Origin of the sequence: Salegentibacter maritimus, from assembly GCF_016236915.1 — a bacterium.
GTDB lineage: Bacteria > Bacteroidota > Bacteroidia > Flavobacteriales > Flavobacteriaceae > Salegentibacter > Salegentibacter maritimus.
Genome location: NZ_JAEHOK010000004.1, coordinates 1 through 201,673, shown reverse-complemented (window position 1 = coordinate 201,673; position 201,673 = coordinate 1). Strand labels below are relative to the sequence as shown.

The window sequence follows — 201,673 nt, the reverse complement described above, 5'->3', positions numbered from 1 at the left end:
TTCCTTTAGACTTGCAAGAGTAAAATTTGTGTAAATTAAGGATTAAAAAAGAGTAGGCTAACTATAACAAGTTCCAGTTAAAAGAGCTATATGCTGATTCAGTACCTACTCTTTCCCTAAATAGTAACTCAAATAGAAATTCGGGATTAAAAGCCCATTATTAAGGAATTGAGTCCTATTTAATTTAATCCATTCATAACTAAAACCAAAATTATGAAAAATTCATTGACTTTTGTAGGTATTGATATCAGTAAAAACACATTGGATATTTGTTCTATAAAAGGTGAGAAGAAACTGGCCAAACGTATTGATAACAACAAAAAAGCTATAAAAGTTTTTTTTAGTGGCTCAAAGCCACAAAGTTTAAAAGTCTGTATTGAGAATACGGGGCGATATGGCCGTAAGATTATTGAAGTCTTAACCTCTTTAAATATCGTTTTTTACGAAGTAAATCCTTTGCATTTACACAAAAGTATTGGACTCACCAGAGGAAAAGATGATATTATAGATGCCTTCCGTATTGCTAAATTCCTGGAAAAAAACCACACAGAACTCGAACCACATCAAAAACCAGAACCGGGAATAGAAAAGCTGAAAGCACTTATATCCCATAGGAACCTGTTAATTAAGCAAAGAGCCCAACTCAAAGCAAAAAACAAAGAAAACCTACTGATTGCAGATCTTGACTTGCCGCAACTGGAAGAGCACGGAGCTGAACTTATTCAATTACTAACTGAAAAAATAAAACAAACCGACAAATCAATAATTGAGGTTATTGAGCACAATAGTGTATTGAAGCACCAATACCATTTAATACGTGCTATTCCTGGAGTAGGTCCTATTTTATCGTGGAATATGTTGATTAAAACAAATGCATTTAAATCGATCACAAATCCTCGTAAATTTGCCTGTTATGCTGGAGTGGCGCCATTTTCAAAAAGTTCAGGAACTTCTGTTTTTGGTAGGGCATCGGTTTCTATCTATGCAGATAAAGGCATTAAGAAAATACTGCATTTAGCAGCCATGAGGGCGATCCAATTGCCTTCTGATTTAAAACAATATTACCATCGAAAGGTAAATGAAGGCAAAAACAAAATGAGCGTCTTAAATGCTGTAAGAAATAAGATCATTCATAGAATTTTTGCCATCATAAAAAATCAAAAAATATATAATAATAACTTGCAAGTGTCATAGAAATCAGCTTGATGAAAAATAGGTTTTTCAAACAGCTTCTTTCTGGAAATAAAAAGGGGCTAATGTCCCTTTCTTACTCGATAATCGATAGATTTATCCCGATAGTTATCCGGCCTCTTAGGCTTGGCTCAAAATGGAATTATATTCTCCGATCTTGCTTCGAAGTAGTTTGCTTATTAATTCTTTTTCACAAGGTTTTGATGCCCCAAAGTTGAGATTTTCATAAATTTTATAATTCATTTTAAAGCCGAAGCCCTTTCCAATTTTAACAAAGCTACAACTAAGCTTCCGTGTTAATTCTTTTAAATTTAAGAATAGAAGAAACCTAAAAAATAATATTATGGCTAAAGATCATGGACCATCTATTAAAAATGATGAGCAATACGAGGAATTAAGGGATAAAGGAATGAGTAAATCTAAAGCAGCACGAATTGCAAACGACCCCAATTCTGGTGAAAAAGGTGGAAAAGCCGATAAATATGAAGAGCGTACCAAAGAGGAACTCTATGAGAAAGCCCAGGAGATCGGGATTGAAGGCCGGAGCGATATGAGTAAAGATGAATTGATAAAGGCCCTTAGAAACCACTAGAATGAGTAATAGGTAGCTGTTCTAGGGGTTTTTCATGTTTAGATTTATTAAAAAAGAAGCTTAATCTTGATACGCTAAATAGGTACAGGAGTTACCATATTTTGTAGAGAGGCATAAAATAAAGATAAAAACGAAAGTAGAAGAGAGGTTTTGAAGGTATGTAAGGTTGATGTATGTAAAACAGATCAGTTAGCACTTCGCATCTTCCTAAAGTTTATTTAAAAGTAAGGTCGCGCTATCCTATAATTTTTAACTTGTCCGAAAGCGCAAATTTCATGAAAAAAAGAATACGTAAGCTGGCTGGCAGGTATAAGCTAATAGATCAGGTATTAATTACACCTTATAGAAGCTATGCTACACATTCTCATTTATATATAAAAGGCCGTGTATTGGATAATGAGCCGCTAAAAATTATTAAGGATGCCAATATTTTTAGAACCATAAAAACCACTTATAAGCAGTTTGATACTTTTGAGATTCCTGATGCTCAGGTAGATTTACTACTGCCTGGGAAAGTGCCGGCAACTACAAAAACCAATGCGGAAGGCTATTTTTTATTTGACAATGATATTAAGCAAAACCTGGCACAGTATGCAGATGCAGAGGGCTGGTTAGATTATAAGCTATACTATAAGGGGCCAATGGGGAAGAAAACCCAGTTATTGGAAAATCCGTTTACCGGTAGTTTTTTAATTCCGGATCCCGAAGCAGAATATGGTGTAATTAGCGATATAGACGATACCATTTTACATACCGGTGTTACGTCTTTTTTAAAACTTAGATTGCTCAAAAATTCATTGCTGACCAATGCCTATGATAGAATTCCGCTAAAGGGAGCGGCAGAATTTTACCAAAAACTGCACAAAGGACGTAACAACACACCAAATAACCCCATTTTTTATTTAAGTAACAGCCCGTGGAATTTATATGAGTATTTAAAATTATTTTTAGACCATAATGCTTTTCCCAAAGGACCAATTTTACTCCGGAAATTTAGCACGCCGTTCGATGGGAGTTTGAAACCGGAAAAACCACATAAGCAAAAAGAAATCACCAATATTTTACAGACCTATACAGGTATGAATTTTATTCTTATAGGTGATAGTGGTGAACACGACGCTTCTATCTATACCGAGATTGCTGCCCAATATCCCGATAGGATTCTGGCAATTTATTTGCGTAGTGTAAAACATAAAAAGCAGATGAACCGGGTGCGAAGTATAATCGATAACTTCAATACCACTCCTGTGCTAATGGTAGAATCTTCGCAAGAAGCCGTAGCCCACGCAAAAGGACAGGGGTTTATCTAATACTAGTCGTCAATGCTTTTTCCTACTGCAGTTTTTCTGCTGGCCGCCGTTTTTCTAGGCATCGTTCTAAAAATATGATCCCAAAGTGGGGAAGATACCCCAAATGCCCTGTCTGGCTCACGGTAGTGATGAATGCTATGGTGCTGCCATAAAACTTTTAAGAAATTGTTTGGTACCTTAAAAGCGTGCACCGAGTAGTGTACGGCAAGGTAGCCTGCATACCCAATTAAAAATCCGGCAAGGAAACCAAAAACATAATCTCCCAATACCGCCCGGTATATAATAAAAAGTATGGTAGCAATTATTAAACTCAACACCGGTGGCATGGCTAGCCTTGATTTATCTTTTGGATAGTCATGGTGTACCCCATGCATGGTGTAAGATATTTTTTTCTTTCTTTCGCTGGTAGCAGGGATATGGTACAAATACCTGTGCATAATATATTCCACAAAAGTAAAAAAGAAAAGACCGGCCGCGAAAAGGCCTATCATCATAGGTGCTTCAAAACCTTTTTCAATAACTCCGTAGTAGATTAAAGCAGCAGCAATAAGCCCAAAAATAATTAGGGGCAGGGAAATATGTGTATGCGTTAGCTTTTCTAAAATAGGGTTATCAAATAGTTTTGGAGAGCCCTTATGTTTTGGTCGTTTAAGTTTTGTTGATTCCATCTTACTTGTTTTTAAAATAATCCGTGAAGCTCAGCGTCAATTCGGTTTATAATATCTCCTAGATCTTCAGGGTTATCTACAAAGTTAATATTATCTACATCTATTATCAATAGATTGCCTTTGTTGTAGTTATGAACCCATGCTTCGTAGCGTTCATTTAACCTGCTCAAATAATCTATAGAAATAGAGTTTTCGTAATCCCGGCCTCTTTTGTGTATTTGAGAGACAAGGTTTGGGATGCTGCTTCTTAAATAAATAAGAAGATCGGGGCCCTGCACCACGCCTTCCATAAGATCAAAAAGAGAACTGTAGTTTTCAAAGTCCCTGTTGGTCATTAATCCCATTGCGTGAAGGTTAGGGGCAAAAATATGGGCATCTTCATAGATTGTTCTATCCTGGATGATTTTTTTTCCGCTCTCTCGTATTTGAAGTGTTTGCCGAAATCTACTATTTAAAAAGTAAATTTGGAGGTTAAAAGACCAACGTTCCATTTTATTATAGAAATCTTCGAGGTAGGGATTTTCTAAGACATCTTCATACTGTGCCTCCCAATTATAATGTTTTGCCAATAATTTAGTAAGGGTGGTTTTTCCCGCGCCAATGTTCCCTGCAATCGCTACATGCATAAAGTTGTTATAATTAGATAGTTGTTAGAGCCGCTTTAAAAAGCGGCCTGCAAAGATACAAGAATTAGTATTCTTTGAATTTTCCACTTTGTCAAAATACTCATAAATCTTGAAAAGCTAAAGTTTTTCATTCTATATCTTCTTAAAATTCATTAACTTAAAGCTATGAAATTCCTGTTAAAATATTTCTTCCTTATTTTTTATTGCGGAATTCAATTAGGAACGGCTCAGGAGAAAGAGAAGGACTATTTAATGCTTGCCCGCAGTGATTATAGTTTTAAAGAAACGGCCTCGCGTTTGGCAAAAACTTTAGAACAACATAATACGTTCACTTTTTTTTCAAAAATTGAACATTCAAAAGAGGCTAAAAAAGCCGGTTTAGAGCTCTCAGAAAATCTCCTTTTTATTTTTGGTGATCCTAAACAAGGTTCCCTTTTAATGCAAAAAGATCAATTGGCGGGTCTGGAACTCCCGCTTAAAATATTGGTATATAAACAAGACAATCAAACTATAATAACATATAGTAGTACCAATTACCTGAAACAGCGCTACGATCTTAGAAAAAACAAGGATCTGGGGAATCTTAGTAAAACGCTTAAAAGCATAGTTTCTAAAACTGCGGGCAATAGGGTTAAAAGCTCCGGAAAGCTCAAGCTGAAAAAACACCAGGGTATTATCTCAGAAATTAGTGAGTTTAACTTTAATGCCACTTACAATCGTCTTGTAACGGCGATTAAAGAGAATCCTGATTTGCAGATTTTTATGGAGTTAGATCATTTTAAAAATGCTGAGGAAATAAATATTGGATTGCGCCCTACTAAACTCATCATATTTGGGAGTCCAAAAATTGGTACGCCAATTATGAAGGAGAATAGCAAAATTGCCCTGGAATTACCGATTAAATTTTTGGTTTGGCGTGATGAAGCCGGTGTGGTGAAAATATCCTACAACGACCCTGTGTTTCTGGCACAAAGGTTTAAACTTACCAAAAACCTTCCACAGTTGAGTGCTATGAAAAATGCATTGGAGGAACTAAGTGGAAATGTCGCAAAATATTAAGCGATATTGTTTTTAACCAATTTTCTATATTGATTAGGAGTAATTTTCTCAAAGCGCTTAAACTGACGGTTAAAATAGCTGGTATTGTTAAAGCCACTTTTATAAGCGATATCGGCAAACTTTTTATTTGTTTGCTGAATAAGTTTTTTTGCAAACTTAATTCGCTCTGCGTTTAGGTAATCTATTGGGCTTTCGCCAAAGGTGTTTTTAAAGCTTCTATAAAAGTTTGAAGTGCTCATACAGGCTTTATTGGCCAATTTATCTACTTGAATATTTTCGGTAAGGTGCTCCCGCATGTATTTTACAATAAAAGCCATCCTATTATTGTCAAAAAGTGTTTCGTTGTCTAAAAGCATAACCTTTGCTTTGGTTTGAAGCAACCTAATAATAAGTTCTTTTAGCATTAAATCTAGCAATGCGTCTCTAGCTGTCCCGGCCTCCAGGAAAGTATTGAAAATTCGATCTAGTACAAATTGTACCTGTTGATTATTGTCTAAATGAACCGCAGTAGTGTCGAAACTATGAGTGTCATTTTCAAATTCAATTCGGGTGTTTTCATTAAAGATTTCAACCGTTTCTTTAATCTTTTCAGGATCAATTCCCAAGGCAAGGCACCGGGTTGGATTTTTTGCACTTGCTAACGGAAAGTCTATAAGCATCTTTTTATCTGAAGGCAAAACAACCGATTCCCCTGGGAAAAAATCAAAGGCCTTTATTCCGTCAAGATGCATCACCTTTTTTCCGGTAAGCATACTCGCAATAATTGGGAATCCAAACTTAAGGTTTATCTTCTCGGCTACCTGCCTGGTTTCAAAAACATTTAACTCAGCGTAATCTGAACTGTAGATCGTTCTGTTTTCAATAGAAGTTTTTAGCTTTAAATCGTGATTATATTTTAGTAAATTATCATTCAAAACCTTTTTAATTTAATTACTTGATAGTAATGTGGTATTTATTAATAGGAATGTTCAATTAATTGGTGTTAAATTTAAATAAATTGTATTGCTAAAATATTAAAATTATTTCTATGAGCTACTCAGCACCAAAATTTAAAGAAAAATACGGTAATTTTATTAATGGGAAATTTCAGGATCCTATAGATGGGGCCTATTTTGAAAACCATTCTCCGGTAGATAATAAGGTATTGGCGAAATATCCCAGGTCTAATGAAAAGGATGTGAATAATGCCATTGAAGCGGCTAACAATGCTAAACACGAGTGGGGGAAAACCTCGGCTTCAGAACGGGCTGCTATTTTGCATAAAATTGCCGATGTAATCCAGGAAAACCTGGAAACATTTGCACAAATGGAAACCGCCGATAATGGGAAGGCTATTCGGGAAACAATGAATGCCGATGTACCCCTGGCCATAGATCATTTTAGGTATTTTGCGGCCGCAATTAGGGCCGAAGAAGGTTCGGCTACCGAACTTAATGAAAATACCCTCTCTTTAATTATAAATGAACCTTTGGGAGTGGTTGCCCAAATTATTCCGTGGAACTTTCCATTATTAATGCTTGCCTGGAAGGTAGCGCCTGCTTTAGCATCTGGTAACTGCATTGTTTTAAAACCTGCTGAACAAACCCCTGCTTCAGCAACATTTTTAGCCGAAAAAATAGCTGATTTATTGCCCCCGGGTGTATTTAACGTGATTCACGGTTTTGGGCCCGAAGCAGGAAAACCATTAGCGTCAAGCCCAAATGTAGACAAAGTTGCCTTCACGGGAGAAACCACTACCGGGCAATTAATTATGCAATATGCTTCAAAAAACCTACACCCGGTAACTATGGAATTGGGTGGAAAATCGCCTAATGTATTTTTTAATAGCATAATGGACCATGACGATGCTTTTCTCGATAAATGTATTGAAGGCGCCGTACTTTTCGCCTTTAACCAGGGAGAGGTTTGTACTGCACCTTCCAGAATTTTAATCCAGGAAGATATTTACGACGAATTTATTAAGCGGGTAATTGAGCGTACCAAAGCTATAAAAATGGGTAATCCGTTTGAAGAATCTACCATGATGGGTGCCCAGGCTTCCAGTGATCAGCATCAAAAAATCCTGGAATATATCAAGATAGGAAAAGATGAGGGTGCCGAGGTTTTAGCCGGAGGAGGAGCAGCAAAACTGGATGGAGATTTAGGAAACGGATTTTATATTCAGCCCACTATTCTGAAAGGTCATAATAAAATGAGGGTGTTTCAGGAAGAAATTTTTGGCCCGGTGGTAGCCGTTTGTACTTTTAAAGATGAAGCCGAGGCTATTGAAATTGCAAACGATACGATGTATGGTCTTGGTGCCGGGGTTTGGACCCGTGATGCACATCAATTATATCAAATTCCACGGGCAATAAAAGCCGGTCGGGTTTGGGTAAATTGCTATCATGATTATCCGGCCCACGCGCCATTTGGAGGTTACAAAAAATCTGGTTTTGGAAGGGAAAATCATTTAATGATGTTAAACCATTATCGCCAAAGCAAAAATATGTTAATCTCCTACGATAAGAATAAACTGGGTTTCTTTTAAAAAATGGATTATAAAAGAGTAGAAATAACTCCTGAAGCAAATAAATTGCTACAAGAACTGAAGCAACAGCACGGCGAGGTGATTTTTCACCAAAGTGGTGGCTGTTGCGACGGCTCTACCCCTATGTTATTGCCAAAAGAAGATTTTTATATTGATGATAACGATATATTGCTTGGCGAAGTTGGTGGAGTGAATTTTTATATGAGCCGGGACCAATTCGAATATTGGAAGCATACCCATTTAACGGTAGATATCGTTAAGGGGAGGGGAGGTAGTTTCTCTTTAGATATCCCTACCGGCTACCGTTTTCTTATAAAGTCACGAATGCTTAATGAGGAAGAAAATAAAAATTTAAACCCTTAAAATATTGCTTAGGCAATGCCTGAAAACTGCATATACCCCAAATATGCCGTTTTTCAGGTTTTTTTTTGATATCTAGATTTAATTTTTTTGTCTTTTAAAATCCCTAAGATGTTCGAATTTGAAACTAATTTATTGGCACTGCCAAAGGGTGTAACACCCCGAGGTAGTTTACTTTAAAATTATGCTGCACGATATTTCTGTGGAATTTAATGAACCCATTTGTAAATTTCAGAAGAAGTATAACACTCACCGCATTTAGAAAACATCCAAAGGCAGTCTATAAAATCGGTTAGCATATGGAAAAGTAAACCTATAAATATCAATTTCCATAGCTTGTTCTTAATAAAAAGTACACCTAATACATAACCCGCGATGGCAAAATGTGAATGTAGGGGATGATAGCCAATTCCGCAGCGCATAGGGTGAAATAGGGGAGTGGCAAAAATATGGTCTATATCTACAGTCATGGTAGCCAGTAGAATAAGCCAGTTTTTTTTCCAGTTCTTTTTATCATAGAACCAGGCAATAGCACCAATGGCTATAAAATGAAGAAAATAATGTGTGAATGTTTGCAAATGAAGCTCTTAAAAATTGAAGTTTTTAAAGAAAATTGAAGCCTGTATTTAACTTATTAAGGCTCCTCTTTCTCTTCAGCAGAAGATTCTATCTTGCCCTTTAAAAGATCTTTCATTTTATTTTTGAGTACGATAAATCGCCAAATTCCAATAGTAAGAAACAAAACAGAAATTACCAGGGCCAAATAGCCAATGTAATGCATCTCTTGATATTCCTTTAGCTGAATTAAAGCCAATCCCCCCAGTAAAAAATACATAGATGCTTGCGTGTAAGATAACAATGTACGCTCATTGGCGAGCTTAGTTCTTTCTAGCGCAAGATGTTCACGAATAATGCTTTCATCTATTTTTCTGTGAGTGAAAAGCTTACCAAATTTTACCCTTCTCATAAAATTTCATATTTCAGCATAGAAACTGGATAGTTAATTTGCTTTAAAAGTTACCAAATTAGGTTTGTTTAAACAAAAGCTAAAATTAACTATCCAATTTATGAGTTTTTAATTTGTTAATCTATGGCAGGTACAACCGGGAGCAGTAAAGCTCTGGGTGCTTTCGTGCCATGGGAAAGCCGCATTATATTTGTTGTTTTCCCAGTAAAATTCATTGCGTTCTTTTGGGTTGTTTCCAATTTCATTCATAGTCTCGGCTTCATAAAGCCTGCCATTTACCATGGTATAAATAACCGATTCAGAGTTACGAATATCCTCCAATGGATTTTTCTCTAAAACAATTAAATCGGCTAGTTTACCTTCTTCTAAAGACCCGATTTCACTACCCATGCCAATATATTCGGCACCGTTAATGGTGGCGGCTTGGAGGGCTTCCAAATTCGTCATGCCTCCCATTTGCAATAACCAAAGTTCCCAGTGGGCACCAAGACCCTGTAACTGCCCGTGTGCGCCAAGATTTACTTTTACACCAAGGTCAGATAGTTCTTTAGCGGTGTTTGAAACTAAAATAGGTCCGTTTTCATATTCTTCATCAGGAAGTTTGGTACGGTGCCTTGATCTTGAATCTACAATTTGACGCGGAGTAAAATTCAGTAAACGCTCATTCTCCCAAACATTATCTTTTTGATAAAAATAATATTCACCGTTTACGCCTCCATAATTAACTATTAATGTAGGGGTGTAACCGGTTTTGCTGTTTCCCCAAAGTGTTTCTATATCTTTATAAACAGGAGCTATAGGAATATTATGCTCTATCCCGGTGTGCCCATCTACAATCATATTCATATTATGCAAAAACGTACTTCCACCTTCGGGCACTACGTTCATCTCTAACTCTTTCGCTGCCTGCATTATTTGCTGGCGCTGTTCGCGGCGTGGTTGATTATAACTTTTTACCGAGGTTGCCCCAAAGGCTTTTGTTCTTCTTAAAGCCGATTTAGCATCTTCCAAACTATTTATAACTGCTTTAAAATCTCCTTCAGCACCGTATAAAATAATTCCCGTTGAGTAAATTCTAGGCCCTACCATTTCACCGGCTTTTACCAGTTCTGCCATACTAAAAATGCTTTCACTTAAAGCCGAAGGATCGTGCACGGTAGTTACCCCAAAGGCCATATTTGCGTATAAAGGCCAATGCTTTTTGGGGGTTAAACCATATCTAAAAGCACCAATATGAGCGTGTGCATCTACAATACCCGGCATGATGGTTTTTCCTTCCAGGTCATAAACTTTGGCATTATTGGGAATAGTCACTTCGGAAGCTTCGCCTACTGAAACAATTTTATTTTCCTTAATTAAAATACTTCCGTTTTCAATTATCTCGTCACCATTCATGGTAATGATCCTGGCATTTGTGAAAGCTATTTGCCCTTTAGGTACATCGGTTTTTAATTCCAATCCTATTTTTGTTCCTTTTTCGGTAATGGCTGGAATAGAATCTGGAGAGCTTTCCAGGAACGTAAAACGCTCTGAAACTTTATTGGTAAAATACTCGTCACCTAAAGTCCAGTGTACTTTTTCACTGTTGTTAGACCAATGCAAGTTCATCCCGGCATCTTTGGTGATTTGGGTTACCGGAATACTTTTGGTATTGTTATCTAAATCTAAAGGTCTTCCTGTTAAGGTAAGTGGTGCTAAATAGGCCTGGTGCAGGTGGCTAAAAGCTACCCATTCATTGTCTGGGCTAGGTACTAAACGGTTGGCACGTTTTGAATTTATATGCGTGCGCTCGTCATTTCCGTTTAAATCAATACTTTTTAGGCTTTTTTGCAAGCTACCCATAAGTGCACCCCCGGTTTGAAAGAAAATACGGGAATCGTCTTTGTTGTACATCGGGAAATCTCCTGTGTGGTGGATTTTCTTTTTGTTTTCTCCTGAAGCACTTATCGTGTAAATTCCCGGTTCTTTGCTAAATGTTTGCCCCTGGTCACTATTGCCCCTTTCTTTCACAAAAACAATTTGTTCTCCATTATTTGAAAAAGCCGGGTTTCTGTAAATACCTTTTTCTGAAGTTAGCTTCTGCGGATTTCTTCCATTTAGGCTAACTTTCATTAAAGCTCCCATTTCTGAGTCGTTCCAGGTTACGTAAACAATTTCTTTCCCGTTTGGAGAAAAAGCAGGTTCAAATTCAAAATCTTCACTCTTTGTAATTCGCTGAGGTTTTCCGTTAGGTAAAGATTTTTTCCACAAATAACCAACGGCATTAAAAACCAGGGTTTTTCCGTTTGGTGAAGTCACCGCATGGCGAATTACTTTTGGGTTGAATTCTTCTGAAAACACCTGGTGTTCGCTACGATGGGTTTCAGCGATTTCTATGGTGTTTTCAACTTCAAAAGGAATTACTTCGGTTTCGTAATTTTCAATATTTACTTTATTGATTTTTCCTTCACTCCAAAAAACAAGCTCTTTTCCTGAAGGCATCCAACTAAATCCGGGATATACCCCAAAAATAGCCCAGGCTTCCTGTTGGTCTTTACTCAATTTATCGTAAACCGGCCATTCTTCGCCTGTTTCCAGATCGTGAATGTATAAAACCGATTTGGTTCTAACTCGTTTAATAAAAGCAAGTTTTTTGCCATCGGGTGAAACCTGAGGTCTAGCTGCGCCCCCGGGACCACCGGTGATAGTTTTATTTTTACCGGTTTCAAAATCGTAGCGTTTTATTACGTAAATCTGCTTATTCGGGTCTTTGTTGTATTGAAACATTCCGCCGGGATACATATCTTCACTGTAGTAAAGGTAGCGGCCATCTGGAGAAATACTGGGCTCATTTACGTCTTGCTGGTCGTTTTTACGTTCTGTAAGTTGTAGGCCTCCTTCACCGCCAATATGGTACAGCCACATCTCGCCGGCACCAAGAGAACGTCCCGAGGTAAAATGTTTTCTGGCTACTATGGCATTGCCATCTGGAGTCCAAACCGCATTGTTTAATAGCCTGAAATTTTCTTTGGTAAGTTGCCTGGCATTTTCTCCTTCGGCATCCATAATCCAAATATTGTCACCGCCTCCGGCATCGCTGGTAAAAGATATTTTAGAACCATCGGGGCTAAATCGCGGCTGAACTTCATAGGCCATACCACTTCTTAAAAGTTCTGCTTTACCACCGGTAATTGGCATTTTGTAGATATCGCCCAAAAGGTCAAAAACAATGGTTTTGCCATCTGAGGAAACATCAAGGTTCATCCAGGTGCCCTCATTGGTTTGAAGCTGAACTTCTTTAATATTCCAATCGTCGGAATAAGGATTGTTTACATCCCATTTCTTTTTCTCTTCGTCTTCCTGAGAGAAAAGTGGTGAAGCGGCTAAAAGTAACAAGATAGCCGGAAGGAAATTTCTAAGCATAGTGTAATTTTTAATGATTTTTGTTATGATGCCAATTATAAAAGTCTCAATTCGAGCGTTTTTTGAAGTGAAAAAATGTATTGAGAAGGCTAAACACTTGAGTCTGTTCTCAATTAATTTTCATTGTTATTATTCATAAAAACTATTCGAATTGATATGCCCTTAGTGTTTAATAAGCTCTTATTTTAAGAGGCTAAATATACTATGAAATGCTTAAAAGCTAAAGCAGATATGTAGATTTAAAACCTGAAATCTTATGACGCATGTTTTTTATGATTATTACTTTTTCTATTAAGTTTGATGTAAATAATATTTTACTGAAATTCTTAAAAAAATGGGAGATAATAAACCTGAAGTTTGGTTACGGGGAAAAGTAGCGGGGGTGCCTAATTTGTTGCAGCCTGTGGCTCATGCACTTTTGCAATCCATGGAAGAAATAGAAAAATACACGCAGGGATTTCCGGAAGAGTTACTTTGGAAAATACCCTCAGGAAGAGCTTCTGTGGGTTTTCATTTGCAACATTTAACCGGAGTAGTAGATAGAATGTTAAGCTATGCAAAAACTGAAAAGCTATCGGAAGCTCAATTTGCTTATTTGAAAAATGAGGGAAATTCAAATGAAGATATTTCCATAAAAATCCTGGTACAAAATTTCCGAAAGAAGGTAGAGGAGGCAGTCGTTTTTCTTAAAAATACCCCTGAAGATATTTTGACAGAAAATAGACCGGTGGGTAGAAAAGCATTGCCATCTAGCGTAATTGGTTTGTTGTTTCACGCAGCAGAACATAGCCAACGGCACGTTGGGCAAGTTTTGGTAACGGTGAGTTTTTTAAAGGAAAACCGGGAAATTTAAAAAGGTAAATTGCTTACATCTACATTGCCTCCCGAGATAATAATCCCTACTTTTTTTCCCTGAAATTTTTCTTTTTCACGTAAAAGGGCTGCAAAAGCTACCGCTGCCGATGGTTCAACTACAATTTTAAGCCGTTCCCAAATAAGCTTCATAGCGGAAATAATTTCTTCTTCCTCTACCCGAATAATTTCAGAGACTCTTTCTTGAATAATAGGGAAGTTTTTATCGCCCAGGTGGGTTTTTAAACCATCGGCAATGGTATTGGTACTTTTGTTAAACTCAATTTTTCCGCTTTTAAGAGACCTGTAGGCATCGTCAACTTCAAAGGGTTCTGCACCTATAGTTTTGCATTTTTCAGCATAAAAGTCTACCGCAAGTGCTGTGCCCGCTAAAAGTCCGCCGCCACCAACGGGAGTTATAATTACGTCTAATTCGGGAAAATCTTCCAGAAATTCCTTAGCTGCGGTGCCCTGTCCATAAATTACATCAAGATCATTAGAAGGATGCAGAAAAATAGCTCCCGTGTCTTCCTGTATTTTTTTGGCTGCTGATTCCCGGGCTTTTATATTGGGTTCACATTCGGTAATTTGCCCGCCATAAGTTTTTACGGCCTCTTTCTTTACTTGTGGAGCAGAGGAGGGCATTACAATGTAAGCCGGAATTCCCAGACTTTTTGCTGAAAGTGAAACTGCTTGTGCAAAGTTGCCCGAAGAATGGGTAACCACGCCTTTTTTACGCTCTTCTGCACCTAACGCCAAAATTGCGGCCGTAGCACCACGCATTTTAAAAGCACCCATTCTTTGAAAATTCTCGCATTTAAAATATACTTCGGTCCCTGCGAGACCGTTCAATAATCGCGATCGCATAATGGGCGTGCGCTTAATATAGGGTGCAATATTGGAGTGTAAGTTTGTGAATTCCTCTTTGCTTATCATCATACAAGACTTCTACGAATAAAATTAATGCCAATAAATGTTGCGATTTTAATAGCAATGAAATAAACGCTTATTTTTTTTCTTCAATGGGTACAGCAAAAACCGGTATTTCAGCGTTTTTAAAAAGTTCTACCGATACACTTTCGGCAAAAAGATTGTAAAAAAAGCTGTGTTTGTGCGTACCTACAATAAGCATATCGGCTTTCAATTTTTTGGCTTCTTCCAGAACCGTTTCTACAGTAGAGCCTTGAATTAAAAGGGCTTCAGATGGTATTTTTTCACTAATAAACATCTTGCAAATTTCCTGTAATTCTTTATGTTCGGTTTTAAGTTCGTCGGCACGCATGTCCCTTATGTATTGAGGGCCGGTGCTATAACCCACAAAATCGGGATCTGGGGCGGCCACGTGAACCACCCAGATCTTTGCCTTAAATTTCATTGCAATACTTTCAGCATAAGCCATTAGTTCCCCAACGGCATCGTTAAAATCTATGGCTACAAGAATGTTTTTGAAATTTTTCATAAGTAACTTTTTTATTGGCGCCGCAAAAGGGTGTAATACCTCCAAGGCTTGCCTCGACATTAAAAATTTGTTTCCAACGAATGCCTCGTGAGCTTGACACGAGGTAGTTTACTAATAACCTATGTCTCTTTTTACTTCATTTTTAAGTGGTTCCCTGTCCTGCAATCTTTCGTAGTTTTCAATAATTTGCGGTACCACAGATTTTGGATGGGTAACACTGGCAATGTGGGGAGTTACTCTAATTTTTGGGTGTTTCCAAAACGGATGTTCATCTCTAATGGGTTCTTCCCAAAATACATCTAAGGCAGCCCCCGAAAGATGACCATCATCTACTTTGGCCAATAAGTCCTGCTCTACCAAATGTTCTCCACGCGCAACATTTATTAGATAGGCCCCCTTTGGTAATTTTTCGAATAATTCTTTGTCGAGTATTTTTTCGGTATTCGGAGTTAAAGGGAGCATATTTACCAGGATATTGGATTGTTCCAGGAATTCGTCTAGTTCATCTTCGCCGGCAAAGCTTTCTACATTTTCAATTTCTTTTTTATTTCTTGAAAATCCAATTACCTGAAAATCGTTTTGAAGTAATTTATGTGCTACCCGTTGTCCCAGGTTTCCAATTCCTAAAATCCCTACTTTAATTTGATTGTTTCGGGTGTAGGGAACAGGTTCCCACTTTTCGTTAAGTTGACTTTCCCTGTAATGCAGAAGGTTTCTTTGGTGAGCCAGAATAAGGCTCAGTACAAAAGTCCCCATATCTTCTTCTAATCTATCATCTACTACTTTAGTGATTTTAATATTTTCGGGAAGCTCTTCATCACTGGTAATATGGTCTACCCCGGCACCCATAGAAGCAATCACTTTTAAATTAGGGTAATTTTTGAAAATTCCGCGTGGATGCTTCCAGGTAAGGGCAAACTCTACTTCTTCTTTATCATGGTCTTCCGGATAAACATAAATGTTTAGGCCCGGATGTTGTTCTTTTAATGCTTTAACCCAGGCTTCCGGGTCTTTCCCCGGACTAATAACTAATAATGACATTCTTTTTCTATTTTTTTTGATTAGTATTAACTCACAAATGCACTATAACCCGTAATTGCACGGCCTACAATAAGTGAATTTATTTCTTTTGTTCCTTCATAACTATAAATGGCTTCTGCATCGGCCACAAAACGCGCTACATCGTGTTCAAGTAAAATACCATTTCCGCCCATTACTTCGCGGGCACGGCTTACTACATCCCTGGTGCGCATACTGCAAAATACTTTGGCCAGAGATGCGTGTTCGTCTGTAAGCAAATCGGCATCCTGCATTTCAGAAAGCCTAAAAACCAGGGTTTGCATTGCAGTAAGATTGGATACCATTTCTACCAGGTGATTCTGAATTAGTTGGTAAGAGGCAATGGGTCTTCCAAACTGTTCCCTTTTTCGGGTGTATTTTAGAGCACTTTCGTAAGCTCCACGGGCGCAGCCAACCGCCTGCCAGGCCACCCCTGCCCTGGTCATGCGAAGTACTTTTGCGGTATCTTTAAATGAATTGGCGTTTTGCAACCTATCACTTTCGGGTATCTTACAATCGGTTAAGGTAATGAGGGCATTTTGTACAATTCGCAGCGCCATTTTATCCTGCATCTTTTCAGCCTTAAAACCGGGATTTTCTTTTCTAACCAGGAAACCTTTTACCTGGTTACTATCTTCATCTCTTGCCCAAATAATAATTACATCGGCGAAGGTGGCGTTACCTATCCATTTTTTCTGTCCGTTTAAGATCCAATTTTCGCCATCAAACTTACAGGTGGTTTCCAGGCCACCGGCAACACCAGAACCTACATTTGGTTCTGTAAGGCCAAAAGCGCCAATCGCCTCCAGTTTTTGCATTTTTGGAAGCCACTCTTGTTTTTGTTCTTCGCTACCACATAGATAAATAGAGCCCATTGCAAGCCCGCTATGTACGCCAAAAAAAGTTGAGATAGACACATCTACCCTGGCGATTTCCTGCGCAATGATACCTTCCATTAAGAAAGGAAGGTTGGGGCAGCCATAATCTTTGTAAGGAACGCCCGTAATATTTAATTTCTTGAATTTTTCAATGATTTCGTGTGGAAATTTAGCCCGGTTCCAATGGTCGTTCACCAAAGGTCTCACTTCATCTTCCATAAAATTTCGCACCTGCATCTGGAGCTTGCGTTGCTCTTCTGTTAACTTAAGGTCTAAGTTGTAAAAATCACCATCTATGGGAGGGAGATCGCTTTGGCCTTTTTTACGCTTGGCTTTTAACATTTTCATTAAACCCTGCAGCTGACGTTCATCGAGCTGGCCTAAACTTTTTACCGCTTCAGAAAGATCTATTTGTTTATTGATTTTCGCTAATTGATCCATATCAACCGACTTTAATAGGTTGATAGTGTTTTTTACTTTTTTAAAAACAGACATAAGACGCTTGGTTAGTGTAATTCTAAAAATAGGAATTAAAACTGCGCCCCGTTGTTAAAGCTTTCCGAAGAAAAAGTCAAAAAAAATACCGCTGATTGCAGCGGTATTTTAAATAATTATGGCATTTGTAATTTAAAGCTTAAAAGCTTCCTTTACTTTATCTACATAATCCAGTTTTTCCCAGGTAAATAATTCAACTTCTTTCTTTATTTCTCCGGAATAAGGACTTTTAAAGATTTTTGTAATGGTTCTTGGGGTTTTTCCCATATGCCCGTAGGCAGCGGTTTCGCGATAAATAGGGTTTCTAAGTTTTAACCTGTCTTCAATGGCCCAGGGGCGCATGTCAAAAATTTCAGCTACTTTTTTAGCGATTTCTCCATCTTTCATATCTACTTTGGCTGTACCGTAAGTTTCTACAGAGATTGAAGTAGGCTCTACCACCCCAATGGCGTAAGAAACCTGTACTAACACTTCATCGGCAAGCCCGGCGGCCACTAAATTTTTGGCTACGTGCCTGGAAGCATAAGCAGCAGATCTATCTACCTTGCTGGGATCCTTACCTGAAAAAGCACCACCTCCGTGGGCACCTTTACCACCGTAGGTGTCTACAATAATTTTTCTTCCGGTTAGACCGGCATCACCGTGAGGACCGCCAATAACAAATTTTCCTGTAGGGTTTATATGATAAGTGATGTCGTCGTTAAATAGTTTTTGTACATATTCAGGTAATTGTGCCTTTACCCGGGGAATAAGAATTTCAATAATATCTTTCTTAATCTTTTTCAGCATTTCCTCATCGTTACCATTAAAATCGTCGTGCTGGGTAGAAACCACAATGGCAACAATCTTTTGCGGAACATTATCATCGCTATATTCTATGGTAACCTGGCTTTTAGAATCTGGCCTCAGGTAAGGAATATCTTTTCCTTCCCGCCTTAATTTTGCCAGTTCAATAAGAATTTTATGTGAAATGTCCAGTGCCAGCGGCATATAGTTTTCGGTTTCGTTGGTAGCGTAACCAAACATCATACCCTGGTCTCCGGCACCTTGTTCTTCCTTGTTTCCACGATCTACACCTTGATAAATCTCCTGGGATTGTTCGTGAATTAATGAGATTACACCACAGGAATCCCCGCTAAATTTATAAGCCCCTTTGGTATAACCAATATCGTTTATTACTTCCCTGGCAATGTTTTGTACATCTAAATAGGTATCACTTCTAACCTCACCGGCAAGTACAACCTGTCCTGTAGTTACCAGGGTTTCGCAGGCAACTTTGGAGTTTTCATCAAATGCAAGAAAATTATCCAGCAGTGTATCGCTAATTTGATCTGCGATTTTATCGGGGTGTCCTTCAGATACACTTTCTGAAGTAAATAAATATGCCATATTTAAAAATGTTTTTAAAAAATATGGGCAGCATTTGACAGATAAAGCTAAGAGGAGTGTATTACTGCTTTAGCATTTTTAATACACAATTCGTGTATTTGAGGGTTGCAATCAGTCAAATCCTTCCCTTTAATTAATTCGGGTACAAATGTATAAAAATAACCTCAACTCGAACTTGCTTTAACTTTCTTTTTTATTCGGTTTAAGGATGTTAGCAACGTAGATAAAAGCATCTATTTTGTAATTATTTGACTTACAGTTTATTGTCTTTGTTTTTGATTTGAAAATGAAGAATTGTTATTTTTAAATCAAAATAAATATCGACTTTTTATTTTTTACGCCTTTTAAAATTTTTTTCGTAAAAATGCTGTTTCGATTTGGAAATTAGAAATTTCTCCCCTTATATTTGCCGGGAACAAAACAAAGAAATGTACCAGACAATTTTCAATATGATGCGTATGATGATGTGGAAAGCCTCCGCAGCGCATTCAATTGAATAAATCTGAAAAGATAAAATTGAAAAAGCCGCTGCCAAACGCAGCGGTTTTTTTATGTCATAATTTAATGTTGTAAGCTTAGAATTACAATAAAAAATAAAACGAAGAATTCCGGTTTTCCGGAGCTATAGAAATAAACGAGATGAAAAAGGCAATGAACAATATGATGATGCGTGATATGATGATGTCTATGATGATGCGACACATGAATCGCTATTGCCAAAACCGAATTTAACTTAGTTTGTTTAGAGTTCAATTTAAAAGGTCCCCTTGGTAATAGCTACTTAAGGGGACTTTTTTTTACAAAACAATTATATACCCGCAAAGTAGGGAATTCAATAAAAAATAAATCAAACTTCAAAATACGAAGTAAGAATATAAAAAATTAGAAATTATGAGTACGCAAAAATTTTCAACAAACGCATTACACGCCGGTCACGATACTAAAAACAATGGAGGAACAAGGGCTGTGCCTATTTATCAAACCACTTCTTATGTATTTAATAATTCAGATCACGCTGCAAATCTTTTTTCATTGGCTGAACCCGGATACATCTACACCCGCTTAAACAACCCAACGAACGATGTTCTGGAGCAAAGGCTTGCTGCATTGGAAGGAGGTATTGCGGCAGTAGTTACTGCATCTGGAACAGCTGCTATAAACACTACGCTTTTAACGCTTTTGAAAGCCGGAGATCATATTGTAGCTTCCAGTAGTTTGTATGGAGGAACTTACAATTTACTGAGCGTAACCTTACCTAGATTGGGAATTACCACCACCTTTGTAGATCCTGAATATCCCGAAAACTTTAAAAAGGCGGCCAAAGAAAATACCCGTGCAATTTTTGTGGAATCTCTAGGGAATCCAAAACTCGATGTGCTAGATCTAAAAGCCATTGCTGCAGAAGCCAGTGCACTTAAAGTTCCGTTTATAGTTGATAATACTGTTGCTACCCCTTCATTGTTAAAACCCATTGAGCACGGAGCAGATATTGTTATTGAATCGCTTACCAAATACATTAGCGGTAATGGAACTTCGCTGGGAGGTGCTATTATTGATGCAGGTAATTTTGACTGGGCAAATGGAAAGTTCCCTGAATTTACAGAGCCATCACCGGGTTACCACGGACTTGTTTATCACGAGGCATTGAAAGAAGCAGCTTTTATTGCTAAAGTTAGAATTGAAGGTCTTCGCGATCACGGGGCAGCATTAAGCCCATATAATGCTTTTCAGATTTTACAGGGGCTGGAAACCCTGGAAATTAGGATAAAACAACATAGTGAAAATGCCCTTGCGCTCGCCCAATGGTTGGAACAGCAAAAAGAAGTGAAGTGGGTGAATTATCCGGGGCTTGAAAGTAGTAAGTACAATAAACTGGCTAAAGAATACCTTCCAAAAGGCCAAAGTGGTGTGGTTACTTTTGGAGTAGAAGGTGGCTTTGAATCGGCTAAAGTTATTGCCGACGAGACCAAACTATTTTCTCTTGTTGCCAATATTGGAGATACCAAATCTTTAATTATTCATCCTGCAAGTACCACGCATCAGCAACTGGACGAGAAGCAACAGGCAACAACCGGAGTTACAAAAGACCTTATTCGACTTTCTGTAGGACTTGAAAATATAGAAGATTTAAAAGCAGATTTAGTGGAGGCATTTGCCAAGATTAAAGAAAAAGCACTGGTTTAATTTATTGTTGGTGGAAAGGCAAAGGAGAAAGCAGCCAGGTTAAGTCTTTTTCCTTTTGCTCTTTCTAAATCAAAAAAAGAGAAAAATGCTTCAGGAACTCTGTTTAAAAGATTTTAGGAATTCGGCGGGAACGGTACAGGATATCCATTTGAGCTTTCAACAATTTGGGCAAAGCCATAAAACTGCGCCGGTTGTTTTAATAAACCACGCGCTTACAGGAAACTCTCAAATTACCGGGAAATTGGGGTGGTGGACCAAAATTGTAGGTGAAAACAAAAGTGTAGATACCAATAAATTTAGTATCCTGGCTTTTAATATTCCGGGTAATGGATTCAATGGGAAAAAAGAACACCTAATTGAAAATTACAAGGAGTTTACCCTGGCCGATATTGCCAGAATTCAAGCCCTGGCCCTGGAACGTCTGGAAATAGAAAAACTCTTTGCTATAATTGGCGGCTCTATAGGAGGGGCCCTTGCTTGGGAATTGGCTGCTTTAAAACCCGATTTGGCCGAACATATTATTCCTATTGCAACCGATTATAAAGCTACAGATTGGGTGTTGGCAAATTGTAAAGTGCAGGGACAAATATTAAATAACTCTAATACCCCGGTAAAAGACGCTAGAATGCATGCCATGACTTTTTACCGTACGCCACAATCCCTAAGTAAAAAATTTAACAGAAGCAAAGAAGAACTGGAGCCTTGTTATAAGGTTGAAGGCTGGTTGCAATACCACGGTAAAAAATTGGAAGAACGTTTTCAACTGGCGTCATATAAATTAATGAACCATTTACTAACCACCATAGATATTAGTAAAGGTAGCGGTAAATACCTGGAGGCCGCAAAAAAAATTAAGGGCGATATTCATATAGTAACGGTAAATTCAGACTGGTTTTTCCTGGCCGACGAGAACTGGGACACTTATGTAAACCTTTCGCTCGAAAAAAATAATGTGAGTATTCACGAAATAAAATCAATACACGGGCATGATGCGTTTTTAATTGAAGCCGCACAACTGTCTAGATTTTTAAAACCTGTATTTAAAACCAACATTAAAGAAAATGAAAAAAGTGAACATCATCTTGTTTGGGATCGGTAACGTAGGAAGTACCCTTATCAATCAATTACTTAACGCAAAAGAGCAATGGGAAAAGAATTCGGGAGTTTCAATAAGCATTCCGGTAATTGCCAACTCTACAAAAGCACTTTTTACTACCGAAGGAATTTCTGAAAACTGGCAAGAAGAATTCAAAAGCAAAGCTAAAAATTATAAACTTGAAGATATCCTGGATTTTACCAGAACCAACGATCTTGAAAACTTAATTGGGATAGATGCTACGGCAAGTAAGGAGTTTGCATCAATTTATATAAGGTTAATTCAAAATGGCTTTAACCTGGTAGCGGCCAATAAGGTAGCCAATACCTTATCTTCAGATTTTTACAAAGAAATACGTAAAGAACTGGATTATCACGGCAAATATTTTTATTACGAAACCAATGTAGGTGCAGGGTTGCCCATAGTACAAACCGTTCAGGACCTATACCAATCTGGTGAGAAAGTCACCAAAATTCGTGGAGTTTTCTCCGGTTCGTTAAGCTTTATTTTTAATACTTTTTCCGAAAATCAGGAAGAATTTTCTGATGTATTAAAGAAAGCGGGAACGCTTGGTTATACCGAGCCTGACGCCCGCGAAGATCTTTCAGGTAACGATGTTGGTAGGAAATTGTTAATTCTTGCCCGTGAGCTTGAGTTAGATAAGGAGTTTCAAGAAGTTAAAATTCAGTCTTTAATTCCCGAGAAATTAAACGGAAAAACTACCGCAGAGGAATTTCAACAAAGACTTGGGGAGTTAGACGAGATTTTTAGCAAACACAAGAACGAGCAGGAACAAGGTAATGTATTGCGATATATTGGTGAGATTGAAGTAGCCAGTGCCAGCCTGGAGGCAAAGCTTATTTCTGAACCAAAAAATACAGCCCTGGGACAAATTAAGGGAGCCGATAACATCTTTGAGATCTACACCGAATCTTATGGAGATCAACCCCTGGTTATTCAGGGAGCAGGTGCAGGAGCTGCCGTAACTGCCCGTGGAATTGCTGGCGATGTACTTAAATTATCGCAAAGGCTAAATTAAAAAACAACAAAACCAACAATTATGCATTTTGAATCCGAAGCCATTAGAACCCAAAACGAACGAACGCAATACCAGGAGCATTCCACGCCCTTGTATCTTACGTCTAGTTTTGTTTTTGATGATGCCGAAGACATGAGGGCTTCTTTTTCTGAGGAAAAAGAACGCAATATCTATAGCCGCTTTACAAATCCGAACAATTCAGAGTTTACTGAAAAAATGGTAAAAATGGAAGGGGCAGAGGCCGGTTTTTCTTTTGCCACAGGAATGAGTGCTGTTTTTTCCAGTCTTGCGGCCTTGTTAAATAGTGGCGATCATATAATTTCGGCCAGAGCTGTTTTTGGCTCTACCCACAGTTTGTTTACCAAATTTTTTCCAAAGTGGAATATTTCGCACTCTTATTTTAATGTAAACGAAGTTGATAAGATTGAAGAATTAATAAAGCCGGAAACCAAAATGATTTTTGCCGAAACGCCTACCAATCCCGGTTTGGATATTTTGGATTTGGAGTTGTTGGGGAGGATTGCGAAAAAGCATAATATTATTCTGGTAATTGATAATTGTTTTGCCACACCCTGGTTGCAAAACCCTATTAAATATGGAGCAGATTTAGTAATTCATTCTGCAACAAAACTAATAGATGGTCAGGGGCGTGTGCTAGGAGGGGTAACTGTAGGAAGAGCCGATTTGATTCGGGAAATTTATTTGTTCTCAAGAAATACCGGCCCGGCTTTGTCGCCATTTAATGCCTGGGTGCTTTCAAAAAGCCTTGAAACTCTGTCGGTGCGTTTGGATAAACATTGCGAAAACGCCGAAAAAGTAGCACGGTTTTTAGAATCCCAGGCCAACGCTGAAAATGTAAAATATCCATTTTTGAAATCGCATCCACAATATGAGATTGCAATAAAACAAATGAAAAAAGGAGGAAACATTGTTTCCTTTGAGATTAAAGGGGGGATTGAAGCAGGTAGAAAGTTTATTGATGCCGTAAAACTCTGTTCAAGATCTGCCAATTTGGGAGATACAAGAAGTATTGTGACGCATCCTGCCTCTACCACCCATAGTAAATTAAGTGAAGAAGATAGATTGGAAGCTGGGATAACCCCCGGTTTAGTTAGGGTTTCGGTAGGCCTGGAACATGTAGAAGATATAATAGAAGACCTAAAGCAGGCATTAAATTCAATTTAATATGCTCATTTCAGCAGAATGCTTTCGTTTTGATATTTTCGTAGAGAGATCTATAATAAATGTAAAAAAGTCAATATTTGAGTATATTCGCAGTATGCTTTCAAAAAAGACTAAATACGGTATTAAAGCCCTGGCGTTTATCGCGAAAAAAGCCGATAAGAAACCAGTGCAAACTTCAGAAATCTCCAAAAGCGAAAATATTTCCCAAAAATTCCTCGAAAGCATTCTGTTGGAATTACGAAAATCGGGATTTTTAGGATCCAAAAAAGGCAAGGGTGGGGGCTATTATTTAATAAAAGAGCCTAAAGATATTCAAATGACAGCGGTTATACGCGTTTTGGAAGGTCCTATTGCCATGGTTCCTTGTGTGAGCCTTAATTATTACGAAAAGTGTGACGACTGCCCTAGTGAAGAAACCTGTTCGGTGCATAGCCTAATGATACAGGTTAGGGATAGTACACTTAAGGTTTTAGGCGATAATACTTTAGCCGATATTTCAGCAAGGAAATAATTTTTTTAATGTTAAAAACTGAAAATTAGGCCATTATTTATTGGTCTAAAAAAAAATAAAATTACTTTTGCTCTATAACCTACTAATTCTATAGGTTAATAGAATTAAAAATTTTGAGGAGTATGATATTGGATCAGGCAAAAACTAAAACCACATATAAAAAAGACAGGACTTCAGAGAAGCCTCTACGAAGTATTCTAAAAACGGTGAGTTGGAGGATTGTAGGAACCTTAGATACCATAGCTATTTCCTGGGTTCTTACAGGGGAAATTGACACTGCACTCGCCATAGGATCGGTAGAATTGGTCACTAAAATGGTTTTGTATTTTGGCCACGAGCGACTTTGGAACATGATTAGTTTTGGGAAAGATTGAAATTGAATTTTAGAAAAATATATAAAGTTAAGTTAGGTTCTAGAAGAACCAGAAAATTTTGAAAGATGAAACGGTACAGTGAAAAAGAATTAAAAATTCTCAACCAACAATTCAAGGGAATAACCCCGGCCGAGATTGTACAATGGGTGACTTCTAATGCAGAAAGACCTGTAGTTACCACCAACTTTAGGCCTTATGAAGCTGCAATTTTACATGCAGTTTCAGAAATAGATCCTGTGATAAAGGTCATATGGTGCGATACCGGTTATAATACCCCTCAAACTTACAAGCACGCAAAACAAGTGATAGATCAATTACAGTTAAATGTAAAGCTCTATATACCAAAACAAACCGCAGCATATAGGGATGCACTTTTTGGAGGAATTCCCGATATTAATAATCCTCAACACGAAGAGTTTACCAGGCAGGTAAAACTGGAGCCTTTTGCACGTGCCATGAATCAGCAAAATCCTGATGTTTGGTTTACCAACCTGAGAAAGGGTCAAACGAATTTTAGGAATAGCATAGATATTTTGAGTTACAGTAAAGACGGATTGTTAAAAGTGAGCCCTTTTTATCACTGGAGTGACGAAAAATTAGATGCTTATTTAGAGGAAAATGACCTGCCAAATGAGTTCAAGTATTTTGATCCCACCAAAGTTCTGGAAAATAGGGAGTGTGGGCTTCATGCTTAATATAAAAAAATGAATAGAGAAAAATCACAGATTATCATGTGCCGCTTTATGTGTATTCCCAGCACTTAAAGGTATCTTTTTGTAAAATTTATAAAAGGTTCTTTTAGTTGAAAACACAAAAGAACCTTTTTTGTTAAACGCCTGTTTTAGGCATCATTTTAAAAATTATTAGTAATGCAAAGTTTTAGAACCGAAATAGAAAACCCGGTAGTTGAGCAAGATATCCTTGATTTAGAGAAAAAAATCAGGCTGTTTCGTGAAGGAAAAGCCGATGAAGAAAAATTCCGAAGCCTGCGTTTGGCGCGTGGTGTATATGGACAAAGACAGGCTGGGGTGCAAATGGTTCGTATAAAACTGCCATTTGGAAGAGTCACTTCAGAACAATTACATAGAATAGCCGATGTTTCTGATGAATATTCCAAAGGCCGATTGCATATTACCACGCGCCAGGATATTCAAATTCATCATGTTAGTCTGGATAGAACGCCAGAACTTTGGGCGCAACTTGAAAAAGATGACATTACCTTGCGGGAAGCTTGTGGAAATACGGTGAGAAACGTAACGGCCTCCCCAACTGCAGGGATAGATAAAAATGAGCCTTTTGATGTCTCTCCTTACGCCCATGGAACTTTCCAGTTTTTCCTGCGGAATCCTATTTGCCAGGAAATGGGAAGGAAATTTAAGATGTCTTTTTCTTCTTCAGAAGAAGATACGGCACTTAGCTATATTCATGATCTGGGCTTTATTGCAAAGTTGAAAGACGGGAAACGCGGATTTAAAGTAATGTTGGGCGGCGGACTCGGTTCTCAGCCAAGACACGCCGATGAACTTTATGAATTTTTACCGGCCGAAGAACTTCTTCCTTTAATTGAAGGGGTCTTACGGGTTTTTGATAGATATGGTGAACGCAAAAAGAGACTGAAAGCCAGAATGAAGTTTCTTATAAAAGATATAGGTAAAGAAGCTTTTATGAAATTGGTGTCTGAGCAAAATACGGCACTTTCTAAAAATCATCCAGATTTTGAAATTGAAAAATTTGAGGTAGAACCACTACTTCAGAAAGTTGAGGTTCCTCAGGTTGAAATTGAAGATAAAAAGCACTTTGAAACCTGGAAAAACACCAACGTAATTCCGCAGAAACAGGAAGGCTTATTTGCCGTGGGAATTCGTGTGCCGCTAGGTGATTTTTATACCGGAGGTGCCAGGAAACTTGCCGATTTGGTTAAAAAATATGCGGGAAATGAAATCAGACTTAGTTTAAGACAGGATATCCTAATTCGTCATGTTAGAGAAGCGTTTCTGCCTTTTTTCTATTCAGAATTAAAAAAACTTGGTTACGCTGAAACCGGTTACGACAAAACCGTAGATATTACCGCCTGCCCGGGTACCGATACCTGTAACCTTGGTATTGCCAGCAGTACGGGAATTGCAGATGTTTTGGAAGATGTTTTAAAAGAGGAATATCCGCAGTTTATAAACGGAAAAGACATCACCATAAAAATTAGTGGATGTATGAATGCCTGTGGCCAGCATAATATGGCCGAGATAGGTTTTCAGGGAATGTCTGTAAAAGTTGGAAAAACCGTGGCACCAGCACTTCAGGTTTTACTGGGTGGTGGAACACTTGGAAACGGAAAAGGTCGTTTTGCCGATAAAGTTGTAAAAGTGCCCAGTAAGCGAGGGTCACAAGCATTGCGATTGCTACTTAACGATTTCGAGGCGAATGCCAATTCTGAAGAAAAATTTGCAGAATACTATGATAGACAGGGGAAAACCTATTTCTATGATTTATTAAAAGAACTTGCCGATACTTCAACTATTACCGAAAATGAATATGTGGATTGGGGGCACGAAAAGCCTTATATAAAAGCGGTTGGAGTAGGCGAGTGTGCCGGCGTGGTTATAGATCTTATCGCAACTTTGTTATTTGAAAGTGAAGAAAAGATAGATAATGCTAAAAGTGCATTGGAGCGAAAAGCCTGGGCCGATAGTATTTATCATTCCTATACGTCTATTGTAAATTCAGCTAAAGCATTATTGCTTGCAGAAGACGTGAAAACCAATACCCAGGCCGGGATTATCTCTCAGTTTGATGAGTTATTTATAGACACCGGCAAAATTGAGTTGGCAAATTCTTTTAAAGAGTTTGCCTACCAAATGAATGAGCACGATCCCACTGAAGCTTTTGCCAATAAATATTTAGAAGATGCGCATTTGTTCTTAAAAAGAGTAGATGCATTTAGAACAAAGGAGGTACAAGATGTATAATTCACCAAAATTAAGCGTGGTAGGCGCCGGGCCCGGAGATCCGGAATTGATAACACTTAAGGCTTTAAACGCTTTAAAAGATGCCAAAGTGGTGCTTTTTGATGCGCTTATTAATCGCGATTTATTGGAATACGCCCCACAAGCCGAACATATTTTTGTAGGAAAAAGAAAGGATAAACATCGCTATTCTCAAGATGAGATTAACGAACTTATTGTAAAGTATGCGCTGGAGAGAGGTCACGTAGTTAGGCTAAAAGGAGGCGATCCATTTATTTTTGGAAGAGGCTCAGAAGAGATTAACTATGCAAAACAATATGGCCTGGAAACCGCGGTAGTTTCGGGGATTACTTCCTCTATTGCCGTTCCGGCCAATGTGGGGATTCCACTTACCCAACGTGGCACCTCCGAGAGTTTTTGGGTAATAACAGGGACCACAACCCAAAAGAAAATTTCAGAAGATGTTCGTTTGGCAGCGCAATCTACCGCAACGGTGGTGATTTTGATGGGAATGGCAAAACTCCGGGAAATTGTTGAGATTTTTAGTTATTACGGAAAAGAGAATATTCCGGTAGGGATTATTCAGAATGGAACCACAGCCAATGAAAAGTCGGGTTTTGGAACCATAAAAAGTATAGAAAAAGTAGTTGCAGAAAAGCGATTAACCGCACCTGCCATTATCGTGATTGGCGAAGTTGTTAAAGAAAGCGGGAAATTAGAGTCGGTAATGAAAAACGCAATTCAGGAACCAGTAATTATAAATTCCCCATTTGGGGCCTAGGGGCTTATGGAAGAGAGAAACGAATTATACCCGGTATTCTTAAAAGTCAATAAGCTAAATATTTTAGTGGTTGGTGGTGGAAGTGTAGGGCATGAGAAACTTCACTTTCTATTTAAATCCAGTCCCAGGGCTAATGTAGAAGTGGTTGCAACATGGTTTTTGCCGGAAACAGAAGAGCTTGCAAAGAAACATGGCGCCAAATTAACCAAAGGCCGGTATAAGAAAAAATACTTGAAAAACCGGCACTTTGTAATTGCAGCTACTAACGATGCGAAACTCAACAAACGTGTACACCGCCATGCAAAAAAACGCTATTTGCTAGCGAATATTGCTGATACGCCTGAACTCTGTGATTTTTATATGGGTGGAATTGTAAATAAGGGGCACGTAAAAATTGCGATTTCTACCAATGGAAAATCGCCTACAGCTGCCAAGCGTTTGCGCCAGTTTTTCGAGGAAGTTATTCCCGAAAATATAAACCAAATGGTAGAAAATCTTAATGAATACCGTAGCACTATTAAAGGCGACTTTGAAGCCAAAGTGGAACAAATGAATACTATAACCGAATCATTAAAAGTTAAAAATAAGAGTGATGATTAAAACAGATATCCTCATTATAGGAGCCGGGCCAACCGGTTTATTTACCGTTTTTGAAGCGGGATTGTTAAAGCTAAAAACCCATTTAATAGATGCCCTACCGCAACCCGGCGGGCAGTGTTCTGAGATATACCCTAAAAAACCCATTTACGATATTCCGGCATTTCCCGAAATTTTAGCTGGAGATCTGGTAAATAATTTAATGGAGCAAATTAAACCTTTTCAGCCGGGATTCACTTTAGGAGAACGCGCCGAAACTTTAGAAAAGCTGGATGATGGTACCTTTATAGTAACTACCAATAAGGGAACAAAACACCACGCTCCGGTGGTAGCTATTGCCGGCGGCTTAGGTTCTTTTGAACCCAGAAAACCTCCAATTTCAAATATTGCCGATTTTGAAGATAAAGGTGTTTCTTATTTTATTAAAGATCCTGAAGTTTACCGCGATAAAAAAGTAGTGATTGCCGGGGGAGGAGACTCGGCTTTAGATTGGGCTATTTACCTGGCTGATGTTGCTGCTGAAGTTGCGCTGGTACATAGAAGGGCAGAATTTCGTGGTGCCCTGGATTCTGTAGAAAGAGTTTCAGAATTGGCAAAACTAGGTAAGATAGAAATGATTACCAATGCTGAGGTAGTTGGCCTAAGAGGAGAAGACAGGCTTGAGCAAGTGGTAATTAGGCATAAAGATGAAGCCCGCGGAGAAGAATTTAAAGAGGTAGACGATTTTATCCCATTATTTGGCTTGTCGCCAAAACTGGGGCCCATTGGAAATTGGGGACTCGAAATTGAAAAAAACGCTATAAAAGTTGATAATTCCTATGATTATCAAACCAATATCCCAGGGGTGTATGCTATTGGTGATGTAAACACTTATAAAGGAAAATTGAAATTAATTCTTTCCGGGTTTCACGAAGCGGCTATTATGTGTCAAAGTGCTTACAACCGTATTTTTCCCGATAAAAAATATGTACTTAAATATACCACCGTTGGTGGCGTAACCGGATTTGACGGTAGTAAAAAAGAAGCCAAAAAAGAAGTGGTACAGAGTATTGGCGTGTAGGCTTTTTAGCTCTCGAAGTAAATTTGAAACAGGTTACTTAAAGGGAGTAAAAGAAATGCCTTTTATGGTTATTAGTTCCCCTCCTTTTAAAGGAGGGGTGGCTATAGGCCTGGTGGTTAAAGCCTTTTTTGGTCGCTTACTTGATATCACAAGGGTACGATTCAATCATCTAACTCGCTTTATAGAATGTTGTTTTTATATTATTTCTTGAATATTTTGAAATAATTATCTTTCATATCTACTAGATATACACCTTGACCATACCATTGTTTTTTTTCATCATTGGATAATGTGGCAACTCTTAATATCTCTTCGGCAGTATCTTCTCTACCAATTGTTCTTTTGGCATATTTTAATGGGAGCTTTTCACTATTTAATCCTGTCGTGTTAAAAACATATGCGTACCGTCTTTTGGCAGGTGTATCTTTTAATGCAGCAGGTCTGAATATGATAAAATCTAAACCTTCCGGTTGAGCCTTAGCAAGGATTGTCTCGCTCTTGGTTACATTTTTAAAAATTGGAAAAATCACTTGAACAAGATTTGATAACATATTGTAATTCGCAGGCCATGCGGTTAGGCTTTTCCCCGGAACGCCTTCGGTGCCTACCGAACCATGATATAATGTTTCTACCCAACGGCTATTTCGCTGGCCATCGACTATTGCTTGAATCGTATCGGTGTAAAGTGTGTTTTTAGAATTTATCATGTCTTTGGTCTTTGTCACCCCAACAAAACAACAAATTGCATCTATAGACTTGTCTTCTTTGAGAAGTTGAGCATAAGTTTCCGGCTTTAAAATGTTGCTATTCTTTGCTTTTAATTTACCTGTTTTGTTATTAGTCGCTATTCCGTCAGGAGTTAGATTTGTATTTTCCAATACATCATTCATTCGTCTTAGTGCCGCTTTATCATCTACTGCACGGCAAAGTGCTGTGACATCGTGACCTTGTCTTAATGCCTTTTTTACAAAGAAGCGTGCACCACGAGATGCTGCCGCTACAACAAGAAAATGTCTTTTTTTATGTTCTTTCATTTTTTATTTGGTTGTATGCACACATATGCATATTTTGAATTAAATTTTTTTAGTTCTTAGTATGTACATTCATTAAATCTCTCAATGATTTAGCAGTTTTCTCAATATGTTGAGTAATTAATTCACAATCAAGTGTGTAGAAAGTATGTCTTGAGCGTTTCTCTTTTATAACGATACCTTGTGTTTGCAGTTGTTCTAGATGTCTTGAAATTACTGATCTATCCTGCGTGAAATTTTCTGCAATTTCTTTGATGCTACGTTCCTTTCCATCAGCCAGGTGCTTTACAAGTTCAAAGCGAACAGGCTCAAACATGGTGAGAAAAAATTTCAAATTGATAGATTCTTCTATGTTATGCTCTGGATTTGCCATTTTTCACTTATATGTGCAAATGTATGCATATAATTTGATAGGTCAAAGATTTTATTTTGTTTGTTAAATTAAAAATTTAATATGGTAATTAAGGGTATTCTAATAATATCATAGGTTCTGAAAAAAGTAATTGATAGCCCCTTTTTGTATGGTACTTTAAGCGGTCTAAATCTTTGTTTGGCCCACCTATGGTCATGTTGCACAATTCGGTGAAAAGTCAATTTTCCCTGAACGTGGTGATAGTTCTAATTTTATGTTATTACATGTTAATAATTGCACTCAAAGTAGAGCATAAATTATAGAGTCGCACTTTAGCGGTAATTAAAACAGAAACTTCTTATGAAATTGGGCTTATATCATAGTATTATTCAATAGATAAGCTCAAAATAGTAAAAGTCTGTACCACAAAACAACGTAGGTGGCCAATTAGGATCACATTTTTTAGCAAGTGGACAGATTTATTTAACCAATCATAGTGATGCTGGTGGCACTCTGGAAGTGACCACAAATAGGATGCTGAGCAGGTTATTTTTGCATTGAATTCTTATTGAAGCAAAGCTTCATTAAAAATTCAACGCCTTAAAAATTAAATGATTATGAAATAATAGAGTTTAAAATATTATTTTTGAGAGACAAGATTATTGCTTTTCATAGGAACCGTCTTTGTTGGCAACTGGCTTGGCTCCAATAAAAAAGCAAATTAATCTAAAAATCAATTTGCCTTAAATCTATAAATGTTATAATTCTTTATTTTTTAAATTCTACATCTTCTTGTACCATATCTGCTACATTTAATGTAGGTAGTATGAATTCGTTATAACGAGTATTTTCAGTTTTTGAATGTAAAACCCCTCTAGTAGTTCCCACAGTTATAACTGCTAAGTGAGCCATAAATCCTTTGGGGATTTTTACTGTTTTTTCATTAGTAAAGTCTTTCCAGATTTTTGGATCAATATTAAATTCACAGGAAACCTCAATAATTAAAAAGGCTTTGTCATTTTGCTCAAATTGAATTTTCACAGATGACTTTATTGCTGAATTTGACGGATCTATTCCAAAACTAATATTGGTTTCTAGGTTGAATTCCTCATTTTCATCATCATATGCATCATCAATAAATGCAAATTGATGCGTATTTATTTTTTTTAATTGAAATCCTATTTTATTCATTAATTACCTCTCTATAATCAGTTGAATTTGAATAAAACTCTTTTGAAGCAAAATTAAATGTAATTACATTATCAGATTTTGTGTAATTGTTTTGAGTTACTTTTTGCTTCTTATACTTTGCCTCATTTTTAACAACAACTTCTTCTTGACCTTTGATTATACTATTATCAATAATTTTAATATCTAAAGCTTTTTGAATTTTTGATATAGTTTCAATATTCAGCTTTTCAGTTCCCTTTAATAACTTACTTACATACTGAGGACTGCAATCTAGAACTTCAGATAATTCTTTTTGATTTTTTGGAGCAATATCTTTCTTTTTGTTTTCTCTTAAAGAAGAAAGAATCTTAACTGCTATAGCAAATGAAATATCTAGCCAATCCTGGTTTTCTTGACGATATTTTGCTTTATCTAGCCAGCCAGATTTTTTATCTGAAATAAGTGCTTTAAACTTCTCTGTTTGATTTGTCATATTTTAAAAAAATATTTCTTGAAAACTATCAGCGTCGTAAACCCCTTGATCTTTCAAATAATCTCTTGCTTTGTTTATCTTAATAAGTTCGTCGTTGGTGTGGGGTCTATCTTGCATTAAATGTTGATTATCCAATTTGATGGCTCCTCCAGTTATTACATAGTGTTCGTTATCTATTTTAATGGCGTATAATCTTAGCCATCTATTTCTGGCTTTCTGGTGAGTAAGATCTTCTGATGTATATACATTGTTATTCAGGTTCTTAAAAAGTTCATTTAGTCTGTTTGGTTCAGACTCAGCAAACTCTATAAGTTTATTCCTTAAAAAATCTGCTTCTTTTTTTACTTTTTCAATCGCATCCTCAATACTAATCTTTATATCAGTTTCATTTTCTTCAAAAAATTCATTCAAAAATAATGGGTTAGCCCATTCGTCAAATACTCTTTCCAATTCATCAGGAAAGTCTTCTTTGTATTTGAATGAATACAAATATGGTACAAATGTATTGATTATTTGCATTAAATCAACCTGTGGGTTTACTTTTTTGTGTTATTTAACTTTAAATGGAATCTCAAAATTACAAAAGTGAATACTTGATAACGGAATTATTGATTAGAACATATTAACAAAATTTCTAGCTTGTTGCGAACCCCTTATACCCTACTATTCCTAATTATATCATTATAGATAACCGGAATAAGATCAATTTTAGGTATAACTCCCCAGTAAATCTATTAAAAATTTGTTACTGGCATTTACGGAAAACCATAATATGGGATAAGCTCTGGAACTATGAGGTTTTTTAGTATGCTTTGATTAAATTTGTTTAAAATAAAATATTATGAAAATCAGCCTTAAAAGACTTAATAAAGATTACCATTTTGAAACCGTAAACGAACGTGGGGATATTGTTCATTTAGATAATAAAACCAATGCTGAGCCAAAGGGTGCCAGCCCTATGGATTTGCTGCTTCGTGCCATTGCCGGATGTAGCAGTATCGATATTGTAATGATCTTAAAAAAACAACAAATAGAGTTAGATGACCTTCAGGTGGAGGTAGAGGGCTTTAGGGAAGATGGAGCTATCCCCAATGTTTTTAAGAAGATTCAGGTTAACTTTTTATTAAAAGGAGATGTGCCTGCGGCTAAGGCCAAACGGGCAGTAGACCTTTCTATGGATAAATATTGTTCGGTCTCTAAAATGTTGGAGAAAGCAGCAGAAATTAAATACGCCATTATCTTAAACGGGGAGTTGATTAATTAATAACCCCTCTCTTAAATATAAACTCAAAGGTTTTTAAAGAAGCATTATAATTTTGCTATTTAAAAGCTTTTGAGTTTTTTTTAATTTCAATATTTAGAAAATTCTTTTGAAATGTTAATTTAAGTTTCTTTTAATAAAAATAGCTTTGAAGGCTTGTGTTTAATGGCTTGTATCGTATATTTGTGGGTTCAAGTTCATTGTTTGAAATATCGTTATCAAGAAAGGTTGAGGGATTAGACCCTGCGACACCTTGGCAACCCTCCTGTAATGGGAGAAGGTGCTAAATTCTACTTCGCTTATTGCGCAGATAGATAACAGAAAAGAATTCTTTCCCGCTTCTTTTTTTGATAGTGATTTTAGATAAAATTATATGTCAGGATTAGAAGAACAACTTCAAAAAAAAATACTTGTTTTAGACGGTGCCATGGGGACTATGCTTCAGGAATATAAATTTTCTGAAGAAGACTTTCGTGGAGAACGTTTTAAAGATTGGCCTGCGCCTTTACAGGGTAATAACGACTTGCTATCTATTACGCAGCCAAAGGCAATTGCTACCATTCATCGCAAATATTTTGAAGCCGGTGCAGATATAGTAGAAACAAATACGTTTTCTGCTACTACCATAGCAATGGCCGATTATGAGATGGAAGAACTGGTAGATGAACTCAATTATGAGTCGGCTAGACTTGCCAAAGAGGTGGCGGTAGAATTAACAAAGAAAAACCCCGAAAAGCCTCGTTTTGTAGCGGGAGCTATGGGTCCTACCAATAAAACAGCCAGTATGAGCCCCGATGTAAACGATCCCGGGTTTAGGGCAATTTCTTTTGAGGAATTACGACTAGCCTACAGGCAACAAGCCAAAGCTTTAATAAAAGGAGGCGTAGATATTCTTTTGTTAGAAACCGTTTTTGATACTTTAAACGCTAAAGCTGCCCTTTTTGCCATAGATGAACTTAAAGAAGAGTTGGCTTTAGATATTCCTGTAATGGTTAGTGGCACAATAACCGATGCTTCGGGCCGTACCTTATCTGGACAAACCGCAGAAGCTTTTCTTATTTCGGTTTCCCATATTCCATTGGTAAGTATTGGCTTTAACTGTGCATTAGGTGCTAAACAATTAACGCCACACCTGGAAGTTTTAAATCGTTTTGCAAGTTCAGGGGTTTCAGCCTATCCAAATGCCGGTTTACCAAATGCTTTTGGAGAATATGACCAGGACGCCGAAGAAATGGCGGCTGAGATCAAAGAATATCTGGAAAAAGGATTGGTGAATATTTTAGGTGGCTGCTGCGGTACCACACCAAAACATATAAAAGCTATTGCCGATATCACCAAAGATTATAAGCCACGTAAAATAGTGACCCCTAAGTTTTCTACTGTATTATGATAGCAACTGAGAATAAAGAAAAGGATATGGAGATTAGGCCCTTAAAACTATCTGGGCTGGAACCTTTGGTAATAACGCCCGACAGTAATTTTGTAAACGTGGGGGAGCGTACCAACGTTGCGGGTTCTAAAAGATTTCTACGATTAATAAAAGAAGAGAAGTTTGAGGAAGCCCTGGAAGTTGCCAGGGATCAGGTAGACGGTGGTGCGCAGATTATAGATATCAATATGGACGATGGTCTTATTGATGGAAAAGAAGCTATGGTGAAATTCCTAAACCTAATTGTAGCCGAGCCCGATATTGCCCGTGTACCTATTATGATAGATAGTTCTAAGTGGGACATTATAGAAGCCGGTTTACAGGTAGTACAGGGAAAATGTGTGGTAAACTCTATTAGCCTTAAAGAAGGAGAAGCAGAATTTATTGAGCACGCCAAAAAGATTAAACGTTACGGGGCGGCGGTAATTGTTATGGCATTTGATGAAGTTGGGCAGGCCGATAATTATGAGCGTAGAATTGAAATTGCCAAACGTTCTTATGATATTTTGGTGAATCAGGTGAAATTTCCTCCGGAAGATATCATTTTTGACCTGAATATATTTCCCGTGGGAACCGGGATGGACGAGCATAAAAAAAATGCGATAGATTTCATTGAGGGAACCCGGTGGGTAAAAGAAAACCTTCCGCATTGCAGTGTTAGTGGAGGAGTAAGTAATGTTTCGTTTTCTTTCCGCGGAAATAATCCGGTGCGGGAAGCCATGCACTCAGTGTTTTTGTATTATGCCATTAAGGCCGGAATGAATATTGGGATTGTAAACCCGGCTCTTCTGGAAGTTTACGATAATATTCCCAAAGACCTTCTGGAACATGTAGAAGATGTAATTTTAGATAGAAGGGAAGATGCCACCGAACGTTTGCTGGAGTTTGCCGAAACTGTAGTGGGTTCAAAAAAAGAGAGTAAAGTAGATCTATCCTGGAGGGAAAATCCGCTTCAGGATAGAATTACCCATGCTTTGGTAAAAGGTATAGATACCTATATCCTGGAAGATATAGAGCAAGCCCGCCAGGAAGCAAGCAAACCAATTGAGGTGATAGAAGGCCATTTAATGATTGGAATGAATGTGGTAGGTGATCTCTTTGGAAGTGGAAAAATGTTTCTGCCACAGGTAGTGAAATCTGCCAGGGTGATGAAAAAAGCAGTAGCCTACCTTCTTCCATATATTGAAGCCGATAAGTCTAATAAGCGCTCTTCGGCCGGGAAAGTCCTTATGGCTACGGTTAAAGGAGATGTACACGATATTGGAAAAAATATTGTTAGCGTAGTATTGGGCTGTAACAATTACGAAATTATAGACCTGGGGGTGATGGTACCTCCCGAGAAGATTATTGATACTGCAAAAGCAGAAAATGTAGATGCCATTGGTTTAAGTGGATTAATTACGCCTTCCTTAGATGAGATGGTTTTTTTAGCTAAAGAAATGCAGCGGCAAAATTTTGATGTGCCCTTGCTTATTGGGGGTGCTACTACCTCTAAAGCTCATACCGCAGTAAAGATAGATCCGCAGTATAAAAATGCCGTTGCCCACGTAAACGATGCATCGCGGGCAGTAACAGTGGTGGGAGATCTTTTAAAAGAGGAAACACGAATAAAATATATGAGCGATCTTAAGGCTGAATATGATAAATTCAGGCAGAGCTTTAAGAAACGAAGTAAAGTAAAATCTTTTTTATCTATAGAGGAAGCCAGGGAAAACAGGTACAGTATAGATTGGGAGAATACGCAAATTACCAAACCCAATAACCCTGGAATTCACCAAATAGATCATTTCGACTTAAAAGAACTTGAAGCTTTTATAGATTGGAGCCCATTTTTTAGAAGCTGGGATTTACACGGTCGCTATCCAGATATTTTAGAGGATAAAGTAGTAGGTGAGCAAGCTACTTCTTTGTTTAAAGATGCTCAGGTGTTGCTGAAAAGAATTCTGGATGAAAAATTGCTGAAAGCGAAAGCTGTGTATGGGTTGTTCCCGGCAAATACCATAAATAGCGATGATATTGAAGTTCGTTATGAGGAAAATTCCGAAGAAAAAACGATTCTTTTTAGAAGCCTACGACAACAGTTAAAAAAGCACGGGGGGAAACCAAATTTTGCCCTGGCAGATTTTATAGCGCCAAAAGAAACAGGAATCCAGGATTATATAGGCTGTTTTTGTGTGACTACCGGTTTTGGAACGGCAGAGCTAGCTAAAAAATTTGAGGAAGATCTTGACGATTATAATTCTATTATGATCAAAGCCCTGGCCGATAGGCTGGCTGAAGCTTTTGCAGAATATTTACATAAAAAAATAAGGCGTGAAGACTGGGGTTATGCGCCCGAAGAGAACTTAAGCAACGAAGAATTAATAAAAGAAACTTATAAGGGGATTCGGCCTGCGCCAGGTTATCCTGCCTGTCCAGATCATTTAGAAAAATTGAGTATTTGGGAAATTTTGAAGGTTAAAGAGCGAATTGGGGTTAAACTAACCGAAAGTTTGGCCATGTGGCCGGCCGCGAGCGTAAGCGGTTATTATTTTGCCAATCCGGAAGCTCGATATTTTGGTCTGGGAAAAATTAAGGACGACCAGGTGAAAGACTTTGCCGAAAGAAAAGGAATCCCATTGAAAGAAGCCGCAAAATGGCTAAACCCAAATATTGCAGATTAAAAATAATAGCGATACCATGAAGATTACCGAACATATAGAAAATGCCAAAGGGGAAACTTTGTTTTCTTTTGAAATTGTTCCTCCACAAAAAGGAAAAAATATTCAGGATTTATACGATAATATAGATCCGTTAATGGAGTTTAATCCTCCGTTTATAGATGTCACTACCTCCAGGGAAGAATACCTGTATATTAAGAAAAAGAATGGTTTATTGGAGCGAAAAATAACGCGTATGCGTCCCGGTACGGTAGGTATATGTGCCGCATTAAAGCAAAGATATCAGGTAGATACCATTCCGCATGTTCTTTGCGGTGGTTTTACACGAGAGGAGACCGAGTATTTGTTGGTAGATTGCCATTATTTGGGGATAGATAACGTAATGGCCTTACGTGGTGATGCTATGAAACACCAACGTTATTTTGAGCCAACCAACGGAGGAAACTGTTACGCCAGCGATCTGGTTACCCAAATTAAAAACCTGGGCGTGGGGAAGTATCTTAACGAAGTAATAGAATCAGATAACAATGCCGATTTTTGTGTAGGTGTGGCCGGCTATCCGGAAAAACATTTGGAGTCGCCTTCATTAACTACCGATTTAAAGTGGCTGAAAGCAAAAGTAGACGCCGGTGCCGATTATGTGGTTACCCAAATGTTTTTTAATAATCAGGCCTATTTCGATTTTGTAGAGAAAGCCAGGGAAGCCGGGATAAATGTGCCAATAATTCCTGGGATAAAGCCTATTGCCGTTAAAAAACATTTACAATTATTACCGCAGGTTTTTAGCATAGATTTACCCGAGGAGTTGATAGCGGGTGTTGAAGCTTGTAAGGATAATAAAGAGGTGAGAGAAGTTGGTATTGAATGGGCCATAGCGCAATCTCGCGAACTAAAAGCGGCGGGAGTGCCGGTTTTACATTATTACTCTATGGGAAAAAGCAGTAATATTCAAAAAATAGCAGAAGCTGTTTTTTAAAATATTAGGCTACATTTGTGGGGCATGAAGAAAATTACAGCCCTATTTTTTCTTATAAATTTATATAATGCTTCTGCCCAGGAATTCGGGCAGAAACATTATTCTTTTGATGCCAGCTATTTTTACGGAACCATAGCTGAACATAATCCTGATATCTCCCATTTAATCACCGGGCATCCTACCGGGCTTATTCTTGGTTTTAATAAAAAAAGTTTCGGTTTTAAAGATTGGGAAAAACCTTATAATTATCCTGATGTTGGGGTTTCCCTTACCTATCAGGATATGAAAAATCCTAATTTGGGTGAAAATTATGGCTTGTATGCCCATATGAATTTTTACCTCTTTAAAAGAAATTTGATGTTTAGAATAGGCCAGGGCCTTGCCTATGCCTCTAACCCATACCATCCCGATAAAAATTACAGGAATAATGCCTATGGTTCACGTTTGCTAAGTTCTACCTATCTTATGGCAAACTATAGAAAGGAGAATATATTTGAAGGCCTGGGTTTTCAAGGCGGGCTTTCTTTAATTCATTATTCCAATGCCGATTTTAAATCGCCTAATGCCAGTACAAACACTATTACATTTAACCTGGGGATAAACTATGTGCTAAATCACCAAAATTTACCCGATTATATTCCCAGGGGGGCAAAAGAAAAATATACAGAACCCATTCATTTTAATTTTGCTTTGCGAAGCGGTGTAAATACTATGGGAATTATAGGTTCTAAACAGTATCCGTTTTTAACCTTTTCGGCCTATGTAGATAAGGTGCTTAACCATAAAAGTACCCTTCAGGCCGGAACCGAAGTTTTCTTTTCAAAAGCAATGGCAGAGCGTATAAAATACCAGTCGATAGCTTTTCCTTTAGGCAGTACTACTGGAGATGAAGATTCTAAACGGGTTGGTGTTTTTGTAGGTCACCAGTTAAATTTTGATAAACTATCGGTAATTACGCATTTGGGCTATTATGCCTATTACCCCTACGAGCATTTTGTAGATCAGTTATATAACCGCATTGGTTTACAAAGAAAACTTACCGAAGATTTATGGGCTTCACTAACAGTTAGATCGCATTATGCCAACGCGGAAGCTGTAGAACTTTCTATAGGATATCGCTTATGAAAAAACAGGTTTTAGGAATATCGATCTTACTTTTTATCTTTTTAGGATGTAATGCTGAAGATGCGCCTACCTGTATAAAAACTTCAGGTAAGATTATTGCTGAAGAGTTTGTTGTAGATGCTTTCGAGGAAATTATAGTTTATGAACGGGTAAAGCTCTTCCTTGAACAAGGTGATGAATATAAGGTGAAGATTGAAACCGGTGAAAATTTAAGGGAAAAAGTATATGCTGAAGTAGAAAACAATAGGCTTCAGCTTAGAAACGAAAACTCCTGTAATCTTTTTCGGGATTATGAAATCACTAAAATTTATGTAACTACACCTACTTTAAATTGGTTACAGAATAGTAGTGGAAGCAGTATAGAAAGCATGGGAACTTTAAAATTCCCTGAACTTTGGTTGCGTTCTTTTAACCAGGAGGAAGATCCCAATATTCATACAAATGGCGATTTTATTTTAGATTTGGAGGTTGAGAACCTAAGAATTACCAACGATAATATTTCTAATTATTTCCTTAGCGGAAAAGCTACCAATGTTAACCTGTTTTTTGCCAATGGGGACGGTAGATTGGAAGCCGACGATTTAATAGTGCAGCATTATGATGTGTTGCACCGCGGTACCAACAAGTTAATTGTGAATCCGCAGCAATCTTTAAAGGGAGTTATTTTTGGATTTGGTGATATTATATCAAAAAATCGTCCGCCCATAGTAGATGTTGAACAGCACTATACCGGAAGACTTATTTTTGAGTAAGTTCAGCAAATAAGCTTTCTAAGTTTTTTGTCTTTTGATTTAACTGCAATGTTTTTAACCCATTATTGTATGCAAAATCAAATACAGCCGGGCGCATGTCTTTTTTAGTATCAAATGTAAGTTCGTGGGCAAATCCGCCTACGTTTTTTGCAGACTTTAGATGGGGTAGTCTTTGTAATGCAATGTTTTCTATCCGGTAATCAAACTCTACGAAAATAACCTGTTCATTTTCTTCCCGTAAGTCTTTTAAGTTTTTATCGGCTACCACTTCACCTTTGTTAATAATAATTACACGGTCGCAAACAGCTTCTACTTCCTGCATAATGTGAGTAGATAGAAATATGGTTTTGCCTGTTTTTTCTTTTCCAATTTGTTTAATAAGTGTTCTAATTTCTACTAATTGGTTAGGGTCTAGACCTGTAGTTGGTTCGTCCAGGATTAAAACCTGGGGATCGTGTAGCAAAGCTGTTGCCAGGCCAACCCGTTGTCTGTATCCTTTAGAGAGCTGTGCTATCTTTTTATTGGCTTCCGGTTTTAGCCCGGTAAGTTCAATCACTTTTTCAATTCGGGATTTATTTATCTTGTAGATTCTGGCATTAAATTCTAAGTATTCCCGCACATACATTTCTGTATATAAAGGATTATGTTCGGGGAGGTAGCCTATTTGCTGCTGAATTTTATGTAAATCGTCTTCAAGGGAAATTCCATTTATTTTAGCCGTGCCTGCCGATGGGCTTAAATAACCGGTTAAGATTTTCATTAAAGTAGATTTTCCGGCGCCGTTGGGGCCCAAAAAACCAACAATTTCTCCTTTATTCAGCTTAAAAGAAACAGCATCCAGCGCTTTTTGTTCGTTATAATACTTTGAGATTTCCTGAACATGAATAGACATAACAAGCTTTTTTCCAAAAGTAAGGATTTTTAAATCACCTAAAACAGTCAAAATTAGTCTGCCGCTTGTGATAACCTATAAAGGGCTTTGTAGATTTCGGAATTGCAGGTAATCTTATCAAAGTCTTATTGCAAATCTTTCGATTTATTTGTGGAAAAAAAATTAAGTCTATAAAAAGCTTTGTAAACTTAAAAAAAACCTGAGAAAAGATTTTTCGTTAAAGAATTATATTCTACTTTAGCCGCATAACAAAGAAACAATGAATCACGCATTTAACTGGAACGCATTTTATTTTTTTTATTTCTATTTCAGAGATAGGAACGGGAATGCTATGTAGTTAAGTAAGAAATTATATAAAAAAGTCCCGATAAATATCGGGGCTTTTTTTTTACACAATTTTGAGATTTAATTAAAGATTAATGGATAAAATTATCGCAATACAGGGAGTGCAGGGCTCATTCCACCATTTGGTAGCCCAGGAATATTACCATAAAGAGGTTGATGTTTTAGAATGTATGTCTTTTGCAGAACTTACTAAAAGCCTGGTGACCGGTGTAGCTAAAGAGGGAGTAATGGCCATAGAAAATTCTATTGCGGGTTCAATTTTACCAAATTATGCACTTATAGATGAAAATAACTTAAAAGTAGTTGGCGAGCATTATATTCCCATAGACATGAATTTTATGGCAATGCCGGGACAAAAAATAGAGAATATTAAAAAAGTCTATTCACATCCCATGGCACTTTTACAGTGTAAGGAATTTTTTAAAAAGTATCCGCATATTAAACTTATTGAAGATGCAGATACTGCTGAAGTGGCACGAAGAATCTCAGAAAAGGGAAGCACAAAAGTCGCTGCGGTAGCCAGTAAGGCAGCAGCCCGGTTGTTTGGGTTGGATATTTTGGCTGAAAGTATTCATACCAAAAAAAGCAATGCAACGCGTTTTTTGATTTTAAGCACAAAAAAGAAAGAGCCTAATGGCGATAAAATAGATAAAGCATCTTTAAAATTTGAATTGGAAAGTAAACGAGGCAGCCTGGTTTCGGTACTAAATATTTTAAGGGATTTTAATCTGGATATGACCAAGATCCAGAGTATGCCTATTATAGAATTTCCCTGGAAATATTCATTTTTTATAGATGTAATCTTTGAAGATTATATAGAATTTAAAAAAGCTATGGATATTTTGGAAGTGATGACCGAGCGATTAACAATTTTAGGAACCTACAAAAATAGTTTGTAATGATAGAGCAGGCCAAGAGATTAGATAGTGTAAAGGAGTACTACTTTTCTTCAAAGTTAAGAGAGGTGCGTGCTATGGCGGCTGCCGGGAAAGATATTATTAACCTGGGTATTGGCAGTCCAGATTTGGCACCACCCCAACAGGTGATTTCGGCTTTAAATGAGGCACTGGTAAATACCGGTGCACATCAATATCAGCCTTATAAAGGTACCGCCGATTTTAGAAATGCCATAGCTGAATTTTATCAAAATTATTACCAGGTTTCACTTGATGCCGAAACTGAGATCCTTCCGCTTATGGGAAGTAAAGAGGGAATTACCCATATCTCCCTGGCCTTTTTAAACGAGGGCGATGAAGTACTTATTCCAAACCCTGGGTATCCAACCTATTCCTCGGTTACCGAACTGGTAGGCGCCAAAGCGGTTTACTACAATTTGAATGCTGAAGGAAACTGGTTGCCAAATTTGGAAGAACTGGCCAAAAAAGATTTGAGCAAAGTAAAATTAATGTGGGTTAACTATCCGCATATGCCTACCGGTGCTTCTGCAAACGAAAGTTTATTTGAAGAACTTGTAACTTTTGCTAAAACCCATAATATTTTAATTGTAAACGACAATCCTTATAGTTTTATCTTAAACGAGCACCCAAAAAGTATTTTAGAAGCTGAAGGGGCCAGGGAAGTGGTTTTAGAGCTTAATTCGTTGAGCAAGACTTTTAACATGGCTGGCTGGCGAATAGGAATGCTTTGTGGCAGCGAAAGAAATTTGAATACAGTTTTAAAAGTTAAAACCAATATGGATAGCGGTATGTTTTATCCGCTTCAGGCCGGTGCAGCAGCAGCTTTACGCTTAAATAAAGATTGGTTTTCTGAACAGAATAAAATTTATCAAAGTCGGAAAGAAAAAGTTTTGGAGCTGGCGGAAGCTTTAGAGTGTGAACCCGAAAAAGATCAAACAGGAATGTTTGTTTGGGCAAAGGTTCCGAAGGGAACAAACGCCGAATCTTTTGTAGATTTTCTGCTAAATAAATACCACATTTTTACTGCACCGGGTTTTATTTTTGGTAGTAATGGCGAAGCCTATATTAGGTTTTCCCTTTGTGCTTCCGAAGAAAATATAGAACGCGCTATAAAAAGGATAAAACAATGAAGGTTCAAATTATAGGAATAGGCCTTATAGGCGGTTCGTTTGCCATAGATATTAAATCGGCTTTTCCAGAAGCCGAAATTTATGGTAGTGACGCCGATGCCAAAAACCTTAAAAAGGCGAAAACCCTTGGGATTATAGATCATATTGCAAAAATAGAAGATACGCCGCAAGCCGATGTAGTTTTGGTAGCAGTGCCGGTAGATGCTGCTACTAAAGTAGTAAGCCGGGTTTTGGATTTAGTGGGTGATAATACCCTGGTTTTTGATGCAGGTTCTACTAAAGCAGGGCTTTGTAAGGAAATTGCCAATCATAAGAATAGGAGGAATTTTTTGGCAGCTCACCCTATTGCGGGTACAGAATTTTCTGGCCCGGAGGCAGCAATTGCTAATCTTTACAGAAAAAAGACCAATATTATATGCGAGGTAGAGAAAACAGCTTTTAAGCTTCAGGAACGGGCACTCGATATTTTTCAGAAATTGGGAATGCGCATTAGGTACATGGATCCTGTGTCTCACGATAGGCATATAGCTTATGTTTCACATTTATCGCACATAAGTTCATTTATGTTGGGTAAAACAGTATTGGAAAAAGAACGTAATGAGCGGGATATATTTGATTTGGCGGGTAGCGGATTTGCCTCTACGGTAAGACTGGCAAAAAGTTCCCCCGCAATGTGGTCGCCCATATTCAGGGAAAATAAAAGCAATGTTCTGGAGACTTTAACCGAGTATATCAATAATCTTACACATTTTAAGGATTTGCTTGAAAATGATGATTTTCAGGAGGTGTATAACGAGATGCAACGCACCAATCATATTAAATCAATTTTAAACGGAATAAACTAATAAATCATAACTAAATTTTAAATTATGGAAAACAAGAAAGAATTAAGAGGCTGGCTAGACGCTTTCGGATTAGAACATCCGTTAGTAATTGCAGGACCCTGTAGTGCAGAGACCGAAGAGCAGGTTTTAAACATCGCACACCAATTAAAAGATACTGATGCTACCGTATTACGTGCCGGAATATGGAAGCCCAGAACCAGACCGGGAAACTTTGAAGGTGTGGGAGCTTTAGGCTTAAAATGGTTGAAAAAAGCAAAGGAAGAAACCGGCATGTTAACTTCAACTGAGGTAGCAAACCCGCATCATGTAGATCTTGCTTTAGAAAATGATGTAGATATTCTTTGGATAGGCGCAAGAACCACGGTTTCTCCTTTTATTGTACAGGAAATTGCTGAAGCCCTAAAAGGCACCGATAAAACCGTATTGGTGAAAAACCCTGTAAACCCAGACCTTTCTCTTTGGTTGGGAGCAGTTGAAAGATTGTATACCCAGGACATTAAGAATTTAGGAGTTATTCACCGTGGTTTTTCAGCTTACGAAAAAACCAAATATAGAAATAACCCGGAATGGCAAATAGCAATTGAACTTCAGAATAAATTTCCAGATCTACCGTTAATTTTAGACCCTTCGCATATTGCAGGACGTAGAGATATTATTTTTGATCTTTGCCAAACGGCACTTGATCTTAATTACGACGGAATTATGGTTGAAACCCACCATACGCCAGACGATGCCTGGAGTGATGCTGCACAACAAATTACCCCTGCAACACTTATTCAAATTATGAAAGACTTGCAGATTAGAAAAGAAATTTCTGAAAGTGAAGAGTTTCAAAATAAACTAGGCACTTTAAGAGCTAAAATTGATGTGGCCGATAACCAGTTAATTGAACTGCTTTCAAAAAGAATGAAAATTTCTGATGAAATTGGCCAGGTTAAAAAAGCCCAAAACGTTTCTGTATTACAAACCAAAAGATGGAATGAAATTCTTGGAAAAATGGTGCTTGAAGGAGAGCAGCACGGTTTGAGCGAAGAATTTATCTTAAGGTTATTTAAAGCTGTTCACCAGGAATCTATTAATCACCAGGAGAAAATCATGAAATCTTAGAATCTTGTTTTCCATGATTTTTGGTTTAAAAGCAAATAGTAAAAACTGCTTTTGCTATTTTAGCAAAGTGGCTGTTTGAAGGTTGACTTATGGACGTCATCCTGAAGTTGTTTCAGGATCTAAATTGTTAAGATATTAGAAGCTGAAGCAAGTTCAGCCTGACGAAAATTAGAATTTTCAAACAGCCACTTAAAAAACCATAATGTGAATGATAGGAACCGTTTATAAATCTACCGGAAGCTGGTACCAGGTGAAAAGTGAAGCTGGAAAGTTTTACGATTGCCGTATTAAAGGAAAATTTAGAATTAAAGGTATTAAAAGTACCAACCCGGTTGCTGTGGGAGACCGTGTGCAGTTTGATGTTGAAGATAAAGAAAGCAAGGCACAGGGCGTGATTAAAGAGATTGAGGAACGGCAAAATTATATTATTCGAAAATCTGTTAACCTTTCTAAGCAAACTCATATAATTGCAGCCAATATAGATCAGGTTTTTTTATTAATTACCTTAAATAACCCGCCTACCCTTACCACGTTTATAGATCGGTTTTTGGTGACTGCCGAAGCCTATCAGGTAAAAGCCGTATTGCTTTTTAATAAGGTAGATACTTATAATGAAGATGAACTTGTAGAAGTGAAATATCTTGCGGCAATTTACAGAAGTGCCGGTTACGATTGTATAGGTGTTTCAGCTAAAACAGGTAAAAATGTAGACAAGGTAAAAGAGATGATGACCGGTAAGACCAGTATGTTTGCAGGCCACAGTGGTACTGGTAAATCTACTTTGGTGAATGCTATAGAGCCCGGTTTAAATTTAAAAACCTCAGAGATTTCAGAACAACATAAACAAGGACAGCATACCACTACTTTTGCTGAAATGTTTGATCTTGGTTTTGATGCCAGAATTATTGATACACCGGGAATTAAAGGCTTTGGAGTGGTGGAAATTGAACGAGAAGAACTGGGAGATTATTTCCCTGAATTTTTTAAACTTAAACAAGATTGTAAATTTCATAATTGTCTACATCTGGAAGAGCCAAAATGTGCGGTAAAGGATGCTCTTGAAGATGGAGAGATTGCCTGGAGCCGCTATAAAAGTTATTTGCAGATTATGGAAGACGAGGAAGACAATTATAGAACAGATATTTATCCAAAAAAATGAGAGTAGTATTACAAAGAGTTTCAAAAGCTTCGGTGCAAATTAACCATGAGATTAATGCAGTAATGCAGAAGGGACTTCTAATTTTACTGGGAATTGAGGCTGAAGACACTCAGGAAGATATAGATTGGCTTTGTAATAAAATAGTAAAAATGCGCATTTTTAATGACGAAAATGAAGCTATGAACCTGTCTTTATTAGATGTAGATGGTGATGCTATTGTGGTAAGCCAGTTTACCCTGCACGCTTCTACTAAAAAGGGTAATAGGCCCAGTTTTATAAAAGCTGCAAAACCCGATATTGCTGTACCGCTATATGAGAAATTCATTAAAAAACTGGAAGAAAGTTTAGGGAAACCGGTTGGGAGTGGAGAGTTTGGTGCCGATATGAAGGTAGAGTTAATTAACGACGGCCCGGTTACGATAATAGTGGATTCTAAAAATAAAAGTTAAAATTAGTTAAAAATTTATATCTTGCGGATTTATTATTCATCACATTCGATAAATGCGCAAAATTTTATTGTTTCTATTTGTAGTTATTCAAATAGTTCCTTCCTTGATTTTTGGTCAGGACTATGCCATATCTTCCATTGAGCCAAATTTACTATCCAATGCCAATTCTGTAGTACGAAATCAATCTATAGAAATCTCAGTTCTTTCTAAAGATAAGATGAGGGTTAAAACAAAACGTGTGGTAACCGTGTTCAACGAATATGGTGAGCAACACATAGGTGCCTATGATTTTTACGATGACCACAGTAAGATAAAATCTCAGGAGGCTATTGTTTACAATAGTAAGGGGAAAGAGATAGAGAAAATAAAGAAAAGAGATTTTCAGGATCGTAGCCTTATAGGTTCTAATACGCTTTATAGCGATAATAGATTAAGTTACTTAAGCTATACTATTAAAGATTATCCAATAACAATTGCTTACGAAAGTGAGATAGAAACAAACTCCACAATATTTATTCAGTCATGGAATCCCCTGGAGAACTATAATTTAAGCGTAGAAAAATCTTCTTATAAATTAATTAACCCAAATGCTATTCCCTTTAGGTTTGAAGAAAGAAACCTGGAAGGCTTAGAGCTTAAAAAACAAAATACTGGTGCAGGTTTAAATTATGAGGTGAGGAATATTTCTGCAGTAAAAAGTGAAGTTTTTAGTCCTAATCTTTCAACTTATGCCCCCAGGGTGTTAGTTGCTTTAAATGAATTTGCACTGGTTGGGGTAGAAGGAAAAGCTTCTAATTGGAAAGAATTAGGTAAATGGCAGTATGAGTATTTATTGAAGGAGAAAATGGAACTTCCGCGGGAAACTATTTTAAAACTTAATGAGTTGACTTCAAATGCAGTTTCTAACAGGGAAAAAGCAGAGATTATCTATAATTATGTTCAGGAAAATACACGGTATATAAGTGTACAATTGGGAATTGGCGGCTGGGAGCCAATGCTTGCCAAAGAGGTGGATGAATTGGGCTACGGCGACTGTAAAGCCTTAACTAATTACACCAAGGCTCTTTTAGAATCGCAGGGAATACCTTCGTACTATACAGTGGTTTATGGCGGCGATAAAAATAATATAGACCCTGAATTTGCCTCCATGCAGGGCAATCATGTAATCCTGAATTTGCCTTTGGCAGAAGAAGATATATGGTTGGAGTGTACCAGTCAAACTAATCCGTTTAACTATTTGGGCGATTTTACCGATGATAGAAAGGTTTTAAAAATAACCGAAGATGGTGGGGAGATAATAAGTACTCCAAATTATGCTACTGCTGCCAACCTTAGGGAAAGTTTTGTGGAAATTCAATTGGATGAATCTGGTGGTTTTTTAGCTGAAATTACGCGTAAAAACCACGGAATCCCGTATGGTGATATCTATAGTATTGAAAGTCTAAAAAATGATCATCAAAAAATATACTACCGGGAAAATTGGGGGCATCTACGAGAATTACAATTTGATAAAATTGCTTTTGAGAATGATAGGGATTCAATTGTGTTTACCGAAAAGCTAAAGATTAAAGGGGCTAAACTGGCTATGCAAGCTGGTAACCGATTACTGGTGCCTGTTAATTTTTTAAAAGCAAAAACTTTTAATTTACCCAGAAATGAATCTCGTAAACATCCATTGGTAATTGAAAGGGGGAAGACTTATAAAGATCACTTTCAATTTACCTTACCGGCAGGGTTTAAAGTAGAGTCAATTCCGGAGCCCATAACCATCGAAAATGAATACGGTAAACTAATTATGGAAACCAGTATTGTAGAGGAAGATGAGACCAAACTAGATGTAAAAAGAATACTGATTTTGGAAGAGGGGAACTGGAAAAGTTCAGCGTATAATTCGTATAGGGAGTTTATGAACCAAATTAAATCTTATACCAATCAAAAAGCAGTTTTAGTTAGTAATTAATCATATTATGAAACATTTTTACATTCTTATTGTTAGTTTATTTTCGGTGTGTTTACTTCAGGCACAGGATTACAAATTCGGAAAGGTATCCAAAGAAGAGGTGCTTGAAAAAGAACATCCAAAGTATAAAGAGGCCAATGCGGCTGTATTGTTTAGAAAGCACCTGGTCTATTATGATATTAGAAAAAATACCGGTTTGACGCTCGTTACCGTGGTACACGAACGTATTAAAATATATAATAAAGAGGGTCTTGACTGGGCAAATAAAACAATAACCGGATATCAAAACGGATCAGAAAGTGAAGAGGTCAGTGCTATTAAAGGGTATACCTATAATATTGTAGATGGGAAGCTTGTTGAAGAAAAGCTAAAAAGAAATGGTGTTTTTAAAGAAGAAACTAATAAATATAAACTAAAGACAAAATTCACTATGCCTGCGGTAAGCGAAGGTAGTGTTATAGAATATACGTATACTATAAGATCCCCATTTGTGACATCTATTGACGATGTGCCGCTTCAGTTTGAAATTCCGGTGAATAGATTGGAAGCCGAGATTAAAATACCTGAATTTTTTGGTTTTAGAATGCATTACAATCCTAAATCGCCCATAGTTTTTCCTATCGATAAAACTAAAGAGAGCTTTACTTATAATTACTCCCAAAAAACCAGAACCACCGGAAGAACTGTTCAAACAGATTATAAACAGCGTAGTTTAGACTATTTGCTGGATTTTTATAAGTTTCAGAAAGATGATATTCCTCCTTTGAAGAAAGAAGTTTATGTAGATTATTTACAAAACTATGCAGCATATTTAAGATGGGAATTACAATACACTAAATTTCCTAATTCACCAATAGAAAGTTTTGCCAGTACCTGGGAAGATGTTGCTAAAAGCATTTATAATGATGCCGGTTTAAAACAAGAGGTAAATAGAACCGGCTTCTTTGATGAGGACTTAGATGAACTACTTGCCGGATATAAAGATAATGCTGAAAAACTAGCTAAAATCTTTATGTATGTAAAGAGTAAAATTGCTTGGAATGATTTCGTAGGCTTTCAAGCAGAGAGTGGAACAAGAACGGCTTATAAGGATGAAAAAGGAAACACGGGAGATATAAATTTATTATTAGTGAGCATGTTAAGATATGCTGGCTTTAATGCTAACCCTGTCTTAGTAAGCACCAAATCTCATGGTATCCCAATTTTTCCTACACGAAACGGTTTTAATTATGTGATAGCTGCTGTAGAAAATGAGGATAATATTTTGTTATTGGACGCTACAGACAAGAATGCGGCAATAGGAGAGCTTCCGGCAAGGGCTATGAACTGGCAGGGAAGAATTATAAGGGAAGATGGAACTTCAGGTTGGGTGAGTTTAATGCCTAACGCAAAATCACAGAACACAACCATGTTAAATATGCAATTTGACGATAACATGGTTTTAAAAGGAAAATCGGTAAGAGATTTAAGCGGTCTGCATGCGAAAGAATTTAGGGATCGTTATGTTGGATTGGCTGAGAAGGATTACCTAAAAATCCTGGAGGAAGATAAAGGGAACATAGTGGTTTCGGGGCTGGATATTTCGAAAGAAGAAGCCATTGGGGAAAACATTAGGCAAACTTACAACTTTGAATTAAGGGATGAAATGGAGGAGATAAATGGGAAGATATATTTAAAACCTATGGTTTTTGCCGGGCTACACGAAAATCCGTTTAAAGGGGAAGATCGTAACTACCCCATATTTTTTGACTTTCCAACCAGTAATGATAAGATTATAAATATTTTAATTCCCGATGGTTATAAAGTAGAATCCCTGCCCGAAAGTGCTATCGTTAATTTAAAAGAAGGAGCGGGTGTTTTTAAGTTTGTGGCAACCTTAAATGGGAAATTTTTAAGGGTAGAATCTTCTTTAGATATGAATGATATGGTTTATATTGCACAGGACTATAAAGCGCTTAAAAATTTCTATGCTGAAATGGTGAATAAACATTCAGAAGCCATAGTTTTGTCAAAATCTTAGAAATAATATGAACATAGAACACGCTCAAAAAGCAGTAGACGATTGGATAAAAGAACATGGGGTTCGGTATTTTAACGAGCTTACCAATATGGCGCAACTTACCGAGGAAGTAGGGGAGGTAGCCCGAATTATTGCGAGACGTTATGGGGAGCAAAGTGAAAAGGAATCAGATAAAGAAAAGGACTTAGGAGAAGAACTTGCAGATGTTATGTTTGTGGTACTCTGTCTTGCCAATCAAACCGGAGTTGATCTACAGGAAGCTTTTGATAAAAAATTAGATCTAAAAACAAAAAGGGATCACGACAGGCATCATAATAATCAAAAGTTAAAATAATGAAATTCAAAGAGATGATCTCTAAAAAAGCCTTCTGGAAATCGGTTTTGTTTCTTGGTCTGGGCTTTCTTATTGTCTATGATATTGTAAGTATGCTGTTTGAATACGGAGGCTTTCATTTTAAAGCCTATTTTACCGAGCGAACCGAAAATGGAAAGTTGTTCAGGTTTATCCTCGGGCAGTTTTTTGCCGCTTTTGCTTATGGGTTTATTATCTCATTTGGGCAGTTTAGAGGAAAAAACAAAAAAGATTCAAAAAGCTAATACAGTCAATTCATGAATTTAGAGATATCAAATAGCCAGGAAAATCTGTCGGCTAATATTAATATAACCGGATCTAAGAGTGAGTCTAACCGCTTGTTAATCCTTCAGGCTTTATTTCCAAACTTAAAAATAAGCAACCTTTCAAATAGTGACGATACCCATTATTTGCAAAAGGCACTTAAGAGTGAAGGTGAGTTAATTGATATTCATCATGCCGGTACTGCTATGCGTTTTTTAACGGCCTATTTTGCCACTTTAGAAGGTAGGGAAGTAGTTTTAACAGGTAGTAAACGAATGAAAGAACGCCCGGTTAAACTATTGGTAGATGCCCTTAAAACAATGGGTGCCGATATCTCATATGAAAAGAATGAAGGTTATCCGCCAATTAGAATTAAGGGTAAAAAGATTACGGCAAAAACAGTAAGTCTGGAAGCCAATATTAGCAGTCAATATATTTCGGCTTTAATGCTGGTTGCACCTTCTTTGCCTAACGGACTTGAAATTAATTTACAAGGTGAAATTACGTCTACCCCTTATATTAAAATGACTTTAGAGCTTTTGCAAAGAGCCGGAGTAAGAGGAGTTTTTGAAGGGAACACTATTAAAATTGAACCTGCAAAACAATTAAAAGATCAAAGCTTGGCAGTAGAATCAGACTGGAGTTCTGCTTCCTACTACTATAGTCTTGCTGCCATAAGCGAATCAGCCGAACTTAAATTAAGCACCTATAGAGAAACCAGTTTACAGGGAGATTCTTGCCTTTCTAATATCTATAAGCAATTTGGGGTAAGTACTAAATTTGAAGATAATCATATTATTTTATCCAAAAAGCCCGGTACGAAACCAAAGCATATAAAGGAAAATCTTCAAAATTCACCTGATATTGCGCAAACCATTGCGGTAACCTGTTTAGCGCTGGAGGTGCCTTGTTATTTAACCGGTTTACATACCCTGAAAATTAAGGAAACCGATAGGTTGGAGGCTTTAAAAGCAGAGATTGAGAAATTTGGTAGCCAGGTAGAGATTACCCAGGATAGCCTTGAATTATTTCCGAAAAAAGATTTTGAAGAAAACGTGTCGGTTGCCACTTATAACGATCATCGAATGGCCATGGCTTTTGCGCCTTTAGGACTTAAAGTTCCTTTTAAGATTGAAGATGCCGAAGTGGTGTCAAAATCTTATCCCGGGTTTTGGGAAGATTTTGAAAAACTCAATTTTAAGCTGAGAAAGTGCTAAATGAAAGGCATTTTTTAAATAAACGCTTAAATACTTGACAACCCCTATCTTGAGATTGTATATTTGCGCCTTCTAAAAATTCAATTATGGGAATGAAACTTTCACACTTCAATTTTGAACTTCCGAATGAACTTTTGGCCGAGTATCCTTCAGAGAACAGAGATGAAGCAAGGCTTATGGTTCTAAACCGAAAAGAACAAACAATTGAGCATAAACAATTTAAAGATATTCTAGATTATTTCGAGCCAGAAGATGTCATGGTACTTAATAATACCAAGGTGTTTCCTGCACGTTTATATGGGAATAAAGAGAAAACCGGGGCGCGAATTGAAGTTTTCCTATTAAGAGAATTAAATCCGGAAACCAAGCTTTGGGATGTACTGGTAGACCCGGCTAGAAAAATTAGAATTGGAAACAAATTGTATTTTGGGGACGACGAAAGCCTGGTAGCAGAAGTTATAGATAATACTACTTCTCGTGGAAGGACCCTTCGTTTTCTTTACGATGGTTCTTACGAAGATTTCAGGAAAAAACTAAAAGAACTGGGGGAAACGCCACTTCCAAAATATATAAAACGAGATGTTCAACCTGAAGATCAGGAGCGTTACCAGACTATTTATGCTAAAAAAGAGGGAGCTGTAGCAGCGCCAACCGCAGGACTACACTTTTCTAAACATCTTTTAAAGCGTTTGGAAATTAAAGGAGTAGATTTTGCTGAAGTTACTTTACACGTTGGTTTAGGAACTTTTAGCCCGGTTGAGGTAGAGGACCTTAGTAAGCATAAAATGGATTCTGAAGAAGCATTTATAGAAAAGAAAGCTACTGAAACTATCAATAAAGCGAAACTTGAAAACAGACGGGTTTGTGCCGTGGGTACAACAGTAATGCGTGTGTTGGAGAGCTCGGTGTCTTCAAACCATACATTAAATGAGTTTAGTGGCTGGACCAATAAATTTATCTTTCCTCCTTACGATTTTAGCATAGCAAACTGTATGATTACTAATTTCCATACACCAAAATCTACACTTCTTATGATGATCTCTGCTTTTGCAGGTCACGATTTTATGAAGCGTGCATATGAAGAAGCAGTAAGGGAAAAGTATCGTTTCTATACTTACGGAGACGCGATGTTGATTATCTAGTTTTTGTTTAATATAATCTTAAGCCACGAATTCATTAAGTTATTTGATGAATTCGTGGCTCTTTATTTTATAACGATAAATCTTACGTATTACGTAACTTTCAAAAGCCTTGTTAATCCACAGGCTTCTAACTTTAAGCTTTGTTATTGCCACAATCTAAAACACTTAGCTTTGGCTTAACTAAAAAATCCTTTAATTCTTAGTACTTTTGCAGCGTGAAAAACAAGAAGAAAGATATACGAGCACTTACCAAGGCCCAGCTTCAGGAATTTTTTGTTGCCAATGGCGATAAATCTTTTCGTGGAAGTCAGGTTTATGAATGGCTTTGGAGCAAAGGGGCCCATAGTTTTGAGGCAATGACCAATATTTCCAAAGCTACCCGAAAGATGTTAGATCAAAATTTTGTGATAAACCATATTCGGGTAGACCGTATGCAGCGCAGTAGCGACGGTACTATTAAAAATGCGGTAAAGCTGCACGATCAGCTCACCGTAGAATCGGTATTAATTCCTACCGCCACCAGAACTACAGCTTGTGTTTCTTCTCAGGTTGGTTGTAGCTTAGATTGCCAATTTTGTGCAACTGCTCGCTTAAAAAGAATGCGTAACCTAAATCCTGACGAGATTTATGACCAGGTAGTTGCTATAGACAATGAAAGCCGGTTGTATTTTGACAGGCCCTTGAGCAACATTGTGTTTATGGGGATGGGAGAACCGCTTATGAACTACAAGAATGTGATGAAAGCGGTCGAAAAAATTACCTCTCCCGAAGGTTTGGGCATGTCCCCAAAGCGAATTACGATTTCTACATCGGGCGTGCCTAAAATAATTAAAAAACTGGCAGATGACGAAGCCAAGATAAAACTTGCTGTTTCCCTTCACGCTGCAACCGATGAGATTCGAACCAAAATAATGCCTTTTAATGAAACCTTTCCTTTAAACGATTTAAGGGAGTCTTTAGAGTATTGGTACTCTAAAACCAAAAGCCGAATTACTTACGAGTATATTGTTTGGAAGGATATTAATGACACAAGAAAGGATGCCGAAGCCCTGGTTCGGTTCTGCAGTTATGTGCCGTGCAAGGTGAATTTGATTGAGTATAACCCAATAGACGATGGTAGTTTTCAACAGGCTTCGTCTAAGGCTACAGATATGTACCAGGAAATTTTAGAGCGTAATGGAATTACGGTAACCGTTAGAAGATCTCGTGGAAAAGATATAGACGCTGCTTGTGGTCAGTTAGCAAATAAGTCGGCATAGCTTCCTTAAGGCTTTATTTTTTTATAAGCTCTCAAACTTAGCTCATAATCTTGATTTTGGCAGAAAAGCATCACTGAATATTCTGTATAAATAATTATCTTTGCTGGCTTAATGAAAGTAATTTCCCAAATAAAACTTCCGGTAGAGAAAGAGATGGAGCTTTTTGAAAAAAAGTTCCTCGAAGCCATGTCTTCTAAAGTGGCACTTCTTAATAGAATAACTCATTATATTGTAAACCGTAAAGGAAAACAAATGCGACCTATGTTTGTTTTTCTGGTAGCCAAAATGGTTTCAGAAGGCGAGGTAAACGAACGTACTTATAGGGGAGCTTCGGTAATAGAGCTTATACATACGGCCACCTTGGTTCATGACGATGTGGTAGATGATTCTAACCGTCGCCGGGGGTTCTTTAGTATAAATGCTTTGTGGAAGAATAAAATTGCCGTTTTGGTGGGCGATTATTTACTTTCTAAAGGTTTGTTGCTTTCTATAGATAACAACGATTTTGATTTATTGAAGATTATCTCAGTTGCTGTAAGGGAAATGAGTGAGGGTGAGTTGTTGCAAATTGAAAAAGCTAGAAGACTCGATATTACAGAGGAGGTTTATTACGATATTATTAGGCAAAAAACGGCTACTCTTATCGCTGCTTGCTGTAGTTTAGGTGCTGCCTCGGTAAAACCCGATTCTAATGCGGTTGCCGAAATGAGAAAATTTGGGGAATTAATAGGAATGGCTTTTCAGATAAAAGACGATCTTTTTGATTATGGTGATGAGAAAATAGGAAAGCCCACTGGAATAGATATTAAGGAACAGAAAATGACGTTGCCATTAATCTATGCCCTGAATAATTCTACCAAAAAGGAAAAAGCCTGGGTAATTAATTCGGTTAAGAATCATAATAAAAATAAAAAACGGGTAAATGAAGTTATTCAGTTTGTAAAGGATAAGGGAGGTCTGGAATATGCCGTAAAGCGTATGAAAGAGTTTCAACAGGATGCTTTGGTGATCCTGGAAAAATATCCGGCTTCTCCTTACCGCGAATCTTTAGAACTTATGGTGAATTATGTAATTGAACGTAAAAAATAAGGCTGTTTCTTAGACTTATGGGCAAAACTTTAAACAGCCTTACTTAGAATCCCTTTTAATTATTGTTCTCTGGAATTATCGATTTCTTCATCGATTTCTTTTTCAAGTTTCTTAGCGCCTTCTTCTACTTTCTTAGCACCTTCCTTAATTTTTTCAGTACCTTCTTTAACTTTATCACCGGCTTTCTTTACATTATCTTCAATGTCTTTGCCAATTGCTTCTACAGCATCTTCCGTTTTTTTCTGGGTAGTTTCCCGACAGGAAGATAGGCTTATAGCCAAAACGGCCACCATAATTAATAGTAACTTTTTCATTATTTTACTTTTAGGTTTAATAAAAAAAAGCTGCTTTCTTTAAGGAAAGCAGCCTTTAGCATTTTTAAGAAGTAAGACAATTACATGTTATCGTCTTCGTTCATTTCTTCTTCCATTTCAGCTTCAGCTTCTTCAGCCTCTGCTTCGATTTCATTTCCGGCCTCTTCAATTTCGTTTCCGGCCTCTTCAGCTGCATTTTCTAAATCTTCACCTGCAGACTCCATAGCGTCTTCAGTTTTTTCTTCAGTAGTTTCTCTACAAGAATAGATAGAAAGAGACATTGTTGCAACTGCAAACAGTAAAAATAATTTTTTCATGTTAGAATTTGTTTAATTAGTTGAAGAAACAAATGTAAACTATTTTTTATTTATGCAAGGGATTCTTTTCACTCAAATATCTCCAATATCTTTTTGGTACGTGTTGTATGTGAAGCCTTGTGTTTATGCGGGATTCAATGGTAGTTGCTTCAAAATATTTCTTCCATAATTTCTGAAATTCTATCTCTGATGTATCAAATATTCGTGTTTTTTCTTCTGATAAAGACAGATTTTTTGAGAAATTAATTTGAATTATTTGCGCTTTTTGGAGATCGTAATAGAGGCCAAACTTTCGTTTTAGATCGTAAATAATCCATTGCTGATCGCTATAACGGGAAGTAAAATGCTTTTCAATTAAAGGTAGTACGTTAAAATCTGGTTCAATATTGGCAAAATAAATTTTATCCTTTGTTAGCTGAAAACGAACAAAAGCTTCCATTCTATGTTTCTCTCTTCCTACCTTTTTAGCGGTTTGTGCAATTTTTAGGACGTGTTTATTTGTAAAATCGCCGTGAATGTTAGCCTTAGATTTAAAGGTATGTTGAAAATACCTTAATATGTCAAGTTCAATTTTAGGTAACTCACTCAAGTAGGCGTAATATACTGCGTTTTGACTGCGATGGTTGGCAAACTTTTGGAATCCGTGCCATACGCGTTTTGCTTTGGTTTCGTCTGTAATTACTTCAATATTTTCAGCAAAAATATCTGTTTTGTGAATGCCGGGAGCTAGAATATTATTCACTTCCAATTTCTCATCAAAAGCTACGAAAATGCAGGTAAGTAAACCTTTAAAGGTTCCATCGTACAATAGGCATTTGGGTGAATTCATTTTAAAATAAACTTAATTGGCTGCTGTACTCCTTTCTAAACTTTCCGGCCGAATTTCGTAAGATTAAAGATTTTATTCTGCTCGCGCTCAGATCTTGTTTCTCCCATCCACGACCATCACAAATTATAAAATATCGTGCCCGGTTTAAGGCTACCCCTATGGCTTTTAAATGATCATAATTGAGCTTTCTAAATTTTCTGGCTTGAAGTATTTTATGTACAGATTTTAATCCAACCCCCGGTATTCTTAGTAGCATTTCTTTTTCGGCGCTATTCACATCTACCGGAAATTGATGTTGATTTCTTAGTGCCCAACTTAGTTTTGGGTCTACTTCTACATCTAAATTAGGAAATTGTTGGTTCAATAACTCATTTACATCAAAACCATAAAAGCGCATTAACCAATCGGTTTGATAAAGACGGTTTTCCCTTAGCATAGGAACCTGGGAACCCAGGGAAGGCAGTCTGGGATCGTTACTTATGGGTACATAACCCGAATAATATACCCTTTTCATATTATAGTTTTTATAATAATAATTTGCCGAAAGCATTATTTCGCGATCACTTTCGCCTGATGCACCAACTATCATTTGGGTACTTTGGCCGGCGGGGGCATATTTGGGAGTGCTTTTAATGAGTTTCTTTTCTGAATTGTATTGAATTATTTCATTTTTCACCTTCTTCATGGGTTTAATGAAATCTGAATGATCTTTTTCCGGGGCCAGTTTTTTTAGTCCGGAAACCGTTGGTATTTCAATATTAACACTTAGCCTATCGGCATATAGGCCGGCCTCCCTCATTAGTTCGTCACTTGCACCGGGAATAGATTTTAAGTGTATATAACCATTAAAGTTTTCTTCCAGGCGCAGTTTTTTAGCCACTTGTATAAGACGCTCCATTGTAAAGTCGGCATTTTTAAAAATCCCCGAACTTAAAAACAGGCCTTCAATATAATTTCTTCGGTAGAAATTAATAGTTAAGTCTACTACTTCCTGAACTTTAAAAGCAGCTCTTTTTATATCGTTGCTACGGCGGGTAACGCAATAGGCGCAATCAAAAATACAATGATTGGTAAGCAAAATTTTAAGCAAGGAAACGCAGCGCCCATCTGGCGTATAGGAATGGCAAATGCCCATTCCATCTGAGTTTCCAAGCCCCTTATTTTTATTGCTGCGTTTGCTGCCACTACTGGAGCAGGAGACATCATATTTGGCAGCATCGGCCAGAATTTCTAATTTTTCCTCAATTCTATCAAACCTCATAATTATTGAAATTTGATTCAAATGTAGGAAAAAATCCAATAAGTAGGAATAATTACTTATTCACTGTTATTTTTTATTGCTCTTTTTTATATCCGGAATAATTTTCTGGCTTTTCTCCTGCCATTCGCGCAAAATTTCTATACGCCTGATTTACCTTCTCTTTGGGCGTTGTAGCGAATTCTTCCTCGGTTACCCCATAATTCTGCTGAAGAGAATCCAGCCTGGAGTGTAAATCTTTTCTAACCTTAGCATAATCCGGATGCTTATAGATATTGTTTACCTCATTAGGGTCTTCTTGTAAATCGTACATTTCCCATACATCTATATCATCATAAAAATGTATAAGTTTAAACCGATGGGTTCTAATTCCATAATGTCTCTTAACCATGTGAAAGGCAGGAAAATCGTAGTAATGGTAATAAATTGCATCCCTAAAATCTTTATTTGAAACGGCATTGTTCAGTAAAGGACGAAAAGACCTGCCCTGCATTTCTTTTGGAATTTCTGCATTGGCGAAGTCAAGGAAAGTAGGAGCGAAGTCTAGATTTTGTGTTAAAGCATCAATTTCGCTTCCTGCTTCTATCTCACCGGGTAGTTGCATTAACATAGGCATGGCAAGAGATTCTTCATACATAAAACGTTTATCAAAAAAGCCTTTTTCCCCTAGATAGAATCCCTGATCTGTAGTGTAAACAATTAAGGTGTTTTCAGCCAAACCAGCTGTTTCCAGGTAGTCTAAAATTTTCCCTACCCCTTCATCTACCGAGGCTACGGTGGCTAGATAATCTCTTAAATAGCGCTGGCCTTTCCATTTAGCAAGTTCTTTTCCCGATAAATTAGCATCGTGAAAAGCATCATTTTTAGGTTGGTAGGACTTGTCCCAGACTTCCCTTTGTTCTTTGGTCATTCTTTCAAAATCGGTTTTCCAGGGGTTATGTCTTAGCGAATCGCTGCCTTTTGCTAGAGTCATTTTAAGATCATGACCTTCATACATATCTTTATAGATTGTTTGCAATTGTTCTTGTGCAGCCGGCTGTCCCTGGTGATCTGAAAAATAGCTTTTTGGTAGTGGAAATTCAATAGAGTCGTATTTATTGATATGCCTCAAGGCTGGCATCCAATTTCTGTGAGGTGCTTTATGCTGTACCATAAGCATAAAAGGCTTTTCTTTATCCCGGTTGTTCTTTAGCCAATCTAAGCCCATTTCGGTGATAATATCTGTGGCGTATCCTTCAATCCTGGTGGTATCTTTATTTTTTATGAAATCGGGATTGTAATAATTTCCCTGGTCTACAAGAATGTTCCAATCGTCAAAACCCTGCGGTGAACCGTGTAAGTGCCATTTTCCGAACAATGCTGTTTGGTAGCCTGCCTTCTTAAGGTACTTTGGAAGTGTGGGTTGAGAACCATCAAAGGTTTCACCATTCATTCTAAATCCATTTAAGTGACTGTGTTTACCGGTAAGTATTACGGCACGACTGGGGCCACAAATAGAGTTTGTACAAAAATTATTTTTAAAGGTTACCCCGTTTTTGGCAATACGATCTATGTTTGGCGTAGGCGCTAATTTGCTTATGGGATGGCCATAGGCACTAATAGCTTGAGCAGCATGATCATCGGTCATGATAAACACAATGTTTGGACGCTTGTTTGTTTCGTCTTTATCTAATTTCTTTTCTTCTGAATTATTCTTACAGGAAATAATAGAAATACCTACACATATAAAACCCAAAATTAAGGGAAACACCTTTTTTAATTTCATATCAACATGTTTTTAAATTGAGAAAGTTCCAAAGTACAAAAAGTATGTATTTTTGCCTTAAATTATAACTATACAAAAACTGCACAAATAGAATTTATGAAGCGCTCTATCCTGAATATAATTACTGCTTTCTTCTTTGTTTTGCAGTACTCCAGCCTTATAGGACAACAACTTACTCCGCCTATACATAATTATTTGGCTACTAATTATAATGCAGCTAGTCAAAACTGGGATATTGATGTAGATGAAGAAGGCGTAATTTATGCTGCCAATAATCAGGGGTTGCTTAGCTATGATGGACAATCATGGGAACTTTTTCCTTTGCCCAATGGTAGTATTATTAGATCTGTTTTCGTGCATGAAGACCGAATCTTTACCGGGTCTTATAAAGAATTTGGATATTGGAAAAGAGATAGTACCGGTAAAATGTACTATACCTCTTTAATACCAAACCTTGGCGATTATAAAATGCAAAGCGAAGAGTTTTGGGAAATTCTTGAATTTAAAGGCGACATTTATTTTAGGTCTTTTGGCGCAATTTATAGATATAGCCAGGATACCGTTGAACCGGTTCAAAATGTGATTAGCAATAAAATGATTGTTTATAAAAATCAGCTTGTGGTGGCATTAGGGAGAAGCGGGCTCCACATCTTGAGTGCCGATAATGATTTGAAGAATATACCTAACCAGGAACTTTTACAAGGGGAAATAGTTGTTGATATGGCTGTGAGCGGGCAGAATCTAATTATTGGAACAAAGGATAATTTATATAGGTACAACGGTGACGCTTTTTCGACTTTTGGAGATAGTAATTTAAAAGATGAGTTAAAACGTTCTGAACTAAACCATATTCTTGCTTTAGATAATGAGAGATTGCTATTGGGTACGGTTAAAAATGGCCTTATAAATTACGATTTAAAGAATGAAAGTTACAATATTTTAAATAGGAATAATGGACTTCAAAATAATACTGTTTTAAGTTTTGTAGAGAAATACGGCAATATTTGGTTAGGCCTCGATAACGGAATAGATCGCATTGAAATAGATTCACCGATTAACTTCTATACCGATGATACGGGAGAATTGGGTGCGGTGTACGACCTTGAATTTCACGAAAATAAAATGTACCTGGCAAGTAATACCGGAGTTTATAGTTTTAATAATAACAAACTTCAGATTATTGACGGCTCTGAAGGGCACACCTGGAATCTAAAAATTCTTAATAATACTTTATTTGTAAATCATAACTCCGGGACATATTTTATTAAAGAAAATAGTTTGTATCCGGTTGAAACTGCGACCGGGAGTTATAAGATAGATGAAATCTCCTATTCTGCGAGCAATTACTTAATTAGTAGTTATACGGGGCTTAGGAAACTAAACCCTTTAAAAGACAGTATTTATCAATTAGATAGCCTGGATTTTCCTGTAAGGAATGTTGTTTTTGAGAATGAAAATACCCTATGGGCCGTGCATCCGTACGAAGGTCTTTATAGGGCTGGTTTTGAGAATGATTTTGCGCAAACCAATTTTGTAAAAAAAATAGCTATGCCCGATGGTGGGAATAGTATTAATACCAACATTTCCAAGATTAATAATCAATTGGCCATATTTAACGGAGATCGTTGGTTTAAGTATAATCCATTTAAAGACTCTCTGGATATTTTTGAAGAATTAAAAGCGTTTAGAAAACATAAAATGCTTTTTAAAGATGCAGGTTCTTATTGGTTTAGCGATACCGAAAATAATAGCTTAAAGTTTACAGACTTTGAGAACACTATAATAATTGCTCCAGAAAGCTTAGGGAATAGATTGGTGAAAAATTATGAGAAGATTATAAAGAATGGAGATTCAATATATTATGTGGTCTTAAATGATGGTTTTGCCCGAATAGATTTAAGGAAGTTTATAAAAGGTTTGGGGCAAACACCCGTGAGCACCCCCAAAGTAAAAGGTTTTTTCAATGCAAATGGGCGTTTAGAACTGGGGGAAAAGCCGGTAATGGCTTATAAAAACTCAAGAGATTTAAATGTACAAACTTCTTTTCCGACCTCTGGGGCCATGGGTTTAAATTATAAATTAAAAGGTGAAGATACGCTTAGTGGTAAGGTGGTTAACGGAGTTATAAACCTCCAAAATTTAAGTCATGGCGATTATGAATTAGAGCTTTTGGCTATGGGCCCTCAGGCTCATATTGCGAAAAGGAATAGCTTTAGTTTTAGTATTCAACCACCCTGGTATCTCTCAAATGCCATGAAAATAGCCTATATTTTCTGTTTTTTGGTAATTCTGGCGTCTATGTATTGGTTTAACCGGCTTAAATTAAGGAAACATCAATCCTTGCTTGAAGAAAAATTTGAAAAGGAGCATCAGGAGCGTATTAACAAATTAGAAAAAGAGCGCCTTGTAAATGAGATTAACCTGAAACGTAAAGAGCTTGCCAATACTACAATGGTTGCGGCTAAGAAAAATGAGATGCTTATGGAGATTCAAAATGAATTGAGTAAGGATAAGACCAATTTTTCTAACCAGTTTAAAATGAAACATATTTTAAATAAAATTAATCGTGCTATTAAAAACAAGGATGAATGGAAAGTCTTTGAAACGAATTTTAATGAATTGCACGAAGATTTTTTTAAGGATATTTTAAAAACCTACCCCAAACTAACGAGTAAGGATTTAAAACTTTGTTCTTATTTAAAAATGAATCTTACCTCTAAAGAAATTGCTCCTCTAATGGGAATTTCTGTTCGTGGTGTGGAAGTACATCGTTATAGATTACGAAAAAAAATGGGACTGAATAAGAACGAAAATTTGACAAATTTCCTCATTAAAAATTACTAGTTTCGTTATTTAGAACCCATATTTTAACAAAAATATACTACATCAAGACTACGTCAAAGGTTTTTAGTGCTGTTAAAAAACTACTTCTAAACATGTGTATATTATTGATTATTAGTTGTTTGTTATCTCAATATTTTTGATGTAGCAGTAGTGTACTATATCGTTTGCGTAAAAACCGGTCTTGGTTGTATCTTTCTTCTAAAATTCAGTAAAATTTGAACCGTATGAAATTAAAATTATTCACCATTTGTATGGTCCTTTTATCTGGTTTTGGCTTCGCTCAGGAGGGCAAAACAGTTTCAGGTGTTATAACGGACCAAAATGAAATACCTTTACCGGGAGCCGAAGTAAAGGTAATTGATAAAGAAATTTATGATGTAACCGACTTTGACGGAAATTTTACTCTGGAAAATGTTGAAGAGGGGGATGTATTTAGGGTTACTTTTTTGGGATTTAAAGCTCAGGAAATCACCATTTCTTCCCAAAATCAATATAATGTTTCTATGGTAGAAGATGCCGGGCAACTGGATGAGGTAGTAGTTGTAGGGTATGGTACACAAGAAAAAAGAGACCTTACTGGTTCTATTGCAAGTATAGATGCAGAGGAAATTGAAAAAACACCTACGGCTAATGTTATGCAATCTTTGCAGGGTAAAGTTTCAGGGGTGCAAATTGTTAATTCAGGATCACCTGGAGACTCTCCAACTGTAAGAATTAGGGGGCTTGGAACCTATGGGGATGCTACCAATGTCTTATATGTTGTGGACGGTACTTTATATAATAATATTGATTTTTTGAATACAAAAGATATTAAATCAGTAAATGTTCTTAAAGATGCTTCTTCCTCGGCTATTTATGGAGTTAGAGCTGCCAATGGTGTAGTTATTATCGAAACAAAATCGGGTAGAAAAAATCAAAAGCCACAATTTGAATACGATGGTTATACAGGGTTCCAGCGCGCTCAAAACATTGTGAAGTTAGCTAATACTGAACAATTCGCTACTATGGCAAGAGAATCAGGATCTGCTCCTGAAGCTCAGTTTATCGAAAATGCTATTCAGCGATACGGTCGGAGCAGGATAAACCCAAATGTTCCCGCGGTGAATACAGACTGGTATAAAGAAATTCTTAGAGAAGGTTTAATTCAAAACCATAGTATTTCTGCTTCAGGTGGTGGTGAAAATGTTATTTATGCGGTTGGAGCCAACTATACCGGGCAGGAAGGTATTTTGGACATGAAAAACAATTACGAGCGATTTAATCTTCGATCTAAAATTGAGGCTGATCTAACCGATCGTTTTAAAATAGGGGTGAGTTCTATTTTTAGCAACGCCACAAAATATGCCCCCGAAAATGGAGCCTGGTTCAGAGCTTATTTTGCAGTACCAACAATGCCTGTTATAGATGAGATGAATACAGGATCGGGGCCAACTAGATATTCAAATGCGCAATTATTGGGATATAGAGGGACGCAAAACCCATTTCAGGACATGGCTTATAATGAGAATAGAATGAAAATTAGAAAACAACTTACTTCGGCTTTTTTACAATATGAGTTGATAGAAGATAAATTGGATATCAAGACCACATATAGCCACGATTACTCTTCTCTAGAAGAGCGTAATGTAAATCTTCCTTATACTCTTGGAAATAATGTAGAGCGTAGATCAAGTATTCGTAGAGCAAACAGTAACTACTCTAATCAGTATTGGGATAACGTTCTAACTTATGATGATTCTTTTGGGGATCACGACCTAAAAATTATGGCCGGTACTTCATTTAGAGATGAAGCTAGCAACGTTTTTTCTGCCACTGGTTATGATATTACGGGTATTGGCCTTGAAACCAGCTGGTATCTTGATTTTGCCGATCCCGATTCATTTGCCAATAATGTAGAAGAAATAGGGAAAAGGTATTATGGCTTGTCTTATTTTGGAAGGCTGTCTTATAGCTTTAAAGATAAATACTTGTTATATGGAACTTTTAGAGCCGATGGGTCTTCTAAATTTTCTTTAGACCCCTGGGGTTATTTCCCATCTGTTGGTTTAGGTTGGGTGGTTTCTGAAGAAGAATTCCTAATAGACAACGAAACAATAGACTTCTTTAAGTTAAGAGCCAGCTGGGGTAAATTAGGTAATGATAATGTAGCGGCAAGTGCAGGTTCAAATACTATTGAGGTAGTTACTACTCCAATCGGAGATCAGCCATTTACAGGGATAACTTCTACCAGTGTCTTTTCTAATAATACCTGGGAAATTATTGAAGAATATAACTTTGGTTTAAACCTTGAGGCTTTTGACAGAAAACTTTCGGTAGATGCAGATTATTATATTAGAGATACACAAGATGCCATTTTACCGGTATATATTCCAATTGTTAACAGGAGTGTAAACAGAAACTCAGGAATTATTAGAAATGAAGGATTGGAGCTTGTAGCTAATTGGAACCAACAGATTAATGAAGATTTTAGCTTTAGAATTGGAGCCAATTTTACCACACTCCATAATGAAGCCCTTGAAATTGAAGATGAAAGAGGTTATATAGACTCAGGTTCAGCTGAATTTAGACAGCGCACCATAGAAGGTGGGCCATTATTAGGTTTTTATGGCTATGAGAGAATTGGAGTTTACCAAAACCAGGAACAAATCGAGGCAGATCCTGTAGCGGTAGAAAACGATCTTGTACCTGGAGATTTAATCTACCGTGATCAAAATGGTGATGGCGTAATTGATGATAACGATAGGATAATTCTTGGTTCCTTTCTTCCAAAATACACTTTTGGAGGTAATATTGGCATTACCTATAAGGCTTTTGATTTCTCGGTTGACTTTTACGGTCAAACCGGAAATAAAATCTTAAATAGAAAAAGAGGGGAAATTATCTTTACTCAAGACACAAATATAGATGCAGATTTAGCAATTAATAGATGGCATGGCGAAGGAACCAGTAATACTTACCCTTCTTCGGCAGGTTTACGTAAATCCTGGAATCAAAAATTAAGTGATTTCTGGGTAGAAGATGGAGATTTTTTTCGAATTCAAAATATTCGCGTGGCTTATAATGTGGAGGCAGAAGGACTTCCAGATGCAAGAATTTACTTCACTGCAGAAAAACCATTTTCGTTTTTTAACTATAATGGGTTCAATCCAGAAGTATCAGATGGTATAGACAGGCAAACTTATCCAGTACCGGCAATTTACACTTTAGGTGTTAATTTAAAATTCTAAAATAATCGTTATGAAAAAATATAGTTCAATAAAAGTTTTACTACTATGCTTGGTCTTTGGGATAGGGGTAAGTTCATGTAGTGATAAATTAGATGTACGGGAAGGACAATTAAATACCGGTGATCTTGATTATACTGATGCCAGTATTATGGACCAACCTTTAATTGGTGCATATTATGAATTTGCAACTCGAGGTTGGGAAGAACCACTTTTACTTGGTGTAAGAGGAGACGATGTAAATGCCGGAGGGCTGGGAGATCAGCAGCCGTTCACCGATACTGATATGTTTACTTATAATAAGGATTATTGGATGTACAACTCTTTATGGAATGTGCATTACAACGATATTATAAATATGAATACAGCAATTCTTCAACTTGAAAATTTTAAAGAATTTACCAATGCTGAGGATACACAAAGAGCCGATCAATATATTGCTGAAATTAAGGTCTTAAGGGCTTACCTGCATTTTAATCTGGCACGGGTATGGGAAGATGTATTTATTATTACTTCTAATCAGCCCGAAGAAGAGCTGGAGCAGGGCGTTGCTTCTAAAGCCGAGATAATGCAATTTATTTCAGACGAGATGGATGCAGCCATTCCAAATTTACCAGATGCACGTCCTAACGAGCGTACCGATATTAAAGGTGGTGTAACACAATATACTGCTTATGCTATTAAAGCCCTTGCCCATCAGGAGCTGGAAAACTACCAGGAAGTGGCCGATGCTGCCGGTGCAATTATAAGTTCAGGGAAATTTTCTCTTTACGACGATTTTTACCAGTTGTTTAAAAAGCCCGGAGAATTAAGCAATGAAAGTTTGCTTGAAATCCAGTTTTCAGATTATGGTACTGAGGCAGGGGGTGAATTATATCATTTATATGCTCCTTTTGGTCCTCAAAACTGGACACCTGCCAGGGAAAATGCAGAAGCTGGTTGGGGTTTTTATGAGCCTAGTGACAAGTGGATTGAATTTATGATTAATCGTGACGAAGAAACCAGGTTGCAAACAAGTGTACTCTTTACCGATAGAGGTATTGCCGAATTGGAAGCTAATGGTGTAGAAGTACCCGATTTTATTTCGAACACAACACCCTCTGGAGATATTATAAACGATTATGCGCGCGCTAAATTTTCTAGTGGGAAACATTATCTCCCTTCAGTGCAATTAACCGATGGAAGAAATAACTATAGTGCCGGTAAAAATATGATCATAATCCGGTATGCTGAAGTTCTTCTAATGTATGCTGAGGCTGTAACCCTTGGCGCCAGCCCAAATGCCATCCCTGCAGATGAAGCAGTAAATATGGTAAGAGCACGTGCCGGAATGCCAAATTTAAGTGGAGTAACCCACGAACAGGTTTTAGATGAAAAATTTGCAGAATTGGCAATGGAATGGGGAATTAGATATTATGATATGATTCGTCACGATAAGTACGATGAATTAAGCTATGACGGAAGAAGCTTTTCGGCCGCAGACGAATATCTACCATACCCACAGGCACAACTAGACGCATTACCTATTGAAGCTACGGCAGTAAATAGAGATACCCCATTGAACGAGATTTTGCGACAATTAAATTAAGAAGACAATGAAAAGAATAAATAAATATTTTCTGACTCTATTTTTGTTAGTGCTGTTTGCCTCATGCGATTATGATAATATAGATCCGCTAACACAGGTAGACCCTGGAGCAGATGCCGGTAGCCCTGAAGTAAACATAAACTATCCTAATGAGGGTGCCACAATTAAGGTACCCGAGGCTGTAGCTTCTATAAATATTAAATTTGAAGTGATAGATGATATCGAGGTAGATATGATTGAAGTGCTGGTAAACGGAAATCAAGTGGCTACATTCGAAGAATTTCTAGATTATAGAATTGTAAATAAGGAACTAACCTTTGATAATGTTACAAATGGTGAACACACCTTAACTATTAATGCCACCGACATAGCTGGAAATACCACAAGCAAAATTGTAAACTTTAGCAAAGAGCCACCTTATACCCCTAAATATGCTGGTGAATTCTTCTATATGCCTTTTGACGGAGACTTCACCGAATTGGTAAATATTAAAATGGGTAATGCAACAGGAGACCCAACTATTTCTACTGAAGCTTATTTCGGTACAGGAGCTTACAAGGGAATATTAGATTCTTATATAGATGTACCGCTTAATCAGGAAGATCTTGGTAGCGAATTTAGTGCTGCTTTTTGGTACAAAGTTAATGCCGATGATGCTGCTCGTGCAGGAATCCTAGTAGCAGGTGCCAATGAAGAACGCCAGCAAGGTTTTCGCTTATTTAGAGAAGGTTCAGCCGAAGAACAGCAAATAAAACTAAATGTAGGTACGGGAACTGGTGAAAGCTGGAATGACGGTGGAGTAATAGATGTAACCAATAATGAATGGGTTCATATCGCCTTTAGTGTAACTGGTACAGAAACAGTTCTTTATGTTAATGGAATGCCTGTGAATACAGGCGTGATGACTTCCTCTATAGATTGGGCCGGGGTAGAGCAACTTACTATTGGTGCCGGTGGGGATACTTTTAGTTATTGGGATCACAAATCTGATATTAATAGTAAAATTGATGAACTTAGACTTTTTAACACCAGCTTGACTCAGGAAGATATTCAGGGGTTAATTAATGCTTCCTCCATTACATTGGATATGCCTTTTAACGGAGATTTTCGAGATTTGGTTTCAAATCGCGAAGTTTCAGAAGTAGGTTCGCCTGGTTTTGCCGGGGAAAGTATAGAGGGAAATAATGCTTATGCTGGGTCTGAAGGTTCTTATTTACAATTCTCTTCGCAAGGGCTTTTAAGCCAGGAATTTAGTGCAAGTTTTTGGTATAAAGTGAATGCTGAGCCTGAGCGGGCAGGAATAATTGTAATTGGTCCTAAGGATGAAGAAAATCCTGATGCCCAAAATAACAGAACCAGCGGATTTAGACTTTTTAGAGAAGGTAATACACAGGAACAACGTATTAAAGCAAATGTTGGTAATGGTTCTTCCGATAGCTGGAATGATGGTGGAGTAATAGATGTAAATGCTGGTGACTGGGTACACGTAGGCTTTGTGATCACAGATTCAGAAAGTAAAATATATCTGGATGGTGAATTGGTAAATACTGGTACAGTAACTGGCGGAGTAGACTGGACGGGAACAGATATAGTTTCCGTTATGTCTGGTGCTCCAAGGTTTACAGGATGGGATCACCTCGCAGATCTTAGTTATATGGACAACTTGCGTTTTTATAATAAAGCTTTGTCTCAGGAAGAGATACAGGCAGCAATGGCAGAGTAGACCTAAAAATAATGAGAGTTATCTGAAAATATAAAAAATGTCAGTCTGAAAGTCTTTCAGAATTTAGGCTAATATGAGTTATAAATGTAATGTGACAAAAAAACTTTTCAGATAACTTTCTTTTAAACTTGTTTAAATTTTAAGCGGGTCTTATCCTAATTGACTTATAACAGAGAATTTTTTCCTCGATTATTTTAAAACTTTTATATGTATAGGTATTTATATATGTTGGGCTTACTGCTTATTTTTTCTTCCTGCTCCAAAGATAAGGGGCCGGGATATCAGGAACCCTATGATCCTGACGCAGAAAAAGAAGAGGAAGAGAAACTTTCTAAGGAAGAATTGCTGGAAAAAGTTCAACAACAAACCTTTAAATATTTTTGGGATTTTGCCGGAAGCAATTCAGGTTTGGCTAAAGAACGTTCTCAAGCCGATGCTTATGGTGGTGAGGGTGATAATATTGTTACCATAGGAGGTTCTGGTTTTGGACTTGCTGCTTTTCCTGTTGCCGTAGAACGTGGTTGGATAAGTAAAACTGAAGCTATAGAGCGATTAATAAAAATATTAGGGTTTTTAGAAAAAGCTCCTACTTATCACGGCGCTTTTTCCCACTGGTATTTAGATAACGAAGTCCAAACACGGCCCTTTGATGATATGGACGATGGAGGAGACCTTGTCGAAACGGCTTTACTGATGCAGGGCTTGTTAATAAATCGCCAGTATTTTTCTGAAGAAACGCAAATTGTAAAGCGAATTACCAAACTTTGGGAGGCGGTAGAGTGGGACTGGTACACCCAGGGCGAAAACGTACTTTACTGGCATTGGTCACCAACTTATAATTTTAAGAAAGACCTGAAAATACAGGGGTGGAATGAATCACTTATAGTTTATGTACTGGCCGCAGCGTCGCCTACGTTCTCAATTGAGCCAGAAGTGTACCATCAAGGTTGGGCTGCTAATGGTAATATGGTTAATAATAGAGAATATTACGATATTCAACTTCCGTTAGGACCTGGCTATGGAGGGCCATTGTTTTTCGCTCATTATTCTTTTATAGGTCTTGATCCTCGAAATCTGAGTGATCAATACGCAAATTACTGGGCTCAAAATACAGCACATAGTCTTATTCACTATAATTATGCTATAGATAACCCCAGGAATTATGAAGGGTACGGAGAAAACAGCTGGGGTTTTACCGCTAGCGATAATTATGAAGGTTACTCTGCACATAGTCCGGCAAACGATTTGGGAGTGATCACGCCTACTGCGGCCCTGTCTTCTTTCCCATATACTCCCGAAGAATCTATGAAAGCCCTTAGATATTTCTATGAAGATATGGGAGATAAGTTATGGGGGCCTTACGGCTTTTATGATGCATTTTCTGAAGAAGAAAATTGGGTGGCCAATGGATATTTGGCCATAGATCAGGGACCAATAATTACGATGATAGAAAATTACCGAACAGGATTACTCTGGAATCTTTTTATGCAGGATAAACAAATACAAACCGGTTTAAACAAACTGGGGTTTAATTATTAATTCCGAAAATTAAAAATTATACAAAATGACTAACTATAAATCAGTTTTAAGTATTTTTCTTATTGGTTTTTTGCTATTAAGCTGTAAAAATGAATCAAAAAAAGAAGAAAAGGACTTAAACAAAAATAAAACCCTATCCATTTCAAAAGAAGAATTATTGGATACGGTTCAAAAGCAAACCTTGAAATATTTTTGGGACTATGCCGAGCCAAATTCCGGTATGGCCCGGGAACGTTATCACCCCGATGGGGAATATCCAAAAAACGATGCCCACGTAGTAACTACAGGAGGTTCCGGCTTCGGACTTATGGCTATAGTTTCGGGGATGGAACGGGAATGGATTCCGCGAGACTCTGCTGTAGCCCGCCTCGATAAAATTGCCGATTTTTTAGACAATGCACCAAGATTTCATGGGGTTTGGGCACATTGGTTAAACGGAAAAACAGGCGAAACCCAGGCTTTTAGTGAGAAAGATAATGGGGGAGATCTTGTTGAAACTTCATTTTTAGCCCAGGGCTTTATTGTTGTTCGTGAATACCTGAAAAATGGAAATGAAAAGGAAAAAGCAGTTGCCGAAAAATATGATGCGCTCTGGAAGAGTATAGAGTGGGAATGGTATACCAATAATAAAAATGGACTATACTGGCACTGGTCTCCAGAATATCAGTGGGAAATGGATTTTATGATAGAAGGTTATAACGAATGTTTAATTACTTATGTGATGGCTGCTTCGTCTCCAGATCACGCCATTGATGCTAAAGCTTATCACGAAGGCTGGGCGCGTAGCGGAAACATAGTTAGCGATAAAGAAGCATACGGAATTCCCCTGGTTTTAAAACATAATACTAGTGGAGATAAAGCAGGACCGCTCTTTTGGGCACATTATTCTTATTTGGGCTTAAATCCCAAAGGCCTGAAAGATAAATATGCTAATTATTGGGATTTAAATGTAAACCATACCAAAATTAATTATGAATACGCTCAGGAGAACCCTAAGGGTTTTGAAACTTATAACGAAAACTCCTGGGGCTTAACTGCCAGTTATACCAGAAACGAAGATAATGGAATAGGTTACACGGCCCATTCACCCGATAATGATCGTGGAGTGGTTTCTCCAACTGCCGCCATTAGCTCTATTGCTTATACTCCAGAGCTTTCCCTAAAAGCCATGCGTTACTTTTTTGAAGATCAAAACGACTTGCTTTGGGGACCGGCCGGATTTTATGATGCCTATAGTTTAGAAGATGAAAACTGGGTAGCCCAAAGATACCTGGCTATAGACCAGGGTCCTATGGTGGTAATGATAGAGAATTATAGATCAGGACTTATTTGGAACTTGTTTATGGGAGCCCCCGAAATACAGGAAGGACTGGATAAACTTGGGTTCTCTTACTAACACTAAATCTTACAAAAACTTAAATTTTGTAAGATTAATATAAATAATAATAAATATGAAAAATAGGTTTGTACATGTTTTAGTAGTTTTTCTGGTTGCTTTACTAATTGTACCGTCTTCAGTAGGAGCACAGGAAAAAGAAGCTTTTAAAAAGGAGCACTTTATTAAAGATTCTGATACCCTGAAATACCGTATTCTTTTTCCGAAGAATTTTTCTGAAGAAAAAGAATATCCTGTGGTTTTGTTTCTTCATGGGGCAGGGGAGAGAGGTAGTGATAATCACTCACAATTAATGCACGGTAGTGAGTTGTTTCTAAACAATCAGGAAGAATTTCCTGCAATAGTTATTTTTCCGCAGTCACCAAAAGAAGATTACTGGGCAAAGGTAGAAGTGAACCGTGATACCATTCCTTTTCAATTTGGTTATATGAATAAAAAGCCAGCTACAACATCATTACAGTTAGTTATGGAACTGATGGATAAAATAACTGCTGAAAATTATGTGGATAAAAACCGAATTTACGTTGGCGGACTTTCCATGGGAGGAATGGGAACTTTTGAAATAATTTATAAAAAACCTGAAATGTTTGCCGCTGCTTTTGCTATTTGTGGTGGTGCCAATCCTGAAATTGCTAAGGAATATCCCGAAGGATTTAATATTTGGCTTTTCCACGGAAAAAAAGATAATGTAGTGCTTCCGGAATATTCTGAAGCCATGGCTCGATCTATTAATCATTACGGTGGTAATGCCAAACTTTCGCTATACCCAAATGATAATCACAATAGTTGGGACTCAGCATTTGCAGAGCCTAATTTATTGCCCTGGTTGTTTTCATTCGATAAGTCGAACCAATAATAATGAGGGAGAAAATGAAAAAACTTAATTACTTATTTACTGCAGTGATTTTGTTGTTTACGGGTGTTGCTTCTGCACAAAAAACAGAAGAAGTAATCCCGGAAACCTATATCAATCCTTTAGATATAGACTATACCTATATGGTTTACAATTCCCATAGGGATATTTCTTATCGTTCTGGGGCAGACCCTGCAGTTATTGAATACAGGGGGGAGTATTATATGTTCGTTACCCGGTCATTCGGTTATTGGCATTCTAAAGATTTAATAAATTGGGAATTTATAAGGCCGAAACAATGGTTCTTTGAAGGCTCTAATGCGCCAACTGCTTTTAATTATAAAGATTCATTGGTTTATTTTGCAGGAGATCCGGCCGGTTATGGAAGCATTCTGTATACCGATGACCCTAAAAAAGGAGAATGGACACCTACTGCATCTATTTCAACAAATATCCAGGATTCCGAATTGTTTATTGATGATGACGGGAAGGCCTATTTATATTGGGGCTCCTCCAATGTGCATCCTTTAAAAGTAAAGATGCTGGATAAAGACAATCGGTTTATTGAAACTGGTGTTGAAAAAGAACTTATTAATCTTGTAGAAGAAGAGCACGGCTGGGAGCGGTTTGGTGAGAACAATTATCACCCTACTTTAAAAGAAGGCTATATGGAAGGAGCTTCCATGACCAAACACAATGGTAAATACTATTTGCAGTATGCCGCACCAGGTACACAGTTTAACGTATATGCCGATGCTGCCTATGTTAGCGATTCGCCACTTGGGCCATTCACTTATATGAAGAACAATCCCATGAGCTTTAAACCCGGCGGGTTCACTAATGGGGCCGGCCACGGGATTACTATGAAGCAAAAAAACGGTCAATATTGGCATTTTGCAACTATGGCACTGGCTTCTAATTCTCACTGGGAAAGAAGACTTGCTATGTTCCCAACTTATTTTGATAAGGAAGGTTTAATGTACACCATTACCGCTTATGGGGATTACCCACTTTATGGGCCCAAACATCCTACCAAAGCCGGGCAGCATAATGGTTGGATGCTACTTTCTTATAAAGGAAAAGCCACGGTATCTTCTTCGCAAATGCAGATAAGTAAAAGTACCGCTACCGATGGCGATTTTGATATTAAAGAAATGCCATTGGAAAAGAATAGTAAGGGAAAGATAATCTCGAAAGTATTAACCGATGAAAGCCCTAAATCTTTCTGGGTCGCCGAAGCAAATAACGATCAGCAATGGGTAGAGATAGAAATGCTCTCTCCGGGAAAAATTTATGCTTTTCAATTAAATTTTCACGATCAGGAATCCGGAATTTATACCCGAACCGAGGGTTTACGGCATAGGTTTACCCTGGAAGTTTCAGAAGATGGTAAAAACTGGAAAACTATTGTAGATAGAAGCGAAAGCTTTAAAGATACACCCAATGCCTATATTCCACTTAATAAGGCTGTGAAAGCGAAATATGTGCGCTATAAAAATATTGAAGTTCCCGGGAATAACCTGGCTTTATCTGAAATTAGGGTCTTTGGAAAAGGTTTTGGTAAAAAGCCGCCGAAGGTGAAAAACTTCGAAATCATCCGCCAGGAAGACAGGAGGGATATCTCTTTGAAATGGGATGAGGTAAAGGGAGCTCAGGGCTACAATATTCGCTGGGGAATTGCACCAAACAAATTATACCATTCCTGGTTAGTGTACGAGAAGAGCGAACATTTTATGCGTAGCCTGGATCGGGATACAGAATATTATTTCAGTATTGAAGCCTTTAATGAAAATGGGATTTCTAAAAGCTCTGAAGTAGTAAAAGTGAAATAATCAAAAAAAAATAATTTAAAAGAAAAGGAAAAAATGAGGAGAGTTTATCTATCAATGAGTCTTGTAATGCTTATGGGGCTCTCGTTTCTAAATGCCCAGGAAAGAATACCTGAGGTTGAGGAACTATTAACAAAAATGACACTGGAGGAGAAAATAGGTCAGTTAAACCTGGTTACTCCCGGAGGTGGTGTAGCTACCGGATCGGTGGTGAGTGAAGATGTAGAAACTAAAATTAAAGAGGGAAATGTTGGAGGTGTTTTTGGTGTTTCCAGCCCCGAAAAAGTAAGGCAGGCACAGCAATTGGCCGTGGAAAACTCGCGTTTGGGTATTCCTTTGCTAATAGGATCTGATGTTATTCATGGGTATAAAACTACTTTCCCAATTCCACTAGGGCTTTCCTCCAGTTGGGATATGGAACTTATTAAAGAGACGGCACAAATTGCGGCAAAAGAAGCTACCGCCGATGGAATTAACTGGAATTTTTCTCCAATGGTAGATATAGCCCGGGATCCAAGATGGGGGCGTATCGCAGAAGGCGCAGGTGAAGATCCTTATTTAGGATCTCAGGTAGCTAAAGCCATGGTAGAAGGTTACCAGGGAGACGATTTTACTGCACCACATACCATGCTTTCTACGGTAAAACATTTGGCACTTTACGGAGCTTCTGAAGCCGGCCGTGATTATAACTCGGTAGATATGAGCAAGATCAAAATGTTTAATGAATATTTGCCGCCATACAAAGCGGCGGTAGATGCCGGTGTTGCCAGTGCAATGACTTCCTTTAATGATATTCACGGGGTTCCTGCTTCGGGGAATAAATGGTTGCTTACAGATTTGTTTCGTAAACGTTGGGGATTTGAAGGTTTTATAGTTTCAGATTATACTTCTGTAAATGAAATGATTGCCCACGGAATGGGCGACCTACAAGATGTTTCAGTTTTAGCTATAAACGCCGGGTTGGATATGGACATGGTAGGTGAAGGTTTTTTAACCACCCTCAAAAAATCTGTGGAGGAAGGAAAAGTTTCCGAAGAACAAATTACTAAAGCCGCTCGCAGAATCCTGGAAGCAAAACATAAATTGGGTCTTTTAAACGATCCTTATTTATATTCAGATGAAAGCAGGCCTGAAAAAGATATTCTTTCTGAAGAAAACAGAGCGGTAGCCAGAAAAGCAGCAAGACGTTCTTTTGTATTATTGAAAAAGCACGAAAACATTTTGCCTTTAGCCAAAGATGCGAAAATTGCATTGGTTGGGCCATTGGCCAATAACAAAAATAATATGCTTGGAACCTGGGCACCAACCGGTAACCCGCAACTTTCAGTTCCAATTCTGGAGGGCCTAAAGAATGTGGCGCCAAATGCCGAAATTACTTATGCCAAAGGAGCGAACGTTAGCAATGATAAGGCTTTTGCTAAAAAAGTGAATGTCTTTGGCCCACGTATTGAAATTTCAGAGGAATCTCCAGAGGCTATGCTGGAAGAGGCTTTAGAGGTTTCTAAAGATGCCGATGTAATTGTAGCTGTTGTTGGGGAAGCCAGTGAAATGAGTGGGGAGGCTGCCAGCCGTACTAACTTAAATATTCCCGATAGTCAGAAAGAGTTGATAAGAGAACTTGTAAAAACCGGTAAACCTGTTGTGTTGGTTTTAATGAGTGGCAGGCCATTAGTGATTTCAGAGGAAATGAAATTGCCGGTAAATATTCTTCAGGTATGGCATCCGGGTGTGGAAGCCGGAAATGCCATAGGTGATGTGCTTTTTGGAGATTATAATCCTTCGGGGAAATTAACCGCTACCTGGCCGAGAAATGTAGGTCAAATTCCTATTTACTATCGAATGAAAACTACGGGAAGACCTGCGGCATCACCATCTGAATTTCAGAAGTTCAAATCTAATTATTTAGATGTGGAAAATACGCCCGAGTTAGCCTTTGGTCACGGACTTTCCTATACAGATTTTGAATATGGTGAATCTAAGCTAAGTTCAGATAAAATAAGTGCAAACGAAAGTATTACAGTTACCACTACGGTGACAAATACCGGTAATTTTGATGGGGAAGAAGTGGTGCAGCTGTATATTCACGATAAAGTGAGAAGCATCACGCCACCTAAAAAAGAATTAAAAGCATTTAAGAAGATACGCCTAAAGAAAGGCCAATCTCAAGAAGTAAGTTTTAAAATTACTGCGGAAGACCTTAAGTTCTATAACGCAAACCTGGAATTTGTAGTAGAACCCGGCGAATTCGAATTTTTCGTAGCCGGAAGTTCAGACCACGAATTCACCGGAACTTTTACTGTAGGGGAATAAAGTTTTTGTTTTTTATTGGTACTGCCAAAGGCTGTAATACCTCAAGGTAGTTTATTAATGCAAGTTTCCGGGAGGTGCCCTACTGCTCCCGGATTTCAAATCCCGCTTCGGCGGGATTTTTAATTGGCACCGCCAAAGGGTGTAATACCCCGAGGCTTGCCTCGAAATTAAAAATTTGTTTTCAACGAATGCCTCGTGGGCTTGCCCCGAGGTAGTTTACTAATATACTGCGTTGTTTTTCAATGCAAAACTCATCTTACTCGATAATCGAGATTTAATACTCCCGGGCCTGCTACGAGTTTATTTACTTATAGACTTCAACTTGTTTGCTTTCCCCATTTAAAAACACCGATTTAAAAAAGTTGAAAACCTCAGGTAGATAATCAAATGGCATTCCTGCGTGTTCGTGTTTTCCGCCATTAAAGCTATACAGCATATAAGCAGTGTCTAATTTTGCCAGTTTTTCGGTAATTGTTTTAGAGCCGTCTAGCATAATATAGCCCGGTTGGGCCGGGTCACACCAATGGTGTGGGGCGGAAGCATAGGGCACAAGGTTGTCTTTGGTGCCGTGAAAGAATACTCCGGGCACAGCATTTTGCCTAGTAATATATCGTGCATCTACAACGGCACCGGCCAGGGAGAAAACCCCGGCAAAATTTATTTTCCTATGTTTTGTAGCATCTTTAAACATTAAACGATCGTTATAGACTGCATTCAATACCGCTTCGGCCCCGGCGCTACTTCCTCCAACAATTACCTTTGAAGTATCTATGTTGAATTCCTGCTTGTTTTTTATCATAAAATCTACTGCATCCATAAAGTCTTCAGCAGCCAGTTTAAATGTTTCAATCTTTCCGGAAGCTTTATAATCGCAGCCAAAAGATTGTCCTTTTCGGGTAAGCCTGTAGGAAATTTGTACAGCAACATAGCCTTTTTTAGCTGCATTTTCAGCAAATTTTACTTCGGCGGAATTGGTTCGGCTGCCGCCTGAGAATCCACCACCGTGCATAAAAATAATCACAGGCCTTTGCTGCATGGTATCCTTTTCTGGTTGGTAGATATCTAGTTTTAATTCCTCACTGTTTTTAATAGCATAAGTTCTGGTTTCTTTGGTTTTTAATTCAAAAGAATCGTTTATAAATCGCTCCTGTGCTGAAACAGAAAAGCTTAGAAGAAGCAGGGCGCTAATAAATAGGTTTTTCATAATAAAAGCTATGTTTAATAGTTTGAAGATACTTAATTTTCAAAGGACAATAAGTGTGTATTTTAATTTTAATATTTTATCTTCGCTGCAGAAATAAGACTTTTAAACTATGAGTTTACAGGATAAAGTAATGGCAGAGATGAAGGCCGCTATGAAGGCTAAAGACAGCGAAAAGCTAGAGGCTTTACGTTCGGTAAAAGGTGCTATTCTACTGGCAAATACCGAAAGTTCTGCAAAAGATGGTTTAACTGAAGATGAAGAATTAAAGCTTTTACAAAAACTGGTAAAACAACGTAAAGATAGTGCTGCGATTTACAGGGAACAAAACAGGCCAGACCTGGCTGAACCTGAAGAAAAGCAAGCTGCGGTAATTGCGTCTTTTTTACCTGAACAGTTAAGTGAAGCTGAAATTGAAGCAAAAGTAGATGAAGTAATTGCTAAAACCGGAGCCAGCGGAATGCAGGATATGGGAAAAGTGATGGGAATGGCAAGTGCTGAATTGGCGGGTAGAGCCGATGGCAAGACTATTTCTACCATTGTTAAGAAGAAATTGAGTAAGTAATTTTCAAAATAAATTTGAAAAGAAATATTTTTTAGTTTCGCAAACTGCAAACTGCAAACTGCAAACTGCAAACTGCAAACTGCAAACTGCAAACTGAAAAACGGCCCCGTGGCGCAACTGAATAGCGCATCAGATTTCGGCTCTGAGGGTTGCAGGTTTGAATCCTGCCGGGGTCACTTTTAAGATTAATAAATCTTATCAAAACCGCGCAAATCTTATGATTAGCGCGGTTTTTTAGGTTTTGGGTTTTTATTTTATTTGATAGTATTCAAATTGTAATGAGAACTAAAAGGTTACCTTAATTTTCAAATGTAACCTGAGGTTACATATAAGGTAAAAGCTTATATTTGAACTTGTATTGTTGATTTGACTTCATCTGAATATTAAATGTTTAATTTAAAGATGACAGCAATGCGAACTAAAAACACATTTTCAGTACATTTTTGGGTGAAACCCACAAATGAAAAGGTTAATCAGGGAATTATCTATGCCAGGATAACGGTTAACCAACGAAGGGTACTTGTCAGTTTAAAACGTAAAATTTCATTTGATTTATGGGATTCTTCCAAAAAGAAAGTAAAGGGAACTTCCTCAGAGGCTAAACAAATAAATCATTATTTGGATTCTGCAAAATCCCGAATTTTCCAATGTTACCAAGAATTGAGTTCAAAAGGAAAGAAAGTAACCGCTCAGCTAATTAAAGCCACCTACCTGGGAGAAGTTGAAAACTCTAAATCACTTCGAGATCTTATTGAATACCATTCAAGAAAAATCAAGAACACGCACGCTGCAGGTTCAATTCGAAATTATAGAGTTTCTGAGAATTACTTCTTTAAATTTTTGAATAAGGAACGGAAAACCTCTGATATTTATCTAAAGGAACTCGACTATAAGTTCCTCTGCGATTTTGAAGATTTTCTTGGTAGTTACTATCCAAAGGGGCATCCAAAAGCTATGGGACATAATACCATTATGAAGCATATTCAGCGCTTACGAAAAATGGTTACACTAGCTTATAATATGGAATGGTTAGATAAAGATCCTTTTCGCCGTTGGAAAAATACTTTTGAGAAAAAAGATCGGGAATTTTTAACAGTTGGTGAGTTGTCTAATTTGGAAACTTATGAGTTTCTAGTAGAAAGGCTTGACCGTGTTCGCGATTTATTTGTCTTCAGTTGTTATACAGGTATAAGTTATGTGGATATAATGAAATTAACCCCAGATAATATTTCCATAGGAATTGATGGGAATAACTGGATTATTACAAAGAGACAAAAGACTAAAACACCTATTAAAGTTCCACTACTGGAGCCTGCCTTAGAACTAATCAAAAAGTATGAGAATCACCCAATGACTATTGTAACTGGCACCTTGTTACCTAAAATTACTAATGAAAAATTAAATGTCTATTTAAAAGAAGTTGCTATTCTTTGTGGAATAAAGAAGAATTTAACCTTTCATATGGCCAGACATACATTTGCGACTACAGTAACTTTAAGCAATGGTGTGCCCATAGAAACTGTATCTAAACTCTTAGGCCATACCAAAATTTCCACGACTCAAATTTATGCAAGAGTTTTAGAAAACAAAGTAAGTCAGGATATGAATGCTTTACGCGGAATTCTAAAAAGGAAACAGAAAGACAGTACTTCGGAAAATCCGAATCTAGCATCTTAAAAATTAATTAAATAAGGATAAAAAGGAAGAAATTTCTATTCTTCCAGATGTTCTTCTTAATTAAAAATAATTTTTAAACCTATAATATTATTTTGTAAATTTCTGATGCCCAATTTATTGGAAGTCGAAAGTGAGTTTTCTCAGTAAGAATTATACTACAGGCTGTAAAACTTTAGAATAGATACTCCCTATTTTCTATTCGAAAGGCACGTGATTTATAAATCAACGACCTTTTGAGAAGTCACATAATCAATTCCAGATTAAATTTAAATCAATTTAGTTTCATTTGTTATGTTTAGGGCTGTAGATTTTCCTGTTTTTCGTCAATTAGATCAAATGGATTGCGGTCCTTCTTGTATCAAGATGGTCACTGATTTTTTTGGCGGAAATTATGACATAGAATATTTAAGGAAAATATGTTATTTACAGAAAGACGGTTCGTCCTTTGCAGGTCTTTCCAATGCATTAAAAAAGTTGGAAATAGAAACTGTTGGTGTTAGGATTAATTTCTTAGAATTAATTACAGAGGTACCATTACCAACAATCGCTCATTGGGAAGGTAACCACTTTGTGGTTATTTATAAAGTTTCCAGAAAACACATCTTTATTTCTGATCCAGCTTATGGTAAATTGAAATATAGTCACAAAGATTTTTTATCTAAATGGGCGGACCCTAATAAGAATCAGGGAGTACTTCTTCTATTGGAGCCTAACCAACACTTTGAATTTCCAGAAAATGAACCTCAGGATAAAGTGGAGGATAACGGTAAATACTTGATTGAGTATTTAAAGCCGTTCAAAGCCTATATTAGACAATTAATACTGGGTTTAATAATAGCTATTGTTATCCAATTAATGCTTCCTTTCCTTACCCAAAGTCTTGTGGATTATGGAATAAATTATGAAGATTTTAGCTTTATAAATCTTATTTTAATTTGCCAATTCTCTTTGTTCCTTATCAGATCTCTAACAGAAATTATCAGAGATTGGCTTCTTTTATATTTAAGTATTAGTGTAAATATCCAAATGATTTCCGATTTTCTGGGTAAGCTTCTTACTTTACCTATTGCATATTTTGAATCAAAGAATACAGGTGATTTTTTGCAAAGAATTTATGATCATCAAAGAATTGAGGAGTTCATAACTGGTCGAGGTTTGAATATACCATTTGATATCTTCTCAATTATGATTTTTGGAATTATATTATTCTATTTTCATCCCGAAATAGCCTTAGTATTTTTTACAGGAACTCTATTGTTCCTTGGGTGGTCATTTTTGTTTATCAAAAGGAGAGAAATTTTAGATAACCAGATATTTGATCATAATAGAAAAGACCAGTCATTATTTCTGCAAATGATTTTAGCTGTTTCCGAGATAAAATTAAATAACTCAGAGACACGAAGAAAAACCGAATGGAAAATAAATCAAAATAACCTTTTTGCAATAAAGTCAAAAATTTTAAGAGTAGAACAGGCTCAAATCAAAGGTGGGTTTTTCCTAAATGAGCTTACAAATATTTTAATAATATACTTGTCTGCTAGAGCTGTAATATCAGGACAGATTTCATTAGGAGCTATGTTGGCAATTCAATTTGTAATTGGAAGTTTGTCTTTACCGGTCTCAAATATTATTAATTTTTTCACTGATTATCAAAGTGCAAAGCTTTCATTTAACAGGTTGTCTGAAATCCATAAAAAAACTCCTGAAGAAACTAGCAGCAGAGGCGATTATATAGAACCGGAGGGTAGTGTATCTTTTAATAATATAAGTTTTGGTTACGGAGATCCAAGCTTACCTCCACTCTTTAAAAATTTAAGTGTTATCATTCCTTGCGGAAAAACAACGGCTATAGTCGGCTCAAGTGGCTCAGGTAAGACAACATTACTTAAAATACTTCTTAAGTTTTATAGTCCCTGGGAAGGTAGTATTAGGGTTGGAAATAACGATTTGAAATTTATAGATTCCGCCATTTGGAGAAGTAAATGTGGAGTAGTAATGCAGGATGGTTGTTTCTTTAATGATACTTTGGAAAGAAACATTACCGAATCTCAGCCCGATGTGCCAATCGATAAAATTTTATTGCGAAAAGCAGTGGAAATGGTAAATCTAAATGAACTTATAGAGCAATTACCACTTGGTTTTAAGACTCATATAGGCGAAAATGGTCAATTACTCAGTGGGGGGGAGCGGCAAAGACTTTTGCTGGCCAGAGCGATTTACAAAAACCCGGATTACTTATTTCTTGATGAAGCAACCAGTTCCTTAGATACCCAAAATGAAAAAATTATTTCAGACCATTTGAAGATGTTTTATAAAAAAAGAACTGTAGTAGTTATAGCTCATAGACTTTCTACAGTAATGGATGCCGATCAAATTTTAGTAATGGAAAAAGGTAGTATTGTGGAGCGTGGTAATCACGATGAACTAATTGCTAAAAAAGGAGTTTATCATAATTTAATTAAACATCAATTAAAAATTTAAAGCCTTGGAAAAGCGTGGATTTGATAGAAGCAAGGTTAATCCTCCATATTTTAAACCCGGATATTTAATTCGCCGGGGTACAGGCTACATATTTATATTCTTCGTATTTATGCTATTGGTATCTGGTACTATTTCATTTGATCAGGTGGTAAAAGGTGATCTTATTCTTACTTCTCTAAATCCTCCAGTACAAATTAAAGTCAAAAGAGATGGAAAACTTGCAGCAATTTTTAAAAGACCTAAAGATTCGGTGAAAGTTGGTGAAATGGTTGCCATCCTTGATCATCCGGCCAGCTATAAGGATGTTACTTATTTGAAAAATAGATTAATAAATGATTCTTTAAACATATCATCATTGGGTACTTTAATAAAAGTGTATCCTGTAAATTTAGGTTTAGGGGCTTCACTTCAGGAAGTTTATAATAAGTATATGGAGGAATATCATAAGCTTATTTTAGAAAATAAATTAGGTGAAAATAAAGCTATTGAGCAAGGGCTAATTAAAGAAATTGATAACCAGGCAGCAATTTTAAACTCAAAAAAGAAAGAGCTTCAACTCTTTAAAAACAATTTAATTATATCTACTCAAAATTTAAATCGTCACCAAAAATTATTTGATAAAGGTGTAATCTCAAAATCAAATTTAGAAAAAATTGAATTGGAATTTTCAGAGAAGAATCAACAATATGTTTTGCTTGAGCAGAAATTGATACAAAATCAGGCTCACCTCAATAGAGCTTACAGTGATCTGGAAATTTTAAGAAAGAGTGCCTTAAGGAATATTAGTCTTCAAAATGCTGAATTAATTTTTGCAAGGCAGGATTTACTTAATCAAATTTTACAATGGGAAGATAATAATGTATTAAAAAGCCCAATAGCAGGTACGGTTTCTTATAATCAAGTTTGGATAGAACACCAGAACGTATCAGAAGGAGATATAGTTTTCTCTATTATTCCATTTAATAGAGAAAAATTATTGGGAAAATGTATGGTTCCCATTCATAATTCTGGTCAGGTTAAAAAAGGCCAAAAAGTTTATCTCAAATTAGAAAATTTTCCATTTAGAGAGTGGGGTATGGTAAGAGCCATTGTTAATTCAATTTCAGAGGTCCCAAGTAAAGAAAATGAGCCAGTATTTATTGTTTACCTGGAAGTGGATAGTTTAAAAACCACATATGGCAAAGAATTAAATATAAGCCAGGAATTAATAGGTACAGCTGAAATTGTACTTAAAGAATCTAGTTTGCTAGAACGAATTTTCTATCAGTTTCGTCATCTCTGGTCAATTTAGCAAAATGATATGACTATGAAAGCCACAATGTTAAGGTTAATTCTTATCTATTTAATTTTCGGATTAAGTGGTGTGGTTATTTCTTATGGCTATTCGCAAAAAGATAAAGAGTTTAATTTGGAGTTATTGAATTCTAAATTAACCTATGAAGATATAGGGAATTTACAGTACGAGGCATTTGAGAATCACGATACTGTAACTTTAGGGTTGTTGATCAATATACATTTAAAAAAAGCAACCTTAGAAAATAATAAAATTGAAAAAGCCAGGGCCTATTACTATAAAACTGGTTTAGAAAATGAGACTTCGGCTTTGTCTTATTCCGATTCTATAATTAAACTTACTAGGGATAGTAAGCATCCAAACTATCCTGCGATTGGATTTGCTTTGAAGGGACATATAAACTATGAATCCGGCAATTTTCAAGAAGCCTTAAACAATTATCTTCAGGCATATAATTCAGCACTTAAAAAGAACAATATAGAGCAACAAAAAGAATATGGCCAAGCCATAGCAGCTATACGAAATTTATATGGTCAGCATTATGCTGCAGTTGAACTTTATAATAAAAATTTAAAACTACTTCAAAGTGAAACCGATAGTGAAAAACTCTTATACGATGATCACACCTTGTTACTGTATAATTTATCACTAACTCATTTAAGGTTACAGTCGTTGGACTCTGCTAGATATTATACTAATAAGGGGATAGATTTGACCTTACAAATGAGAGACACGACTAATTTTAAAGATTTTATTCTTTTGGATGCTCAAATAAATTTTTACGCAGGTGATTACTTAAGGGCCAGAGATACTCTTGTAAAATATAGTAAAGCATTAGATGGTACTTCTAAAGCTATAAAATTATACTATTTAGGAAAGATTGCTGAAAAGTTGGATAATATAGATCTTTCTATGAAGTATTTTAAAGAAGTTGACTCAATAGTTACTGCTACGAAGGATCCATTTTTAGAGGTAAAAGATGTTTATCATCAACTTATCTTGTATGCAATAGCGAAAAATGATAATCAAAGTCAAATTGATTACATCGAGAAGCTTATAGCCTATGATAGCCTGCACTCAGCAAAACAAGAAAAAGTTATAAATGCAGCAATGGTTTCTTATGATATCCCTTATCTAAAACATCAGAAAAAACAGGCCGAAGCCCAGCTTGAAAATAAAAGGGATCTTATAAAGGGAATTGGATTATTGGCAGGAATAGGTAGTCTAACGGGAATTTTCTTTTTTATCAGATCAGTTCGTACTCAAAGAAAATTAAAAATTTTAATGGAAGAAGGAAGATTTAATAAAAGAAAAGGGTATAAAAAGCCGGTTAGTAATCATCCAAGTTCCGTACCCGAAGATATTAGAAAGGATATTTTAAGTAGACTGGAAAAATTTGAAGACTCTGCAAGATTTTTGGATAAAGATTTAGATATGTCCTCTCTTGCTCAGGAACTTGAAACAAACACAACCTATTTATCGGTAATTATAAACACCTATAAAAATAAATCATTTCCGAATTACTTAAAAGATCTTAGAGTGGCCAAAGCTATTCAAATGTTAAATGCAGATCGCGGACTTTTAAAATATAGTAATCAGGGGCTGGCAGAAGTTTTTGGATTTAAAACCAGTGAATCCTTTTCAAAGGCTTTTTACAAAAATACAGGTGTCTACCCATCAAAATTTATTAAAGAGCTGAATTCTATCAAAGAAGGTGGTCATTTATAAATGACGTTTACGAAAGTATTGCGATTTGATGCGTGTTGTAGTTATTTAGTGTTCAACAAATATTTATTAACATTTTAAATTTTTAATTATGAAGAAATCATTAAAAGATTATCAGGGAAAAGCCTTAAAAAATTTGGATAAAATTAAAGGGGGCGGAAGTTCAGTTATTGACCGCGATAAAGTAAGACGGCCAAAACCTGGGAAAAAATAATTAATCACCAGTAGAATTAAAGCTCGGGGCTTACCCGGGCTTTATTAATTTTAGTATAATGAAATCATCAAACTACATACTATTGCTATTTTCTTTATTTATGAATACTTGCCTTCTTTTTGGTCAGGAACTTCATAATACAAATTCATTTCCTTCATTAGAAAAGAAAATCAAGCCTATAAATAAATTTGGTGTCAAAATCTATGATGATTATGTTAACTTGAATAAGCTGGAAGATCCAAAGGTGTTAGATTGGTTTAAAGCTCAGGATTCCCTTGCTGAGGCATATTTTTCTGAAAATAGGTTGTTCAATAATTTTCTTGTGAAATTTGAGGAATATCAAAATCGTGAGAAGACAGCTATTCGTTTAATTCAAATTAATGAAAAGGGGAATTATTTTTTTATTAAATATGATGAAGAAGATAGAAGAGAGAAATTATATTTTCAAGAAGATGTAAATTCAAAAGCCTTAGAAATTTTTGACCCTAAAAGTCATGGAGAAATTACCTACCTAAAACCTTCCTTCGATGGATTAAAAATTGCTATTGGTTTTCCTTCAGATAAAAAGTTTTCATCCATCATTAGATTTTTAAATATAAAAACAGGAGAATTTTATCAAGACCAGATTACCAATATTAACCCTTCATTTGGGGGAATTGAATGGTTGCCAGACAGCTCCGGTTTTATATATCTCTACTTTCCTGTGATAGATCAGTCTAGTTCAGGTTATAAAAAAAACTCCTATTCAGTAATTCATAAATTAGGTGAGGACTCTGATTTGCGTAAGGAAGTTTTTGGCAGAAATAATATTGTAAATATTCCTATTGATTTTTATCCTAAAGTAAAAATTAACTCTAGTGCAGACGAATATATTATAGGTTATTCTGCTAGCTCGAATGATTACTATGATGCGTATATAGCCAAAGTTTCCGATTTGCTTTCAGGAAAAATAACCTGGGAACCTTTTTTTAAAATAAAGCATAAGGTATTCACAACTGAAGGTGTTGTGAGAGATAATGAATTTATTTTTCGCCAGGGAAATAATGTAGGAAATCAAATAAGCAGCGTAAAGCTTATTTCTCCTAATTTTAATAAACCAGATTTGTTAGCAGAGGGAACCATAGAAAATCCTATAAATCAATTAGCTCTAAATAAAGATAATGTTTACTTCTCAAAATCTAAATTTGGAGTAGAGGTTAGTTTGTGGAAAATAAATGATAAAGGGGGGATATGTCAATTGCAACCTCCATTTGTACCGGGATACGCAACATTTTTTGGTGGTACAATTGCTTCAAATTTAATCGGCGTGGAGTTAGATGGTTGGACTTCCAATTACACTAGATTTCTTATTTCTGAAGATGATAATTTATTTAAAGAAGGTCTTCAAGTCGAAACCTTCTATCCTGAATTTAAAAATCTTATTTCTGAGCAAATAATGATTAAAAGTCACGATGGCGTAGAAGTTCCATTATCTCTAGTTTACGATCCTCAAACCCTAAAAGGTTCTTTAAATGAGGTTTTTATCTATGTTTATGGTGCTTATGGAGAGAGTTTAAGTCCATTTTTTTATCCAATATTTTTAAATTGGGCAGCACGGGGAGGAATCCTGGCATTTCCGCATGTTAGGGGTGGTGGAGAAAAAGGTAAAAAATGGCACGAAAAAGGTCAAAAATTATTTAAATTCAATTCCTGGAAAGATCTTATTGCTTGCACAGAAGGCCTAATTCAAAAAGGATTTACCCAAAAAGGATTAATTTCTTTATACACATCCAGTGCCGGAGGTATAACTGCAGGTATGGCGGTTAATGAAAGACCAGATTTATTCTCATCTTTTATAGCAGAAGTTCCCAGACTTAACCCTCACGGGGTGGAATCCTCACAAACTGTTAGCAGTACCAGTTACTTAGAATATGGTTCTGTTAAAGACAGCCTGGAATATATAGGTTTGGTAAAAATGGACCCATATTACAACTTAAAAATCGGTAAAGAATATCCGGCTACACTTATAATTTCTGCTTCCCAGGATGATCGTATTCCTTTATGGGATAGTGGTAAATATATTGCTAAACTTCAAAGCATAATTAAAGGTAAAGTTCCAGTTTTACTAGATATAGATTATCAAAATTCTCACGATAAACTTGGTTATGATGATATAGTGAAACTGTATAGCAAAATCTTTTCTTTTGCTAAAAACAATATGTCAGGAAAACAAAATCGAAATTAAGTTTCCTCCTCCTTAACTTTTAACTTCTCAATATGAGATCGGAATTTTCTGTGGTTTATAAATGAGCTTAAAGATTGAAGTTTATTATTGTTTGGAGATTAATGTTTTTAGCCTTCAAAAGGATGAATTTCCGGGTCTTATTCAAATTTGTTTATAAATGCAGTATTTTGGTTTATAAACCTATTTTCTTTCCTTTTTCATTCTAACCTCTTTTTATTGAAATTTAAGGAATGAATCATAGGAAAAAAGGTGGACTTCATTTTAACATCCAGGCAGGTTTTGGAAGAAATTTCAAAAATAGAGGAATCCTCTTCTACAAGTCTTGTTGCGTATACCGGTATTATAAAATACTGCCGGGGTATTCTGAATGATTATAGGTTGAAAATTAAAGAGGTTGCTTTTAAATCAACTTTTCAGGAGATCCAATTCTTCAAAATAGAAAAGCAAATTCCACTCGTACAACTTATTTATTACATCAATTTGAGAAGTTTAGAATTAAACTATTCTTTAAAATATAGAAGAAAACTCTTACATAAGGAAATAAAAAAACTCAATAAATTTTTTCAGAAGCATCGCGATTTTCAGCTATATGTAGACCTTGGTAATAGTTATATGGATAAAATTTACTATACCCGGGAGTTCCAAGATAAAGGTGAATCTCGCAATGATATACTGTATTGGGACCCAGATTTTAGTACTTCACATGATCTTTTGTTGGCCCAATTAAAAGCCTACCAAAGATTATTGCCCTTTTTGCAAAAGGAACTTTATAGGTGTAATTATCCTGAGAACAAAAACATTATTGATCACGATTTAAATTGGACGGCATCCAAGGTAGACCTTATAGAACTTATCTATGCACTACACTTCTCGGGAGCTATTAACAATGGATCTGCCAATATAATCGATATTGTTAGCCTTTTTGAAAAAATCTTCGATGAGAAACTTGGTAATTGCTATAAGAAAGTTTCAGAAATTAAAGGTAGAAAAGGGAGAATCACGAAATTTTTGGATGAAATTACCTGGAATTTCGAACAAAAACTAAATCGAGATAATGCCCTATAATTTTCGGTAGGTAGCCGTAACTCCGAATTTCACCCGTATACGTTTTTCTAATCATTTTTCGTACTGTATTACATTGAAGTATTGAAATTTATATTGATTTATAACTATTTGTGTATGATGTTAAATTCTTCCGTAGTCCTGTTCAAATAGTGAAATTATTTTCCTGATGCTTCTCAATTTTGTCTTGAAGTCAAATCAACAAAATCCCATCGTGTAAAAAAGTATAACCATCGGTGGGATTTTAAATTAAAACCTTCAAAGAATGGCAAAAGAAATAATTACTACCGATGATCTAATGATTTTTAAGCTAGAGTTATTCGATGAGCTTAAAAGGCTTATGGAAGAACATTCTTACCGAAAGAACAAAAGATATTTAAAATCTGCTGAAGTTAAAGAACTTCTCGGCATCAGTGCCGGGACCCTACATAATATAAGGATTAATGGAAATCTTCCTTATACAAAAATAGGAGGCACGATCTTTTACGATTGGAATGATATTCAGCGAATAATGAAAAAATATAGAATAGATAATAGTTTTTAGGTATGAATTACATAAGACACCTTTCAGAGATATTTACCCGGTTCAATGAAGATAACCGGCTAAATCCCTCTCACGTGAGTATTTACTATGCCTTATTTCATTATTGGAATCAATTTAGGTTCTGCAAAACATTTTATATACAACGCCAGGAGATTATGGAAGCTTCCAAGGTTGGTTCGCTTTCAACGTATCATAAATGTATTAGGGAACTTAGCAACTGGAACTATATTTTATACCTGCCTTCTAAAAACCCCTTAAAAGGAAGCCAGGTTAAGATGTCCATTTTTTGGACTAGTGATGAACAAGTAGAAGACAAGCAATCAACTTGTAGTGTAAATGACCTGGATAAGTTTGAGACTTTTTTAGAACAAGTAGCAGAAGAGCACTGTAAAAGTAGCGAAATAGCTCTGGTATCTAAAACAAACAATATTAAACATATTAAACATAATAAAACTTATTGGCCAAAAAGTGAATTTGAAGTTTTAAAATATTTTAAAGAAAAAGCCTGGCCAGAAAACGAAGCTTCTATGTTTTATCTGCATTATAAAGCCGTAGGTTGGAAAATTAATCGTGATACCCCAGTTGTGAACTGGCAGGCTTTAGCTAAGCGGTGGATGAAAAAATCTGAGGAAATTCAGCAAAATTTAAAAATGCAAAACCCTGATTATTTAAAAATTAAAAAAGAAAAAAATTATGAAGAACCCTTGTGAAATTACTGAAGGCGGGGTAGTTTATAAAATTGGGAAATTTAAAGGGAAAGAAGTTATTTACGATTTTTCTCTAATGCTCGAATACCTCCAAACAAAGGGAAAACTGCTCTTTGGAAATGAATTTAAATTGCATAAAAAAGATGAAAAATTGCTTTATAAGCTGTGTAATTATATAATTGCTGATAAAGAAAAATGCCAAAAATTCAATATCGACCCTGCAAAAGGGATTCTATTGACCGGCCCGGTGGGTTGTGGAAAAACCAGTTTTTTGAAACTTTTACGGTACCTTGTGCCACACCAGAAGAAATATCAGGTAATTCCCTGTAGGAATATCGCTTTTGCCTTTCATCATTTGGGATTTAAAACTATTGAAGATTATGGGAATAGCAGTTATTTATGCTTTGATGATTTGGGTGTTGAACCGGCAGGAAGATTTTATGGTAAAGATTGCAATGTAATGGGGGAAATTCTTCTTAGTCGGTATGAATTATTTCTAAATCACAAAGTAAGAACCCACTGCACCACCAATTTAGATGCTACTGAATTGGAAGAGCGATATGGGGCCAGGGTTCGAAGCAGAATGCGGAATCTTTTTAACCTGGTTTCCTTCGACAAAAATTCAATTGACAAAAGAAAATGATGATGAAGAACTTACGTAGATGTTTTAGGTTGTAAAAGTGATTTACTTTGCTCCGGCCAGGGTGGTTCAACTTACTCCGGCGTAAAAGCTTGCTATCGAAGTTCAAAGTAGATGATTTTTAGAACATTTTTAAGTTTAAAACTTTAAAATTGTTGTTTTTAGTAATTAACTGTTCATCAATGGGATAAGTTATTAACAGGTCAGTCTAAGAGTTTCATAAATTTTGATCTCATTTGAGATTAAAATATGTCAAAAACGCACAAAATATTTTTTATTCACAAAATGAAGTGGTGTACTGGAATTAATTCAGATAAGTTGTAGTTTTCTGATTATAAAAATTTTACGCATGAAACTAGCCACGTTTAATATTCAGAATTTATTTCACCGGGATATAAGTTTTAATGAAACCCAGTTCGATAAAACTAAAAAAGACTGGGAGATAGCGATGGATGAATTGATGGATAAACCTATAAAGTCAATTCAGGATCAGGAGCGTTTAAGGGAATTGGTTTGCTTGGCAGATATTGATAATATCAATCGTTATACATATGCAGTTTTAAGGCGGAAAGGAGGTTACCTCTTTTTAAAGGGTAAGAACTATTCAAAAGAACTAAAAGCCAGTGAATTGACCGATTGGAACGGCTGGATTGCCCTTCAAAACTATCCATTAGATCCAATAGCTGTGAAAAATAAAGCGCGTGTGATTGCAGAGGTAAATCCCGATATCTTGATTCTTCAGGAGATAGAAGACCGCGCATCCCTGGCAGAGTTTAATGAGGATTTCCTTCCAAGGTTAGGTTGCGAACCTTTTCAACAAACTTTTGTAGTACAGGGAAATGACAATCTAGGCCGTGAAATTGGCATTCTTATCCGTAAGGGATTTCAAATTAAGTCGGTAAGAAGCCATATTTATGATTTGAATTTCCAGGAAAAAATTGTGTTTGAAAAAGATTTATTGCAGTACGAAATCCAAACCGCAAATGGGAAGACAATTTGGATTCTAGCTACCCATTTGAAGAACCAGGCAGGAGATAAAAATCTATCTAATAAGATAAGAACACAACAAGCTAAGAGGATTGCTGAAGTTTATAAACAAATGAAAGCGGAAGGTAAAATAAATGTTGCAATAGTTGGTACCCTTAATGCTCCATCATTCTGCAACTCACTTTCGCCTTTATTGCTTAAAACGAATGTATTGGATATTAGCAAACATTCCGACTTCAATGTAGATTTTGATAAAGGTGAAGATGCCGGTTATTACAGCCTGGGAGCGTACCGAATGGGGGTAAATATCAAGCAAAAAGATTACCTGTTACTATCCCCGGAACTTTTTAAAAAAACTAAACGCAGCGGTTTAAACCGGAAAGGTGTCTGGCCAGAAAAACGACCTACGTGGAGTATTTATCCCGGTATAGATCAAAAATCTAATGCAGCCAGTGAACATCCAATTGTTTGGGCAGATGTAGAAGTATAATTGGTTTCTAGACATTGAAATAGTTCGGTTTTTGGGGAAGCTTACAAAAGTTGTCACTGACATATTCTCTATTGACCAATTTATCTTCATTTACAGGATTGATGTTTTCATCTTCGCTTGTACTTTCTGTTGAACATGAAGCTAAAATTACTGAAGCTAATAATAAGATTTTGTTTTTCATTTTTAGGTTTGTTTTAATTGATTGGGACTACTTGGTTAAATTGTTAGAAATATTGTTTTTGATAAAGAAATAAAGCCATTTAATAAGTTTTGAATTTGCCATATCTCATAAAATGTTTGCACAACTCGTTATTTCCCGCAAAATATAACTATAGTAGAAATTTAGGGGGATAAACGCACTTTTTGCTAAATATATATTATTCGAGCAACATAGGATTACGGAAAACCGTAATTCCAAGAAATTTTAATGGAATCACCCTTGCAGAGGATTAATGGCCTGTTTTAGTCCTACCGAGCCAATATTAAATAACAGAGAGAAAAGTATCTATTGTACCTAAATTCCTAATTGTAAACTCAACCGAGTTATCGGCTTTGAAAAATCTTCGTAGTTTAAATAGAATTCAATAAAGCATTCTTTTTTATGCGAATCTTACCGCATTCTGTCTCAACTTATGTTAAAGTTTAAGGCATCTGTTTCGGGCTTTCCTTTTCATAATAATTTCAAATTAATCATCAAAAACACTTAATCAATCAATTCTGTTTAAGCAGATTAACAAACGAACATTATGAAGAAAACAATTTACTCATCAGTCCTTTTAACACTGGTTTCCTATCCTCTATTTGCCCAAATAGGAGGAATTGAAAATTCGGTAAATGATATAGCCGACACGGTGCGGGCTATCTTTCCCATTATTCTCGGGGTTATTTTTCTAGTCGGATTTCTTTTTAACGCCGGTCACTTTTTTGGCGAGAATGCCGATTTAAAAAAAGGAATTACCCGGGTTTTGGTCTTTACACTTATTGCCGGCGCTGTTGTAGGAATTTTTACTTACCTAATTGGAATTGTCGTGTAATGAAAAATTTCGAAGTATACCGTAATATTAGAAAAAGAGCGATGATCTGGGGATTGCCGGTTTCGCTTTTTGCTCTAATGATGCTATCGATAATAGGGTCGCTATTGGTAATTATCTTTTCGTTTAACCTTGGGATGATAATTCTTGCTTTTATTTCTAACATTCTCCTGTATATACTTCTCACCAAGCTAAGCCGTAATCCCTATTTATTTCAGGTTTTAAAAGTCTTTCCTCGAACTATTTCTTCAAAACGCTTAAGTGATATTAATTATGAACAAGATTAATTTATCTATATCACCACCCATTGCCGCAGTACGTGAAAATATGGTTTTTGCAGCCAACGGGAATGTTATTATGGCCTTTCAGGTTATTCTTCCTGAGATCTACAGTTTATCTGAAAATGATTTTGAAGAAATTCATAGTGCCTGGTTCCAGGCTCTCAAGTCGTTACCTACCGGAATCGTGATTCATAAGCAGGATATTTATTTAAAAAGAAATTATGCTGCAGAGCAATTACCTAAGAACACATATTTGGGAAAGGCTACTCATTCTTATTTCAAAGGCAGGGAATATTTAGAGCACCGGAGTTATTTCTTTTTTATCCATACAGGAAACAAAGCCTTTAATCGGGCCAAATATGTAAATCCTTTTAAAAAAGTAAACCGAAATGTTACCACGGAACTTGATGATAATTTAAAGAAGTTCCAAAATTCAGTAAATGATGCTGTCTCCTATTTAAACAACAGTAGGAAGTTGGAATTCATTCCACTAACAGAAACTAAAATTAAAAGTTTTTCAACGGAATTTTTTAACGGTTTTCAGGAAGGCTTCGATACCAATATTCTACTGGATAAGAATAGTATTAGAGTTGGAGATAACAATTTTGACGTACTGGCGGTAAACAGTGAATTGTGTTTCGGGGAAAGTGTTCAGAGTAGTAAAACCAACGATAGGTTTACCTCAGACGATTTTATATTTCACCAGGGTTTTATAGACGGTCTCGGACTCAATTTAAAGGAAAACCATATTGTAAATCAGGTCATCTACCTGGACGATCGGCAGAAATGGAGAAAACTACTCGATGCCAGGGTGGAAGAGCTGAACAAGAGCTCCAATTTTGGTTCTCAGAATAAGGTGGTACTCAATAAAATTCAAAATATTCTGGAACAGATCAATAACGATGATACTTCCAGGATAATTCGGGGCCACTTAAATGTTATTTACTGGCATAAAGACCGGATACATTTATCTTCTATAAATGGCAGGATAAAAACAGAATTTAAACTTATTGACATAGTTCCATATTACCCAAAAGGGGAGGAGCGCAAGAATTATTTTCTGAATAGCTACTTCTGTTTTTCTTCCAATTTCTCCAATGAAGACCTCTATGTCACAGATCTAAAACATGCGCTATGTCTTTTTATCAATAACACCAATTATAAATCAGATTCCAAAGGAATTATTTTTAATGACAGGGAGTATAATATCCCTGTGTTAAAGGATGTTTGGGATGAAAGAAAGTTAAGAATCAAGGCCAGAAATTTTGCCATTTTCGCCCCTACAGGAGAGGGTAAATCTTTTCTGGCCAACAATATACTTCGCCAGTATTTTGAAAGTGGGGTTCGCCTGGTAATCATTGATCTGGGCGGATCCTATACCAAATTTGCAAAGCTTTATCCTATTGATTATACCATTTTGCGCTATGAAAACGGAAAAAGCTTAGGTATTAATCCTTTCTACATAAGCAGCCCCGATGATCTTACGGCTGATAGGTTAGAGGATTTGTCTGAGTTTATATTTGAACTATTTGCTTCAGATTTTAAGGTTACAAAAGCTCAATCGGTTTCTATAAAAAAGATTTTACTGGATTATTATACCAATTTTAGTGGTAATTATTCCCTTCAAAGTTTTTACCAGTATATCGAAAGACATAAAACAGATCTATTAGAAGACCTTAAGATCCATCCAGACTATTTCAACATTAATAATTTTCTACACATAATGTCGGAATATGTGGAGGACGGGATCTATAGTTTTTTATTCGAAATAGGGCAGGACCAGACTTATAAAATAGAGGATAAAAGACTAATTGTTTTTGAGCTGGATGAAGTAAAGGATAACAAAGAAATCCTTTCGGTAATGCTGAAATTGATCAAATCTGCCATACAAAGAACCATTTGGAGAAACCGGGCAGAAAAGGGAATTATTCTTTTCGATGAATTTGCCAAACAGCTAAAGTTTGAAAACGTATTGGAGAGTGTAGAGTTTTATTACCAGGCCATTAGAAAACAGAATGGTGCGATCGGGATAATTCTTCAATCTATAAATCAGCTTCCCAACAACTCGACTTCTTCAAGCATTTTGGAGAACACACAGGTAATCTACAGCCTTCGCAATGAAAAAGGATACGAGGAGCTTCAAAAGAGATTAAACCTCTCCAGTCACGATTTAAATCAGCTAAAATCAATTAAAAACAACTTTATAGGGGAAAGAAAGTACACCGAGATTTTTATCAAGATCGGGAAAGAGAGCAATGTCTTTCGGCTGGAAGTCCCCAAAGAAGTTTACGCGGCATATCTCACTGACGGTGCAGAGAACGATCTTATTATGCAGCTCTATGAAAAGCATGGAAATATGGAAAAAGCAATTCAGGAATTCACCTCTAAAATATAAAATCATGAAAAAGCAGATTACAACACTAATGTTGATGGGCTTTTTAGTTTTAACTGTGCACACTCCAGCTATGAGCCAGGGGATGCCGGTGTACGACAACACTAATTTTATTAGCCTCGCTAAATCTTTGATTGAATCGGCAAAGCAGACCACGCAACTACTTAAAACAGTAGAATTTCTCAAAACACAAAAAGAGAATATTGAGAAAGTGAATAATGTTTTAAAGCAAATTAAAGCAGTAAAAGAACTTTCCAAAAATTACCAAATTTTACTTAAGACTGTAAAGAGCGATGTAAAGCAAATTCTACACTCACCCTATATTAAACAAGAAGAAATAACCCGTATCTCCGATTCATTTAATGCAATTCTCGAAAACTCCTTAGATGATTTAGATTTTATCGATAAGGTTTTGACCAGCGATTATTTTAAAATGAGTGATGCTGAAAGAACCCAAATGCTCAGAGAAAGTGAATTGAGGTCTAAAGAAATGCTTGCAGAAATTACTTTAAAGACCAGACGCTATAAAGATATTATTTCCTTCAGGGAAATGCAGGATAAAATCAATAATAGGACTAAAGAATATTGATTATGGAAGCAGGCATCTTTTTAGGAATTGGTCTTGAATATATAGACACGGTTTTCCAAACAATTAAAAGCAGTGACTTTTCCCAATATACAATCGCGGGAATGAAGTCACTGGCTGTGATGTTCTTCCTTGTAAATATTCTGAAAAAATACAATGAAGGAATTGCGGATAACGGTGGATATACCTGGGGCTTGAGCCCTGGAGAGCTGGCAAAGAATTTTGCTATTGTACTTCTTGTTATTTTCTCCACCCAAATCTTAAATGTTTTCGATGGAATTCTGGTAAGTATTGAAACGGAATATAAAGATACCGCGCCGGCACTTATTCCACTTCAATTACAAGATATTGAGATTGAACAGGAGGTAGGTGCGTTAGAAGTAGCCAAAAAAGCAATGGCTTTGTTATATGAAGCTTTAGTTACTCCTCTCTATCCTGTAAAAGTTATCTCCTTTGTGGTAGGCTTGTTTTTATGGGTAATAGACTTATTTATATATCCGCTTTTTCTGGCAGAACGTTTTTTTCTATTAGGGATTATGCAGGCGTTCTTTCCTTTGGTAATTAGTCTTGCTGTTTTTGAAAAATTTAGGGGTATGGCCTATAATTTTTTTAGGTTGTATGCCGCCGTATATATGTTAGTGCCGGCATTTTTCCTGGTCAATGTTTTTGTAAATAATTTATATGCAGAGATCAATGCGAACTTCTGGTCTAATTTACTGGGTACTACTTCGAATAACAATATTATAGCGATGATCGTAGAAGCAGGTTCTATAGCTTTTATTGTTTTTCTCAAATTCAAACTCTATTCCCGCGCAACCTCATTTACCCTAAGACTTTTTACGGGGTAATATTAATATAAAACCTACAATCAAAAATCTATTAAAACTTTAAAAAATAAAATTCAAAATGAAAACACCTTATAAGAGTATTTATTCGGTTTTAAAAATTAACCGATTTATAGTACTTACTGCAGTTTGCGGAGCAGTAATTACCAGCCTTTATTTTGGTTGGATGGTTTTTGATATTCATCGCAATGCTTTGAATAATGCTTTTGCGATTAATACCGATGGTAGTGTTATTCCCTTAAAGTGGATTACCCAAAAAGAAAATTTGGAAATAGAAGCAAAAGCTCATTTAGAATTATTCCATACCTACTTCTACAATATTAATGCTACAAATTACGAGCGAAACCTGGAAAAAGCCCTTTGGCTCGGTAACAGTTCGGTGGATAATGTTTATAGGCAAAAAAAAGCCGACGGAGTGTATAATAGGCTGTTACAATATTCACTGGTACAAAAGGTCATTAATATAGAATCTGAAGTGAATATTGAGTTAGAACCCTATGCTTTTAGAACCAAAACAGTCTTTGAAATTAACCGGGGGAAAACCATAGATCGATATGAGTTGGTTTCCTCAGGAAATCTAATAAATGTAGATAGGAACTTCCCAAAAAACACCCACGGTCTATTGATCACTAATTATTTTGAAAATACCTTAAAAAAACTAGAAGATGAAAATTGATAAAAAGAAGATTGTATTTGGATCTGTCCTGGCCGTCATTATAACATTTATAGTGGCTTATAGTGTTCTAATCTTTGGAGAGAATACTGAAGAGTCCTCAAAATTGAAAAATACCCTGGTACCAGAATTACAGCAAGAGCAGGAAGACTTTAAATCTAAATTAGATGCTGTTAATGCTTTAAAAGAGGTTAGAGAAACAACCACTCCGAGTATCTATGATGAAAGATATTTGGACTCCATGGGATACTATGATTCCAATTTGCCACAACGGGAAAAAGAAGAAATATTGGATAGTATTTATGAACACAACCCTATTAACTATGAAGATTATGGCTTTGAAAATGAATTTAATGAAGAAGAATGGGAACCACAATTTGAAGCGGATATTCAGGAGGTTCCAGATGCGTCGCAAACTTCTCCAAAACCACAGGAAATGGGGCTAGCGCATCAATTGTTTTATGCCACTGCTCCTGATGTAGAAATGGCGAAACCAATTGCAAATAATTCCGCTGCTGATATTTTGGTAGAAGTAGATGGAGACCAGGTTGTCCAAGAAGGTTTCCGGTTAAAGATGAGATTGATAGATAGCGCTATGATCAGTAATATCCAGTTTCCTCCAAACACCCCTGTTTATGGATTTATCAGTTTTCAACCGAACAGGGCTTTGATCGAAATTGAACACATAGCGCATTATCCCGTAAAATTGAAAGCCTATGATTTTCAGGATGGCAGTGAAGGAATATATGTTGAAAATAATATTCGAGCAGATGCAGGCAAGGAAGTGATAGGTGATATTATCCAGGACATAAATGTTGCAGGAGTACCACAGGTGGGAGGACTTAAGCAACTTTTTCAGCGAAACAATAGAAATATTAAGGTTCAGGTCACCAATAATTATAAACTCATTTTAAAAAGAAACTAAAAGCAATAGAAATTATGAAAAAGCAGATCTTGATTCTCGTAACCGTAATGGCCGCTTTCGTAAAGGCAGGGGCTCAGGAAAACACCATAGATTTAGATACCATTTATGCCAACGAAAGAATGAATGTAGCCCTGATTTTCCCGGAACCAATTCGGCAGGGGATCACAGGTTCAGAGGATTTTGTATTCACTTACAATAGGGAAAAAGAACAACACCTGGGATTGCTACAGGCTATTCCGGGAGAAGCAAGTAATTTGCTGGTTATCAGTACAAACGGTTCAATTTTTTCGTATATTGTAAAGTACTCCGAAGAGCTGGAAACGCTTAATTATTTTATAGCAGAAGCCGGTAAAATCGGGAATGAGATTCCAGATCTTTCTGAGAAACTCATTGAGGATCAGGCATTGTTTTCAGACGCTAAAACTGAAAAAGAATTAGCAGATAAAAATACCTATTACCAGGATTTTAGTTCACATTTATTAAGAAGCAAACAAACAATTGGCAAGCTAAGAAAGCGGAAAGATGGAGTGGAGTTAAAAGTTCAAAATTTAGTGTTCCATAATTCGGAATTATATTTTGTGCTGGAAATTAATAATAATTCTCCCATAGATTACGAACCGGCCTTTTTGAATATATCTGTGGAAACAAGGAAACAGGGAAGGAAGAAATCAATTCAGAAACTGCCTGTTTATCCAGTATATAAACATCTGGTACCGGAAATCATTCCGCAGGGAAAAACCAGTCGATTTGTATATGTACTGCCCAAATTCTCTATTGCGGAAGATAAGATTGTGGTAATAGACCTAAAAGAGCAGCAAGGCGAACGCGATTTTAAACTGAAAATAAAAAAGCGATTTATAAATAACCCTAATTGATATAAATATGAAAAAAATCTTGTTAATGGCAGTTTTAGTCATCTTTATTGCCTGTGCCGAAGCAGAAAAATCTCACACCGAAACCGCTAAAATAGTGGTGGAAAGTTTCTACGAAAAGGATCTTCCTACCTTGAAAGAATATACCACAGAAGAAAGCTATCAGGCATTTATGAATATCCAGGACATGTTCCCGGCGGCTGAGGATGAAAATTCTAATTTCAATGTTCTACAGGAAACCGAAAACGAAGACATTGCCTGGGTTCAGTTCAAGACAAATTACGAGGAAAATCCGGAAACTTTTAAGTTGATAAAGGAAAATGGAAGCTGGAAAGTAACAGAAATTGGAATGGGGGAGAAGGCGCCTTTTTAGAATCAGGTAATTACCAGGTTATAAGGGATTTTAATTTCAAAAAGGAAGGTTAACTGACTAAAATCGGGTTTGTGGGTATCCAGGGGGTCTTGCTTTCCTATGGCGGCCTGAATGTCTCTTGTACCTATGCTTTGAAAAATATCCTCTTCCTCCAATTGTGTTTTAACCTGTAAGATTTCATCGAATTTCCAGCCTTCTTCCTGCCAGTGTGGATTATAGGTTAAATAGCGATATTCGGGACTTGATTTCAGGAGATTATCCGGCATATTTAAATTGCAGTGGTTTAATATTTTGGACAGGCATCGGAGGTCCAATACAATTCATTGAATTCTTCTAAAAATCTGATGGTATGTTGCCATTCTGAAGCTCTGAATTTGAAAATCTGGTCCTGCCGGAAGAGGTAGGGGGTGACACTTTGATTTTCTTCGTCATACCATTCTTCAATCCAGAACATTAGGAAATCCTCTGTGCCTAATTTTTCATTTTTCTTTAGCCATTGCATGAGGGCCGGATGATCGTGGCGAAGATTTTCAAGGTCTGCCAGTTCTTCCCTGAAATACTTTTCATGTTGATGTAGCTCGGTAATTTCCTGGAGTTTTGGATAAAGGCCACTGAATCTGCTTTCAGGCACCTTTTCACAACAACTACAGCCCATGCCGTCTATACAGGAGCCTACATGTCGGTGGGCCTGGGCATACTCATAAAGCTCTTCATACTTTAGTACCCACCAGGTGATCTTAGGGACATTGTAGAAGCCATCCTTTTCCAGAGTTTTAAGATTCTCAAAAGCTTCTTCGATTTCCCGGAGGTAGAGCTTTCGGTGAGGGTGGATGCTGGAGGTGCTCATTTGTTGTTGATCAAATATTCATCCACCTTTACTCCGTCTTCAAATACGAGAAAGAGGTCCTGCTCATATTTACTGGCATAGCCCATGTGTACGTATTCCAACAGTTTTCCCATTTCAATTTTGATAAGACCGGTAAACCAGTCAGCAAAGACCTTTTTTTGACCGGGGAAGAGGTCCTTTAGATTTCTAGTTGCGATGTTTCCGTCCAAATCTTCCAGGTCACCCTCGAAGTCAATAAGGTATAACTTATCATTCTCTAATTCCCAGGTGCCGAAATACCCTCGCCAGCAGGCGGTATTTGGAGGTTCAAATCTGAGGTGCGGATGCTTCTTAAGAAATGGCTTCAGAGGTTCAGTTGCCATTTGTTCTTTATTGCCGTTGATATAGATGATCTCTCTTGCCTGGGCGGTCATATTTGGTTGTTTTTATTATGATGGATATTTTTTCTGCCATTCAGGGCTATACAAACCTCTAGATTTACTTGTTGCTTCTTTATAAAGATCTACCCCTGTAGTTTTAATTAATCCTGAAAGTTCAAGGTTTTCGATCCATTTAGAAGGTATTTTTTCTTCTCCCAGAGTCAGTCCGAGAAGATTACCGGTTAAAGCCCCGGTACTATCTGTATCCCCGCTGTGGTTAATAGCTAAAATAACAGCTTTTTTGAAGTTGCCAGGATAGGAGAGAGCACAATACAAGGAGATGGATAGGGCTTCTTCTGCTATCCAGCCCTCCCCTAGATTTTTTATTTTCTGAAAAGAAGGGTCTGAGATTTCTGCAAGTTTTAGTGCTTTGTGAATAGCCCTGAGTGTTTCTTCATGTCCGGGATAATCTTTTAATATTGTGACAGCATTTGAAATAGCATTTGGAAGATCAAATCCCGCATTCAAATAAGAAATGATCGCCGCGAAGACTCCGGAAGAAAGATGCCCTGTTGGATGCCCATGAGTCATGGCTGCAAGTTCACACCCAATTTTAAAAGCATCACGGGCCTCGTTAAATAATAGGCCAACCGGCGCAATTCTCATAATACCTCCGCAGCCTTTGCTATTGTTTATCGGTTCTTCCATTGTTCCGGATTTTCCGGATTTCAGTGCACTCAAACACGTATTTCCGGGTGCCCTCCTTTGATGCAGTCCCTCCTGCTTTATCATCCAGCCATCAAGGGAAATCTCCTTCAAAGCATTATCTGAGTGCCAATCCTGTTGCGTGTATAACCATCTTAGATAGGAATGGTGACAGATCAATTGATATGCGCCTCCAATTCCCCTAATGTTTGCCCTTTGAAATGATCTTAGGAGACCCTCAGCTGTAAAGAGTAACATTTGGGTGTCATCAGTGATTTCTCCATGACCGTCGGCAAACTCAATATAATTCGTTACTCCTTCAGGACCATATTGCTCCAAAATGGAATATAAAGACATGAATTCAGTAGGAGCTCCAAGAGCATCTCCTACTGCACCTCCCAGGAGGCAACCTGTATAATTTGAAATATTTGCTTGGTTCATTTGATAGCTTTAAACTTATTCATCTATTATAGTTTTCTAAATTGAAATTGTGAATAAATTCACTTTTATTTACTAGATTTCTTTGATAATTAATACTTTTTAGAAGCACAGGCTTGAACTCCATCTGTAGATTCTTATAACAATCAGGAAAATTATTACTTAAAAACAATTTGATCTCAGAGGAACCCTGTGCTTTGTAGTAGGTAATAAAGTAGCCGTAGGTGGCCCTGATCGCCCCTACATATTTATCATCCCAGGGAGCTCCCCTTTTTTGATAAGCTATATAGGCCCTGAAGCGATCAGACCTTAACCTTTTATTCTGCTCAGGTTTCATTTAGAAAGTTTGATGCTTTAATTAATTAGAGCATCCACAGTTAAAAAAGAGAATCCATTTTTACGACTATTAATGAATTCAATGGTAGGGAAAAGGAATTCGCTTTAAAATTAGGAAATTTCTTTAGCCCGTTAAAGAAAACTTAAAAAAATCGAATCATTTACTCATTTCTCGGATCAATTTTTCTAATATGAGTTCAAGGGGGGTTTCCATAAATTAATTTTAAAATGAATAGATAATCTACAATTTGAGTTTTAGGAATTGATTATTATTGCATAATATTTTATTGTATTTAATGTTGAAAAATAAATTATTATTATTTGAAATTTGAGCCTCTATAATCATATATCTTTTTAATTTTATTACCAATATTTCCTTCCGTATGAAAAAAATAAAAAGCAAAAAGGTAGAAGGTATTATCGATGAAATTATTGATCAATATGCCTACGCCGATACAACTCAGCGCCCGTGGATTATAGGATTTAGTGGCGGTAAGGACTCTACAGTATTATTAACTTTGGTTTGGATTGCTCTTCAACGAATTAGATCACTTCCAAACCCATTTCAACTTAGGAGGCCTATTTATGTAGTTTGCAATGATACTTTAGTTGAAAATCCAATAATATCAGCCTACGTAGAAAAGGTATTAGCCAAAATTGAAATTGAAGCTAGAAATCAGGATTTACCCATTTTTGTGAAAAAAACTACTCCGAAACTGGATGAATCTTATTGGGTAAATGTCTTGGGCAAAGGATATCCTGTGCCTAATAATACTTTTCGCTGGTGTACAGATAAATTAAAAATTCGACCTACTTCCTCGTTTCTTCATGAACAGATTGATGAAAAAGGTGAAGCGATTGTTTTACTAGGCACCCGATATGATGAAAGTAGTACCCGAGAGCGGTCTATGAAAAAACATGAAAGGAAGGGACAAAGACTCTCAAAGCATAATACAGATGCAAATACCTTTGTATACGCTCCTATTAAAGAATTGGTGTTAGAAGAAGTCTGGTACATAATTAATGTTGTGGATTCTCCATGGGGATTCGATAATAATATTTTATTCCAGATATATTCTGATGCTAGTGCTGATGATTATGAATGTCCAACTGTCGTAACGAATAAGGAGCATAAATCTTGTGGGCAAAGTAGGTTTGGTTGTTGGACGTGTACAGTTGTAAAAGAAGATAAATCAATGTCTGCACTTGTTGATAAAGGACAAGGTTGGATGGCTCCGTTAGTAAAATACAGGAATATGTTGGTGGAACAACGGAATGATCCCAAATTTAGGAAAGCTACTCGTAGAAATGGGGCTTCTGCAATTGATGAAGAAGGTAATAATAGGGGAACTTATGCAGAATTTTACAGGGCTCAACTATTAGAGAAATTATTATTGATTCAGAAAGAAGTTCAGCAAGATCATCCTGAAGTGGTCTTAATCACTAATCAAGAATTAATTGCCATCCAAGTTATTTGGAATAGGGATGGATATTTTGATAGACATGTGGGCCAGATTTATCGTGAAATATATAATAAGGACTTTATGAGTAATAGTATGAAATCCTTAGGTCAAACTGAACGAAGAATTATGCAGGAGGTATGTGAAGATAAGCCGGAATATTATCATTTAATCGATAATCTTTTAGAAATACAAGAATCAAAAACCCTTTTGATTTCCAAGTATGGATTGCACAATGATGTGGAAAAGCAAATTGAAAGATTCGTAACAGAAAAGTAAAATGCGGATAGAGAAGATACTTTTAAATAATTTTCGAATATATTCAGGCTTAACAGAAATTAATTTTAATCATTCTGAAGGCCAAAATGTTACCTTAATTGCTGGGAAAAATGGTTTTGGAAAGACATCATTTTTAACTTCAATGATATGGGGTCTTTATGGCAGTTTAATGGCTCAGGTTGAAAATAAATATAAGAGAGACATCCGAAGTGCCGGGGGCTATGAATTATATAGAAACGATCTTCTTAATCACAATATTTTAAATAAACTCGATTCGCAAGAAATTGATGCTGCCCTGGTTTTTGTTGAGCTTCATTTGGTTGACGTGTTAATTCCATCCATTCCCTGTAAAAAATTAGTGATTAGAAGAAGCTTTGATTACAAAAAAAACAAAGAGGAACTTAAAATCTTTATTGATGGACAAGAAAATGAATTGACCAAAGAGGTTGGTTATGACGTATTCATAAATGATTTTATCCTGCCAAGAGAAATAGCGAAATTCTTTTTCTTCGATGCTGAAAAAATAGTGACTTTGGCAGAAGCGAAAAGCAAGAGTGAACTAAGGTCGCTAAGTAAAGCTTATTCTGAGGTTCTTGGAATAAAGAAATATGAAGATTTAAAATTGAATCTTAGGACGCTTCTTAATAAGATTAAAAGAGCAGGAGTTTCTGAGAAAGATGAATCAAAAATTGCCGAGTTAGAAGCCCGAAAGGATGAAATTTCCGGTTTAATTCAGCACAATGAAACTCAAATTTCAAATTTAATTGCCGAAATAAGTAATTATAGAACCAAAATAGACCAAAATCAGGAACAGCTTATCAGAGAAGGTAATGAAATGACTCTTGATAAATTAAAAGAATTAAAAACTAAACGGGATAATCTTAAGAAGGCTCATTTAGATATAAAAGGTGAATTAAAAACTTTGATTGATTTAATTCCATTCGCTCTTGCTAAAAATCAATTTGAAAAGCTTATAAAACAGGTAAAATTAGAGTTAGACATTAAAAATGCTTCAATAGATAAAAATGTATTAGAAGAAGAATTATTTCATTTGGAAAAGGAGTTTAATTCTGGTATATCACAAATAACTCAAGACTCAAGTTTAGCTGAAGAACTAAAAGTATATTTTAAAAAGCTATCCTCTTCTCGTGTTTCTAGAATCAATGATGCGAATACCAATGGTAAAATTATTTTGGATTATGATGAGGAAACATATAGGAGGATTTTAGCTACTTATGATTTTTTGACTAATTCTTTTAGGATACAATTTGATAATCTAGTTAAGAAAGAAAAAGAGGTAAGACAGGAATTAAATCGAACAATCAAAAAAATCAAGCAAGGAGAAGTAAGGAAAGGTAATCCTTTGGCGCAAAAACTTAGAGCGGAAAAAGAAGATTGGAAGAAAAAAATAGCGGAACTGGATTCCAAAAAACTGGAACTTAATGAGGAAAATGGTGCATTAAAACATCAAGAGGCTTCTAATAATAAAGTGCTGTCGGAATTATTAAAAAAGACCAGCATATTAAGTACTGATAAAAAGAAATATGAGGTCACCACTGAGCTATTGGAAAAATTAGAAAACCTTACATTAAAAATAAAAGAAGAAAAAAAATATTCTCTTCAGAAATCTATCCTGCTAGGTTTAAAAAAATTGATGCATAAGGATGATTTCATTAAAGATATTAAGGTAAGGATTGATAATGATGTTATGGATATCGACCTGATTAATAAATCCGGAAAAGTAATTGATAAAGATGGTCTTTCTAAAGGGGAACAACAGTTATATGCAACCGCTTTATTAAAAGCTTTAGTAGATGAATCCAAGATAAACTTTCCAATTTTTATAGATAGTCCCCTTCAAAAATTTGATAAGGAACATTCCAGGAATGTGATAGAGCAATTTTACCCTACTATTTCTGATCAAGTAGTTTTATTCCCCCTTTTAGAAAAAGAATTGTCTAAAACTGAATATGAACAACTCAAACCTAATTTAACTGGTGTCTATTTAATCAATAATAACGAATTAGGTTCTTCAATAGAAGAATGTAAAATAACCGATTTGTTTAATAAATTTAATCAGCAGCATGTTCTCGCACATTAGAACTTCCAGGGAAAATAAAGAATTAGTGACTAAACTCACAAATAAACTGAATTTAGGAACTGAAAATATCATCGCCCGTATTGCTTTGACCTATTCCTTATCTCAAGGAGTAAAATTGGATCCTACAGAAATGAAAGATTCCGGAGGAAAAAGTTATTCGAAATCCGTTTTATTCGGTGATTACTCGGAATATTACATTGGTTTAATTGCAACTCACTATAATTTTCACACCTCCAATTCTGATATCGCAAAGCTTGTTAAAATGCATATTGATAGTGGTTTACAATTATTAAATACAGAAATAAAATCAAAAGATCTGGATGGATTTGAATTTTTTGTAGAGAAAATTCATTTGGGGAAATCTTAATTTTCATAAGACCAATTCGGTATGAAGCCCATATTCTCAGCGATTTCATAAATTGGCTTATAATGTTTAGCTAATTCTGCTTCAAATTCATTTAAGCTCAATGCTTTTAATTCATCTTTTGACGCACCCATTAAAATATTATAATCCTCTAAGGGTTTATCTTTATTTGATGATATAAGAAAATTAAGAAATTGATATTGCAAATATGAAAATGAGTGAAAATATTTAAAGTCGGGAAGTTGATTATTTTTAGAACTATTTATTTCCTTTTCAACTGGATGTAGATTCCATATTAAATCGTGGCTTAGCACACTCCACGGAAGAAAATGGTCAAGACTTTTTTCTTTTATCTCCTTCACACATTTTTGTTGGAAAACATCCTTCTCCCTAGGATGGGAAATAATAAATTCATCCCATAAAATTGTTGCTTTTCTTAATTTTCTTACGACTGGTTTTTTAATTTTAATACTGAGATTCGGTACAAGGGGGTTATTTTTTTCTAAATACTTTAACAATTTTAAGTAAGTAAACCCTTTTATTAATTCAAAGTTTAGATGGATCCAATTTGACCACTCATAATTAACTGAAATTTGTTTTTTACCAGGGTCAATTAAATATGGAGCTGTATGATTCTGAAATTCTAAAATTGTTTTATTAACATATTGATCTTTTAATAGCCGTGTTTGGACGGCATACCATGGCCTCAAAAAACGATACGGCACATACCGTGTTAATTCACTAGTTATATTATTTATTAATTCGTCATTCTTAATTGTGAGTAGAAAATCATATAAATTGCGCTCATCTAAATTATCCTCCAGACCATAAAAGGATTTAATTTGTTTAATATATTTCGAACATTGATCTAGCTTACCAAAATTGAGTTTATAGTAATTTACTGGATACCATAGTTTGCTTATTGTTTTTAGGACTATTTCATCAAATGAAATTATTAATTTGTCCTGTTTCAGGTTAATTTCAAGAATAGATAGCCACCAATAGAACTTATAACTGTTTTGGACATTGGAAAAAATTGAATTTAAGGGCGTGATCTTCATTATTAAAAAAAGCTGTGGAAAATTAGATTCACCAGACTTTACAAATTTCCATTGAATTCAATTTTAAGAATTAGCGGGAAGTTAAACCCTAAATTTCAATCTCCTCTCTTTCTAATAATTCCTCAATAAAGGCATCAGGATTATTAAAATAACTATCGTCTTCTCTTAATTTACTTTGGATAATTTCAAACCCACCATTGGCATATTCCTCGATAACTCTAATAATTTCATCAGGATCAATTAAAGATTTGTAACCTTTATCTGATTCAGCTAATGCCAATAAGATTAGAGCATCTGCTAGTTCTCCCCCATTATTATATATTACACTAAATTTGAAAGCATTATCAATGCCTCCAGTCCCTAATGGTACCCGTTTGTTATTTATAAAACCAATAATTGCTGCCCAGGTATAGCTCTCCCATAATTGAGAAAAATATTTTCTGTCAATTGTTCTTTGAGACCCCTGAACATCTGAGAATCGATCCATGATATTTTTGCGGTGTGCAACCCTGTATCTTAACCTCTTATCTGATAACTCTGCTACTAATGACATTTTTCTAATTTTTTATTGATGATATTTGAGTATAAGCGTCTTTTCTGTCCATAATCTCATTGCCTGTGTCATTCTTAATCTTTAAATGAAATAAACCGGTAACATATTCTTTGTTTTTAATATCATCTATTTCATCTTCGGCTATATCCTTTGTAATTACAATACTTTGGTTGAAAGTATTAGATATTGACTCTAAATAAGCAAAGGTTGCCTTATCGTCAAGGTTTGAAGTTGGGGCGTCAGTAATAAATGGATAAGATGCGTCTTTATAATCATTAGTTAAAGATATAATAGCGTTGATTATACACATTTTCATCAATGTGTGGTGACCGGTATTGTAATTCTCTAATTCACGCCCATCATGGTCAACATTTAAAACTCTAAAAGTATCTCTATCTATTTTAATAAAGCCATCTATAGTATTGTTAACACTAGTTATATCTGTAAAACTCAAATTAGCCTCTGATTCAATTTGATCGATAAGTTTATCATACTCCTTCTTTTCAATTTCTGAAATGTGATTAGATAAATATTTAGTGTATTTTGCTATTTCCTCTTCAACCACTTTTACATCTTCATTTGTCCTTTGGATCTTGTTGAGTTCGCCTTCTAATTTACCAATATCCATTTCTGCATCTTTTATAGATGCTTTCATTCCTTCAATTTTTCTATTCAAATTTCTAATGACTTCATTAAGGGTTTTGTACTCACCATGTTTTTTTCTATGAGTTTGTGCACCTTCAGAAATGTCAATTCCCCTCTTGGTATATAACCTGTCGATCTCGTCATTAACTGTTTGAAGTTTTTCCTTATAAATATTTCTTTCTTCATAGGCTTCATCCAATTTTTCTCTATGATCCAGAATTTCTTTTTGAATAGTTCCGTAATTTCTACTAAGACCAGCAAGTTTTGCTTTAAAAGTTAAAACTTCTTTATTAATTTTTTCATTTTCTTCTGAAAGATATTCTGGTTTATGCTTTCTGTTCAATTTAGCTTTAATGTTATTCCACGCTTCAGAATTCTCTTCTGCTGGTCTATCACATATTAGGCAAATTTCTTTTTCAAGCATTTTATTTAAATAAACATCTCCGGGAACATCTTCTGGAAGTTTATATTCCTTATTTATTAAAGATTGCCTATAGTCTTCAAATTCAATTAGTTTGTCACCTGCCTTTTGAAAAAGGTGTTTACTGCCATACAACATCCATAAGCTAGAAAACTTCTTACGCTCTTTAATATCTAAATTTTCGATATTTTGATTAATAGTTTCAATATCATTTTCCACCTCCCTTTTCTCTTCATTCAGTGCAGGAAATTCAACCAGAGCAGCTAAGGCTGTTTCAACTTCTTCAAGTTGTTCTTCTCTTTCGCCTAAAGTTTTAGATTTCTCTTCAATTAGTTTTTTGTTATTAGATATGGCACTATTTTTTACTTCAATCTCTCTGGACAATTCCTCATATCGTTTTATATCGGTTGAAAGTTTTCCTACTTCCTTTCGCGCCCTATTTGAGATTTTTTTGTCGACTTCGGAAATTATATTATTCATAACCTTATAGAGAGGTACATATGAAATATAATCAATGGCCCTCCTAATGGTCCCTTTATTATCGAAATCAATTAATTTATCCAAAGCTTCTCCCTGGAACCAAATATAAGGGCTGATTTTAGAAGGAAATAAGGTCTCAATAAGCTCCCTAGCTTCTTGGTTGTGGGCAATTTCAGTATTAGAAGTTTTGGGGTCAACATATTCTACTGTAAGGGTAGAAGGTGATATATTCCAGTTTCCAGTGCTGAAACAATCACTAAGTTCCTTCCGCCTGATAAGAAATTGTCTTTTAATGGTATAATCAATATTTCTTGAGGACCTTTTTTCGTTATTGTTTTTAACTACTATTTTAACTGATGTTTCAATTAGGTCATCTATATCATTTGACTCATACTTGGCTTTATCATTCACAAAAGAAATTCCCAGATTTTTGGTTGAAACCCAGTCTTTTCCTGTTACAAATATTTTATCATTTAATACCCAATAGAATGCATCAAAAAGCTTTGATTTCCCAGAAGCAATGGAACCAGCAATAATGTTGAGGCCTTCAGTAAATTCAATTTCATTCTTATCTCCGTAATAAGACTGGAAGTTTTTTAATTTAATTGATTTTATAAACATTTCTATTATTTGATTTTGTTATACAAATCATTTTCTAAACTCTTAGCAACACTTCCTTCTTGTGAATGGGAACTATCTACTTCAACTACATAATCAACTAATTTTTTTGAAATTTCCAACAGAATAGTTCTATCCAAATTTGTATCACTAAAATTATTAGTCTCATTAATTATGCTTTCTAATAGCCTATCATTGGTGGTTTTCATATTTTCTCAATTTTATCGTTTTCAATTTTATCGTTCTCAATATTTTCATTTATAAGATTGAATATATCAAGATTGAATTCATCTGCAACTTCCCGAATTTTATCATTTATTACGTCCATCATGTTTTCACTGGAGTACAAAAAATTTGCAACTCTTGCTAGTTCATTTTTAAAAATTCGTACTTCCATTTCTCTAAGTGCCGGATCTTCATAATTTAATATGTTCATTGAGGGTGTTACTATCATATCATAGATATTTGCATAATCTTTACCTTTATGAAGTCTCAATACTCGACCTCTTCTCTGAATAAATTGTCTAGGATTACCTGTGCTCGCGCAGAAAATAGCATTTTTAGTTATTGGAATGTCTACGCCTTCATCCAGAGCCTTCATTGCGGTAAGAATCTCGAGTTCCCCTTTTTTAAATTGATTTAATATTTTATTTCTATTCTTAGTTTCACCAAGAAATTGGTAAGTTTTATAACCAAAACCGTTTATAATCTCTGAATATGTATTTATTATTCGAACGTCTTCTTCTTCAATTTCTGAATTATCTGTGGTGCCATTATCTGGTTCGTATCCCTCCGGAACATAGACAAACGTATATTTGAGAGTTTCATTTTTAAGCTTGACATCCTCAAATATTTGTTTCAAACATTCTTTTTTGTTCTGAGCTTTGTGAATTATCCTCTTTCTCTGAATCAATTTTTGGGTAGCAGAATCTTTCCATTTATCGTTAGTGAAATCATAGTGTTTCACTAATTCCCTTGTAATTTCGAGATAATTTTCTAACTCATCATGTTCCAGATTTACAAAATACGGATAGTAAAAATATGGAGTTAAAAAGCCTTGGTCAATAGCCTCACGCATTGAAAATTTGTAAGTATAATTGGGAGGAGTGGATTTAAAAAACTCATATAACTTGGAGGAGCCAGATTCGTCATATATTCTTTCTGGTGTTGCTGAAAGACCAATTCGTTTAGATATGTTATGCGGTAAATTTTTTAAAGAACCGGGGGCACCTAAATTATGTGCTTCATCGGCAATTAAAATAGTGTTTTTATCAGCAATTTTTTTGATAAGCTTTTGGCATTTTAATTTATTAAAACTAGCATATGTAGTTATAAATACATAATTGTGATTTTCACCAATTCCGTGTTTTTTATTCAATAGAACTCTTCTTAAGTCCGAATCCCAATTTTTACTCTTGGTTGTAGAAATAATATTTTTAAAATTAAATTTCTTTGCTTCCTCGATCCATTGATTTACTAAAGTAACAGTAGGTACGGTTATTACAATTGAATAACCATTATTTTTCTTAAATTCTTCAACAGCACAGTTTAATGAAGTGATAGTTTTCCCTGTCCCTGTTGCCATTGCAAAAATTCCTTTATATCCATTTTTTATCCATTCGGTATTTGCTTCAACTTGATATGGTCTTGGTTCAGAACTTTTACCATCGAAAGAGGGAAATTGTGGCTCACTATTATGATCAGCTAATTCGGTAATTATTTCCTTTTGGATTTCCTTTGAAAATTTTCGATAATTATTTCTTATGTAATCATCCATTTTATTTTTAAATGAGTCTCTATCAATTTTTCTAAAGCCGATTTTATTTAAGGTCTCTTTTAATTCATTAGATTTAATTTCTAAAACTTTCCAGTCTTCATCCCCGTGATTAAATGTATTTTCAAATTCCTCAATAGTTGCTTTGATATTCTTGGTAGCAGATTTCTCATTCCAAAATGAACAAAATGCATTAGTATCCTCTCTATTAAATAAAAAAGCTTGTTCAGATGCATTTGCAGAACCTGATAACACCACGACATTGTCCTTTGCGTCCTTAAATATGCTGTTTTTGTGATGTGAAATGCCCCTACTATTATTAGAATTAATTAATACTTTTAATTCTAATAAATTGTTATGAACTAAATATGATACACATTCAGTAAATAGTTCAGAATCTTTCCCCTCTAATGCTCTCTTTAATTTGATTAAATCTTTAAATACATTTAAATTTTCAAAGCTATAAGCTGAGTCTGTTAAAATTTTATAATCATTTTCGGAAATGCGCTCATTACAGTAAATACGAACTTTCCCATTGTTGGTTATAATAAATTTAGAAAGAGGATATGCTAGTAATTTTAAAGAACTTAAACTAAAATAACCTAGTCCTACATCCCAGGAGTTAGAGTTGCATAATGTTCGGTAGTATAGATTAAAAACATCATCCTTGTAAAACTTGGATTTTCCAGTCTCAAGATTAAGCTCTTTTATTTTTGATAAATCCATTTAAATTGTAATACTCAATTTTGGTAAAATTTCGGCTTAGATTTAAACTTTAGTTTTGTTCTAATTTGATCATGTTGAAAAGCGAAAATTGTATTATCTTCCTAGTATCAATTTGTTTTCCTGGACATTTAGCATTTAAATTGTACACATTTCTGCATTTTTCCAATGATAATTTTTCCTCCTTGAATTCTGTAGGGTGAATTCATAAAGGAACCATAGTAGGTTAGAGAAAACTATAAATTTTTAAAATCTTCAATATTAAAATCCTTCTTCAAAAAATTCTTTTAGAGAAACATTTAGATGCTCCAAAATCCTACAAAGAGTAGAAAATTTTATATTACCACCGTTTTCATATTTCCCATACTGTGACCTGGATATTCCAACATCATAAGCCAAATGCTCATAATTTGTATATCCTTTAAGTTTTCGAAAATATTTCAGGCGATTACCTAAATCTTGAAGCTTTTTCTCCTCTAAAGAATCCATAGCTTCAAATTTGGAGATTTTGGATGAGATTCTGTACCTGCTAAAGTGTGGTTTTTAACATTTATTTAGTTTTTTTAGTCTTGCAATCTAATTTCAAAATCAGAAAAAATTTTAGTTGAAATTTTGGGATTTACGAACCGTAATTTCTGAGTTTGGATTGTGGATTTTTTTATTAATAACCAGCTAATTTTTTTACCATGATTTTAAGTATTCCCTTATTAGTTTTGGGAGAATTGTAGTAAAACGGGGAATTTAAGATAGATTTCCTTTTTCCAATTACCTAAATATTGAACTCTTTTTGGAATAAATATTTCTGGATTTTAAAATGTTTTTTGAACAGCATTTTTAAAATACTGTGCGGTTTCCAGATCGGTACAATAAATATAACAGCCTTTCATACCCCTGGTCATTAGGGTACGATAAGTGTTTCTAATGATGTCTTTGATTAAAGGTTTCCAGTATTCAGGGTTGTTTTTAACACCACTTTTCCACCCAAAAACTGTCCTGTCGCCTTTATCCCGAGCTTTTGGATTTACCAGGACATTCCCATCACGAATAATTAAGTCATCCCCTATAATCACACCTACGTAGTCTACCTCCAAGCCTTGGGCGGTATGTATACAGCCGATCTCTGTAACCGAGTTTGGATCGATAATAAATTTCCCGCCATAATCGGTCATATTCCAGCGGGCATTGAAACCGAATTCATCTTCAGTGAAATCATATTTTTTAGGATCTTTCTTACTATCCCAGGGCCAGCAATAACCAGCGAGTAACCGGGCTTTATTGTTAATCTTATTTTTCTCAAAAATTGCTTCCCGAAGACTTTTGGGATCATCAAAAACTCTAAAATCGTATTCATAATCCAGACTATCTAGATCAGAATTTGCTGTCTCTCTAATCTGAAGCGTATTATCTACCCAGGCGAGATATCCATCTGAGCCATTACACCTGAACTGGGATTCCAATTTTTGCTTGTGAATGGTAATACCCAGTTCGCTTGCTATTTCTTCAATGACGAAGATCTCCCCGTAATCGTCTACGGATACCCGTTGGTCTTCATCAATGAAAAATATACTTGAGACCGAAGAATTTAAAATTTCCTTTATTTGATTATCCCCACGTTTTAGAAAGCCAGTGCGCTCCGTTAGACGGTGAGCTTCGTCAACTATAAGGGTGTTGATTACGTTCTTTGGAGCACTGATAAAGGTACCTGAACCTACAAACAATGCTCTAAGCTCTGTCATTCGTTTTTCGCCCTTTAATTTTTCAAAATACACATCTCTAGGGGCAGAAGTTTTAGTGACGTATTGCGCCATTTTCCCCCGTTTATTTAATTCAACTAAAAGGTTTATTGCAACAACGGATTTTCCGGTCCCGGGACCGCCCTCCACTATCAATACATTTTTATTTTGTTCATGAGACTGGAGCCCTAACTGGAGGGCAGTCTCATAGACGAGTTTTTGATCATCTATCATCACAAACTCCTTATTCCCCTTGATCATGCTTTTAAGACTATCGGCCAGGCTTTTGGTAGGTTTAATTTTACCATTGTCTATGCGAAACATGATATTGGAATTATCTCCCTTCTTGATAAATTTTTTAATGAATTCCCTAAGCTTTCGAGCATCAGGTTTTAGGAAGACGGGAGCTTTCTCTAAGTAATATGAATAAAAATCATGAGTGATATTATCATCAGGAGCATAATTATGAAGGTATGCGCAGGGGTAGAGCGCAATTGACTCTTCATCTACAGTAGCATTAAAAGAGGTTAGAAGAGCCGCATAGGACCAAGCTTGGTAGGAAGGATGGCTGGTCTCAGTTTCACCAAACTGAAAGCGGGTTTTCACGATACCATCTTTAGTAGTTATACTGGCTTGCTCCCATTGTTTTAATTCAATTATAATGACATTTTCCTGGTCTCCATCTCTGCCTGTGATAATAAAATCTACTCTTTTCGAGGTATGGGGCAGATGATACTCAAGAGAAACACCGCTATCATCAGGAATATCAGGATCACTTAAGACTCTCTCCATAAAACCCAGGGAATTCTCAAATGAACGAACTTCATTCTTAGCTACCTTTTTCCCGGTCTTCTGCATAATATGAGAAGAAATGATATTCCCAATGTCATTGGTAAGGATATCATTACTAAAGTCTTCCTTGGTTTTCCTGTATACTATCATAGGTCAGTATACTTTGCTGAAGTGCCTTTAGCCTTAGAAACAGGATACTTATTGTCGTTTAATTTAATCTTGTCTGATATTATCTGATTTATATCCAGGTCGTGTTTCTGAGCCAGGAGGAGACAAAACGATAGTACATCTGCCAGTTCTTCTTTAAGAGCATCCATATTGAAATCTTCATTATCCTTCCAGAGGAAAACTTCCAATAATTCGTTGGCTTCAATCGAAATAGCGAGCGCTAAATCTTTTGAATTATGGAATTGCTTCCAGTCTCTTTTATCGCGGAACTCGACCAGTTTCTCTATTGTTTTATCTAATTCGTTCATATTTTAAAGATTGGTTAGTTGTTTGGCCAGGTCATATTCCTTGTCAAATGGCATTTGCAATTGGGATAACATTTCCGGAATGGCCAAAGCCCAGCTCACATAGTAATAGGCTAAGGTTTTATAACCGCTGAAATTACTTCCGGGAATTGAAGGTACATCATAGCCACTCTGTTTTTTAGGATCTATCCCCGCCATCCCAAGAGTAGCAAATTCAAAAGCTATTTTTTTTATTTCTTCAGAAGCGTGTTTTTCGAAAAATTGCAGGGCATCGACCATATACATCACTACAGCCTGGTTGGTATCTTCAGAGGAGTGATTCTTTAGAAAATCTTTCATTTTCTTCTCCTGAGCTGGATCAGAGGATTCAAGATTTAACGGATCCCTATCGATATCGGACATTACCTCATCGACTGTTTTGCGCCGGAAATCATCCTCGGGAACTAATTCAAAATATGAATCGAGTTGCAAATCTTCCCCCCAATGCTGAATCAATTCGTATTCTTCACCCGGTTCTTTATCCCGGCGATATTCCTCGAATTCTTTAAAGAATTCCCGGGCCTGTTTTATTTCCGCTTTGGTTGGTTTGTGATCATTAGTCAGATCTAACTGATAAAGATCTTTGAATAGTAAGGCATTAGTGAGATTGTAAATTTTTGATTTACTTATTATCTGTGATGGAGCATTTTTTACTATCTCGGGGTTGGTGGTAGCCTGGATACCTTCCTGGATTAAATTATAAAGCGATAAAAACTGGAAGGGACGTAAAGCTTCGAAATCCTTATAAATGCGATCTTCAATAAAAAGATCGATTGGGGTATTGAAGACCTGACTATTAATGCCATCAAACAAGGCTGTGAAATAATTATTGATCGATGCCTGGTCTACACCTTTTTTGGCAAGAGTAACCGCATATTTCTTATAGGCATTCAGGAACCTGTTTTTTGAATTGCTATTTGAAGTGAAAAGTTTATTTACCTTCTCTTCCCGGGCTTCGGTTGCCAGTTGAAGATGCATCAGTTCGTGCAGGATGAGGTGTTCTACTGCCGGATATTGGGATTTATATCTTACCAGATGATAATTCCGGTCATAGCTCTGGGCATATTCAATTTTAGCTGCTGTAGGGATTGTAGCATCCTCTTCAATTTGGATAGGAATATTCGTTTGTTCCTCCAGATTTTTAGAAAAACGATCTACTATTTCCCCGGCTTCAAAGGTTTTTTGATAATGTTTTGCCGTATTAACCAGAAAGTTAAAAGAGTTCTTAAAGAGGTCATCTTTCTTAGGGTTATATTTTAATGCCGCTAATGCATAATTAAAAGCCTCAAGATATTCTCCGTTTTTCTCTGCCAGCAAACCTAAGGCAAGATGAGTATTGGGGTATTCAGGATTAGCTTTTAGAGCTTTTTCAAAGTAGGTTAAAGCGGAAGCTGCTTTTCCCAGGTTCATCAAATTAGCCCCAATATTATTCAAGCTAATATGATCTTTTGGATTGGTTTTCAAAACCTGGTTGTAGTAAGTCAAAGCTGTATTAACGTCATTCTTAGAACGGCTGAAGATATTACCCATCATAACCAGGGCATGCTCATTTTCCGGATCCCAGCGCAGGGCATCGATCAAGGTGTTTATGGCGTCCTCCTGATGACCAAGCTCTGAATAAATTTGCCCAAGTATTCGATGGTATTCTGAGATTTCAGGTGCCGTAGCGGTAAGTTCCTCAGCCAAAGGTTTTGCTTCTTCAAAACGAGAGGCTTCACATAGGGAAATTAATTTCTTATACTTAGTTTGTTCGACATCAATCTTTTTAATATCAAGTGAGACTGTAATGAAATCATCGGTAAATTTTACTTTGGGTTTTTGAGCACCAACAGTATAATAATCTATAAGTGCATTTTCAATAGATTCCCGGTCGTGAGCTATATCCGGGAATAGTTCTTTAAGAAATTCGTTATTCGGAATTATTATGGTCATTTAAATTGAATTCTGTTTTTAGAAGTAAGTGCTTCAAAATTAAGGATTATTTAAGACTTCCCGGGATCGAGCATTCATAAGATTCAGGAGGGAAAATTTATCCCCGGATCAAGCTGATCCTCATTTTGTTCCAGCATAATGGTTTCATCATCATAAACTATCACTACCCGGTTTTGATGCAATTTTTCCATTAGATTTTCACAGAGTTGAAGAATAGCATTTTTCAGATCTGTTACCGGATAGGGAAATTTAGGGTACTGGATGAAGCTAAGATCGTATGAGGGTTCATCCTGACCGCTAAAAATTATGGAGCAAGGTGATATTTTAGCACTTAGTTTAATATCCAATTTTTCATTAATCTCTTTTTGTGCTGAGGTAACCGCCTTTTTAAAATCACTGATTGGTATCATCTCTTCTGAATATCCTTTTTTGGCTCCAAAGGTGGCTACCGCCCTAAAGGTTTCGATGGTTTTATGCTTCATAAGTTTTCTAATGAATAATTCTACAGCAAGATAGATTTTATATTAATCTACAGAAAGAGGTACAGGAATTAATTGGGGAATTGAGGATAAAAGCTTATATTCGCAACATCATTACGAATCTCTTAAATGAGATAGCAACCAGCGATAACAAGCAACGGTGCTAAAATAATGAGCCTTGATCAAGGAAATAAAATGTTAATTCCATTATTTACTTTTTAAGAGCTCGTGGCGTAGTGATGTTATTATTAATTTAAAATCATTACTAAATGCAGCAAAAAGATTTTCCCTGTAGACCTCTTAATAATCTGGTGGAGGAATATCATTTAATAATTAATTCCACCTACGCTGATTCTCCGGAAAGAAGAGAGGCAGTTCTTATCTATCATAAAATACTTGCCTATGTAGATAAGCATTCTAAGAAGACAATTAATTTGAACAAGCTTGCTCCCCAAACATTGCTTTTTCTAAGGCTTAGAGGGGTAAAGTTGAGGATAAAAAGAGCAGGAGGCACGAAGCTAACCAGGAAGCCCATGAGAAGAAAGGGCCCGTATAGTTGGGATTATAGAGATGTATAAATAAAGTTCTGGTAAGGTTACTTTTTTCGAGTGGATCTATTAATAATAAAGGAGAATCTTTATTTCATATGCTGTTATAAGTAAAAAACAAAACTTCAAAAGATGAATCAGATAAAATTCAAAATGCTTGCCAGTGGCTATCCAGGCTTCGATTTTCCGGAGGACCTGGTGGAAGAGGTAGATCTATCTGGTTTCTACGAGACTGAAGAAAATCGGTTTCCACTATACATTGGAACTCAGTTTGGAATATTTCCCCGCGACTTTCCTGAAGAAACCTTTGAAGGAAAAAAGATTGCCGTTCTAAATAAGTCTCTGTTATCCGGCCTACAAACAGGAATTATTATCTATGAGATCAGGAATGGAAAAAGGATTGAAATTCAGAAGATCTCTTTGGAAGGGCTTGCGTGGAATTGGGAAAAATTGAAGAAATATCATAAAGAACCATTAAGCGCACCCAAAATCAAGATACCCGGGTTTTACGTAAATGAAATTTGGTTCTATTTTGAATTGATAGGAAACAAGTACAGAGGTTTTTCTCTTCCTGAAGCTTATCAACAGGCAATTTCTGCGGCATACAAAGATTTCGTGGTCTTTGGTCATGAAAACAGGGGAAGTGATTGGATTAGTTTTCTTAGATCTGAGCGAGCAGAGGATTACCTAAATCTATTTCGCCTGCTGGATAAATGTATAGAAGCTCTGTACCCTGATCTAAAAAATCTTCCTCTACCGCTGGAAAGAGTTCTCGAATTGTTTAGAAATATTAGAAACCCGTATCAAAAACGAAGTAAAAAGTATCCAGAGCTGCCGGCGGAGGAGGATATTCTATTGCTGTCAGATTTCGGACTTTGTGTTTATTATAACAACTTCATAAATATCAATGCTTACGAGGCGAGGACGACACAGAATGCAATACTTGAAGAATTCAGGTATCGGGAATTTTATATAAAGAATGAATATCTCTTAAAAAATCAGGCTAATCCCATCCGGATCGATAAAATTCATGGAGTACCTGTACTTATGATAAATAAAGATGTAGGTTACAGAGAAGACAAAGAGCTTGCTTCTATGGAACCAGGAGCTAGCAATGCCCAACTGATTTATGAACGTTATTACGGATTGTACAACAAACTTACAGATGTTCAGCTTGTCGCCGAGCTTAATAAGCAAATTGAGATTCGTTATTGGGGAATGAGCAGGGCTGCTGTTATTAGGGCTATAAAGGCACAGCTGAAAATTCGTGAAATCGATACGAGCTCTATTGCAGATAATACGTCTTTTTCACTGGCGTACTGTGTAGTGCTGAAAAACAAAAAGTTGATTCGGCTCGGAGAACTTGGTCAGGATCAATTGAGGTCAATTCTTAAGGCATATTTGAAAAAATGTTACCCGGCTCACAACCTAAAGAAGATCAGGATCATCAATTATGACCTGGATAAACTGGAAATGCTGAGTTTAGATTATAGCAAGATCTACGTAATACCGATCAACGATCTCCTGAAAAAGAAGGGTGAGATGAGAGTAATTGAAGCCCCCGAATCATAAACAGAAAAAAAGCATTTAAATAAGGAGCCAAATTTGGGTTACCTATTTCAACGGGTGCTATTAATAGTAAAAAGAAGGAAATAATAAATTATGGCACTTATAAAATTTAACGAAACGTATGTCTGGTCCTGATCCACTTTCCCACTTTACCTATCTGGAAATTCAGAAACGGATTGTGAGGGGCTTTCAGGAGTTAAAGACAGTAACTGAAGAACTGGCCTCCAGGACCCGGCAATTGGGCTGGAAACAAAGGAACGTTTTGATAGATCATGTATACTCCGATTATCAAAAACATCATCAATTAGCTTTTGCGAGAAGAGAATGGGAGGAGACTTCCCGGGAATATAACATGCATAAAGGACTTTATGAACTAATGCGGGAGTATAGAGACATCTACGGGTATTTTCCGGAGTATATGGAATTGTATGATCAAATAGATAGAATATTAGACTTGGCAGGTAGACAGGATGAATTTGAAATTGCCCGTTTCATTTTAAATTGGAAACAAAAGCTGTTTTTTAAAGATCAGTTTCAGGATTAATTCTCTTCGAAAAATTATAGTTAACCCATGATAAAAAAATAATGAAAATTTCATCCGGCTTAGTACTACTATTTATAGCTTTTTTATTGCTGTGGTTGTATTATATCCATTCAGTAAATGAGAATGTTCACCGATATAATGAAGAGATTGAGGAAATCAAATCCACTTTAAAAAACGCTAATTATAATAATGAATATTGTTTTTTAGTCGACTTCTCTCTCCATAGTGGAAAAAAAAGAATGTTCCTCTATAACTTGAAAACGCAAAAGATCGAAAGATCATTTATGGTAGCTCATGGAGAAGGATGCGGGCAGGAGAACGGTACCCCGGAAACCTTCAGTAATATTCCTAATAGCCTATGCTCCAGCGAGGGCATGGCGGTTATAGGTAACAGGGATTATAGCAACTGGGGGATTAATATAAAATACTGGTTGGAAGGGCTTGATAAAACCAATAATAATATGCGTAAAAGAGTGGTGGTAATCCACTCCTGGTCAGGAATACCCGATTTTTCAATTTATCCATTTAAAATTGTTCAAAGTCAGGGATGTTTTACAATGTCCAATAGTGCTTTAACATACCTGGATAATTTCATTTCTAAGCAGGATAATAAAAGAATTCTATTCTATACTTTCAAATCTTAATTTTTAAAAAATGATAGGATCAATAATTGGTGATATTGTAGGCTCAGTTTTCGAACACCGGAACATAAAGATTACAGATTTTAAGTTGTTTAACTTTGGTGCCAGATTTACAGATGATACAGTATTAACTGTGGCAATAGCAGATGCCATTCTTAATGAGATACCTTATGAAATCGCATTACGAAGATGGGGGCAGAATTATCCCGGGAAAGGTTACGGTAATAAATTTGATAATTGGTTGTATGCTGAAGATCCGCAGCCATATAATTCTTGGGGGAACGGCTCTGCAATGAGAGTAAGTCCGGTTGGTTTCGCATTTAACAGTTTAGAAAAGGTATTGGAAGAAGCCAAAAAAACGGCTGAAGTCACTCATGATCACCCTGAAGGAATAAAAGGAGCTCAGGCTGTAGCCGCAGCTATTTTTTTGGCCCGAACCGGTAGCAGTAAGGCTGAAATAAAAGCCTATATAGAGGATGAATTTAATTATGATCTCAGTCGGACTGTTGAAGAAATTAGACCAGGATATAAGTTTGATATCAGTTGCCAGGGATCTGTGCCGGGAGCTATCATCTGTTTCCTGGAGAGTGAAGATTATGAATCCTGCATAAGGTTATCTATATCAATAGGAGGTGATAGTGATACCATAGCCTGTATTGCGGGAGGAATCGCCCAGGCCTATTATAAGTTTATAGCTCCCGAATTAATTGACACTGCAATTATAAAATTGACGGATGAGATGATTGGTATCTTAGAAGAATTTGAAAAGGAATTTTTTAATTAAATTAAAAAATTTAAAAGCTCTGAGAATGGCTAAAAGAAAAAATGGTTGTTGGATTCACGTAATAACACTGATCCTGGTTATAGTAGTCCTTATGGCTATTGATGGTTCCTTGGGGGTTTTACTATCTATAATTTCTATTCCAGTCGGCTTGATTGCCTTGATTAGTTATTTTTCTACTGAAAGAAAAGAAAATAAGCCAGATAGAACAGCGGATAAATTTAATGGTTTAACACCTAAAAAAAATAAAAAATCTTTTAAGCCTCAGCAGTTTAAATACAAAAATAAAGAATTAGTCGGTCGTATTGAAGGGGTGAATTTACCGAATGAAATAAAGAATATTTCTGATTTGAAATCCCTGGTGCTTAGCACGACTCATCCCTTTGAAATTTCCGATTTCGTGAATAAAAACCCCGAAATAAGATATCTCAGTTTAACTGGACCCTTTTGGTTTAAAAATAATATTAAACCAACGTTGAATCATCTTACCATTAATTCTAACGATAATTTTTATACGGTGATTAGGCAATTTTCCAATCTTCACCAATTGCATTTTTTAACCTTACGGATTAATAATTTAAAGGTTGAAGAAATATTACAATTTTGTAGAAGTGTAAATACCTTGTCATTACATATAGGTTTAATTGAATTTCCTTACGAGGTACTCAGGCTACCAAACCTTCAATTCCTGGACCTTTCACATAATAAAATTGAAACAATATCTGAACAAAACATTAAGTATTATAGTTCGAAAAAATTAAAAATCCAGACCTTGAACCTTTCGTTCAATAAGCTTAAGACGGTGCCCTCCTCTCTTTTTGAATTAAATACTCGCATAACAATTAATTTAAAAGAGAATCCCATTAAAACCAGATATTTAAAAAAACTCTACAAAGAATATAACGATCAAGTGGGGTTCAGTTATGACCAAAACAGAATCGCGACTCGTACTTTTCATCCACAGACTTGGTTAACTCTAAAGATTCTCCTTTCCCTCCTATTGGTTTTATTCCCAATTATGATTTTAGAAAGCTTCTTAGGCTCAGTTCTTCTAGGTGTTTTTGTTTGGTCTGCATGGAGAGTATAAAATCACTCTTACACTAAAAAATCACAAGAAAGGACAGGGTAGCTGCAGTTTTATTTTAATAAGGAACGGCTTATCGTGCTCCCATTTCTATTGTACAATTTCTTTACCCTCTTATCTATTTTCAAAAATTTTTCAGCTAAGAACGGTTACCTTTTCTTCTGAATGCTATTAATGGTTAAACAAACACATTAACCAAATAATTATTAGCATTATGGAAACACAATCGAACAACCTTTCTATCGTACCCCCTGCTTCTCAGGAAGAAACTTCTTCTACAAAGAGAATCGAAAAAATTAGAAGCTTCGCGAATTATGCCCTTCAAAAAGCTGGGCTAAACAACGGCGATGCCACTTCAATGAAAACATTCCTGAAATGGATTAAGGACGGCTATATCGTTGATGAGGCATATAACGAAAAAGAGCATGAGTCTCACAAGAGGAAGATTCAGGTCCTTATTTCGGAAAAGAAAGATGACAGGGAAAAACTGGAATGTGAAAAAAAGACCATTCAGGATGTCCGTCTCAAAGATGAACAACAGAAGATAAATGATTATGAAGAGGAAATTCAACAAACCAAATTAGATCTTGAACAAAACAAGATTAATACTGGTTACAGCAGTATAAAATTCTTCACCTACGTTTCCCTTACAATACTATTATCGGTATACCTGATCTTGTTTTATGCTTCGGCGGTGTACGCATCATTTTTTAGAAATGCTGCGTCAATTATTAATACAGCCGGCGATGATATTGTACTATATCTGGATAATATCTTCGATGTGCAGGGAATATTTACACCTGCCCCGGCTTTGATTATTGTTTATCTAGCCGCCTTCCTGTTTTTTGCTATAGGCCTCATGCCACACACAATAGACGGAAAGTATAAAAAGATAAAAGTGGGCTTTGCTATTCTTGGAGCTTTCATTGTAGACTCTCTCCTTGCCTATAAAATCGATTCCGGTATTCATGACCTGAAAGTAATGGCCGGAATTGCGGGTGACGACTGGAATTTCCTCACCAGCATTAACTTTTATCTCGTCCTGGCCTTCGGTTTCGTAGCTTACCTGGTTTGGGGTTATATGTTTGATCTGATGCTCAAGGAGAAGAACAAAAAAAATGCAGAGATCTCTGCCGCACTGGTAATTAAAGACCTCAAAACCAAGATCAGAAAACAGAAAGATCTCATTGCCGACTTAAAAGCCACTGTTCTTGACTTGGAATCCAGGGTAAATATGCTAGAGGAGAAAATGGAGGAGCTTAAAAAAGAACTGGATAAGGCCATGCTCAATCCCGATCTGTTGTCTCAGAACCTTACCAGTTTCTATATGGGATGGAGACAATTCCTAAACGGTTCCCCCGATTTTGACTCCAAAAAGGAGGAGTGTGAGAAAGTATATAACGAATTCATGGAAACGCATTTTAAGAAGCTACCATCCCTCAATTAATTCTTTACTATTTACCTAACTATTAAACTATACATCATGAAAAATATAATATTCTTATGCTCTTTAGCTGCGCTGATTTTTAATCTTAGTATTTCAAAAGCTTATGCCGAGAGCAACTCCAAACGTAAACCTGTTAATTATACAGTGGTCCTGGATCTTAGTGATAGGGTCCTGAATAATGATCAACTGCAGAAGGATTTTAAACTCATCCGTAAGTTATTTCGGGAGTTTGAAACAAAAGCCCGGCGTGGGCTCATATTGACCTCCAAAGACCGCTTTGCGGTAAGGATCATACCTCAGAAAGGAAGTCCGCTGGACATTGGCTCTTTTGAAGATCAGCTTCAGATTAATCTTGATGAAATCCCGGTTCAGAATAAGAACAAAAGAATGGAAGACTTTGTCGCTTCTTTTGAAAAGGTGCTGGACCGTCTTGAGAAACAGTCTCTCATTGGAAAAGAAACCAACGACTTTTTTGGAGTTGATATCTGGGCTTATATGAATGACAATGCTGATAGCTTCAGTAAACCTGGGTATAAAAATTTAGTACTTATAGCCACAGATGGATATTTTGATTTTGAAAGCCGGTCTCACGTGATGAGAACAGGCAACAGGTATACCAGTACTCAGTTCATGACAGAATTAACCGATCACGATTGGAAGGAAAAAGCCGAAGCTAACGACTACGGATTGATTCCTATCGAATTAAAGGCAGATATCGAATGGATTGTTTCCGGTATCTCCAGCAAAGATGAACAGGATATCCTTCAAAATAAAAAGATCATTTACATCTGGGAAAAATGGTTGCGGGAATCCGGTGCGAGTAAATACCACTTTATTCTTAACAACTCCGGTACTCAGATGGCCTCTAAATTATTAGCTGTTCTCTAATTGTGTTGTTTGTTTTGAGGCCGCCTCCTTTTGTAGGGGATGGGGGTGGCTTCTTTTAAAAAACCAAGTTATTAAATGAGCATAACGGAAACGCGATACGAACACTACTGAAGATATGCGAATTACTTCCGAGCTTTCGGGAGACCATTAAAAACAATAAATATCTATATATGAAAACTATTCAAATAACTATAGCCTGTGTTCTGCTGACTATGATCTCAGTTTCCGCTCAGGATCAGGATATCAATGTCCTGGAAAAATTCATTATTCTGGATGCAACCGAGAACGGAGTGGATATCACGCCACAGCTAATTGAAAATGAAGCATTTCTATCCTTATATGAATTAGAAGGAGAGGATGCAGTCTATTTTGCCAACGTTTGGCCCGTGGCTGAAACCATAAGTCATGGTATTGTATACGATGCTGAAATAGAAGAGTTCAAAGAAACCGATGAAACCTTTGCCAATGATAGAATTTCCTTTCTGTGGAAATATAGTAATACCTATGATGAGGTTAAAGGAACTGCCAGAGTAAGGATCCATAAGATATATAAACCACAGGGGATCTATTTTGAAGTGGTCGTTGTTCCTGAAGATCTTGATTTACTCGTATACAAGGGCTATGTGGAGGGCACACTCAATTTAAATGTTTATGATCAATAGCGGTCGTTAAAATAAATCTCCTAATAACTAATTAAAACTTTTAAAAATGAAAGCAAAACACCAGGTACACAACTTAATAATCCTTGATGAGAGCGGCTCTATGAACGCTATCAAGCATCAAGTAATCAGAGGATTTAATGAAATAGTGCAGACCGTAAAGGCTGTTGAACAGAAGTATACGGATCAGGAACACTTTATCTCGTTTGTAACCTTCAACGGGCTGGGCATTACGGAGCATCTTTTCAACGTGCCGGTTAGGAATCTGCAAATTATAGATGAGAATAGTTACAAACCATGTGCAACTACTCCTTTATATGATGCAATGGGATTTAGTTTTTCTAAACTAGAAAAGGTTCTTCATGACAGCATTAATTATAATGTTCTGGTAACAGTCTTCACAGATGGAGAAGAAAACGCTTCTAAAGAGTTTAGCGGAATGGCAATAAAAGAAAAAATAGAAGAGCTTAAAGATAAGAGGTGGACTTTTACTTACACGGGAACAGATCATGATGTCCATCGAGCCGCCAGACGCCTGTCAATAAAGAACGTGGTGGAATTCACCTCGGATGAAGCTAAAATGAAAGAGATGTTCGAAAACGAAATTGCCTCTAGGTTTATTTACAGTGAGAATATAAGATCGAAAAAGGATACCAGTGAGAATTTCTACTCGAATGAATTTTAAAGTTATTATAAGAACAATAGGAAGGAGTCTTTCCTATTGTTCTTTTTTCTTAATGAGAGAGGAGCTCTGTTTTGTGCATCCCTGAATATTTCTTCAATACCATGGTTACCTATCGGTTGAATAACTATTAATGAATAGAACCAGTTTTATAAAAAATCACGAGAATATGAAAGTAAAGTTAAGATCATACAGTAATCCTCAACACTATGAATCAGATTTTCCTGAAAAAGAATTGCTAATGTACAGCACCACCGAAGCCTTAGCTTATGCAAGGAAGCAGATTGCAAAGGTACGGAGGACGAATAATTTTTTAGGATTTAAGATAATCAATACTAAAGGGGAACTCATGTTCAAGCTGCCAAGTTATTAGGTGGTAAGGGAAATTTATGCTGAAGATTATTAATTATTTCTTAATTTGTATGCCCAGAGAAAAATTTCCCCCGGTATGCCCGATCCCATATATCTTCAGCAGCTCCCTGACCGGGAACTGATAGCTTTAATAAAAAGTGATCCCGATTACATCAGTGTCGTTTATAAAAAAACCAGGGAATACTGCCTTCGATTTATGTATAAGATGAATACAGGTAGTAAAGTAAAAGAAGAGGATCTTCTTGAAATCTACCAGGAGGCAGTGATCATTCTTTATGAGAAAATCATTTATGAAGATTTTGAGCTTACAAATAATGCCAGTATTCAAACTTACCTTACTTCAGTATGCAGGTTTAAGTTATTAGACGAGTTTAAAAAGAAATTCCCAATATCTCTTGATGAAGAGGATGGGCCGGGATTAAGGCAGTTGGAAACCGATCCCGGAATTGAGGATGAACTTCAGGAGATCAGGGTGCAGAATGAGGTACAGTATAATGCCATCCAAATTGCCTTAGAAAAAATGCGAAAAGCCGGTGGTAATTGTTATGAAATTTTGACATTATATTGGTACCATGGTAAAAAACATGAGGAAATAGCCGAACTCCTGGGATATACTACAGCCGATAGTGCAAAAAACCAGAAATCCCGCTGTCAGAAAAAGCTGCAAAAGATTGCTCACGAAGAAGTAAAGAGAGATTAACATGGAAAAGGCTAATGTCATAGTAAAAGACTTACTGCTGCCGATATTGAAGGAAGATTCTAATTTAAAGGAAGTACCCAATGATCTCTTTTGGAATAACTTTTCAACTCTTTTTCTGGAATACCCAAAAGATTCTAAACCTGTAATTGCAGAATTATATCGCTTAGAACTTAATGATCCGGAGAAGGTCTTTGAAGAATTACCGCAAATTTACCGCAATTATATTGGGGAACTGGCTGAACAGTATGTCCTTGGTAATAAATCTGAAGCTGCTGAAATTCTCCGCCGGAATAGAGATAAGCTTTTCATAGATCAGGTAAGTTTTTTTAGGGAATTGAAGAATGCTGCTACAAGCCTTGAGCGCTCCAGGATGATCAGGGAAATTCCTGCTGCTTATGCAGCGCTTACAGGAGAGATTCCAGACGAAACTATTCAGGCTGCAATTAAGAAGGAGGGTAGAGAAGATCTGAAGGCTAAATTCAAAGCTCTGGAAGAAGAAATGAAGCTGGATGAGATTATGGAATCCAGTATGAATTATAATATGAGCCATAGGTTCAAAAGAAATAAGGAAAAGGCAGAATTTTCTTATCAGGAAGAGTCAGAATCAAATACAGAAACAAAATCCATCCGAAGTTCTTATAAATGGCTATATGCCGTAGCCGCTATCTTACTCATCGGATTCTTTATTTGGCAGCCTACCCAAATGTCCAATGATGAATTGTTTAATACCTATGCGGGGAATAGGGAAGTGATTTCCAGGGTCAATATTTATGCTTTTGAAAGTGTGGATAATGCTGTGGCCACCAGGGGAGGGGAAATTCAGCTTACTGGTTTAACCGGTTATGAAACTGAAAAGGCTTTTGAAGCTATAAGTTACATCCGGCAGGAGAAATTCCTCCAGGCAAAGAATATCCTTGAAGAACTTGATCTGGAAGAGAAAAATAATGAAATGCTGTTTTTCCTGGCTATTGCTCAAATGAATACTGGGGATTTCGATAGCGCAACAGAAACCCTTGAAAATCTTAATCGGCTTTCAATACCGGCTCTCGAAGATGATGTGAAATTCCATCTTGCACTGGCCTACATAAAGCAGGATGATAATAGCAAGGCTAAACCATTATTGCGCAATTTGGAAGAAACTCAGGGAGATTATTCCCGCGAAGCCTCTGATATATTGAAAAATATGAAATGGTTTTAAACCTTTACCCTTAAGTATGAAAGATAAGATTGAAACTTTTTTGTTCATATGCGGGTTTATTATTGCCCTGTGCGTGTTGGTCAACCTTTTTCATCTTATCTGGTATATAGCTGATCCTGAAGGCTTCTGGAGCTTCACCTTTTTTCTGGAACTATTGAGGATTGGGGGTTTTGTAATAATGTTCACTATTATTGCCCTTTTCCTGATTATTTATGTTTTTTCTTCGCTGATTGCTTCCTTCAGAAATGGTTTCAACAAAAAAGAATTTCTGAAAGGAATAGGCCTGCTGACTTTATTGATGATCATCCCATTCATAAATTATATGTTTTCGAATGCTCCTTTCTTATACATTACCGGAACTATGGCCGATAAATACAGCCATTTGAAAACAACCGAGAGATATCTTTATCGGGGAGAGACCTTAAAGGCTTGCGAATATGCTGAGAAAGCCTATGAAAAAGAGTTGAATAAAGGAAAAATAGCCTCTTTCTTTTTTCTGACTAATTGGTATTCCTCTACAGATTTTGATAGGTCTAAGCAATTAACATCCCGATACGCTGCCATTATTGCCTATGGCCTCTGTCAAAAAGAATCTTCCGGAAGCCTGGAGGGGGCAGAAGGCCTTTTTGAGAGAGCCCTAAGAATTTCTGATTCTGAACTTCTGCAGGAAGAAAAAGCATCTTTTCTTTCTTTTCCGTTGATGGCGCTGGCTGAAATAAATCTCCAGCGAGGTGATTATTTAAAAGCTGAGGAATATTTTGAACAACTTGAGGCATTTCATGCGGGAATAGGCTCCCAGGAAATTGAATACCGAATACAAGGGCGTTTATTTTTTGCCGATCGGGCCGTTAGAACTGGTGACTTGAAAAAAGCGGCAAATATCTATCTTAAAAATGTTCAGCTATATGAGGAGAATTCAGAAGATGAAGATTCCCCATTTTATTTGGGCTTATTGTTAATGGCAAGTCTAACAGAAACTCAATTTCAAAATTACCATCAGGCAAAAGAACTGATATTAAAGGCAGCATCCATAGCTGAAGAGAATGAAGATAATCTCCTTTATCCAAACTATTTAATAACCAAGGCTAATTTTATATATGAGGCAGCAATTAATGATTTAGATGCAAGCCAGCTAATAGAACGCTCCTGGTTTGAAAGACTCGGCGACATATTTAAGGCTGAAGAATCCTTACGGGAGCAATTGTTAAAGGAAGCCGAAGCTTTGTATTCCAGAGCTGTTGTAGAAAGTGCTGATAAATCAGGGCGGGAGAGTTATCTGTATGTTAGTAGTTTGAGGCAGTTGGGGGATTTTTATTATAAAACGGGAAAGTTTAAAAAGGCAGAAGAATCATTTAAGAAAGCTCAATTAATACTGGATCCGGTTAAAGATGAGAATCCCGATATTTACAATGATATTGTTTTATCCGGTCTGAGGACCAACAAAGAAATAGATTTTTCCCTCATAGCTAAAGTAGAAGATCAGATTTTCAGACGCATTAGCGCAAATTTTCTTTTTTTAACTGAAGAGGAGAAAGAAAACTATATAGCCAAAACCGAAAAGCAACTAGCTTTGGTTAATAGTATTTACATCAATGATGATTCCCCCAGGGCAAATAAACTGATATACAATAATATTCTTGCTACTAAACAGCTTGCCTTAAACTCCAGTAAACATATTAGACAATTTATTAATCAGGCTCCAATAGATCTGAATCGCGCATATACTGAAATCCTTAAAGAAAAGGAAAAACTCCAAAACATCACCAACCAGGAGAAACATAGAGTATTAAGTCGTGATTTAGCTGATAAAGAAAGAAACCTGAATCTTCAGATAGCAAAACAAATGACCTTTGCGCCTTTTGCCCCGAGAGAGGTAGAATGGGAGGGAATTAGAAATTCTTTAGGACAAAAAGAAGTCGCTATAGAAATGTTTGGACTTCCGGTTTGGGATGATCAGGCTCAGAAAGAAGATAACCGGTATTTTGCACTTGTTCTGAAAAGGGATTCAGACCACCCTGTCCTGCTGCCTCTTTTCCGGGAAAAGGAATTAGAAAAGCTGTTAAATAAGAGTGGGAGTACCAGCGAAAGCATCAATGCCATTTATGAAAGTGGAAGGGATGAATTACTTGAAATGCTTTGGAAACCTCTGTTAAGCAAGGTACATGAGGCTGATGCAGTTTACTTGTCGGTTAACGGAATTCTTCAAAACATTTCCTTTCCGGCCCTGTTACTCGACCAGCCGGGGGAATTGCATCTTCTTGGTTCTACAAGGGATATTTCTAAAGTAAAGGCTTCACAGCCGGTAAAAAAGAAACACCTCGCATTGTTCGGCGATGCAAATTTCAATTCCTCAGAAAATTCAGGGGAAACCCGGAGTTTTAGAACCGTGGAAAATCAGGTTAAACAAGGCCTCGAAGCTGGGCTTTTTCCTGCTCTGGAATATACCCGGCAGGAAATAGATACCATTGAAAAGATCTTCAGGCCTGTAGCAGGTAGTTTATTAAAATTGACCGGGGATGATGCTTCTGAAAAATCCTTCAGGAATTTAGATAACGGGTATAATATCGTCCACCTGGCCACCCACGGTTTTTACTTTAAATCAAATGCTGCCGTATTAACCCGGGGATTGGATTTGATAGAGGAAAACTATGCAGCAGATAATCCTATGTACAGAAGCGGATTATTGTTATCCGGTTCAGAAGATTTAAATAACCCCAGAAATAACGACGGTATTCTTACAGCCGTTGAAATCTCACGCATGGATCTCTCAGCAGTAGATCTTATGATTCTCTCAGCTTGTGAAACTGCAAGGGGGGACATCTCTGGAAGCGAAGGCGTTTTTGGCTTACAGCGTGCCCTGAAACTTGCAGGGGTGAAGGATCAGATTGTGAGTTTATGGCAGGTTCCCGATAAACAAACTGCCGAGTTGTTTGAAATCTTCTATAGACAATTTTCTCTTGGTAATACAGTGCATTCTTCATTAAATAAGGCGCAAACTCAAATGGCGCAAAAATATCCTCCGTTTTACTGGGCAGGTTTTATTTTATTGGAATAATTTATTATAAATTTCTATAGTCACTTCTCAATAAAATGTAGCTGCTTTATTACCTGATAATAAAGATCATACTGCCTGTCACTCAAATAAATTCAAATAAGCTGGTTACCTTTTTCTTCTTTTTCTATTAATGAGAAACCATCATTAACAGCTAGGAAAATGCAGGAAATATTTAAACAGATTTTGGCACCTGAAGACCGGCAGCTTTTCTATTTGTTCTTTTTGTGTATCGCCTGTTTTATTTCCATTTGTATGCTGATACGCAGCATTTTTCAATACTATATTCTTAAAAAGTGTAGCCGGACAAAGGAATAAGCCTTGGAATTTATTTTATAAAATCGGAAACAATCAAAACTGAAATATATGAAAAAAGTAATTCTGCATGTATCTCACTCTTGAACTTAACAGAAGAATAATCAATATAATCCATCCATCAGCATCCCTAACTAAAATAACTAAATAATCATCTATGGACCATACAACAATGGAATACTGGATAATTAATTCTGATTCCTTTTTGCACCAGATCTTTATGATAGTAATGAGCGGACTTTACGGCTTTGCCTGGTTGTTTGGCATATCTTATAAGGCTGCCAACATCTATCTCTATTTTGTATTATTCCCATTATCCTTTTTTCTGTTTTTCAAAGACTGGAAAGGAATTTTGATCTTGCCGGTTTCCCTGCTGTTTTTTCTGATCCCCGGCTTTGAATCTCTTTCTAATGATTTATTTAATATTTCTGTTAATTTTCTTAACTGGACAGCTGAAATTTTCAAATCAGATTATGTAACAATGTCGGTATATATCTGTGTGCTTATACCCCTTGTGATGTACTTACCCTTTACAATTTATAGATTCAACCGAAATCAGCTGAAATATCTAAGCCTCAGTCTTGGGGCTGGTATAATACTGTATATGATAGTGATATACCCGTTTTTTAAGGATTTTCTGATGTATGTACAGACTCATTATGCCTGATGACCATTTAATATGAATTACTAATTAAACATATAATCTATGTCATTTAATGTTACTACTCCAATTCTTTCTAGAGAAGAGACCATAAAATTTATAAACCAGATAGATCTTGCCTGTCGCTTGATGGATGCTCAAGTATTAAGGTGGGTTGTAGAAAAATTTAATCTCGCGGGTTTGGAAGACAGCCCGGAATTTTTGGCGGATGCCATTGAAAAACTGGAATTCTGGAAGCATCAAAAACGGCCGGTGAAGATCAAACAGGTTGGAAGTTTTGAAACGAAATGTATAGCTTGCGTGTTTGGGAAAAGTGTGAAAGGTTATTTGGTAAGCTATTCGGAAGAAATGGAAGAGGGTTTTAATGTCCATTATGAGCGACAGTTCGCAATAAATTTTCAGTTGGTAGAGGGAAGGCTTACTGATTTTGGATGGTGTAATGCCTTCTTAGAAGTTGAAGAGATAAAGGAATTAAGAAAATAAGGATCAAGGTTTTAAATAGAAATTATTATGTTGAAAAATTTTGCTTTTGTATTGATAGCCATATTCCTGGCAGCTATAGCGTTAAGCTTTGTATACCCCCAGCAAATCAAGGCTGAATTGATAGAATTCAGGGACCTGTTAAGAAAGACCGAATATTCTAATTTTCAACCCGGGGAAGAGCAGGTGTGGGGTATTGATATTTCCCATCATCAACAGCAAATAGACTGGAAAAAATTCAAGGCTCTACAGCCCGATTTTGTGTTTTTGAAAGCTACTGAAGGTTCAACCCACCGGGATAGCAGGTATAAAGAATACAAAAAGAAAGCAGAGGAACAAGGGGCTATTGTAGGAGCTTATCATTTCTTTAGTTATACATCGAGTGGAAAAGATCAGGCCAGGAATTTTTTGAAATTTGCAGGGCTGAAAAAAGGAGATCTACCACCTGTATTAGATGTTGAATTTACTTCGGGAATGCCCAATAAGAAAAGTGTGCAAAGGGAATTATTAGCTTTTATCCAATTTGTTGAGAAAGAGGTAGGCGTTAAACCTATAATTTATTGTGAATGTGACTATTTCGATAAATATCTGAAATCGGAATTAGGTGATGATTATATTTTATGGATAGCTGATTTCTGGAGAAAGCCCCGCTGCAAGTATCAATTTTGGCAGAAAACTGATAAGTTCAAACATCCTTCCTTTAAAGGTACTATAGATTACAACGTCTATAATGGTTCGGAAGAAAAACTGGAAAATTTATTGTTGGAATAAGAGCATTATTATAGGCTGTAGCAGAGAAATGCAGATTCATTACTCTATTTTATGTTAGGGCTCCAATGGTTGAAAATATAGTCTATAATCTCCTCAGTATCCTTAATCTCTGTTGTTGAAGCACTTCTTCTTGCAAAAAAATGCTTGGTGGTTTTGCCTGTGTTAGGGTTATGGTTTTTTAGGAATACAGGGCGGCTTGAAGGTTGGACCTTTATGGCTATGAATTCCTTATTTTCTAATTTTTCGAAAGAGGAATCAATTAGAGGAATGACTGCATCCCCGACATATGAATGAATTAATTGGTCAATGTTTAACTTGATCTTGTCTTTGGAACCTAAAAATTTAAGGTCGGCATCTATACCCTGAGGATTTCCCTCATCGGAAATTCCTATGAGTAGGACTCCACCCCTTGCATTTAAAAAACCACAAATGGTTTTAGCATTATTAAATCGAGGAATATGGTTGGGAGTGTCGGGCAGGAAATTATAAATTAAGCTTGGTTTAAATTCCAGGGTATTGGATTCACCCCCTTCGATTATATTTTCCCAAAGACTTTTGGAGTTGGTGTGTTTCCCTTCAATTTCTTCATTTAATTTCCTGTCATAAATTTCACGGGTGCTCCATTGCATAGGGGTAGGGAGTATAGTATAGTTTTCTGCTCCTTCTTCCTCCTCAGATTCTTCAAAATCCTCACCGTAATGTTGAACTTCCCTTGCTAAACTACTAGTGTCTATATCACATCGCCGATATAACCTCATCTCTGCAGTAAGATTATCAATAAGAGATTGCATATTAACTGGTTGGGATGACACTGAATGAATGGCTAAGGTACTATCTCCGTACCCAATCTCGTCGACTAGTTTATCATCGGTTATGACCAGTAAAACATCAAGGTCTTCACTAAATTCGCGATACTCCGTATAAGACAGAGCCATTTCCTCCAAACTAATATTTTCTTCGAAGTTCGGTATTTTTGGAATGTTCGATGGACTCACAATTTTAAAATTGCCATATTCCTCCTTTTGAATTTTATCATTAGTTTCAAGATTTTCAAGATAATCTGAAAAAGCATCAAAGGCTTCTTGCCTTGCCGTAAAAGGATCAGCATTGTGAAATTCTTTTTGCCAGTTTTGATGTGAAAGTTCTTTGTCTTTGTCCTGGACAAGAAGGTGGAAGGAAACTTTATAGAAGAAGGGGGGATTATTCATTGGTTGTATTCTTTATAAATTAATATTTTGCAGCGATTAACCTTAAATCTTTTTCCTGTTTTGCTAGGATCTTTATAGCTTCTTTCTCATCATCATTCCGCCCCCAAAAGTAGTTAAGGGCGAATGTGCCGCCGATTGAGAATATCCCAAAGTCCATCCAGGCCAATAAAGCTCCTACACTCATTGCAGCAGCTGAGCGGGTACCTCGTTTTATCCCGCTTTGTAGGCCCTCCGCTGCAGATTGTCTACCCATAAGGTATTTTCGGCCTTCGGTCCCTGTAATAATGAGCACAGGTAATGCCGGAAAAATAGTTTCGAGGAAATTTTCAATGGGTGAATCAAATAGTGATTTCACAGGATCGATTAGGGAGCTGGTGATGTCCTCATTAGATATATCGCTGTTCAGAAGGCTACCATTTAAATCGGCGACTTCACTTGTTGAAATAATATCAATGTCGGGATACTTTTCAAAAGCTTCATTGATATAGCTCAGGGAATCGGTAGCTTTGGCCTGGAGTTCTTGAGCAATGCTGCCATCGGCATTAAGTATTTGTAAATCCCACCCGGGTTGAGTAAGAGAATCAGATACTACCGCATACTGGCCTTCTTCCAGCTGAATATCTCCGACCAGTTCACCTGAATTTAATTTATCACGCACATTAAATTCGAATAATTTTCCTTTCCAGTTACTGATGATCCCATCTAGCTGGTCACCTGACATAGCAATGAGGTCGTTCAATTCCAGGTTTGGAAAGCTAGTTTGAAAGGCATCAGCCATTTCTGGGGTGATCTTATTGTAATCGATATAATCGGAAAAGAAAATTGCATTAATGGCGGTTGCTGCGGCTATGGAATCGAGCAATGCCTTTTCTTTCTTTTTAATGTAATGATTGTAAAGGTCTTTTGGATTAGCATTCCAATGAGAGTCGTATGTGGCTTTAAGGTAGGTTATCTTTGGATTCATATTAAAGCACTATAGTTAAAACCAGAATAAAAGCAATAAGGCCAAAACAGCCTATTATTAGAAGTTTATGGGTAGATAACTGATCATGTTGATCTTTAATAATTTTTTTTAGTTCTCTTAGTTCCTCATGTTGATTACCAATTTTGGTTGAAGCGGTTGAAAGATCAGAATTAAGCTTTGAGAGCTCAGATCTTAATTGAATGGTCTTTCCTTGTTCTTCAATTAATCTCGTTTTGAGCTGGCTGAAGTCAGTATGGGATTGGGATACCTTTAAATTTAACTGTTCAACTACGTTGGTCGCTTTTTCAACATCTTCAGATATAACCTTAATTCGTCGTGCGGAGCCAGCAATTTCTCTGTAAAAATTCTCTATTTCAGATTTTCTGTCTTCAATTTTATTAGAAATCTGGAGATTGGATTGTTCCATCTTTTTCGCACCACTGAGAATTCGGTACATATTTTCCTCGAATGCAATATTTTTATCCTGAAGAGATTTTACTTCACGGCGATATTGATTCATATCACTGTGCATTCCAACTACGATAGCGGAATAGGTTTGAGTAAACTCATTAATTTGGTCAGAGACTTTTCCCATATGAAAGCTTGATAAAAGTTCAGTAGAATTTAAAGGGTTAACCCGGTAGGGAGGGTAACAATGGTACAAGTTAGGAAAAATTGGTCAAAAGTTAAAGGAATGTGAAAAAATGAGGGCCATCGAAGAATTCATTTTCTAAAGAGCTTTGAATATTTTTATATAAGTATAATAGTAATTAATACTTTTGTCTGTAACTCCATCTAATACCTACGCCCCCCATGTACTATATTATTGGTTTATTTTCCCTGGTGATATTTTATTTCATTTTTAAGACCATAAAGAAAAATAAAAGAAAACGGGCCGAATTAAGGGCTTTCCAGGAATCTGAAAAAGAAAGGTTATCTAAGTTCATACCGACAGCCGTTCAGTTTGTAAAATCTACCAAAGAATTTTTGCAAAGGGATGAATACTTGTCAAATTATCAGTTGTTTCAACACAAAGAGCAAGTAAGCTCTCTGGCCCATACCCTTAATAATACTGAATATCGAATCCTGCCTGATTTTCAAAACGAAACTCAAATCTTTGATGATTTTCTCAAATCTTTTTCCGGGCTATCTGAAAATGTAAAAGCTCATAATTCAGTCTTCGTAGAAAAAGAATTGAAAGAAACTCAGCATTACTTTAGTGATATTGAAGGAAAATCTTTAGATCACCAACAACGTAGCGCAATAATTAAAAATGAGGACAACAATATTGTGGTTGCAGGAGCCGGAAGCGGGAAAACTACCACTATAGCCGGGAAAGTAAAATACCTCATAGAAAAGTGTAATTACAAGGAAGATGAAATATTGCTTATCAGCTTTACCAGTAAATCGGCTGCTGAAATGCATGAAAGAATTCGAAATAAGATGGGATTAAATATTCCGGTAAAAACATTTCATAAGTTAGGCTTAGAAATTATCGCGGAATCCAGGAATGAGAAACCTTCTATTCTTGGTTTCAGCCAGAAACGAAACCTTGAACTTATTGAAGAATTGCTTTCCGCGGCAAAAAAAGATAGCGAGTATTTCCATAAGCTAAATGAGTTTCTCAGTATCTACTTAAAACCCTACAGGGAGCCGGAAAGCTTTAAAAGTGAAAGTGAGTATTACGATTATCTTAAAGAGCAAAAATTATATGGATATAAAGAAATAAGTTTTGCAAATGGAGAGGGGAGATTCAGAGAAAAATACAAGAGTCAGGAAGAAGTTTTGATTGCAAATTTTTTATTTAGGAATCAGATTGCATATAAATATGAAGAGCCCTATCAATATAAAACGGCGAGCAAGAAATTCGGACAATATAAACCTGATTTTCATTTAACGGATTACAACATCTATATCGAACATTTTGCTATGGACGAGGAGGGTAATGTGCCTTCATGGTTTAGAGGAAGTCAGGAAAGATCTGCTCAAGAGATATATACAGAAGGCATCAAATGGAAAAGGAATGAGCACAGGATGAATGGAACAAAACTGGTTGAAACTTATTCTTATCAACAAAGAAATGGTGTTTTACTGGAAGAGTTGAAGAAAAAACTTCTTCAGAAAGGGGTAAAGTTAAACCCCATGCCGGATGAAGAATTCTGGGAATTCCTTAAATCCAATCATCCCCGGGAAATTAGTGATCTAACTCAATTGATATACACTTTTCTTGTATTGTTGAAGTCGAATAACCAGGATTTACAAACTTTAAAGAGCAACTTAACAAAGAATAAGGATCACAGAGCTGTTCAATTTTTAGAAATTTTCGAACCGGTTTATAATCTATATGAGAATTTCTTAAAGAGCAGAAGGGAAATCGATTTTAGCGATATGATAAATCTGGCGATTAAAGCTATTAAAAATGGGGGATTTGAGTCTCCTTATAAATACATCATTATTGATGAATTTCAGGATATTTCCCAGTCCCGTTATGAATTAGTAAAGTCATTACTTGATATCAGACCGGAGACTAAATTATTTTGTGTTGGCGATGACTGGCAATCTATTTACCGGTTTACAGGTAGTGATATCGGTTTTTTCACTGAATTTGAAAGTAGATTTGAGAGCACTAAAATAAAGGGATATAACAGAAAAACCGAAAAAGGATTTATAGAAAAGACCTATAGATTTAATCAGGAACTGATTGATCTATCCAGTGAATTTATATTAAAGAATCCGAATCAGTTAAGGAAAAATCTTATTAGCGGGAATGATAATCAAGAGGAAGTTTTAAGCATTACCTCCTATTATGAGAATATGGAAGCTGTTTCTGCAGTTGATAAAATTTTAAAGGATATACTAAATAAGACAGAAGGCTTAAATACTTCAATATTGATGTTGGGCAGGTATAATCATGATAGAGAAATATTCAAAAATTCCCAATTGATAATTGGACGGTTTGATACTAATTTGAACAGATACAGATTAAACCTTAGAGACCAACCACAAGTGAAAATTGAATTCATGACGGTACATTCCGCTAAAGGTTTGGAAGCTGATCATGTGATTATTATTAATGGAAAAGGAGGTACTTATGGTTTTCCTTCAGAAGTTGCCGATGATCCTTTATTGAGCATTTTACTTTCTTCTGCCGATCAATATCCTAATGGAGAGGAACGCAGGTTGTTTTATGTTGCATTAACCCGGGCCAGAAAGCATGTTCATTTACTGAAGGACTTAATAAACCCATCAAAATTTGTTGAGGAAATCGATATGGTTGAGCAGGAGGATGATAGGCCCATTTGTGGTTGGTGCGCCACGGGAAGGCTGGATTTGAAAACCGGACCATATGGGAATTTTTATAGCTGTGATAATTATGGTTATTGCAATTATACTATTAGTGAAGAAAACCATCGGAATAAGGAGCAGTATGCTGAATCTTACGATTCTGAAATAAGCGCTGTTAATAATGTGATTTGATTAAGTTTTCCTCAAAATTCAAGAATGAGGTCTGTCATCTACAACTCTGGTTTCCTTGATATTTAAAATCTCTATATCCTTTCCTTGTGGAGTTTCTGTTACAATAGTAACATCATTGGGTTCAAAAAAAATTCTACGGTCAATCAATTTAAACTCTGATCTGTAGATGTTGGGATAAGTTTCAGTAAGAAAAGAGTAATAAACCTCTTGCCCAAAAAAGTTAAAGGGTATAAATAAAAATATTAAGCAAAGAGTTTTCATTCTATTAAAGATATGATATTAAACTCTTTATAATGTTATAGTTAAAAAAAAGCTCTCATAAAAATTTAGAATGAAAACTTCTTTTTTATCTATTTACACTTAATCTTAATAATCTCACCAATCCTGCTGGTATACCGATTTGACAATCTTTCCTGTTTCATCTTCCAGGTGCGGCCAAGATCCATTCCAGCAAATTTCACTTTTCCGTTTTCTACTTTGTTTAGCCGGTCTATAGTTTTCATCAGCAATTGGTGCCTGGGATCTTCTTCAGAAAATAAGGAAAGCTGGCTTTCAGAAGCAGGAGAAATTCCCATTATGATTATCCCTGCTTTTTTGTACTGGTAGCCGGGTTTATATATTTTTTTAAGTCCGTATAAAGCAGCTTTAGTCAAAACCAATGTAGAATGTGTAGGATGGGAAAGTTTAACCACCATATTAGTTCTGTATTGCTTGAGGTCGGTTCTAAAGGGGTTGGTAATTAAGAACACATATACTAAAGTGCAGTTTGAATCCTGTTTGCGAAGTTTTGCCGCAGCTTTGGCTGCATAAGTAGCTACCCGCTCCCTCAGATCATCAAAATCGCTATACATTCTTTCAAAGCTTCTGGTAACCGCAATATTCTTTTTATTCTTTACTTCTTCAAAATCCAGTGTAGATTCGCCAGATAGATCCCTTTTCAGCCGCAAACCCACAACGCTCATTTCTTTCTGAGCATATTCATTGGGAAGCTGAATAAATTCCCAGGCATTTTTCACATTGATATTTAATAATCGTTTTTCATGCTGTCGCCCAATTCCCCATACATCACCAATCTTTGTCCAACGCAATGCTTTTTCTTTCTTTTCTTCAGAATCTATCGCGTAAACACTACCGGTACGATCAGCGAATTTCTTGGCTATCTTATTAGCAATTTTGGCCAGGGCTTTTGTAGGCGCTAAACCAACACTAATTGGAATTCCCGTATGACTTAGAACACGTTCAACCATTTCTTTTCCAATTCGTTCCAGGTCATATAATTCAAAGCCATTAAACTTCAGAAAAGATTCGTCTATGGAGTATATTTCTATTTCAGGTGTAAATTGAGAGAGGATATTCATTACTCGTCCGCTCATATCTCCGTAAAGCGAATAATTACTGGAGAAAACGGAAATTCCTTTAGCTTCAAAATCTTTTTCAAATTGAAAGGCCGGTGCGCCCATTGGAATACCCAATGCTTTGGCTTCATTACTGCGCGCAATAACACAGCCATCGTTATTGGATAATACAACCACTGGCTTATTACGTAAAGAAGGATCAAAAACCCGCTCACAACTTGCGTAAAAATTATTACAATCTACCAAAGCAAACATATTACAGGTCTTTTATGCAGTGCGTCACAATGCCCCATATCACAAAATCATTTTCTGAAGTGACTTTAATGGGTTGATATTTTTCATTTTCAGCTACAAGCCAGATGATATCCTTTTCGATCTTAATTCGCTTAACGGTAAATTCCCCATCTAAGAAACATACCGCGATGTTATCATTTTTGGGTCTTAAACTTTTATCGATTACCAGAAGATCACCATTACCAATTCCGGCACCGATCATACTATCGCCTTCAGCTCTACCAAAGAATGTAGCTTCTTTATTTCTAATGAGTTGTTGGTTGAGGTCAATAATATCTTCTAAATGATCTTCTGCCGGGGACGGAAAACCGGCAGAAATCCCACAAGAAGAAAGTGGCATTATTAAATTATGAAGCGAATATTTTTTGTAAATTTTCATTAATTACGAATTAAGAAACAAAAGTAGGTAAATTTCCAAATAATAGGATATAATCCAAATTTTTTAAAATGTGTTACGAAACCAGTCTTACTAAAAAATTAGCAGCTATTGAAAAACATACCGGTGCTGAACTTTTATATTATGGAACCTACGAACCATATTATCATCTTTCAGGCTATACTCATCCAAACCTTTTTTGCTTACCAATTGAAGATCCTTCACATATATATCCTATGGAGTGGGGCTTATTTCCCAATCAACCAGGGATAGATATTATCGATTTCCGAAAAGATTATAATACCCTTAATGCGAGAGGAGAAAGTTTGCTTCACTCTAAACTTTTTAAAGAACCAGCAAGAAAACGGCGCTGTTTAATCCTGGCGGATGGCTTTTTTGAACCCCATTACCCAAATGATAATTTTAAAGCTAAGCCGGTTCCCAAATATTGTTATTTGGAAAACAGAAAGCTTTTTTGTTTTGCCGGTATTTATAATGAATTTGATGATGAATATTGGAATGTTAGCCTGGTGACTACTGAAGCTAACGATTTTTTTGAAAAAATTCATAATAAGAAAAAACGGATGCCTTTAGTATTAGACCCTGCTTTTGAAGGAGAATGGTTACGGGAAGATTTATCAGATAAAGGCATTTTAGACCTGGTAAAACACGGTTTTATTAAGGAAGAATTTAAATCTCATTCGGTAGCCAATATTTATAAACGTGAGATTAATACCAATACCCCAGAATTTTTAGAACCTGTGGATGATGGAGCAGGGGAACAGGGCAAGTTATTTTAATTTTTTGAAGCCGCTTCATCAGGTTTCGTACTTTTTTTCTTTTCCTTAAAAGACTTACAGATATTACGCACCTCTCTATATATTTTTATATAATTTTCATTGATTTCCTCATCTGAAAAGAATTGCCCTCCTTCAGGCAGTTCCCTTTCAATTAGCTGCTGCTTAAAATGTACTTTTTTATCCTTCCCATCGGCGTATGTGATAAACTCTCCTTGTTTTAAACCAAAAAACACATTCGCTCTTACTTTGTAAATTTCTTTTTCGCCCGTTGATATTTTAGTATCGAAATCTAAACCGGTACCCCGCATTACTGTTTTTGTTTCATCTTTTATAATTTCGAAAAATCGTTCATAAAACCGCGCTGTATCTGGGTCATTAACTTTTCCGAAAAACTGATAGGAAAGATTACTTAAAATTGCCTTACTGGCTTTGTCTCCATACATCATATCATTCTGAATCTTATCCTGCATCACATATACGGTTGCTATATCATAGCTTCTAAGAGTGGCAGGAATACGATGCATATTTAACAACCGTATGGTTGGCGCTTCTTCAATAAGTATGAAAGATGATTTGGAGTGCCTCACGCTCATTTGTTTTACAATAGTATGCATTACCGTAGCGATCACCGGGGAATAGGAGGAATCGTATTTGGGATTATTTACTAGCGAGATTACCGCCGGGTTATCTTTATTATTAATATTTAGCGGAATATCATCTGCAGCCAAAGCCATAAAAATCCGTTTACTGCTAATTTTCATCAAAGCTGTTGAAAGGGTACTCTTTACCCCCGCAGTTTGTTTTTCGGAATCTTTACCGCTTATAAAAGCATCTGCAAATGCCCGTGAAGTTTGGTTTGATTTTAAAAAACCAATAAGCTCATCGGTGTCCAAATATTGATAAATCGCAATGAGGTGAGGGAGGGTACAAAATTTCGGAAATGAAACCTTTAGTTTCCATATTAATCCGGAGATTAGTCCTTGCGCAGCATCATTAAAAAATTTTCCTACGCCTACCGCACCCGATTCTTTTTGTTCCAATAGGTTCTCAATCAAAACACGAGAAACCTCATTAATATCTTCCTCATTCTCCATATACCTTGGTGCAATAGGATTTACCCTATGAATTATTTTATCAAAGGAAAGTATATAGAACTCCAGATTTCGATTTTTAAATAGGGGAAAGGCCATTTCGGTAATCTCAAAATCTTTGTAGTCGTGTATAAGTCCGCAGAAAGAATTTCGGTTGAAATGTTGCAAAAGGTTATATACAACACTTTCTGTTTTACCACTACCTGCAGCACCAATTACAGAAACTCCGCGTTTAATATTATTAATTTTAAAGGATCCACTCTCAGTCTTAAATTGAACCTGGTATTTAGTTTCGATATTTGATTTTTCATTCGTGGAGATAAAAACATAAAGAACCGTATTGCTTAAAATAAGAGGACATCCCAAGTAAAGGGCTATGTTAGCTATTTCCTTTAATGAAGGATCATTCGGTAAAAGTGCCCAAAGGAACAAACCACCTACAAATAGATTCTTAAGAAATGCAAAAGAGGTGATTTTATACATTCGGAAGAAAATCCCGCTCCCGATTGCAATGCATAAGATAATATTTAGAAAATTGACTTCCATAGCTGGTTGATTTAAATTCCTATTGATGCAGATCTTGAAGCTGTTAGGATGCCTTTCTGAATTGTTTTTATCAGTTTCACGCTTAGCTGGGCCTTAGAAAGAGGAATTACAGGCGGCAAGGGGATACCGGTTTCTCTAAGCATTTTTATTGCCAGGGCTTTTTCAGATGCGGGCAATCCCATAATAGCAGAAAAATATGCTTTCGGACTCTTTATAAAAACTTTCCTGGCCTGGTAAGTTTCTACAAAATTACGTTGATATTGAAATTGTTTATCAAATGTCTTTTCTGCTTTTTTGAAAAAATCATCCCTGTTAAATCCTCTTTTCACCAGTTTACCATTCAGTTCAACCTCAGAAGCTTTGTATTTACTACCAGGCGATAGGCTATGGGAATTGGAAACATCCTTTCGGCTTACAATAATATGAATATGGCTCTGTTTTCCATCCTTAAGCATTCCCTGGGCAATACGTTGACCGTTTTGCTGGTGGGGAGCTTCCCTTTCCAAATTAATAATCTGCTGTTCCCTGGATCTTATGCTGCCTTGCATTTCACCACGTTCTATTTTCCGAATTTCATTTTTGAGTTCCAGTATTTTTGTGGCATAAGGCTGATTTTCCCTTACCTGGTAATCGGTGCCTTTAAATGTTCTGTGGTGTTCGATCTTTGCGAAATATTTAATATCGTTTACATTAATTGGTCTACCATTAATCTCTCGATTAAAGCTGGAGGCATAATCTTTCATAATTGCCCTGGTATATTGTTTTAAAGCTTCAGAACTGTTTTGTAGTTTTTTCAACTCATATTGTGATGGGTTTACGGTAATAGAATAAAATTTTGGTTCCATCTTTTCCAGTTTAGCCGTATTGGCATCTATTTCCTTTACAACTATTTCCGGAGAAATTTCATCCTCCTTCTGATTGAAAAAAAGCTCCTGATCCTTTTCTTCTATACCAGGAAGCTGATTCTCTTTTTCCAGGTAATCGACATAATCTGCGGCACTTTGAGAATAATTTGCGCCCAGTTTCTGAGGTGTGATAGTGATATACATAATAGGTTTATTTATAAAAATCGGGATGAGTATCGTCTTCCTCATAGTCCCTTATCCGATTTTCGTAGTTATTTTTGGGATCTGCAGCTTCCATTAGAGATTCCAAAATGCCTAAAGTGGGGTTTACTTTATTTTTCTCTATATCTTTCAAAATTGCGATTACTGCATTTATTCTTTTTTTGACTAGGTTTTCCAGAGTCTGCATTTTTGGACCCATCATTTCATTTGGGGAAATACTATTTATTTCAAAAAAATCGACCATCGATAATAGTGTCATTGATTGGGATTTAGATAAAGCCCGGCTGAACCTTCTAAATTTTTTGGCTACTGAAGTCTTGATCTTAAGAGTCTCGAACTTCTCTTTTTTATATTCTTCATCCATTTTTTAGTAAAATTTCTACCATTTTTCAATGGGTTTCAAAGGTTTTTAGTAATAAAACAACTTCTTTTTAAATTTTATCCTTGAATAAAATTATTTAAATAACTGTTAAACAGCTACTTGTGTTTTAAAAGGTATTTCTTAACGTGGCTTTGCCCGTTACCCTCTTGCTCTACCTTTTCGTCCCGCAGGGACAAAAATTTTGACTATTAAAATGAATTTAATAGCCTTTTAAATGTTTAAAAACTGAATCCTGCTTTTTATGATTTGAAGAGAAAATCTTTGGAGTTAACTATAGAAAAATGAGCAAATGTTTGAGAATTTCGTAAAATCAAAAACGGATCATGAACTTCATAATCCGTTTTTAAAATCTAATTATTTATGGTTATAATATCCCATCATCGGCAAAACTGAAATAATCTCCTTCGGGTGTTAGAATGATGTGATCCAAAACTTTTATATCAAAAAGTTCCCCGGCTTTTTTAATCTTTTCAGTCAGCAGTTTATCGGGTTGACTGGGCTGAAGGGTTCCCGATGGATGGTTATGGGCTAAAATTATAGAGGTAGTTACAGACTTAAGGACTACCGCGAATACAATTCTTATATCCACTAAAGTTCCGGTGATACCACCTGTAGAAAGTGTATAAATACCTTTTACCTTGTTTGAATTATTAAGTAGTAACATTTTAAAACTTTCAAAGAGTTCAATGTTTTGTTTATCCCAATGCTCAAAAAGAAGGTTGGCGGCATCACGGGAAGAAGATATTTTGGGAAGCAATTTTGTTTTAATACTTCCGCTGTAACTTATTGCAATTTCATTAACTTTGGTTTCCATTATTGATTTGTTTAAAGTTAGATAATGAAAGAGGGCGCACTTTTCGACGATGACGCCCTCTTTGTTTTTTGATTTAACTATCCTTTGCGGAGTTACCCAATAAAAGGATCTCATCTACTAGAATTTCGGTGATGTACTGTTTCTCTCCAGCTTCATTGTTATACGTGCGATAAGTTAATTTGCCTTTAATAGCAATTTCCTTTCCCTTAGCGATATACTTACTAGCTAGTTCTGCCTGCTTACTCCAGGCTACAAGCTGGTGCCATTGTGTTTCCTGAGTTTTCTCTCCGTCTTTAAAAAATTGTTCATTGGTGGCCAGAGAGAATCGGCAAACCAACATACCGTTTTCAAACCTGTGAGATTTTGGATCTTCCCCTACGTTTCCAATTAACTGTACTGTGTTTCTAAGCGTTTTCATAACTAAAAGATTTAAAGGTTTATAATTGATTTTTAACTGATTTACTTATTGTATCCTGAGCGTTTTCCTTTTTTGATTTTTTAATTCCGCTTCCTTTTTGTGGATTTGTATGATTTCATTTTTCCGTTTTTAGATTTACTTTCCGTAGCGCCTTCACTGTTACCTTTTTTTGATGCTGATACATTTTCAAGATTTAGAATTAGGGAGGACTTATAAAAAGGGAGCGCAGAAACCGGCTTTATGCAGTCTGGACTAACTTCTAAAACTTGGTATTTTGCATTACAAAAAAAGGTAGTGGCAGTGAAGGCCGGGAATACTTCAAATAGGTAAATGGAAGAGTAGGGAAGGAGCAGGAAGCGGAATTAAATTAATTATGGAATCCAATTTGAGGACTTAAGTGGAAACCAGAACCGAGAATGAAGCATTCCGCCGTTTTTGCGGAATAAGCGAAATGGAAGGTGAAGATTTTTCGCTTGTGTCCGGTGCCAGTGAATGAAGCTCTTTAGCCTGGAGGTACGGAAGGCTAATGTGCTGAATGATTATATAATATTAATTCTCTGTTCTGCGTATTTGTAATTACCAATTCTAACAGTATGTATTAATTGCTATGTGAAATTTAGGCTGATAGAGAAGGCATTGTTAAAGATTTTTATTTGACTCAATTTTCTTATCTTTAAAAAGTACATTAAAAACCAATTATTACTATGGGTAAATTTGAGATTAAAAAAGATAAAGCAGGAGAATTCCGTTTTAACCTAAAGGCCAGAAATGGTCAAGTGATTTTAAGCAGCGAAGGCTACAAAGCAAAGCCCTCTTGTATGAATGGGATAGAGTCTGTTCGGAAAAATTCTCAGTTGGATGAACTTTTTGAACGTAAAGAAACGGCTTCTGGTCATAGATTCAATCTGAAGTCAACTAACGGTCAGGTTATCGGCACAAGCGAAGTTTACACTACCCTAAATGCTATGGAAAATGGAATTACTTCAGTGAAAAAGAATGCACCCGATGCAGGAATAGACGATAATTCTTAGGTCTTAGTTTTTGGATTAATTATAGGTAGTGCTGCTTAAATTATCCTGGTAGCACTATTTTTTTGACTTCAAATAAAAGTTTGGATGAGAGCTTCTAGAACGTTATGCTAATGGAGATAACTAATGCATTTCACTTTTTGAAGGTAGGGTGTTGCAGCCTTTAATTATAATTTCATTTTTTATCGCCAAAGCCAATAATTTTGTATTTTTAGAAAATTGAAGTCAAATTACCACAAATTAGTTTAAAATTAAAGATACCTAAAAGGTGACCTTGAAGCTATAATTCAACGTAATCCTTTCTAGTTCTAAGATGCGCAAGTTAGGTTTGAATCCTGCCGGGGTCACAAAAGTAAAAAGCCTACATGGGAATGTAGGCTTTTTTATTGTTCAAAAGCCGAAGATATTTATATCTTTTAAGCTAAAGATTAGTCTTAGATTTTAATTTTTTTAAGGCAAAAATTATAATATCAGTATCTGTTTAATGTTCGTTATTCTATTTTAGAGGAAATATTATAATAGAGATTTTATTTATGTTAATAGCAGAAAATCACGACGAAAACCCATTAATAGGAAATGATTCAATATAAAGACATCAACAATGATTAGAATAATACTTTTTTCTTTTTTTATAGGTTTAACCACAATTCAGGCGCAAGAATCAAAGAAATATAATGTTCTTTTCATTATTGCAGATGATCTTACCACCACTGCGGTTTCAGCTTATGGGAATCCGGTACCGGAAACTCCTAATATAGATAAGCTTGCTTCTGAAGGGGTGAAGTATACTCGTGCTTATTCGCAATATCCGGTTTGTGGACCATCCAGGGCATCTATGATGTTTGGGTATTATCCAACTGCAAGTACCACTTATGGATATGTGAGTGGAAGAGAAAATATGGGTCCCCACAGAAAATCCTGGCCTCAACTATTTAAAGATAATGGTTATTATTCGGCCAGGGTGAGTAAGATTTATCATATGGGTGTTCCTATAGATATAGAAACAGGTGCTCATGGCGAAGATGATGCTGCTTCCTGGACAGAACGTTTTAACAGTCAGGCAGCCGAATGGAAATCGGAAGGAGAGGCAGAACTGGCACAGAATAATCCTTATGGACATAAGCCACGCCAGGGTGGTAATGTTATGACTATAGTAAAAGCAGAAGGGCATGATACTATTCAATCTGATGGGAAAACGGCAAAAACAGCAATCAACTTAATTAAAAAGCATAAAGATGAACCTTTCTTTTTGGCAGTTGGTTTTGTTCGTCCGCATGTACCGTTTGTAGCTCCTGAAAAATATTTTGAGCCTTATCCCTACCAGGAAATGATATTGCCTCCCCAGGTGGAAAACGATTGGGATGATATTCCGCAACGCGGAATTAATTATGTAACCAGCGTAAATGCAAAAATGACGGAAGCACAGGAGAAAAAAGCTATAGCAGGCTATTATGCCTCTGTTTCTTTTATGGATGCTCAGGTGGGTAAGGTACTACAAACTTTGGAAGATGAAGGTTTGGAAGATAACACCATTGTTATTTTTACTTCAGATCATGGGTTTCATTTAAATGAGCATCGCTTTTGGATGAAGGTAAGCTTACACGAAGAATCGGTTCGGGTACCCTTAATAATAAAAGTTCCCGGGAAAAAACCGGCAGTGAGTCATTCGTTTGTAGAGCTACTGGACTTATATCCAACTGTGGCCAACCTGGTAGGACTTAAGGCCTCTAAAGACCTGCAGGGAATGGATATTGGAAAAACTTTAGATGATCCAGATTTTGAAGTTCGGGATATGATATTCTCGGTAACCCAGGGTGGGAAGTCATTTTTAATTAGGAATAAAAAATGGGCCTATATTCAATATGATGAAGATGCCGGATCGGGCATGGAGTTATACGATATGGAAATTGATCCGCAACAGTTTAATAATTTAGCTTATAATCCTTTGTATTCCGATGTTGTTTTAAAAATGAAGGAGGCGCTTAATTCTAAATTAAGGAAAGTTCGTGACAACGAATTGGGGATAGACTATTCTAGTAGGCAGTAATTTAGTAGGCAGTATTCAGTAAACAGTTTGCAGTTTTATGGATTTTGGTTACCAAAATTCAGCAGCACCTTCCTTTTCTAAGGGAAGGTGGCACATCGTAGAGGTGGTGGAAGGGTTTCTTGTTCAGTACGCAGTAATTCAGTGTGCAGTAGGGAGTCTCAATGAGCAGTAGTTTAGTAGGCAGTTGGCAGTGTTTGTATGCGGTAACTTAGTATGCCGTCCGTGATTTCTGCAAGTTTCTATTTAATGCATAGACCATTAGGCAAATCTTTCCTTATTCGAATAACGAACCAACGAATCTAGAGTTAACATATTAACTATTTAACCAATTAACTAATCACTCAATTCCAAACCTACAAAAGCCTAACGCTAAAAGACTACTTAAAAACAGCCAAGTTCAGCCTAAGCCTGTCTCCTAACGTCGTTTTTACTTGCTTCCGAGGCCATTTTCCTTCTTTTCTTTTCCCTGCGAAGTAGATTAAGCTCTCTGTTGGTTTGTCCTTCAACAGAAGAATTTTCTTCAGCCCGCCTTAAAAGATAAGGAACTACATCTTTAACCGGCCCAAAGGGAACTAATTTGGCAGTATTATAATTTTTGTTGGCAAGATTATAACTAATTTGATCGCTCATTCCGTATAACTGACTAAACCAAACCCTGGGATCGTCTTTAGTAATACCCTGGTCTTCCATAATTTGTAGGGCTAAATAATTACTCACTTCATTATGGGTCCCTATAAAAACTGCGATATCCTCAATATTATCAAGACAATAGGCCAACACATTGTTAAAATGAAGATCGGTTGCTTTTTTATTTTCGCAAATAGGGGATTTCTTGCCGTATTTTTTGGCTCGTTTATTCTCTTTTTCCATATAAGCGCCGCGAACTATTTTAGCACCTATTTTAAAGCCTTTTTCTTTCGCTCTGGAATGCAGCTCTTTTAAATAGTCTAAACGATCCCAACGATAACATTGAAAAGTATTAAAAATTAAAGCCTTTTCAGTATTGTATTTCTCCATCATTTCTTCCATAAGGTCATCGGCTGCATCCTGCATCCAACTTTCTTCGGCATCGGCATATAATCTAACACCGTGTTTATGGGCTTCTTTACATAGATTTTCTACGCGGGCTTTTGTTTTTTTCCATTCTTCCTTTTCGCTATCGTTAAGATTAATATGCGAACTCAGCTTGTGCCATATTTCAAAACTACCCAGTGCGGTGGGTTTAAAAATTGCAAAAGGAATTTCAGTTTCTTCCCTCGCAAATTGTATAAGGTCTTTTTTTATGCGAAATGCTGAATCAAATTCTTTTTCAGTTTTCTTTCCTTCTACAGAATAATCAAGAATACTGGAGAGGTTTACCTGATGCATTTCTTTAATAACCGGTTTGCAGTCTTCTTTACTGGTACCTGCACAAAACTGATCGAAAATAGTATTTTTTATAAGGGGCTGTATAGGGAGCTTTGCTTTTAGGGAGAATTTGGTTAGAAAAATTCCCGGTTTAATGAGGGAAGGAACTCCCATTACATTAAATAGTAACAAGGCTCTGTTAAGTTCTAAATCAGATTTTAATTTAAATGCTGTAGCGGTATCGTTAAAAATTTTTTTCTCAATCATAGGTTAAAACTACCTTTTAATAGAGATTGATGAAAGTGCTTTAGGTAAACTTTAACCCACCTGAAGCTTTGTTGCGAAAAGCAGTAATATTAGTTTGAAATGGAGTATAAAAATAGTTAATAGCCTTCTTGAGTATGTTAAGGTTTTTAGCAATGTTGATTTTATAAAAAATATATAATTGGGGGTATTTTAGGCATATGAAATTTTTTGATTATGAATATTATTAATTTGATAAAAAATTGCTGATTTTTTACATTATTGATCGAGTTTGACTTATTACTAAAAATAAGATCTCTTACTATATATTTTAGTGTTATGAAACTGTTGTCGTTTGATAATGAATGCTCTATAAATTCCTACAAAAATTAACAAGTAAAGCTTGTTTGAGGTTTTTTTACTTCTTTATCTTTGGCAATCTAAACGGAAAGCAAATATTTATTGCTGTTTTTATAATTATTTCTGATTGTTGTCGTTCTAAGATATTACAAACAGATTTAAAGTTGAATTCAGAAATAGTGAGAGTCAAAATGTGACTCACTGTGGCGAAGCCATGTTCAGCTTGCAGTTATCGGCTATGTATATCCATACTAAAACCGAGCACCTAATAACTGTAAACCGTTTGAAATCAAATCTACCGTCTACAGTCTAAAGACTACGGACAAACAAATTAACCTACGGCCCGTTCTTAAGCGGGATTAATTAATTACAACTTTTGCAAAATCCTACAATTGCAAGAGCACTAAAAATGTTTATGGTATAATTCGCAACCGCGTTTCAGCGGAGAAAAATCCTTAAATATTATTTATTAAAACTAAACACTTAAAAAAGTGTTTACAGCTATGCTTTTGTCTAAAAATAAAAAAAATGATAAACCAACTCTCAAAAAATGAAAAAAGACACTAAAATTGCTGTAATTGGCCTGGGCTATGTAGGCCTTCCATTGGCAAGATTGTTTGCTACAAAATTTCCGGTAATCGGGTTTGATATCAATAAAGCCCGGATAGAAGAATTGCGCCAGGGGCATGATAGTACCCTGGAAGTAGAAGATGAAATTCTGCAAAACGTTCTACTTAAATCAAATCCTATTGTTGTTGAACAATTAAACGGAAAAGTCTCGGAAACGGCATCGAGTTCGGGTAATTCTTATCCTGAGCAGGATTTGGAATCTAATACCATTCAAGCTGCTAAAGGCTTATATGTTACCTACGGCCTGGAAGAAATTGCCGATTGCAATCATTACGTTATTACTGTACCAACCCCAATAGATAAAAATAACCGACCAGATCTTACGCCTTTATATAAATCTAGTGAAACTGTAGCTAAGGTTTTAAAGAAGGGAGATATAGTAATATATGAATCTACGGTTTATCCTGGTGTAACAGAGGATGAATGTGTGCCGGTACTGGAAAAGCACAGCGGACTTAAATTCAATGAAGATTTTTTTGTGGGATATTCTCCCGAAAGAATAAACCCCGGAGATAAAGAGCATACTGTAGAAAAGATTTTAAAGGTTACCGCAGGCTCAACCCCTAAAACAGGAGAGCAGGTAGATGCACTTTATAAAGAAGTGATTACTGCCGGTACCCATTTGGCGCCAACAATAAAAGTGGCCGAAGCCGCTAAGGTTATAGAGAACTCCCAGAGAGATATTAATATTGCTTTTGTAAATGAGTTGGCGAAAATTTTCAATATGATGGATATAGATACCAATCATGTGTTGGAAGCTGCTGCTACCAAATGGAACTTTCTTCCTTTTAAACCCGGTTTGGTTGGAGGGCATTGTATAGGGGTAGACCCTTATTACCTAGCGCAAAAAGCACAGGAAATAGGTTATCATCCAGAGATTATTCTTGCGGGAAGAAGAATGAACGATTCTATGGGGAAACATGTGGCTTCAGAAGTAGTGAAGTTAATGTTGAAAAATGAGCTTAAGATAAAAGGTGCCAACATCCTGGTATTGGGAATCACTTTTAAAGAGAATTGTCCCGATGTGCGGAATACCAGAGTGGTAGATGTGGTTGAAGAACTGCAATCTTATGGCACCAAACTTACTATTTACGACCCCCTTGCAAATCCCGAGGAAGTAAAACATGAGTATAATTTGGAAACCACCCGTGAGTTACCCAATGCTAAATATGATGCGGTGGTCTTGACAGTAGCTCACCAGGAGTTTTTAAGTTTAGACCTAGATCCTTTAAAAAATAACGCTGCTATTGTTTATGATGTAAAGGGCGTTTTAAAAGAAGTAGACGGGAAGCTTTAATCTGGGTGTAACCCTGATGAAAATTTGGGACGCTGGAACTGACGAATTTGGTAAGGCAAATTTCGTCAGTTTCAGTGAAACTTAAAATAATTAAGTTTTGAGTATTATTTTCAGGATTACGCAGCCAGAAAGCACTGGAAGGTAGCATTCATGATTTTAAGCGATAACAAAAAACGATTGGTATCAGTTCGAATAAAAGTATAAAATGCTGATACATTATGCTTTGTGTCGAGAACAATACCGAGAACACAAAATTATATATGAATTACACTAATTTAACAAACAAAAAAATACTGGTCACAGGTGGAGCCGGGTTCATTGGCTCCAATTTATGTGAAGAGCTCTTAAATAGAAAAGCTAAGGTAACCTGTCTCGACAACTTTGCAACAGGGCATAAGTATAATCTTGATGCAATTATGGCTCACGAAGATTTTACATTAATTGAAGGAGATATTCGTGATTTGGAAACCTGTAACAAAGCGTGCAAGGATCAGGACTATGTTTTACATGAGGCTGCTTTGGGTTCGGTGCCGCGTTCTATTAACGATCCAATTACCAGTAACGAGGTAAATATTAATGGTTTTTTAAATATGCTTGTGGCCGCTCGCGATGCAGAAGTAAAGCGTTTTGTATATGCTGCAAGTTCTTCAACTTATGGCGATTCTGAAAATTTGCCCAAGGTAGAACATATTATAGGAAAGCCTTTATCTCCCTATGCTATTACTAAATATGTAAATGAACTTTATGCCGATATTTTTAATGATGCCTATGGCTTAAACACTATTGGCTTACGCTATTTTAATGTCTTTGGTCGCAAGCAGGATCCCAACGGTGCCTATGCGGCGGTAATCCCAAAATTCGTTATTCAATTAATGAAACACGAAAGCCCTGTGATTAATGGCGATGGCACCTATTCACGCGATTTTACGTATATCGATAATGTTTTGCAAATGAATATTTTAGCATTGACTACTGAAAATAGAGAGGCGGTAAATCAGGTGTATAACACGGCGGTAGGGGATCGTACTAATTTACTGGAGCTTACTGAAATGCTTAAAACGCACCTGGCAAAATATGATGAAAAAATAGCTGATATAGAAATTAAACACGGTCCTAACCGCGCCGGCGATATCCCGCATTCTTTGGCCTCTATCGAAAAAGCAAAAGAAAAATTGGGCTACGACCCGCAGTTTAAAATTGAAGCAGGAATTAAAGAAGCTGTGGACTGGTATTGGGAGAATTTGTAATTTATAAGATCGTTTAATTGAAGAATAAGTTAAAATCTTTATTGAAGAATAAAGATAATAGGACGTTGATTGAAAATTTCTTTTCTCTTTCTGCTTTACAAGTTGTTGGTCTAATTTTGCCCTTAATAACGCTTCCTTATGTTTTAAGAGTAGTTGGCTTTTCTAATTATGGAATTATTGTTTTAGCCGCATCTTTAATTGCTTATTTCCAATCTGTAACAGATTTTAGTTTTAAAATAACTGCGACTAGAGATGTAGCTATATTTAAACACAATCAAAAAAAATTAAACCTAATTTATAGTAAGGTAATAACCATAAAAGCAATATTCTTACTTCTATCTTATCTTCTTATTACGGTTATTGTGTTGGTTTATCCTCCCTTCAGGGAAGAGATGCTTGTTTTCTTTTTATCGATGCCTCTTCTTTTGGGATATGCATTATTTCCTGAATGGTTTTTTCAGGGTATTGAAAAAATGAAGTATATCACATTCCTAAACATTGGTATAAAAGTCTTCTTTACGGTATGTGTTTTTATCTTTCTAAAGCAAAAGGAAGATTATTGGATATATCCATTTTTACAAAGTGCCGGTTTTGTTGGTGCTGGTTTGGTAGGACAAATAATTTTATTGAGAAAATATAAATTAAAGTTTGTCTTTTTAAAAAAAAGACAAATTAGGAATACCATACAGGAGAATATTCCAGTATTTGTGAATCAGTTTGTACCTACGCTTTACAACAATACTACAACTTTTTTATTGGGGATTTTAACTACTACTAACCTGGTAGGTATTTACGACGCGATAAAAAGGATAATAGATTTAGCTGTTAAAGTAATAAATATATTATCGAGAGTCTTTTTTCCTCTTATCAATAGGAAAAAAAATGTTTTTGGAAACTATAGGAAACTAATATTAATATTCACTTCTATATTAAGTATAGGAATATTATTGATTCACCCTTATTTATTTTGGTATTTAAATATAGACTATCCTGATGCACTTTTGATACTTATCATTCTAGTTGTAGGAATCATAGGCTTTTCTCTTTATGATATTTTTGGGTTGAATTATTTTATAGTAAAGCGTAACGATAAATTGGTAATGAAGAATACGATTAGAGCATCCTTAATTGGACTTGTTTTGGTATTTCCGCTAATTAGCTTCTTTGGAATTATTGGAGCAGCTATAAACTTAAGCTTTTCGAGATTGATTATGGGAGGTGGTATGTGGTTTAAGTATTTTAAAATGAAAAAAATCTATGAACATGATTAATTTTAAATATTATAATCATCTTGGTTTTCATAACCCTTACTACATATGGGAAGACCAGAATATTAAGTTATTTGAAGATTTTGATAAGGTAATTAATAATATAGGGGAAGAGAAGTATATAGATTTTACAGCTATAGCTCAGGTTCTAAGTAACGGTTATATTTTGGGTGACCGAACTATAATTGAGGGAGTTAGAAAGTCTCCCTGGATGGCAAGGCCAAAGGAAGATTTTAAATCCTGGTCTTATTATAGTGTTCCAAATCATTTTGAAAAAGAGTTCTCTAGGGAAGAAATTGTGGACACCTTTTTTGGTCTACTCAAAGAGGAAATGGAAAACTATTTGCACGATGGGAAAAATATAGGAATTCTGCTAACCGGAGGGATGGACAGTAGGATTGTGGCTTGTGTGCTTAAGAGTCTTATAGATAGTAATATTATAGATAAAGATGTTGAAGTTACTGGTATTACCTGGGGGATGCCGGGCAGTAGAGATGTTGTGTATGCTTCTGAGATAACACAGATGTTTGGCTGGAAATGGGAACATTTGACGGTAGATACTGTACAATTGAATAATAACATCGCTATAACGGCAAGTATGGGGTGTGAGTTCTCTCCACTTCACTTACATGCTATGGAGAAAGTGCCCAATTTTAAATATTTCGATTGTATTTTAGCAGGTAGTTTTGGTGATAGTATTGGAAGAGGAGAGTATTCAGGAGTGAAGGTTAATGCTTTGGGAAAATATACTGAAGACACTAAGAACTTTTTTGGTTTGCTTAGAAGTGATTTTAAAAACTTTGTAAAAGAAAACAATATAGCAGATATTCAAAACTATCATAGCCTGTTTCCTCAAGATAGGCCGTATCAACAAACAGAGCAAGATTATCAGCTACACTATATGCGACGCATGTTAAATTCTTGTATGTCTTTAATAGATAGAGAAATTCCTTTATACCAAATGTTTACGGCTCCCAAGGTTTTCGGTTTTATCTGGTCTTTAAACCCTCATTTAAGAGATGACTTAATTTATAAGAGGATTTTAGAGAAATATGAGCCTAAATTATTGAAGATTCCCTGGGCTAGAACTGGATTAGTTTATCCCGATAAGGAAGGAGAACCAGATGGCCTTTCTAAAAGTCATCATAACTACGGAGAATTATTTAGAAAAGAACTTTTACCATCTTTGAAAGATCAAATTCTTTCAAATGAGATTTCTCAACTGGGAATATTTGATATGAAGTTGCTTTCCAAATTAGTGAAGTTGTGTTTCAAAAAACCTATAAAGGGAAGTCATACCTACGAAGAAAAACTTATTTGGATTGCCAGTCTCGCTCAATTTATAAAGACTAATAAAGTAAAATCGAATTATAGCGTTAAACCATTTAAAGCAAGTTTAAAGAACTACTCTAATGGTGTAATTGAGTATAATGCTAAGTACTATAAAAGAAAATTTAACCTCTAACTTCTGGTATAGCTTTAGTTAGGCTCCTTTTATTTATATGGATTTAGTAATTAGTCTATCCAAATTATTCCTGGGAATTTCTTTTTTCTATAGTGTACTTTCAGTATTCCAGCTTATAAGAAAAAATCATCTTTCTGGATATTTAATAGTACTACCAATAATATATTTATTTTATGTTATTCCATTGTTTACCGATTGGTTATTTAATTTACAATTTGATAGTTACTGGTATATCAAACAAGCTTTGCAGGATAGTTCAACCCAAGTAATTTACAATTTCTATATAGGGGCTTTTGTTTTGGTTTTTACCTTTTTAGCAAGGTATAAACGTAGTTTTGGAGAAGACAATTATTTCTTATCTGGATTTTCCTTGATAAGGATTTACAATAAATATAAACTAATAATATGGCTGATAATTGTTAGCCCGCTTTTAGCGGTTTTCATCTCAGGTAATCCTTCTTATTATTTAACCTACTCTATTTTTAAGTCGGATATGGAAGCGCCACCACTCCATATTTTGGTTACTAAATTTTGTTTTTTAGGTGTACTTTTTTCAGCATTAGTGATTTCGGTTTTGGGCTTAAAGGAGAAAGAAAAGCTTACAGGTTCCAATTTACCTTTACGTGTACTTTTGTACTTCTTTACATTTAGTGCTATATGGATCCATGGGAAAAGAAGTATTGTGGCTATTTTCTTCGCTGCACTATTTATCATGTTTTTCATTACTAAGCTATATAATGGAAAAAGAATTTTAAAACGTTTAGTTCTGTTTGTTTTCTTTTTTATAGGCTTTAACTCCTTTTATGGTAAAAATATCTCCAATGATTTTAGCGAGACATACAAGCGATTACGAATGGATTATAGTAGGGATTATAGTGTTAAGTTTTCAATATATAATGACCTAATTATTGAGAGAAACATATTGCCCAACCAATTTGATTCTTACATTTTTAATGTTTTACAATTTGTGCCTAGAAGTTATTGGGAAGAAAAACCATATCCTTATGCTGTTTATTTTACTAATGCTGTTTTTGGCGATTTTGGGTCCTATCACTTGTATGGTTGGGGTTTTACAACTAACATAATTGCGGAAGCAATATCTAATTTAGGAAGCTTTGGCTTTCTTATAGCTCCACTCATTATTATAATCATTTTACATTTTGAATCAAAAAGTAGAAATGCAATTTTCAAACTACTGTCCATAGTGATTGCAGTCTTATTATTTGTTTTACAACCCGCAAGTTTTGCTATAATCATAGTGTTTTATATGATTTTATTCTTAAAAAAGCAGTACCGATGAAAAAAGTTGCTTTCCTGGTAACAGGGCTCAATTCAGGTGGTTTAGAAAACTACTTACTTCGCTTCCTTACATTTTATGAAAATAAGATTGATGCTACTGTAGTCTGTAAGGGAGGTTACATAGGTATATTGAAAAAGGATTTTGAAAATCTCGGTGTGAATATTATTCCGATAGAAATCGGTTATTTTAATGCTGCAAAATTTTATGAGTTATATCAAATCTTAAAGAAGGGCGAATTTGATTCGGTATGTGACTTTACCGGTAATTTTGCTGCAATTCCACTTTATTTAGCAAAATTAGCTGGGATAAAAAATAGGCTTGCTTTCCATAGGGGGTCTAACAATAGATTTAAAGAAACTCCTATTAAAATGGTCTACAACAAGGCCATTAATAAGCAGTTACCTATCGTAGCTACTTCTGTGTTGGCAAATTCTAAAGCCGCTATGAACTTTTTCCATAATGGTATATGGAAAGACGACCCTAAATTTGAAGTGATCTACAATGGGATAAATGCCTCCCGGTTTTTAGACAGTGATGAAAACTTACGTAACGAGCTGAAAATTGACAAAGAAGCTTTTGTTGTTGGTCACGTGGGGCGTTACAATGAAGCTAAAAATCATAGAACCATTATTGAGGTAGCCATAGCACTTTGTAAGAAACATTCCAATATTTTATTTCTGCTTTGTGGTAATGGAGTAGATACGGAATTAAAAGCTAAAGTAGAGGCCGAAGGTTTAGAGGGGCAAATAAAGTTGCTGGGATATAGAAAGGATGTGGTAAAGGTGTTAAATACTTTAGATTGCTTTTATTTCCCCTCAATTAATGAAGGTCAACCTAATGCTTTAATAGAAGCGATGGTGGCTGGGCTTCCCTTTTTAGCTTCCGATATCGATCCTATAAAAGAAACAGTGCCAAAAGAGTTACACCATTGTCTTGTGTCACCTTTAGATATTGACCTGGCCGTAGATAGATTATTGGAAATTAAGGAAGATAAACCTAACAAATTAATATTAGCAGATTGGGCAATCAGTCATTTTTCTGCAAAAAAATGGTTTGATAAATTTTATTTGAAATTATGAAAATTACAATTGTTACAGATCATCGGTTTTTTAATCATCAAAACCAGATATATGATGATTATGTTTTTGACTATAATTTTTTTAAGAACTATTTAGATGTTTTCGATGAAGTTGAAGTGGTGTGTAGAGTGCAAGAGATAAATGATCTAGATTGTAAACTAGTTAAATCTAGTGGCCCTAAAATTAATTTTATTGCTTTACCAAATGAGCATGGTATTAAATGGTTTTTAAATGTTCAGCGCTATATCAAGAAAAAGTCATTATCTATTTTTAATACAGATTGCTTCTGCTTTAGATTACCATCAATGGCAGCCTGGGAAATATTTCGTTTAAATAGATTAAAGCGATTACCTTTTATATTTGAATCTATTGGTGATCCTGAAGACGCTATGGTTTCTTCTGAAGATTCTGTGGTAAAAAGAATACCCAGTAAGGTTTTTGGACACATCCTAAAAAACAGAAAGAGAGAGATTGTATATGGTGCAGAATCTGGAAGCTATGTAAGTATAGCTCATTTACAGAAAAAATATCCAATACAGCAGGGTAAAAGCACAGAATCTATTTCAAGCATTCGATTAGATGACCAATATATTTTACAGGATCGAAAAATATTTGATTTTGAAAAATCAATTAAAATCATTCATATCGGTTCTTTTATACCCTTAAAAAATCAGAAGGACTTAATCCAATCTTTTAAGATTCTTTTAGAACAATACCCGCAGGCTAAACTGGATTTTATAGGGGATGGCCCAACAAGAGCTTCTTGTGAACAGTTAGTTCAAGACCTACAGCTTTCTTCAAAAGTGTCTTTCCATGGGCAGGTTACCGGTTTTAATAATATAGTGAACTTATTGGATAAGGCTCATTTTTTTGTTCTCCCTTCTTTTAATGAGGGAATGCCCAGGGCACTTATAGAAGCTATGGCAAGGGGGTTAGTTTGTTTAGGTTCAGATAGAGGTGGGATTTCGGAATTATTAGAGAGCGAATATCTGTTTTCTGTTGGAGCATATAAGCAAATAGCGGATAAATTAAACGGGATCATAAGTGGCTCTTCGGCCGAGAAGCTGGAAAAAATAAGTCTAAGAAATATTAATACTGCAAAAGGTTTTGAAAATTCTATACTTCAAGCCAGGCGTAATAAATTACTAAAATCATTAAGAAATACTTTATGAGAGAGTTAAAAAATCAATTGAGGTATGTGCTTCCTTTGTGGTTTGTTTTTTTAATAACAAGTTGGTTCCCAGATAATAGGCTTACTATTAGATTTAGAGGTTTTTTGGCAAGTTTTTTTATGAAGAAATGTGGTAAGAACTTTACAATTGCTAAAGGTGTTATAATAAATAATCCACAAGGTTTAGTAATTGGTGATCATGTTTATATAGCTAAGGGCTGTTGGTTAAATGCAATGGCTGGATTAACAATTGAAGATGAGGTTATTTTCGCTCCTTACGTTGTTATTAGTACTACACAACATGTTTTTGATAATAATTCGGTGCGTTTTGGTGGGAGTATAGCAAACCCTGTTTTAATTGGAAAGGGGTCCTGGTTGGCTTCTCATGTTTCAGTTAAATGTGGTGTTGAAGTTGGTAAGGGCAATTTAATTGCTGCGAATGCATCGGTTACCAAAAGTACGCCCGATTTTAAAATACTAGGCGGTGTTCCTGCGAGGATCATTAAGGATAATGTAGATACAAAACCATCGTTCTCCTCCAGGGCGGAATTCGAAAAATCAATCAAATAATTAAGCTAGCTTAAGTTTTAGGAATATGAGGAAAAATAAAATATGCATAGTAATAGGTTCTGCTATGAATTTAAATAGTCTTTACAAAGATCAATTTAAATATTTAATGAAAAATGGTTATGAAGTTACAGGTGTAGCTCCTTCCGGAGAAGAACATAACTGGTTGCAAAAGGATGGTGTTAAAACTAAAGTGATTCACTTAAAACGACCCCCCTCTATTTTTAATGATCTATTTAGTGTACTTCAACTAAGTTATTTTTTTATTTTTAATAGATTTGATATTATAAGTGTTTCTACTCCAAAAGCGTCTTTAGTTGGTACGTTAGCAGCTAAAATCTCCTTACAAAATAATATTATTTATACTTTAAGAGGTAGAGCCTATGAGGGCGCTACAGGTTTTAAAAAGAAGTTTTATGAGTTTATTGAAAAATTTGTTTGCAATAATGCTAAAAAAGTATTCTGTATCTCACACGAATTGAGAAAAGATATTATTAAAAAGGGTATTTGTGAAGAAGACAAAATTTTCACTATAGGATCTGGATCCAGTAATGGGGTAGACTTATGTAAATTCTCCAGGGATAAAAATACTTTAGAAAAAGGAAATCAAATTAGGGCAAAATACAATATAGGGAAAGATGATTTACTTATTCTATATTCTGGAAGAATACGAAAAGATAAGGGCATTAATGAGTTAGTAGATGCTTTTAATGAATTGTGCCAAAATCATCCAAATGTATACCTACTAATTCAAGGAAAGTATGATTATTTTGACCCACTAAGCCCGGAAGTCATAAAGATTATTGAAGAAAACCCTAGAATAATAGAAGCCGGTTGGAAAAAAGATATAGAAGGCTATTATGCAGCCTCAAATATTTTTGCCTTTCCAAGTCATAGAGAAGGATTTGGCAATGTAGCCATAGAAGCTTCAGCAATGGGGTTGCCCGTCATTGGTTTTGATGTTATTGGCTGTAGGGAAAGTATTAAAAATGAGGTTTCTGGAATATTGGTCTCAGAAATAAATGCGCAAGTATTCGCAAAAAAGTTAGAAGAATTGATTCTGAACCCAAATTTAAGAAATAGATTAGGTACACAAGGAAAGGAATGGGTATATAATAGTTTTGATTCCAAAATGATTTGGAAACATCTCCTTAATATCTATGATGGTATGTTAGATAAAGAAAATTATGCTTTTAAAGCAAATAGATAGAATTCTAAAAATAATTTACTTTAATATTTTAGATAACTTGTTTTTTACTTTATAATATAAGCTATAATTAAACTTTCCAATCTTATTTTTTAAAGAACGGCTTTACTAATTTTTTGATTTAAAAAAACTTCAATTTTAAATACTTTAGGAAAGAAGAGTCAAGTATTCTTCCTGAAAATTGATTTTTAATATTTACTTAAACCTTATAAAAAACAATATTGTTGAGTATGAATCCCAGCAGTATTAAGATTTAAAATATGTAAGATTCTCAAGTAAAATTGTATTCGTCTAATAATTACCCCAAGCATTGTTGCGACATAATACAATTTCAGGTCTCTTACTAGATCAAAGTTATCAAACCCAACCTACTTATTATGAATATTTTAGAACAAAATGTGCTTCTGGAGCTATTTCAGAGGTATTATCTATTTTTTGCTATCGGCGTCTTTTTATTAGCCTTTGTATTAACCTGGTACTTTATACCAAAAGTACTATGGGTAAGTCGCGAAAAAGTATTAATGAAGGAAATTAATGAGCGGAGTTCCCACACCCAGGCTATTCCTCCCTTTGGTGGAGTTTCCTTCTTCCTTGTCCTCGTGCTAATTATAAGTATACTGCAGGCCTTAAGAACTTCGCCTACAGGGAATCATCTTCTTGTTGGTCTTACCTTTCTTTTTATGGCTGGTTTAAAAGATGATCTCGTAATTTCTTCTGCAAAACTCAAGTTTATTAGTCAGCTATTTGCCGCCGGGTTCATTATTTTCTCACCAGAATTACAGCTAACAAATTTACATGGATTTTTAGGAATATTTGAGATTCCGGAAATACTAGGGTACGCTCTAAAGCTGTTAATAGTAGTTGCTTTAATTAATGCTTATAACCTTATTGATGGTATAGATGGATTGGCCGGGATAGCCGGAATTGTAATATCCCTTACATACTCCTGGGTTTTTTATGCAACTGGCCATCCCTATTTTGTGTTGATAAGTCTATGTATAGCCGGTATTTTAGGCGCTTTTCTAAGATTTAATTTTTCGCCTGGCGTAAAGAAAATCTTTATGGGAGATGGTGGTAGTCTTATTATAGGCTTTATGATTGCTTTCTTAAGCCTTAAAATCTTAACAATGCAACCTTATGAGGCTGTAGTAGATGGAGGTCTTCTTCCAGAGAATAGACTGCTGTTTGCCTGTGCTGTTTTGTTTTTGCCCATTTTTGATACCCTGCGCGTAATTATTATTCGTTTAAAAAATGGAAAAACCCCCTTTGAGGCCGATCGTAACCATATGCATCACGTATTATTGGATAATGGACTAAGCCACAAGAAAGCCAGTTTTGTACTTGGAGGGCTAAACCTTTCGGTTATTATTTTTTATTTAGAGTTAAGTCGGGGATTAAAAAGTACTGGAATGAGCCTGGCAATGCTTGGTGTCTTTTTGATTGTTGCTATCGTTTTTGCGGGTCTAAAAAAGAAGGCGCAACAAAGAATTATTAAAAAGGCCGAACCGGAAGTACCAAAGGAAGAGTAGAAAATAAAGAAAAGAGATTATGCCTTTTTACTTAGGCACAGTTAGAAATCAAGACCTTATTAAGTTTTTAAACAAAAGTAACTTTCAATATAATTTTAAATAATGATAAGATTCCCCAAATTTTTTAAGTTTCCTGCTATAGTTTTATTCATACTAAGCCTTACCAGCTCCTGTGTTTCGCGAGAGGAAATAGTTTACTTTCAAGGACTGGAGAAGGCTGAAGCAGTAATGGATAAACAAAAAGAAAATAGCCTAAAGATTAAGCCCAACGATTTACTTACTATAAGTGTTTCGGCAGCCGAACAAACTGCAGCTCTACCCTTTAACCTTCCGGTAATTGGGGTGTCTCAAGGAGGTTCAGATATGGGTATGAGCGTTACTGGAAGGCAACAATTGCAAACCTACCTGGTAGAAGATAATGGCAAGATAGATTTTCCTGTATTAGGTAATATAGTTGCCGAAGGCCATAGCCAACAGGAATTGGCTGCAAAACTTAAAGAAAAAATTAGAAGATATGTTCAGGACCCTATTGTAAATGTAAGGCTGGTTAATTTTCAAATTAGTGTGTTGGGTGAAGTCAATCGCCCAGGAACCTTTGATATTCAGGATGCTTATTTCACTTTACCACAAGCCCTGGGGATGGCAGGCGACTTAAGCATTTACGGAAAAAGGGATAATGTTTTAGTAATGCGGGAAATAAATGGAGTCACTACCCATGCCTATCTAGATCTAGGTGATGCTAATGTTATTAATTCACCTTATTATTATTTACAGCAAAACGATGTGGTGTATGTAGAGCCCAACGGCCCACAACGTCAAAGCGCTAGTTATAACCGGAATGCGGGTGTGTATATTTCTATAGCTTCAGTTTTAGTTTCAGTAGCCGTACTTTTAACAAGATAAGAATTATGTCTCAACAATCTTTACAAAATCGACCTCAGGAAGATCAGATTAACCTGAGGGAAGAAATTGAAAAATATTTATATTATTGGCCCTGGTTTGTGATGGGCGTAATCCTATGTTTGCTAATTGGGGTCTCATACCTTAAACTTACTACTTCTCAATATAGTACTACTGCCAGTATTATTATTAAAGACGAGAAAGGTAAAGGTCCAACTTCTGAAATGGCCGCTTTTACCGATCTAGGCCTTTTAAGTGGCATGGGAGCCAGTAGTATTGAAAATGAAATTGGTATTTTAAAGTCTAAGACTTTAATGACCCAAACCATTAAGGCATTGAATCTTAATATTAATTATTTTGAAGAAGAGAGTCTAAAGACTAAAGAACTTTATACTAAAACACCTTTTAAAGTTGTAGCGCTCCAGCTGAATGAGAAAGACCTGGTACATGCTATTAATGAAGGTTTAGGGAATACATATTATATTATCCCGAAATCTGACGAATATTTTCATTTGATTAATGTAGAGACGGATGAAGAAATAGAAGGGAAGTTTGGAGTAACGTTAGAAATAGATTTTGCCACAATTATAGTGGAAAAAACCGGAATAAACCAGGAACAGGATGCAGGGAAAATTGCTGTTCGTTTTAGTCCGATGGAGTCTGTAATTGCAAAGTATCGAGGGGCAGTTCAGGTTAATTTAACCGATAAGAATTCAAGTTTACTACAATTGAATTTGGTAGATCCGGTAAAGGAAAAGGCACAGGATATTTTAGATCAGTTAATTTTAGAGTATAATCAGCAGGCAATTGAAGATAAAAATTTGGTGGCGAGTAATACCGCTAAGTTTATAGATGAAAGGCTAGCTATAATAAACCAGGAGCTGGATTCAGTAGAAGTAGGTAAAGAGGAATTTAAAGAGTCGAATCAGCTTACAAATATAGAGGTCGAATCGGAGCAGTTTATTGAAAATGCCAGCGATTATAAAAAGCAACAACAGGAGGTTGGAACTCAATTGGAACTTGCCAATGCCATGATAACTTATCTGGAAACGGGTACTAATTCAGATCTTCTGCCGGCAAACTTGGGGATTCAGGAAGATGGAGTAAATGATATCATTAAAGAATATAATACCTTAGTTCTTGAACGCAATAGGGTTTTAAGTGGCTCAACCGAAGAGAATCCAGTAGTCTTAAGGCTAAATTCGCAAATAAACCAAATGCGCGCCAATGTTTTACAAAGTTTGGAACGAATGCGCAACAACTTTAGGATTGCCCAGGAAGATTTGGACCGCCAAATGGCGGTTATTGGTTCGCAAATATCTTCTGTTCCTGCAAAGGAGAGACAGTATAGGGGTATAGAAAGACAACAAAATATTAAAGAAGCATTGTATCTATTCTTGCTGGAAAAACGAGAAGAGAATTCGCTTTCACTTGCGGTTACGGCTCCTAAAGCAAAAATTGTGGACAATGCCTATAGTGGAAATAAACCGGTATCTCCAAAATCAAAGATTATATTATTAGCTGCTCTTATTTTAGGCTTGCTAATCCCCTTTCTCATTATTTACTTGAAGAATTTATTAAATAATAAAGTTACCGATAGAACCGATATAGAAAGTGCGACGAAAACAATACCAATTGTTGGAGAAATTCCCAGGATTTCGAGAAAGGAAAATGATTTAATAGCTGTAAACGATAGGTCGGTGCTTTCAGAGGCTTTTAGGATTATGGTTACCAATCTCCAGTATTTACTGGTAAATGCAGGCTATAAAGATAAGGGGGTGAAATTATTTGTGACTTCTACAGTGAAAGGTGAAGGTAAAACCTTTACAGCCTTTAATCTTGCCATTACTTTTGCAAATATGGGCAAAAAGGTAATTATTGTTGGGGCCGATCTAAGAAACCCGCAATTACAGCGTTATGAGTCTAATGCCCGTCAATATTCAGGTGTTAGTGATTATTTATATAACGATAAAGTGAAGCTTCAGGATATTATAGCACAATCTAAAGCGAATGAAAAATTAGATCTTATAGCTTCTGGCAATATTCCACCAAACCCATCAGAATTGCTTAGAAGTGACCGAATGGGGCATTTATTAAAAGAATTGGAGGAAATATATGATTATATTATTGTTGATACAGCACCGGCTATGTTGGTAGCCGATACTTTTTTGATAAATAAGTATGCCGATTTAACCTTATATGTTGTAAGAGCGGGTTATACCGAAAAGAAATTGCTAGGATTTGCCGAAGATTCTAAAAATGAAGGCAAGCTGCACGATGTTAGTTTTGTACTGAATGATGTAGAGCTCGCTAATTTTGGTTACGGAAATAAGTACGGATATGCCTATGGTGAAGAGAAAAAATCTTTTTTCCGTAGACTAAAAGATAAAGCGGCAATCTTTTGAATTGCTTTTCAATTTTAAAAACAGATTGTTTCTCCCAATGAAAACCGGGATCGCAATGACGGTTTTGTTTAGCCTAACGTCATTGCGAAAAGGCGAGAACCAATGCGGCAATCTCTTGTTGTAGAGAAAATAGTAAAGAAGGAGAAGAGTGAAGGAGAAAACAAAAGACGACTACAACTAATCAACCCACAACCGAGAATTGAAACCGCCAACCTCCAACTGACAACCACTTCTCGATACATCCCGATTCTATCGGGACACTCGAATTGAAATCACGTCTTTACGAGAAATAGATTGATTAGAGGGAAATTGATGACGCGACAATCTTTTCTTCTTTAACTCGAATGCTATTAACAACTCAATTAATATCTATCAATGATAAAAAAAATAGCCTTGGCAGGCTTTCTCAGCTTAATGTCCCTGGGCAGTTATGCACAATGGGATTTTTCAGGTTCAGTAAATCTTAATGCTTACCTTCATGATGGCGAATTACAACGTCTTCCATTTTGGATGTACCATAATCAGCGTGCCCGGGTTTCTGAAGAAACTAATATTTCGGGCTGGATTTCAACCAGGACATTTAGGGAGTTCAATAATGGAAATTCTCTGGAGATTGGAGCAGGGATATTATATCAGGATGGAATAAGGGATAAAATCTTTTTAGATGAGGTTTATGCAGCTTATAATAACTCCTGGCTGGAAGCTGTAATAGGAAGGAAACAGAGAAAAGAGCTTTATAAAGGCCTTAGTGCCACCAACGAAAGTATACTTTGGTCTTTAAATGCAAGACCAATGCCCGGGATATCTTTGGCCACCAACCGCACAATCTTTTTTAGCCCTCAATCGGCTTTTGGCTTTGAAGCGCATTGGAGTGATTATTTGATGGGAAAAGATCGGTTTGTAAGGAATACTCTTTTACACCACAAAGGCTTTAAACTGGTATATCGCCCAAGTCCCGACTTTGAGATAAAAGCCGGAATTCGTCATTTTGCACAGTGGGCCGGCGATTCCCCTGAATCAGGAAAACAACCAGATGGATTTTCAGATTATCTTAAAGTGGTTATGGGAAGAGAAGGTGGGGAGAATGCTGTTAATGGTGATCAAATTAATGTTTTGGGTAATCATTTAGGTTCTTATGAGCTGGAAATAAGAAAAAGGCTTTCTTCTGAAATGCAATTGCAATTTATTTATAACCATATGTTTGAAGATGGAACCGGAAGCCGATTTTCAAACTTCCCCGATGGACGCTACGGACTTTTCCTTGATTTTGATGATAAGCGTCGCTTGCTTAATGGTATATTATATGAATTTTACTATACGAGAAACCAGAGTATTAATTCGGGTGCTCCCCATAACAATGATAATTATTTGAACAATTTTCTAACCTATCATTCTGGTTTTACGTATGAAAATAGAATTCTTGGAGCACCGTTTTTTACTTATGATAAAGCCTTGGATCGGGTTGTGAACAATAAGTTTAGTGCTCACCACCTGGGACTTTCAGGGAGTTTTTCTAATTATTTTGTAAGTTATCCCTGGAAGTTGTTGTTAAGCTTTTCTCATAATGAAGGAAGGCATGGCGCTTTTTTCGTGCCTAATAAAGATGTCTATTCTGGTTTGTTTGATATACGTTTGTTGCAATCTTTTGTGGAGTTAAATCTGCAACTAGGGCTGGAAGTAAGCAACCTTGCAGAACCTTTATACGGCCTGGGTATAAACTTGCGAAAAGAGTTCTAAATTTTATTCTTACCAGTTTCAGCACGCAGTAATTTAGTATGCAGTCTCAATATGCATTATTCAATTTTATAAATTCTGTAGCTAAAATTTAAAAAGCTCCTTCTCTTTTTAAGGGAAGGTGGTGCATCGCAGAGGTCCCGGAAGGGTTTCTTGTTCAGTAAGCAGTGTGCAGTTTCGGTAAGCAGTAATTTAGTATGCAGTATGCGGTTTCAGCACGCATTTTTTATAGATTTTTATCCAGCGCACTAGACATGAAGCTTTCGATATCCAACTTAACGAACTAACGAATCCCGAACCAACCATTTTTCTTCTAAATCTCTCCCTTCATAATCTCTGAAAATATTTCAAAAGATCGTAATCTATCATTGTGGTCATAGATGTGGGAAACTGCAATAATCTCATTTACGCCTGTTTCTTGAATAAAAGCATTGGTTTTTTCTTTTACTGTTTTAGCATCCCCAATAAATGCATATTTAAGCATTCGTTGAAAACCTGGGTGAGCAAGAATTTCTTTATGCTCACTGGTAAACTCTTCCGGAGGCTGCATATAATCTATATTTCCGCTCATCACGCCAAGCATCATTTTAATAAGCGATGTCGATATTTTTTCAGCTTTAGCCGTTGTGTCGGCAGCGATTATATTTACCCCGGCCATAGTATAGGGTTCTTGTAGAAATTTTGATGGTTTGAAATTATTGTGATAAATACTAAGCGCCTGGTGTAGTTGGGCAGGTGCAAAATGACTGGCAAAAACGTATGGCAGGCCTTGTTCAGCCGCGAGTTGGGCACTATCTGTACTGGAACCCAAAATATAAACAGGAACATTTACACCCTCTGCCACGGTGGCCCGTACCTGTGCCTTTGTATTCTCTGCAGAAAAATAGTTTTGGATTTTTTTTACTTCCTCGGGAAACTTAAAAACCGACTTCATTCTATCTGAGCGGATTTCCTGTGCGGTAACTTGATCGGTGCCAGGAGCTCTTCCCAGTCCTAAATCTATTCTATTGGGATATAGTGTGCCCAGGGTGCCAAATTGTTCGGCAACAATTAAAGGGGAGTGATTAGGAAGCATAATCCCACCTGAGCCTACTTTAATCTTGGAAGTACCACCTGCAATATATCCTATTAATACTGAAGTGGCAACACTGGCAATACTTAGCATGTTATGATGCTCGGCAAGCCAAAACCTGTTGTATCCCAGTACTTCGGCTTTTTGTGCAAGGTCTAAACTTCTGTCAAAAGTTTCTTTAACATTAGAGTCTCTAGCTACGGTGGCCAATTCAAGAATCGAATAGGGGATATCCCTTAATTTTATATCCATTTTAGGTGTATTTTATATCTGTACATAGCCGAAATAGGTGAGAAATCCTTACAGAAAATCCACATAAACCCTTTATTTTCCAACTATTTTCAGGTGTTCTACTAATAAAAAGTTAAAAGTGTAATTGTGTTTTTGTCTGTAATTCGGTAACAAAAAAGTCTTTTAAGTACTTTTTTGTTACGAAAAATTGAATTAATTTAGATATATTAACAACTAGGAGTTAAATTTCGCATAAAAAGTTTCTGCCCGTTAAGTATACCTATAATTTAGCCTAAAACAAACCAATAAAATTAACACCTATGGCATCTTACTTGAATACCAACGAAATAAGATTGAGCCTTCAGCAACTGGTGAAACAATATGTTGAAGAGTGCGAATCTTGTAAACAACTCTCTGATGAATTTGTTAGCCTGATTAAACATAATTTTTGTGCTAAATATGTTTACTATAACAAAGAGAAACAGCAAATTGAAATAGGGATTGAGGCTTCTGAAGCTCCAGACACGTATCCGGACATTAAAATTTATAAATTTCCGGTAAAGAAAGCGGTAAAATGGTTGGATAAATCATTTAAAGATCAAAAACGAGATTTAGAATTTTATGGGAAACTTCTAAATAGGAATGATAACTTTAATTCCTCTGAAATTGTTTTGATGAATAGATAAGGATTTAATCACCAGTAATTAGCCGCCTAAGTAATTTTATTCGTTGTTCTTTTTTTTTAGTAAAACGAATAAAGTTATGTAGGCGGTTTTTATATATCTGCTTTTTATTTTTAGAATATGAATATAGAAATAGCAAGAATATACGAAGATAAAAAGGATTCGAAAAATATAAGGATTTTAGTCGACAGGCTCTGGCCCCGGGGCATCTCTAAAGAAGATGCATCTTTAGGTTATTGGCATAAAGAATGGGCGCCAGGAGATGATTTACGAAAGAAATTTCATTCAAATAAAGTTTCCTGGGATGAGTTTAGAAAAAGTTATAGGATAGAATTAAAGAAGAATAAAGAAAACATTTTAAAAGATTTAGAAGAACTGGATAAAAGAAAAACGCTTCAACTTTTATACGGATCTAAGGATAAAAAGCATAATCACGCCTTAGTTTTAAAAGAATTTTTGGAAGATCTTTAAAGTAAGCCGTAACTTATTTAGCCAGATCTTCCATAATCATTTTAGCATGTATCCGAGAGTTTTCTATAAACCATTTATGAGTTTCTACGCCGCCACAAATAACTCCTGCAAGGTAAATTCCCTTTACATTCGTTTCCATTGTTTCCTTATTATATTGCGGGATTTTTTTTCCATCATCAGATAGATTAATACCCATACTTTTCAGAAAATCAAAATTAGGACGGTATCCGGTAAGTAGGAGTACAAAGTCGTTTTCCAGGGTTGTTAAGCCTTCCGGAGTATCAATAACTACCTGATTTGGCCTAATTTCCTTTAAGTTGGCATTAAAGAATGCCTTAATGCTACCTTCTTCAATTCGGTTAATAATATCAGGGCGAACCCAATATTTTACCCTGGGGCCAATATCTTCCTTTCTAACTATCATGCTAACATCACCACCTTTTCGGTATATTTCAAGGGCTGCATCTACAGCCGAATTGCTAGCACCAACCACAACGGTTTTTAAGGTGGCATAATAATGCGGATCTCCGTAATAATGGGCCACTTTAGGCAAATCTTCTCCGGGGATATTCAAATAATTTGGGATATCGTAAAAACCGGTGGCAACCACTATATTCTTTGCTTCGTATTCTCCTTTAGAACTGGTTATTTTGTGAATTTCTCCTTGCGATTTTACTTTGGTAACTTTTTCAAATAAATTGATGTTAATTTTATTTGAAGTGGCTATTCGCCGGTAATATTCTAGCGCCTCGGCTTTTCTGGGTTTCGGGTTGTTGCTGATAAAAGGGATGCCATTCAACTCTAGTTTTTCTGATGTAGAAAAGAAGGTCATGTTGTTCGGGTAATGGTATAACGAATTTACCAAACAACCTTTTTCCAGGATGAGGTACGACAGATTTTTTTTCTCTGCTTCGAGGGCGCAGGCAATACCAATAGGGCCGCCACCTATTATAATTAAATCGTAAATGTTTTTAGGAGTTTGCAAGATTTTTTAAGTCTTTTATGGTTTCTACCTGATCTTCAGCTTTAAAGACATAACTGCCGGCCACCAAAATATCTGCACCGGCCTTTACCAGTTGAGAAGCATTTTCATTGGTTACTCCACCATCAATTTCAATTAAAGTAGCGGCATTATGCGTAACGATAAGCTCCTTTAAACGTTGCACTTTTTGGTAAGTGTTTTCAATAAAGCTTTGCCCGCCAAAACCTGGATTTACACTCATGATGCATACTAGGTCGATATCATTAATCACATCTTTCAATAAATCTACATTCGTATGGGGATTTATGGCTACACCGGCTTTCATTCCTTCGGCCTTTATTGCTTGCAGCGTACGGTGTAAATGGGGGCAGGCTTCGTAATGTACCGTTAGATTATCGGCTCCCAATTTTGCAAATTCTTTAATGTACCGATCAGGATCTACAATCATTAAATGAACATCAATGGTCTTTTCTGCATGCTTGGAAATAGCCTGAAGTACGGGCATTCCAAAGGAGATGTTGGGTACAAAAACACCATCCATAATATCTATATGAAACCAGTCGGCTTCACTTTTGTTCACCATTTCAATATCACGCTGAAGATTGGCAAAATCGGCAGCAAGTATAGATGGAGCAATAAGTTTTGTTGTCATAGTTTTTGTGCTGTATGTATGTACACGCAAAAATAACAAGATTATACGTATTTGATGCTTTCTGTAAAATTATTTAAGAGGCAGTTTTTATTTCATATAACTTCATCATAAACTTAAATATTGGACGGTTTAAAAAATATGGTAATTATGTTCTTAGAGAGGAGGAACGCTTTTAGATTCTAATTTGTTAAATGTAATTAATAAAGGCATATAAAAAAACCCCGGTTCATCACGCCGGGGTCATTCATCAATCAAAAAACGAACAGTTATGTTAGCCGGCCGTCGCCGGAGTTAACTGTTGTCACCTTAAATATCTTAACCTAAATAGGTTTTTAAAATCTTACTTCTTGAAGTATGCTTTAATCTTCTTATTGCTTTTTCTTTAATTTGTCTAACTCTTTCTCTGGTAAGATCAAAAGTTTCCCCAATTTCTTCAAGCGTCATAGGGTGCTGGTCTCCAAGCCCAAAGTATAAACGAATTACATCAGCTTCACGCGGAGTTAAAGTTTCTAAAGCACGCTCTATCTCGGTTCTTAAAGACTCGTGTAAAAGTTCTTTATCGGGATTTGGAGATTCTCCAGAACGTAAAACGTCATAAAGGTTAGAATCTTCACCTTCTACCAGTGGAGCATCCATAGAAACATGACGTCCGGAATTCTTCATAGATTCCTTAACATCATTAATAGTCATATCCAGCTCTTTCGCTATTTCTTCTGCGCTTGGTGGCCGCTCGTGAGATTGCTCAAGAAAAGCAAAGGTTTTGTTGATCTTGTTTATAGATCCAATTTTATTTAGTGGTAAACGAACAATACGTGATTGCTCTGCCAGTGCCTGAAGAATAGACTGGCGAATCCACCATACAGCATAGGAGATAAATTTAAAACCACGAGTCTCATCAAAACGTTTCGCAGCCTTAATCAATCCTAAATTTCCTTCATTAATAAGGTCGGGTAGGGTTAACCCCTGATTTTGATATTGTTTTGCCACCGACACCACAAAACGTAAATTCGCTTTGGTTAATTTTTCCAAAGCGCGGTCATCACCCGCTTTAATGCGTTGTGCTAATTCTACCTCTTCATCGGCAGTAATTAGATCAACCTTACCAATTTCTTGCAAATACTTATCTAGCGAAGCAGTTTCACGGTTCGTTACCTGCTTCGTAATCTTAAGTTGTCTCATCTATCGTCTCCTTGGATTTTAATTGTGAATAGCTCTTGTATTAGTTTATACGTAAAGACTCGTCTAAATGTTACAGAAAACCGTAATTATTTTTTTATTTTAAAAAACCGTGTAGAGTTTTTTATAGCCTTTTGGCTGGTGTATAGGATGATACACGCTTTTTGGCGTCTAAGATATTTTTGAAGAATTGGATGCTTTTAAAAATTATTTTCGCTAAAAAGCTTATATCACCTGTAACGTAGATTGCATACTACACTTATAATTTAATGCTTTGTTGATAGGTAGCCAGGTAACTTATTCATTAAATAGTATATTGTTTTAGGTTTTAAGTACTTCGTAGACGTTCCCCTACGGGTCGGGCTTTTCGCTGCAAGTCCGCGTTCGTTGCACTCACTGTGGGCTTTCCACTGCAATCCCTAACGCATAAAAAAGTTTGCAGTCTCAGTCTTAGGTTTGCAGTTGGGGTAACAGTATATATTTCAGTGTAGCAAACTAACGAATCACGATGTAAGGAATGCATAATCTTACTAGCCTCTACCCACTAGCAACTCAGGTAGATATGTAGTTTGCAATCGCCGAAGTTTTACTAAAACATTTCTAACATATAAGAAAAGGCATAAAAAAATCCCCGAAAAAAATTCCCGGGGATTTAATTTGTAAAGATAAAGACTAATTAGTCTTTATTTCTACGATCTTTTTGATCTCTACCTCGACGATCATCACGACTACGATTGTCTCTAGAGCCGCGGTTATCGCGATTACTATCTCTAGGCGGACGAGACTGATAACCTTCTGGTTTTTCCAATAAAGCCTTTCTTGAAACTTTTTCCTTTCGGGTTTTAGGGTCTATACCAAAGTACTTTACATCTATTATATCACCAAGGTTTACAATATCAGTAACATTGTCGGTTCTTTCCCAGGCAAGCTCAGAAATATGTAATAGCACCTCGTTTCCGGGAGCGTCTACATACTCTACTACTGCACCAAAGTCCAATACCTTAATTACTTTCACCTCGTAAACACTTCCTTTTTCAGGTTTAAAGGTAACTGAGTCTATTTTAGCCAGAACTTTGTCAATTCCCGCCTGATCTGTTCCTAGAATTTCAACAATACCTTCCTCGGTTTCTGGATCTTCATTGATCACAATCTCAGTTCCGGTAGTTTTTTGCAGTTCCTGGATTACCTTTCCGCCAGGCCCAATAAGTGCACCAATAAACTCATTAGGAATTCTTCTGGTGATAATTTTTGGAGCGTGTGCTTTTACCTGCTCATTTGGTTGAGCAATAGTATCAGTAAGTTTTTCAAGGATATGTAGTCTTCCTGCACGTGCTTGTTTCAAGGCTTTTACTAAAATTTCGTAAGGAAGTCCTTTTACTTTTATATCCATTTGGCAAGCAGTAATTCCGTCGGCTGTTCCGGTTACTTTAAAGTCCATATCTCCAAGGTGATCTTCATCTCCAAGGATATCTGAAAGTACCGCGTGACGTTCGCCATCAGAAATTAATCCCATAGCAATACCAGATACAGGTTTTGTCATTTTTACCCCGGCATCCATCATGGCCATAGTTCCGGCGCAAACCGTTGCCATAGAAGACGATCCGTTAGATTCTAATACTTCTGAAACTACTCTTACCGTGTAAGGGTTGTTCTCAGGAATCATTCCTTTTAATGCACGCTGGGCAAGGTTTCCGTGTCCAATTTCACGTCTTGAAGTACCTCTAATTGGGTAAGCTTCTCCTGTACAAAATGGAGGGAAATTATAATGTAGGTAAAAAGTTTCTTCACCCTGGTGTGTTGGCATGTCTATGGTATTGGCTTCTCTGGAAGTACCTAAAGTTACCGTTGCCAATGCTTGAGTTTCCCCACGAGTAAAAATAGCCGAACCGTGTACCGATGGTAAATAATCGGTTTCACACCAAATAGGTCTAATCTCGTCGGTTTTTCTACCATCAAGACGAATACCTTCGGCAAGAGTAAGTTCTCTTACTGCCTCTTTTTCGGTTTTGCTATAATATTGTTTGATTAGCTTTTCGTTTTCTTCTAATTCTTCTTCAGAAAATAAAGCCAGTACTTCTTCTTTTACGGCAGCAAAAGCTTCACTACGTTCTTTTTTGCTGTGGCCACCTTTGGCAATCTCGTAGATTTTATCGTAGGCAGCTTCCCGAACTTTTTGCTCAATATCTTCTTTCTCTTCAGCGGTAGCATATTCCCTAACCGGTTTTTTGCCAAAAGCTTCTGCAAGGCGTACTTGAGCGTCTATTTGTTTTTTAATATGTTCGTGGGCAAATTGGATGGCTTCAGCCATTTCTTCTTCAGAAATTTCTTTCATCTCACCTTCTACCATCATCACAGAATCTGCAGAAGCACCAATAATCATATCAATATCTGAATCTTGTAACTGGCTGCGGCTTGGATTTATTATAAACTCTCCATCTATTCTTGCTACACGGGCTTCAGAAATAGGAGTTTCAAAAGGAATATCAGAAAGTTGAATAGCAGCCGAAGCAGCAAGTCCTGCCAAAGCATCTGGCATTACTTCTTCGTCATGAGACATCAGCTGAATCATTACCTGGGTCTCTGTTTTATAATCTGATGGGAAAAGCGGGCGCAAAACACGGTCTACAATTCTCATGGTTAAAACTTCGCCGTCACTTGGTCTTGCTTCTCTTTTAAAGAAACCACCCGGGTAGCGTCCTGCGGCAGCAAATTTTTCTCTGTAATCTACAGTTAGTGGAAAGAAATCCATAGTACTTTCTTTATAAGAAGATACTACGGTACAAAGCAACATAGCGTTGCCCATTTGAACAACAACCGACCCGTGGGCCTGTTTTGCTAATTTTCCGGTTTCGATAGAGATTTCTCTTCCATCTCCTAAATCGATAACCTCTTTAAATGTTTGTGGAATCATAATTTTGAATTCTTCGTTTGATCTGAATAACTTCACCAGATCTTTTTGTTAAACAATGGTCTCCGCCTATACCGGACGGCCGGGTGTTGTGTTGTTGTGTGTTGTGTAGACCAATGAAAAACTACTCTCTTTGAGCGACAATTTTCTCGATAATCCTCTTGTATAAGGTCTCTTAGAGATACTTTATTTGATAATCGAGATTTAAATTACTTCGGGTAGGGTAATTACTTTTAGTTTAATAAACGCACCTAAAACAAAGTAATTTATAAATTATTATTATAAAAAAAGGGGGCGTAAAGCCCCCTCTGAAATTTATTTTCTTAATCCTAACTCTTTAATAATAGCACGATATCTCATGATATCTTTCTTTTTTAAGTAGTCAAGTAAGCTTCTTCTTTTACCAACCAATCTTACCAAAGAGCGTTCTGAGTTAAAGTCTTTACGATTCTTTTTTAAGTGGTCTGAAAGATGAGAGATTCGGTAAGTGAACAATGCAATTTGTCCTTCTGCAGAACCAGTATCGGTTTTGCCTTTTCCGTGTTTCTCAAAAATTTCTTCTTTTTTTTCTTTGGCTAAATACATTCCAATATTAATTTTAATGATTTTTATGTATTGACAGTTTTTCCGTCAGGCGGCAAAGATACTACTTTAAATATAATTACCTACTCAAAGAAAAATTTATTTTAAGCCCTTACTGGTTGATTTTGAATAAGATCTAAATAAAGATTTACTTTATCCTTAAGCTCAGACCTTTTTGTTATGAAATCTAAAAAGCCGTGTTCTTTTAAAAACTCTGAAGTTTGAAAATCTTTTGGAAGGTCTTTCCCGGTAGTATCTTTTACTACCCGTGGGCCCGCAAAACCAATTAAAGCACCAGGTTCTGAAATATTGATATCTCCTAACATCGCGAAAGAGGCGGTAGTACCTCCGGTAGTTGGATCTGTGGCTAGTGAAATATACGGAATACGAGCTTCTGCTAATTGTGCCAGCCTAACCGAAGTTTTTGCTAATTGCATTAGAGATAAAGCGGCTTCCTGCATTCTCGCCCCACCAGATTTAGAGATAATCATGAAGGGAATTTGATTTTTTAGTGAATAATCTGCTGCCCGGGCAATCTTCTCACCTACAACAGAACCCATCGAGCCACCAATAAACCTAAAGTCCATACAGGCAATTACAAGGTCTTTTCCTTTAGACTTTCCAACAGCGGTACGCACGGCATCGTTAAGCTCGGTCTTTTCCTGAGCTGTTTTTAAGCGCTCGGTATATTTTTTAGTGTCCTTGAAGTTTAAAGGGTCTTTAGAAGTCATACCCTTATCCAATTCTTTGAATTTATTATCATCAAAAAGGATTTTAAAATATTCTTTACTACCAATTCTTACGTGATATCCGTCTTCCGGACTTACATAAAAATTACTTTCTAATTGCTCTGCATCTACAATCTTACCGGTAGGTGATTTATACCAAAGACCCTTTGGAACATCTTTTTTGTGTTCTGTGGGTGTTTGAATTCCTTTTTGTGTTCTTTTAAACCAAGCCATATATTTTTCAGGTTTCAGGTTTTGGTTTATTGTATGGGAAATAAACCAAAAGTTTTACTTAAAATAAAAACAGCCGGAATTTTAAAATTCCAGCTGTTTTAAAAAATTAAATTTATAGAGTGTTTACGTTATTAAGGTCTTCGAAAGCCTTTTTTAGTCGGGCTTTAAAAGTAAGTTCTCCTTCACGTAACCATTTTCTTGGATCGTAATGCTTTTTGTTAGGTACATCGTCTCCTTCAGGATTACCAATTTGGGCAGCAAGATAATCTTTCTTTTCTCCCATATAATCGCGAATTCCTTCAAGGTAAGCATATTGAAGGTCTGTATCTATATTCATTTTAATTACGCCATAGCCAATTGCTTCGCGAATTTCTTCAACTGTAGAACCGCTACCTCCGTGGAATACAAAATCAATATTGTTTTCTTCCACACCATATTTTTCTGAAATATACTCTTGCGAATTTTTAAGAATTTTTGGTGTAAGTTTTACGTTTCCTGGTTTGTAAACCCCGTGTACGTTTCCAAAAGCAGCAGCAATAGTGAATTGGTCACTTACTTTGCTTAATTCTTCATAGGCATAAGCTACCTCCTCTGGTTGGGTGTATAATTTTGAAGAATCGATATCGGTATTATCTACACCATCTTCTTCACCTCCGGTAACTCCAAGCTCAATTTCAAGTGTCATTCCCATTTTGCTCATTCTTTCCAGATATTTCTTGCAGGTTTCAATGTTCTCCTCAAGCGACTCTTCTGAAAGATCTATCATATGCGAGCTGTATAACGGCTTTCCAAATTGCTCGAAATGTTTTTCACTGGCATCAAGTAAACCGTCTACCCAGGGAAGTAATTTTTTCGCGCAATGGTCTGTATGTAAAATTACCACGACACCATAAGCTTCAGCAAGTTCGTGTACATGTTTAGCGCCTGCTACAGCTCCTAAAATAGCAGCTTTTTCATTTTCGTTAGACAAACCTTTTCCAGCGTTAAACTGGCCACCCCCATTGGAAAACTGAATGATTACCGGAGAATTTAATTCGGCAGCGGTTTCCATTACAGCATTCATACTGCTGGAGCTTATTACGTTTACTGCGGGAAGGGCAAAGCCCTTTTTCTTGGCGTAATTAAAAATTTCTTGTACTTCTTTTCCTGTAGCTACGCCAGGTTTAATGTTATGACTCATAATTTTAGTTGAATTAGAAATACAAAAATAAGAAAATATGTTAGCTTAGAAAGGATAATTGATACCTACATTGTAGACGGCGTGATTAAAGTTGTAATCTCTTAACCAGCGATTGCCTTCAGGCAGGGCAGGGTCGTAGGTTTTAAAGCCAATATCAAATCTTAAAACAAAAAAGTTAAAATCGTACCTTAGTCCAAAACCGGAACCTATGGCGATGTTTTTAAGGTCTGCAAAAGACTCGAAAGTCGCTTTTTCGTCTTCAACAATATCCAGTACATTCCAAATATTTCCAACATCAATAAAAACGGCCGAATTTAAAGAGCCAAATAAATTATAACGATATTCGGCATTAAGGGCCAGTTTCATATTAGCCTCGTTAAATTCATTTCGGCCGCCACTGCTTCCGGGGCCAAGGTCGTAGGCTCGCCAGGCTCTGTTGTCGTTAGGGCCTCCGGCAAAAAAGCTTCTTACAAAAGGGATGCTGTTTGCATTTCCATAAGGGATGGCTACCCCTCCAAAAGCACGGAATGCGAAGATATTGTCCCTGCCTAAATCCCAATGCTTAATAAAATCGAGTTCGGTTTTAACATATTGGGAATAATTAACCCCTAATACACTATAAGTTCCATTCTCATTTTTGGTGAAATCGGCCAGGGAAGAAATGGCAGATAGTACATTTCCGGCAGTTTCTATTTTAAATCTAAATCGGGTAAACTCCTGGTCGTATAGATTCTTCTTGGTATTCCATAAATAGGTGTAATTGGTAGCGAATATAAGGTTGTTCTCGGTAAGACGCTTTTTGCGCTCTCCTATGTTATTTACCAGTCGTTTTTGGTCTTGGTTTAAGCCAGTGGTTCCTCCGGTATTGTTAGAAATGTCCCTAATGAAATTTTCAGCACCCGTAGGAATACTTAACAAGCCTTCTGAATTTAAATACGAAGGATTGGTCACTATATTTCCCGACTGGATAATTTGGTTTAGATCGTTATAAGAATTCCTATATACATTAAAGTAATTATCTATATTCAGGTTTCTTACATATTGAATATTTAAAAAATCCAGGCGATTTGAAAGCTTTGAAGAAGGATTCCATCTATAATTAAGAATGCCCGTAAGGTTACGTTTGTCGAGCCCAATATTGTTTTGAGTGCTAACCCCAAGGCTAAGTGATGTAAAGGGTTGCATGTATTTTGGAATAAAACGATCTGTATTAATAGGTAGAAATATTCGTGGGAAAGTAAGTTTTAGGTCGGCTCCAATTTCTGAAATATCAAAAAAGCGATCGTCATTGCCACTTATAGCGGCGTCTGTAGAAGAACCTATGCTTCCACGGCCTGAAATTTCAAAATTTTCAGCTCCTTTAAATACGTTTCTTATTAAAAGTGACCCCCCAAAACCAATCCCGAATTTTTGGATATTACTTTGTGAAACATCAAAATCAAATCCCAGGGAATATTTTGGTTGTGGCGTTAAAAAAATATTAGCGATAAGGTCACTACGGGTAGAATCTGCAGGATCTGGGGTGAATTGTACATTGGGATATTTAAAAATTCGTAAAGAGTTTAAGCGATTATAGGTCCTGGAACGTGAAATGTCACTGTAGGTATTTCCGGGTTTTATAAAAACGGCATCGGTAATGGCTTGCGGTTTATAGCGCTGCTTTTCAAAACTGTAAAGCGTGTAGCCATCTTCGGTGGTAATACTATCTGTAAGTATTTGGTTTCGGTTAGCGTATTTATAATCTGTAAAAATGTTAACCTTGCTTATTTCATGGATTTTAAATGGAACCCTTGAACTGGTGTCGGTTTCAGATGCGAAACGATTTTTTATAATAAGGGCCGTGTTTACCTTTTTTCCGGTGTTTATGGTATCTGCATTAAAGCTTATGTATTCCTGGTCAAAATTATAAACACCGCTATTTCTAAAAAGAGAAGTAAGCCGGTCTCTTTCTTCATTAATGTCTAGTGTCTTATACTGCATGCCCTCTTTTATGATAGATTTATCTCTATGCAACTCATATAAAGAGTCTAAAACCTTAGAAGAGATGCTGGTAGTGATAGAGTCTAACTGATATGCTTCTCCAGTCGTTACATTATAAGTTACATGGGCGCGTTTCTTTTTTTTATTTGAAGGGGTTATCTCATAATTGGTTTCTACATTAAACCATCCATTGTTCCAATACCACGAATTTAATCGATTAACAGATTTTTGAGTTTCTTCTTTGCTTACAATTACCGGAGCTTCCCCCGTACTTTTTATCCATTCATTTAAAGATTTTTTTGAATGTAATAATTTTTCAAACTGCTTGTATGATAGAATATTTGTAAGCGTATTTTTCTTACTTTCATTCTTTAAGTATTTTTCGCTTAAAATCGAATCTATATCGGGGCGGGCAAGATTATAAAAATGAAGTCGTAGCGGTATGCCCAAAAAGCTGGTGTTTGGTTCCTGGTAGAGCTGATTATAAATACGGCTTTCTTTAATCTTTTCGTTATTTACGAAAATCTCATTGCTAGTGAGCAGTTTGTTATCACCCTCTACGCGTTTTACGGCATTACAGGAAATTAAAAAAAGCAAGCTTAAAAAAAATAATGATATTTTTGCGAAATGCCGATTCAAACACACATTTTTAAGAGATCAAAATTACATTTTTTGTATGGTTAGTAAAAGCCAAATTAAGTTAATAACCAGTCTTGCACAAAAAAAATATCGTTCTAAACATACACTTTTTGTAGCTGAGGGTATTAAAACAATAAACGAGCTTATAAACTCGAAATTTTCTTTAGAGCGACTTTTTACTACCGAACGGGATTTTGGAGTTCCTGCCGGTAAAATTCAAAAAGTAGACGAAAAGGAACTTAAGAAAATAAGCTTTCTTAAAACCCCACAGGTTGCATTGGCTTTATTTAAAATTCCACAGGAGTTTGAGATTAAAGATGAAAACCTAATTCTGGCTTTAGACGGAATTAGAGACCCTGGAAATTTGGGTACTATTATTAGACTTTGTGATTGGTTTGGAATAAAGAGCCTGGTTTGCTCTAAAGACTCGGTAGATTGTTTTAACCCCAAAGTAGTACAGGCAACTATGGGGTCTTTGGCCCGCGTGAATATTGTATACCGTGATTTAAAGAATTATATTGAAGAATCAGGATTGCCCGTATATGGAGCTTTTATGGATGGGGAGAATGTTTACAATGCTGAAACTAAGGAAAAGGCAATTTTGGTAATGGGGAATGAAGCCAATGGAGTTTCAACAGAAATTGAAGCATTGGTAGAAAAGAAAATAAGCATTCCGCGTTTTGGAGAATTAAAAGAAACCGAAAGTCTTAATGTGGCCACGGCAACAGCAATTCTCTTAAGTGAATTTAGACGCAAAAGTTTTACTTAAAGCCTCTGGTTTGCTATTTTCCTGCAGATATCTGCTTCAAAATATCAACAAATCAAACCCGAAAATCCGTGTTGGTTTGCCGGGAAGTTAAGATATGCTTCTTAAATAGCCTTCAGAACCGTTTTATTGGAATGTGAAGTTGAGAAAAACAGCTTGTGATCGCATGGCATCTACAGCCTGGAATTTCGTTTCTGCCATTTCATTGTTTATGGTAAACACACCTCTTATTGAAGGTGAGAACTTAAAATAATAAAGATAAAGGTCTATTCCCAGCCCAACTTCATAGTGGAAATTATTGGTTCTTAAACGCGTGTCTACATCTGGGTTGTTCTCATTGCTGGAAAGATTTATTGATGTAGATAAACCTCCAACAACAAATGGTTTAAAATTATTTTTTCGGTCTGCTGAAAACTTCAACAATAAAGGAATGTGCACATAAGTAGCATTTATCTCTTCAATATCTTTGGTGTAAGGAGGTCTAAAATTACGTGTATTAAAAGTAACACCCGGCTCTAACCGAAGGTCCAGATTGTTGTTTAGTCTTAAATTCCCAACCAGGCCTACGTTAAAACCAAGGGTTTTTTCAATAATGAGGTCATTCCCGTTGGGAGCTACTTCATCATTATATTTAAATTTAAAATCGTAGGTGTTAAAACCCAGGTAATATCCCCAGGACCAACGTTGTTTGTCAAAATTCTCGTTATTTATAATTTTATCTCCTCCAAAAATTTGTGCATTTCCAAATTGAACACAAAAAAGAAAGGTAATAACAAAAAGTTTCTTCATAATTTTATTTTGAAGCAGTGTAAATGGTTGCAACTCCAAGAGTTTGTGGCTTGTTTTCTATATCTATAAACCCAGTTTTCTTTAAAATATTGTTGAAAGCTTCCCCATGAGGAAATTCGGCTGCACTTTTACTTAAATAAGAGTAAGCTTCACGGTCTTTAGAAAATATTCGCCCAATTAAAGGTAGTATGTGGCCTGAATAGAGCTTATAACCTTGTTTAAACGGGAATTTAGTAGGTACCGAAGTTTCCAAAACTACAAAAATTCCACCGGGTTTTAGCACTCTTCTTATTTCTGATAGCCCTTTTTCTAAATCCTCAAAATTGCGTACACCAAAAGCTACGGTTATGGCATCAAAAGCATTGTCTTCAAAGGGCAGTGCTTCAGAATCTCCCTGAATCATCTCAATTTTATCGCTTAGGTTTTTAGCTGCAATTTTTTTACGTCCCACCTTCAACATACCTTCAGAAAGATCGAGGCCAACAATTTTCCTGGCATTAATATTTGCCATTTGTATAGCTAGATCTCCGGTGCCGGTAGCAATATCCAACACAGCAGTTGGTTGGTGCGCTTTTACCAAAGCAATAACTTTTTTTCTCCATTTAATATCGGTGCCCAGGGAAATAACCCGGTTTAAGCCATCATATTTCCCAGATATTTTGTCAAACATCTGCTCAACCTGCTTCTTTTTATTGAGACCTGAGTCTTGATATGGAGTCAATTTTTTGCCCATAGTACTATTTTTGCGTCAAAGATACACGATAAGAAATAATTGTACCTGAAACTTTTAGGATTTGTTGTAACAGACTTTGGTTTTTGGTTTGTCTAAAATACCTTACATTTGTTCTTCTTTTCAATTTCAAGCTGTTATATGAAGATAATTATTGCCGGAGCGGGTGAAGTGGGCTTTCATTTGGCAAAATTGCTTTCTTTCGAGTCCCAGGATATTACATTGATTGATACCAACCGGGACAATCTTAGTTATGCCGATACACATTTGGATATAAGAACCATTAAAGGAGACGCCACTTCTATTGCTATTTTAAAGGATGCACAGGTAAAGCATGTAGATATGCTTATTAGTGTAACCTCTAGCGAAGCGACTAATATTACAGCCTGTGTTTTGGCCAAACAATTGGGTGCAAAAAGAACAATAGCCCGTATTTCTAATACAGAATTTCTTGAAAATAAGGAGGAAATTGGTTTTACACGCTTTGGTATAGACGAGTTGATCTCTCCTGAAGCATTGGCCGCCAGGGAAATTGCCCTACTTTTAAATCAATCTGCTTTTAACGATAGTTATGAATTTGAAAATGGTGCACTAACTATGATAGGCCTTAGTCTTTCTCGTAATGCATTATTTGTGGGTAAAACAGTTAAGGAAGCAGCTAATATTTTTCCAGATCTTAATTTTGTTCCTATAGCCATACAGCGTTATGGAACGCAGTATACATTAATTCCACGAGGCGATACACAGTTTAAGGAAGGGGATCAGGTAAATTTCATTACCCTGAAAAGCGGTGTGGAAAATCTTTATAAGCTTACCGGAAAAACCAAGCAGTCTATTAAAAATATTATGATTCTGGGCGGAAGTAAAATTGGGAAAAAAACAGCCAAAGATCTCTGCAGAAATAATTTTAATGTGAAATTGGTGGAGAGTGACAAAGGAAAAGCTTACGATCTCGCCGATGAGTTGCCCAATGCACTAATTATTCACGGAGACGGTAGAAATGTAGAACTGCTGGAAGAAGAAAATGTACATGATATGGATGCTTTTATTGCCGTTACAGGCAATTCAGAAACAAATATTATGTCCTGCCTTGTGGCCAAATCCAAAAGTGTAAAGAAAACTATCTCTTTGGTGGAGAATATGGATTATTATCAATTGAGTCATTCTATAGGAATTGATACTCTAATCAATAAAAAATTACTTGCTGCAAATAACATTTTTAGATATGTGCGAAAGGGCGAGGTAGTTGCAATGACCAAGATTAATAATATGAACGCTGAGCTTTTGGAGTTTATAGTAAAGCCAAATTCGCAAGTTTGCAACAAAAGGATTAAAAACCTCGATTTCCCGAGATCGGCTATAATTGGTGGAATTATAAGAGATGGGAAGGGTATTATTGCCTTAGGCGAGTTTACTATTACCCGTGGAGATCGTATAGTGGTATGTTGCCTGCCAAGATCTATAAAAAAGGTTGAAAAACTCTTTCTGTAATGCCTAGACTCAATTATCAAATTATTCTGCACGTTATGGGGCTGCTGTTACTTTGTAATGGTGGCTTTATGCTTACAGCGGTTTTAGTGAGTTGGTTTTATGAAGATGGTGTAACTATAGATATTTTGGCTGCAGCCTTCATTACCTTGTTTTTGGGGGTGCTTTTTATGTTTACCACACGAGGTCACCGCAAGGAAGTAAAAAAGCGGGAAGGTTACATTATTGTAACTTTTGGGTGGATCTTTATGGCTTTAAGCGGAACATTGCCTTATGTTTTAAGCGAATCTATTCCTGCCTTTACCGATGCCTTTTTTGAAACCATGTCTGGTTATACCACCACGGGCGCTTCTATTTTAAATGATATAGAATCTATTCCTAAAGGTGTGTTGTTTTGGAGAAGCCTTACCCATTGGATTGGTGGTATGGGAATAATTGTTCTTGCTATAGCAATCTTGCCTTTGTTAGGAATAGGAGGGATGCAGCTTTTTGCTGCGGAAGCACCTGGCCCAAGTGCCGATAAACTTAAACCAAGGATTACCGATACTGCTAAAAGACTATGGCTAATTTATGTAAGTTATACTGCGGCTGAAACTATCTTGTTAAAGGTAGCCGGAATGAGTTTTTTTGATGCGATAAATCATTCCCTTAGTACGCTTTCTACCGGTGGGTTCTCCACTAAGAACATTAGCGTTGCTTACTGGAACGATAGGCCTATTATTCAGTATATCATTATGCTTTTTATGTTTTTGGCGGGTGCTAATTTTGTTTTAAGCTATTATAGCTTTAAAGGCCGAATTCAAAAGGTTTTGCATGACGATGAGTTTAAATGGTACTTTTACTTTATAGGTATTTTTACCCTCGTAGCTTCATTATTTATTTATTTTGAAGCCGATGTTGCGCTTTCGCAAATAGATCATCCCATGGTTTGGGGAGAGGCCGAAAGTGCATTTAGGCATGCACTTTTTCAGGTTTTAGCGGTTATTACCACCACGGGTTTTGTAAGCGCCGATTATACCATGTGGACTCCCTTCCTTACAATTTTCTTCTTTGGAATGTTTTTTCTGGGTGGCTCGGCAGGGTCAACTGCGGGTGGGGTTAAGGTGATGCGACATATCATTATGATAAGAAATGGAGGGATAGAATTTAAACGGGCATTACACCCAAACGCTATTCTTCCTGTACGATTTAACCGAAAATCTATCGGAAAAGGAGTAACCTTTAATATTTTGGGCTTTTTTATCCTTTATATGTTGTCTTTTATTATTGGATCTGTTGTTTTAGGTGGGCTGGGTCTTGATTTTGAAACAGCAATTGGTGGAGCAGCCTCTTCCCTGGGGAATGTTGGTCCTGCTTTTGGGGCTTTGGGGCCGGTAAATAATTACGATATTCTACCGCCTTTAGGGAAATGGTGGTGTTCTTTTCTAATGCTTATTGGAAGGTTAGAACTTTTTACGGTGCTTATACTTCTTACGCCATTTTTCTGGAGAAATAGGTGATATTAATATTCTATTTAATAAAATAGAAAACTTGTCTAAAAGAATAATTTTCTGTCAAGTTGAATTCGTTTCAGACTTTTTATCAAGAATTTGCTTCGGTATTCTAACCCGTTTTTTATTCTCCAACAACCTGCATCTCCGAATAAATTAGGGAGTTGGCTTTGAAACAAATTCGAGATTAAAATATTGAATAAAAATTAGAACTATTAATGGTTTTAGTGAAATAAAAAAATCCCGATGGGTTTTAACCGCATCAGGATTCTTAAAAATACTATTTAGCACTTAAAATCTATGCTTCAGAGAGTGCCGATTTAATTCTTTTCAGCGCTTCTTCAATTTGAGATTCACTTGCCGCATAAGAAATTCTTATACAATCTGGGTTTCCAAATGCATCGCCGGTAACGGTAGCTACCAGGGCTTCTTCTAATAAAAACATAGAAAAATCTGTGGCGTTTTCAATCTTATGGCCTTTAATTGTTTTTCCGAAGAAATGGGAAACATTCGGGAATACATAAAAAGCACCTTCGGGTTCAGTGGTTACAAAACCTTCAATATCATTTAGTAGATCTATAATAAGCTTTCTTCTTTTCTTAAAAGTGTCTACCATATAGCTAATTTCGCTAACCGGGGCCTCCAGGGCTGTAATCACTGCTCGCTGAGCTATACAATTGGCACCACTGGTAATTTGTCCCTGCATCTTGTTACAGGCACGTGCAATCCAGGTTGGAGCACCTATATATCCAATTCTCCAGCCGGTCATGGCGAAAGCTTTTGAAACACCGTTCACGGTAACTACGCGATCGTACATGTCTTCAAATTGAGCCATAGAAGCGTGCCCGCCTACAAAATTAATGTGCTCATAAATCTCGTCACTTACCACAATAATGTCTGGATGCTTTTTTAATACATCGGCAAGGGCCCTAAGCTCTTCTTTGCTGTAAACCATACCACTGGGGTTGCAAGGTGAGCTATACCAGATCATTTTGGTTTTTGGGGTGATTGCTGCTTCTAGTTGCTCCGGAGTCATCTTAAAATCGGTTTCTACTGAAGTTGGAACTTCAACCGGAACACCTTCGGCCAATTTTACTATTTCAGCATAACTTACCCAGTAAGGGCAGGGTAAAATAACTTCATCTCCTGGGTTTAATAAAACCATAGCTACATTTGCCAAAGATTGTTTAGCTCCTGTAGAAACCACAATTTGAGAATGGTCATAAGTAAGATTATTATCCCGCTTAAATTTATTGATTATCGCATCTTTCAATTCTACATAACCATCTACAGGCGTATAAGAATTGTAATTGTCGTTAATTGCTTTAATAGCAGCATCTTTAATAAAGTCTGGAGTGTTAAAATCTGGTTCTCCAAGGCTTAAACCTATAATGTCCTTCCCTTCGGCTCTAAGTTCACGCGCTTTTGCCGCCATAGCCAGCGTTTGGGAAGTGGCTAAATTGTTAATTCGGTTGGATAAGTGTTCTTGCATTTTTTTAATGGTTACAAATTAATTACTTACTAAATGAGATTGAAGAAAAATAAAATGATTCTTTTCAATCTCTATCTCGTAGAATTCTTTTTAAAAAAATCTACGAAATTGCAGGTTTGGCACCCATTTCTTTTAAATGTTGAAAATGGGCAATTATTGCTGCGCGTGTGGTTTTATATTCGTGATAGGGGAGATTGCATTCAAATGCTGTCTCCTTAACTATGCTAGCTATTTTAGAATAATGAATATGACTAATATTCGGGAAAATATGGTGTTCTACCTGGTGGTTTAATCCGCCGGTAAACCAGTTTACTATTCTATTTTTTGTTGCAAAATTAACCGTGGTAAACAATTGGTGAATAGCCCATGTGTTTTTCATAGAGCCGGTTTCATCTGGTAATGGCATTTCTGTTTCTTTTACCACGTGGGCCAATTGAAATACGATACTTAATATTAATCCGGCTGTATAATGCATTACGAAAAATCCTATCAAAATCTTCCACCATGCAATAGACAGGATAAGCATAGGAATAATAATCCATATAGCTAAATAGATCAATTTAGTGATGGCTATAATACTCCATTGTGTAACAGGATTAGGCATTTTACCATAGGATAATTTGCGCTTTAAATAATTATGGGTCTGTTTAAAATCTGTGGTTAAGGCCCAATTAAAAGTTAATAAACCATATAAAAACACTGAATAGTAATGTTGAAAGCGGTGAAAGCTATACCATTTAGCGTGTTCAGAAAAACGTATTATTCTACCGGCATCTAAATCTTCGTCATGTCCATGTATATTTGTGTAGGTATGGTGCAAAACATTATGCTGTACCTGCCAGTTGTAAACATTTCCGGCAAGAACATATATGGTTCCTCCCATAAATTTATTGATCCATTTTTTTGAAGAGTAAGAACCGTGATTCCCATCATGCATAATATTCATTCCTACTCCTGCCATTCCGGCACCCATAACCATTGTAAGCAATAGCATCCACCATTGAGAAATATCCAGGGTGAGAATTAGAAAATATGGAGTTAGAAATAGAGAGAACATCACTACAGCTTTCAGGTGTAGTTTCCAGTTTCCAGTTTTTTTAAGATTATTTTCTTTGAAGTAGTCATTAACGCGTTTATTAAGTAACCTAAAGAATTTTGTAGAATCTTTTCGGGAGAACTTTATGTGATTTTGAATTTTTTCCATGTAATTTTTGTAAGCGGTAAAGGTAAAATTTTTACGTAGTTAATCTATAATTCAGTACGTATTAATATACGGTATTTTTAAAGCGGCAAATTATGTATTTTTGTCCAAAATTTGAAAACTTTGGAATTAATAAAGAAATACTTTCCCAATTTAACCGATGACCAGTATGCTAAATTTGCGCATTTAGAGGCCTTGTATAAAGACTGGAATCTTAAAATTAACGTGGTTTCGCGTAAAGATATTGACGAAATTTATTTAAGGCATGTGTTACACTCGCTGGGCATAGCAAAAATTTTAAAGTTTAAGCCGGGGGCAGAAATTTTAGATGTTGGAACCGGTGGTGGCTTTCCGGGAATTCCACTGGCTATTCTATTTCCTGAAACTAATTTTCACCTTGTGGATTCTATAGGGAAAAAGATAAAAGTAGTTAACGAAGTGGTAGAAGGTTTACAACTTACCAATGTAAAAACTACTAACTCCAGAGTAGAAGAGATTCCCGGTACCTTCGATTTTATTGTTAGCAGGGCGGTAGCTGCCATGCCTACTTTTGTGCATTGGACCAAAGGGAAAATAGCTAAGAAAAGTAATCACGAACTTAAAAACGGTATTCTTTATCTTAAAGGTGGCGACCTTACAGTAGAACTTCATGATTATCCGAAAGCTGAAATACACGAATTACGAGATTATTTTGAAGAGGAATTCTTTAATACAAAAAAAGTGGTGTATTTACCTTTGAAGTATAAGCCTTGAATTAGCTCTCAGCTCTCGGTTTTCAGTTCCTGGTAATTCTGAGTTTAATTTAGACTTCCTGGTGCCATGAATACACATATTTTATAGGCATTTCCAAAGGATGTAATACCTCGAGGTAGTTTACTTGTGATTAGTGAATTCGTGGCAGTTTTTTTGGATTCTAATAATCAATAAAGAAGTAATTTAAAAAAAATGTGAATGGTAGGCCGAAACACGTGGCGATCTAGATTCTGACATTTATTGTTTTCAATTCTTGATTTGTCATCGCGAGGACGAAGGACTTGCGATCTGTTGTTGGCTCTGTTGTGTTACCTACTGAAATTGGGACTACCAACTCGGTTTTTGTTTATCGCTGCTTGTTTATTTGTTGTTTTTGTTGAAAAAAATTTAAACCAAAACTCACAACTGAAATCCCACAACCGCTAACTCACATCCTGCAACCGAGAACTATCAAATTAATCTTTTCTAATTATTACTTTTTTAGCATAATCTCCTGTATTGGTATAAACTTTTACAATGTAAACGCCCGAGCTTAAGGATTTTTTCTGTGGAATATGAATTTTCTTAATGTCTGGTATACCAAAGTGTTGGTCTACTAATTGACCTCCAATATTATAAATATTGATGTGTTCAATTTTATGAAGTTCGGGATTGCTAATTACAAATTCTCTATTGGCTAAAGAGTAATAGTAATCGATAGGGCCCTGGCCCGGCTCTTTATCTTCCAGCATTGAATTTGGATCTTGAAAAACGATTTCATACCTGCTATTATATTCTCCTGCGGGTAAACTCGCTTTATATTCTGCCTTACGTAAATCGTGATAAGAACTATCACTATTATCGCGTAGATAAATATCAATGATATCGGGCATATTTTCCAAGTCCCCAAGTTCTATACTAAACTCCTTTTCTTCAGCAAGAGTAATCCCAATAGGTAGTTTTTGATCCAGGTTAAAATTGGGAACGCCCTGAATAACAAATTTGCTATCTTTTATAAGCCAGTACATGTCTTCAGGAATGTTGTCATTTAATAGTGCATCGTAGCCTAAATCAAACCCGTTTGTAGTATAATTATCGGCAGTAACCAAAATCTCTCTTTGATAACCAAGTGGGGAAGAAAAGTTCAACCTTATTTTATATCGTGAATCTTTAGTTATTTCGGTTTTTTGCCCCTTGGTAAGCTCGTTCGGTTTTAAGAATTGGGAATCGTTTGGGTTAACTTCAGAAGCAAAAGCTCTTTGACCGTTATTGAAGTTAATATCTCCTCCGCTGATGCTTAAACCAGGCGCCAGACCCGGGTCTAAAACTGTATTCACGAAAAACCCCTGAGCTACCGGAATAAATGGCCCCGGTTTTTTAGTTCCTTTAGAGCCATCGTTATTAATACGCTCATCTATAGAAGTTGCCGATTGTACTGCACCCGATAGATTTATAGTAGCATATCCTCCTACATATTCCCTTAAAATATGTGTTTTACCGCCAAAATGATCCCAAAAATATAGCGCCCCGTTAAAAATATTTCTGGTGTTTGTAGCGCCATTTACATCGTTCTTGGATAAATTATCCAGTATGAATTTTTTAACCTCGATCGCCGACGGATAAGGATTTCCTAAAAGATAATTTTGATCATTGGCAATGTTCAACGCATTCGTTAGAGGTCCGTTATTTGGAAAACCTTTAAAAGTGTAATTCTGAAGGTCCTGTATGTTGGCATTACCCGAGGTTCCCTTCATGGTATAGCCTTCTCCCGGCAATAAAGTACCATCCTTTCCTATATATTTCCATTCACTATATTGATTGGCATCGCCTCTAAATTTATACAGCCAACGACCACTAATTTTTCTTGGAACGCTATAATTTCCATCGGCATAAGTAACATGTCCGGGAGGTCCTATATCAAGATTTTTTGGAGATGCCTTATCGGTGCCGTCGTGCATAACAGAGGCGATGGTATAAGACTGGTTTCCTGTATTGGAAACAACAGGTGAGCTCCAATAATTATAATTATAGCTGCTCGCGGTTCCTTGCTGGTCACGGGTAAGATACCCCGAACCGGTAAGGATACTGCCTTCGGTTTGTACTAGCTGGGATTCTCCGTTAAGGTCTATATGCCCATTTAGTTCCAGATAATGGGTGATACGTAATTCGTTCCCTGAAGCGTTATTTTCTCCTTGCATTTTTAACTGAGTGGCAGGCTCAGAGAACAATCCTAATAGCTTAATGTCTTTATTGTTGGAATTTAAATCATTGTTTTGAACTGCAATATTCCAGTTTATTTCTGTTTCGTTATCAATTCCGATATCGTTAGGGAAAGTCCAATGTTTGGTAGCGTTTGGATCCCAGGAATTTCGGGTATGCCAGTTTCCTGATGCTTCAGATTCATAAGGAAGAGGGGCAGAGGTTTGTTGGGAAGTGGTAATGTTTTTTAATTCTCCCGGAAAACCTATGTCAGACCCATCATTGTAGGGGTAGAGGTTTCCACAGTTTACTTTGTCCATTCTATAATACCCAATTAAATCTACCCAATTAAGATTTTTTATATTAAATGGAAGCACCTCACCGGCCACGGCTGCTCCGTTATTTTCGATATGCTGATTCATCATTTCCCGTAATTGATTTGGTGTTAAAGCAACATTCCAAATTCTAAATTCTTCCATCCATCCATGAAAGTGATTTGTGGGTACGTTAAATTCAGACTGATCTACAGCACCTAGCAAGGCTTTGCTGAGGTTTGCATCGGGAGATCCACCGGCGGTAGATTTTATAAGAACCCCATCAATGTAAAGCTTATATTCTCCCGAAGAGGAGTGGGTAACAGAGATATGATACCACCTATTAGCTTGAACTTTATGAGGTGAAGAGTTTATAGTTCCGCTGTTATTCCAGTTAAAAGATACTTCTCCATCGTGAATTGAAAGATCATAACCTTTATTATCAGCGTAGTTTGCATCTCTTTTTGAAAAGATTGTTTGAATTCCGCTGGTAGATTCTGGTTTAACCCAAACTTCTATGCTGAATGCTTTTTTGTTGGTACTGTTGGATAAGTGATAATTGTCTTTGCTAAAATCTATATAATCATTAATTCCATCAAAGTTAATTTGATTACATTCTTTGATTTCTACTGTAATAGAATCTGAGCAGCCATCTACCGTCCAGGTTAAATTATAGGTTCCTTCGTTTCCGGTAAAAGTGGCATTGGGGTCGTTAATATCAGAAAAGGATTCCGAAACACAATTGTTAGTGCCACTTAGTCTTGTCCAGGTCCAGGTGCCTATTTCGCCAGTACCTGGGTCATCACAGTTTATACAGTTGGTGGGTTTTGAAGGATATGCTCCTTTTTCATTATTTTCAGTTGCTGTAAGTGTATTGTCATAAGCATTGAGTTGCACTGTATTTTGGCCGCATTCATCATTGGATAATATAATATCTTCTCCAGCATAGGAATAAGAAACAAGAATATTTATTAAATCTGTTCCCTCTTCATTATAAGTTCTACAACCGTTAATTAAAGCGGTTCCTCCATATTCGTGTTGCCCCGGCACGGCAGGAGTGAAAGCAATAGGTACTTCAGTACGGCCTACTACAATAGGATCTTCGTTGGGGTCTCCAATACCATCGGTCCATTCCAACTCAGTGTCCACAAAAACCTCTTCGTTAACAATTATATTATCCATGGCCCAAACACTCTTATCGCTTGTTCCGGTAAATTTCCATCTAATTCTTACATTGTTCTCTCCAATGTAGTCTTCAAGAGAAATAGAGGTGTTGTCTGTACTAAAATTGTAGTTGCTAGCATTAGATCCGGCATAGGATTCGGCAGTCCCTGCTGTAAACCATTTTTTAATCCCCGTGCCCGGTGAGTGCATTATCTGAAGCGTGGAATAAGTACTTCCCCCATCAGTTGAAATTTCAATTACTGCGTTGTCTCCATTGGCAAAATAAAAGGCCTGATCAAAATCCAAGCTTGCCGATACCGCATTAGATAGATCTAAAATAGGGCTTTCTAAGGTTGTGGGGTTATTTCCTTTGTATTGGCTGTCACTAAAGTCTCCCTGGGCTATCGCAAATTTACCATCGCCTCCATCGTAGGTGATATCACCAAATTCATGATCATTGGTACCCGACCAGTTTCTAGGTTTTTTTGAGTTACCACCGGCGGTAAAACCTCCGGGGCTTCCGTCTGTGAGCCATGAATTAGGATCCTGAGTATTTAGCTGTCCCTGATTAAAATCTCCAGGTGCTTCATTGGGTAATGCAGGTTGTGTAGCGGTATAATTACTTTTAGCAAGAAGATTTACTTCGTCTCCCAGGCAATATTTGTTATTAGTTTCCGGTTCTAAATTTTCAACTGTAGGGGCATCTCCTACGGGTAAAGTTCTTATGTAAAAACTATTGGAATATTCGGCGCAGGTTCCTGTTTGAATAAGTACCCTGTAATAAGTTGAGACCAGTTCACCTTCTGCAAAGTTTGCTGTATGTGAGTTGCCAGTATTATTTATAATTTCCCAAATACCCTTATTAACCGAAAATTTCTCCCAATGTATAATGTTGCCTTTTTCGCCTGTTAAGTCTAATTCAACAGAAATAGCTTCGCCACATGCCGAAATATCAATTTGTTCCTGAAAAACAGAAGATTCAAAAGTGCCTTTTAATGTTCCTCCATCTACATCTAAAGGTTTAAGCTCAATTTCCTGAATTTGTATTGATTTATTCCCTTTGCTATCAATAAACTCCCACTCAATGGTGTTAGTTCCAGTAAAGGAGTAAGGAAATTCAAAATTTTCACTTAAGTTTCCGGAGATAGTACCTTCACAGGCATCTGTAGCGGTTGGTATGTCTAATTCATCGATGCTGGTGATCTGGCATCCACTTATAATTTTTTTAGGTAGGGAGCCTGAATCGGGAACAGGAGCTATAGTATTATTAATTATAACATTTTGTTCGATTGGACCAATTTCATTACCTGCAGCATCTTTAAAATACCAGTAAATTGTCTCTGAGGCATCAAAAGTAAGATTGGTAAGACCTGTTGTTCCAGTGATTGTTCCGTCGCAATTGTCGGATGTAGTAGGAGGCGTTACCGTTAGGGGGCATTCACTAACTAAATCGGGCAAAGTGGGGATTGTTGGATCTGTGGTATCGTTAACAGTAATTTCCTGTGTTACATTGATAGAGTTCCCGGCATCATCTGTTACGCTATAGGTTCTAGTGATGATTTCAGGATTGCTATT

At 36.3% G+C, this 201,673-nt stretch carries 171 protein-coding genes, 1 tRNA gene and 2 riboswitches; of the genes, 110 read left to right on the top strand and 62 right to left on the bottom strand.

What is annotated here, in order from left to right; translation table 11 throughout:
• Window positions 1-213 precede the first annotated feature (213 nt).
• From I6U49_RS04970 to I6U49_RS04960, 3 genes are all read left to right on the top strand, one after another.
• Window positions 214-1,194: an IS110 family RNA-guided transposase gene (locus I6U49_RS04970; protein WP_198627550.1), complete on the top strand. Its 981-nt coding sequence runs from the start codon at window positions 214-216 to the stop codon at window positions 1,192-1,194.
• 340 nt (window positions 1,195-1,534) lie between these two features.
• On the top strand, window positions 1,535-1,783 hold the full coding sequence (locus I6U49_RS04965; protein ID WP_193711653.1) for a DUF7218 family protein: 249 nt from the start codon (window positions 1,535-1,537) through the stop codon (window positions 1,781-1,783).
• A gap of 275 nt (window positions 1,784-2,058) precedes the next feature.
• Window positions 2,059-3,093, top strand: coding sequence for an App1 family protein (locus I6U49_RS04960; protein WP_193711652.1), 1,035 nt, complete (start codon window positions 2,059-2,061; stop codon window positions 3,091-3,093).
• Between the two features lie 2 nt (window positions 3,094-3,095).
• On the opposite strand, the gene I6U49_RS04955 is transcribed toward I6U49_RS04960, so the two are convergent.
• Both I6U49_RS04955 and I6U49_RS04950 read right to left on the bottom strand, forming a co-directional pair.
• Window positions 3,096-3,761, bottom strand: a complete 666-nt coding sequence (locus I6U49_RS04955) for a sterol desaturase family protein (protein ID WP_193711651.1) — start codon at window positions 3,759-3,761, stop codon at window positions 3,096-3,098.
• Between the two features lie 11 nt (window positions 3,762-3,772).
• The gene (locus I6U49_RS04950; RefSeq protein ID WP_193711650.1) at window positions 3,773-4,387 is read right to left on the bottom strand and encodes a deoxynucleoside kinase; all 615 of its coding nucleotides are present in this window, start codon (window positions 4,385-4,387) and stop codon (window positions 3,773-3,775) included.
• 165 nt (window positions 4,388-4,552) lie between these two features.
• Between I6U49_RS04950 and I6U49_RS04945 the strand changes: the two genes are divergently transcribed.
• Window positions 4,553-5,446: a DUF302 domain-containing protein gene (locus tag I6U49_RS04945; protein ID WP_198627823.1), complete on the top strand. Its 894-nt coding sequence runs from the start codon at window positions 4,553-4,555 to the stop codon at window positions 5,444-5,446.
• Here I6U49_RS04945 and I6U49_RS04940 read toward each other — a convergent pair.
• Window positions 5,443-6,360 (bottom strand): AraC family transcriptional regulator, encoded by a 918-nt coding sequence (locus I6U49_RS04940; RefSeq protein ID WP_193711648.1) that lies wholly within the window; start codon window positions 6,358-6,360, stop codon window positions 5,443-5,445. The genes I6U49_RS04945 and I6U49_RS04940 overlap by 4 nt on opposite strands.
• Before the next feature lie 113 nt (window positions 6,361-6,473).
• Here I6U49_RS04940 and I6U49_RS04935 point away from each other — a divergent pair, with 113 nt between their 5' ends.
• On the top strand, window positions 6,474-7,973 hold the full coding sequence (locus tag I6U49_RS04935; protein WP_198627822.1) for an aldehyde dehydrogenase family protein: 1,500 nt from the start codon (window positions 6,474-6,476) through the stop codon (window positions 7,971-7,973).
• Window positions 7,974-7,976: 3 nt separating this feature from the next.
• On the top strand, window positions 7,977-8,336 hold the full coding sequence (locus tag I6U49_RS04930) for a DUF779 domain-containing protein (RefSeq protein WP_198627821.1): 360 nt from the start codon (window positions 7,977-7,979) through the stop codon (window positions 8,334-8,336).
• Between the two features lie 206 nt (window positions 8,337-8,542).
• Here I6U49_RS04930 and I6U49_RS04925 read toward each other — a convergent pair whose 3' ends face one another.
• From I6U49_RS04925 to I6U49_RS04915, 3 genes are all read right to left on the bottom strand, one after another.
• A complete protein-coding gene (locus I6U49_RS04925; RefSeq protein WP_193711645.1) occupies window positions 8,543-8,911 on the bottom strand; it encodes a DUF6122 family protein in 369 nt (122 codons plus the stop codon).
• Between the two features lie 56 nt (window positions 8,912-8,967).
• The gene (locus I6U49_RS04920) at window positions 8,968-9,300 is read right to left on the bottom strand and encodes a DUF202 domain-containing protein (RefSeq protein WP_193711644.1); all 333 of its coding nucleotides are present in this window, start codon (window positions 9,298-9,300) and stop codon (window positions 8,968-8,970) included.
• A gap of 108 nt (window positions 9,301-9,408) precedes the next feature.
• Window positions 9,409-12,702: an amidohydrolase family protein gene (locus I6U49_RS04915; RefSeq protein ID WP_198627820.1), complete on the bottom strand. Its 3,294-nt coding sequence runs from the start codon at window positions 12,700-12,702 to the stop codon at window positions 9,409-9,411.
• Window positions 12,703-13,036: 334 nt separating this feature from the next.
• Between I6U49_RS04915 and I6U49_RS04910 the strand changes: the two genes are divergently transcribed.
• Complete coding sequence (locus I6U49_RS04910; RefSeq protein ID WP_198627819.1) at window positions 13,037-13,555, top strand: DinB family protein; 519 nt, start codon at window positions 13,037-13,039, stop codon at window positions 13,553-13,555.
• Here the strand turns inward: I6U49_RS04910 and I6U49_RS04905 are convergent.
• From I6U49_RS04905 to metK, 5 genes are all read right to left on the bottom strand, one after another.
• Window positions 13,552-14,493 carry a pyridoxal-phosphate dependent enzyme gene (locus I6U49_RS04905; protein ID WP_198627818.1) on the bottom strand — a complete coding sequence of 314 codons (942 nt, stop codon included), beginning with the start codon at window positions 14,491-14,493 and terminating at the stop codon, window positions 13,552-13,554. The genes I6U49_RS04910 and I6U49_RS04905 overlap by 4 nt on opposite strands.
• A gap of 67 nt (window positions 14,494-14,560) precedes the next feature.
• Window positions 14,561-15,013, bottom strand: coding sequence for a universal stress protein (locus I6U49_RS04900; protein ID WP_193711640.1), 453 nt, complete (start codon window positions 15,011-15,013; stop codon window positions 14,561-14,563).
• A 111-nt stretch (window positions 15,014-15,124) separates the two neighbouring features.
• The gene (locus I6U49_RS04895) at window positions 15,125-16,054 is read right to left on the bottom strand and encodes a 2-hydroxyacid dehydrogenase (RefSeq protein ID WP_198627817.1); all 930 of its coding nucleotides are present in this window, start codon (window positions 16,052-16,054) and stop codon (window positions 15,125-15,127) included.
• Between the two features lie 26 nt (window positions 16,055-16,080).
• Window positions 16,081-17,445, bottom strand: a complete 1,365-nt coding sequence (locus I6U49_RS04890) for an acyl-CoA dehydrogenase family protein (RefSeq protein WP_198627816.1) — start codon at window positions 17,443-17,445, stop codon at window positions 16,081-16,083.
• 132 nt (window positions 17,446-17,577) lie between these two features.
• Entirely contained in the window at window positions 17,578-18,834 is a 1,257-nt protein-coding gene (gene metK, locus I6U49_RS04885) for a methionine adenosyltransferase (RefSeq protein ID WP_198627815.1), read from the bottom strand.
• A gap of 891 nt (window positions 18,835-19,725) precedes the next feature.
• On the opposite strand from metK, the gene I6U49_RS04880 reads away from it, so the two are divergent.
• The 11 genes from I6U49_RS04880 (at window position 19,726) to I6U49_RS04830 (ending at window position 30,621) form a co-directional block, all read left to right on the top strand.
• Entirely contained in the window at window positions 19,726-21,018 is a 1,293-nt protein-coding gene (locus I6U49_RS04880) for an O-acetylhomoserine aminocarboxypropyltransferase/cysteine synthase family protein (RefSeq protein ID WP_198627814.1), read from the top strand.
• An 85-nt stretch (window positions 21,019-21,103) separates the two neighbouring features.
• Window positions 21,104-22,117, top strand: a complete 1,014-nt coding sequence (locus I6U49_RS04875; protein ID WP_193711635.1) for an alpha/beta fold hydrolase — start codon at window positions 21,104-21,106, stop codon at window positions 22,115-22,117.
• Window positions 22,080-23,153 (top strand): homoserine dehydrogenase family protein, encoded by a 1,074-nt coding sequence (locus I6U49_RS04870; RefSeq protein ID WP_198627813.1) that lies wholly within the window; start codon window positions 22,080-22,082, stop codon window positions 23,151-23,153. The genes I6U49_RS04875 and I6U49_RS04870 overlap by 38 nt, the downstream gene beginning before the upstream one ends.
• 21 nt (window positions 23,154-23,174) lie before the next feature.
• Window positions 23,175-24,338 carry a trans-sulfuration enzyme family protein gene (locus tag I6U49_RS04865; RefSeq protein WP_198627812.1) on the top strand — a complete coding sequence of 388 codons (1,164 nt, stop codon included), beginning with the start codon at window positions 23,175-23,177 and terminating at the stop codon, window positions 24,336-24,338.
• A gap of 94 nt (window positions 24,339-24,432) precedes the next feature.
• Complete coding sequence (locus tag I6U49_RS04860; RefSeq protein WP_193711711.1) at window positions 24,433-24,849, top strand: RrF2 family transcriptional regulator; 417 nt, start codon at window positions 24,433-24,435, stop codon at window positions 24,847-24,849.
• Window positions 24,850-24,971: 122 nt separating this feature from the next.
• Window positions 24,972-25,223, top strand: coding sequence for a DUF2061 domain-containing protein (locus I6U49_RS04855; RefSeq protein ID WP_193711632.1), 252 nt, complete (start codon window positions 24,972-24,974; stop codon window positions 25,221-25,223).
• Between the two features lie 65 nt (window positions 25,224-25,288).
• Complete coding sequence (locus I6U49_RS04850; protein ID WP_198627811.1) at window positions 25,289-25,918, top strand: phosphoadenosine phosphosulfate reductase domain-containing protein; 630 nt, start codon at window positions 25,289-25,291, stop codon at window positions 25,916-25,918.
• A 174-nt stretch (window positions 25,919-26,092) separates the two neighbouring features.
• Entirely contained in the window at window positions 26,093-28,186 is a 2,094-nt protein-coding gene (locus I6U49_RS04845; RefSeq protein WP_198627810.1) for a HEPN domain-containing protein, read from the top strand.
• Entirely contained in the window at window positions 28,152-28,964 is an 813-nt protein-coding gene (cobA, locus tag I6U49_RS04840; RefSeq protein ID WP_394370301.1) for a uroporphyrinogen-III C-methyltransferase, read from the top strand. Before I6U49_RS04845 ends, cobA begins: the two co-directional genes overlap by 35 nt.
• A 6-nt stretch (window positions 28,965-28,970) precedes the next feature.
• The gene (locus tag I6U49_RS04835; protein WP_198627809.1) at window positions 28,971-29,564 is read left to right on the top strand and encodes a precorrin-2 dehydrogenase/sirohydrochlorin ferrochelatase family protein; all 594 of its coding nucleotides are present in this window, start codon (window positions 28,971-28,973) and stop codon (window positions 29,562-29,564) included.
• Window positions 29,557-30,621: an NAD(P)/FAD-dependent oxidoreductase gene (locus tag I6U49_RS04830; RefSeq protein WP_198627808.1), complete on the top strand. Its 1,065-nt coding sequence runs from the start codon at window positions 29,557-29,559 to the stop codon at window positions 30,619-30,621. Before I6U49_RS04835 ends, I6U49_RS04830 begins: the two co-directional genes overlap by 8 nt.
• A gap of 200 nt (window positions 30,622-30,821) precedes the next feature.
• On the opposite strand, the gene I6U49_RS04825 is transcribed toward I6U49_RS04830, so the two are convergent.
• The 5 genes from I6U49_RS04825 to I6U49_RS04805 form a co-directional block, all read right to left on the bottom strand.
• Window positions 30,822-31,655: an NAD(P)-dependent oxidoreductase gene (locus I6U49_RS04825; protein WP_198627807.1), complete on the bottom strand. Its 834-nt coding sequence runs from the start codon at window positions 31,653-31,655 to the stop codon at window positions 30,822-30,824.
• A gap of 49 nt (window positions 31,656-31,704) precedes the next feature.
• Window positions 31,705-32,025, bottom strand: coding sequence for an ArsR/SmtB family transcription factor (locus I6U49_RS04820; RefSeq protein WP_193711626.1), 321 nt, complete (start codon window positions 32,023-32,025; stop codon window positions 31,705-31,707).
• A 747-nt stretch (window positions 32,026-32,772) separates the two neighbouring features.
• Window positions 32,773-33,195 (bottom strand): hypothetical protein, encoded by a 423-nt coding sequence (locus I6U49_RS04815; RefSeq protein WP_198627806.1) that lies wholly within the window; start codon window positions 33,193-33,195, stop codon window positions 32,773-32,775.
• Window positions 33,188-33,667, bottom strand: coding sequence for a helix-turn-helix domain-containing protein (locus I6U49_RS04810; RefSeq protein WP_198627805.1), 480 nt, complete (start codon window positions 33,665-33,667; stop codon window positions 33,188-33,190). The genes I6U49_RS04815 and I6U49_RS04810 overlap by 8 nt, the downstream gene beginning before the upstream one ends.
• 3 nt (window positions 33,668-33,670) lie before the next feature.
• Window positions 33,671-34,156, bottom strand: coding sequence for a hypothetical protein (locus I6U49_RS04805; RefSeq protein ID WP_198627804.1), 486 nt, complete (start codon window positions 34,154-34,156; stop codon window positions 33,671-33,673).
• 352 nt (window positions 34,157-34,508) lie between these two features.
• Here I6U49_RS04805 and I6U49_RS04800 point away from each other — a divergent pair, with 352 nt between their 5' ends.
• From I6U49_RS04800 to I6U49_RS04775, 6 genes are all read left to right on the top strand, one after another.
• Entirely contained in the window at window positions 34,509-34,931 is a 423-nt protein-coding gene (locus tag I6U49_RS04800; RefSeq protein WP_193711620.1) for an OsmC family protein, read from the top strand.
• Between the two features lie 209 nt (window positions 34,932-35,140).
• Window positions 35,141-35,249: riboswitch (SAM riboswitch) on the top strand.
• A gap of 52 nt (window positions 35,250-35,301) precedes the next feature.
• On the top strand, window positions 35,302-36,318 hold the full coding sequence (locus I6U49_RS04795) for a homocysteine S-methyltransferase family protein (RefSeq protein ID WP_193711619.1): 1,017 nt from the start codon (window positions 35,302-35,304) through the stop codon (window positions 36,316-36,318).
• Window positions 36,315-39,020 (top strand): methionine synthase, encoded by a 2,706-nt coding sequence (gene metH / locus I6U49_RS04790; protein ID WP_198627803.1) that lies wholly within the window; start codon window positions 36,315-36,317, stop codon window positions 39,018-39,020. The genes I6U49_RS04795 and metH overlap by 4 nt, the downstream gene beginning before the upstream one ends.
• A 16-nt stretch (window positions 39,021-39,036) precedes the next feature.
• Complete coding sequence (gene metF / locus I6U49_RS04785; protein WP_198627802.1) at window positions 39,037-39,993, top strand: methylenetetrahydrofolate reductase [NAD(P)H]; 957 nt, start codon at window positions 39,037-39,039, stop codon at window positions 39,991-39,993.
• A gap of 24 nt (window positions 39,994-40,017) precedes the next feature.
• Window positions 40,018-41,118 (top strand): acyloxyacyl hydrolase, encoded by a 1,101-nt coding sequence (locus I6U49_RS04780; RefSeq protein WP_198627801.1) that lies wholly within the window; start codon window positions 40,018-40,020, stop codon window positions 41,116-41,118.
• Entirely contained in the window at window positions 41,115-41,870 is a 756-nt protein-coding gene (locus tag I6U49_RS04775; RefSeq protein WP_198627800.1) for a head GIN domain-containing protein, read from the top strand. The genes I6U49_RS04780 and I6U49_RS04775 overlap by 4 nt, the downstream gene beginning before the upstream one ends.
• Here the strand turns inward: I6U49_RS04775 and gldA are convergent.
• Entirely contained in the window at window positions 41,857-42,762 is a 906-nt protein-coding gene (gldA, locus tag I6U49_RS04770) for a gliding motility-associated ABC transporter ATP-binding subunit GldA (protein WP_198627799.1), read from the bottom strand. The genes I6U49_RS04775 and gldA overlap by 14 nt on opposite strands.
• A gap of 419 nt (window positions 42,763-43,181) precedes the next feature.
• Between gldA and I6U49_RS04765 the strand changes: the two genes are divergently transcribed.
• From I6U49_RS04765 to I6U49_RS04700, 14 genes are all read left to right on the top strand, one after another.
• Window positions 43,182-44,006, top strand: coding sequence for a prephenate dehydratase (locus I6U49_RS04765; protein ID WP_193711614.1), 825 nt, complete (start codon window positions 43,182-43,184; stop codon window positions 44,004-44,006).
• A complete protein-coding gene (locus I6U49_RS04760; protein ID WP_193711613.1) occupies window positions 44,006-45,154 on the top strand; it encodes a pyridoxal phosphate-dependent aminotransferase in 1,149 nt (382 codons plus the stop codon). Before I6U49_RS04765 ends, I6U49_RS04760 begins: the two co-directional genes overlap by 1 nt.
• A complete protein-coding gene (locus tag I6U49_RS04755) occupies window positions 45,151-45,999 on the top strand; it encodes a prephenate dehydrogenase (RefSeq protein WP_198627798.1) in 849 nt (282 codons plus the stop codon). The genes I6U49_RS04760 and I6U49_RS04755 overlap by 4 nt, the downstream gene beginning before the upstream one ends.
• 24 nt (window positions 46,000-46,023) lie before the next feature.
• On the top strand, window positions 46,024-47,106 hold the full coding sequence (locus tag I6U49_RS04750; protein ID WP_193711611.1) for a bifunctional 3-deoxy-7-phosphoheptulonate synthase/chorismate mutase type II: 1,083 nt from the start codon (window positions 46,024-46,026) through the stop codon (window positions 47,104-47,106).
• Window positions 47,107-47,314: 208 nt separating this feature from the next.
• On the top strand, window positions 47,315-48,265 hold the full coding sequence (gene rsgA, locus I6U49_RS04745; protein WP_198627797.1) for a ribosome small subunit-dependent GTPase A: 951 nt from the start codon (window positions 47,315-47,317) through the stop codon (window positions 48,263-48,265).
• The gene (gene dtd / locus I6U49_RS04740; RefSeq protein ID WP_198627796.1) at window positions 48,262-48,714 is read left to right on the top strand and encodes a D-aminoacyl-tRNA deacylase; all 453 of its coding nucleotides are present in this window, start codon (window positions 48,262-48,264) and stop codon (window positions 48,712-48,714) included. Before rsgA ends, dtd begins: the two co-directional genes overlap by 4 nt.
• Window positions 48,715-48,766: 52 nt before the next feature.
• A complete protein-coding gene (locus I6U49_RS04735; RefSeq protein WP_198627795.1) occupies window positions 48,767-50,674 on the top strand; it encodes a DUF3857 domain-containing protein in 1,908 nt (635 codons plus the stop codon).
• A gap of 7 nt (window positions 50,675-50,681) precedes the next feature.
• A complete protein-coding gene (locus I6U49_RS04730) occupies window positions 50,682-52,694 on the top strand; it encodes a DUF3857 domain-containing protein (protein ID WP_198627794.1) in 2,013 nt (670 codons plus the stop codon).
• Between the two features lie 7 nt (window positions 52,695-52,701).
• On the top strand, window positions 52,702-53,028 hold the full coding sequence (locus tag I6U49_RS04725; RefSeq protein ID WP_193711606.1) for a nucleotide pyrophosphohydrolase: 327 nt from the start codon (window positions 52,702-52,704) through the stop codon (window positions 53,026-53,028).
• Window positions 53,028-53,291: a hypothetical protein gene (locus I6U49_RS04720; protein ID WP_193711605.1), complete on the top strand. Its 264-nt coding sequence runs from the start codon at window positions 53,028-53,030 to the stop codon at window positions 53,289-53,291. The genes I6U49_RS04725 and I6U49_RS04720 overlap by 1 nt, the downstream gene beginning before the upstream one ends.
• Window positions 53,292-53,303: 12 nt before the next feature.
• Window positions 53,304-54,527, top strand: coding sequence for a 3-phosphoshikimate 1-carboxyvinyltransferase (aroA, locus tag I6U49_RS04715; protein ID WP_193711604.1), 1,224 nt, complete (start codon window positions 53,304-53,306; stop codon window positions 54,525-54,527).
• Between the two features lie 86 nt (window positions 54,528-54,613).
• Entirely contained in the window at window positions 54,614-55,669 is a 1,056-nt protein-coding gene (queA, locus tag I6U49_RS04710) for a tRNA preQ1(34) S-adenosylmethionine ribosyltransferase-isomerase QueA (RefSeq protein ID WP_193711603.1), read from the top strand.
• A 215-nt stretch (window positions 55,670-55,884) separates the two neighbouring features.
• Window positions 55,885-56,928: a 23S rRNA (adenine(2503)-C(2))-methyltransferase RlmN gene (gene rlmN, locus I6U49_RS04705; protein WP_198627793.1), complete on the top strand. Its 1,044-nt coding sequence runs from the start codon at window positions 55,885-55,887 to the stop codon at window positions 56,926-56,928.
• Window positions 56,929-57,039: 111 nt separating this feature from the next.
• Window positions 57,040-58,017 (top strand): polyprenyl synthetase family protein, encoded by a 978-nt coding sequence (locus tag I6U49_RS04700; RefSeq protein WP_198627792.1) that lies wholly within the window; start codon window positions 57,040-57,042, stop codon window positions 58,015-58,017.
• A 59-nt stretch (window positions 58,018-58,076) separates the two neighbouring features.
• Here I6U49_RS04700 and I6U49_RS04695 read toward each other — a convergent pair whose 3' ends face one another.
• The 5 genes from I6U49_RS04695 to I6U49_RS04675 form a co-directional block, all read right to left on the bottom strand.
• The gene (locus I6U49_RS04695; RefSeq protein ID WP_198627791.1) at window positions 58,077-58,331 is read right to left on the bottom strand and encodes a hypothetical protein; all 255 of its coding nucleotides are present in this window, start codon (window positions 58,329-58,331) and stop codon (window positions 58,077-58,079) included.
• An 80-nt stretch (window positions 58,332-58,411) separates the two neighbouring features.
• Window positions 58,412-58,648: a hypothetical protein gene (locus I6U49_RS04690; RefSeq protein ID WP_193711599.1), complete on the bottom strand. Its 237-nt coding sequence runs from the start codon at window positions 58,646-58,648 to the stop codon at window positions 58,412-58,414.
• Between the two features lie 46 nt (window positions 58,649-58,694).
• Window positions 58,695-59,477 (bottom strand): TIGR03915 family putative DNA repair protein, encoded by a 783-nt coding sequence (locus I6U49_RS04685; RefSeq protein WP_198627790.1) that lies wholly within the window; start codon window positions 59,475-59,477, stop codon window positions 58,695-58,697.
• 1 nt (window position 59,478) lies between these two features.
• Entirely contained in the window at window positions 59,479-60,738 is a 1,260-nt protein-coding gene (locus I6U49_RS04680) for a putative DNA modification/repair radical SAM protein (protein WP_198627789.1), read from the bottom strand.
• A gap of 73 nt (window positions 60,739-60,811) precedes the next feature.
• Complete coding sequence (locus I6U49_RS04675) at window positions 60,812-62,500, bottom strand: sulfatase family protein (protein ID WP_198627788.1); 1,689 nt, start codon at window positions 62,498-62,500, stop codon at window positions 60,812-60,814.
• A gap of 96 nt (window positions 62,501-62,596) precedes the next feature.
• On the opposite strand from I6U49_RS04675, the gene I6U49_RS04670 reads away from it, so the two are divergent.
• The 9 genes from I6U49_RS04670 (at window position 62,597) to bglX (ending at window position 79,806) form a co-directional block, all read left to right on the top strand.
• Window positions 62,597-65,344, top strand: coding sequence for a helix-turn-helix and ligand-binding sensor domain-containing protein (locus I6U49_RS04670; protein WP_198627787.1), 2,748 nt, complete (start codon window positions 62,597-62,599; stop codon window positions 65,342-65,344).
• A 224-nt stretch (window positions 65,345-65,568) separates the two neighbouring features.
• Window positions 65,569-68,571 (top strand): SusC/RagA family TonB-linked outer membrane protein, encoded by a 3,003-nt coding sequence (locus I6U49_RS04665; RefSeq protein ID WP_198627786.1) that lies wholly within the window; start codon window positions 65,569-65,571, stop codon window positions 68,569-68,571.
• 10 nt (window positions 68,572-68,581) lie between these two features.
• Window positions 68,582-70,156: a RagB/SusD family nutrient uptake outer membrane protein gene (locus I6U49_RS04660; RefSeq protein ID WP_198627785.1), complete on the top strand. Its 1,575-nt coding sequence runs from the start codon at window positions 68,582-68,584 to the stop codon at window positions 70,154-70,156.
• Window positions 70,157-70,163: 7 nt separating this feature from the next.
• Complete coding sequence (locus tag I6U49_RS04655; RefSeq protein ID WP_198627784.1) at window positions 70,164-71,879, top strand: LamG-like jellyroll fold domain-containing protein; 1,716 nt, start codon at window positions 70,164-70,166, stop codon at window positions 71,877-71,879.
• A 207-nt stretch (window positions 71,880-72,086) separates the two neighbouring features.
• Window positions 72,087-73,418: a glucoamylase family protein gene (locus I6U49_RS04650; protein ID WP_198627783.1), complete on the top strand. Its 1,332-nt coding sequence runs from the start codon at window positions 72,087-72,089 to the stop codon at window positions 73,416-73,418.
• Window positions 73,419-73,443: 25 nt separating this feature from the next.
• Window positions 73,444-74,814, top strand: a complete 1,371-nt coding sequence (locus I6U49_RS04645) for a glucoamylase family protein (RefSeq protein ID WP_198627782.1) — start codon at window positions 73,444-73,446, stop codon at window positions 74,812-74,814.
• A 55-nt stretch (window positions 74,815-74,869) separates the two neighbouring features.
• Window positions 74,870-75,670 carry a carboxylesterase family protein gene (locus I6U49_RS04640; protein ID WP_198627781.1) on the top strand — a complete coding sequence of 267 codons (801 nt, stop codon included), beginning with the start codon at window positions 74,870-74,872 and terminating at the stop codon, window positions 75,668-75,670.
• A gap of 14 nt (window positions 75,671-75,684) precedes the next feature.
• Window positions 75,685-77,499: a family 43 glycosylhydrolase gene (locus I6U49_RS04635; RefSeq protein WP_198627780.1), complete on the top strand. Its 1,815-nt coding sequence runs from the start codon at window positions 75,685-75,687 to the stop codon at window positions 77,497-77,499.
• A 33-nt stretch (window positions 77,500-77,532) separates the two neighbouring features.
• Window positions 77,533-79,806, top strand: a complete 2,274-nt coding sequence (gene bglX, locus I6U49_RS04630; RefSeq protein ID WP_198627779.1) for a beta-glucosidase BglX — start codon at window positions 77,533-77,535, stop codon at window positions 79,804-79,806.
• A 304-nt stretch (window positions 79,807-80,110) separates the two neighbouring features.
• On the opposite strand, the gene I6U49_RS04625 is transcribed toward bglX, so the two are convergent.
• A complete protein-coding gene (locus I6U49_RS04625) occupies window positions 80,111-81,010 on the bottom strand; it encodes an alpha/beta hydrolase (protein ID WP_198627778.1) in 900 nt (299 codons plus the stop codon).
• A gap of 109 nt (window positions 81,011-81,119) precedes the next feature.
• Between I6U49_RS04625 and I6U49_RS04620 the strand changes: the two genes are divergently transcribed.
• From I6U49_RS04620 to I6U49_RS04520, 22 genes are all read left to right on the top strand, one after another.
• On the top strand, window positions 81,120-81,572 hold the full coding sequence (locus tag I6U49_RS04620) for a GatB/YqeY domain-containing protein (protein ID WP_193711587.1): 453 nt from the start codon (window positions 81,120-81,122) through the stop codon (window positions 81,570-81,572).
• Between the two features lie 102 nt (window positions 81,573-81,674).
• Window positions 81,675-81,748: transfer RNA gene (locus tag I6U49_RS04615), tRNA-Arg, on the top strand.
• Between the two features lie 235 nt (window positions 81,749-81,983).
• Window positions 81,984-83,249 (top strand): site-specific integrase, encoded by a 1,266-nt coding sequence (locus I6U49_RS04610; protein WP_198627777.1) that lies wholly within the window; start codon window positions 81,984-81,986, stop codon window positions 83,247-83,249.
• A 291-nt stretch (window positions 83,250-83,540) separates the two neighbouring features.
• The gene (locus I6U49_RS04605; protein ID WP_198627776.1) at window positions 83,541-85,730 is read left to right on the top strand and encodes a peptidase domain-containing ABC transporter; all 2,190 of its coding nucleotides are present in this window, start codon (window positions 83,541-83,543) and stop codon (window positions 85,728-85,730) included.
• A gap of 4 nt (window positions 85,731-85,734) precedes the next feature.
• Window positions 85,735-87,021: an HlyD family secretion protein gene (locus I6U49_RS04600; RefSeq protein WP_198627775.1), complete on the top strand. Its 1,287-nt coding sequence runs from the start codon at window positions 85,735-85,737 to the stop codon at window positions 87,019-87,021.
• A gap of 72 nt (window positions 87,022-87,093) precedes the next feature.
• Window positions 87,094-88,752, top strand: a complete 1,659-nt coding sequence (locus I6U49_RS17175) for a helix-turn-helix domain-containing protein (protein ID WP_198627774.1) — start codon at window positions 87,094-87,096, stop codon at window positions 88,750-88,752.
• Window positions 88,753-88,840: 88 nt separating this feature from the next.
• Window positions 88,841-88,963 carry a hypothetical protein gene (locus I6U49_RS17065; protein ID WP_262894944.1) on the top strand — a complete coding sequence of 41 codons (123 nt, stop codon included), beginning with the start codon at window positions 88,841-88,843 and terminating at the stop codon, window positions 88,961-88,963.
• A gap of 58 nt (window positions 88,964-89,021) precedes the next feature.
• Window positions 89,022-91,187 (top strand): prolyl oligopeptidase family serine peptidase, encoded by a 2,166-nt coding sequence (locus I6U49_RS04590; RefSeq protein ID WP_198627773.1) that lies wholly within the window; start codon window positions 89,022-89,024, stop codon window positions 91,185-91,187.
• 249 nt (window positions 91,188-91,436) lie between these two features.
• The gene (locus I6U49_RS04585; RefSeq protein ID WP_198627772.1) at window positions 91,437-92,252 is read left to right on the top strand and encodes an RteC domain-containing protein; all 816 of its coding nucleotides are present in this window, start codon (window positions 91,437-91,439) and stop codon (window positions 92,250-92,252) included.
• Window positions 92,253-92,514: 262 nt separating this feature from the next.
• Complete coding sequence (locus I6U49_RS04580) at window positions 92,515-92,793, top strand: helix-turn-helix domain-containing protein (RefSeq protein WP_198627771.1); 279 nt, start codon at window positions 92,515-92,517, stop codon at window positions 92,791-92,793.
• 2 nt (window positions 92,794-92,795) lie between these two features.
• Window positions 92,796-93,503: a hypothetical protein gene (locus I6U49_RS04575; RefSeq protein WP_198627770.1), complete on the top strand. Its 708-nt coding sequence runs from the start codon at window positions 92,796-92,798 to the stop codon at window positions 93,501-93,503.
• Window positions 93,487-94,143 (top strand): ATPase, encoded by a 657-nt coding sequence (locus I6U49_RS04570; RefSeq protein WP_198627769.1) that lies wholly within the window; start codon window positions 93,487-93,489, stop codon window positions 94,141-94,143. The genes I6U49_RS04575 and I6U49_RS04570 overlap by 17 nt, the downstream gene beginning before the upstream one ends.
• A 346-nt stretch (window positions 94,144-94,489) precedes the next feature.
• Window positions 94,490-95,617, top strand: coding sequence for an endonuclease/exonuclease/phosphatase family protein (locus I6U49_RS04565; protein WP_198627768.1), 1,128 nt, complete (start codon window positions 94,490-94,492; stop codon window positions 95,615-95,617).
• A gap of 746 nt (window positions 95,618-96,363) precedes the next feature.
• Entirely contained in the window at window positions 96,364-96,651 is a 288-nt protein-coding gene (locus tag I6U49_RS04560) for a hypothetical protein (protein WP_198627767.1), read from the top strand.
• Complete coding sequence (locus I6U49_RS04555; protein ID WP_198627766.1) at window positions 96,651-96,935, top strand: hypothetical protein; 285 nt, start codon at window positions 96,651-96,653, stop codon at window positions 96,933-96,935. The genes I6U49_RS04560 and I6U49_RS04555 overlap by 1 nt, the downstream gene beginning before the upstream one ends.
• Complete coding sequence (locus I6U49_RS04550; RefSeq protein WP_198627765.1) at window positions 96,922-99,324, top strand: TraG family conjugative transposon ATPase; 2,403 nt, start codon at window positions 96,922-96,924, stop codon at window positions 99,322-99,324. Before I6U49_RS04555 ends, I6U49_RS04550 begins: the two co-directional genes overlap by 14 nt.
• A gap of 4 nt (window positions 99,325-99,328) precedes the next feature.
• A complete protein-coding gene (locus tag I6U49_RS04545) occupies window positions 99,329-99,910 on the top strand; it encodes a conjugal transfer protein (protein ID WP_198627764.1) in 582 nt (193 codons plus the stop codon).
• Between the two features lie 2 nt (window positions 99,911-99,912).
• Window positions 99,913-100,755, top strand: coding sequence for a hypothetical protein (locus tag I6U49_RS04540; RefSeq protein ID WP_198627763.1), 843 nt, complete (start codon window positions 99,913-99,915; stop codon window positions 100,753-100,755).
• Between the two features lie 58 nt (window positions 100,756-100,813).
• A complete protein-coding gene (locus tag I6U49_RS04535; protein ID WP_198627762.1) occupies window positions 100,814-101,428 on the top strand; it encodes a conjugal transfer protein TraK in 615 nt (204 codons plus the stop codon).
• A complete protein-coding gene (gene traM / locus I6U49_RS04530) occupies window positions 101,418-102,350 on the top strand; it encodes a conjugative transposon protein TraM (RefSeq protein ID WP_198627761.1) in 933 nt (310 codons plus the stop codon). The genes I6U49_RS04535 and traM overlap by 11 nt, the downstream gene beginning before the upstream one ends.
• 14 nt (window positions 102,351-102,364) lie before the next feature.
• A complete protein-coding gene (locus I6U49_RS04525; RefSeq protein WP_198627760.1) occupies window positions 102,365-103,225 on the top strand; it encodes a DUF4138 domain-containing protein in 861 nt (286 codons plus the stop codon).
• A 7-nt stretch (window positions 103,226-103,232) separates the two neighbouring features.
• On the top strand, window positions 103,233-103,595 hold the full coding sequence (locus I6U49_RS04520) for a Tim44 domain-containing protein (protein ID WP_198627759.1): 363 nt from the start codon (window positions 103,233-103,235) through the stop codon (window positions 103,593-103,595).
• A 2-nt stretch (window positions 103,596-103,597) separates the two neighbouring features.
• On the opposite strand, the gene I6U49_RS04515 is transcribed toward I6U49_RS04520, so the two are convergent.
• Genes I6U49_RS04515 through I6U49_RS04500 form a run of 4 tightly spaced genes read right to left on the bottom strand, consistent with a single transcriptional unit; the run spans window position 103,598 to window position 105,947 of the window.
• Window positions 103,598-103,861, bottom strand: coding sequence for a hypothetical protein (locus tag I6U49_RS04515; protein ID WP_198627758.1), 264 nt, complete (start codon window positions 103,859-103,861; stop codon window positions 103,598-103,600).
• A gap of 17 nt (window positions 103,862-103,878) precedes the next feature.
• Entirely contained in the window at window positions 103,879-104,442 is a 564-nt protein-coding gene (locus I6U49_RS04510) for a hypothetical protein (protein ID WP_198627757.1), read from the bottom strand.
• Window positions 104,439-104,855: a hypothetical protein gene (locus I6U49_RS04505; protein WP_198627756.1), complete on the bottom strand. Its 417-nt coding sequence runs from the start codon at window positions 104,853-104,855 to the stop codon at window positions 104,439-104,441. The genes I6U49_RS04510 and I6U49_RS04505 overlap by 4 nt, the downstream gene beginning before the upstream one ends.
• Before the next feature lie 15 nt (window positions 104,856-104,870).
• The gene (locus I6U49_RS04500) at window positions 104,871-105,947 is read right to left on the bottom strand and encodes an ADP-ribosylglycohydrolase family protein (RefSeq protein ID WP_198627755.1); all 1,077 of its coding nucleotides are present in this window, start codon (window positions 105,945-105,947) and stop codon (window positions 104,871-104,873) included.
• A gap of 716 nt (window positions 105,948-106,663) precedes the next feature.
• Between I6U49_RS04500 and dndC the strand changes: the two genes are divergently transcribed.
• Genes dndC through I6U49_RS04485 form a run of 3 tightly spaced genes read left to right on the top strand, consistent with a single transcriptional unit; the run spans window position 106,664 to window position 110,487 of the window.
• Window positions 106,664-108,019 carry a DNA phosphorothioation system sulfurtransferase DndC gene (gene dndC, locus I6U49_RS04495; RefSeq protein ID WP_198627754.1) on the top strand — a complete coding sequence of 452 codons (1,356 nt, stop codon included), beginning with the start codon at window positions 106,664-106,666 and terminating at the stop codon, window positions 108,017-108,019.
• A 1-nt stretch (window position 108,020) separates the two neighbouring features.
• Window positions 108,021-110,120 (top strand): DNA sulfur modification protein DndD, encoded by a 2,100-nt coding sequence (dndD, locus tag I6U49_RS04490; protein WP_198627753.1) that lies wholly within the window; start codon window positions 108,021-108,023, stop codon window positions 110,118-110,120.
• 25 nt (window positions 110,121-110,145) lie between these two features.
• The gene (locus I6U49_RS04485) at window positions 110,146-110,487 is read left to right on the top strand and encodes a DndE family protein (RefSeq protein ID WP_198627752.1); all 342 of its coding nucleotides are present in this window, start codon (window positions 110,146-110,148) and stop codon (window positions 110,485-110,487) included.
• Here I6U49_RS04485 and I6U49_RS04480 read toward each other — a convergent pair.
• From I6U49_RS04480 to I6U49_RS04435, 10 genes are all read right to left on the bottom strand, one after another.
• The gene (locus I6U49_RS04480; protein WP_198627751.1) at window positions 110,484-111,545 is read right to left on the bottom strand and encodes an HNH endonuclease domain-containing protein; all 1,062 of its coding nucleotides are present in this window, start codon (window positions 111,543-111,545) and stop codon (window positions 110,484-110,486) included. The two genes, I6U49_RS04485 and I6U49_RS04480, sit on opposite strands and share 4 nt — an antisense overlap.
• Before the next feature lie 88 nt (window positions 111,546-111,633).
• Window positions 111,634-112,098, bottom strand: a complete 465-nt coding sequence (locus tag I6U49_RS04475; protein WP_198627750.1) for a hypothetical protein — start codon at window positions 112,096-112,098, stop codon at window positions 111,634-111,636.
• Window positions 112,099-112,102: 4 nt separating this feature from the next.
• Window positions 112,103-114,265, bottom strand: coding sequence for an AAA family ATPase (locus I6U49_RS04470; RefSeq protein ID WP_198627749.1), 2,163 nt, complete (start codon window positions 114,263-114,265; stop codon window positions 112,103-112,105).
• Between the two features lie 5 nt (window positions 114,266-114,270).
• Window positions 114,271-114,471, bottom strand: coding sequence for a hypothetical protein (locus I6U49_RS04465; protein ID WP_198627748.1), 201 nt, complete (start codon window positions 114,469-114,471; stop codon window positions 114,271-114,273).
• Window positions 114,468-116,762, bottom strand: a complete 2,295-nt coding sequence (locus tag I6U49_RS04460) for a DEAD/DEAH box helicase family protein (protein WP_198627747.1) — start codon at window positions 116,760-116,762, stop codon at window positions 114,468-114,470. The genes I6U49_RS04465 and I6U49_RS04460 overlap by 4 nt, the downstream gene beginning before the upstream one ends.
• 258 nt (window positions 116,763-117,020) lie before the next feature.
• The gene (locus tag I6U49_RS04455; RefSeq protein ID WP_198627746.1) at window positions 117,021-117,248 is read right to left on the bottom strand and encodes a helix-turn-helix domain-containing protein; all 228 of its coding nucleotides are present in this window, start codon (window positions 117,246-117,248) and stop codon (window positions 117,021-117,023) included.
• Between the two features lie 320 nt (window positions 117,249-117,568).
• Window positions 117,569-119,434, bottom strand: a complete 1,866-nt coding sequence (locus tag I6U49_RS04450) for a DUF2075 domain-containing protein (RefSeq protein WP_198627745.1) — start codon at window positions 119,432-119,434, stop codon at window positions 117,569-117,571.
• Window positions 119,431-119,760 carry a nucleotide pyrophosphohydrolase gene (locus tag I6U49_RS04445; RefSeq protein WP_198627744.1) on the bottom strand — a complete coding sequence of 110 codons (330 nt, stop codon included), beginning with the start codon at window positions 119,758-119,760 and terminating at the stop codon, window positions 119,431-119,433. The genes I6U49_RS04450 and I6U49_RS04445 overlap by 4 nt, the downstream gene beginning before the upstream one ends.
• 3 nt (window positions 119,761-119,763) lie before the next feature.
• Entirely contained in the window at window positions 119,764-121,728 is a 1,965-nt protein-coding gene (locus tag I6U49_RS04440; RefSeq protein WP_198627743.1) for a tetratricopeptide repeat protein, read from the bottom strand.
• Window positions 121,729-121,811: 83 nt separating this feature from the next.
• Window positions 121,812-122,210 (bottom strand): replication initiation protein, encoded by a 399-nt coding sequence (locus I6U49_RS04435; RefSeq protein ID WP_198627742.1) that lies wholly within the window; start codon window positions 122,208-122,210, stop codon window positions 121,812-121,814.
• Window positions 122,211-122,313: 103 nt separating this feature from the next.
• Window positions 122,314-122,411: riboswitch (SAM-I-IV-variant riboswitch) on the top strand.
• A 65-nt stretch (window positions 122,412-122,476) separates the two neighbouring features.
• Between I6U49_RS04435 and I6U49_RS04430 the strand changes: the two genes are divergently transcribed.
• The 15 genes from I6U49_RS04430 (at window position 122,477) to I6U49_RS04360 (ending at window position 138,599) form a co-directional block, all read left to right on the top strand.
• A complete protein-coding gene (locus I6U49_RS04430; protein WP_198627741.1) occupies window positions 122,477-122,785 on the top strand; it encodes a hypothetical protein in 309 nt (102 codons plus the stop codon).
• 102 nt (window positions 122,786-122,887) lie between these two features.
• Window positions 122,888-124,327, top strand: coding sequence for a hypothetical protein (locus I6U49_RS04425; protein ID WP_198627740.1), 1,440 nt, complete (start codon window positions 122,888-122,890; stop codon window positions 124,325-124,327).
• A 118-nt stretch (window positions 124,328-124,445) separates the two neighbouring features.
• Window positions 124,446-124,868 (top strand): hypothetical protein, encoded by a 423-nt coding sequence (locus tag I6U49_RS04420; protein WP_198627739.1) that lies wholly within the window; start codon window positions 124,446-124,448, stop codon window positions 124,866-124,868.
• A 41-nt stretch (window positions 124,869-124,909) separates the two neighbouring features.
• Window positions 124,910-125,512 (top strand): murein L,D-transpeptidase catalytic domain-containing protein, encoded by a 603-nt coding sequence (locus I6U49_RS04415; protein ID WP_198627738.1) that lies wholly within the window; start codon window positions 124,910-124,912, stop codon window positions 125,510-125,512.
• 10 nt (window positions 125,513-125,522) lie between these two features.
• A complete protein-coding gene (locus I6U49_RS04410; protein ID WP_198627737.1) occupies window positions 125,523-126,293 on the top strand; it encodes an ADP-ribosylglycohydrolase family protein in 771 nt (256 codons plus the stop codon).
• Between the two features lie 25 nt (window positions 126,294-126,318).
• Window positions 126,319-127,377, top strand: a complete 1,059-nt coding sequence (locus tag I6U49_RS04405; RefSeq protein ID WP_198627736.1) for a leucine-rich repeat domain-containing protein — start codon at window positions 126,319-126,321, stop codon at window positions 127,375-127,377.
• A gap of 211 nt (window positions 127,378-127,588) precedes the next feature.
• Window positions 127,589-128,821 (top strand): hypothetical protein, encoded by a 1,233-nt coding sequence (locus I6U49_RS04400; protein ID WP_232804633.1) that lies wholly within the window; start codon window positions 127,589-127,591, stop codon window positions 128,819-128,821.
• Between the two features lie 36 nt (window positions 128,822-128,857).
• A complete protein-coding gene (locus tag I6U49_RS04395) occupies window positions 128,858-129,709 on the top strand; it encodes a hypothetical protein (protein WP_198627735.1) in 852 nt (283 codons plus the stop codon).
• A 170-nt stretch (window positions 129,710-129,879) separates the two neighbouring features.
• Window positions 129,880-130,371 carry a hypothetical protein gene (locus I6U49_RS04390; protein WP_198627734.1) on the top strand — a complete coding sequence of 164 codons (492 nt, stop codon included), beginning with the start codon at window positions 129,880-129,882 and terminating at the stop codon, window positions 130,369-130,371.
• A gap of 46 nt (window positions 130,372-130,417) precedes the next feature.
• A complete protein-coding gene (locus I6U49_RS04385; RefSeq protein ID WP_198627733.1) occupies window positions 130,418-131,053 on the top strand; it encodes a vWA domain-containing protein in 636 nt (211 codons plus the stop codon).
• Between the two features lie 445 nt (window positions 131,054-131,498).
• Window positions 131,499-132,122, top strand: a complete 624-nt coding sequence (locus tag I6U49_RS04380) for an RNA polymerase sigma factor (protein ID WP_198627732.1) — start codon at window positions 131,499-131,501, stop codon at window positions 132,120-132,122.
• Window position 132,123: 1 nt separating this feature from the next.
• Window positions 132,124-133,320, top strand: coding sequence for a tetratricopeptide repeat protein (locus tag I6U49_RS04375; protein WP_198627731.1), 1,197 nt, complete (start codon window positions 132,124-132,126; stop codon window positions 133,318-133,320).
• Between the two features lie 16 nt (window positions 133,321-133,336).
• A complete protein-coding gene (locus tag I6U49_RS04370) occupies window positions 133,337-136,375 on the top strand; it encodes a CHAT domain-containing protein (RefSeq protein ID WP_198627730.1) in 3,039 nt (1,012 codons plus the stop codon).
• Window positions 136,376-137,393: 1,018 nt separating this feature from the next.
• Entirely contained in the window at window positions 137,394-137,831 is a 438-nt protein-coding gene (locus I6U49_RS04365) for a hypothetical protein (RefSeq protein WP_198627729.1), read from the top strand.
• 27 nt (window positions 137,832-137,858) lie between these two features.
• Window positions 137,859-138,599, top strand: coding sequence for a glycoside hydrolase family 25 protein (locus I6U49_RS04360; RefSeq protein WP_198627728.1), 741 nt, complete (start codon window positions 137,859-137,861; stop codon window positions 138,597-138,599).
• A 44-nt stretch (window positions 138,600-138,643) separates the two neighbouring features.
• On the opposite strand, the gene I6U49_RS04355 is transcribed toward I6U49_RS04360, so the two are convergent.
• Genes I6U49_RS04355 through I6U49_RS04345 form a run of 3 tightly spaced genes read right to left on the bottom strand, consistent with a single transcriptional unit; the run spans window position 138,644 to window position 141,366 of the window.
• Window positions 138,644-139,807 carry an AlbA family DNA-binding domain-containing protein gene (locus tag I6U49_RS04355; protein ID WP_198627727.1) on the bottom strand — a complete coding sequence of 388 codons (1,164 nt, stop codon included), beginning with the start codon at window positions 139,805-139,807 and terminating at the stop codon, window positions 138,644-138,646.
• A gap of 19 nt (window positions 139,808-139,826) precedes the next feature.
• On the bottom strand, window positions 139,827-140,771 hold the full coding sequence (locus I6U49_RS04350; RefSeq protein ID WP_198627726.1) for a hypothetical protein: 945 nt from the start codon (window positions 140,769-140,771) through the stop codon (window positions 139,827-139,829).
• Between the two features lies 1 nt (window position 140,772).
• Entirely contained in the window at window positions 140,773-141,366 is a 594-nt protein-coding gene (locus tag I6U49_RS04345; RefSeq protein WP_198627725.1) for a hypothetical protein, read from the bottom strand.
• A 218-nt stretch (window positions 141,367-141,584) separates the two neighbouring features.
• Here I6U49_RS04345 and I6U49_RS04340 point away from each other — a divergent pair, with 218 nt between their 5' ends.
• Entirely contained in the window at window positions 141,585-144,248 is a 2,664-nt protein-coding gene (locus I6U49_RS04340; RefSeq protein WP_198627724.1) for a UvrD-helicase domain-containing protein, read from the top strand.
• Window positions 144,249-144,598: 350 nt separating this feature from the next.
• Here I6U49_RS04340 and I6U49_RS04335 read toward each other — a convergent pair whose 3' ends face one another.
• Window positions 144,599-145,858, bottom strand: coding sequence for a Y-family DNA polymerase (locus I6U49_RS04335; protein ID WP_198627723.1), 1,260 nt, complete (start codon window positions 145,856-145,858; stop codon window positions 144,599-144,601).
• A gap of 1 nt (window position 145,859) precedes the next feature.
• Window positions 145,860-146,276 (bottom strand): LexA family protein, encoded by a 417-nt coding sequence (locus tag I6U49_RS04330; protein WP_198627722.1) that lies wholly within the window; start codon window positions 146,274-146,276, stop codon window positions 145,860-145,862.
• Window positions 146,277-146,344: 68 nt separating this feature from the next.
• Here I6U49_RS04330 and I6U49_RS04325 point away from each other — a divergent pair, with 68 nt between their 5' ends.
• Window positions 146,345-147,073: an SOS response-associated peptidase gene (locus I6U49_RS04325; protein ID WP_198627721.1), complete on the top strand. Its 729-nt coding sequence runs from the start codon at window positions 146,345-146,347 to the stop codon at window positions 147,071-147,073.
• Here the strand turns inward: I6U49_RS04325 and I6U49_RS04320 are convergent.
• From I6U49_RS04320 to I6U49_RS04300, 5 genes are all read right to left on the bottom strand, one after another.
• Entirely contained in the window at window positions 147,070-148,710 is a 1,641-nt protein-coding gene (locus I6U49_RS04320; protein ID WP_198627720.1) for a type IV secretory system conjugative DNA transfer family protein, read from the bottom strand. The two genes, I6U49_RS04325 and I6U49_RS04320, sit on opposite strands and share 4 nt — an antisense overlap.
• Before the next feature lie 11 nt (window positions 148,711-148,721).
• A complete protein-coding gene (gene mobB, locus I6U49_RS04315; RefSeq protein ID WP_198627719.1) occupies window positions 148,722-149,759 on the bottom strand; it encodes a MobB family relaxase in 1,038 nt (345 codons plus the stop codon).
• Between the two features lie 7 nt (window positions 149,760-149,766).
• On the bottom strand, window positions 149,767-150,141 hold the full coding sequence (locus tag I6U49_RS04310; RefSeq protein ID WP_198627718.1) for a BfmA/BtgA family mobilization protein: 375 nt from the start codon (window positions 150,139-150,141) through the stop codon (window positions 149,767-149,769).
• 382 nt (window positions 150,142-150,523) lie between these two features.
• Window positions 150,524-150,973 carry a JAB domain-containing protein gene (locus I6U49_RS04305; protein ID WP_198627717.1) on the bottom strand — a complete coding sequence of 150 codons (450 nt, stop codon included), beginning with the start codon at window positions 150,971-150,973 and terminating at the stop codon, window positions 150,524-150,526.
• A gap of 73 nt (window positions 150,974-151,046) precedes the next feature.
• On the bottom strand, window positions 151,047-151,391 hold the full coding sequence (locus I6U49_RS04300; RefSeq protein WP_198627716.1) for a single-stranded DNA-binding protein: 345 nt from the start codon (window positions 151,389-151,391) through the stop codon (window positions 151,047-151,049).
• 704 nt (window positions 151,392-152,095) lie between these two features.
• Here I6U49_RS04300 and I6U49_RS04295 point away from each other — a divergent pair.
• Window positions 152,096-152,422 carry a YegP family protein gene (locus tag I6U49_RS04295; RefSeq protein WP_198627715.1) on the top strand — a complete coding sequence of 109 codons (327 nt, stop codon included), beginning with the start codon at window positions 152,096-152,098 and terminating at the stop codon, window positions 152,420-152,422.
• 598 nt (window positions 152,423-153,020) lie between these two features.
• On the top strand, window positions 153,021-154,466 hold the full coding sequence (locus tag I6U49_RS04290) for a sulfatase (RefSeq protein ID WP_198627714.1): 1,446 nt from the start codon (window positions 153,021-153,023) through the stop codon (window positions 154,464-154,466).
• Between the two features lie 402 nt (window positions 154,467-154,868).
• Here the strand turns inward: I6U49_RS04290 and I6U49_RS04285 are convergent, their stop codons facing one another.
• A complete protein-coding gene (locus tag I6U49_RS04285; RefSeq protein WP_198627713.1) occupies window positions 154,869-156,080 on the bottom strand; it encodes a proline dehydrogenase family protein in 1,212 nt (403 codons plus the stop codon).
• Between the two features lie 886 nt (window positions 156,081-156,966).
• Here I6U49_RS04285 and I6U49_RS04280 point away from each other — a divergent pair.
• From I6U49_RS04280 to I6U49_RS04220, 13 genes are all read left to right on the top strand, one after another.
• On the top strand, window positions 156,967-158,343 hold the full coding sequence (locus I6U49_RS04280; RefSeq protein WP_198627712.1) for a nucleotide sugar dehydrogenase: 1,377 nt from the start codon (window positions 156,967-156,969) through the stop codon (window positions 158,341-158,343).
• A 260-nt stretch (window positions 158,344-158,603) separates the two neighbouring features.
• The gene (locus tag I6U49_RS04275; protein ID WP_198627711.1) at window positions 158,604-159,590 is read left to right on the top strand and encodes an SDR family oxidoreductase; all 987 of its coding nucleotides are present in this window, start codon (window positions 158,604-158,606) and stop codon (window positions 159,588-159,590) included.
• A 17-nt stretch (window positions 159,591-159,607) separates the two neighbouring features.
• On the top strand, window positions 159,608-160,861 hold the full coding sequence (locus I6U49_RS04270; protein ID WP_198627710.1) for an oligosaccharide flippase family protein: 1,254 nt from the start codon (window positions 159,608-159,610) through the stop codon (window positions 160,859-160,861).
• The gene (locus I6U49_RS04265) at window positions 160,854-162,323 is read left to right on the top strand and encodes an asparagine synthase-related protein (RefSeq protein ID WP_198627709.1); all 1,470 of its coding nucleotides are present in this window, start codon (window positions 160,854-160,856) and stop codon (window positions 162,321-162,323) included. Before I6U49_RS04270 ends, I6U49_RS04265 begins: the two co-directional genes overlap by 8 nt.
• A gap of 37 nt (window positions 162,324-162,360) precedes the next feature.
• Window positions 162,361-163,623, top strand: a complete 1,263-nt coding sequence (locus tag I6U49_RS04260) for a hypothetical protein (RefSeq protein WP_193711580.1) — start codon at window positions 162,361-162,363, stop codon at window positions 163,621-163,623.
• The gene (locus I6U49_RS04255) at window positions 163,620-164,702 is read left to right on the top strand and encodes a glycosyltransferase (protein WP_198627708.1); all 1,083 of its coding nucleotides are present in this window, start codon (window positions 163,620-163,622) and stop codon (window positions 164,700-164,702) included. The genes I6U49_RS04260 and I6U49_RS04255 overlap by 4 nt, the downstream gene beginning before the upstream one ends.
• Window positions 164,699-165,874 (top strand): glycosyltransferase family 4 protein, encoded by a 1,176-nt coding sequence (locus tag I6U49_RS04250; RefSeq protein ID WP_198627707.1) that lies wholly within the window; start codon window positions 164,699-164,701, stop codon window positions 165,872-165,874. The genes I6U49_RS04255 and I6U49_RS04250 overlap by 4 nt, the downstream gene beginning before the upstream one ends.
• Window positions 165,871-166,443 carry an acyltransferase gene (locus I6U49_RS04245; protein WP_198627706.1) on the top strand — a complete coding sequence of 191 codons (573 nt, stop codon included), beginning with the start codon at window positions 165,871-165,873 and terminating at the stop codon, window positions 166,441-166,443. The genes I6U49_RS04250 and I6U49_RS04245 overlap by 4 nt, the downstream gene beginning before the upstream one ends.
• Before the next feature lie 25 nt (window positions 166,444-166,468).
• A complete protein-coding gene (locus I6U49_RS04240; RefSeq protein ID WP_198627705.1) occupies window positions 166,469-167,650 on the top strand; it encodes a glycosyltransferase family 4 protein in 1,182 nt (393 codons plus the stop codon).
• Between the two features lie 374 nt (window positions 167,651-168,024).
• Window positions 168,025-169,176 (top strand): MraY family glycosyltransferase, encoded by a 1,152-nt coding sequence (locus tag I6U49_RS04235; protein ID WP_193711575.1) that lies wholly within the window; start codon window positions 168,025-168,027, stop codon window positions 169,174-169,176.
• A gap of 102 nt (window positions 169,177-169,278) precedes the next feature.
• Window positions 169,279-170,079, top strand: coding sequence for a polysaccharide biosynthesis/export family protein (locus I6U49_RS04230; RefSeq protein ID WP_198627704.1), 801 nt, complete (start codon window positions 169,279-169,281; stop codon window positions 170,077-170,079).
• A 5-nt stretch (window positions 170,080-170,084) separates the two neighbouring features.
• Window positions 170,085-172,481, top strand: a complete 2,397-nt coding sequence (locus I6U49_RS04225) for a GumC family protein (RefSeq protein WP_198627703.1) — start codon at window positions 170,085-170,087, stop codon at window positions 172,479-172,481.
• A gap of 375 nt (window positions 172,482-172,856) precedes the next feature.
• Window positions 172,857-174,218: a capsule assembly Wzi family protein gene (locus I6U49_RS04220; RefSeq protein ID WP_198627702.1), complete on the top strand. Its 1,362-nt coding sequence runs from the start codon at window positions 172,857-172,859 to the stop codon at window positions 174,216-174,218.
• Window positions 174,219-174,528: 310 nt separating this feature from the next.
• On the opposite strand, the gene I6U49_RS04215 is transcribed toward I6U49_RS04220, so the two are convergent.
• Complete coding sequence (locus I6U49_RS04215) at window positions 174,529-175,533, bottom strand: LLM class flavin-dependent oxidoreductase (RefSeq protein WP_370591097.1); 1,005 nt, start codon at window positions 175,531-175,533, stop codon at window positions 174,529-174,531.
• A gap of 305 nt (window positions 175,534-175,838) precedes the next feature.
• Here I6U49_RS04215 and I6U49_RS04210 point away from each other — a divergent pair, with 305 nt between their 5' ends.
• Window positions 175,839-176,204 carry a hypothetical protein gene (locus I6U49_RS04210; protein ID WP_193711570.1) on the top strand — a complete coding sequence of 122 codons (366 nt, stop codon included), beginning with the start codon at window positions 175,839-175,841 and terminating at the stop codon, window positions 176,202-176,204.
• Window positions 176,205-176,321: 117 nt separating this feature from the next.
• Window positions 176,322-176,672 carry a DUF488 domain-containing protein gene (locus tag I6U49_RS04205; protein WP_198627701.1) on the top strand — a complete coding sequence of 117 codons (351 nt, stop codon included), beginning with the start codon at window positions 176,322-176,324 and terminating at the stop codon, window positions 176,670-176,672.
• A 13-nt stretch (window positions 176,673-176,685) separates the two neighbouring features.
• Here the strand turns inward: I6U49_RS04205 and I6U49_RS04200 are convergent, their stop codons facing one another.
• The 8 genes from I6U49_RS04200 to tamL form a co-directional block, all read right to left on the bottom strand.
• Window positions 176,686-177,657 carry a YpdA family putative bacillithiol disulfide reductase gene (locus tag I6U49_RS04200; protein WP_198627700.1) on the bottom strand — a complete coding sequence of 324 codons (972 nt, stop codon included), beginning with the start codon at window positions 177,655-177,657 and terminating at the stop codon, window positions 176,686-176,688.
• Complete coding sequence (gene rpe / locus I6U49_RS04195; protein WP_193711567.1) at window positions 177,644-178,306, bottom strand: ribulose-phosphate 3-epimerase; 663 nt, start codon at window positions 178,304-178,306, stop codon at window positions 177,644-177,646. The genes I6U49_RS04200 and rpe overlap by 14 nt, the downstream gene beginning before the upstream one ends.
• A gap of 315 nt (window positions 178,307-178,621) precedes the next feature.
• Window positions 178,622-179,485 (bottom strand): sigma-70 family RNA polymerase sigma factor, encoded by an 864-nt coding sequence (locus I6U49_RS04190; protein ID WP_011708302.1) that lies wholly within the window; start codon window positions 179,483-179,485, stop codon window positions 178,622-178,624.
• A 673-nt stretch (window positions 179,486-180,158) separates the two neighbouring features.
• Window positions 180,159-182,393 (bottom strand): polyribonucleotide nucleotidyltransferase, encoded by a 2,235-nt coding sequence (locus I6U49_RS04185; RefSeq protein WP_193711566.1) that lies wholly within the window; start codon window positions 182,391-182,393, stop codon window positions 180,159-180,161.
• A gap of 312 nt (window positions 182,394-182,705) precedes the next feature.
• Window positions 182,706-182,975, bottom strand: a complete 270-nt coding sequence (gene rpsO, locus I6U49_RS04180) for a 30S ribosomal protein S15 (RefSeq protein ID WP_193711565.1) — start codon at window positions 182,973-182,975, stop codon at window positions 182,706-182,708.
• 101 nt (window positions 182,976-183,076) lie between these two features.
• Complete coding sequence (gene accD, locus I6U49_RS04175) at window positions 183,077-183,934, bottom strand: acetyl-CoA carboxylase, carboxyltransferase subunit beta (RefSeq protein WP_193711564.1); 858 nt, start codon at window positions 183,932-183,934, stop codon at window positions 183,077-183,079.
• Between the two features lie 112 nt (window positions 183,935-184,046).
• Complete coding sequence (fbaA, locus tag I6U49_RS04170; protein WP_198627699.1) at window positions 184,047-185,114, bottom strand: class II fructose-bisphosphate aldolase; 1,068 nt, start codon at window positions 185,112-185,114, stop codon at window positions 184,047-184,049.
• A 45-nt stretch (window positions 185,115-185,159) separates the two neighbouring features.
• On the bottom strand, window positions 185,160-187,691 hold the full coding sequence (gene tamL, locus I6U49_RS04165) for a translocation and assembly module lipoprotein TamL (RefSeq protein ID WP_455431170.1): 2,532 nt from the start codon (window positions 187,689-187,691) through the stop codon (window positions 185,160-185,162).
• Between the two features lie 79 nt (window positions 187,692-187,770).
• On the opposite strand from tamL, the gene I6U49_RS04160 reads away from it, so the two are divergent.
• Window positions 187,771-188,502, top strand: coding sequence for a TrmH family RNA methyltransferase (locus I6U49_RS04160; protein WP_198627697.1), 732 nt, complete (start codon window positions 187,771-187,773; stop codon window positions 188,500-188,502).
• Window positions 188,503-188,625: 123 nt separating this feature from the next.
• On the opposite strand, the gene porT is transcribed toward I6U49_RS04160, so the two are convergent.
• Window positions 188,626-189,288: a type IX secretion/gliding motility protein PorT/SprT gene (gene porT / locus I6U49_RS04155; protein WP_198627696.1), complete on the bottom strand. Its 663-nt coding sequence runs from the start codon at window positions 189,286-189,288 to the stop codon at window positions 188,626-188,628.
• A gap of 4 nt (window positions 189,289-189,292) precedes the next feature.
• The gene (gene ubiE / locus I6U49_RS04150) at window positions 189,293-190,021 is read right to left on the bottom strand and encodes a bifunctional demethylmenaquinone methyltransferase/2-methoxy-6-polyprenyl-1,4-benzoquinol methylase UbiE (RefSeq protein ID WP_198627695.1); all 729 of its coding nucleotides are present in this window, start codon (window positions 190,019-190,021) and stop codon (window positions 189,293-189,295) included.
• Window positions 190,022-190,159: 138 nt separating this feature from the next.
• Between ubiE and trkA the strand changes: the two genes are divergently transcribed.
• Together trkA and I6U49_RS04140 are read left to right on the top strand one after the other, a co-directional pair.
• The gene (gene trkA, locus I6U49_RS04145) at window positions 190,160-191,509 is read left to right on the top strand and encodes a Trk system potassium transporter TrkA (RefSeq protein ID WP_193711558.1); all 1,350 of its coding nucleotides are present in this window, start codon (window positions 190,160-190,162) and stop codon (window positions 191,507-191,509) included.
• The gene (locus I6U49_RS04140) at window positions 191,509-193,005 is read left to right on the top strand and encodes a TrkH family potassium uptake protein (RefSeq protein ID WP_193711557.1); all 1,497 of its coding nucleotides are present in this window, start codon (window positions 191,509-191,511) and stop codon (window positions 193,003-193,005) included. The genes trkA and I6U49_RS04140 overlap by 1 nt, the downstream gene beginning before the upstream one ends.
• A 289-nt stretch (window positions 193,006-193,294) precedes the next feature.
• Here the strand turns inward: I6U49_RS04140 and I6U49_RS04135 are convergent, their stop codons facing one another.
• The gene (locus I6U49_RS04135) at window positions 193,295-194,488 is read right to left on the bottom strand and encodes a pyridoxal phosphate-dependent aminotransferase (RefSeq protein ID WP_198627694.1); all 1,194 of its coding nucleotides are present in this window, start codon (window positions 194,486-194,488) and stop codon (window positions 193,295-193,297) included.
• Between the two features lie 100 nt (window positions 194,489-194,588).
• Entirely contained in the window at window positions 194,589-195,692 is a 1,104-nt protein-coding gene (locus I6U49_RS04130; protein ID WP_193711555.1) for a fatty acid desaturase family protein, read from the bottom strand.
• Between the two features lie 120 nt (window positions 195,693-195,812).
• On the opposite strand from I6U49_RS04130, the gene rsmG reads away from it, so the two are divergent.
• Complete coding sequence (rsmG, locus tag I6U49_RS04125; RefSeq protein WP_198627693.1) at window positions 195,813-196,442, top strand: 16S rRNA (guanine(527)-N(7))-methyltransferase RsmG; 630 nt, start codon at window positions 195,813-195,815, stop codon at window positions 196,440-196,442.
• A gap of 455 nt (window positions 196,443-196,897) precedes the next feature.
• Here the strand turns inward: rsmG and I6U49_RS04120 are convergent.
• A partial coding sequence (locus tag I6U49_RS04120) for a LamG-like jellyroll fold domain-containing protein (RefSeq protein WP_198627692.1) occupies window positions 196,898-201,673 on the bottom strand: 4,776 nt, incomplete at its 5' end.

What these genes read in the sequence shown, in the direction of transcription:
- I6U49_RS04970 (WP_198627550.1), top strand. Translation starts at nt 214, where the DNA reads ATGAAAAATTCATTGACTTTTGTAGGTATTGATATCAGTAAAAACACA.
- I6U49_RS04965 (WP_193711653.1), top strand. Translation starts at nt 1,535, where the DNA reads ATGGCTAAAGATCATGGACCATCTATTAAAAATGATGAGCAATACGAG.
- I6U49_RS04960 (WP_193711652.1), top strand. Translation starts at nt 2,059, where the DNA reads ATGAAAAAAAGAATACGTAAGCTGGCTGGCAGGTATAAGCTAATAGAT.
- I6U49_RS04955 (WP_193711651.1), bottom strand. Translation starts at nt 3,761, where the DNA reads ATGGAATCAACAAAACTTAAACGACCAAAACATAAGGGCTCTCCAAAA.
- I6U49_RS04950 (WP_193711650.1), bottom strand. Translation starts at nt 4,387, where the DNA reads ATGCATGTAGCGATTGCAGGGAACATTGGCGCGGGAAAAACCACCCTT.
- I6U49_RS04945 (WP_198627823.1), top strand. Translation starts at nt 4,553, where the DNA reads ATGAAATTCCTGTTAAAATATTTCTTCCTTATTTTTTATTGCGGAATT.
- I6U49_RS04935 (WP_198627822.1), top strand. Translation starts at nt 6,474, where the DNA reads ATGAGCTACTCAGCACCAAAATTTAAAGAAAAATACGGTAATTTTATT.
- I6U49_RS04930 (WP_198627821.1), top strand. Translation starts at nt 7,977, where the DNA reads ATGGATTATAAAAGAGTAGAAATAACTCCTGAAGCAAATAAATTGCTA.
- I6U49_RS04920 (WP_193711644.1), bottom strand. Translation starts at nt 9,300, where the DNA reads ATGAGAAGGGTAAAATTTGGTAAGCTTTTCACTCACAGAAAAATAGAT.
- I6U49_RS04915 (WP_198627820.1), bottom strand. Translation starts at nt 12,702, where the DNA reads ATGCTTAGAAATTTCCTTCCGGCTATCTTGTTACTTTTAGCCGCTTCA.
- I6U49_RS04910 (WP_198627819.1), top strand. Translation starts at nt 13,037, where the DNA reads ATGGGAGATAATAAACCTGAAGTTTGGTTACGGGGAAAAGTAGCGGGG.
- I6U49_RS04905 (WP_198627818.1), bottom strand. Translation starts at nt 14,493, where the DNA reads ATGATGATAAGCAAAGAGGAATTCACAAACTTACACTCCAATATTGCA.
- I6U49_RS04900 (WP_193711640.1), bottom strand. Translation starts at nt 15,013, where the DNA reads ATGAAAAATTTCAAAAACATTCTTGTAGCCATAGATTTTAACGATGCC.
- I6U49_RS04895 (WP_198627817.1), bottom strand. Translation starts at nt 16,054, where the DNA reads ATGTCATTATTAGTTATTAGTCCGGGGAAAGACCCGGAAGCCTGGGTT.
- I6U49_RS04890 (WP_198627816.1), bottom strand. Translation starts at nt 17,445, where the DNA reads ATGTCTGTTTTTAAAAAAGTAAAAAACACTATCAACCTATTAAAGTCG.
- metK (WP_198627815.1), bottom strand. Translation starts at nt 18,834, where the DNA reads ATGGCATATTTATTTACTTCAGAAAGTGTATCTGAAGGACACCCCGAT.
- I6U49_RS04880 (WP_198627814.1), top strand. Translation starts at nt 19,726, where the DNA reads ATGAGTACGCAAAAATTTTCAACAAACGCATTACACGCCGGTCACGAT.
- I6U49_RS04875 (WP_193711635.1), top strand. Translation starts at nt 21,104, where the DNA reads ATGCTTCAGGAACTCTGTTTAAAAGATTTTAGGAATTCGGCGGGAACG.
- I6U49_RS04870 (WP_198627813.1), top strand. Translation starts at nt 22,080, where the DNA reads ATGAAAAAAGTGAACATCATCTTGTTTGGGATCGGTAACGTAGGAAGT.
- I6U49_RS04865 (WP_198627812.1), top strand. Translation starts at nt 23,175, where the DNA reads ATGCATTTTGAATCCGAAGCCATTAGAACCCAAAACGAACGAACGCAA.
- I6U49_RS04860 (WP_193711711.1), top strand. Translation starts at nt 24,433, where the DNA reads ATGCTTTCAAAAAAGACTAAATACGGTATTAAAGCCCTGGCGTTTATC.
- I6U49_RS04855 (WP_193711632.1), top strand. Translation starts at nt 24,972, where the DNA reads ATGATATTGGATCAGGCAAAAACTAAAACCACATATAAAAAAGACAGG.
- I6U49_RS04850 (WP_198627811.1), top strand. Translation starts at nt 25,289, where the DNA reads ATGAAACGGTACAGTGAAAAAGAATTAAAAATTCTCAACCAACAATTC.
- I6U49_RS04845 (WP_198627810.1), top strand. Translation starts at nt 26,093, where the DNA reads ATGCAAAGTTTTAGAACCGAAATAGAAAACCCGGTAGTTGAGCAAGAT.
- cobA (WP_394370301.1), top strand. Translation starts at nt 28,152, where the DNA reads ATGCATTTAGAACAAAGGAGGTACAAGATGTATAATTCACCAAAATTA.
- I6U49_RS04835 (WP_198627809.1), top strand. Translation starts at nt 28,971, where the DNA reads ATGGAAGAGAGAAACGAATTATACCCGGTATTCTTAAAAGTCAATAAG.
- I6U49_RS04830 (WP_198627808.1), top strand. Translation starts at nt 29,557, where the DNA reads ATGATTAAAACAGATATCCTCATTATAGGAGCCGGGCCAACCGGTTTA.
- I6U49_RS04825 (WP_198627807.1), bottom strand. Translation starts at nt 31,655, where the DNA reads ATGAAAGAACATAAAAAAAGACATTTTCTTGTTGTAGCGGCAGCATCT.
- I6U49_RS04820 (WP_193711626.1), bottom strand. Translation starts at nt 32,025, where the DNA reads ATGGCAAATCCAGAGCATAACATAGAAGAATCTATCAATTTGAAATTT.
- I6U49_RS04815 (WP_198627806.1), bottom strand. Translation starts at nt 33,195, where the DNA reads ATGAATAAAATAGGATTTCAATTAAAAAAAATAAATACGCATCAATTT.
- I6U49_RS04810 (WP_198627805.1), bottom strand. Translation starts at nt 33,667, where the DNA reads ATGACAAATCAAACAGAGAAGTTTAAAGCACTTATTTCAGATAAAAAA.
- I6U49_RS04800 (WP_193711620.1), top strand. Translation starts at nt 34,509, where the DNA reads ATGAAAATCAGCCTTAAAAGACTTAATAAAGATTACCATTTTGAAACC.
- I6U49_RS04795 (WP_193711619.1), top strand. Translation starts at nt 35,302, where the DNA reads ATGTCAGGATTAGAAGAACAACTTCAAAAAAAAATACTTGTTTTAGAC.
- metH (WP_198627803.1), top strand. Translation starts at nt 36,315, where the DNA reads ATGATAGCAACTGAGAATAAAGAAAAGGATATGGAGATTAGGCCCTTA.
- metF (WP_198627802.1), top strand. Translation starts at nt 39,037, where the DNA reads ATGAAGATTACCGAACATATAGAAAATGCCAAAGGGGAAACTTTGTTT.
- I6U49_RS04780 (WP_198627801.1), top strand. Translation starts at nt 40,018, where the DNA reads ATGAAGAAAATTACAGCCCTATTTTTTCTTATAAATTTATATAATGCT.
- I6U49_RS04775 (WP_198627800.1), top strand. Translation starts at nt 41,115, where the DNA reads ATGAAAAAACAGGTTTTAGGAATATCGATCTTACTTTTTATCTTTTTA.
- gldA (WP_198627799.1), bottom strand. Translation starts at nt 42,762, where the DNA reads ATGTCTATTCATGTTCAGGAAATCTCAAAGTATTATAACGAACAAAAA.
- I6U49_RS04765 (WP_193711614.1), top strand. Translation starts at nt 43,182, where the DNA reads ATGGATAAAATTATCGCAATACAGGGAGTGCAGGGCTCATTCCACCAT.
- I6U49_RS04760 (WP_193711613.1), top strand. Translation starts at nt 44,006, where the DNA reads ATGATAGAGCAGGCCAAGAGATTAGATAGTGTAAAGGAGTACTACTTT.
- I6U49_RS04755 (WP_198627798.1), top strand. Translation starts at nt 45,151, where the DNA reads ATGAAGGTTCAAATTATAGGAATAGGCCTTATAGGCGGTTCGTTTGCC.
- I6U49_RS04750 (WP_193711611.1), top strand. Translation starts at nt 46,024, where the DNA reads ATGGAAAACAAGAAAGAATTAAGAGGCTGGCTAGACGCTTTCGGATTA.
- rsgA (WP_198627797.1), top strand. Translation starts at nt 47,315, where the DNA reads ATGATAGGAACCGTTTATAAATCTACCGGAAGCTGGTACCAGGTGAAA.
- dtd (WP_198627796.1), top strand. Translation starts at nt 48,262, where the DNA reads ATGAGAGTAGTATTACAAAGAGTTTCAAAAGCTTCGGTGCAAATTAAC.
- I6U49_RS04735 (WP_198627795.1), top strand. Translation starts at nt 48,767, where the DNA reads ATGCGCAAAATTTTATTGTTTCTATTTGTAGTTATTCAAATAGTTCCT.
- I6U49_RS04730 (WP_198627794.1), top strand. Translation starts at nt 50,682, where the DNA reads ATGAAACATTTTTACATTCTTATTGTTAGTTTATTTTCGGTGTGTTTA.
- I6U49_RS04725 (WP_193711606.1), top strand. Translation starts at nt 52,702, where the DNA reads ATGAACATAGAACACGCTCAAAAAGCAGTAGACGATTGGATAAAAGAA.
- I6U49_RS04720 (WP_193711605.1), top strand. Translation starts at nt 53,028, where the DNA reads ATGAAATTCAAAGAGATGATCTCTAAAAAAGCCTTCTGGAAATCGGTT.
- aroA (WP_193711604.1), top strand. Translation starts at nt 53,304, where the DNA reads ATGAATTTAGAGATATCAAATAGCCAGGAAAATCTGTCGGCTAATATT.
- queA (WP_193711603.1), top strand. Translation starts at nt 54,614, where the DNA reads ATGGGAATGAAACTTTCACACTTCAATTTTGAACTTCCGAATGAACTT.
- I6U49_RS04700 (WP_198627792.1), top strand. Translation starts at nt 57,040, where the DNA reads ATGAAAGTAATTTCCCAAATAAAACTTCCGGTAGAGAAAGAGATGGAG.
- I6U49_RS04695 (WP_198627791.1), bottom strand. Translation starts at nt 58,331, where the DNA reads ATGAAAAAGTTACTATTAATTATGGTGGCCGTTTTGGCTATAAGCCTA.
- I6U49_RS04690 (WP_193711599.1), bottom strand. Translation starts at nt 58,648, where the DNA reads ATGAAAAAATTATTTTTACTGTTTGCAGTTGCAACAATGTCTCTTTCT.
- I6U49_RS04685 (WP_198627790.1), bottom strand. Translation starts at nt 59,477, where the DNA reads ATGAATTCACCCAAATGCCTATTGTACGATGGAACCTTTAAAGGTTTA.
- I6U49_RS04680 (WP_198627789.1), bottom strand. Translation starts at nt 60,738, where the DNA reads ATGAGGTTTGATAGAATTGAGGAAAAATTAGAAATTCTGGCCGATGCT.
- I6U49_RS04675 (WP_198627788.1), bottom strand. Translation starts at nt 62,500, where the DNA reads ATGAAATTAAAAAAGGTGTTTCCCTTAATTTTGGGTTTTATATGTGTA.
- I6U49_RS04670 (WP_198627787.1), top strand. Translation starts at nt 62,597, where the DNA reads ATGAAGCGCTCTATCCTGAATATAATTACTGCTTTCTTCTTTGTTTTG.
- I6U49_RS04665 (WP_198627786.1), top strand. Translation starts at nt 65,569, where the DNA reads ATGAAATTAAAATTATTCACCATTTGTATGGTCCTTTTATCTGGTTTT.
- I6U49_RS04660 (WP_198627785.1), top strand. Translation starts at nt 68,582, where the DNA reads ATGAAAAAATATAGTTCAATAAAAGTTTTACTACTATGCTTGGTCTTT.
- I6U49_RS04655 (WP_198627784.1), top strand. Translation starts at nt 70,164, where the DNA reads ATGAAAAGAATAAATAAATATTTTCTGACTCTATTTTTGTTAGTGCTG.
- I6U49_RS04650 (WP_198627783.1), top strand. Translation starts at nt 72,087, where the DNA reads ATGTATAGGTATTTATATATGTTGGGCTTACTGCTTATTTTTTCTTCC.
- I6U49_RS04645 (WP_198627782.1), top strand. Translation starts at nt 73,444, where the DNA reads ATGACTAACTATAAATCAGTTTTAAGTATTTTTCTTATTGGTTTTTTG.
- I6U49_RS04640 (WP_198627781.1), top strand. Translation starts at nt 74,870, where the DNA reads ATGAAAAATAGGTTTGTACATGTTTTAGTAGTTTTTCTGGTTGCTTTA.
- I6U49_RS04635 (WP_198627780.1), top strand. Translation starts at nt 75,685, where the DNA reads ATGAAAAAACTTAATTACTTATTTACTGCAGTGATTTTGTTGTTTACG.
- bglX (WP_198627779.1), top strand. Translation starts at nt 77,533, where the DNA reads ATGAGGAGAGTTTATCTATCAATGAGTCTTGTAATGCTTATGGGGCTC.
- I6U49_RS04625 (WP_198627778.1), bottom strand. Translation starts at nt 81,010, where the DNA reads ATGAAAAACCTATTTATTAGCGCCCTGCTTCTTCTAAGCTTTTCTGTT.
- I6U49_RS04620 (WP_193711587.1), top strand. Translation starts at nt 81,120, where the DNA reads ATGAGTTTACAGGATAAAGTAATGGCAGAGATGAAGGCCGCTATGAAG.
- I6U49_RS04610 (WP_198627777.1), top strand. Translation starts at nt 81,984, where the DNA reads ATGCGAACTAAAAACACATTTTCAGTACATTTTTGGGTGAAACCCACA.
- I6U49_RS04605 (WP_198627776.1), top strand. Translation starts at nt 83,541, where the DNA reads ATGTTTAGGGCTGTAGATTTTCCTGTTTTTCGTCAATTAGATCAAATG.
- I6U49_RS17065 (WP_262894944.1), top strand. Translation starts at nt 88,841, where the DNA reads ATGAAGAAATCATTAAAAGATTATCAGGGAAAAGCCTTAAAAAATTTG.
- I6U49_RS04590 (WP_198627773.1), top strand. Translation starts at nt 89,022, where the DNA reads ATGAAATCATCAAACTACATACTATTGCTATTTTCTTTATTTATGAAT.
- I6U49_RS04580 (WP_198627771.1), top strand. Translation starts at nt 92,515, where the DNA reads ATGGCAAAAGAAATAATTACTACCGATGATCTAATGATTTTTAAGCTA.
- I6U49_RS04575 (WP_198627770.1), top strand. Translation starts at nt 92,796, where the DNA reads ATGAATTACATAAGACACCTTTCAGAGATATTTACCCGGTTCAATGAA.
- I6U49_RS04570 (WP_198627769.1), top strand. Translation starts at nt 93,487, where the DNA reads ATGAAGAACCCTTGTGAAATTACTGAAGGCGGGGTAGTTTATAAAATT.
- I6U49_RS04565 (WP_198627768.1), top strand. Translation starts at nt 94,490, where the DNA reads ATGAAACTAGCCACGTTTAATATTCAGAATTTATTTCACCGGGATATA.
- I6U49_RS04560 (WP_198627767.1), top strand. Translation starts at nt 96,364, where the DNA reads ATGAAGAAAACAATTTACTCATCAGTCCTTTTAACACTGGTTTCCTAT.
- I6U49_RS04555 (WP_198627766.1), top strand. Translation starts at nt 96,651, where the DNA reads ATGAAAAATTTCGAAGTATACCGTAATATTAGAAAAAGAGCGATGATC.
- I6U49_RS04550 (WP_198627765.1), top strand. Translation starts at nt 96,922, where the DNA reads ATGAACAAGATTAATTTATCTATATCACCACCCATTGCCGCAGTACGT.
- I6U49_RS04545 (WP_198627764.1), top strand. Translation starts at nt 99,329, where the DNA reads ATGAAAAAGCAGATTACAACACTAATGTTGATGGGCTTTTTAGTTTTA.
- I6U49_RS04540 (WP_198627763.1), top strand. Translation starts at nt 99,913, where the DNA reads ATGGAAGCAGGCATCTTTTTAGGAATTGGTCTTGAATATATAGACACG.
- I6U49_RS04535 (WP_198627762.1), top strand. Translation starts at nt 100,814, where the DNA reads ATGAAAACACCTTATAAGAGTATTTATTCGGTTTTAAAAATTAACCGA.
- traM (WP_198627761.1), top strand. Translation starts at nt 101,418, where the DNA reads ATGAAAATTGATAAAAAGAAGATTGTATTTGGATCTGTCCTGGCCGTC.
- I6U49_RS04525 (WP_198627760.1), top strand. Translation starts at nt 102,365, where the DNA reads ATGAAAAAGCAGATCTTGATTCTCGTAACCGTAATGGCCGCTTTCGTA.
- I6U49_RS04520 (WP_198627759.1), top strand. Translation starts at nt 103,233, where the DNA reads ATGAAAAAAATCTTGTTAATGGCAGTTTTAGTCATCTTTATTGCCTGT.
- I6U49_RS04515 (WP_198627758.1), bottom strand. Translation starts at nt 103,861, where the DNA reads ATGCCGGATAATCTCCTGAAATCAAGTCCCGAATATCGCTATTTAACC.
- I6U49_RS04510 (WP_198627757.1), bottom strand. Translation starts at nt 104,442, where the DNA reads ATGAGCACCTCCAGCATCCACCCTCACCGAAAGCTCTACCTCCGGGAA.
- I6U49_RS04505 (WP_198627756.1), bottom strand. Translation starts at nt 104,855, where the DNA reads ATGACCGCCCAGGCAAGAGAGATCATCTATATCAACGGCAATAAAGAA.
- I6U49_RS04500 (WP_198627755.1), bottom strand. Translation starts at nt 105,947, where the DNA reads ATGAACCAAGCAAATATTTCAAATTATACAGGTTGCCTCCTGGGAGGT.
- dndC (WP_198627754.1), top strand. Translation starts at nt 106,664, where the DNA reads ATGAAAAAAATAAAAAGCAAAAAGGTAGAAGGTATTATCGATGAAATT.
- dndD (WP_198627753.1), top strand. Translation starts at nt 108,021, where the DNA reads ATGCGGATAGAGAAGATACTTTTAAATAATTTTCGAATATATTCAGGC.
- I6U49_RS04480 (WP_198627751.1), bottom strand. Translation starts at nt 111,545, where the DNA reads ATGAAGATCACGCCCTTAAATTCAATTTTTTCCAATGTCCAAAACAGT.
- I6U49_RS04475 (WP_198627750.1), bottom strand. Translation starts at nt 112,098, where the DNA reads ATGTCATTAGTAGCAGAGTTATCAGATAAGAGGTTAAGATACAGGGTT.
- I6U49_RS04470 (WP_198627749.1), bottom strand. Translation starts at nt 114,265, where the DNA reads ATGTTTATAAAATCAATTAAATTAAAAAACTTCCAGTCTTATTACGGA.
- I6U49_RS04465 (WP_198627748.1), bottom strand. Translation starts at nt 114,471, where the DNA reads ATGAAAACCACCAATGATAGGCTATTAGAAAGCATAATTAATGAGACT.
- I6U49_RS04460 (WP_198627747.1), bottom strand. Translation starts at nt 116,762, where the DNA reads ATGGATTTATCAAAAATAAAAGAGCTTAATCTTGAGACTGGAAAATCC.
- I6U49_RS04455 (WP_198627746.1), bottom strand. Translation starts at nt 117,248, where the DNA reads ATGGATTCTTTAGAGGAGAAAAAGCTTCAAGATTTAGGTAATCGCCTG.
- I6U49_RS04450 (WP_198627745.1), bottom strand. Translation starts at nt 119,434, where the DNA reads ATGATAGTATACAGGAAAACCAAGGAAGACTTTAGTAATGATATCCTT.
- I6U49_RS04445 (WP_198627744.1), bottom strand. Translation starts at nt 119,760, where the DNA reads ATGAACGAATTAGATAAAACAATAGAGAAACTGGTCGAGTTCCGCGAT.
- I6U49_RS04440 (WP_198627743.1), bottom strand. Translation starts at nt 121,728, where the DNA reads ATGACCATAATAATTCCGAATAACGAATTTCTTAAAGAACTATTCCCG.
- I6U49_RS04435 (WP_198627742.1), bottom strand. Translation starts at nt 122,210, where the DNA reads ATGAAGCATAAAACCATCGAAACCTTTAGGGCGGTAGCCACCTTTGGA.
- I6U49_RS04430 (WP_198627741.1), top strand. Translation starts at nt 122,477, where the DNA reads ATGCAGCAAAAAGATTTTCCCTGTAGACCTCTTAATAATCTGGTGGAG.
- I6U49_RS04425 (WP_198627740.1), top strand. Translation starts at nt 122,888, where the DNA reads ATGAATCAGATAAAATTCAAAATGCTTGCCAGTGGCTATCCAGGCTTC.
- I6U49_RS04420 (WP_198627739.1), top strand. Translation starts at nt 124,446, where the DNA reads ATGTCTGGTCCTGATCCACTTTCCCACTTTACCTATCTGGAAATTCAG.
- I6U49_RS04415 (WP_198627738.1), top strand. Translation starts at nt 124,910, where the DNA reads ATGAAAATTTCATCCGGCTTAGTACTACTATTTATAGCTTTTTTATTG.
- I6U49_RS04410 (WP_198627737.1), top strand. Translation starts at nt 125,523, where the DNA reads ATGATAGGATCAATAATTGGTGATATTGTAGGCTCAGTTTTCGAACAC.
- I6U49_RS04405 (WP_198627736.1), top strand. Translation starts at nt 126,319, where the DNA reads ATGGCTAAAAGAAAAAATGGTTGTTGGATTCACGTAATAACACTGATC.
- I6U49_RS04400 (WP_232804633.1), top strand. Translation starts at nt 127,589, where the DNA reads ATGGAAACACAATCGAACAACCTTTCTATCGTACCCCCTGCTTCTCAG.
- I6U49_RS04395 (WP_198627735.1), top strand. Translation starts at nt 128,858, where the DNA reads ATGAAAAATATAATATTCTTATGCTCTTTAGCTGCGCTGATTTTTAAT.
- I6U49_RS04390 (WP_198627734.1), top strand. Translation starts at nt 129,880, where the DNA reads ATGAAAACTATTCAAATAACTATAGCCTGTGTTCTGCTGACTATGATC.
- I6U49_RS04385 (WP_198627733.1), top strand. Translation starts at nt 130,418, where the DNA reads ATGAAAGCAAAACACCAGGTACACAACTTAATAATCCTTGATGAGAGC.
- I6U49_RS04380 (WP_198627732.1), top strand. Translation starts at nt 131,499, where the DNA reads ATGCCCGATCCCATATATCTTCAGCAGCTCCCTGACCGGGAACTGATA.
- I6U49_RS04375 (WP_198627731.1), top strand. Translation starts at nt 132,124, where the DNA reads ATGGAAAAGGCTAATGTCATAGTAAAAGACTTACTGCTGCCGATATTG.
- I6U49_RS04370 (WP_198627730.1), top strand. Translation starts at nt 133,337, where the DNA reads ATGAAAGATAAGATTGAAACTTTTTTGTTCATATGCGGGTTTATTATT.
- I6U49_RS04365 (WP_198627729.1), top strand. Translation starts at nt 137,394, where the DNA reads ATGTCATTTAATGTTACTACTCCAATTCTTTCTAGAGAAGAGACCATA.
- I6U49_RS04360 (WP_198627728.1), top strand. Translation starts at nt 137,859, where the DNA reads ATGTTGAAAAATTTTGCTTTTGTATTGATAGCCATATTCCTGGCAGCT.
- I6U49_RS04355 (WP_198627727.1), bottom strand. Translation starts at nt 139,807, where the DNA reads ATGAATAATCCCCCCTTCTTCTATAAAGTTTCCTTCCACCTTCTTGTC.
- I6U49_RS04350 (WP_198627726.1), bottom strand. Translation starts at nt 140,771, where the DNA reads ATGAATCCAAAGATAACCTACCTTAAAGCCACATACGACTCTCATTGG.
- I6U49_RS04345 (WP_198627725.1), bottom strand. Translation starts at nt 141,366, where the DNA reads ATGGGAAAAGTCTCTGACCAAATTAATGAGTTTACTCAAACCTATTCC.
- I6U49_RS04340 (WP_198627724.1), top strand. Translation starts at nt 141,585, where the DNA reads ATGTACTATATTATTGGTTTATTTTCCCTGGTGATATTTTATTTCATT.
- I6U49_RS04335 (WP_198627723.1), bottom strand. Translation starts at nt 145,858, where the DNA reads ATGTTTGCTTTGGTAGATTGTAATAATTTTTACGCAAGTTGTGAGCGG.
- I6U49_RS04330 (WP_198627722.1), bottom strand. Translation starts at nt 146,276, where the DNA reads ATGAAAATTTACAAAAAATATTCGCTTCATAATTTAATAATGCCACTT.
- I6U49_RS04325 (WP_198627721.1), top strand. Translation starts at nt 146,345, where the DNA reads ATGTGTTACGAAACCAGTCTTACTAAAAAATTAGCAGCTATTGAAAAA.
- I6U49_RS04320 (WP_198627720.1), bottom strand. Translation starts at nt 148,710, where the DNA reads ATGGAAGTCAATTTTCTAAATATTATCTTATGCATTGCAATCGGGAGC.
- mobB (WP_198627719.1), bottom strand. Translation starts at nt 149,759, where the DNA reads ATGTATATCACTATCACACCTCAGAAACTGGGCGCAAATTATTCTCAA.
- I6U49_RS04310 (WP_198627718.1), bottom strand. Translation starts at nt 150,141, where the DNA reads ATGGATGAAGAATATAAAAAAGAGAAGTTCGAGACTCTTAAGATCAAG.
- I6U49_RS04305 (WP_198627717.1), bottom strand. Translation starts at nt 150,973, where the DNA reads ATGGAAACCAAAGTTAATGAAATTGCAATAAGTTACAGCGGAAGTATT.
- I6U49_RS04300 (WP_198627716.1), bottom strand. Translation starts at nt 151,391, where the DNA reads ATGAAAACGCTTAGAAACACAGTACAGTTAATTGGAAACGTAGGGGAA.
- I6U49_RS04295 (WP_198627715.1), top strand. Translation starts at nt 152,096, where the DNA reads ATGGGTAAATTTGAGATTAAAAAAGATAAAGCAGGAGAATTCCGTTTT.
- I6U49_RS04290 (WP_198627714.1), top strand. Translation starts at nt 153,021, where the DNA reads ATGATTAGAATAATACTTTTTTCTTTTTTTATAGGTTTAACCACAATT.
- I6U49_RS04285 (WP_198627713.1), bottom strand. Translation starts at nt 156,080, where the DNA reads ATGATTGAGAAAAAAATTTTTAACGATACCGCTACAGCATTTAAATTA.
- I6U49_RS04280 (WP_198627712.1), top strand. Translation starts at nt 156,967, where the DNA reads ATGAAAAAAGACACTAAAATTGCTGTAATTGGCCTGGGCTATGTAGGC.
- I6U49_RS04275 (WP_198627711.1), top strand. Translation starts at nt 158,604, where the DNA reads ATGAATTACACTAATTTAACAAACAAAAAAATACTGGTCACAGGTGGA.
- I6U49_RS04265 (WP_198627709.1), top strand. Translation starts at nt 160,854, where the DNA reads ATGATTAATTTTAAATATTATAATCATCTTGGTTTTCATAACCCTTAC.
- I6U49_RS04260 (WP_193711580.1), top strand. Translation starts at nt 162,361, where the DNA reads ATGGATTTAGTAATTAGTCTATCCAAATTATTCCTGGGAATTTCTTTT.
- I6U49_RS04255 (WP_198627708.1), top strand. Translation starts at nt 163,620, where the DNA reads ATGAAAAAAGTTGCTTTCCTGGTAACAGGGCTCAATTCAGGTGGTTTA.
- I6U49_RS04250 (WP_198627707.1), top strand. Translation starts at nt 164,699, where the DNA reads ATGAAAATTACAATTGTTACAGATCATCGGTTTTTTAATCATCAAAAC.
- I6U49_RS04245 (WP_198627706.1), top strand. Translation starts at nt 165,871, where the DNA reads ATGAGAGAGTTAAAAAATCAATTGAGGTATGTGCTTCCTTTGTGGTTT.
- I6U49_RS04240 (WP_198627705.1), top strand. Translation starts at nt 166,469, where the DNA reads ATGAGGAAAAATAAAATATGCATAGTAATAGGTTCTGCTATGAATTTA.
- I6U49_RS04235 (WP_193711575.1), top strand. Translation starts at nt 168,025, where the DNA reads ATGAATATTTTAGAACAAAATGTGCTTCTGGAGCTATTTCAGAGGTAT.
- I6U49_RS04230 (WP_198627704.1), top strand. Translation starts at nt 169,279, where the DNA reads ATGATAAGATTCCCCAAATTTTTTAAGTTTCCTGCTATAGTTTTATTC.
- I6U49_RS04225 (WP_198627703.1), top strand. Translation starts at nt 170,085, where the DNA reads ATGTCTCAACAATCTTTACAAAATCGACCTCAGGAAGATCAGATTAAC.
- I6U49_RS04220 (WP_198627702.1), top strand. Translation starts at nt 172,857, where the DNA reads ATGATAAAAAAAATAGCCTTGGCAGGCTTTCTCAGCTTAATGTCCCTG.
- I6U49_RS04210 (WP_193711570.1), top strand. Translation starts at nt 175,839, where the DNA reads ATGGCATCTTACTTGAATACCAACGAAATAAGATTGAGCCTTCAGCAA.
- I6U49_RS04205 (WP_198627701.1), top strand. Translation starts at nt 176,322, where the DNA reads ATGAATATAGAAATAGCAAGAATATACGAAGATAAAAAGGATTCGAAA.
- rpe (WP_193711567.1), bottom strand. Translation starts at nt 178,306, where the DNA reads ATGACAACAAAACTTATTGCTCCATCTATACTTGCTGCCGATTTTGCC.
- I6U49_RS04190 (WP_011708302.1), bottom strand. Translation starts at nt 179,485, where the DNA reads ATGAGACAACTTAAGATTACGAAGCAGGTAACGAACCGTGAAACTGCT.
- I6U49_RS04185 (WP_193711566.1), bottom strand. Translation starts at nt 182,393, where the DNA reads ATGATTCCACAAACATTTAAAGAGGTTATCGATTTAGGAGATGGAAGA.
- rpsO (WP_193711565.1), bottom strand. Translation starts at nt 182,975, where the DNA reads ATGTATTTAGCCAAAGAAAAAAAAGAAGAAATTTTTGAGAAACACGGA.
- accD (WP_193711564.1), bottom strand. Translation starts at nt 183,934, where the DNA reads ATGGCTTGGTTTAAAAGAACACAAAAAGGAATTCAAACACCCACAGAA.
- fbaA (WP_198627699.1), bottom strand. Translation starts at nt 185,114, where the DNA reads ATGAGTCATAACATTAAACCTGGCGTAGCTACAGGAAAAGAAGTACAA.
- I6U49_RS04160 (WP_198627697.1), top strand. Translation starts at nt 187,771, where the DNA reads ATGGTTAGTAAAAGCCAAATTAAGTTAATAACCAGTCTTGCACAAAAA.
- porT (WP_198627696.1), bottom strand. Translation starts at nt 189,288, where the DNA reads ATGAAGAAACTTTTTGTTATTACCTTTCTTTTTTGTGTTCAATTTGGA.
- ubiE (WP_198627695.1), bottom strand. Translation starts at nt 190,021, where the DNA reads ATGGGCAAAAAATTGACTCCATATCAAGACTCAGGTCTCAATAAAAAG.
- trkA (WP_193711558.1), top strand. Translation starts at nt 190,160, where the DNA reads ATGAAGATAATTATTGCCGGAGCGGGTGAAGTGGGCTTTCATTTGGCA.
- I6U49_RS04140 (WP_193711557.1), top strand. Translation starts at nt 191,509, where the DNA reads ATGCCTAGACTCAATTATCAAATTATTCTGCACGTTATGGGGCTGCTG.
- I6U49_RS04135 (WP_198627694.1), bottom strand. Translation starts at nt 194,488, where the DNA reads ATGCAAGAACACTTATCCAACCGAATTAACAATTTAGCCACTTCCCAA.
- I6U49_RS04130 (WP_193711555.1), bottom strand. Translation starts at nt 195,692, where the DNA reads ATGGAAAAAATTCAAAATCACATAAAGTTCTCCCGAAAAGATTCTACA.